Origin of the sequence: Nocardia sp. NPDC059691, assembly GCF_042733915.1 — a bacterium.
In the GTDB taxonomy this organism is placed as follows: domain Bacteria; phylum Actinomycetota; class Actinomycetes; order Mycobacteriales; family Mycobacteriaceae; genus Nocardia; species Nocardia sichangensis.
Window position 1 is genome coordinate 477561 of record NZ_JBHWFB010000003.1, and the last position, 175179, is coordinate 652739.

At 68.5% G+C, this 175179-nt stretch carries 162 protein-coding genes, 2 tRNA genes, 1 pseudogene and 1 riboswitch; of the genes and pseudogenes, 60 read left to right on the forward strand and 105 right to left on the reverse strand.

From position 1 onward, the window contains the following. Nucleotides 1-903, forward strand: a 903-nt coding sequence (locus ACFV2O_RS09490; RefSeq protein WP_379251449.1) for an IPT/TIG domain-containing protein, incomplete at its 5' end; no start/stop codon positions are given. Nucleotides 904-1026: 123 nt separating this feature from the next. Next, on the forward strand, nucleotides 1027-2034 hold the full coding sequence (locus ACFV2O_RS09495; protein WP_356961332.1) for a hypothetical protein: 1008 nt from the start codon (nucleotides 1027-1029) through the stop codon (nucleotides 2032-2034). 19 nt (nucleotides 2035-2053) lie between these two features. On the opposite strand, the gene ACFV2O_RS09500 is transcribed toward ACFV2O_RS09495, so the two are convergent. The 5 genes from ACFV2O_RS09500 to dxr all read right to left on the reverse strand — a co-directional run bounded on the left by ACFV2O_RS09500 (nucleotide 2054) and on the right by dxr (nucleotide 8619). After that, nucleotides 2054-3841 carry a penicillin-binding transpeptidase domain-containing protein gene (locus tag ACFV2O_RS09500; RefSeq protein WP_379251450.1) on the reverse strand — a complete coding sequence of 596 codons (1788 nt, stop codon included), beginning with the start codon at nucleotides 3839-3841 and terminating at the stop codon, nucleotides 2054-2056. Between the two features lie 74 nt (nucleotides 3842-3915). Continuing rightward, nucleotides 3916-4779, reverse strand: coding sequence for a GNAT family N-acetyltransferase (locus tag ACFV2O_RS09505; protein WP_379251451.1), 864 nt, complete (start codon nucleotides 4777-4779; stop codon nucleotides 3916-3918). Between the two features lie 67 nt (nucleotides 4780-4846). Further along, nucleotides 4847-6004, reverse strand: coding sequence for a flavodoxin-dependent (E)-4-hydroxy-3-methylbut-2-enyl-diphosphate synthase (ispG, locus tag ACFV2O_RS09510; protein WP_379251452.1), 1158 nt, complete (start codon nucleotides 6002-6004; stop codon nucleotides 4847-4849). A 109-nt stretch (nucleotides 6005-6113) separates the two neighbouring features. Next, nucleotides 6114-7313: a site-2 protease family protein gene (locus ACFV2O_RS09515; protein WP_355069942.1), complete on the reverse strand. Its 1200-nt coding sequence runs from the start codon at nucleotides 7311-7313 to the stop codon at nucleotides 6114-6116. 166 nt (nucleotides 7314-7479) lie between these two features. Next, nucleotides 7480-8619 (reverse strand): 1-deoxy-D-xylulose-5-phosphate reductoisomerase, encoded by a 1140-nt coding sequence (gene dxr / locus ACFV2O_RS09520; RefSeq protein ID WP_356961328.1) that lies wholly within the window; start codon nucleotides 8617-8619, stop codon nucleotides 7480-7482. A 144-nt stretch (nucleotides 8620-8763) separates the two neighbouring features. Between dxr and ACFV2O_RS09525 the strand changes: the two genes are divergently transcribed. Together ACFV2O_RS09525 and ACFV2O_RS09530 are read left to right on the forward strand one after the other, a co-directional pair. Beyond that, nucleotides 8764-9030: a DUF2631 domain-containing protein gene (locus ACFV2O_RS09525; RefSeq protein WP_355069939.1), complete on the forward strand. Its 267-nt coding sequence runs from the start codon at nucleotides 8764-8766 to the stop codon at nucleotides 9028-9030. 132 nt (nucleotides 9031-9162) lie between these two features. Continuing rightward, nucleotides 9163-9477, forward strand: a complete 315-nt coding sequence (locus ACFV2O_RS09530) for a hypothetical protein (RefSeq protein ID WP_355069937.1) — start codon at nucleotides 9163-9165, stop codon at nucleotides 9475-9477. 52 nt (nucleotides 9478-9529) lie between these two features. Here the strand turns inward: ACFV2O_RS09530 and ACFV2O_RS09535 are convergent, their stop codons facing one another. Further along, a complete protein-coding gene (locus ACFV2O_RS09535; protein ID WP_364427146.1) occupies nucleotides 9530-10453 on the reverse strand; it encodes a LysR substrate-binding domain-containing protein in 924 nt (307 codons plus the stop codon). A gap of 61 nt (nucleotides 10454-10514) precedes the next feature. On the opposite strand from ACFV2O_RS09535, the gene ACFV2O_RS09540 reads away from it, so the two are divergent. Beyond that, on the forward strand, nucleotides 10515-10928 hold the full coding sequence (locus ACFV2O_RS09540) for a DUF5997 family protein (protein WP_355069934.1): 414 nt from the start codon (nucleotides 10515-10517) through the stop codon (nucleotides 10926-10928). Nucleotides 10929-11006: 78 nt separating this feature from the next. On the opposite strand, the gene rlmN is transcribed toward ACFV2O_RS09540, so the two are convergent. Further along, nucleotides 11007-12116 carry a 23S rRNA (adenine(2503)-C(2))-methyltransferase RlmN gene (rlmN, locus tag ACFV2O_RS09545; protein ID WP_379251453.1) on the reverse strand — a complete coding sequence of 370 codons (1110 nt, stop codon included), beginning with the start codon at nucleotides 12114-12116 and terminating at the stop codon, nucleotides 11007-11009. 125 nt (nucleotides 12117-12241) lie between these two features. Here rlmN and ACFV2O_RS09550 point away from each other — a divergent pair, with 125 nt between their 5' ends. Beyond that, nucleotides 12242-12598 carry a lipopolysaccharide assembly LapA domain-containing protein gene (locus ACFV2O_RS09550; protein ID WP_379251454.1) on the forward strand — a complete coding sequence of 119 codons (357 nt, stop codon included), beginning with the start codon at nucleotides 12242-12244 and terminating at the stop codon, nucleotides 12596-12598. A 9-nt stretch (nucleotides 12599-12607) separates the two neighbouring features. Here the strand turns inward: ACFV2O_RS09550 and ACFV2O_RS09555 are convergent, their stop codons facing one another. The 5 genes from ACFV2O_RS09555 to rpsB all read right to left on the reverse strand — a co-directional run bounded on the left by ACFV2O_RS09555 (nucleotide 12608) and on the right by rpsB (nucleotide 16986). Then, complete coding sequence (locus tag ACFV2O_RS09555; protein WP_379251573.1) at nucleotides 12608-13522, reverse strand: phosphatidate cytidylyltransferase; 915 nt, start codon at nucleotides 13520-13522, stop codon at nucleotides 12608-12610. 195 nt (nucleotides 13523-13717) lie between these two features. Continuing rightward, nucleotides 13718-14275, reverse strand: a complete 558-nt coding sequence (gene frr / locus ACFV2O_RS09560) for a ribosome recycling factor (RefSeq protein ID WP_355069927.1) — start codon at nucleotides 14273-14275, stop codon at nucleotides 13718-13720. 50 nt (nucleotides 14276-14325) lie between these two features. Next, nucleotides 14326-15054 carry a UMP kinase gene (pyrH, locus tag ACFV2O_RS09565; RefSeq protein WP_039799499.1) on the reverse strand — a complete coding sequence of 243 codons (729 nt, stop codon included), beginning with the start codon at nucleotides 15052-15054 and terminating at the stop codon, nucleotides 14326-14328. 195 nt (nucleotides 15055-15249) lie between these two features. Then, complete coding sequence (gene tsf, locus ACFV2O_RS09570; protein WP_379251455.1) at nucleotides 15250-16074, reverse strand: translation elongation factor Ts; 825 nt, start codon at nucleotides 16072-16074, stop codon at nucleotides 15250-15252. 99 nt (nucleotides 16075-16173) lie between these two features. Further along, the gene (rpsB, locus tag ACFV2O_RS09575) at nucleotides 16174-16986 is read right to left on the reverse strand and encodes a 30S ribosomal protein S2 (RefSeq protein WP_355069923.1); all 813 of its coding nucleotides are present in this window, start codon (nucleotides 16984-16986) and stop codon (nucleotides 16174-16176) included. Between the two features lie 379 nt (nucleotides 16987-17365). Between rpsB and ACFV2O_RS09580 the strand changes: the two genes are divergently transcribed. The 4 genes and pseudogenes from ACFV2O_RS09580 to ACFV2O_RS09595 all read left to right on the forward strand — a co-directional run bounded on the left by ACFV2O_RS09580 (nucleotide 17366) and on the right by ACFV2O_RS09595 (nucleotide 19427). Then, nucleotides 17366-17647, forward strand: coding sequence for a hypothetical protein (locus tag ACFV2O_RS09580; RefSeq protein WP_379251456.1), 282 nt, complete (start codon nucleotides 17366-17368; stop codon nucleotides 17645-17647). A gap of 86 nt (nucleotides 17648-17733) precedes the next feature. Further along, nucleotides 17734-18192: pseudogene (locus tag ACFV2O_RS09585) on the forward strand (M23 family metallopeptidase); the annotation flags it as partial. A gap of 128 nt (nucleotides 18193-18320) precedes the next feature. Further along, nucleotides 18321-18833 (forward strand): DUF1990 family protein, encoded by a 513-nt coding sequence (locus ACFV2O_RS09590; RefSeq protein WP_379251457.1) that lies wholly within the window; start codon nucleotides 18321-18323, stop codon nucleotides 18831-18833. 102 nt (nucleotides 18834-18935) lie between these two features. Then, a complete protein-coding gene (locus ACFV2O_RS09595; RefSeq protein WP_379251458.1) occupies nucleotides 18936-19427 on the forward strand; it encodes a hypothetical protein in 492 nt (163 codons plus the stop codon). A 12-nt stretch (nucleotides 19428-19439) separates the two neighbouring features. On the opposite strand, the gene ACFV2O_RS09600 is transcribed toward ACFV2O_RS09595, so the two are convergent. From ACFV2O_RS09600 to ACFV2O_RS09620, 5 genes are all read right to left on the reverse strand, one after another. Beyond that, nucleotides 19440-21341 (reverse strand): alkyl/aryl-sulfatase, encoded by a 1902-nt coding sequence (locus ACFV2O_RS09600; protein WP_379251459.1) that lies wholly within the window; start codon nucleotides 21339-21341, stop codon nucleotides 19440-19442. A gap of 47 nt (nucleotides 21342-21388) precedes the next feature. Further along, nucleotides 21389-21697, reverse strand: coding sequence for a DUF202 domain-containing protein (locus tag ACFV2O_RS09605; RefSeq protein WP_379251460.1), 309 nt, complete (start codon nucleotides 21695-21697; stop codon nucleotides 21389-21391). Next, complete coding sequence (locus ACFV2O_RS09610) at nucleotides 21694-22065, reverse strand: YidH family protein (RefSeq protein ID WP_379251461.1); 372 nt, start codon at nucleotides 22063-22065, stop codon at nucleotides 21694-21696. Before ACFV2O_RS09610 ends, ACFV2O_RS09605 begins: the two co-directional genes overlap by 4 nt. Before the next feature lie 554 nt (nucleotides 22066-22619). Next, nucleotides 22620-23351 (reverse strand): acetoacetate decarboxylase family protein, encoded by a 732-nt coding sequence (locus ACFV2O_RS09615; RefSeq protein WP_356961313.1) that lies wholly within the window; start codon nucleotides 23349-23351, stop codon nucleotides 22620-22622. A gap of 142 nt (nucleotides 23352-23493) precedes the next feature. Further along, a complete protein-coding gene (locus ACFV2O_RS09620) occupies nucleotides 23494-24255 on the reverse strand; it encodes a TetR/AcrR family transcriptional regulator (protein ID WP_379251462.1) in 762 nt (253 codons plus the stop codon). Between the two features lie 54 nt (nucleotides 24256-24309). Between ACFV2O_RS09620 and ACFV2O_RS09625 the strand changes: the two genes are divergently transcribed. The 3 genes from ACFV2O_RS09625 to ACFV2O_RS09635 all read left to right on the forward strand — a co-directional run bounded on the left by ACFV2O_RS09625 (nucleotide 24310) and on the right by ACFV2O_RS09635 (nucleotide 27111). After that, nucleotides 24310-25773 carry an MFS transporter gene (locus ACFV2O_RS09625; RefSeq protein WP_379251463.1) on the forward strand — a complete coding sequence of 488 codons (1464 nt, stop codon included), beginning with the start codon at nucleotides 24310-24312 and terminating at the stop codon, nucleotides 25771-25773. Nucleotides 25774-25989: 216 nt separating this feature from the next. Beyond that, a complete protein-coding gene (locus ACFV2O_RS09630) occupies nucleotides 25990-26268 on the forward strand; it encodes a hypothetical protein (RefSeq protein WP_379251464.1) in 279 nt (92 codons plus the stop codon). Between the two features lie 177 nt (nucleotides 26269-26445). Further along, nucleotides 26446-27111 carry a serine protease gene (locus ACFV2O_RS09635; protein WP_379251465.1) on the forward strand — a complete coding sequence of 222 codons (666 nt, stop codon included), beginning with the start codon at nucleotides 26446-26448 and terminating at the stop codon, nucleotides 27109-27111. Between the two features lie 30 nt (nucleotides 27112-27141). Here ACFV2O_RS09635 and ACFV2O_RS09640 read toward each other — a convergent pair whose 3' ends face one another. Then, on the reverse strand, nucleotides 27142-27831 hold the full coding sequence (locus ACFV2O_RS09640; protein WP_379251466.1) for an FHA domain-containing protein: 690 nt from the start codon (nucleotides 27829-27831) through the stop codon (nucleotides 27142-27144). A 212-nt stretch (nucleotides 27832-28043) separates the two neighbouring features. Between ACFV2O_RS09640 and ACFV2O_RS09645 the strand changes: the two genes are divergently transcribed. Then, the gene (locus ACFV2O_RS09645) at nucleotides 28044-28541 is read left to right on the forward strand and encodes a GNAT family N-acetyltransferase (protein WP_379251467.1); all 498 of its coding nucleotides are present in this window, start codon (nucleotides 28044-28046) and stop codon (nucleotides 28539-28541) included. A 1191-nt stretch (nucleotides 28542-29732) separates the two neighbouring features. Here ACFV2O_RS09645 and ACFV2O_RS09650 read toward each other — a convergent pair. From ACFV2O_RS09650 to ACFV2O_RS09710, 13 genes are all read right to left on the reverse strand, one after another. Continuing rightward, nucleotides 29733-30656 carry a tyrosine-type recombinase/integrase gene (locus tag ACFV2O_RS09650; protein WP_379251468.1) on the reverse strand — a complete coding sequence of 308 codons (924 nt, stop codon included), beginning with the start codon at nucleotides 30654-30656 and terminating at the stop codon, nucleotides 29733-29735. Between the two features lie 54 nt (nucleotides 30657-30710). Further along, nucleotides 30711-31871 (reverse strand): DNA-processing protein DprA, encoded by a 1161-nt coding sequence (dprA, locus tag ACFV2O_RS09655; RefSeq protein ID WP_379251469.1) that lies wholly within the window; start codon nucleotides 31869-31871, stop codon nucleotides 30711-30713. Between the two features lie 779 nt (nucleotides 31872-32650). Then, complete coding sequence (locus tag ACFV2O_RS09660; protein WP_364427199.1) at nucleotides 32651-34159, reverse strand: YifB family Mg chelatase-like AAA ATPase; 1509 nt, start codon at nucleotides 34157-34159, stop codon at nucleotides 32651-32653. Continuing rightward, on the reverse strand, nucleotides 34160-34516 hold the full coding sequence (locus ACFV2O_RS09665; protein ID WP_355069898.1) for a YraN family protein: 357 nt from the start codon (nucleotides 34514-34516) through the stop codon (nucleotides 34160-34162). A gap of 101 nt (nucleotides 34517-34617) precedes the next feature. Next, entirely contained in the window at nucleotides 34618-34923 is a 306-nt protein-coding gene (locus ACFV2O_RS09670; protein ID WP_011210678.1) for a DUF2469 domain-containing protein, read from the reverse strand. Nucleotides 34924-34969: 46 nt separating this feature from the next. After that, entirely contained in the window at nucleotides 34970-35776 is an 807-nt protein-coding gene (locus ACFV2O_RS09675) for a ribonuclease HII (RefSeq protein WP_379251470.1), read from the reverse strand. Nucleotides 35777-35803: 27 nt separating this feature from the next. Next, a complete protein-coding gene (lepB, locus tag ACFV2O_RS09680) occupies nucleotides 35804-36586 on the reverse strand; it encodes a signal peptidase I (protein WP_355069897.1) in 783 nt (260 codons plus the stop codon). A gap of 77 nt (nucleotides 36587-36663) precedes the next feature. Beyond that, complete coding sequence (rplS, locus tag ACFV2O_RS09685) at nucleotides 36664-37005, reverse strand: 50S ribosomal protein L19 (RefSeq protein WP_014352079.1); 342 nt, start codon at nucleotides 37003-37005, stop codon at nucleotides 36664-36666. A gap of 212 nt (nucleotides 37006-37217) precedes the next feature. Further along, nucleotides 37218-37508, reverse strand: coding sequence for a hypothetical protein (locus ACFV2O_RS09690; protein WP_379251471.1), 291 nt, complete (start codon nucleotides 37506-37508; stop codon nucleotides 37218-37220). Nucleotides 37509-37572: 64 nt separating this feature from the next. Then, nucleotides 37573-38493 (reverse strand): hypothetical protein, encoded by a 921-nt coding sequence (locus ACFV2O_RS09695; RefSeq protein ID WP_379251472.1) that lies wholly within the window; start codon nucleotides 38491-38493, stop codon nucleotides 37573-37575. Between the two features lie 27 nt (nucleotides 38494-38520). After that, the gene (locus tag ACFV2O_RS09700; protein WP_379251574.1) at nucleotides 38521-40896 is read right to left on the reverse strand and encodes a Tex family protein; all 2376 of its coding nucleotides are present in this window, start codon (nucleotides 40894-40896) and stop codon (nucleotides 38521-38523) included. A gap of 106 nt (nucleotides 40897-41002) precedes the next feature. Then, nucleotides 41003-42640 carry an AMP-binding protein gene (locus ACFV2O_RS09705; protein WP_379251473.1) on the reverse strand — a complete coding sequence of 546 codons (1638 nt, stop codon included), beginning with the start codon at nucleotides 42638-42640 and terminating at the stop codon, nucleotides 41003-41005. Then, nucleotides 42637-44271, reverse strand: coding sequence for an AMP-binding protein (locus tag ACFV2O_RS09710; protein ID WP_379251474.1), 1635 nt, complete (start codon nucleotides 44269-44271; stop codon nucleotides 42637-42639). The genes ACFV2O_RS09705 and ACFV2O_RS09710 overlap by 4 nt, the downstream gene beginning before the upstream one ends. 99 nt (nucleotides 44272-44370) lie before the next feature. Between ACFV2O_RS09710 and ACFV2O_RS09715 the strand changes: the two genes are divergently transcribed. Further along, nucleotides 44371-45222 (forward strand): LuxR C-terminal-related transcriptional regulator, encoded by an 852-nt coding sequence (locus ACFV2O_RS09715; RefSeq protein ID WP_379251475.1) that lies wholly within the window; start codon nucleotides 44371-44373, stop codon nucleotides 45220-45222. A gap of 414 nt (nucleotides 45223-45636) precedes the next feature. On the opposite strand, the gene trmD is transcribed toward ACFV2O_RS09715, so the two are convergent. The 4 genes from trmD to rpsP form a co-directional block, all read right to left on the reverse strand. Beyond that, nucleotides 45637-46341, reverse strand: a complete 705-nt coding sequence (trmD, locus tag ACFV2O_RS09720) for a tRNA (guanosine(37)-N1)-methyltransferase TrmD (RefSeq protein ID WP_379251476.1) — start codon at nucleotides 46339-46341, stop codon at nucleotides 45637-45639. A 73-nt stretch (nucleotides 46342-46414) separates the two neighbouring features. Continuing rightward, nucleotides 46415-46939 (reverse strand): ribosome maturation factor RimM, encoded by a 525-nt coding sequence (gene rimM / locus ACFV2O_RS09725; RefSeq protein WP_379251477.1) that lies wholly within the window; start codon nucleotides 46937-46939, stop codon nucleotides 46415-46417. Further along, nucleotides 46940-47182: an RNA-binding protein gene (locus ACFV2O_RS09730; protein ID WP_011210690.1), complete on the reverse strand. Its 243-nt coding sequence runs from the start codon at nucleotides 47180-47182 to the stop codon at nucleotides 46940-46942. Nucleotides 47183-47276: 94 nt separating this feature from the next. Beyond that, nucleotides 47277-47708, reverse strand: coding sequence for a 30S ribosomal protein S16 (gene rpsP, locus ACFV2O_RS09735; RefSeq protein ID WP_379251478.1), 432 nt, complete (start codon nucleotides 47706-47708; stop codon nucleotides 47277-47279). Between the two features lie 222 nt (nucleotides 47709-47930). Between rpsP and ACFV2O_RS09740 the strand changes: the two genes are divergently transcribed. Next, entirely contained in the window at nucleotides 47931-48086 is a 156-nt protein-coding gene (locus ACFV2O_RS09740; protein ID WP_379251479.1) for a hypothetical protein, read from the forward strand. A gap of 20 nt (nucleotides 48087-48106) precedes the next feature. Here ACFV2O_RS09740 and ACFV2O_RS09745 read toward each other — a convergent pair whose 3' ends face one another. The 9 genes from ACFV2O_RS09745 to ftsY form a co-directional block, all read right to left on the reverse strand. Then, nucleotides 48107-48844, reverse strand: coding sequence for a class I SAM-dependent methyltransferase (locus tag ACFV2O_RS09745; protein WP_379251480.1), 738 nt, complete (start codon nucleotides 48842-48844; stop codon nucleotides 48107-48109). 49 nt (nucleotides 48845-48893) lie between these two features. Then, the gene (locus ACFV2O_RS09750; protein WP_379251481.1) at nucleotides 48894-49877 is read right to left on the reverse strand and encodes an LLM class F420-dependent oxidoreductase; all 984 of its coding nucleotides are present in this window, start codon (nucleotides 49875-49877) and stop codon (nucleotides 48894-48896) included. A gap of 54 nt (nucleotides 49878-49931) precedes the next feature. Beyond that, entirely contained in the window at nucleotides 49932-51026 is a 1095-nt protein-coding gene (locus ACFV2O_RS09755; protein WP_379251482.1) for an amidohydrolase family protein, read from the reverse strand. Between the two features lie 166 nt (nucleotides 51027-51192). After that, nucleotides 51193-52755 carry a signal recognition particle protein gene (gene ffh, locus ACFV2O_RS09760; RefSeq protein ID WP_379251483.1) on the reverse strand — a complete coding sequence of 521 codons (1563 nt, stop codon included), beginning with the start codon at nucleotides 52753-52755 and terminating at the stop codon, nucleotides 51193-51195. Between the two features lie 104 nt (nucleotides 52756-52859). Then, nucleotides 52860-53174 carry a hypothetical protein gene (locus ACFV2O_RS09765; RefSeq protein WP_355069876.1) on the reverse strand — a complete coding sequence of 105 codons (315 nt, stop codon included), beginning with the start codon at nucleotides 53172-53174 and terminating at the stop codon, nucleotides 52860-52862. Nucleotides 53175-53295: 121 nt separating this feature from the next. Next, nucleotides 53296-55710, reverse strand: a complete 2415-nt coding sequence (locus ACFV2O_RS09770) for a [protein-PII] uridylyltransferase (RefSeq protein WP_379251575.1) — start codon at nucleotides 55708-55710, stop codon at nucleotides 53296-53298. 102 nt (nucleotides 55711-55812) lie between these two features. After that, complete coding sequence (locus ACFV2O_RS09775) at nucleotides 55813-56151, reverse strand: P-II family nitrogen regulator (protein WP_330249397.1); 339 nt, start codon at nucleotides 56149-56151, stop codon at nucleotides 55813-55815. Between the two features lie 5 nt (nucleotides 56152-56156). Continuing rightward, on the reverse strand, nucleotides 56157-57536 hold the full coding sequence (locus ACFV2O_RS09780; RefSeq protein ID WP_379251484.1) for an ammonium transporter: 1380 nt from the start codon (nucleotides 57534-57536) through the stop codon (nucleotides 56157-56159). 353 nt (nucleotides 57537-57889) lie between these two features. Then, nucleotides 57890-59383, reverse strand: coding sequence for a signal recognition particle-docking protein FtsY (gene ftsY, locus ACFV2O_RS09785; RefSeq protein ID WP_379251485.1), 1494 nt, complete (start codon nucleotides 59381-59383; stop codon nucleotides 57890-57892). Nucleotides 59384-59576: 193 nt separating this feature from the next. Between ftsY and ACFV2O_RS09790 the strand changes: the two genes are divergently transcribed. Then, a complete protein-coding gene (locus ACFV2O_RS09790) occupies nucleotides 59577-59966 on the forward strand; it encodes a DUF2237 family protein (protein WP_019048221.1) in 390 nt (129 codons plus the stop codon). A 121-nt stretch (nucleotides 59967-60087) separates the two neighbouring features. On the opposite strand, the gene ACFV2O_RS09795 is transcribed toward ACFV2O_RS09790, so the two are convergent. Next, nucleotides 60088-60861, reverse strand: coding sequence for a TetR/AcrR family transcriptional regulator (locus ACFV2O_RS09795; protein WP_379251486.1), 774 nt, complete (start codon nucleotides 60859-60861; stop codon nucleotides 60088-60090). 106 nt (nucleotides 60862-60967) lie between these two features. Between ACFV2O_RS09795 and ACFV2O_RS09800 the strand changes: the two genes are divergently transcribed. Then, complete coding sequence (locus ACFV2O_RS09800) at nucleotides 60968-61885, forward strand: NmrA family NAD(P)-binding protein (RefSeq protein ID WP_379251487.1); 918 nt, start codon at nucleotides 60968-60970, stop codon at nucleotides 61883-61885. A 93-nt stretch (nucleotides 61886-61978) separates the two neighbouring features. Here ACFV2O_RS09800 and smc read toward each other — a convergent pair whose 3' ends face one another. Next, on the reverse strand, nucleotides 61979-65599 hold the full coding sequence (smc, locus tag ACFV2O_RS09805; RefSeq protein ID WP_379251488.1) for a chromosome segregation protein SMC: 3621 nt from the start codon (nucleotides 65597-65599) through the stop codon (nucleotides 61979-61981). 419 nt (nucleotides 65600-66018) lie between these two features. Between smc and ACFV2O_RS09810 the strand changes: the two genes are divergently transcribed. Then, on the forward strand, nucleotides 66019-67680 hold the full coding sequence (locus ACFV2O_RS09810; protein WP_379251489.1) for a hypothetical protein: 1662 nt from the start codon (nucleotides 66019-66021) through the stop codon (nucleotides 67678-67680). Between the two features lie 57 nt (nucleotides 67681-67737). On the opposite strand, the gene ACFV2O_RS09815 is transcribed toward ACFV2O_RS09810, so the two are convergent. After that, on the reverse strand, nucleotides 67738-68163 hold the full coding sequence (locus ACFV2O_RS09815) for a DUF1707 domain-containing protein (RefSeq protein WP_355069864.1): 426 nt from the start codon (nucleotides 68161-68163) through the stop codon (nucleotides 67738-67740). Between the two features lie 225 nt (nucleotides 68164-68388). Here ACFV2O_RS09815 and ACFV2O_RS09820 point away from each other — a divergent pair, with 225 nt between their 5' ends. Then, on the forward strand, nucleotides 68389-69474 hold the full coding sequence (locus ACFV2O_RS09820; RefSeq protein ID WP_379251490.1) for an S-(hydroxymethyl)mycothiol dehydrogenase: 1086 nt from the start codon (nucleotides 68389-68391) through the stop codon (nucleotides 69472-69474). Further along, entirely contained in the window at nucleotides 69468-70097 is a 630-nt protein-coding gene (locus ACFV2O_RS09825) for an MBL fold metallo-hydrolase (RefSeq protein WP_379251576.1), read from the forward strand. Before ACFV2O_RS09820 ends, ACFV2O_RS09825 begins: the two co-directional genes overlap by 7 nt. Nucleotides 70098-70143: 46 nt before the next feature. Here ACFV2O_RS09825 and ACFV2O_RS09830 read toward each other — a convergent pair whose 3' ends face one another. From ACFV2O_RS09830 to ACFV2O_RS09845, 4 genes are read right to left on the reverse strand one after another with little or no spacing between them, the layout of a single operon-like run. Continuing rightward, the gene (locus tag ACFV2O_RS09830) at nucleotides 70144-71007 is read right to left on the reverse strand and encodes a potassium-transporting ATPase subunit C (RefSeq protein WP_379251491.1); all 864 of its coding nucleotides are present in this window, start codon (nucleotides 71005-71007) and stop codon (nucleotides 70144-70146) included. 1 nt (nucleotide 71008) lies between these two features. Then, nucleotides 71009-73162 (reverse strand): potassium-transporting ATPase subunit KdpB, encoded by a 2154-nt coding sequence (gene kdpB / locus ACFV2O_RS09835; RefSeq protein WP_379251492.1) that lies wholly within the window; start codon nucleotides 73160-73162, stop codon nucleotides 71009-71011. 1 nt (nucleotide 73163) lies between these two features. Beyond that, the gene (kdpA, locus tag ACFV2O_RS09840) at nucleotides 73164-74834 is read right to left on the reverse strand and encodes a potassium-transporting ATPase subunit KdpA (protein ID WP_379251493.1); all 1671 of its coding nucleotides are present in this window, start codon (nucleotides 74832-74834) and stop codon (nucleotides 73164-73166) included. After that, nucleotides 74835-75566, reverse strand: a complete 732-nt coding sequence (locus ACFV2O_RS09845) for a potassium-transporting ATPase subunit F (RefSeq protein ID WP_379251494.1) — start codon at nucleotides 75564-75566, stop codon at nucleotides 74835-74837. Here ACFV2O_RS09845 and ACFV2O_RS09850 point away from each other — a divergent pair. From ACFV2O_RS09850 to ACFV2O_RS09880, 7 genes are all read left to right on the forward strand, one after another. Further along, entirely contained in the window at nucleotides 75486-78026 is a 2541-nt protein-coding gene (locus ACFV2O_RS09850) for an ATP-binding protein (protein ID WP_379251495.1), read from the forward strand. The two genes, ACFV2O_RS09845 and ACFV2O_RS09850, sit on opposite strands and share 81 nt — an antisense overlap. 31 nt (nucleotides 78027-78057) lie before the next feature. Continuing rightward, a complete protein-coding gene (locus tag ACFV2O_RS09855; RefSeq protein ID WP_379251496.1) occupies nucleotides 78058-78762 on the forward strand; it encodes a response regulator in 705 nt (234 codons plus the stop codon). A gap of 98 nt (nucleotides 78763-78860) precedes the next feature. Next, nucleotides 78861-79328, forward strand: a complete 468-nt coding sequence (locus ACFV2O_RS09860; RefSeq protein WP_379251497.1) for an OsmC family protein — start codon at nucleotides 78861-78863, stop codon at nucleotides 79326-79328. Next, a complete protein-coding gene (locus tag ACFV2O_RS09865; RefSeq protein WP_355069847.1) occupies nucleotides 79328-79606 on the forward strand; it encodes an acylphosphatase in 279 nt (92 codons plus the stop codon). The genes ACFV2O_RS09860 and ACFV2O_RS09865 overlap by 1 nt, the downstream gene beginning before the upstream one ends. 334 nt (nucleotides 79607-79940) lie before the next feature. Next, nucleotides 79941-80444, forward strand: a complete 504-nt coding sequence (locus ACFV2O_RS09870) for a hypothetical protein (protein WP_379251498.1) — start codon at nucleotides 79941-79943, stop codon at nucleotides 80442-80444. Beyond that, on the forward strand, nucleotides 80445-81611 hold the full coding sequence (locus ACFV2O_RS09875; RefSeq protein WP_355069844.1) for a glutathionylspermidine synthase family protein: 1167 nt from the start codon (nucleotides 80445-80447) through the stop codon (nucleotides 81609-81611). Between the two features lie 64 nt (nucleotides 81612-81675). After that, a complete protein-coding gene (locus ACFV2O_RS09880) occupies nucleotides 81676-82131 on the forward strand; it encodes a DUF350 domain-containing protein (RefSeq protein WP_379251499.1) in 456 nt (151 codons plus the stop codon). A 76-nt stretch (nucleotides 82132-82207) separates the two neighbouring features. Here the strand turns inward: ACFV2O_RS09880 and ACFV2O_RS09885 are convergent, their stop codons facing one another. From ACFV2O_RS09885 to ACFV2O_RS09935, 11 genes are all read right to left on the reverse strand, one after another. Then, on the reverse strand, nucleotides 82208-82396 hold the full coding sequence (locus ACFV2O_RS09885) for a hypothetical protein (RefSeq protein WP_039799555.1): 189 nt from the start codon (nucleotides 82394-82396) through the stop codon (nucleotides 82208-82210). A gap of 95 nt (nucleotides 82397-82491) precedes the next feature. Continuing rightward, nucleotides 82492-84621: a glycogen debranching N-terminal domain-containing protein gene (locus ACFV2O_RS09890; RefSeq protein WP_379251500.1), complete on the reverse strand. Its 2130-nt coding sequence runs from the start codon at nucleotides 84619-84621 to the stop codon at nucleotides 82492-82494. Next, on the reverse strand, nucleotides 84618-85811 hold the full coding sequence (locus tag ACFV2O_RS09895) for a glycosyltransferase family 4 protein (protein WP_355070981.1): 1194 nt from the start codon (nucleotides 85809-85811) through the stop codon (nucleotides 84618-84620). Before ACFV2O_RS09895 ends, ACFV2O_RS09890 begins: the two co-directional genes overlap by 4 nt. Before the next feature lie 358 nt (nucleotides 85812-86169). Then, nucleotides 86170-87696, reverse strand: coding sequence for a PstS family phosphate ABC transporter substrate-binding protein (locus ACFV2O_RS09900; protein ID WP_379251501.1), 1527 nt, complete (start codon nucleotides 87694-87696; stop codon nucleotides 86170-86172). 103 nt (nucleotides 87697-87799) lie between these two features. Further along, complete coding sequence (locus ACFV2O_RS09905; RefSeq protein WP_379251502.1) at nucleotides 87800-88837, reverse strand: PHP domain-containing protein; 1038 nt, start codon at nucleotides 88835-88837, stop codon at nucleotides 87800-87802. Between the two features lie 28 nt (nucleotides 88838-88865). Further along, complete coding sequence (locus tag ACFV2O_RS09910) at nucleotides 88866-89447, reverse strand: dihydrofolate reductase family protein (RefSeq protein WP_379251503.1); 582 nt, start codon at nucleotides 89445-89447, stop codon at nucleotides 88866-88868. A 64-nt stretch (nucleotides 89448-89511) separates the two neighbouring features. Further along, a complete protein-coding gene (gene mutM / locus ACFV2O_RS09915; RefSeq protein WP_379251504.1) occupies nucleotides 89512-90372 on the reverse strand; it encodes a bifunctional DNA-formamidopyrimidine glycosylase/DNA-(apurinic or apyrimidinic site) lyase in 861 nt (286 codons plus the stop codon). A gap of 1 nt (nucleotide 90373) precedes the next feature. Continuing rightward, on the reverse strand, nucleotides 90374-91087 hold the full coding sequence (gene rnc / locus ACFV2O_RS09920) for a ribonuclease III (RefSeq protein ID WP_379251505.1): 714 nt from the start codon (nucleotides 91085-91087) through the stop codon (nucleotides 90374-90376). 22 nt (nucleotides 91088-91109) lie between these two features. Then, nucleotides 91110-91292, reverse strand: a complete 183-nt coding sequence (gene rpmF / locus ACFV2O_RS09925; protein ID WP_014987105.1) for a 50S ribosomal protein L32 — start codon at nucleotides 91290-91292, stop codon at nucleotides 91110-91112. Between the two features lie 53 nt (nucleotides 91293-91345). Then, a complete protein-coding gene (locus ACFV2O_RS09930) occupies nucleotides 91346-91975 on the reverse strand; it encodes a DUF177 domain-containing protein (RefSeq protein WP_356962423.1) in 630 nt (209 codons plus the stop codon). A 97-nt stretch (nucleotides 91976-92072) separates the two neighbouring features. Further along, complete coding sequence (locus ACFV2O_RS09935; RefSeq protein WP_379251506.1) at nucleotides 92073-92819, reverse strand: DivIVA domain-containing protein; 747 nt, start codon at nucleotides 92817-92819, stop codon at nucleotides 92073-92075. A gap of 381 nt (nucleotides 92820-93200) precedes the next feature. Here ACFV2O_RS09935 and ACFV2O_RS09940 point away from each other — a divergent pair, with 381 nt between their 5' ends. Continuing rightward, entirely contained in the window at nucleotides 93201-93719 is a 519-nt protein-coding gene (locus ACFV2O_RS09940) for a GtrA family protein (protein WP_379251507.1), read from the forward strand. Between the two features lie 274 nt (nucleotides 93720-93993). On the opposite strand, the gene coaD is transcribed toward ACFV2O_RS09940, so the two are convergent. The 3 genes from coaD to ACFV2O_RS09955 are packed head-to-tail and all read right to left on the reverse strand — an operon-like array spanning nucleotide 93994 to nucleotide 98497. Further along, nucleotides 93994-94479, reverse strand: coding sequence for a pantetheine-phosphate adenylyltransferase (gene coaD, locus ACFV2O_RS09945; RefSeq protein WP_355069832.1), 486 nt, complete (start codon nucleotides 94477-94479; stop codon nucleotides 93994-93996). A gap of 53 nt (nucleotides 94480-94532) precedes the next feature. Continuing rightward, nucleotides 94533-95096 (reverse strand): 16S rRNA (guanine(966)-N(2))-methyltransferase RsmD, encoded by a 564-nt coding sequence (rsmD, locus tag ACFV2O_RS09950; RefSeq protein ID WP_379251508.1) that lies wholly within the window; start codon nucleotides 95094-95096, stop codon nucleotides 94533-94535. Next, nucleotides 95093-98497, reverse strand: coding sequence for a pyruvate carboxylase (locus tag ACFV2O_RS09955; RefSeq protein ID WP_379251509.1), 3405 nt, complete (start codon nucleotides 98495-98497; stop codon nucleotides 95093-95095). Before ACFV2O_RS09955 ends, rsmD begins: the two co-directional genes overlap by 4 nt. A 560-nt stretch (nucleotides 98498-99057) precedes the next feature. Continuing rightward, nucleotides 99058-99245: riboswitch (cobalamin riboswitch) on the forward strand. Between the two features lie 164 nt (nucleotides 99246-99409). On the opposite strand from ACFV2O_RS09955, the gene metE reads away from it, so the two are divergent. Together metE and ACFV2O_RS09965 are read left to right on the forward strand one after the other, a co-directional pair. Beyond that, nucleotides 99410-101680: a 5-methyltetrahydropteroyltriglutamate--homocysteine S-methyltransferase gene (metE, locus tag ACFV2O_RS09960; protein ID WP_379251577.1), complete on the forward strand. Its 2271-nt coding sequence runs from the start codon at nucleotides 99410-99412 to the stop codon at nucleotides 101678-101680. Between the two features lie 549 nt (nucleotides 101681-102229). Beyond that, nucleotides 102230-102472, forward strand: a complete 243-nt coding sequence (locus tag ACFV2O_RS09965) for a hypothetical protein (protein WP_379251510.1) — start codon at nucleotides 102230-102232, stop codon at nucleotides 102470-102472. 5 nt (nucleotides 102473-102477) lie between these two features. On the opposite strand, the gene ACFV2O_RS09970 is transcribed toward ACFV2O_RS09965, so the two are convergent. After that, nucleotides 102478-102849: a nuclear transport factor 2 family protein gene (locus tag ACFV2O_RS09970; RefSeq protein WP_379251511.1), complete on the reverse strand. Its 372-nt coding sequence runs from the start codon at nucleotides 102847-102849 to the stop codon at nucleotides 102478-102480. A 280-nt stretch (nucleotides 102850-103129) separates the two neighbouring features. On the opposite strand from ACFV2O_RS09970, the gene ACFV2O_RS09975 reads away from it, so the two are divergent. Beyond that, nucleotides 103130-104551, forward strand: coding sequence for a short-chain fatty acyl-CoA regulator family protein (locus ACFV2O_RS09975; protein ID WP_379251512.1), 1422 nt, complete (start codon nucleotides 103130-103132; stop codon nucleotides 104549-104551). A 230-nt stretch (nucleotides 104552-104781) separates the two neighbouring features. On the opposite strand, the gene recG is transcribed toward ACFV2O_RS09975, so the two are convergent. Then, the gene (gene recG / locus ACFV2O_RS09980; RefSeq protein WP_379251513.1) at nucleotides 104782-107064 is read right to left on the reverse strand and encodes an ATP-dependent DNA helicase RecG; all 2283 of its coding nucleotides are present in this window, start codon (nucleotides 107062-107064) and stop codon (nucleotides 104782-104784) included. 2 nt (nucleotides 107065-107066) lie between these two features. Then, nucleotides 107067-108809, reverse strand: a complete 1743-nt coding sequence (locus ACFV2O_RS09985; protein WP_379251578.1) for a DAK2 domain-containing protein — start codon at nucleotides 108807-108809, stop codon at nucleotides 107067-107069. 329 nt (nucleotides 108810-109138) lie between these two features. Between ACFV2O_RS09985 and rpmB the strand changes: the two genes are divergently transcribed. The 3 genes from rpmB (at nucleotide 109139) to ACFV2O_RS10000 (ending at nucleotide 110826) form a co-directional block, all read left to right on the forward strand. Next, entirely contained in the window at nucleotides 109139-109330 is a 192-nt protein-coding gene (gene rpmB / locus ACFV2O_RS09990) for a 50S ribosomal protein L28 (RefSeq protein WP_039799620.1), read from the forward strand. An 88-nt stretch (nucleotides 109331-109418) separates the two neighbouring features. Further along, a complete protein-coding gene (locus tag ACFV2O_RS09995) occupies nucleotides 109419-109958 on the forward strand; it encodes a GNAT family N-acetyltransferase (protein WP_379251514.1) in 540 nt (179 codons plus the stop codon). A gap of 79 nt (nucleotides 109959-110037) precedes the next feature. Then, nucleotides 110038-110826 carry an enoyl-CoA hydratase/isomerase family protein gene (locus ACFV2O_RS10000; RefSeq protein WP_379251515.1) on the forward strand — a complete coding sequence of 263 codons (789 nt, stop codon included), beginning with the start codon at nucleotides 110038-110040 and terminating at the stop codon, nucleotides 110824-110826. A gap of 1 nt (nucleotide 110827) precedes the next feature. Here ACFV2O_RS10000 and ACFV2O_RS10005 read toward each other — a convergent pair whose 3' ends face one another. Genes ACFV2O_RS10005 through thiL form a run of 4 tightly spaced genes read right to left on the reverse strand, consistent with a single transcriptional unit; the run spans nucleotide 110828 to nucleotide 113902 of the window. Continuing rightward, on the reverse strand, nucleotides 110828-111691 hold the full coding sequence (locus ACFV2O_RS10005) for an alpha/beta fold hydrolase (protein WP_379251516.1): 864 nt from the start codon (nucleotides 111689-111691) through the stop codon (nucleotides 110828-110830). A gap of 59 nt (nucleotides 111692-111750) precedes the next feature. Beyond that, entirely contained in the window at nucleotides 111751-111990 is a 240-nt protein-coding gene (locus tag ACFV2O_RS10010; RefSeq protein WP_355069814.1) for a hypothetical protein, read from the reverse strand. Between the two features lie 50 nt (nucleotides 111991-112040). Further along, nucleotides 112041-112724, reverse strand: a complete 684-nt coding sequence (locus ACFV2O_RS10015; protein WP_355070973.1) for a uracil-DNA glycosylase — start codon at nucleotides 112722-112724, stop codon at nucleotides 112041-112043. A gap of 11 nt (nucleotides 112725-112735) precedes the next feature. After that, nucleotides 112736-113902 (reverse strand): thiamine-phosphate kinase, encoded by a 1167-nt coding sequence (gene thiL, locus ACFV2O_RS10020; RefSeq protein ID WP_379251517.1) that lies wholly within the window; start codon nucleotides 113900-113902, stop codon nucleotides 112736-112738. A 153-nt stretch (nucleotides 113903-114055) separates the two neighbouring features. On the opposite strand from thiL, the gene ACFV2O_RS10025 reads away from it, so the two are divergent. Continuing rightward, the gene (locus tag ACFV2O_RS10025) at nucleotides 114056-114823 is read left to right on the forward strand and encodes a DUF3515 domain-containing protein (RefSeq protein ID WP_379251518.1); all 768 of its coding nucleotides are present in this window, start codon (nucleotides 114056-114058) and stop codon (nucleotides 114821-114823) included. 52 nt (nucleotides 114824-114875) lie between these two features. Here ACFV2O_RS10025 and ACFV2O_RS10030 read toward each other — a convergent pair whose 3' ends face one another. Both ACFV2O_RS10030 and ACFV2O_RS10035 read right to left on the reverse strand, forming a co-directional pair. Next, complete coding sequence (locus ACFV2O_RS10030) at nucleotides 114876-115979, reverse strand: D-alanine--D-alanine ligase family protein (RefSeq protein ID WP_379251519.1); 1104 nt, start codon at nucleotides 115977-115979, stop codon at nucleotides 114876-114878. A 76-nt stretch (nucleotides 115980-116055) separates the two neighbouring features. After that, the gene (locus ACFV2O_RS10035) at nucleotides 116056-117051 is read right to left on the reverse strand and encodes an NAD(P)H-dependent glycerol-3-phosphate dehydrogenase (RefSeq protein ID WP_355069808.1); all 996 of its coding nucleotides are present in this window, start codon (nucleotides 117049-117051) and stop codon (nucleotides 116056-116058) included. A gap of 31 nt (nucleotides 117052-117082) precedes the next feature. On the opposite strand from ACFV2O_RS10035, the gene cofC reads away from it, so the two are divergent. From cofC to ACFV2O_RS10050, 3 genes are all read left to right on the forward strand, one after another. Beyond that, nucleotides 117083-117766 (forward strand): 2-phospho-L-lactate guanylyltransferase, encoded by a 684-nt coding sequence (gene cofC / locus ACFV2O_RS10040; RefSeq protein WP_355069806.1) that lies wholly within the window; start codon nucleotides 117083-117085, stop codon nucleotides 117764-117766. Between the two features lie 71 nt (nucleotides 117767-117837). Further along, complete coding sequence (locus ACFV2O_RS10045) at nucleotides 117838-120009, forward strand: RNA degradosome polyphosphate kinase (RefSeq protein ID WP_355069805.1); 2172 nt, start codon at nucleotides 117838-117840, stop codon at nucleotides 120007-120009. After that, nucleotides 120006-120971, forward strand: a complete 966-nt coding sequence (locus ACFV2O_RS10050; RefSeq protein ID WP_379251520.1) for an NUDIX domain-containing protein — start codon at nucleotides 120006-120008, stop codon at nucleotides 120969-120971. Before ACFV2O_RS10045 ends, ACFV2O_RS10050 begins: the two co-directional genes overlap by 4 nt. A gap of 184 nt (nucleotides 120972-121155) precedes the next feature. Here the strand turns inward: ACFV2O_RS10050 and ACFV2O_RS10055 are convergent, their stop codons facing one another. The 3 genes from ACFV2O_RS10055 to leuC all read right to left on the reverse strand — a co-directional run bounded on the left by ACFV2O_RS10055 (nucleotide 121156) and on the right by leuC (nucleotide 124035). Continuing rightward, the gene (locus ACFV2O_RS10055) at nucleotides 121156-121809 is read right to left on the reverse strand and encodes an HU family DNA-binding protein (protein ID WP_039799597.1); all 654 of its coding nucleotides are present in this window, start codon (nucleotides 121807-121809) and stop codon (nucleotides 121156-121158) included. A gap of 156 nt (nucleotides 121810-121965) precedes the next feature. Further along, complete coding sequence (leuD, locus tag ACFV2O_RS10060; RefSeq protein WP_356961237.1) at nucleotides 121966-122574, reverse strand: 3-isopropylmalate dehydratase small subunit; 609 nt, start codon at nucleotides 122572-122574, stop codon at nucleotides 121966-121968. Nucleotides 122575-122613: 39 nt separating this feature from the next. Further along, on the reverse strand, nucleotides 122614-124035 hold the full coding sequence (gene leuC, locus ACFV2O_RS10065; RefSeq protein WP_379251521.1) for a 3-isopropylmalate dehydratase large subunit: 1422 nt from the start codon (nucleotides 124033-124035) through the stop codon (nucleotides 122614-122616). A 155-nt stretch (nucleotides 124036-124190) separates the two neighbouring features. Between leuC and ACFV2O_RS10070 the strand changes: the two genes are divergently transcribed. The 3 genes from ACFV2O_RS10070 to ACFV2O_RS10080 all read left to right on the forward strand — a co-directional run bounded on the left by ACFV2O_RS10070 (nucleotide 124191) and on the right by ACFV2O_RS10080 (nucleotide 125757). Then, nucleotides 124191-124892 (forward strand): IclR family transcriptional regulator, encoded by a 702-nt coding sequence (locus ACFV2O_RS10070; RefSeq protein WP_355069799.1) that lies wholly within the window; start codon nucleotides 124191-124193, stop codon nucleotides 124890-124892. A 33-nt stretch (nucleotides 124893-124925) separates the two neighbouring features. After that, nucleotides 124926-125426, forward strand: a complete 501-nt coding sequence (locus tag ACFV2O_RS10075; protein ID WP_379251522.1) for a PPOX class F420-dependent oxidoreductase — start codon at nucleotides 124926-124928, stop codon at nucleotides 125424-125426. Nucleotides 125427-125577: 151 nt separating this feature from the next. Then, nucleotides 125578-125757, forward strand: coding sequence for a DUF5302 domain-containing protein (locus tag ACFV2O_RS10080; RefSeq protein ID WP_355069796.1), 180 nt, complete (start codon nucleotides 125578-125580; stop codon nucleotides 125755-125757). Nucleotides 125758-126589: 832 nt separating this feature from the next. On the opposite strand, the gene ACFV2O_RS10085 is transcribed toward ACFV2O_RS10080, so the two are convergent. The 4 genes from ACFV2O_RS10085 to ACFV2O_RS10100 form a co-directional block, all read right to left on the reverse strand. Further along, nucleotides 126590-126662: transfer RNA gene (locus tag ACFV2O_RS10085), tRNA-Glu, on the reverse strand. 146 nt (nucleotides 126663-126808) lie between these two features. Continuing rightward, nucleotides 126809-126880: transfer RNA gene (locus ACFV2O_RS10090), tRNA-Gln, on the reverse strand. A gap of 115 nt (nucleotides 126881-126995) precedes the next feature. Further along, nucleotides 126996-128486, reverse strand: a complete 1491-nt coding sequence (gltX, locus tag ACFV2O_RS10095) for a glutamate--tRNA ligase (RefSeq protein ID WP_379251523.1) — start codon at nucleotides 128484-128486, stop codon at nucleotides 126996-126998. Between the two features lie 13 nt (nucleotides 128487-128499). Next, a complete protein-coding gene (locus ACFV2O_RS10100; protein ID WP_355069792.1) occupies nucleotides 128500-129273 on the reverse strand; it encodes a fumarylacetoacetate hydrolase family protein in 774 nt (257 codons plus the stop codon). Between the two features lie 205 nt (nucleotides 129274-129478). On the opposite strand from ACFV2O_RS10100, the gene ACFV2O_RS10105 reads away from it, so the two are divergent. Beyond that, the gene (locus ACFV2O_RS10105) at nucleotides 129479-130660 is read left to right on the forward strand and encodes an MFS transporter (protein WP_355069791.1); all 1182 of its coding nucleotides are present in this window, start codon (nucleotides 129479-129481) and stop codon (nucleotides 130658-130660) included. Nucleotides 130661-130885: 225 nt separating this feature from the next. Here ACFV2O_RS10105 and ACFV2O_RS10110 read toward each other — a convergent pair whose 3' ends face one another. Beyond that, the gene (locus tag ACFV2O_RS10110) at nucleotides 130886-131893 is read right to left on the reverse strand and encodes a 3-isopropylmalate dehydrogenase (RefSeq protein WP_379251524.1); all 1008 of its coding nucleotides are present in this window, start codon (nucleotides 131891-131893) and stop codon (nucleotides 130886-130888) included. A gap of 245 nt (nucleotides 131894-132138) precedes the next feature. After that, nucleotides 132139-133737, reverse strand: a complete 1599-nt coding sequence (serA, locus tag ACFV2O_RS10115) for a phosphoglycerate dehydrogenase (protein WP_355080573.1) — start codon at nucleotides 133735-133737, stop codon at nucleotides 132139-132141. Between the two features lie 143 nt (nucleotides 133738-133880). On the opposite strand from serA, the gene ACFV2O_RS10120 reads away from it, so the two are divergent. Both ACFV2O_RS10120 and ACFV2O_RS10125 read left to right on the forward strand, forming a co-directional pair. Then, nucleotides 133881-134435 (forward strand): TetR/AcrR family transcriptional regulator, encoded by a 555-nt coding sequence (locus ACFV2O_RS10120; protein WP_379251525.1) that lies wholly within the window; start codon nucleotides 133881-133883, stop codon nucleotides 134433-134435. Nucleotides 134436-134510: 75 nt separating this feature from the next. Continuing rightward, nucleotides 134511-136220 (forward strand): alpha/beta fold hydrolase, encoded by a 1710-nt coding sequence (locus ACFV2O_RS10125; RefSeq protein ID WP_379251526.1) that lies wholly within the window; start codon nucleotides 134511-134513, stop codon nucleotides 136218-136220. Between the two features lie 721 nt (nucleotides 136221-136941). Here the strand turns inward: ACFV2O_RS10125 and ACFV2O_RS10130 are convergent. Next, nucleotides 136942-137868, reverse strand: coding sequence for a LysR family transcriptional regulator (locus ACFV2O_RS10130; RefSeq protein ID WP_379251527.1), 927 nt, complete (start codon nucleotides 137866-137868; stop codon nucleotides 136942-136944). Nucleotides 137869-137961: 93 nt separating this feature from the next. On the opposite strand from ACFV2O_RS10130, the gene ACFV2O_RS10135 reads away from it, so the two are divergent. Both ACFV2O_RS10135 and ACFV2O_RS10140 read left to right on the forward strand, forming a co-directional pair. After that, nucleotides 137962-139152, forward strand: a complete 1191-nt coding sequence (locus ACFV2O_RS10135) for an MFS transporter (RefSeq protein ID WP_379251528.1) — start codon at nucleotides 137962-137964, stop codon at nucleotides 139150-139152. A 51-nt stretch (nucleotides 139153-139203) separates the two neighbouring features. After that, nucleotides 139204-140010 (forward strand): DNA polymerase beta superfamily protein, encoded by an 807-nt coding sequence (locus tag ACFV2O_RS10140; protein ID WP_379251529.1) that lies wholly within the window; start codon nucleotides 139204-139206, stop codon nucleotides 140008-140010. Between the two features lie 3 nt (nucleotides 140011-140013). Here ACFV2O_RS10140 and ACFV2O_RS10145 read toward each other — a convergent pair whose 3' ends face one another. Next, on the reverse strand, nucleotides 140014-140526 hold the full coding sequence (locus tag ACFV2O_RS10145) for a winged helix-turn-helix transcriptional regulator (protein ID WP_379251530.1): 513 nt from the start codon (nucleotides 140524-140526) through the stop codon (nucleotides 140014-140016). 110 nt (nucleotides 140527-140636) lie between these two features. Here ACFV2O_RS10145 and ACFV2O_RS10150 point away from each other — a divergent pair, with 110 nt between their 5' ends. Next, entirely contained in the window at nucleotides 140637-141275 is a 639-nt protein-coding gene (locus tag ACFV2O_RS10150) for a dihydrofolate reductase family protein (RefSeq protein ID WP_356961223.1), read from the forward strand. Nucleotides 141276-141344: 69 nt separating this feature from the next. Here ACFV2O_RS10150 and ACFV2O_RS10155 read toward each other — a convergent pair whose 3' ends face one another. The 9 genes from ACFV2O_RS10155 to ACFV2O_RS10195 form a co-directional block, all read right to left on the reverse strand. Beyond that, complete coding sequence (locus tag ACFV2O_RS10155) at nucleotides 141345-141548, reverse strand: cold-shock protein (RefSeq protein ID WP_014987157.1); 204 nt, start codon at nucleotides 141546-141548, stop codon at nucleotides 141345-141347. Between the two features lie 468 nt (nucleotides 141549-142016). After that, complete coding sequence (gene iolD, locus ACFV2O_RS10160; RefSeq protein WP_379251531.1) at nucleotides 142017-143858, reverse strand: 3D-(3,5/4)-trihydroxycyclohexane-1,2-dione acylhydrolase (decyclizing); 1842 nt, start codon at nucleotides 143856-143858, stop codon at nucleotides 142017-142019. Beyond that, a complete protein-coding gene (gene iolB / locus ACFV2O_RS10165) occupies nucleotides 143855-144745 on the reverse strand; it encodes a 5-deoxy-glucuronate isomerase (protein ID WP_379251532.1) in 891 nt (296 codons plus the stop codon). The genes iolD and iolB overlap by 4 nt, the downstream gene beginning before the upstream one ends. Before the next feature lie 220 nt (nucleotides 144746-144965). Then, on the reverse strand, nucleotides 144966-145859 hold the full coding sequence (locus ACFV2O_RS10170; protein ID WP_355080592.1) for an aldolase: 894 nt from the start codon (nucleotides 145857-145859) through the stop codon (nucleotides 144966-144968). A 578-nt stretch (nucleotides 145860-146437) separates the two neighbouring features. Beyond that, nucleotides 146438-147376 carry a 5-dehydro-2-deoxygluconokinase gene (gene iolC / locus ACFV2O_RS10175; protein WP_379251533.1) on the reverse strand — a complete coding sequence of 313 codons (939 nt, stop codon included), beginning with the start codon at nucleotides 147374-147376 and terminating at the stop codon, nucleotides 146438-146440. Between the two features lie 16 nt (nucleotides 147377-147392). Then, nucleotides 147393-148175 carry an ATP-binding cassette domain-containing protein gene (locus ACFV2O_RS10180; RefSeq protein WP_379251534.1) on the reverse strand — a complete coding sequence of 261 codons (783 nt, stop codon included), beginning with the start codon at nucleotides 148173-148175 and terminating at the stop codon, nucleotides 147393-147395. Next, complete coding sequence (locus ACFV2O_RS10185) at nucleotides 148172-149215, reverse strand: ABC transporter permease (protein ID WP_379251535.1); 1044 nt, start codon at nucleotides 149213-149215, stop codon at nucleotides 148172-148174. The genes ACFV2O_RS10180 and ACFV2O_RS10185 overlap by 4 nt, the downstream gene beginning before the upstream one ends. Nucleotides 149216-149225: 10 nt before the next feature. Next, entirely contained in the window at nucleotides 149226-150233 is a 1008-nt protein-coding gene (locus tag ACFV2O_RS10190) for a sugar ABC transporter substrate-binding protein (RefSeq protein WP_379251536.1), read from the reverse strand. Nucleotides 150234-150244: 11 nt separating this feature from the next. Beyond that, nucleotides 150245-151141 carry a TIM barrel protein gene (locus ACFV2O_RS10195; RefSeq protein WP_379251537.1) on the reverse strand — a complete coding sequence of 299 codons (897 nt, stop codon included), beginning with the start codon at nucleotides 151139-151141 and terminating at the stop codon, nucleotides 150245-150247. Between the two features lie 254 nt (nucleotides 151142-151395). Between ACFV2O_RS10195 and ACFV2O_RS10200 the strand changes: the two genes are divergently transcribed. Together ACFV2O_RS10200 and ACFV2O_RS10205 are read left to right on the forward strand one after the other, a co-directional pair. Next, nucleotides 151396-152397: a LacI family DNA-binding transcriptional regulator gene (locus ACFV2O_RS10200; RefSeq protein ID WP_355080602.1), complete on the forward strand. Its 1002-nt coding sequence runs from the start codon at nucleotides 151396-151398 to the stop codon at nucleotides 152395-152397. 56 nt (nucleotides 152398-152453) lie between these two features. After that, the gene (locus tag ACFV2O_RS10205) at nucleotides 152454-153473 is read left to right on the forward strand and encodes a Gfo/Idh/MocA family oxidoreductase (RefSeq protein ID WP_379251538.1); all 1020 of its coding nucleotides are present in this window, start codon (nucleotides 152454-152456) and stop codon (nucleotides 153471-153473) included. 134 nt (nucleotides 153474-153607) lie between these two features. Here the strand turns inward: ACFV2O_RS10205 and ACFV2O_RS10210 are convergent, their stop codons facing one another. Continuing rightward, nucleotides 153608-154153 (reverse strand): GNAT family N-acetyltransferase, encoded by a 546-nt coding sequence (locus ACFV2O_RS10210; RefSeq protein WP_355080606.1) that lies wholly within the window; start codon nucleotides 154151-154153, stop codon nucleotides 153608-153610. Continuing rightward, nucleotides 154150-155529, reverse strand: coding sequence for a hypothetical protein (locus tag ACFV2O_RS10215; protein WP_379251539.1), 1380 nt, complete (start codon nucleotides 155527-155529; stop codon nucleotides 154150-154152). The genes ACFV2O_RS10210 and ACFV2O_RS10215 overlap by 4 nt, the downstream gene beginning before the upstream one ends. 765 nt (nucleotides 155530-156294) lie before the next feature. On the opposite strand from ACFV2O_RS10215, the gene ACFV2O_RS10220 reads away from it, so the two are divergent. From ACFV2O_RS10220 to ACFV2O_RS10235, 4 genes are all read left to right on the forward strand, one after another. After that, nucleotides 156295-156564: a hypothetical protein gene (locus ACFV2O_RS10220; RefSeq protein ID WP_379251540.1), complete on the forward strand. Its 270-nt coding sequence runs from the start codon at nucleotides 156295-156297 to the stop codon at nucleotides 156562-156564. Between the two features lie 115 nt (nucleotides 156565-156679). Continuing rightward, nucleotides 156680-157576 carry an HNH endonuclease gene (locus tag ACFV2O_RS10225; RefSeq protein ID WP_379251541.1) on the forward strand — a complete coding sequence of 299 codons (897 nt, stop codon included), beginning with the start codon at nucleotides 156680-156682 and terminating at the stop codon, nucleotides 157574-157576. A gap of 14 nt (nucleotides 157577-157590) precedes the next feature. Beyond that, entirely contained in the window at nucleotides 157591-158214 is a 624-nt protein-coding gene (locus tag ACFV2O_RS10230; protein ID WP_379251542.1) for a GNAT family N-acetyltransferase, read from the forward strand. Nucleotides 158215-158643: 429 nt separating this feature from the next. Then, complete coding sequence (locus ACFV2O_RS10235) at nucleotides 158644-159114, forward strand: hypothetical protein (RefSeq protein ID WP_379251543.1); 471 nt, start codon at nucleotides 158644-158646, stop codon at nucleotides 159112-159114. Between the two features lie 61 nt (nucleotides 159115-159175). Here the strand turns inward: ACFV2O_RS10235 and ACFV2O_RS10240 are convergent, their stop codons facing one another. Beyond that, nucleotides 159176-159562 carry a DUF6463 family protein gene (locus ACFV2O_RS10240; RefSeq protein WP_379251544.1) on the reverse strand — a complete coding sequence of 129 codons (387 nt, stop codon included), beginning with the start codon at nucleotides 159560-159562 and terminating at the stop codon, nucleotides 159176-159178. A gap of 30 nt (nucleotides 159563-159592) precedes the next feature. Between ACFV2O_RS10240 and ACFV2O_RS10245 the strand changes: the two genes are divergently transcribed. Beyond that, nucleotides 159593-160216, forward strand: coding sequence for a TetR/AcrR family transcriptional regulator (locus ACFV2O_RS10245; protein WP_379251545.1), 624 nt, complete (start codon nucleotides 159593-159595; stop codon nucleotides 160214-160216). Nucleotides 160217-160338: 122 nt separating this feature from the next. Here the strand turns inward: ACFV2O_RS10245 and ACFV2O_RS10250 are convergent, their stop codons facing one another. From ACFV2O_RS10250 to ACFV2O_RS10265, 4 genes are all read right to left on the reverse strand, one after another. After that, nucleotides 160339-161763, reverse strand: coding sequence for a VWA domain-containing protein (locus ACFV2O_RS10250; RefSeq protein WP_379251546.1), 1425 nt, complete (start codon nucleotides 161761-161763; stop codon nucleotides 160339-160341). Nucleotides 161764-161909: 146 nt separating this feature from the next. Continuing rightward, nucleotides 161910-162794 carry a MoxR family ATPase gene (locus ACFV2O_RS10255; protein WP_195042272.1) on the reverse strand — a complete coding sequence of 295 codons (885 nt, stop codon included), beginning with the start codon at nucleotides 162792-162794 and terminating at the stop codon, nucleotides 161910-161912. A 31-nt stretch (nucleotides 162795-162825) separates the two neighbouring features. Next, complete coding sequence (locus ACFV2O_RS10260; RefSeq protein ID WP_379251547.1) at nucleotides 162826-163869, reverse strand: acyl-CoA thioesterase; 1044 nt, start codon at nucleotides 163867-163869, stop codon at nucleotides 162826-162828. A 180-nt stretch (nucleotides 163870-164049) separates the two neighbouring features. Then, entirely contained in the window at nucleotides 164050-164514 is a 465-nt protein-coding gene (locus ACFV2O_RS10265; RefSeq protein WP_379251548.1) for a nitroreductase family deazaflavin-dependent oxidoreductase, read from the reverse strand. Between the two features lie 97 nt (nucleotides 164515-164611). Here ACFV2O_RS10265 and ACFV2O_RS10270 point away from each other — a divergent pair, with 97 nt between their 5' ends. Together ACFV2O_RS10270 and ACFV2O_RS10275 are read left to right on the forward strand one after the other, a co-directional pair. Beyond that, on the forward strand, nucleotides 164612-165226 hold the full coding sequence (locus ACFV2O_RS10270; RefSeq protein ID WP_379251549.1) for a TetR/AcrR family transcriptional regulator: 615 nt from the start codon (nucleotides 164612-164614) through the stop codon (nucleotides 165224-165226). A gap of 250 nt (nucleotides 165227-165476) precedes the next feature. Continuing rightward, nucleotides 165477-165869 (forward strand): hypothetical protein, encoded by a 393-nt coding sequence (locus ACFV2O_RS10275; RefSeq protein ID WP_379251550.1) that lies wholly within the window; start codon nucleotides 165477-165479, stop codon nucleotides 165867-165869. Between the two features lie 72 nt (nucleotides 165870-165941). Here the strand turns inward: ACFV2O_RS10275 and ilvC are convergent, their stop codons facing one another. The 3 genes from ilvC to ACFV2O_RS10290 form a co-directional block, all read right to left on the reverse strand. Further along, nucleotides 165942-166943, reverse strand: coding sequence for a ketol-acid reductoisomerase (gene ilvC, locus ACFV2O_RS10280; protein ID WP_174372187.1), 1002 nt, complete (start codon nucleotides 166941-166943; stop codon nucleotides 165942-165944). 226 nt (nucleotides 166944-167169) lie between these two features. Further along, complete coding sequence (gene ilvN / locus ACFV2O_RS10285; protein WP_039799659.1) at nucleotides 167170-167673, reverse strand: acetolactate synthase small subunit; 504 nt, start codon at nucleotides 167671-167673, stop codon at nucleotides 167170-167172. Then, the gene (locus ACFV2O_RS10290) at nucleotides 167670-169604 is read right to left on the reverse strand and encodes an acetolactate synthase large subunit (RefSeq protein WP_379251551.1); all 1935 of its coding nucleotides are present in this window, start codon (nucleotides 169602-169604) and stop codon (nucleotides 167670-167672) included. The genes ilvN and ACFV2O_RS10290 overlap by 4 nt, the downstream gene beginning before the upstream one ends. Before the next feature lie 426 nt (nucleotides 169605-170030). Between ACFV2O_RS10290 and ACFV2O_RS10295 the strand changes: the two genes are divergently transcribed. After that, nucleotides 170031-170540: a PH domain-containing protein gene (locus ACFV2O_RS10295; protein ID WP_379251552.1), complete on the forward strand. Its 510-nt coding sequence runs from the start codon at nucleotides 170031-170033 to the stop codon at nucleotides 170538-170540. Between the two features lie 336 nt (nucleotides 170541-170876). Continuing rightward, a complete protein-coding gene (ilvD, locus tag ACFV2O_RS10300) occupies nucleotides 170877-172718 on the forward strand; it encodes a dihydroxy-acid dehydratase (RefSeq protein WP_355080634.1) in 1842 nt (613 codons plus the stop codon). Nucleotides 172719-172928: 210 nt separating this feature from the next. Here the strand turns inward: ilvD and ACFV2O_RS10305 are convergent, their stop codons facing one another. Next, on the reverse strand, nucleotides 172929-173810 hold the full coding sequence (locus ACFV2O_RS10305; RefSeq protein WP_379251553.1) for a DoxX family protein: 882 nt from the start codon (nucleotides 173808-173810) through the stop codon (nucleotides 172929-172931). Nucleotides 173811-173929: 119 nt separating this feature from the next. On the opposite strand from ACFV2O_RS10305, the gene ACFV2O_RS10310 reads away from it, so the two are divergent. Further along, nucleotides 173930-175036 carry a PQQ-dependent sugar dehydrogenase gene (locus ACFV2O_RS10310; RefSeq protein WP_379251554.1) on the forward strand — a complete coding sequence of 369 codons (1107 nt, stop codon included), beginning with the start codon at nucleotides 173930-173932 and terminating at the stop codon, nucleotides 175034-175036. The last annotated feature ends 143 nt before the right edge of the window (nucleotides 175037-175179 follow it).

Consider the following 175179-nt stretch of genomic DNA (forward strand, 5'->3'; position numbering starts at 1 on the left):
ACCGGTACCACCGGGGTGGACTTCGGCGGTACACCGGCGACCTCGTTCACGGTCGACTCCAATACGCAGATCACCGCCGTCGCACCCGCCGGAACCGGTACAGTGCAGGTCACCGCCACCACATCCGGCGGAACCAGCAACGGCCTTCCATACACCTACATCGCAGTTCCCACGCTGACGGCAGCTGTCCCGAATGTGGGCGTGGAAGCGGGCGGTACGATCGTCGTTCTCACCGGGACGGGGCTGACCGGAGCCACAGCGGTCGACTTCGGTGCCACACCGGCGACTTCGTTCACCGTCGACTCCGCCACCCAGATCACCGCCGTCGCACCCGCCGGAACCGGAACGGTGCAACTCACCGTCACCACGGCGGGCGGAACCAGCAATGGCGTGGCCTACACCTACATTCCGCTCCCCACCCTCACCACGGTGCTGCCGAATGTGGGATTGGAAGCCGGTGGGACGATCATCGTCCTGACCGGGACGGGGCTGTCCACCGCCACCGCGGTCACCTTCGGCGGCACACCGGCCACCTCGTTCACAGTGCTCTCCGATACGCAGATCACCGCGGTCGCACCCGCGGGGACCGGCACCGTACAGGTCACCGTCACCACCGCAGGAGGTACCAGCAACGGAATCGCCTACACCTACCTCGGGGTTCCCACATTGATCACGGCGCTGCCGAACGTGGGGTCGGCGGCGGGCGGGACGACGGTCGTCATCGCCGGTACGAACCTGCTCGGAGCCACCTCGGTGGACTTCGGCGGCACACCGGCGGCGTCGTTCACCGTCGACTCCGCGCTCCAGATCACGGCGGTCACACCCGCCGGGACGGGCACCGTACAACTCACCGTCACCACTGCAGGAGGAACCAGTAATGGCCTTGCGTTCACCTACATCTGACGGCTGAAGCGGCTGGGCCGTCGGCAGGCTTGTTACCGGCGGCCCAGCTTCGTCGCGGTCGAGCGACTACGACACGAGTCTCCGCCATTGTGGACGGAGGCTGCAGGGGTTAAGGGGGTTTCGTTGGCGACCGTACTCAAGATGCTGCTGGCGGAGCGGCATCTCAAGAGTCATCACGATTTTCTGGCCGCGTACGACCGGTGCGCGGCGCGGCTCGATCCGCCCATCCCGCCCGGGCACGGGCCGGCGAAGGCGCAGTACTACCAGTGGTTGTCCGGGCGCATGATCGGGCTGCCGCGCGACTATCACTGCCGAGTGCTGGAGCGGATGTTCCCGGGCTGGACCGTTGAGGGATTGTTCCAGATGGCCAACTCCGCACCCGTCGACATCCCTTCGCACGAGACGGGATTCTCCGGCGTCGAGGCCTCACTCGAGGCTTTCCTCGGCGCCGAGATGATCACCAACGGAACGACGCTGGTGTACTCGGCATTCGAGTTGGCACGGCCCGCCGCGCAAGCACTTCGAGCGGCGGGCATCGGCCAGCAGCGTGTGTTCCAGAAGCATGGGGGCGCGTTCGGGAACCGATACGTCGACCTCCCGTCGGTGGTGGCGGAGAACGATCTGCGGGGATTGCTGTATGTGCTTTCCTTCCTGCAACGCCACACCAGCATCCCGGTCGACGTCCGCAGTGACCGCGATCTCGTCGCGCGCCGCGACCGCCCGTGCATCAGCTTCGGGCTGACCGGCAACGACTGCCTGCGGTTGTATCTGGACACCGTCGAGCGTCCGCTGTTCACCGTGCGCGACAGCGTCGCCGAGGACGGTTTCCGTTCCGTGCATCTGCGACTGGCCGACGGAAGCGGGTACGACTCCGGCGACGACCGCAACATCGGCGTCGTCGCCCGGGTACGCCCGAGCCCGGATCGGCATCCCGGCCGCTACTGGATGCATTGCGGCGGTTTGGGTCCACGGGGCACCGCCGGAGCGGGATGGTATCTGGCCCACTCGTGGGGGGCTCTGCAACAGCGTGCCGGTGATCACGACTTCGTCGCCGTCATCGGTGTCGACCAGTACTCCGACCACACGGTCAGCTTGGAGCATCTGCTGATCGGGCCGGCCTCCGGTGAATGACAGTGCGAGCGGCGATGCGTCAGTATCCGGGTGGCAGCGCCGCCAGCATGCCCCGTGTCACCGCGACGGCGTTGTCGGAACTGCCCCCTTCGACCAGCAGCGTCGCGAAAGCGATGTCGCCACGGAAGCCGACGAACCAGGAGTGCGACCCGCCGTCCACTTCGGCTTCGCCGGTCTTGCCGTAGACCTCGCCCTGATCGGCGATCCGCTCTGCCGTACCACCCAGGACCACCTTGCGCATCATCGTGCGCAGTCCCTCGATGACGTCGGGAGCGAGGGGCGGACGGTCGCCATCGACCTGGGTGGGCCGCCCCGCGATCAGGTACGGCACGGGCGCCGAGCCGTGCGCGACGGTCGCCGCCATGAGCGCCATGCCGAACGGGCTGACCACCACTTTGCCCTGACCGATGCCGTCCTCGGTGCGCTGGATCAGGTCGTCCGAGGCGGGCACCGAACCGGTGGTCGTCGGCAGCCCCACCACCGTATACGTGGGCCCCACACCGAGCTTCGCGGCGGCCTCGTGCAACGCGGTACCGGGCAGATCACTGGCGAGTTTGGCGAACGAGGTGTTGCAGGACCGCTCGTAGGCCGTCGACATCGGCACATTGCCGACGGTGAACAGGTTGTAGTTGGGGATAGTCCGCTCCCCGATCACGATTCGGCTCGGGCACGGCAGCACCGTGTCCGGGGTCGCGAGGCCGTTCGACATGGCCGCGGCGGCGGTCACCGTCTTGAACACCGAGCCGGGCGGATACTGGCCGATCGTCGCGAGGGGGCCGTCTCGATCGGCGGCCTTGTTCTGCGCGACCGCCAGGATCGCGCCGGTGGACGGGCGCAGCACCACCATCATGGTCTGCTCGGTACGCGCCTGCACGGCACGCTGTGCGGCGTTCTGCACGTTGCGGTCGACGCTGAGCGAGAACGACGGCGCGGGTTGCGAGGGCACCTCCATCAGGACATCGGTGTCGGCGCCGTTGGCGTTCAAGGTGACCACGCTCCACCCCGCCTTGCCGTCCACTTCCGCGATCACCGTTTTACGCACCTGGGTGAGCAGATCGGGCGCGAACTCCCTATCGGTGGCGACCAGATCCCACTGCTGGGTCAACGTGACGCCGGGCAACCCGATCAGATCGGTGGTCACCTCAGCGGATTCGAGATCGTTGAGCAGCGCGACCGTGTAGGCGCCGTGCGCGGCCTCGGCCGCGTCGAGAATCGACTGCGGCGTCAGCGACTTGTCGAAACGGTACAGCGCGGCGGAGAGCGCGGTGGCCACACTTTTCGGATCGGCGGCGTCGGCCGCCACGAACGCGACCCGGGACACCTTGCCGGGCACCATGATGTCGCTGCCGGACTGCTCGTTCACCCGCGCCCGCGGCGGCGGCTCGGATCGCAACGCCATGGTCTGGGTGTCACCGAGTTTGGGATGGATGTCGGAGGAGGTCCAGCGGACCATCCAACGCCCGTTGCTGCGTCCCATCTGCAACTGGCCCGAGTACTTCCAGGTCCGGTTCTTCGGTAGCCGCCACTCGTAGGTGTAGTCGACGGTCGCGGTGTCACCGGTCACGCGCGCCGCGCCGGTGCGCGCCGTGAGCTGTTCGGCCTGGAGTTGATTCCAAGCGGAACGCAATGCTGCGTCTGCCTTTTCCGGCAGGTTCGTGAGGTCGGCGGCGGCGCTGACCCGGTGCTCGGCGAACGCTTTGACGAACGCGTCCGCGACGGGAACCGGCCCCTGCGGCTTGCTCGCACAACCGGCGGCCGCCACCGTGAGGGCCGCGACGGCGACCGAGAGAAGCATCCGAGTGGACATCGGCACCGATGGTAATAGTCACTGATGGGCAAACGCCTGCGGCACTCCGGGATTCGCCGCGGAGTCGGCCACGCTCAGTCGACCAGCACGGTGGCGAAAGTCGCGATCTGCCGGAACCCGACGCGGCTGTAGGCGCGGCGAGCGATCGCGTTGTAGTCGTTCACGTACAGGCTGGCAGTGCGGCCCGAGGCGACCACGGCGTTCGCGACCGCCGCGGTACCCGCGGTGCCATGCCCCTTCCCCCGATGATCCGGGTGCACCCAGACGCCTTGGATCTGGCCCGTGCGCCGGGACAGCGAGCCGACCTCCGCTTTGAAGACCACTTCCCCGTCCTCGAAACGAGCCCAGGCGCGGCCGGATTCGATCAAGCTCTGGATGCGGCGGCGATAGCCGCGTCCGCCGTCACCCGCGCGCGGATCGACGCCGACCTCCTCGATGAACATGGCGATCGCGGCCGAAAGGTAGCGGTCGAGTTCGTCGCGACGCACCCGGCGTACCTCCGCGTCGGGCGTGGCCAGTGGTGGCTGGGCCAGTGCCAGCAGCGGTTGTTCCCCGCGTAGCTCACGTTCCGGACCCCAGTGCCTGGTCAACATCTCCCACAGCGGCAACGCCAGTTCCCTGCGCCCGACCACCGAGGAACAGACGCGGGGCCAGCGCATAGCGCGGTCGGCGAACGCGCGAAGTGCGCCACGATCCCCCAGCAACGGCACCAGGTTCGCACCCGAGAAACACAGCGATTCCGACGGACCGCCCCTGCTCCACAGCTCCCCTTGGCCGCACCGGTTGTCCAAACCGAACTCTTGCAGGCGGGCCGCGACCATGCACGAGGCGACCGGATCCGCATCCAGCACACGTAGCACCTGAGCAAGATCCCGATTAGCGAGCTGCCGCGCAGGGGCGTATTTGGCCCGTCGCGCCGGCTCCAGCAGACTCCGCACGATGACAGCCTGCCACGAACCGGCGCTATGCGGTATGACTAAGCCGAAAGCGCTGGTAGGCGCGTCCTCAGCCGACGGTGACGACCGGTTCGCCCGCGCCCGCGTCCTCGCCCATCTCCTCGGCGATGCGCATCGCCTCTTCGATCAGCGTCTCGACGATCTGCGCCTCGGGAACAGTCTTGATGACCTCGCCCTTGACGAAGATCTGGCCCTTGCCGTTGCCGGAGGCCACACCCAGGTCGGCCTCGCGCGCCTCACCGGGCCCGTTCACGACGCAGCCCATGACGGCCACTCGCAGCGGCACCGCCATGCCCTCCAGGCCCGCGGTGACCTCGTTGGCCAGCGTGTACACGTCGACCTGCGCGCGCCCGCAGGAGGGGCACGACACGATCTCGAGCTTGCGCGGGCGCAGGTTCAGCGATTGCAGGATCTGCCCGCCGACCTTGACCTCCTCGGCGGGCGGCGCGGATAGCGAGACGCGGATCGTGTCGCCGATGCCCTCCGCCAGCAGCGCGCCGAACGCGACCGCCGACTTGATCGTGCCCTGGAACGCGGGGCCCGCCTCGGTGACGCCGAGGTGCAGCGGGTAGTCGCACTGCGCGGCCAGCTGCCGGTAGGCCTCCACCATGATCACCGGGTCGTTGTGCTTGACCGAGATCTTGATGTCACCGAACCCGTGCTCCTCGAACAGGCTCGCTTCCCACAGCGCCGACTCCACCAGCGCCTCCGGCGTGGCCTTGCCGTACTTCTCCATCATCCGCTTGTCCAGCGAACCGGCGTTCACGCCGATGCGGATCGGGATGCCCGCCGCACCCGCGGCCTTGGCGACCTCCTTGACCCGGCCGTCGAACTCCTTGATGTTGCCCGGGTTGACCCGGACCGCGGCGCACCCGGCGTCGATCGCGGCGAAGATGTAGCGGGGCTGGAAGTGGATGTCGGCGATCACCGGGATCTGGGATTTCGAGGCGATCGTGGCCAGTGCGTCCGCGTCCTCCTGACGCGGGCAGGCCACCCGCACGATGTCGCACCCCGACGCGGTCAGCTCCGCGATCTGCTGCAGGGTGGCGTTCACATCGTGCGTCTTGGTCGTGGTCATGGACTGCACCGAGATCGGGTGGTCGCTGCCTACCCCGACATTGCCCACCATCAGCTGGCGGGTCTTACGCCGTGGAGCGAGCACTGCCGCGGGGGCGGTCGGCATCCCCAATCCGATTGTGCTGGTCACCTTCGGCTGCCTACTTTCGTCGTGTCCGGCCGGTTCGGTGCCGAGTCTAGCCGTGGCGCGCGACGGCCACCCTACGTCGCCGGTCACACCGCCTGATCGGCGGCGCCGGTCAGAACAGCTTGATCGGGTTCACGATGTCGGCGGCCAGGGTGAGCAGCATGTACGCACCGCCGATCACCACGACGACATAGGTCGCGGGCAGCAACTTCAGGTAATTCACCGGCGCACCCGGCGCGAGTCCCTTCCAACCGCGGATGGTGTTGCGGATCTTCTCGTAGATCACCACCGCGATGTGGCCCCCGTCCAGGGGAAGCAACGGCAGCAGGTTGAAGATGCCGAGGAAGAAGTTCAGGCTGGCCAGCACCAGGATGAAGACGTTCCACAGGCCGCGTTCGGCGGTCTCGCCGCCGATCTTGCTGGCGCCGTACACGCTGACCGGGGTCTCCGGATCACGCTCGCCTCCGGTGACCGCGTTCCACAGCGCGGAGACCTTCGCGGGCATCTCGGTCAGCGAGTCGACCGTGCGCAGGAACATGTCGCCGGTGAACCCGGCGGCGGCGGGGACAGCGCCCAGCAGGTCGTATTGCACGGGGTCGTAGCGCTCGGGCGCCACGCCGACGGCGCCGACCACGCGGCCCTCGCCACCGCCCTCGGGGTAGCGCACGACCCGCTCCGGGGTCACCGGAATGGTGAGGGTGCTGCCGTCGCGCTCGATGAGGTAGGTGAAGGGGCCGGTCTGCTTCTGGGTCTCGGCCTGGAACTGCCGCCAGGTGTCCACCTTGACGCCGTTCACCTCTTTGACGATGTCACCGCGCCGCAATCCGGCGCGCTGCGCCGGGCCCGTGCCGGTGCAGGACTCGGACGAGCCGTCCGGCTTCCCTTGCGGCACGCAGCTCATGACCCCCAGCGCGGTGGCGGGGGGTTCCTTCAGATTGGGCAGCCCCCAGCCGACAGCGAGCACCACGATCAAGATGAAGCCGAGGACGAAGTTCATCGCGATGCCGCCGGACATCACCACCAGCCGCTTCCAGGTGGCCTGGCGATACATGGCGCGGTCGAGTTCTTCCGGGCGCAGTTCGTCGAGCGCCGTCATGCCCGCGATGTCGCAGAAACCGCCGAGCGGAAGCGCCTTGAGACCGTATTCGGTCTCGCCCCGGCGGAACGAGAAGATCTTCGGCCCGAATCCGATGAAGTACCGCCGCACCTTCATGCCGGTCGCCTGGGCGGTCCACATGTGCCCACATTCGTGCAGCGCGATCGACACCGTGATGCCCAGCGCGAACAGCACGAACCCCAACGCGAACACCATTTGCTCTACAGCCCTCCTGCGTATGCGCAGCTCGAATATCCCGCACGCGCGCGTCCGCTCCTGGCCGCGAGCACTCTGACCACCTTAATGGGACAAAGCTCTGTCCTGTGTGTTCAGTGTGCCAGGACGCCGTCGCTTCGCGCGTCCGATCCGGCGCCGAAGGGCGTCAGCCGCGTACCCGGGCGGCGGCGAACTCCCGCGCCCAGGTGTCCGCGGCGAGGACTTCGTCGAGCGATTCCGGCTCCGCGCGCCACTGCTGGGCCGCCTCCACCGCGGCGGCCACCGTGCCGACGATCTGCGGGAAACGGATGGCGCCGTCCAGGAAAGCCTGCACCGCGACCTCGTTGGCGGCGTTGTAGACCGCGGTGACACTGCCGCCGGCCTCGCCGGCCGCGCGGGCCAGCTCGACCGCGGGGAAGACGTCGTTGTCGACCGGTTCGAACGTCCAGGTGGACGCGGTGCCGAAATCGCAGGCCGCGGCCGCGCCGGGCACCCGGTCGGGCCAGCCGAGCGCCAGCGCGATGGGCAGCTTCATGTCCGGCGGGCTGGCCTGGGCGAGCGTGGAGCCGTCGGTGAAGGTGACCATCGAGTGCACGATCGACTGCGGGTGCACGGTGACGTCGATGCGGTCGTAGGGCACGCCGAACAGCAGGTGCGTCTCGATCAGCTCGAGTCCCTTGTTCACCAGCGAGGCCGAGTTCAGGGTGTTCATCAAACCCATCGACCAGGTGGGATGCGCTTTGGCCTCGGCGGGCTCGACCGACTCCAGCATCTCGGCGGTCCAGCCGCGGAAGGGGCCGCCGGAGGCGGTCAGCACCAGCCGGTCGACCTCGTCGGCGCGACCGCCGCGCAGGCACTGTGCCAGCGCGGAGTGCTCCGAGTCGACCGGGACGATCTGTCCGGGGACGGCGGCGCGGGTGACCAGGGAGCCGCCCGCGACCAGCGATTCCTTGTTGGCCAGCGCCAGGCGGGTACCGGACTGGAGGGTGGCCAGGGTCGGCTCCAGCCCGAGCGAGCCGACCAGAGCGTTCAGCACGACGTCCGCCTCGGTGCGGCGCACCAGTTCGGTCACCGCACCCGGGCCGCCCAGCCGCAGGTCCAGCCGCTGGGCCGCGGCCGGATCGGCCACGGCCACATTGCGTGTGCCCGTGGCGGCCATCTGGGCGGCGAGCAGCTCGGTGTTGCCGCCACGCGCGGCGAGTCCGACCACCTCGAAGCGGTCGGGATTGGCGGCGATCACCTCGAGCGCTTGGGTGCCAATGGATCCGGTGCTGCCCAGCAGCAGGACTCTCACGATGTCGGACACGCCTTCATTGTGTCCTACCTGGGGAACGTGTTCGACCGGCGCGGGCCGACTTACAACGACGCACCGTCGTATGTCACGATATGCGGCAGCAGCTCATCGAGTGCGTACCGGAATATCGGTACAAGTAACAGCTAAGGAGCGATCGTGGCCGCCACGGAACTCGAACACGTCGAAACCGAGCGCGTCGTCACTCGCGTGGATCCCGCCGAAGTTCCCTCCGCCGCCTGGGGCTGGAGCGGCGAGTCGCGTCGTACCTTCCGTATCGCGGGCTGGATCGTCGCGCTGATCCTGCTGGCCATGCTGGTCGGCAATCACAAGGGCAAGATCGAGGACATCTTCCTCGTCGGCTTCGCCGTCCTGATCGCGGGCATCCTGATCCGCGACTCGGTGCTCCAGCGCAAGCCGCGCTAGCCGAAAAGTCCTCTCGCACAATTTCATTCGTCCTGTATCGCGGGCTGCGGCCCGGTACCGTGTGCGTCCGAGGTCCGCGTCCCAGCCGGGTCGCGGACCTCGGTTTCTGTTCGCACGACTACTTAGGACGCAATGATCAAGATCTGTTCGGCCGCCCTGCTCGCCGCGAGTGCGTTCGGCTCGCTGCTGTTGTCGCCTGCCGCGCCCGCGTACGCCCAGTCACCGGCGTGCGGCGCGGCCGTCGACGCGATCAACGCCGCCATCGACGAGTCGGGCGGGAATCTGGACCCGACCGTGCAGCAGTCCCTTGCCGCCAAGCTCTCGGCCATCCAGGCCGACGGCGCGGAGAAGGAAGCCATCGCCGCCTACGCCCGCGCTCTGACCGACGACAAGGTCACGAGCATGGACGCCGCGACGGACGAGCTGAACCGAGTCTGCAAGAGCTGATCGCCGGGCGGCGCGGACCCGGGCCGGGTTCGCGCCGTCGCCGGACGGATCGCTAGCGTCCGCGGCGTCGGGCAGGTTTCTTCTTGGCCGGGGCCGAACGACCGACCACCTTCTTGGCCGGGGGCTTCTTCCGCGACTCGTCCTTGTCGGCTCGGGCCTGGCTGCGGGAACTGCGCTCGGAACGGCCACGGACGACGCCGACGAACTCCTCGACCAGATCCGTGGTGCGGCCGGCGGGCCAGGCCAGCGCGACCTCCGTGTCGGGAACGTCGAGCATCGGACGGTAGACGAGGTCGCGGCGATGATGCAGGCGAGCGAGCGAGTGCGGCACGATCGCCGCGCCGCCGACCGCCGCGACCAGCTCGAGAGCGCCGCCGATCGCATCGACGTCCGAGGTGTCCTGGAGACGCTCGTCGGCCAGGTCGGCCATGCGCACCTCGTCGAACACCGACAGCGGGTGTTCCTTCTGCACCACCACGACCGGGACCTCACGGTAGAGCGGGATCGCGCTCATGCCTTCGCGGTCGATCGGCAGCCGGACGAAGCACATGTCCACGCTCCCCGCGCGTAGAGCCGCCTCCTGATCCGCCTGCGCCAGCGCGCTCACCTCCAGCGGGATGTCCGGGAACCGCTCGGCCCAGATCCGGGTCCATTTGGACACCGTGACGCCCGGCACGAAACCCACCCGCAGGGCGGCCGATGCCTCCGGCTCGTGCCGCTGCGCCGCCGACTCGGCGCGCGCGATGATCTCGCGGGCCCGCTCCAGCAATTCGCGGCCGTCGTCGGTGAGCTGGGTCGGTTGCGCGCCGGGCACGAAAAGCTTTGTGCCGAGTTCGTTTTCCAAGTCGATGACGGTATGGCTGAGCTTCTGCCGCGAGATGTGCAGCGACTTCGCCGCGCGCGCGAAGTGCAACTCCTGCGCGACCGCGACGAACCAGCGCAGGCGCACGACATCGATCGACTCCAACGGGCTCATTCGTGGAAGCGTATGCCACCGCGCGGTCGGGCCCCGCCGCGCCGCCCAGTAAGCTGGGTCGGTGAGCCCGGACAAGAAACCGCAGATGATGAAGCCGTTGACGGCGGCGAACAAGCTCGGCATCTACCTTCCGGCCGCACCCGAGGAGTTCCGCAACGCGCCGATCTCGCGCACCCAGCTCGACGCGCTGCGCGCCGATCCGCCCGAATGGCTCACCGAACTGCGCCGCACCGGCCCGTTCCCGCGCGATGTGGTGGCACGCAAACTCGGCGTCTCCAACACCGGCTTGACCCGCGCCGGGGTCTCCGACCACCTCACGGTCGACGAGATCGACGCCCTGCTCGCCGACCCGCCGGAGTGGCTCGTGCGCGAGCGGGAGAACTACGCCGCGGTCCGCGCGGAGAACGAGCGCATCAAGACGAAGGAAGCCGAACGTCGCGCCGCCACCAACCGTCCGGCGAAGAACCGCGGCTAGCGCTTCCGTCGGGAAAACGCTCGTCCTGCAGTAGGCGGCGCGAGGCTATGCCGCCACCCATCATGCGCGGCCGAGTATTCAGTTCTCCGCGGCCAACTGCCCGCAGGCGGCGGCGATCTCTTGGCCGCGGGTGTCGCGGACTGTGCAGGGCACGCCCTTGGCGTTGACGCGGCGGACGAACTCCTGCTCGACCGGCTTGGGGCTGGCATCCCACTTGGAGCCCGGAGTCGGGTTGAGCGGAATGACGTTGACGTGGACCCGGGAGCCGAGCGCCTTGTGCAGCTTCTCGCCCAGCATGTCCGCGCGCCACTGATGGTCGTTGATGTCCCGGATGAGCGCGTATTCGACCGAGACGCGGCGGCCGGTCTTGTCGGCGTAGTAGCGGGCCGCGTCGAGCACCTCGGCGACCGGCCAGCGGTTGTTCACCGGAACCAGGGTGTCGCGCAGTTCGTCGTCGGGCGTGTGCAGCGAGACCGCGAGCGTCACCGACAATCCCTCGTCGGCCAGTTTGCGGATGGCCGGAGCCAGCCCCACGGTCGAGACCACGACATTGCGCTGGGAGATACCGAGTCCGTCCGGCGCGGGCGAGGTGATCCGGCGGACCGCGGCGACCACCCGCTTGTAGTTCGCCAGCGGCTCCCCCATGCCCATGAAGACGACGTTGGACAGTCTGCCCGGCCCACCGGCCACTTCCCCGTCCCGCAGCGCGGCGGCCGCGGCACGCACCTGGTCGACGATCTCCGCGGTGGACAGGTTACGGTTCAGCCCACCTTGGCCGGTGGCACAGAACGGGCACGCCATGCCGCAACCGGCCTGGCTGGAGATGCACAGGGTCGCGCGATCGGGGTAGCGCATGAGCACGCTTTCCAGCAGCGTGCCGTCGCCCGCACGCCAGAGCGTTTTGCGAGTCTCCCCCTCGTCACACGCGACATGCTTGACCACGTCGAGCAGCGGCGGGAACAGTGCCTCGCCGATCTTCTCCCGGACCGCGGCGGGCAGATCCGTCATCCGCGCCGGATCGGCCTGCAATCGCGCGTAGTACTGCCGGGCGATCTGATCGGCGCGGAACTTCGGCAGGCCCAGTTCTTCGATGGCCGCGCGCCTGCCATCGGCGTCGAGGTCGGCGAGATGACGCGGCGGCATGCCACGGCGCGGAGCGTCGAAAACCAGGGGCAGGGAGACGGTCATAATTGTTCCATTCTCCCATCCGCGGCAGACACCCCCGCACTCGACCACATACGCACGTCTCGACATGCCCGGTTCGTCCCGAGGAAATGCGTGCGGGCGTGATAGCCGTCGGCCATGATCGAGATATGTCCACGCATGCCGAACACCCGCCGGAACCGGATCCGGACCTGTCACAGCGCAAGCGCACGACGCCGCCGGGCGCCCCGCCGGTCGTTCCGCCCGCCGTCCCGGTCAAGAAGTCTCTTGCCTCGCGCACGGGTTACGCCTGGACCGGACTCGTCGCAGGCGTCTTGATCCTGGTCCTGTTGCTGATCTTCATCGTGCAGAACCTCGAGCAGGTCCAAGTGCACTTCTTCTTCTGGGACTTCTCGCTGCCACTCGGCGTCACCGTGCTGCTGTCGATGATCGGCGGCGCGCTCGTCATGGCCTCGGTGGGCGGCGTGCGCATCCTGCAGCTGCGCCGCGCGGCCAAGAAGGTCTGACGCGCCGGATCACAGCAGCGTGGACAGCACCAGCCAGGAGACGAACGCCGAGGGGAGCATGGAGTCGAGGCGGTCCATGATGCCGCCGTGGCCCGGCAGCAGCGTGCCCATGTCCTTGATGCCGAGTTCGCGCTTGATCTGCGATTCGATCAGATCGCCGCAAGTGGCCACCAGCACCAGGCCGACGCCGAGGACGACGCCGATCATCGAGTTGGCATCCAACAGGAGCGTCACCGTGAGCAGACCGCCGATCACACTGAACACCAGCGAGCCGCCGAAACCCTCCCACGACTTCTTCGGGCTGATCGAGGGCACCATCGGATGCTTGCCGAACAGCACGCCCGCCACATAACCGCCGACGTCGGAGCAGACCACCAGGATCATGAAGGTCAGCACCCGCAGGTTGCCGTCGGGCTCGAGCAGCAGCAGGGTGGCGAAGGAGGCGAGCAGCGGAATCCAGGCGAGCGTGAACACCGTGATAGCGGTGTCGCGCAAGAAGTTTCGTGGAGCTGTCCGTAAGCCGTGGTCGAACAGCCGCCACGCCATGCAGATCAGCGTGGTCGCGGCGAACGCGCCCGCGACACCGCTGGCGCCGTACGGCCAGCCCAGCCAGAACACCGCTTGGCCGCCCACGATCAGCGGAATCCGCGGGACGAGCACATCGGCCTCGCGCAGGCGCTTGGCGACCTCCCAGGTGGCCACGCCGACCCCGGCCGCCGCGACGCCGATGAACACCTTCGGCACGAACAGCAGGATCGCGATCAGCGAGAGGCCGAGGCCGAAGCCGACGGCCAGCGCGGCGGGCAGATTGCGACCCGCCCGCGAACCACTCGAGGCGGGAGCGGTGTGCGCCGCGGCGGGATTCGCGGGACCGCCTAACCGTTCATAACCGGAAGCACCAGCATCGTGCGCGTGTTGTCGCATCGCATCGGCTGTTCCGTTCACCGGCGGCTCCTCTGCCGCACCGGTCGCGGCGGCATTCTCGGCCACGATTGTCCCGTCGCTCAACTCGTCGTTCCGTTCGTCCCCCGCCCGGGCGGGCCTCGGCGCTGTCACGGGCGGCACTCGCGGTGACTTGGGCCTCCTCCGGGCCCGGTCACTCCTGCCGACCGATCCGCGTCAGACCTCGAGCAGTTCGGCTTCCTTGTGCTTGACCAGTTCATCGATCTGGCCGACATACTTGGCGGTGGTCTTGTCGAGCTCCTTCTCGGCACGCCCGACCTCGTCCTCGCCCGCCTCGCCATCTTTCTGGATGCGGCCCAGTTCGTCCATCGCCTTGCGACGGACATTGCGAATGGCGACCTTGGCGTCCTCGCCCTTGCCTCTCGCCTGCTTGGCGAGCTCACGGCGGCGCTCCTCGGTCAGCTGCGGCACCGAGATGCGGATGATGTCCCCGTTGTTGGTGGGGTTGACGCCGAGATCCGAATTGCGGATCGCGGTCTCGATCGGCCCGAGCTGGGCCGCCTCGTAGGGCTTGATCACGACCATGCGCGGCTCCGGCACCGTGATGCTGGACATCTGGGTGATCGGGGTCGGCGATCCGTAGTAGTCGACCACGACCCGAGAGAACATGCCCGGATTCGCGCGACCGGTGCGAATGGTTCCGAGATCGTCCTTCGCCACCGAGACGGCCTTCTCCATCTTCTCCTCGGCGTCGAAGAGCGCTTCTTCAATCACGACCGTTTCCTCCACAGCGTCGTCATGTCATGATCCGCGGTCGGCGGGTATCAGGACCGAACCAGTGTGCCGATCTTCTCACCGGCGACCGCGCGGGCGATATTGCCCTTGGTCAACAAATTGAACACCAGAATCGGCATCTGGTTGTCCATGCACAAGCTGAAGGCGGTCGCGTCCGCGACCTTGAGGTCGCGCTCGATGACCTCTTTGTGGGTGATCTCGGTGTACATGGTCGCGGTCTCGTCGACGCGCGGGTCGGCGGTGAACACTCCATCGACCGCCTTGGCCATCAAGACCACGTCCGCGCCGATCTCCAGCGCGCGCTGCGCGGCGGTGGTGTCGGTGGAGAAGTACGGCATGCCCATGCCCGCTCCGAAGATGACCACGCGGCCCTTCTCCAGATGCCGCTTGGCGCGCAGCGGGAGGTAGGGCTCGGCGACCTGGCCCATGGTGATCGCGGTCTGCACCCGGGTGTCCACGCCTTGCTGCTGCAGAAAGTCTTGCAGCGCAAGGCTGTTCATCACCGTGCCGAGCATGCCCATGTAGTCCGAGCGCGCGCGTTCCATGCCGCGCTCCTCGAGTTCGGCGCCGCGGAAGAAGTTCCCGCCCCCGATCACCACGGCCACCTGGACGCCGGTGGCGACCACCTCGGCGATCTGCTCGGCCACCGTCTGCACCACGTCCGGGTCGAGTCCGACCTTCCCGCCGCCGAACATCTCTCCGCCGAGTTTCAGCAGTACCCGGCGATATCCTGGGCGATCGGTCCCCGGGTCCGTCATGGGTCTCCAGTCTCCTTCGGCGAGGGATTGTCGTTCTTCCGGCGATTCGTTGCTCACGGCAGGCGCCTGTGACGTAGAGCAAGGCAGAGCGGCATCTATCCTGCCTTATTCGGTTGGAGCGGCAGCAGAAGGCCCCCCGTCAACCGGCGTTCGTTCGGTCGGCGGGGGGCCTGCACGCTGAAGGTGCGGCGAAACTCAGTTCGCGCCGACCTCGAAGCGGGCGAAGCGGGTGACGGTGACACCGGCCTCGTCCAGCAGAGCCTTGACGGTCTTCTTCGAATCGGTGACCGACGGCTGCTCGAGCAGCACGACGTCCTTGAAGAAGCCGTTGACCCGGCCCTCGGTGATCTTCGGCAGCGCGGCCTCGGGCTTGCCCTCCTCGCGAGCGGTCTGCTCGGCGATGCGGCGCTCGTTCTCCACGAGGTCGGCGGGAACCTCGTCGCGGGTCACGTACTTGGCCTTGAGCGCGGCGACCTGCATGGCGGCGGCGCGAGCGGCCTCGGCCGCGGCGTCGCCCTCACCGGTGTACTCGACCAGCACGCCGACGGCGGGCGGCAGATCGGAGGCACGCTTGTGCAGATAGGTGGCGACCGGGCCGTTCAGCGAGATGACGCGGCGCAGCTCGAGCTTCTCGCCGATCTTCGCGGCGAGCGCCTGCACAGCCTCGTCGACGGTCTTGCCGCCCAGGTCAAGAGCCTTCAGCGTGTCCAGGTCGCCCGGCTTGGCGGACGCCGCCGCGGCGACGACCCGCTCGGCCAGCTGCTGGAACTCCGCGTTCTTCGCGACGAAGTCGGTCTCGGAGTTGATCTCGACCATGACGCCGTCCTTGGCGGCGACCAGGCCTTCGGCGGTGGTGCGCTCGGCACGCTTGCCGACGTCCTTCGCGCCCTTGATGCGCAGCAGCTCGACGGCCTTGTCGAAGTCACCGTCGGTCTCGGCCAGCGCGTTCTTACAATCCATCATGCCGGAGCCGGTCAGCTCCCGGAGCCGCTTCACGTCGGCAGCGGTGTAGTTCGCCATTCTCGGCGAGCCTCCTTTGGAGAAGTGTGGATGTTGACAGCGGCGATCACGATGGCACTGGCTCGTGATCGCCGCCGAAACAGCTGGTTACGAGTCCGCTCAGGCCTCGGCGGAGGTCTCTGCGGCCTCGGCGCCGGGGGCGGCCTGCGCGAGCAGCTCCTGCTCCCACTCGGCCAGCGGCTCGCCCGCGCCCGCCTCCGGCTTCTCGTCGCCCGAGGACAGACCGGCGCGCGCCTGCACGCCCTCGGCCACCGCGGAGGCGACGACCTTGGTCAGCAGTGCGGCGGAGCGGATCGCGTCGTCGTTGCCCGGGATCGGGTAGTCGACCAGGTCGGGGTCGCAGTTGGTGTCCAGGATCGCGATGACCGGGATGTTCAGCTTGCGCGCCTCACCGACGGCGATGTGCTCCTTGTTGGTGTCGACGACCCAGATGGCCGAGGGCACCTTCTGCATGTCGCGGATACCGCCGAGGGTGCGCTCCAGCTTGTTCATCTCACGCGTCAGCATGAGGATTTCCTTCTTGGTGCGACCCTCGAAGCCACCGGTCTGCTCCATGGCCTCGAGCTCCTTGAGGCGCTGCAGACGCTTGTGCACGGTGGAGAAGTTGGTGAGCATGCCGCCCAGCCAGCGCTGGTTGACGTAGGGCATCCCGACGCGAGTCGCCTCGGCCGCGATCGACTCCTGGGCCTGCTTCTTGGTGCCGACGAAGAGGACGGTGCCACCGTGGGCGACGGTCTCCTTGACGAACTCGTAGGCCTTGTCGATGTAGGTCAGCGTCTGCTGCAGGTCGATGATGTAGATGCCGTTGCGGTCGGTGAAGATGAACCGCTTCATCTTCGGGTTCCAGCGCCGGGTCTGGTGTCCGAAGTGTGCGCCGCTGTCGAGCAGCTGCTTCATGGTTACGACAGCCATAGCTCCCGTATCTCTCTTTCGTTTGCCGGTTGACGCAGCGAATCGGCGATCCGCTGCCCTGGCGCCACCGAATCGTCGGACCCGACCACGAAGGTGGGGACCAGCCGGCGATTCCCTGTTCCGAACACGCTGCCGCGAACCCAATTTGTCTCGAGCTCGATTCGAACAGCGCCGCTATGAACAAGCACGGTGGCGCGCGAAGTCGGTCCATGCACGCACAGACCGCTCGATCAGTTTACGACCTCGGGGCACCAGATCTAAATCGGTCCGATCCGAAGCCTCCGACCAGGCGGAACGGCGGCTTTCCACAGTCGAGCGGGTTATCCCCATTCCACGGATCGAGCCCTCGGCGACGCCGGAACCGCGGAAGGGTTGAGCCATGAAACCGATCTCCACCGCGACAACCCTTCTTCTTCCGCTGTTCTTCGCGCTCGGCATAGTGACCGCGCCGCCGGTCGGGGCCGAGACGCCTGCCGCGAAACCCGGGCTCGGGGCCTGCACGGGCTCCGTCTGCCTGCCGTCTCTGTCCGGCCTGCCGCGTCGCGCGCCGCTGCCCTTCCGGCAAGCCGGACTCGGTGGCGGTGAGGACGACCGGCATGAGACGAGTTCCGCCTCCGGTAGCGACCTGTGCGCACCGCCCGCACCCCTGTGCGGGTCGTAGTCGGCCCTCAAGGCGAGGCGCGAATGACCAGGTCGAATGCGATGCGGTGGCGGTCTTCTTCGGTGCTGGCTCTCGGCATCGCCGCAATGGTCGCGGCGGCCCCGACCGCGACAGCCCGACCCGAAGGGCGATTCGACTGGCCCCTGCAGCCGCGCCCCGCGGTGGTTCGGCACTTCGACAAACCCGCGCAGAACTGGCTACCGGGGCATCGCGGGGTCGATCTGGCAGGCGCCGAGGGGCAAGCTGTGCTCGCGGCGGGAGCGGGGATCGTCATTTTCGCCGGAACGGTGGCCGACAAGCCGGTCGTTTCCATCGACCACCCCGGCGGGCTGCGCACGACATACGAGCCCGTTCGCGCCGAAGTCCCCGTGGGAAGGCGGGTCGGACGAGGTACCCGGATCGGCACGCTGGAGTCCGGGCACCTGGGATGCGTGGCGGTGTGCCTCCACTGGGGAGCCCGCGTCGAGGGCGGTCTCCCCCGCGACCGTGAGTATCTGGACCCCCTAGGGCTTCTGCATCTCACTCCCCTGCGGCTCAAGCCGGTGCGTCCTGGTTCCAGCGTCGGACGCTCCGCCGCGTCGCAGCGCATCGGTCGGCGGCCTCGGCGCCCCCGGACCGGCGTGTCCGCGGCAGAAGGTGGCGAGACCGTAGGCCGTGGGGCGAAGATCAGGACATGGCGGATGGGCTGGAGCCGTTCACGTACTCCGAACTCGGCGCGACCCGGGGTGTGGTGCCGGAGGGCTATCACGGGTTACGGCTGCGGCGGCGCATCGGCCGGGGACGCGCGCTGTTCGAGCAGGCGGGGACGCAGATTCTGGCCTACCGCGTGCAGAAGGGCACCGGGATCTTCCGATCCGCCGATACTCCGACGGCCGAGCCCGGCACCGCCGTCACCGTGCGGCTCGGAGTCGGTCCGTTCGGGATCACCGCTCCGTGCCGCGTGGTGTACGTCCTCGACGAACCCGACCGGCGGGGTTTCGCCTACGGCACCCTGCCCGGACACCCGGCCTCCGGTGAAGAATTGTTCGCGGTCGAGTACGACTCCGCCGACGACATGGTGTACGGGCTGATCGTCGCGTTCTCCCGCCCAGCCACCTGGTACGCCCGGCTCGGCGGACCCGTGATGCGGCTGACCCAGCGCTTCGTCGCGGGCCGATACCTCGCGACATTGCCGACGTCCGATTGAACGATGACGGAACGGCCGTACGTTCGGAACAACCGAAAATGGCTTTGTATCAGAACTTTTGATCAACCAGCAGGGCAGCGCGGACGGGGCGATACTGTTCCGGTGACCGGCGAACCCGAAATGGCCGAGGGTCCTGTGAATTTCCCTGTGGACAGCGATCCCCCCTCGCCCATTTACGGCGAGGCACTCGACAGCCGTGCCGAGATCCAGGAGATCATCGAATCTTCTCGACTGATGGGCGTCGAGTCCCTTTCGTTCGACCAGATGATGACCTACATCACGGCGAAGCGCGAATACCAAGCATCGGCCTATGCTGACACCGAGGCCGTCGACCGAGCTCGGCGCGACCATGAACTGCAGGCCGAGTCGCGCCGCACCGAGCTGATCAAAGAAGAGGCGGAGGCGAGGAACAAGATCCTGGAGGCGCGCTACCGCGCAGGACTCGCCGCCGCGCTGGTGGCGGGCACGGTGGCCGGAGTCATGTTCGGCATCGTCAAAGGTCTGCCCGCACAGGAACTGACGCAATACCTGGCGCCGGTGTCGGGCCTCGCCGGGATCGTGGTCGGCTATTTCTTCGGCCGCGAGGCGAGATGAGAAAAGCGCGAACTACGGTGTGACGATCGCGAAATCGGGGTCCGGGGCGTCGAAGATGTCGACCAGTTCGGCGAGCTTGGTGACGTCTCCCTCGATGACGATGTCGCCGGCGGCCGCCGCGACGCCGAAGTCGTCGCCGGCCAGCAGCACGCGGATCAGTGTTGCCTTGGCCAGCGTGAAGGCGGCATCTGCTTCCGGCAGGGACATGCCCGCGGCGACGTCGAAGTGGGTGAGGCGGCCGTTGCGCAACTCGAGCCGATGGGTGCGGTCCTGGTCGGTGAGGATCCAGTCCGTCACCAGCCGATGGTTCCACGCCTTCGGGCCGTCGACGCGCAACGCCAGCGCGTCGAAGATCTGGTCGACGGACAGCGCCGCCGCCATGGTGGCCGATTCCGTCTTGGTGGGCGTGCCGAACGAGCCGTAGCGCAGTTCGTAGGCGCCGCTGAGATAGAAGTTGCGCCACGTGGCGTTCTCCGCGCCGTAGCCCAGTTGCTCGAATGTGCTGGCCTGCAATTCTTTCGCGGCGTCGTTGTCCGGATCGGCGAAGATGACATAGTTGACCACCTGCGCCACCCAGCGGTAGTCCCCGGCGTCGTAGGAGGCCCGCGCTCTGCGGAGTACTTCTTCCGCACCACCCATGAATTCCACGTGCCGCCGAGCGGATTCGACCGGCGGATGCTCCCACAGATGTGCGGGGTTGCCGTCGAACCACCCCATGTAGCGCTGATAGACAGCCTTCACGTTGTGACTGACCGAGCCGTAGTACCCGCGCGCGTGCCAGGCCTCCTCGATGGCGGGCGGGAGGGCGACCAGCTCGGCGATCTCCGCGCCGACGTAGCCCTGGTTCAGCAGGCGGACGGTCTGGTCGTGCAGATACCCGTACAGATCCCGTTGCAGCGAGAGGAACTCCACCAGGCGGTCGGTGCCCCAGGTGGGCCAATGGTGCGAGGCGAAGACGACGTCGGAGTCACGGGCGAACAGGTTGATCGCCTCGGTCAGGTATTTCGCCCAGACATGCGCGTCACGCACCAGCGCGCCGCGCAGCGTGAGCACGTTGTGCAGGGTGTGGGTCGCGTTCTCCGCCATGCACAGCGCGCGACGGTCGGGGAAGTGGAAATTCATCTCCGCGGGCGCTTCGGTGCCGGGCGTGAGCTGAAAGACCATCCGTATGCCGTCGATCGTCTTCTCTTCCCCGGTGGCGGTGATGTCGACGGTCGGGGGGATCAACGTGACCGTGCCGACCGACGTGGTCTGGCCCAGCCCGGAGCCCACCGCGCCCAGCGGACCGCGCGGCAGCACGGCGCCGTACATGTACCCCGCACGGCGCGCCATCGCCGTGCCCGCGTAGATGTTCTCCGCCACCGCGTGTTCCAGGAATCCGGCGGGCGCCAGCACCGGGCAGCGTCCCGTCTCGACCTCCTCGGCGGTGATGACGCCGCAGGCTCCGCCGAAATGGTCGGCGTGCGAATGCGTGTAGATCAGACCGGTCACCGGGCGGTCGCCACGATGCGCGCGGTAGAGCGCGAGACCGGCCGCGGCGGTCTCGACCGAGATCAGCGGATCGATCACGAGGACTCCGGTCTCGCCTTCGACCAGCGTCATATTGGAGATGTCGAAACCACGGATCTGATAGATGCCCGCGCAGACCTCGTACAACCCCTGTCGCACCGCGAGGCCGGACTGCCGCCACAGGCTCGGATGGACCGAGGGCGGGCAGGGTTCGCGCAGGAACGAGTAGGAGTCGTTGTCCCAGACGACGGTTCCGTCTTCGGAGGTGACCACCCCGGGATCCAGCGCGGCGACGAAGCCGCGATCGGCGTCGGCCAGATCGGTCGTGTCGGCGAATGGCAGCGCGGCGGTCGCACGCTCGTGCTCCGCGACGATGAAGCCGCTCGGCTCGCTCGCTGTGCACATTGTCGTCCTCCTGTCGTCTCGGCCAACTTTGCTGGGCCGCTACCCGGTCAGGGCAGCGGTTCGAGAGAACCGGCCGCCGCGGCGGCCAGCGCGACCACGACCACAGCCGCGGCCGTCGCGGTGATGACGCGGCTGCCGTGGGCATAGCGGCCCCGGCGAAGACCGCGGTTACGCAGATAACAAGCCCCCGTCAGCGCCGCCATCGCGATCGCGGCGCCGATGGGCGCGACCGCGGCCGCACGCCATCCGCTGCCGAGAGCCTGATGCAGGAACAGCGTGCCGACGACCATCGCCGACACGGCGGTGCGCCGCCACGCCAGTGCGGTGCGTTCGGCGGACAGATGTGGCGCGCTCACCGCAGCAGCACCGCCACCGCCGCCAGTACCGAGACGATCGCGATGCCCGCCGACAGGATCGGCACCAGCACCGTCTCCGGCAGCGGATCGCCGCGCCGCATGGCCACGCCGATGCGCCGCCAGTGCCCGTACGCGCCGATCGCGACGATCGCCGCCAAGACCAGGCAGCTGAGCGCGATCGCGCGCCGCAATCCCGCGATCCGGAACGACTGAACCAGTGTGTGCACCGCGACGCCACCGGCCAGCAGTCCGAGCGAGGTCCGCATCCAAGCCAGGAAGGTGCGCTCGTTGGCGAGCGTGAAGCGGTAGTCGAGCTCCTCCTCACCCTCTTCCCCTTCGGCTCCGGGGTTCGGGTTCGGGAGCGTCACGCCGCCTCGGTTTGGGTCGAACGACATCGGGCGTCCGCCCACCTGCGCCTCGCGAGGGCGCCCCGCTCGCGCCCCGCGGGTCTGCATGTCGTTGCGCCAGGCGGTGTTCCGATGCGCAGGAGGACGCCGGACTGCACGGTGGTCACGACACACCACGCTAGTGGGGATCGGGGCAGCTCGCGGCGCACCATCACCGGCGGCGGGAACGCGACCGACTCCGCTACGTGTCCTGAGAATCTTGTCCGGGCGAGCACGCTGACCATCGAGCGGTCCGGTCGGCCGGCCGAAGACCCGAACGTTTCCGAATAACTCAGCAACCAAAGTTTCGACGCGTGTCCGGTACCGGAAATAGCTTGCGAAAGCCACCCGAAATCGTGCGATATCCGCTGTTCACAGCGCCCATCAGCGACGCAGGTCCGGTCGGCGACGATCACGGGCACACTCCATAACTGAGAGCGTTGGCAAACGATCCGCTAAGCCAGGCTAACCGCAGGCGCGCCGGACCGTCCACGTACCCCACCCGCCCGTGACCGGGTGGTTATGCGGAAGGCACGTCAGATCGAGATCGCGTCTTCGAACGTCATCGCCAGCCGCGAGACGGACGACGACATCGACGCACGCCGCGGCAGGCCGAGCGACCGGAGTTCCGCGGCGATCGCATGGTCGCCCAGCGTCAGCTCCGCCCCGCCGAAACGCGCACGCATGCCGGAAGGCCGCATCTCCCAGCGCGTGCAGCGAGTGACGCCGTCGATGTGCGAGTAGGCGTCGAACGAGGACGCCGCGGCGCGGCCGTTCGGGGTCGCGAACCCCGGCCGCACCGTGAGATCGGCGATGAGCTGCCCGTCCTGGTGCAGCGCGCCGCTGGGCGTGCGGCCGTCGTGATCGACGACGAATTCGGCGAGTTCCTTCGGAAAGCCCCAGATGCCACGCCCTGCGGCCAAAGTGAACTCGCCGTCCACCGGCAGCTTGTGGATGAACACGCCGGCCTGCCCGGTCACCAGCGCCCGCAGGTCGCCGATTCCGGAGGGCGCCCCCGCGGTGTGGTGGCGCACCATGAACGAGACGCCGAACTCGTTGTACGGCCCCAGATCGCCGTCGACGTAGTCGACGAAGACCAGCGTGCACATCGCCCGCCCGCCCGGGAGCCGGAGAATCCCCAAGCCGGAGTAGTCGATGAGGCGCTGCGCCCGTTCAGCGGGCACCAGATAGGTGGCCATGAACGCGTGCGCGAGCCGGATGCGGACCGGCATGCGCACCTCTCGGCCGAGAACGGTGTGCGTGCTCACGTCAGACGCCTTTCTGCGCATCGGCGCTCGGGCGCGCCGCGTGGCCATGCGTGATCCGGTACCGGATCACGTCTATAGAACACGTTTCAATTTATCGGCACAATCCCGATTCTTAGCTCGTTTCAACTACCAAGAACCTGTTTCACGTTCGATCGGCGTCACCCACGGGAGATCCCGCCGCCCGCGACTCTTGCCCAGGCTCCCGCAGGTTGCGCAGGCGAGCTTCCAGGCCATCGAGGACGCAGAGCAAGCCGAAGTCGAACGCCATCGCACGCCCGGCCTCCTGGTCGGCCGGCACGGTCGCCCGATAGTCCGCCAGCATCTCGGGATAGTCGCCGGCCACGTCCTGCATCACGCGCAGCACGCCGTCGGCGTCGATCTCCATCCCCTCGGACACCTTGTCCCATGCGATCTCCGGAATCACCTGGCCTAAGACGAAACACATCACCGTGCCGCTGGCCAGATAGATGTCCACGCCATGAAAACCCGCCCGGACGAACGCGCGGCGCAGCCGATCGCTCAAACGCAGCGAGTTGGGCCCGATGCTCGGCAGTTGCCCGACCAGCGACGCCATCCATGGGTGCTCCCTGATGGACGCGCGCAAGTTGTAAGCGAAGGTGTTCAGCAGTTCACGCCAGGACGCCTCCTCGGGCTCCGGAGTCCGGACCAGACCCCAGAACTCGTCGAGCACCAATTCCAGCAACTCGTCCTTGTTGGAGACGTGCCAGTAGAGACTGGTCGCCCCCGCACCCAGTTTCGCGCCGAGCTTGCGCATGCTCAGCGACTCCAGCCCCTCGGCGTCGAGAATCTCGACGGCCGCCGCGATGATCTGCTCGCGGCGCAGCCCGGGCGATTTGGGCTGGCGCGGCTGCTTGGTCCATACCGACGCGAACTGCTTGGTCACAACACGATCTTATAATCGCTCGCACACTGTTCGAGTTTCTCGTACGCTGTGCGAGTGGAATCGAACATTGTGCGAGACCCCCGGCGCTGGTGGGTCCTGGGGGTACTCTGTCTGTCCTTGCTGGTGCTGATGCTCGACAGCACCGTGCTGAATCTCGCCATCCCCTCGCTGATCCGGGAACTGGGCGCGACACCGTCGGATGTCCAGTGGATCCTGGACGCCTACGTGCTGGTCTTCGCCGGGCTCCTGCTCACCGCGGGCAGCTTGTCCGACCGGTTCGGCAGGCGACGAGCGCTGATCACCGGACTCGCCGTGTTCGGGATGGCCTCGCTGGCCGCCGTACTGGCGACCGAACCGTGGCAGGTCGTGGCCGCCCGCGTCGCGATGGGCGTCGGTGGGTCGCTGTTGATGCCGTCGACGCTGTCGATCCTGATGACCAGCTTCGCCGAGGACGAACGGCGCACGGCGATGGCGGCGTGGTCGACGGTCTCCATGGTCGGCATCGTCGCCGGTCCCACGCTGGGCGGCTTCCTGCTCCAGCACTACTGGTGGGGATCGGTGTTCCTGCTCAATATCCCGGTGGCGGTGCTCGCGATCATCGCGGCCGTCGTGCTGATGCCGGAGACCACCGGCGAGCAGCGACCGGTCGATCTCGTCGGCGTCGTCCTGTCCGTCGTGGCGCTGAGCGCCACGGTCTACGTGATCATCGAACGGGAATGGAACGTCGGCGTGCTCGCGCTGGCCGCTGTCGCGGCGACCGCCTTCGTCATCTGGGAGAGCCGATCGGCACATCCGATGCTGCCGTTGGCGGTGTTCCGCAGCCGCGATTTCACCGGCACCTGTTTCACCCTGTTGCTGATGGTCTTCGGCATGGGTGCGGTCATGCTGATGCTCACTCAGTACTTGCAGTTCGTACTCGGCTACGGCCCGATGAAGGCCGGACTGGCGTTGCTCCCGTACGCCGTGGCCGCCGCGGTCTGCAACGGCCTCGGCGCGACGCTCGGCAAGACGCTGAGCAACAAGACACTCGTCGTGTCCGGCCTGCTCGTCATGGGAGCGGCCTTCGGCATCCTCGCGCTCGGGAGCGGATATCTCTGGGTGCTGGTCAGCATGCTGGTGATGGGTGTGGGCGGCGGCTTGGCGGGTCCGGCCGCCTACGCGGCCATCATGAGCGCCATTCCGCTGGAGCACGCCGGTGTCGGCTCCGCGATGAACGACACGATCCAGCAAGTCGGCATGGCGATCAGCATCGCCGTCCTCGGTAGCGTGCTGGCCGGTGTGTTCACCTCGAACATGCCCGCCGACGCGCCCGACGCGGCGCGTGAATCCATCGGCGCCGCCTTCCAGCTCGGCTACGTCGAGCCCGCCAAGGACGCCTTCACCGCCGCCATGTCCACGGGCGCGTGGATCAGCGCCGGATTCAGCATCGCGGCCGCCGTGCTCGGCGCGGTGCTGCTGCGCGCCCGGCGTCCGCAACCGGCCGAGCAGCCGGATCCCGCTCCGGTCGCGCACGGCTGATCGTTTCGGCGGGCCGCGCCGGGCAGGTGAGATCACCGTCCGGCGCGGCGCCGCCTGATTCGACGGCCACATTCGTTTGCGCAGAATAGCGATTCCGATGTCTTCTCGCCTCCTCCGGTATGAATGATTCCGACCCGGAGGCTGATGGCCTCTTGCGCTTGCTCCGAGCAGAGTTGGTTGTGTGTTCACACTGAGGCCTTCAACAAACGAGGGCTGGTGAAGCAATCAACCACTGGAGACATCATGATCACGAACAAAATGCGCGTAACGGCGGCGGCGGTAGCGCTCGCACCGATCATCGCCCTCGGGTCAGGTTTCGCTTCCGCAGCCCCGGACGTAGCACCGGGACCGGTGCAAGTGGCGGACCATCCGGTACCTGTCCAGGTCGAGCCCGCGACACTGGGCCTGATTTGGCCGCTGGGCATTTTCTGCGCTCCTCTGTTGCTGCTTCCGCCGGTGGCCAATGCGGTTGCCGTGGCCGTTTGCGCCGCCTGATCGCGTTTCGTCATAAGCTCGTCGAACACGAGTGCGCCTCGGGCGTAGACCCGAGGCGCATCACTTCTGACCATCGATTCCCACCCCGATGAAGAAATTCGTTTCGAGCCGTATCCCTGCCACGTGAACATCTGGGAATCGACGGTGACGCACGGACAAGTGCGGTTGAATTACCGGATGACCAAGTTCAGGAAACTCGTGGGCGCTGCGGCGGCATTCGCCGCGCTGACAGCGCCGTTCGGAGCACCTGGGACCGCGCAGGCCGCGACGCCATCCGTGCTGGGTGGCGGCTCCGGCATCGTCGTCGGCGGTCAGAACATCTGCACTCTGACCACGATCGGACGCGACTCCGGTGGTCGGCTGGTCGGGTTCACGGCGGGGCATTGTGGTGGGGCGAATGCCGCCATCGTCTCGGAGAACGATCGCGACGCCGGCACCCTCGGCACCATCGTCTACGCCAACAACGACATGGACTATGCCGTCATCGAATTCGATTCGGGGAAGGTGACGCCGGTCAACCAAGTGGGCGGAACCACCATCACCGGCCTGGGCGGACCGGCTCGATTCCCGGACACCGTCTGCAAGGAAGGCAGGACGACCGGCCGGACCTGCGGGCCTGCCTACGGCGATATGTTGACGGGCGGCAATTCGACGTGGAGCCAAACATGTGTCGCCGAGGGAGATTCGGGCGCTCCGCTCGTCGTCGGAACGACGCTCGTCGGCATGGTCAACGGTTACTTGGGGGTGCCGTGTCTCGGACCGGAACTCGGCGCCGACATCACCGCGGTCGTCGCGGACGTAAATGCACGCGGCGGGGCAGGGTCCGGTTTTCAGCCGATCTGATCGGATTTCATTTCGTTCCCAGCCGGAGCCTTACCTCTCCTGGTCGGTTATGATGCCGAATTCTATAGCGCGTTCGACCAGGAACAGCCTTTTCTGGTTCGGGGGTAAGGCTTCGACCTGGAATATCCGGAACAGCGCCCGCATATGCGTCTTCACCGTGGACAGACTCAGACACAAATTGTCCGCGATTTGCCGGTTGGAGGCAGGGTACGAGTACGCGTCGCGCGCGTCGTACGGGTGGCACAGCGCCTCGAGAACCACATACTGGGCCGGGGTAAGGGAGTTTCGGGTCGGCAGTGGTGAATGGGCGAGAGTCATTTCCTCGTCGAAGGACTCGTCGACCCGCAAGACGAATACCGATCGACCTACGCGAATCATGTCGCCGGAACCGAGCTTCCGCCGACCGCCCACACGTTCGCCATTGACGAATGTCCCATTCTTGGACAATCCGTCGTCGACGATGGTCCAGCATCCGCCCACCCGCTCGAGAATGGCGTGCAGCCGGGACACGGTCGGGTCGGAAGTCACGATGATGTCGGCGGCGACGGAGCGCCCGATCGTCATCCTGGACGCGCCGCCGTCGAGGGAGATCTCCCGCGCCCCGTCCGGTGCGGCGGGCTGCGGCGAGGCGGAAGCGATGGCCGAGCGTCGCCACGCGGACTGCCCCACCAGTGGGTGCAGTTCGCGACGCAGGGCCTCCGGTCCGCTGGACGTAGACATCGCTCGTCTTCCCACTCGAAGTACGCCGTGAACTGCGGGCACTGATTCGCTACCTCAAGGGTGCCCTTTCTCAACGCCGATCACATGCGTATTCGACTACTTCGCTGCGCGAGCGAGGCAGTACCGGACCGCAGTGCACGACAATGAACGGAAATCCAACCGATCGGTCTGAATAATGCTGCCTCCAGCGTGGGGCAATAAGAATGGCCGAGATGAGCGTCATCATTCGACCGCGCACCGAGGGTGATCTCGACGCCTGCGCCGCGGCACTGCGGCACGTCCACGACAGCGATCGGTATCCGGACGTGTGGCCTGCGAACCCGGCAGGCTGGCTGTCGCCGCCCAAACTCCTCGCGGCCCTTGTCGCCGAACACGACGGAGCGTTGGTCGGGCACGCCGGACTCGGCACGGGCGGCGGAATACCGGAGGTCGTGAGCGAATCGGTCGGCGCGGAGACTGTCGTCTCGGTGATCCGGCTGTATGTCGTCCCGACCGCGCGCCGGGTGGGAGTGGGTTCGCAGTTGCTGACCGCGACTGCGCGCATGGCCGCGAGCCTGGGGCACCGTGCTGTACTCACCGTGGCCTTCGACAGTGCGGCGGCGATAGCGATGTACGAGCGGCACGGTTGGCGGCAGGTGTACAGCGGGCCCGGCGGTTGGCATACCTCGGATGGACAAGAGGCGCGGGTGCATTACTACGTCAGCCCGTGACGGGTCGCGGATGTTGTCGCTTGTCCGCTCACTCCCTTTGTCCGGGAGATCGCGACCTGCGACTATGCCGGGTGGCGTAAGTGGCTGCGCGCACCGCCCGGGCGGAATCGGCGACCGCACCGAAGATGCAGGTTCGGCAGGGGCGCGACGAGCAAAATGGATGCGGCTCACTCGATGAAGCCCACACGGCCTCCCACGCACACGCGCAGGCAGGCTAAGGCACTGGCCCCGCCCACACTTGCACACAGTCCAGCAGGCCAAGAGCACCGGCCGCCCACACTCCGGTAGGCCAACGGACGAGCCGCGCCTCCCTCACCCACACTCTCCAGCAGGCCCACGCACGAACCGCCGACCCCACACACTCCAGCAAGCCAAGGGCACCAGCCGCCAACACACCCACACGCTCAGGCAGGGCAAGGCACGGACCGCCGCCCCCAGACACTCCAGCAGGCTACGCACGAACCGCCGCCCCCACGCACACACTCCAGGATGGCCAGCGCGGGCCGCCAGCACTCGCACACGCTCCAGCAGGCCAACACACGAACCGCCGCCCCCAGACACTCCAGCAGGCTACGCACGAACCGCCGCCCCCACGCACACACTCCAGGATGGCCAGCACGGGCCGCCAGCACTCACACACGCTCCAGCACGCCAACACACGAACCACCGCCCCCAGACACTCCAGGACGGCCAGCACGGGCCGCCAGCACTCGGCACATGCTCCACAGGCCAACACACGAACGGCGCGCCTTCACGCACACTCCAGCAGGCCCAGCGGCGCGCCACGGGCCGCCCACACTCGCACATGCTCCAGCAGGCCAACACACGGACCACCGCCCTCCGCACACCTGGCAGGCCCAGCGGCACGCCACGGGCCGCACGCGCTCCAACAGGCCAAAGCCATGGGTCCGGCGCACTGTGCACGTACGCACCCGCTGGCGGTACCGGAGGACAGCGTGCCCGGCCATCCGACCGGTTGCCGACGCCGTGATTGGCATCGACAGCCGGGCTGTTTGTCGTCGCCTTCAAGATGCCGCCGTCTCCGCGTGACCCCAAAGAGCCGAAGCCGATGGACGCCGCGTCGCCGAAGGTGGGCTGCATGCACTCGTTCGCTCGGCCCTCACCCGGACCGATCACTTGGGTATCGGCGGAACCAACGTGCACGCACGCCGCCACCGCCCCACGAGCGGGTCAGGCGCGGGGGTGAGCCTGGTCGTGCACCTTCTTGAGACGGTCGATGGAGACGTGGGTGTAGAGCTGGGTGGTGGCCATGCTTGCGTGTCCGAGGAGTTCCTGGACCACGCGCAGGTCGGCACCGCCCTCGAGGAGGTGGGTCGCCGCGGTGTGCCGCAGACCGTGCGGCGCCAGGTCCGGTGCGCCGGGGATGGCCGAGACCACCTCGTGCACAACGGTTCTGGCCTGGCGCTGATCCAAGCGCCTGCCGCGGCGGCCGAGCAGCAGCGCTCGACCCGAGTCCGCGGTGGCGAAAGCGGGGCGTCCGTAGCGCAGCCAGTTTCCTACCGCCTCGTCGGCGGGCGTGCCGAACGGCGCCGAGCGCTCCTTGTTGCCTTTGCCGAGCACCCGCACCACGCGCCGCTCGCGGTCCACGTCTTCGATGTCCAGCCCGCACAACTCGCTGACCCGGATACCGGTGGCGTACAGCAATTCCACGATCGCCCGATCGCGCAGCGCCATCGGATCGCGCTGCGCGGCACCGGATCCCGCCGCGTCCATGGCACCGAGCGCCTGTTGCCGCCCGAGTACGGCGGGCAGCACGCGATGCGCCTTCGGCGACCCCAAACGCAGTCCGGGATCGACAGGCAGCCGGCCGGTCCGGGTGAGCCACGCGGTGAACGTGCGCGCCGATGACGCCCGCCGGGCCACGGTCGTGCGCGCCGCACCCGCGGCGGCTTGCCGGGCCAGCCACGAACGCAGCAACATCAGGTCCAGTTCGCGAATCGCCGAATCCGCCGATCGCGCGTACAGATGCTCCAGCAAGGATCGCGCGTCCCCCAGGTACGCGCGCACCGTGTGCTCCGAGCGGTTGCGCCCGAGCCGCAGATGCCTGCCGTACTCCGTCAGCAGCGCTTCCAGGTCTTCGGGCAGTTCGTCCATGCCTCCACCGTCCCCACCCGTGGTCCGGATGGCAAGCGACCGCGCCGAACACGCTCATCGACCCCGTACCGTTCGGTGCCAACCGCTTTCGTCACTGGACACCAGACCCGCCAATTCGAGAGCGGACAAAGTCGCACGGACCACCGGAAGCGACAATCCGCACTGCCGGGCGACCTCCAGTGGCAGTCGTGAGCCGATTCTCGGCAGCGCGGCGAAGACCAGCGCGTCGTCTCCGGTCAGCTGATCATCCGGATTGCCGCCCGCTGCCGCCGCGGGGATCGACAGCCGCAACGGTCCGGCCTCGTCGACGACTTCTTCGGCTCGGGTCACCAGCAGGGCTTCGCCGTCGCGAATCATGCGGTGACAGCCCACCGAAGCGGCCGAGGTCACCGGACCCGGCACGGCCAAGGCGGGACGACCCATGCGGCGTGCCCATTTGACGGTGTTGCGCGCGCCGCTGCGCAGGCCCGCCTCGACGACGAGCACGCCGTCGGCGAGAGCGGCGATCAAGCGGTTCCGGGCCAGGAACTGATGCTTCTGTGCGGTGACGCCGGGCGGGTATTCGCTGACGACCAAGCCTGATTCGGCTATATCGGCCAGCAGGCGTTCGTGCTGCACCGGATAGGGCCGGTCGATGCCGCAGGCCAGGACGGCGATAGTGGGGCCTTCCACCGCCAGCGCCGCCCGGTGCGCCATGCCGTCGATACCGAACGCCGCTCCGGACACGATGGTCCACCCCTGCGCGGCGAGGTCGCCCGCGATCTCCCCCGTGACCCGGTTTCCGTAGCCGGTGCTGCACCGCGCCCCGACCACCGCCACCGCGCGTTCACTGGATTCCAGCAGCGAGCGCGGGCCACGTACCCACAACACCAGCGGTACCGCGCCGTCGCGATCCTTGCCCGGCTCGAGCTGGGCGAGACCGAGCATGCGCCATGCGGGCCATTCCGGATCGTCCGGCGTCACCACGCGCCCGCCGATCCGCTCGATGATCTCGAGATCCCGCGCCGCGAGGTCGATGTCGCGCCGCTGCGCCGTGGGCCCGCGAAGCGGCTCGGGCAACGCGCACTCCCGCACGGCACGGGCCGCCTCGACAACCCCGACCGACTCGATGAGCGCCGACAACGGAGCACACGGCCCCTGCACCACCCGCGACAGATACACCCACGCGAGCCGCGGGTCGTCGCATTCACCGGACGACGATCCCGCCCCGCTCACGGGCACACCAACCACCGCAGGCGCATCTACGACCCCAGGAACGCCCGCCGCTGCCGGCGTCTCGACAACCGGTACTACGTTCGCCGTAGCAGCCACCTCCTCGAGCACAGGGCGATCCGCGCCTGCACTCGAGTCCCCGGCTCGAGAGACCGCCACCATCGCGGGCACCTCGACGACGGCAGGCACATCCACCTCGCGCCCTTCCGTATTCCCAGCCACGTCTACAACCACGGACAAACCCGCCCGGGCAGGCAGATCTATTGACGCGGGCACGTCCACGGCCTCACGCGCCTGTCCGACACCAGGAACAACCACCTCGGCGACTGCAGGCGCATCTGCGGCTGCGCGCATGTGGGCCCCCGCCATTGCCCCGAAGACCACAGGGGCGCCGACGATCGCTGGCAGATTCACGACGCCGGATAAATCAATGCTTCGAGGCACGTCCACCACCGCGGGCACATCGGCGGCCACAGGCGCACTGTCGGCTGCACTTGCGTTCGCGCCCGCAATCACGTCCGCGCCCCCAGCCACATCCTCGGCGGTAGGCACATCGACCGCCACAGACGCCCTATCGGCTGCAACTACGTCCGCGCCCGCAAGCACGTCCGCAACCCGAGGCCCGTCCTCGGCGGTGGACACATCGCCGACCACACACCCGCTGTCGGCCGCAGTTGCGTTCGCGCACGCAAGCACATCCACGACCCCAGCCACACGCTCGGCGGTAGGCACATCGACCGCCACAGGCAGGTCGTCCGCGCCTTCGGGCGGCACCGTCGCGCTCATTGCGCACCCCGCTGACGGAAGTTCAACGCGGACAGTACGTCCTGCGCCGAGGGCAGCTCGCCGCCGCGCAGATCGCAGATGGTCCACGCGACGCGGATGGCTCGGTCGGCACCCCGCGCGGACATGCGACCGAGGCGCAACGCGGCCTCGACCGGAGCGAGCGATTCACGCGGCAACCGGAATCGTTGACGCAGGATGTGGCCGGGAACCTCGGCGTTGGTGAGCCATCCGTATTCGCGCCACCGGGCGGCGGCGGCGCGCCGTGCGACAGCGACCCGGCCGCGGACCACCTCGCTGCTCTCGGCCGCATCGGTGCTGAACGCCGCGCCGGACTGCCCGTGCATCCGCACCCAGATGTCGATCCGGTCCATCAGCGGACCGGACAATTTGCCGAGATAGCGACGGCGAGCCAGCGGCGCGCAGATGCAGTCGACGTCGCGCGCCGGAGCACACGGGCACGGATTGGCCGCCAGTACCAGCTGGAAGCGAGCCGGGTACCGCGCGACACCGTCGCGCCGGGCGATGCGCACTTCCCCTTCTTCCAACGGCGTTCGCATCGCTTCCAGCACTTTCGTGCCGAGCTCGGCACATTCGTCGAGGAACAGGACGCCGCGGTGGGCTCGGCTGACCGCGCCCGGCCTTGCGGTCCCCGAGCCGCCGCCGATCATCGCGGTCACCGAGGTCGAGTGGTGCGGGGCGACGAACGGCGGCGCGGTGACCAACGGGTGATCGCCTGCGAGTGTGCCCGCCATGGAGTGGATGGCGGTGACCTCCAGCGCCTCGGTCTCCGTGAGCGGTGGCAGCAGCCCAGGAAGACGTTGGGCCAGCATGGTTTTGCCGATGCCGGGCGGCCCGGTGAGCAGCAGGTGGTGCCCGCCCGCCGCGGCCACCTCCAGAGCCCAGCGGGCTTCTTCCTGCCCCACCACCTCGCTCAGATCGCCGCCGTGGCGCACCGTGTCCGGCAGGTCGCCGTCCGGCTCGTCGAGCGCGCCTTCCCCGCGCAACCAGGCCACCACCGCGCGCAAACTGCGCGCCCCGAAGACCTCGATGCCCTCGACGAGCCCGGCCTCCGCCAGTGTCACCGCGGGCACCACGACGGTCGACCAGCCCGCCCTGCGCGCGGCGAGCACGGCGGGCAGGATGCCGCGCACTCGCCGCACCCGTCCATCCAGCGCGAGTTCGCCGAGCAGCACCGTCTTCGCGAGCCGTTCGGAGGGCACCGAGCCGGACGCGTCCAGCACGGCGATCGCGAGCGCCAAGTCGTACACGCTGCCCAGCTTCGGCAGTGTCGCGGGCGACAGCGCGAGAACCACCCGGCCGTCGGGCCACTTCTCCCCCGAGTTCGCCACCGCGGAGCGGATCCGGTCACGGGACTCCTGCAACGCGGTGTCGGGAAGCCCGACCAGGTGGACCGATGGCAGGCCCTGTCCGATATCTGCCTCGATCTCGACGAGCAGACCGTCCACGCCGGTGACGGCGACCGAGTGCGCCCGCCCCAGCGCCATTCAGAACACCGCCTCGAGATGGTCGATGACCGGTGTACGCCCCCGCGCCACCAGCACCGACACCACGTCGAACCGGATGCGCCGCCACGGTCCGTCCTGCTCGGCCAGCCACAGCAGCGCCAGCCGCCGGATCCGCTGCCGCTTGGCGAAGGTGACCGACTCCGCGGGAGTGCCGTAGCCCAGCCCGGAGCGGGTCTTGACCTCGACGAACGCGGTCACATCCCCGTCTCGGGCGATCAGATCGAGCTCGCCGTATCGGCACCGCCAGTTCCTGGCGACGATTTCCATCCCCGCGGCGCGCAGAAAGTCCGCCGCTAATTCCTCCCCGTGCGCGCCGAGCGCCTGTTTGTCCGTCACCCGGCCAGCGTGCGCCGCAGCCGGATCAGGTCAGCGCCGCCGACCGGGGGAATCGGAAAACCTGTTGATAACCGAGTCGCTGTGCAGAACGCCGAGCGGGCTCACTCGGGCAAGCGCAGGTCCGGCTTCTCCAGCTCCTCGATGTTGACATCTTTGAAGGTGATGACCCGGACGTGCTTGACGAAGCGGGCCGGGCGGTACATGTCCCAGACCCACGCGTCGCTCATCCGCACCTCGAAGTACACCTCGCCGTCCGCGTTCTGCGGCCGCAGCTCCACGGAATTGGCCAGGTAGAAGCGGCGCTCGGTCTCCACCACGTACGAAAACTGACCGACGATGTCCTTGTACTCGCGATACAGCGAGAGCTCCATCTCGGTTTCGTACTTCTCGAGGTCCTCGGCACTCATCGGGTGGGACGTCCTCCTTCTCGCCGCATCGCGTCGTGTGGTGACATCATCGCGCATGCGCTGCGTCGGTAGCTACTCGGCCAGCCGTACGCCCGTTCGGAATGTGCTCCGACAGCGCTTCGTCCAAGCCCTCGGCCAGTACGGCGTCCGCGACATCGGCCGCCGCCGCGACCGGGCGCAACCCGGCGGCTTCGCGCACGTTGCGCCAGGAGCGCCGGTGCTCGCTGCTCGGGCCGAGACGTTGCAACGCGGCGGTGTGCTCGGGCGTGTTGTAGCCCTTGTGGGCGGCGAATCCGTAGCCGGGGAACCGCCCGTCCAGCTCGACCATGATGCGGTCCCTGGTGACCTTGGCCAGGATGCTGGCCGCCGCGATGCAGGCCGCCGCACCGTCGCCGCCGATCACCGGCAACGAAGGCACCGGTATGCCGGGCACCCGGAACCCATCGGTCAGCACGTAGCCGGGAGTGCGCCCGAGCCCGGCCACGGCGCGGCGCATCCCCTCGATATTGGCGACGTGGATGCCGATCGAGTCGATCTCCCAGGCCGGGATCACGACGACCTGATAAGCGAGTGCCAGACGGACGATCACCGGGTACAGCTCTTCGCGAGTGGCCTCGGTGAGCTTCTTGGAATCGTCGAGGCCGGCCAGCCTGTCGTAGGCCTTCGGCGCCAGCAGGCACGCCGCCACCACCAGTGGTCCCGCGCAGGGGCCGCGCCCCGCCTCGTCGACACCGGCGACCGGCCCGAGACCACTGCGGATCAACGCCGCCTCGAGCGTGCGCAATCCTCCGGCCCTGCGCATCACCACACGCGGCGGCCAACCGTTACCCACCGGCACTCGACCTTGCCCCACCGTTCAATTATCCAGCGCCTCGCGTGATCAGTTCTGCTGGGGATTCTCCGAGTGCACCGGACCGATCCGTCCCGGCGGCCAGATCTTGAACACCGCCTTGCCGCGGACGTTCTCCACGGGGATGGTGCCCTGCAGTTCGTCGGTGATGTGGGCGCGGGAGTCGGCGGACTGGTTGCGGTTGTCGCCCATTACCCACAGATGCCCTTCGGGCACCTTCACGGGCTTGAACTCGCGGCCGCCGGACGCGTTGTAGGGCTGGCCGGGCACGTACGGGGCGAGGTACCGGGCGTACGGCTCGTCCAGCGGCTTGCCGTCCACGATGACCCGCCCCTGCGGGTCGCAGCACTCCACGGTCTGGCCGCCGACCGCGATGACGCGCTTCACCAGATCGTTCTCGTCCGGCGGCACCAAGCCGAAGAAGGAGAAGAAGTTCTGCACGCCACGGACCGCGGGATTGTCCGAGCGGATCGACTGGTAGCGGGTGTTCCACGACGGCGGGCCGACGAACACGACCACGTCGCCCGGTTGCGGGTCGCCCCAGTAGTAGCTCAGCTTCTGCACGTAGATGCGGTCACCGGTGCATCCGGCGCATCCGTGCAACGTGGTTTCCATCGACTCCGAGGGAATCACGTACGGCCGACCGACAAAGGTAACCATCAGCGCGGCGATCACCGCGGCGATCACGATGAGGATCGGCAATTCCTGCCAGAACGGCCGCTGCTTCTTCTTCGATCGCCGCTTGGCGCGACCCGCCCGCGTACTCTCGTCGCCCGATTCGGACACCGATACCGACCCACTTTCGTCTGCCACGCCGAACAGATTAGCCCGGCAGCGAAACCGAGGTCCGATGCCGGGCTGAGGAAGATCTGTTGTGCCGAAAAGCTAACTCAGCGCTTTTCCTTGATCTTGGCGGCCTTGCCACGCAGGTCGCGCAGGTAGTACAGCTTGGCGCGGCGGACATCACCGCGGGTCACGACATCGATGTGGTCGATGTTCGGGCTGTGCACCGGGAAGGTGCGCTCGACGCCGACACCGAACGACACCTTGCGGACGGTGAAGGTCTCGCGGATGCCACCACCCTGGCGACGGATCACGACGCCCTTGAAGACCTGGATGCGCTCCTTCGAGCCTTCGATGACCTTCACGTGCACGTTCAGCGTGTCGCCCGGCCGGAACTCGGGGACGTCGCTGCGCAGCGACTTCTCGTCGACGAAGTCAAGGGTGTTCATTTCCATCCTTATGGTTTCGCGCGAACAGAGGACCCTGGCGGCACTGGGCGTGCTCGGCCGGTTCATGCTCCGATCAATGGGGTGCGCCGGGTCGACAACCACCCAGGGCAACCTGAGCATTGTGCCAGATCGGCGTGCCGAGGAAGAAATCGACCCTGGTGACGGCGAGTCCGGCGGTCTCTTCACGTTACGCCCGAGGCGGTGCGATCTGTTCACGACTCCGGCGGGAGTATGGGCGAGGCGAACACTTCTTCGAGCGGAATCGGGCCGGTGTAGCGGCGGCAGTGGCAACCGACCCACTCACGCAGGCCGTGGATGCCTTTGCGGGAGATCTCGGCGTGACAAGCGCCCGAGGAGCGGTCGTGCAGTGCCAGGTCGTGACCACAACCGCAGCGTGCGCGAAGCTCCTTCCCCGCCCGGCCTCGCCGAGGCACGAATCGACCACATACCCAGCCGACACCGACGAGGACGGCACCGACCGCAAGGCTGAGCGGATCCAACATGGACGCAGTATACGTATACGCATAGCGGCACGTTGCCCGGCCGACCCACCGCTGAGCGCGTTCGTCAGCGGTTCTGTTCGCCGGAGATCGCGTCCTGGGCGGGCGGCGGGCCGGGCGTACGCGGCGAGCCGTGGTCGGAGTGCCAGAACGAATGGTCGCGGTGCGGAGCGGGCGGGGCGGGCACGACCGTGCGGGTGAGTTCCGCCTCCGCCGCCGTGCGGACGTGCTCGACGTCCGGTTTTCCGGCGACCAGATCCTGCACGAAGATCTTGGCGCGGATGACCGGGCGACGGTATCGCCGTTCCCGGACGATGGCCCGGTACCTCAGGCGCCTGCGGTCGCCGTAACGCCAGCGCGCCCAGGGCGCGCCAGGGCGGCTCAGCCGCAGCGCACCGACGACCAGCAACGGCAGGAAGAACATGCCGAACAGGCCGGTCCAGATCTTCCCCTTGGCGATCACGATCGCGGCGAGAGCCAGGTTGACCACGGCGAACGCCACGACGAAGGCGCGGACCTCGAGGCTCGGATCGTGCCGGAAGTCGTTGATGTCCAGCAGCCACAGCGGGTGGAAGCCCAGCAGTAGCAGTCCCGTCACGGCGAGCGCGACGAACACCGCGTCCACCGATGTGCGCCCCTGCTCCTCCCAGTACACGTCGCGCAGGTAGAAGATCAGCGCGAATTCATCGAGCACCAGAGCGGCGCCGACGCCGAAGAGCGCGGCGAGGACGCTGGCGGTGGCGGCGTCGGCGCTCTCGTACTGCGAGACCATGCCGATGCCGGAGGACAGCAGCAGGATCACCCCGAACACCATGTGGTGGATGTGCGTGTCACCGGCCCGCAGGTTGCCCGGCCACCAGCGCACGCGCGCGCGGATCAGCCGGACGCTGAGGCGGATGAACAGGAATCCGACGATGAATCCGAGCAGAAAGCACAGCAACGGCAGCCGCCCTTGGGCGATCACGTCCTCGTGGAGCCACCGTCGCATGGCCGCTACTTCCTCCTGCGGATCGGGCTACTGGCCGAAACCCGCCCTGCGCAAGGCGTCCGCCATCGCGCCGCTAGGTGCCGGCGCGTTCCTGCGCTGATTGCCGCCACGCCCCTGTCCTTGATTGCGGTTCTGGCCCTGCTGCCTGTTCTGACCATTCTGCCGCTGCCGCTGATCGCCTCCACCGGATCGGCCGCCGCCTTGACCGCGCTGCCGGTTGTCGCCGCCCTTGGCGGGCGTGCCGGGTTCGTCGTCCAGGCGCAGGGACAGACCGATGCGCTGGCGCGCGACGTCCACCTCGAGCACCTTCACCTTCACGACGTCGCCGGACTTGACCACTTCGCGCGGGTCCTTGACGAAGTTGTGCGACATCGCCGATACGTGCACCAAGCCGTCCTGGTGCACGCCCACGTCGACGAACGCGCCGAAGGCGGCCACGTTGGTCACCACGCCCTCGAGCACCATGCCCGGCTTCAGGTCGGCGACTTTCTCCACGCCCGCGGCGAACTCAGCGGTCTTGAATTCCGGACGCGGGTCGCGCCCCGGCTTCTCCAGCTCGGCGATGATGTCGGTGACGGTCGGGACACCGAAGCGCTCGTCGGTGAAATCGCCCGCGCGCAGCGAGCGCAGCGCCGTGGTGTTGCCGATGATCTCCGCGATCCCGCGCCCCGTCGATTCGAGGATGCGCCGCACCACCGGATACGCCTCCGGGTGCACCGCGGAGGTGTCCAGCGGATCGTCGCCGCCGCGAATGCGCAGGAAGCCCGCGCACTGTTCGAACGCCTTCGGGCCCAGCCGCGGGACGTCGAGCAGCGCGGTCCTGCTGCGGAACGGGCCGTTCTGATCCCGGTGCGCCACGATGCTCTCCGCCACCGACCCGGCGATGCCGGAGACCCGCGACAGCAGCGGCACCGAGGCGGTGTTCACGTCCACGCCGACCGCGTTCACCGCGTCCTCGACCACCGCGCCCAGCGAACGGGCCAGCAGCGATTCGGACACGTCGTGCTGGTACTGGCCGACGCCGATGGACTTCGGATCGATCTTCACCAGCTCGGCCAGCGGGTCCTGCAGCCGGCGCGCGATCGACACCGCGCCGCGCAGCGACACGTCCAGCTCGGGCAGCTCCTGCGAGGCGTAGGCCGAGGCGGAGTACACCGAAGCGCCCGCCTCGGAGACCACGATCTTGGTGGGCTTGTTCTCCGGGATGCGCGAGATCAGTTCGGCGGCAAGGGCGTCGGTCTCGCGCGAGGCGGTGCCGTTGCCGATGGCGATGAGTTCCACGCCGAATCGGGCCACCAGCGCGCCGAGCACCGCGAGCGACTTCTCGGTCTGGCCCTGCGGTTTGTGCGGGTAGATCACCTCGGTGGCGACCACCTTGCCGGTGGCGTCGACCACCGCCACTTTCACGCCGGTGCGGTAGCCGGGGTCCAGACCCATCGTCGTGCGGGTGCCCGCGGGGGCGGCGAGCAGCAGATCGCGCAGATTCGCGGCGAACACGTCGACCGCGTCCTTCTCCGCCGCCTGCCGCAACCGCATCCTGGTATCGATGCCGAGGCTGACCTGCAGCTTGGTCCGCCAAGCCCAGCGCACCGTGTCCAGCAGCCAGGAGTCGGCGGGGCGGCCCCGGTCGGCGATGCCGAAGCGAGTGGCGATACGACCCTCGTAGACGGTGCGCTCGCCCGGCTGCGGCTCCTCGGTGTCCGGTTCGAGGTGCAGGGTGAGCACCTCCTCCTTCTCGCCGCGCAGCAGCGCCAGGATGCGGTGGGAGGGCAGCTTGTCGAACGGCTCGCTGAACTCGAAATAGTCGGCGAACTTCGCGCCCGCCTCCTCCTTGCCCGCGCGCACGGTCGAGGTGACCTGCCCGCGGTTCCACATCAGTTCGCGCAACTCACCGACCAGATCGGCGTCCTCGGCGAAACGTTCGACCAGGATGGCGCGCGCGCCGTCGAGTTGCTCGGCGGTGTACTGCGCCGGGTCGGTGTTCGGATCCTCGATCAGGGCGTCGGCCACCGGCTCGTGCCCGGCCTCACGCGCGATCTGCGCCTTCGTGCGCCGCTTCGGCTTGTACGGCAGGTAGATGTCCTCGAGCCGGGCCTTGGTCTCGGCGAGCAGGAGCTGCCGGTGCAGAGCGTCGTCGAGTTTGCCCTGGCCCCGGATCGATTCGACGATCGCGGCCCTGCGCTCGTCGAGTTCGCGCAGGTAGTGCAGACGCTCGTCGAGCACGCGCAGCTGCGCGTCGTCCAGGCCGCCGGTGACCTCCTTGCGGTACCGGGCGATGAACGGCACCGTCGAGCCCGCGTCGAGCAGCTCGACGGCGGCGCGCACCTGGGTCTCGCGCACCGCGAGTTCCTCGGCGATGCGACGGTTCACGCTGGCTGGGCCCGCGGTGTCGGAGCGTGGCACGGCGGGTGTGGACTCTGCACTGGCAGTCTCGGGCGCTGTCGTCACGTCGGAGACACTACCGTCGCCGCCTGACACGCGGTCCACACCCAGGTGAACCTCCCTCGTCTCAGCTGTCGTCCAGGCCGAGCAGCCGCCGCGACAGTTCCCGCATCTGCGCCTTGCGGACCTTGCCGGTGACCGTCATCGGGAATTCCTCGACCACATGCACGTAGCGGGGAATCTTGAAGTGCGCCAGCTTGCCTGCGGCGAAGTCGCGCACGGCCGTGGCGTCCAACGGCGTTGCGCCCTCGCGCATCCGGATCCAGGCCATCAGTTCTTCGCCGTACTTCGGATCCGGCACACCGATCACCTGCGCGTCCAGGATGTCGGGATGGGTGTAGAGGAATTCCTCTATCTCCCGCGGGTAGACGTTCTCGCCACCCCGGATGACCATGTCCTTGATCCGGCCGGTGACGGCCACGTAGCCCTCGTCGTCCATCACGCCGATGTCGCCGGTGTGCATCCAACGGGCGGCGTCGATGGCCTCGGCGGTCTTGTCCGGCTCGTCCCAGTACCCGAGCATCACCGAATAGCCTCGGGTACACAGCTCGCCGGGTTCGCCGCGCGGCACCGTGAGACCCGTTGCGGGATCGACGATCTTGACCTCCAGGTGCGGCCCGACCCGCCCGACGGTGGCGGTGCGCCGTTCGATGCCGTCGTCGCGCCGGGTCTGGGTGCTGACCGGAGACGTCTCTGTCATGCCGTAGCAGATGCAGACCTCGCGCATGCCCATCCGGTCGATCACCCGCTTCATCACCTCGACCGGACACGGCGAGCCCGCCATGATCCCGGTGCGCAGCGTGGACAGGTCTGCGGCGGTCGAATCCAGCGCGGCGAGCATGTCGATGAACATCGTCGGCACACCGTAGAGGGAGGTGCAGCGCTCGGCTTCGACCGCAGCCAGGGCCGCCCTGGGCTCGAACGACGGCGACGGAATCACGATAGCCGCACCGTGGCTGGTGCTCGCCAGATTGCCCATCACCATGCCGAAGCAGTGATAGAACGGCACCGGGACGCAGATCCGGTCCTGCTCGGTGTATCCGCACAGTTCCCCGACGAAATAGCCGTTGTTGAGGATGTTGTGGTGACTGAGCGTGGCGCCCTTCGGGAAACCGGTTGTGCCCGAGGTGTACTGGATGTTGATCGGGTCGTCGGCGGATAGCCGCGCGCCCAGTTCGACGAGCCGAGCAGTGTCGATCTCGGTGCCCGACAGCGCCTCCCACTCCGGTGTGCCCAGCACGAGCACCTGTGTCAGCGCCGGACAGTTCGGCCGGACCTGCTCGATCATCGCCACGTAGTCCGAGGACTTGAACCGCTCGGCCGCGATGAGCATTCGCACGCCCGCCTGGCACAGCACGTACTCCAGTTCACTGGTGCGGTACGCCGGATTGATGTTGACCAGGATCGCGCCGATTTTCGCCGTGGCGTACTGCACCAGAAACCATTCCGCGCGGTTCGGCGCCCAGATGCCGACCCGGTCGCCCTTGCCGATGCCCTGTGCGGCCAGGCCGCAGGCCAGGGCGTCGACCGCGGCGCCGAGAGCGCGATAGGTCCAGCGCCGTCCGCTCGGCAGGTCCACCAGGGCTTCCCGGTCCGGGAACGCCGCCACCGCGCGATCGAGATTGCCGCCGATGGTGTCGCCGAGCAGCGCGACGTCCGACACGCCCGAGGCGTAGCTGGGCAGGGGCAACATGGCCGAAGTCATCGGGCACCGCCCTGCCGCAGCACGAACCGCTGCACCTTGCCGCTGGGCGTCTTCGGCAGGCTCGCCACGAAGTGGACCCGGCGCGGGTAGGCGTGCGCCGCGAACTTTCGCTTCACCAGGCTCTGTAGCTCGGCTTCCAACTCGGCACCGCCGACGGCGCCGTCACGCAGCACGACGAACGCCTCGAGCACTTCGCCGCGCAGTTCGTCCGGCATGCCGACCACCGCCGCCTCCGCGACCTGCTCGTGCAGCACCAGAACGCTCTCCACCTCGAACGGGCCGATGCGGTAGCCGGCCATGATGATCACGTCGTCGTCGCGGGAGGAGAAGCGGAAGAAGCCGTCCGCGTCCTGTGAGCCCGCGTCACCGGTCAGATACCAGCGGCCGTCGGCGGTGTAGCGCTGCGCGGTGCGGTCCGGAGCGTCGAGGTAGCCGAGGAACCACAGCAGCGGACTGCGTTCCGTGTCGATCGCGACCCGGCCCAATTCGCCGGTGGGAGCGATCGTGTCGGCGTCGTCGGAGAGCACGGCGCAGGTCCACCCGGGCAGCGAGCGACCCATCGATCCGGCCGGGGTCTCGGTGTCCAGGTCTTCGTGCCAGGCGTTGCAGATAACCATGCCGTGCTCGGTCTGGCCGTAGTGGTCGCGCACCGCGACACCGAGGTACTCGACGGACCACGCGACCACTTCAGGGGTCAGCGGTTCTCCCGCCGAAGAGGCACGGCGCAATCGGGAATGCACGGGCGGCGTGGCACCGTCGGCGCGCAACGCTCGATATACCGTCGGTGCGGCGGCGAAGTTGGTGACGCCGAACGTCTCCAGCACCTGCCAGGTCAGCGGTGCCGAGAAGCCCGCGTGCAGCAGGATGCTACGGATGCCGGTGGCCAGCGGTCCGAGGATGGCGTAGTAGAGCCCGTAGGCCCAGCCCGGATCGGCGGCGTTCCAAAAGACGTCGTCGGGGCGGACGTCCAGCGCGAATTCCTGGTACGCGTGGAAGGAGGCGAGCGCGCGCAGCGGAATCGGGACGCCCTTGGGCGTGCCCGTGGTGCCGCTGGTGAACAGTTGGACGAGCAGTCCGTCACCGCCGACCGCGATCGGCTGAGCCTGCGGAGAGGTGGCCGAATGAGCGTGGAGCAACTCGTCCATCCGCAGCGCCCCTTCGGGAGCCTCCGCTCCGGTGACGATCAGCCGCCAGGACGGGTCGTCGGGCAGATCGGGTCCCGGCGCAAGCTTCGGCGCCTGGTCGGCATCGGCGATGACGACCGAGGCGCGACTGGCGTTCAACCGCAGGGCGATCGCGGGCGGAGCGAAGGCGGTGAACAGCGGAACGTGCACCGCACCCCGGCGCCAGATCCCGAGCAGAGCGACCACCAGGTCCGCGGATTTCGCCATCAGCGTGGCGACCCGGTGGCCGGGTTCGACGCCGAGTCCGGCGAGTGCGTCGGCGAAGCGGGCGGAGCGTTCGCGTAGTTCGCCGTAGGTGAGGTCGGTCGAGGACAAGTCGGCCTCGACGATCGTGAAGGCGACCCGGTCGGCCGGGTGCCGATCACACAGCAGGTCCGCCGCCGACGCGTCGGCGCGGTCGTAACAGTCCAGCAGTTCGCGCACCCGCTGATTCAGATCGGTGCCCATCTTCAGTTCTCCTCGTTCTGTGATCCAGCTCAACCCGGGTGTGCAATAGGATGTGGGTCACATCCCGCTGCCCACTACCCCCGAAAAGGGGTGAGTCTCGTGACCCACACCGCCCTGCTGCGTCCGCGCGACAGCGACGCGCTGCGCGCCGAGATCCGCTGGGTGGCGAGCGCGGCGGGCGTGCCGGTGGCGTTCGGCGGCGAAGTGCACGGCGACGCGCTGCTGCTGTCGGAATTCGTCGGCACGCTGACCAACGGCCTGCGCGGTCTGGCCGTCGTGCGGGCTTCCGGGCTGGGCGGACGGGTGATGGATTCCGGACGGCCCGCCGCGGTCTCCGACTATCGCCGCGCCTCCTCGATCACCCACGACTACGACGGGCCGGTCTCCGGCGAGGGCATCCGCTCCGTGCTCGCCGTGCCCGTGGTGGTGGACCAGCGCTCCCGCGCGGTGCTCTACGCCGCGACGCGCGGCGCGAGTCCGCTGGGCGACCGCACCGCGGATCTCGTCGTGCAGGCCGGGCGCCGCCTGGCCACCGAGATCGCCGTTCGCGACGAGGTCGACCGTCGGCTGCGCATGCTGGAGGTCACCGCGCCGTCGGCGGCCGCGGCACCGGCGATCACGGAGGAACTCCGCGACATCCACACCGAACTGCGCGGCATGGCGCGCTCGACCGAGGACGATCGGCTGCGCGGACGCCTGCACGCGGTATGCGAGCGCCTCACCCGGGTCATGACCGGCGAGCCGCGGCCGGACGGTCCGAAACTGTCCCGCCGAGAACTCGACGTGCTGTCCCAGATCGCCTTGGGTTGCACCAACCAGGAAGCGGCGCAACGACTCTCACTCGCCCCGGAGACCGTGAAGAGCTACCTTCGCAACGCGATGGTCAAACTCGACGCCCACTCCCGGCACGAGGCGGTGGTGGCCGCCCGCCGCCATGGTCTGCTGCCCTGACGCGGCGAAGATTCCCGCTGGGGTTCACCGAGGGAAGGCCCGAGCACGGCCTGCGACGCCCGGCTGCTCGAGAATTCTGATTCAGGTGGATGAGGAGGTCGTCGACCAGGTCGGTGGGGTCGGCGTTGCCTTTTCCATCGGCCGCGAGGTGACCCGCCGCGGCGAGGTCGGCGGCACCGTGCGCGACCTCGCGAAGGGTCACCGCCTCGACGCCGCCCGCGTCGAGCAGCCGGATCGCGGAATCGAGCAGCGCGGAGTGGGTGTCTGGCATTCACTCGGCGTAGTGCGCGGCGCACACGCTCCCACGCAGCTGTCCCGCGCGGCGCACCCTCTGGCAAGAAGCAGACTGATCCCCGGCCGTCCGGACCGCGCGGCCGAGCTCCGCACACTTGGGGCGCTTGCGCGGGCGTGGGATTATCGCTCGGGTCCGGCCGTGTCGTGGTCCGCGAGCAGGTCCGGACGACGCTCGCGGGTCCGCGCGAGTGATTGCTCGCGCCGCCAGGCCGCCACCTTCGCGTGGTCGCCGGACAGCAGGACCGGCGGGACGTCCAACCCGCGCCAGGAGACCGGACGGGTGTAGCTGGGACCTTCGAGCAACCCGTCGGAGAACGAATCCTCTTGATGTGATTGCTGATTGCCGAGGACACCGGGCAGCAGCCGGACCACGGCCTCGGTCATCACCAGCACGGCCGCCTCGCCGCCGATCAATACATAGTCGCCGATGCTGACCTCTTGCACCCGGACGCGGCGGGCGGCGTCGTCGAAGACGCGCTGGTCGATGCCCTCATAGCGCCCGCAGGCGAAGACGAGATGCCGCTCGGCGGCCCAGGTGTGTGCCATGGCCTGCGTGAACGGCACCCCCGCGGGCGTGGGGACCACGAGCAGCGCGTCATCGGGACACACCTCGTCGAGCGCGTCGCCCCACACGGTCGGTTTCATGACCATGCCCGGCCCACCCCCGTAGGGGGAGTCGTCGACGGATTTGTGCACGTCATGCGTCCAACGGCGCAGGTCGTGCACCGTAAGCGAGATCAGTCCCTTGTCGATCGCCTTACCCAGCAGCGCCGTGCGCAACGGCTCCAGGTATTCGGGGAAGATCGTGACGACGTCGAGTTTCATGACTGTCTCCTAGCGCCGCCGGGCCGCAGGTCGTCGGCCGGGGCGAGCGACGCGCGGTCGGACGCCCACCGTGTCATTCCGGGTCGAGCAAACCTTCGGGCGGATCGATCACGATCACGCCCTCGGCGAGGGACACCGTGGGCACGATGGCGGTGACGAACGGGATCAGGATCTCCCGCCCGTCGTCCGCGGCCCGCACCTCCAGCAACTCACCCGCCGCGGAATGCAGCACTTCGCGCACGGAGCCGACCACGGTGCCGTCGGTGAGCCGTACCTCCAGCCCCTCCAGTTCGTGGTCGTAGAACTCGTCCGGATCCTCCGAAGGCGGAAGGTCGGCACTGTCGACCACGAACAGCATGCCGCGCAGCGCGTCGGCAGCGGTGCGGTCGGTCACACCGGACAGGAACACCAGAAGCCGGCCCGAGTGCTCCCGGGCCGACTCCACGGTGAACTCGCGAACCTCCGCCGCTCGCCGCAGCCGACCGCGCAACCTGACGCCCGGCGCGAAACGCGCCTCCGGCTCGTCGGTACGCACCTCGACGACGAGTTCGCCGCGCACGCCGTGCGACTTGGCGACCCGCCCGACGACGAGTTCCATCTACTGGTCGGTGTCGACCACGTCGACCCGGATGCCCCGGCCGCCGATACCGGCGACGAGGGTGCGCAGCGCGGTCGCGGTACGTCCGCCGCGACCGATCACTTTGCCCAGGTCATCGGGGTGAACGTGCACCTCGACGGTGCGTCCCCTGCGGCCGGTGATCAGCTCGACGCGGACGTCATCGGGATTGGCGACGATACCGCGCACCAGGTGCTCGACGGCATCGGCGACGACGGCGCTCACTGCTCCATCACCTCACGACGCAACTCACCCGTCGTCGGGGCCGGTCTGCGCACGGCTCGCGACGGATATCGGATGGACGGGTATCGCCCGCTCATTACTCGCCGGCCTCGGCAGCCTCGGCGCCCTCCTCGGCGTCCTTCTTGCCCTTCTTCTTGGGGGTGACCGCCTCGGCGACCGGCTCGTTGTCGGCGGCGGCCAGTGCGGCGTTGAACAGGTCCAGCTTCGACGGCTTGGCCGGCTTGACCTTCAGGGTGCCCTCGGCGCCCTCGATGCCCTTGAACTTCTGCCAGTCGCCGGTGATCTTCAGCAGCTGGAGGACCGGCTCGGTCGGCTGCGCGCCGACACCCAGCCAGTACTGCGCGCGCTCGGAGTCGATCTCGATCAGCGAGGGCTCTTCCTTGGGGTGGTACTTGCCGATGGACTCGATGGCCCGGCCGTCACGGCGGGTGCGGGCGTCCGCGACGACGACGCGGTACTGCGGGTTGCGGATCTTGCCCAGGCGGGTGAGCTTGATGCGAACAGCCACTGCTGATCTGCCTTTCGTTGGTTGGTCACGACGCAATTCGGCGACCCGCATGGTCTGCGAGCCCGGTTTTGCGCTTTCGAGTGTGTGACCGCCGCGCGGTACGGAACCGGAGACGGGCTGACACTTGTCCGGAAGGACGGTGGTCCATTGTGCCAGACCGGACGATCCCGCCAGAAATCGCGTGCGTGTTCACACAACGATGCCCACCCGCCATAACCAGGCATGCGACTGTTCCGACGCCACCGCACACGACCCGCCCGCATCACCCGCGACATCGCGAGCGAACTCGGCGAGGAGGCTGCCGTCGAGTACGTCGTACCCGGCGTGTTCCGGGTGCTGCGACTCGTTGCCGCGGGCGTCGCCCGCGCCATGGAGTGAGGCTCGGCGTCTCGATGCGGCTAGCCCGGGGCGGTGGCGGTGAGCGCACGGGTGGGGACCCAGGGGCCGCCCCACCACATCTGCCACCCCACGGGGCGCAGGGTGAGGGCGGTCGCGCCGTTCGCCGCCAGGACGGCGCGGTACGCCCGGGTGTCGCCGATATCGACGATGACCAGTTTGCCGCCGGGACGCAGCACTCGGCACGCCTCCCGGAGCGCCGCCGCCCGGCCCTCGGCGGTCTTGATGTCGTGAATCGCCAAGCTGGAGACGACGACGTCGAACACGCCGTCCGGGAACGGCATGCGGGTCATGTCGCCGGTGCGCAACTCGATCCGGTCGGCGACGTTCTCCGCGAGCGCGTTCCGCTCCGCGGTGGCCGGGGTGTTCTCGCAGTGGTCCGCGGAGCACCACAGGTCCAGGCCCACCGCACACCCGGCGGGCAAGCGGCGCGCGGCGGCCAGCAGCACCGCGCCGCGCCCGCACCCCATGTCGAGCAATCGTTCGTCGCCACGCAGTTCGAGGTCGTCGAGCAGGCGCGCCCAGACCCGGAACTTGCCCCGGCGGGTCGCGTGCAGGAACAGCCCGAACTGCGTGGCCAGCACGACGCCGATCAGCAGGAGCAGCAGGCTCGGGCGCAGTTGCTGGAACAGCGCCACCACCAGCGCGGCGGCAAGATACCCGACCGCGAGAACTCCCAGCAACAACAGCACCGACGGCGCGTCAATACCGTACGACGCGCGCCACGGAGGGGCTATCATTGCCCGATCATAACCAGCGCCAACGGTATTCACGCCGGGTTCGCGCTCGTCAGCGCACCAACGGAGCGAAGGTACGCCCGGCGAGTTCGACCGCACCCGGCTCGTGCCCGTTGAACACCATATTGATGATGAGACCGTCTACGCCGTGGTCGAGAACGCGGGTCCGCAGCTGTTCGGCAACCTCGTCCGGTGTGCCGACGAACTGGCGGTCGGCCGGGCTCTGCGCGAGCTCGGCGTCCGACAGGGCCGACAGGTCGATACCCATGCGGCTCAAGTAATCCCGCTGCTGCTTGCGCACGAGGTCACCGTCTTCGTCCATCATGACGAAGCACAGGTAGCTGGTCTCCAGGGTCCGCGGGTCCCGGCCGACCTCCGCGCAGCGCGCCCGCAGCGCCTCGATCTTGCGCGGCAGCTCGGACGCGTTGCAGATGATGTTGAGGTGGTCGGCGAAGCGAGCGGCCAGGCCGAAGGTCTTCTTCTCACCGCTGCCGCCGAGCAGGATCGGCAGATCGTCGCGTACGCGCGGCTCGTTCATCGCGTCCTCGACCCGGTACCACTTGCCCTGGAAGGTGGGCCGCTCGCCGCGCAGCATCGGCTGGATGATGTGCAGCGCCTCGTCGAGCCGCTCGAAGCGGTCGGTGAAGGTGCCGAATTCGTAGCCCAGGGAGCGGTGCTCGAGTTCGAACCAGCCCGCGCCGATGCCGAGCACCGCGCGGCCACCGCTGACCACGTCCAGCGTGGTGACCGTCTTGGCGAGCATCGCCGGGTTGCGGTAGGTGTTGCCGGTGACCAACGCCGACAACTGGATTCGCTCCGTCGCCGTGGCCAGGCCGCCGAGCGCGGTGTAGGCCTCGAGCATCGGCTCGTCGGGCGTGCCGATGCCGGGCAACTGATAGAAGTGGTCCATGACGAAGGCCGTGTCGAAACCGGCGGCTTCGGCCTCTCGGGCCTGTGCGATCACCGTGGGGAACAGCTCGCGCACCGACTTGCCGTAGCTGAAGTTGGGCATCTGATATCCGAGGCGAATTGTCACGAAATCCGACCTTACGCCCCTTTCGGATACGCGCGGGTGAGCCACGGTGCCGAGTTATCTATGGCCGGTGACCGGACCGTGCCCGCCGTACACGCGCCCGCGCAGCACGACGGCGTACGGCGTGGTGAGCGTCTCGGGGTTGCTACGCGGATCCTCCTCGTAGACAACGAAATCCGCGGGAGCACCGTCCTCGATGCCGGGTCGCCCGAGCCACTCGCGCGCCTGCCAGGAGGCCGCGCCGAGCGCGTCGTGCCGGGACAGTCCCGCGGCGCCGAGCGCGGCGATCTCGTCGGCGATGCGCCCGTGGCGGATGGAACCGCCCGCGTCCGTGCCCGCGAAGATCGGCACGCCCGCCTCGTGCGCGGCGGCGACCGTGCCGCGCACCCGCCGGTGCAGATCGCGCATGTGCGCGGCGTAGACAGGGAATTTGCCCGCGCTGTCGGCGATACCGGGGAAGGTGTCGATATTGATCAGGGTGGGAACCAAGGCGGTGCCGTGCTCGACCATCATCTCGATGGTCTCGTCGGTCAGGCCGGTGCCGTGCTCCAGGCAGTCGATACCGGCGTCGATCAGGCCGGGTAGCGCGTCTTCGCCGAAGACGTGTGCGGTGACCCGCGCACCGTTGGCGTGCGCTGCGGCGATGGCCTCCTTCAGGATCGCGTCGCTCCACAACGGCCGCAGGTCGCCCACCGAGCGGTCGATCCAGTCGCCGACGATCTTCACCCAGCCGTCGCCGAGGCGGGCCTGCTCGGCGACGATCTCCGGCAGGTCGCGTTCGTCGTCGAGCTCGATGCCCAGTTCGCGGATGTAGCGCTTCGGACGGGCGATGTGGCGCCCCGCGCGGATGATCCGCGGCAGGTCCTCGCGGTCGTCGACGAACCGGGTGTCGATGGGCGAGCCCGCGTCGCGCAGCAGCAGGGCACCGGCGTCGCGCTCGGTCTCGGCCTGTGCGACGGCGCCTGCGTGGTCCTCGTGGCCCCCGCCGTACCGGATCCCGACGTGGCAGTGGGCGTCGACCAGTCCCGGCACGATCCAGCCCGAGCCGCAGAGCGTTTCGGCTCCGGGCACGGGCTCGAACGACACCAGGCCGTCGCGTACCCAGAGGTCGCGCACCTCGCCTTCGGGAAGAACCACACCGCGCAGATGCACCGCAACCTCCTGGAACTCGTCGGCGGCCGCCAACCTGGTGTCCGACTCCCGAATCGGACATTTCGCGCGAAGCACGGCCACGCGGCAGCGACGCCGCGCACACGGCGACCGACCGGCGAGGCACACAGGCACGCCGCCCACGAACAGCGTGGGCGGCGTAAGTGGCCTACTTCTTCGGGAACTTCAGTTTGCTGAGATCGAAGCCCTCCAGGCCGGGCGGCAACTGGTCCAGACCGGCAGGCATGTTGGACAGGTCGGGCATCCCCGCGGGCAGGCCGGGCATGCCGCCCATCCCGGGGAAACCACCGCGCACCTTCGGCGGCGTCGGGCCGCGACCACCCTTCTTGCCCTTCTTGCCCTTCTTCGCGTTGCCGCGACGGGCGCCGGGCAACCCCATCTGGCGGCCCATCATCGTCATCATCTTCTTGGCCTCGAAGAAGCGGTCGACGAGCTGGTTGACCTCGGAGACCTGGACACCGGAACCGTTGGCGATGCGCAGGCGGCGCGAGGCGTTGATGATCTTCGGGTTCGCCCGTTCGGCCGGGGTCATACCGCGGATGATCGCCTGCACCCGGTCCAGCTGCTTGTCGTCGACCTGGGCGAGCATGTCCTTCATCTGGCCCGCGCCCGGCAGCATGCCGAGCAGGTTCCCGATCGGGCCCATTTTGCGGATGGCCAGCATCTGGTCGAGGAAGTCCTCGAGGGTGAGCTCGCCGCTGCCGATCTTGCGGGCGGCCTCCTCGGCCTGCTTGGCGTCGTAGACCTGCTCGGCCTGCTCGATCAGGGTGAGCACGTCGCCCATGCCGAGGATGCGGCTGGCCATGCGATCCGGGTGGAAGACGTCGAAGTCCTCGAGCTTCTCACCGGTCGAGGCGAACAGGATCGGCACGCCGGTGACCTCACGGACACTCAGCGCCGCACCACCGCGGGCGTCGCCGTCGAGCTTGGTGAGCACCACGCCGGTGAAGCCGACGCCGTCACGGAACGCCTCGGCGGTGTTGACCGCGTCCTGGCCGATCATGGCGTCCAGCACGAACAGGGTCTCGTCCGGTTGCACGGCGTCGCGGATGCCCGCGGCCTGGCGCATGAGCTCTTCATCGATGCCGAGACGGCCCGCGGTGTCGACGATGACGACGTCGTACTGCTTCTGCCGCGCCTCTTCGACACCCCCGCGCGCCACGTTCACCGGATCGGCGGCGGAGATGCCGAGCGGGTTCTCACCGCCACCGATCGAGGTGCCGGGGTGCGGCGCGTAGACGGGCACGCCCGCGCGCTCGCCGACGACTTGCAGCTGGGTGACGGCGCCGGGGCGCTGCAGGTCGCACGCCACCAGCAACGGTTGATGGCCCTGCCCCTTCAGCAGTTTGGCCAGCTTGCCCGCGAGCGTGGTCTTACCGGAACCCTGCAGACCGGCCAGCATGACGACCGTCGGCGGGTTCTTGGCCAGGTTCAGCCGCCTGGTCTCGCCGCCGAGGATCCCGACGAGTTCCTCGTTGACGATCTTCACGACCTGCTGGGCCGGGTTCAGCGCCGCGGAGACCTCCGCGCCCTTGGCGCGCTCTTTGATCCGCCCGATGAACCCGCGGACCACGGGCAGCGCGACGTCGGCCTCCAACAAGGCCAGGCGGATCTCGCGGCAGGTGGCGTCGATGTCGGCCGGTGACAGACGCCCCTTACCGCGCAGATCCTTGAGGGCACCGGTAAGCCGGTCGGACAGGGATTCGAACACCGATCGCGCTCCTGATCTCGGGGGACGTCACATTCTCTCCCAGGGTAATGGGATCGCCCGCGTGTTCGCGCAGGCGGTGCGTCCTTCCCGGCGCGGCGGGCTCGCTAGTCGAGCACGCGACGGCGCGGCCTGGCCGTTTTGCGGTAGTCGTGGTTCTCCTCGGCCACCATGAAGACCGCCTCGTTGGCGGTCAGGCCCAGCTCGAGGGCCAGGCCGTCGAGAACGGCCCACTCGGCCCTGCTCGGGATGGGCGAGGTGGCGACCGTGGAGGCGATCGTCATCGCGGTAACCGCCTGTCGCCCGGTCAGCGTGCGACCAGGAAGCCAGGAGACCACCCACCGGTCGCCGCCGACGCAGCGCGCCATGTGCGCGGTCTCGTCACTCGTCATCGTGGATGCCGAAACGACTTCAATTGCCATCGACCTGCTCCCCTCGTGCTCGCGATAGCTGGACGCTCTAGATCGTAGGGTCAGCTCGCGAGACGAGAGTTGGGATGCAGCAAATATTGCGCAACAGATTTATCACCGGATAAAAGTGCCGCTAATCACTATTTTCCGAGTCCCGAGCACCGTCAGCAGGCGGTTTCGGCGCGGTTCTGGGAACCACCGCGATAAGCGCTTTCTCGATCGTTTCGCGGCGCGCGGGGCTGTCCTCGGCGCCCAGCTCGAGGCAGAAGCTGTCGACCACCGCGGACCCCATCGTGACCACCTTGGCCCAACGGACGTCGGCTCCGCAGCCGGCCAGCTCCGCGGCCAGGCGGCTGAGCAGGCCGACCCGGTCCTCGGCGCGCAATTCCAGGATCACCTGCCCCGGTACCGAGGTGTCCGACCAGATCACCCGGGGTTGGGCCTGCGCGTACCGGCTCCGGCCGATCGTGCCCGCCTCGCGCTCGCGTTTGGCCAGCGCCGCCGCCACATCCAGGTCGCCGGCCGTGGCCCGGATCAATTCCTGGCGCAACAGCCCCGGGTCCGGCGGATCGCCGAACTTGGGCGCGACGACGAAGGTGTCCACCGCGGAGGCGCCTTCGACGCCGAGCGCGGCCGACAGCACGCGCAGCGAATGCAGCGCGAGCACGCCCGCGGCGTCGGACAGCAGCCCGGAACTGTCGGGCGCGATGACGGTGACCACATACGTGTGCTTGCTCTCACCGGGCTGCAGATCGACGTGCACACCGCCCGCCCTGGCCTTCTCGACCAGTTCCGGTGCGATCGGTTCCGGTGTCGGCAGCTGGTCGCCCGCCATGACCAACCGGCAGCGCCGGACCAGTTCGCCGATCAGCGACGCCTTCCAGTCGCCCCACACGCCGGGACCGGTGGCCTGCGAATCCGCCTCGGCCAGGGTGTGCAGCAGCTCCAGCAGTTGCGGATCGCCGTCGAGCGCCTCGACGACGTACCGCACCGTCTCCGGATCGGACAGATCGCGCCGGGTCGCGGTTTCCGGCAGCAGCAGGTGATGGCGCACGACCGCGCTGAGCGTGCGCACGTCCGACGGCCACAGTCCGAGGCGGCGGCCGATGTGGGTGGCCAGTTCCGCGCCGACCACGCTGTGATCGCCCGCGCGACCCTTGCCGATGTCGTGCAGCAGCGCACCGAGGGCGAGCAGGTCGGGGCGGGCGACCCGGGTGCTCAGCCCGCCCGCGTAGGCGACCGTCTCCATGAGATGCCGGTCGACGGTCCAGATGTGCTGGACATCGCGCGGCGGCAGGTCGCGCACGGCGCCCCATTCCGGCAGCAGCCTGCCCCACAATCCCGTCCGATCCAGCGCCTCGATCGCGTCGATCGTGCCGCGGCCCGCGCCCAACAGGACCAGCAAGTCGTTGAGGGCGTCCTTGGGCCACGGCTCGCGTAGCTCGGGAGCGTCCTCGGAGAGCCGGTTGAGGGTGGTGGCCGACATCGGCAGGCCGGTCTGCGCCGACGCCGCCGCGACGCGCAGGATCAGCCCGGGGTCGCGCTGCGGGCGGGCGTCTCTGGCCAGCACGACCTCACCCGCGTGCTCGACCACGCCTTCGTCCAGCGGTCTGCGCACCGGCATCCGGCGCAGGCGCGCCAATCCCCGGCGGGGCAGCGCGTTGGCCGCGGTGCGCAGCCCGACGTCCACGGAGTAGCTGACCGTCCGGGCCGAATCGCTCAGTGTGCGGGCCAGATCGAACCGATCGCCGATGCGCAGGGCAGCGCCGATCTCGTCGGCGTCCTGTGCGCGCAGCTGGTCGCGGGCTCGTCCCGCCACACGGTGCAGTTCGGTGCGCACGTCCAACAGCCGACGGTGCGCCTGCTTCAATCCGCCGCCAGGCACGTCCGGTCCCAATCCGGGCATGGCGTCGGTGAGTTGGGCGATGGCCAGCGCGTCCAGCAGCTGGATGTCACGCAGGCCGCCGCGCCCGTTCTTCAGGTCGGGCTCGGCGCGGTGCGCGATCTCGCCGTTGCGCTCCCATCTGGCCTTGGCCTGGGCGATGAGCTCCTCGAAGCGGGAGCGGATGCCGGTGCGCCACTCCCGGCGCACCCCGCCGATCAGCAGATTGCTCAGTTCCTGGTCGCCGACGATGTGCCTGGCCTCGAGCATGCCGAGCGCGGCGATGAGATCGTCCGCGGCCACCCGAAGCGCCTGCGGAACGGTACGCACGCTGTGGTCGAGTTTGATGTGCGCGTCCCACAGCGGATACCAGAGCTGGTCGGCGACCTCGGCCACCCGCGCCGGGTCGACGTCGTCGTGCAGCAGCACCAGGTCCAGATCGGAGTACGGCAGCATCTCCCCGCGCCCGAGGCCGCCGACGGCCACCACGGCCAGACCGCTGTCGGGGGCGATGCCCAGTTCGGCGCCCTTGCTGGTGAGCCAGAGTTCGTAGAGGTCGACCAGCGCCTGGCGCAGCGACTGGGCGTCCAGCCGGGGATTGCGCGGCTGGCCGCCGTCGAGCAGTTGGGTTCGCGCGCGGACCAGGTCGGCCGCCCCGTTGGACACCTTGCCGTTGCCTTGTTCGGTGACCTTCGGATCACCGTCGTGCTCGTACTGATTAGCCACAACCCACCGCCCATTTGATGCGCGCCGCTCGACTCGTTTCCGCTACAGCGCGTCGGTGCCGCGTTCGCCGGTCCGCACCCGGATGATCGCCTCCACCGGCGTGATCCAGACCTTGCCGTCGCCGATCTTGCCGGTGCGGGAGGCCTCCACGATCACCTCCACGACCTTGTCGACGGAGGCATCGTCCACGACGACCTCGACGCGAACCTTCGGCACGAAGTCGACGGAATACTCCGCGCCGCGGTACACCTCGGTGTGGCCCTTCTGCCGGCCGTACCCTTGGACCTCGCTGACGGTCATGCCCAACACACCCGCCTGCTCGAGACCCGACTTGACGTCTTCGAGCGTGAACGGTTTGACGATTGCGGTGATCAGTTTCATGTTCGTCATGCCTCCTTGACGGCCGAACGTGCCGTGCTACCCAGAGCGGCGAAGTCGTAGGCGGTTTCCGCGTGCTCGGACTCGTCCAAGCCGACCGACTCTGCTTCCTCGCTCACGCGCAGCCCAATGGTGAACTTCACGATATAGGCAATGATCAGGGTCGCGATGAAGGAGAAGGCAAGTACCACACCGGCGCCCACCGCCTGCCGCCACAGCTGATCGAAACCGCCGCCATAGAACAGACCGGTCTTGGCCGCACCCGCCTCGGGCGCCGCGACGAAACCGACCATCAGGGTGCCGACGATACCGCCGACCAGGTGCACGCCGACCACGTCGAGCGAGTCGTCGAAACCGAACTTGAACTTCAGGCCGACCGCGAGGGCGCACAGCGCGCCGGCGACGACGCCGATGGCGAGCGCGCCGAGCACGTTCACCGAGGAACACGACGGCGTGATGGCGACCAGACCCGCCACGATGCCCGAGGCCGCGCCCAGCGAGGTGGGCTTGCCGTCGCGGATCTTCTCCACCAACAGCCAGGCCAGCATCCCGGCGCAGGTCGCGATGGTGGTGGTGATGAAGGTCGAACCGGCGAGGCCGCCGGAGGTCACCGCGGATCCGGCGTTGAAGCCGAACCAGCCGAACCACAGCAGACCGGCGCCGAGCATGACGAACGGCAGATTGTGCGGGCGGAACGGGGTGGTCGGCCAACCCTTGCGCTTGCCGAGCACCAGCACCAGGGCCAGACCGGCCGCACCGGCGTTGATGTGCACCGCCGTGCCACCGGCGAAGTCCACCGCGAGCAGCTTGTTGGCGATCCAGCCGCCCTCGTGCACGACGTTGCCGTCGGCGTCCTTGACGTCGAAGTCGAACACCCAGTGCGCGACCGGGAAGTAGACCACCGTGGACCAGATGCCCGCGAACACCAGCCACGCGCCGAACTTCAAGCGGTCGGCGACCGCACCCGAGATGAGGGCAACCGTGATGATGGCGAACATCAGCTGGAAGGCGACGAAGACGGTCGCCGGAATCGTGCCCGCGAGCGGGATGTTCACCGCGTCGGTGGTGACCGCGCCCGCCGCGTCCTTGACCTCGGCGACGGAGTTGCCGCCGATCAGCCCCTTCAGGCCGAAGAACTGCGTCGGGTCACCGATCACGCCGAACGTGTTGTCGCCGAAGGCCGTCGAGTATCCGTACAGCGACCACAGAACGCCGACCAGGCCCATGGCGCTGATGCTCATCATGATCATGTTGAGCACGTTCTTCGACCGGACCATGCCGCCGTAGAAGAAAGCCAGGCCCGGCGTCATCAGCAACACGAGCGCCGAACTCGCCAGCATCCAAGCGGTGTCACCGGTATCCGGTGCACCGGTAAGTGGAAAAGCCACCTTAATGTCCTCCTCATCTCGGGCCCAGCCGCTTCCGGCAAATGGACCTGAACAGAAGGGTCCTAACTTGGTGTTTCATCCGTAGAGCTGCCGTGTTTCACCTACGTGAACGGATGGAGCAGCTGTGTTGCCACTAGGTTTCGTCCCGCGCACCAGCGGTTTTCCGGCGCTGTGAGCACGGTGTTCGGGAAATCGGGCATTCGTTACCGCGCACGAGGAGTCGGCAAACTTCCGGGGTGTGACCGCCCTCGCACCGAGGGCGGCGGCGATCGAACGAGCACCCTCGGCGCACCTCGTGGATGGAACGCCGCGGGCGGCAACCTCTTTCGACCGGTCTCGGCGAGTGGAACGGCTCAGCCCAGCAGCGCGTCCACGAACGCGGCGGGCTCGAACGGAGCCAGGTCGTCAGCCCCCTCACCGAGCCCGACCAGCTTCACCGGCACGCCCAATTCGTGCTGGACCTGGAAGACGATGCCGCCCTTCGCCGTCCCGTCGAGCTTGGTCAGCACGACGCCTGTGATATCGACCACTTCGGCGAACACCCTGGCCTGGGTCAGTCCGTTCTGCCCGACGGTCGCGTCCAGCACGAGCAGGACCTCGTCGACGGCTGCCTTCTTCTCCACGACGCGCTTGACCTTACCCAGCTCGTCCATCAGACCCGTCTTGGTGTGCAGCCGACCGGCCGTGTCGATCAGCACCACGTCGACGCCGTGCTCGACGCCCGCGGCCACCGCGTCGAACGCGACCGCGGCCGGGTCGGCGCCCTCGCGGCCGCGGACGGTGTCGGCGCCGACCCGCTCGCCCCAGGTCTGCAACTGGTCGGCGGCCGCGGCGCGGAAGGTGTCGGCCGCGCCGAGCAGCACCCGGCGGCCGTCGGCCACGAGCACGCGCGCGAGCTTGCCGGTGGTGGTGGTCTTGCCGGTGCCGTTCACGCCGACCACGAGCAGGATCGACGGGTGATCGGGATGCGGCAGCGCGCGCACCGAGCGGTCCAGCTCCGGTCGCAACTGCTCGATCAGCACGTCGCGCAGCACGGCACGCGCCTGGTCGGTGGTCCGCACGCTGCGTGCCGCCATCTCCGAGCGCAGCCGGGAGACGACAGCGGTGGTGCTCGCGGTGCCGAGGTCGGCCAGCACGAGGGTGTCCTCCACCTCTTCCCACGAGTCGTCGTCCAGGTCACCGCCACCGAGCAGGCCGAGCAGGCTCTTGCCGACCGCGTTCTGCGAGCGCGACAGTCGTCCGCGCAGCCGGACCAGGCGGCCGGCGGTGGGCTCGATCTCCTCCAGCGCGACGGGTGCTTCCGCCCCCGCGGGCGTGTCGGGCGCGACGATCTCGGTGGCGGGTTCGGTCTCCGGCTCCGCGGTGTCGGTGGGCGGCTCGGCGGTCGCGTCCTCGGCCGTGGCCGGGCTCTCCTGGGTTTCCAGCTGGTCGGGCGCCTGAGCTGTCGTCTCGGCCGCCGGAGTGCCCGCCTCGCGCTCGGTGGCCGGCTCCACGACGTCCGGCGCGACGGACACGTCGGTGACGTCCGCGTCCGGCAACGGAACGTTGGTGATGCCGCGTTTGGGCGCGTCGCGTGGAATCGCGGCGTCGTCGCCGACGTGCGGCTGTCCTTCGGTGTCGGTGCGCTCGACCGGTTGCGGTTCGGTCGCCGCGCCGCCCCGGCTGAAGGTGAATCCACCGGACGCGGCATAACCACCGGACCGGTCGGTCACCTCTTTCTCCTGCGTGGGCGGAGTCAGCGACACGCGGCCACGCTTGTACCGGACGAAACCGGCGACGAGCACGACGAGCAGCAGTGCGGCGACCGCGGCGATCAGGATCCAGACTTCAGGACTCACGCGGACCATCCTTGCAGACCGACCGTCACGGGATCGGCCCCGAGCCGCACCCGGCGCGCGCGTCGCGCGCCGGGGCCGGGGGCGCGAACTCGGCGAACATCGCAGGTGCCGGGCCGAGGGCAGGTGCGAGCGGGCACCGACACAGCCCTCCAGATTTCTTGTCCTGCGGAACTTCTCGCGAAGGGACAATAGGATCGGCGACGTGACCGATCGAAACGTGCTTGGGGGGCCGCTGGAAGAGTGCGGCACCGATCCTCTCACCGGCTTCTACCGGGACGGCTGCTGCAGTACCGGGCCGGAGGATCTGGGCAGCCACACCGTGTGCACCGTCGTCACGGCAGAATTCCTGGAGCATCAAGCTTCCATCGGAAACGATTTGAGCACGCCGCGCCCGGAGAACAATTTTCCCGGTTTGCAGCCGGGTGACCGATGGTGCGTGGTCGCCGTGCGATGGCTGCACGCGCACGAGGACGGCGTCGCCGCGCCCGTGGTGCTGGCCGCCACGCACGAGAACGCCCTGGAAGTGATCTCGATGGACATCCTGCGCAAGTACGCCGTCGACGTGCCCGACGACGTCAGCGACCTGCTCTGAGCCACCGGTAACACCTACGGCGGTGCGCAGCGCGGACCACCGGCTCACCCGAATAGCGGGCCGGTGTCCGATCGGTTCGTGGCGCAGCAGAGAACCGATTGGCACAAATGCGCCATTCGGCTCAGCGCGCCGCCGCGATGCGCCGGCGATGAGCTTTCTGACGACATGCCGCCGAGCAATATCTCGCCCGTCGGCCCGTCCCAGCGCGGGACAACGCCGCGTGACACACCGGGCAGCTGTCGGCTCCACTTTCGTTACGATCGACAGTTTCGTTACGGACTTCGGCCACCGCATCCCGTTTCGTCACCATCAGCCCTACCGGCTCCGCACGCAGCGCGTCCAGCACGATGGCGGCGCTACGGTCCATGCCGCCCCGCGCCTTCCGGAGCCGTTGGATCGCAACGCATCCGGTGAAGATCGCCAGCACGTCGTCGAGTTCGATGTCGGCCCGGACCGCCCCGTCGCGCTTGGCCGCCACGAGCAGGGCGGCCAACGCGTCGCGGAAACGTGCCCCCGCGCTGCGCAAAAGCGCACGAGGCCAGCCGTCGTCGGACTGAACGATGTCGCATAACGCCTGGTTGTCCGGCGTTGTGGTGATCACCGCGGTGCAGAAGTCGAAGAAGGCGGCGCCCGGATCCGGCGCGGCGAGATGGTCTGCGGCCATCTTCGCCAACCGGTCGACGCGCTGCTGCATAACCGCTTCCAACAGTGCGGCTTTCGTGGGGAAGTGCCGGTAGACGGTGCCCGCGCCGACACCCGCCCTGCGGGCGACCTCGACGAGCGACACGGAGGCGCCCTGCTCCGCGAAGGCGCGTTGCGCGGCAGCCAGCACGAGGGCGCGATTGCGGCGGGCATCGGCTCGCGACGTCGCGCCCTGGGCGAGCGATGCGGTCATTTCGTTACGGCCTTCCGTTGAGCAGCCTGGTCAATCGGGTCGAGGCACCCGTATCGTTCGAATCCGGGTCAACCAACCCGATTCTACCGAGCAGAGAAGGCGGAGCATGTCCCCTCAGCACAACCTCATCCTGGTCACCGGCGCCACCGGCAAGCAAGGCGGCGTGACCGCCAGGCGACTGCTGGCCGACGGCAGGGCGGTGCGCGCGCTGGTCCGCGACGCGCAGTCACCCGCCGCGCGGGAGTTGGCCGCGGCGGGCGCGGAACTCGCCGTCGGCGACTTCGACGCCCCCGAGACCTTGTCCGCGGCGCTGGCCGGCGTCAGCGGACTGTTCCTGGTCCCGCCCGCCGCGTACGGCCCCAAAGGCTGGGATGTCGAATTGGAAGCCGCGCGCGGAGAAGCCGTCGTGGACGCCGCGCGTGCGGCCGGTGTGTGGCAGATCGTGTTCACCGGCATCGCGTCGATGGGCGACGACGTCTCGTGGGGCGCCAGGGGCAAGAAGCGCATCGAAGACGCCGTCATCGCCAGCGGCGTGCGGTACACCCTGCTGCGCCCGGTGCGCTTCATGGAGAACTACCTGCTGCGCACGTCCCCCGTCGACGGCATCTTCGACGGCGTGCACCGGCACCTGTTCCCGGCCGAAGGTCCGATGAAGGTCATCGCCGTCGCGGACATCGGCGATATCGCCGGTCTCGCGTTCGCCGACCCGGATCGCTTCCACGGCCGCGTCCTCGAACTCGCGGGCGACGTGCTCGTCCCGCCCGCGGCCGCCGCGGCGATCAGCGCCGCCACCGGGCATCAGGTGCGCTACCACGAAGTCACCGAAGCCGAGTCGGACGCGCTCGGCGAGGAGATCGGCAATACGTGGCGCCTCATGCGCCACACCGGCGGCTGGCGCGCCGACGTCGACGAGATCCGCGAGATCCACCCCGGGCTGCGCACGTTCGACACTTGGCTCGCCGAGACCGGAGCGGCGCAGATCAAAGCGCTGCTCGACCACGAAAACGCGCGCGTCGCAGGGTGATTCGAGGCGACTATTCGCCCTGTTCGACGGGATGATCGTCCGGCGAGGCGTACCTGGCCTTCCCGCACGCCGCGGGTGACCGCGCGGCGCGGCTCAGCCCGCCGCGCCGACCGGGGCCAGGTTCTCCCCGCGCAGCCGCTGGGAGATCACCTGGGTGATGCCGTCGCCGCGCATGCTGACACCGTAGAGCGCGTCGGCGATCTCCATCGTCGGCTTCTGGTGGGTGATGACGATCAGCTGGCTCTTCTCCCGCAACTGCTCGAACAGGCCGATCAGGCGGCGCAAGTTGGTGTCGTCGAGCGCGGCCTCGACCTCGTCCATCACGTAGAACGGCGAGGGCCGGGCGCGGAAGATGGCCACCAGTAACGCGACCGCGGTCAGCGACTTCTCCCCACCGGACAGCAGCGACAGCCGCTTGACCTTCTTGCCCGGCGGACGCGCCTCCACCTCGATGCCGGTGGTGAGCATGTCCGAGGGGTCGGTGAGCAGCAGCCTGCCCTCGCCACCGGGGAACAGTTTCGCGAACACCTCGACGAACTCGCGTTCCACGTCGGCGTATGCCTCGGTGAACACCTGGAGGATGCGGGCATCGACCTCGGCGACCACGTCGAGCAGATCCTTGCGCGCGCTCTTGACGTCCTCGAGTTGCGTGGCCAGGAAGTTGTACCGCTCCTCCAGCGCCGCGAATTCCTCCAGCGCCAGGGGATTCACCTTGCCCAGGGTGGCGAGATCCTTCTCCGCACGCTTGGCGCGACGTTCCTGGGTCTGCCGGTCGTAAGGCATCGGCGCGGGTTCGCTGACTTGCTCGCCGCGCTCCTTGGCCTGTTCGTATTCCTGCAGCTCCAGCGCCGAGGGCGGCAGCGGCACGTCCGGACCGTACTCGGCGATCAGGTCGTCCAGCGCGATGCCGAACTGCTCGGCGATGGTCGCCTCCAGTTGCTCGATGCGCAGCGCCGCCTGAGCCTTCGCCACCTCGTCCCGATGCACCGCGTCGGTGAGCTGGGAAAGCTGCGCGGTGAGCGCACGCACCCGCTCCTTGACCTGTTCCACCTGCGCGGCACACTCGGAGCGCTTGCGCACCAGTTCGTCCCGGCGCGCGCCCGCCTCGGCGACCACGCGCTCGAGTTCGCCCGCGATCTTCGCGCCGGATTCGGCGACGGCGGCGGCCACCTCCGCCGCCTTCTTGCGCGCGGCCTGGGCGCGCTCGGCCCTGGCCCGGGTCTCCCGCTCGGCGCGCGCGGCCCGGCGCAGCGAGTCCGCCTTGCCGCGTACCGATTCCGCTCGTTCCTCGGCCGTGCGCACGGCGAGCCTGGCCTCGACCTCCATCGCCCGCGCCTCGGCCAGCGCGGCCGCCGCCTCCTCCCGCGCCCGGCCCGCGGACTCGGTGCCCGCCGCGCCCGCACCGTCGGCATCGACCTCGGCCTGCTCGAGTTCCGCGTGGCGCAGGCGGTCTTCCAGTTCGGCGAGCGAGGCGAGTGCCTCTTCCCGGCTCGTCTCCGCGTCGTCGCGCTGGCCGACCAGCCGTTCGCTGTCCGCGTGTGCGGTGCGGGCGGTCTGGCCGAGCCTGCCCAGCCGCTCGTAGATCGCCACCAGCGCCTGGTCGGATTCGTGCAGGGCGAGCAGCGCGTGGTCGACGGCGTCCTTGCGATCGGCTTGCTCTTCGAGCGCGCCGGACAGCGCGGCCTCGAGTTCCTCGGCGCGCCGCTGCGCCGCGACCAGTTCGGTCCGGGCGGCGTCGATGTCGGCCTGGATCTCCAGCTGGCTGGGCGCGCGATCGGAACCGCCCAGCAGCCAGCCGTTTCCGGCGAGATCGCCGTCGCGGGTGACCACGCGCAGCTCGGGCCGCACCGCGACCAGCGCGCGGGCGGCGGGCAGATCGTCGGCCACGGCGATCCCCGCGGTGAGCGCCGCGATCGCGCCGCGCACCGTGTCGGGGCACTCCACCACGTGGACCAGCCAGCGGGCGCCGTCGGGCAACGCGCCCGGCTGCGGCCGATCGGTGCGCTCGGCGCCGAAGACGACGGCGGCGCGGCCACCGTCGGCGTCCTTGAGCGCCTGGATCGCGGCGTGCGCGGACTCGCCGGTGTCGGCGGCGACGGCGTCGGCCAGCGGGCCGAGCGCGGCGGCGACCGCGGCCTCGAAGCCGCCGTGCACACGCAGCAGCGCCGAGAGCGGGCCGAGCAGACCTTGTTCGCGGTGCTCCACCAGCCAGGCGACGCCGTCCCGGCGCGCCAGGTTCATGCCGAGCGCCTCGATCCGCGCGCCGAGCGATGCGACTCGCTTGCTCGCGTCGCGGTCCTGTTCACGCAGTTCGGTGACCCGCTGATCGGCCAGTTCCAGCGCCTGTACCGCGTGCTCGTGCTGGGCGTCCAGACCGGCCTCGCCCGCGTCGAGTTCGGCGAGTTCGGCTTGCACCGTGTCGAATTCGGCTTGGGCGGCCTCGCCGCGGTGACGGGCGTCGGCGATGGCGACCGACAGTCGCGCGATCTCCGCGTCCACCGACTGCGCCCTGGCCCGCAGGGTGTCCACCTTGCCGGACAACCGGGCCACGCCCTCGCGCCGGTCGGCGATCGCCCGCACGGCGGCCAGGTGTGCCTGCTCGGCGGCCTTGGCGGCGTATTCGCGTTCGGCCAGCTGGTCTCGGGCCGCCTCCAAGGTCTCCGCGGCGATCTCCACCGCTTCGCGCAGTTCGGCCTCCTCGGCTTCGACCCGGTCGGCCTCGGCCTCGAGCTGCTCGGGGTCGCGGCCGGCGCTGACCGGAGCGGCGGTGTCCAGGTGCCGCGCCCGGTCGCCGGCGATGCGAATGGTCGCGTTGACCCGTTCGGCGAGCGCGGAGAGCTGGAACCACAGCTGTGCGGCGGCCTCGGCGCTCGGCGTCAGCCGGGACAGCTGGAATTCCTGCTGCGCCAGCGCCGCGTTGGCGGCGTCCAGCTCGGAGTGCACGGTGATCTGCTGCTCGCGCGCGTACGCTTCCTTGCTCTGCTGGCTCGCCAGCTCTTCGCGCCGGGTGACCAGATCGTCGGCGGCCAGCCGCAGCCGGGCATCGCGCAGGTCCGCCTGCACGGTCTGCGCCCTGCGCGCCACCTCGGCCTGCCTGCCCAGCGGTTTGAGCTGGCGGCGCAGTTCGGTGGTGAGGTCGGTCAGCCGGGCCAGGTTGGCCTGCATAGCTTCGAGCTTGCGTACCGCTTTTTCCTTGCGTTTGCGGTGCTTGAGCACACCGGCGGCCTCCTCGACGAACGCGCGGCGGTCCTCCGGGCGCGACTCCAGGATGGCCGACAGCTGACCCTGCCCCACGATGACGTGCATCTCGCGGCCGATACCGGAGTCGCTGAGCAGTTCCTGCACGTCCATCAGGCGGCAGGAGTTGCCGTTGATCTCGTATTCGCCCGCGCCGTCGCGGAACATGCGCCGGGTGATGGACACCTCGGCGTAGTCGATCGGCAGCGCGCCGTCGGAATTGTCGATGGTCAGCGTGACCTCGGCGCGGCCGAGGGGGGCGCGGCCCGCCGTGCCCGCGAAGATCACGTCCTGCATCTTGCCGCCGCGCAGCGCCTTCGCGCCCTGCTCGCCCATCACCCAGGTGAGCGCGTCGACGACGTTCGATTTGCCCGATCCGTTGGGACCGACCACACACGTGATGCCCGGTTCCAAGCGCAGGGTCGTCGCGGACGCGAAGGATTTGAAGCCCTTCAACGTCAGGCTCTTCAGGTGCAAGTTCGACGACCTTTCCGTGTTCTGCCCGGTCGGCGTTTCGCGTCGCGGCAGCGCATCCGGCGACCTGTCATGGTATCCGTCGCGTACCGGGAGCCTCCGGGGCCCGACGGCGTGCGCGGCCGAGTGGTGGTTCGGCGATATCCGTAGGTTATCGACTCGCCGCCGGTTCGCGCGCATTTCGATGTGCTCGAGGTTTGCCCACATGGGCGGCGGCACTGTCGGTCGGCGTCCGCGCCGTGACCCACTCAGCCCTCGTGCCGCGACCCCGGAAACGCTCGCCGGCACTCGGCCGGCCACCGGTACCCTCCCCACCCGTGGGTCCGCCGATTCCGCGCGGTCTCGAACTGGCACTGACGCCACACCCTCCGGCCACATACGATCCCTCTGATTCGCCAGCGGAATTTCGGGAGCGCACCACGATGTCTGCCCCCTCACCAGGGACAAGTACCCGGTTCCGCCTTGCCCGGATCGCGGGGCTGGTACTCGGCAGCCTGCTGCTCCTGCACGCCTGTGAACGCAGCAAGAGCGCGCTGCTGAGCGATGTGCGGGTGGAGGTCGCGATCGCGGCCGCCTTCGGTGCGGCCGCCCTGGGCGCGGCGTGGTTCGAGATCAAACTGCGGGCGCAGGAGCAGGACGCGGACCCGCCGTGGGACGACGACGAGGAGGACGAAACTCCCAGTTCTGGGAATTTTCCCGGTCGAGCCGGGCGATCCGCCGAGCCCGGGTACGGCAGGGGCGAGCGTGCCGGACGCACCGGCACCGGCGCGCGGTCGACGCCCATGGCTCACTTCGAGGACGAAGACCTGCCCGAACCCGCGGAAGCCCCCGGGCGCGCGGATCTCGTCGCCGGGATTGCGCGGACATTGCGGATCACCCGCTCCGGCGACTCGGACGACCGGCAGCCGCTGCTCCCGCTGGGCGCGGTGACGAAGTGGATGCGCCGCGTCGACCCCGACGACGACATCGAGCCCGGCGAACTCGACGACCATGACGAGACGGAGCAGATCACCCGCAGCGAGACCGGCGAACTCGTCATCGAATCCGGCACGCGAACGGTGCGGGCGAAAATCTCCCGCTCCGGCGACCTCGTCCTGCACGGCCGCCGACACGGTGAGGCGCGGTCGGAATGGAAGTGGACGTTCCCCGCTGACGTCTTCCCCGCCATCCGCGGCGCACTCGGCGACGGGCGCGGTGACCTGCTCGATCTGCTCGAGGACACCCTTCCGTGGCTGGACGCCGCCGCCCGCCACGACCCGGGTGCGTGGCTGCGCGCTCACGACATTCCCGCGAAGTATCAGGAGAAAGGCGTCAGCGCCACCCAGGACACCCGGGAACTTCCCGTGCTCCAGCCGGGGCGTCCACCGCAGCCGCCCCACGCGAGCAGATCCCACCGGAAGCCGCCGAACGACGCGGCCGGCGCACGGGAGGCCCGCGCGTCCGCGAAAGCCTCCGACGACCATGACCACCGCGGAAAACCCGCTGCGACACGATCCCGCGAGTCCCTGTCCGCGCACGGCGAAACTCGCTCCACCCGGCGCGGAGCCGCCGACCCACCGTCCTCGTCCCGGCGCACCGATACCGATCGACGAACTCGCGGCGACAAACCCCGGCCCACCGGACAAGCGAAGCGTCCGGCCGACGACTACGGTTCGCCCGCGCCGTCGCGCCGTCGCCGTGACGAACCCGAACCCACTCGGCGCGGCGATCGGCTCCCGCGCGGCGGCGGGACGGATTCACGCCCGCGCCCTACACCCGGCCGCCCCGAACTGCCGAGACGTCGGCAGCAGGACGGGCACGGCACAACACCCGTCGCTGGACATCGCGACGACTACGACGAAGCGGATGCCCGATGGCCGCGAGCGAACCGGCGATCGGGGCGTGGCCAGGAGCCCACGAACTTCGAGTCCGAGACCGGCCGACGAGAGCGACCCGATACTCCCTACCGCGACCGCCCCACCCCATCCGACCGAGCACCGGAACAGTCCTACGACCAACCACCCAGCCGCCGCCATCGCGACGACCGGCGGTCACGCCGCGATACCTCGCTTCCCCCGCACGAGTCCTCGCGGCGCAGATGGTAGGACACGAAAACGGCGCTGTCACTCGATGTTCCGGGTGACAGCGCCGAGGAATGACGCTCAGCTCGCGCGGTGGGTGAATCGGCCGTTCTCGAAGCCGGCCACCATGCGGAACGCCAGGACGGCGCCCCACGGGCCGATCACCCAGACCGGCCAGAAGTAGGTCAAGGCGCCGACGCTGAGCGAGATCGCGCCCCAGATGACCAGCACCAGCGCGCTCACGGCCAGCCAGGTGCTGCCCTCGATGCGCTGCCAGATCGGGATGCGCGGGCGTGCGGAGGCCGGTGCGCCCGCGTCCTTGCTCAGTTCGGGCAGATCGGACAACACCCCGCGCAGGTCCTCCCGGTCGGTGGTGGCGTACACCTGGGCGACGCGCTGGTCGTATTCGGGCAGATCGATCCGCCCGTCCGCCATATGCCTGCCGAGCAGGCGCACCACGGCGTCGCGTTCGGCATTCGAGGCGCGGGTGCCGGTGGAGATGTCCATGCCTGGTCCTATCGACGGGTTCCACCCTCCATAGTGGAATATGACTTAAGCATAACCCTCCAAAGTGGAATGTCAACCCCTGCCGTGATTCCGCGCCGAAACTCGAGACTTCCCGCGATCCGGCGGTAGTGTTCGCACCGAGAACAACTGTATGGACAGGTGTTCGGCTCGCGGGTCCATGAAACGTCCGGATCCGCGTCCCGAGAACTCGCTCAGGAGGCACAGGTGTCGGAAACCGTCCGCGGGATCGTGGCCCGCAGCAAAGGCGCACCGGTCGAGCTCGTCGAAGTGGTGATCCCCGATCCGGGCCCGCACGACGTGGTGGTGCGGGTGCAGGCGTGCGGGGTCTGCCACACCGACCTGCACTATCGCGAAGGCGGCATCACCGACGACTTCCCCTTCCTGCTCGGCCACGAGGCGGCGGGCGTGGTGGAAGCCGTCGGCGCCGCGGTAACCCACGTGGCCGAGGGTGACTATGTGATCCTCAATTGGCGCGCGGTCTGCGGCGAGTGCCGGGCGTGCAAGCGCGGCAAGCCCTGGTACTGCTTCGACAGCCGTAACGCGAGCAACAAGATGACGCTCGCCGACGGGACCGAGCTGACTCCCGCCCTCGGCATCGGCGCGTTCGTCGACAAGACCTTGGTACACGAAGGCCAGTGCACGAAGGTCGATCCGGCCGCCGACCCGGCGGTGGCGGGCCTGCTCGGCTGCGGGGTGATGGCGGGCATCGGCTCGGCGATACACACCGGCAACGTCTCGATCGGCGACACCGTCGCGGTGATCGGCTGCGGCGGCGTCGGGGACGCGGCCATCGCCGGGGCCCGGCTGGCGGGCGCGCGCACCATCATCGCGGTGGACCGCGACGCCCGGAAACTGCGGTGGGCCAAGGATTTCGGCGCCACCCACACCATCGACGCGAGCACCGAGGACGTGGTCGAGAAGATCCAGGAGTACACCGACGGCTGGGGCGCGGACGTGGTCATCGACGCGGTCGGACGGCCGGAGACCTGGCAGCAGGCCTTCTACGGTCGCGACCTGGCGGGCACAGTGGTCCTCGTCGGCGTGCCGACCCCGGAGATGACCCTCCAGATGCCATTACTGGACTTCTTCTCGCGCGGCGGCGCGCTGAAATCCGCTTGGTACGGCGACTGTCTTCCCGAACGCGACTTCCCCACCCTGATCGACCTCTACCGCCAGGGACGGCTGACACTGGACCGCTTCGTCTCCGAGCGCATCGGGATCGACCAGGTCGAGCAGGCCTTCGCGAAGATGCACGCGGGCGACGTGCTGCGTTCGGTGGTGGTCTGGTGACCGTCCGCATCGACCGCGTCGTCACCTCCGGCGACTTCTGTCTCGACGGCGGAACCTGGGCGGTGGACAACAACATCTGGCTCGTCGGCGACGACGACGAAGTGGTCGTCATCGATGCCGCCCACGACGCCGATCCGATCGTCGCGGCGGTCGGAGGGCGCACCGTTCGCGCGATCGTGTGCACCCACGGACACAACGATCACGTGACGGTCGCCCCCGAACTGGCCGAGCGCTCGGCGGCGCCGATCCTGCTGCATCCCGGCGACGAGCCGCTGTGGCGCATGACCCACCCGGACACGGCCTACCGGCCGCTGGCGGACGGCGATCGAATCGCCGTGTCGGACAGCGAGCTTCACGTCCTGCACACCCCCGGCCACTCCCCCGGTTCCGTCGCATTGCATCTGCCCGATGCGAAGGTCGTGTTCACGGGCGACACATTGTTCGCCGGTGGACCCGGTGCGACCGGCCGATCGTTCTCCGATTTCGGCACGATCATCGAGTCGATTCGCGAACGCCTGCTGACGCTTCCGGAGGAGACCACGGTCCATACCGGGCACGGCGATTCCACCACCATCGGCGCGGAGAAACCCTTCCTCGCCGACTGGATCGCCCGCGGCCACTGACCGCCGCCGGCGGCACCCGGCGCCGCCCGCGGCGGCACCGCGCGGATCAACCGGGGAACCGGCGATCCAGCTCCAGGTTCAACCGGAGCACCTCGACTCGCGGCTCGCCGAGGAATCCCAGCGTCCGGCCGCTGGTGTGCTCGGCGACCAGCGCGCGCACCTGCTCTTCGGAAATCCCGCGCGCCTTCGCGACCCGGGACACCTGGATGGCCGCGTACTCCGGCGAGATGTTCGGGTCCAGCCCACTCCCGCTCGCGGTGACGGCATCGGCGGGCACCGCCGGATCGGCGGGCGCGTCGCCGTGGATCGGGACGACTCGCCCGGCGGAATAGTCCCGTCCCGGTTCGGCGCATTCGACCCGGACGCCGCGATAGGCGGCGACGAAGGGCTGCGCCGGGCACGCCTCGTTGACGCTGACGACCTGGACGGGATGCGAAACGTCCCCGTCGGCGTCACGCGGTCCGATCACCGAGAGCACCGCGCCCACACCGCCTTTCGTGCAGAACGGTCGACTGCCGTCGACCCCCTCACGGTCGCCGACCTCCTTGCTGCGGGCGCAGATCGTGGTGAGCAGGCTCGCGCGTGCCGGAGTGTCGACGATGTCCTCCGGTCCGAGATTGCTCGCCGCGGTGGACCGAGGATCGTAGCCGTCACCGGCGGCGGAAGGGCGGCTCTGGAAGTACCGCACCAGGGCCGCACCGTCGGATCCGGTGAACGATTGCCCGATCAGGCCGGACCCCACGGTCGTTCCGTCGACGGCGACCAGCGACCCGTCCGCTTTCTCGTGCAGGCCGGGCAGCTGGGCCACCGCGAAAACGGCCAGCGGGTAGACGATTCCGGTGATCGCCGTGAGCGCGAGCAACGCGCGCAGGGCGGCGAGATGCTGCCGGATCCAGGTTGAAAGGCGCATGTCAGGACATCCCGGGGAGGAACTGGACCACGAGGTCGATGAGTTTGATGCCGAGGAACGGCGCGATGATGCCGCCGAGCCCGTAGACGGCCAGGTTGCGGCTCAACAGTTTCGACGCGTTCGACGGCCGGTAGCGCACACCGCGCAGCGCCAGCGGGATCAGCGCCACGATGACGACGGCGTTGAAGATCACCGCGGACAGGATCGCCGACTGTGGACTGGCCAGCCGCATGACGTTGAGCAGGTCCAGGCCGGGAAACAGCGTCACGAACAGGGCGGGGATGATCGCGAAGTACTTGGCGATGTCGTTGGCGATGGAGAACGTCGTCAGCGCGCCACGCGTGATGAGCAGTTGCTTGCCGATCTCGACGATCTCGATCAGCTTGGTCGGATCGGAATCCAGATCGACCATGTTGCCCGCCTCTTTGGCGGCCGACGTGCCGGTGTTCATCGCGACGCCCACATCGGCCTGCGCCAGCGCGGGCGCGTCGTTGGTGCCGTCGCCGGTCATCGCGACCAGCCGTCCGCCCTCCTGCTCCCGCTTGATCAGCGCCAGCTTGTCCTCCGGCGTCGCCTCGGCGAGGAAGTCGTCGACCCCCGCCTCGTCCGCGATCGCCTTCGCGGTCAACGGGTTGTCGCCGGTGATCATCACCGTACGGATGCCCATGCTGCGCATCTCGTCGAACCGCTCGCGCATGCCCTGCTTCACCACATCCTTGAGGTGGATCACGCCGAGCACCCGGGCGGCGCCGCCGTCGACCTGGCCGACGACCAGCGGCGTGCCGCCCGCGGCGGAGATGCCGTCGACGGTGGCGCCGAGTTCCGCCGGCACCGAACCACCCTGCGCTCGCACCCAATCGGTGACCGCGCTCGCCGCGCCCTTGCGCAGCAGACGGCCCTCGACGTCGACGCCGGACATCCGGGTCTGCGCGGTGAACTCCACCCACCGCGCGTGGCTCAGCTCGCCCGGTGTGCGCTCCCGCAGGCCGTAGGCCTGTTTGGCGTAGACCACGACCGAGCGGCCCTCCGGGGTCTCGTCGGCCAGGCTGGAAAGCTGTGCGGCGTCGGCCAGTTCCGCCTTGCTCACGCCGGGCGCCGGGACGAAGTCCGCCGCCTGGCGGTTGCCGAGCGTGATGGTGCCGGTCTTGTCCAGTAGCAAGGTGTTCACGTCTCCGGCCGCCTCGACGGCCCGCCCGGACATGGCGAGCACATTGCGCTGCACCAGGCGATCCATGCCCGCTATCCCGATCGCCGACAGCAGCGCGCCGATGGTCGTGGGGATCAGGCACACCAGCAACGAGACCAGCACGATGCCGGTGACGCCGTGCGCGTCCAGCGCCACGGTGTCCGGCACGCCCGGATTGTTCGACTTGCTGAAGATCGCCATCGGCTGCAGCGTGACCACCGCGAAGACGAAGATGATCGTCAACGCCGCCAACAGGATGTTCAGCGCGATCTCGTTCGGGGTCTTCTGCCTGCTGGCCCCCTCCACCAGGGCGATCATCTTGTCGATGAAGCTCTGCCCCGGTTCCTGCGTGATCCGGACGACGATCCGGTCCGACAGCACGGTGGTACCGCCGGTCACCGCCGACCGGTCACCGCCGGATTCCCGGATCACCGGAGCGGATTCACCGGTGATCGCCGACTCGTCGACCGAGGCGATGCCTTCCACGACGTCGCCGTCACCCGGGATCACCTGCCCCGCCTCGACCACGACGTGATCACCGCGGCGCAAGTCCGGGGCCGCGACGCGTTCCTCGACCACCCGCGCGCCCGGCGACCACTCGACCAGTCGCCGCGCGACGGTGTCGGTCTTCGCCTTGCGCAGCGTGTCGGCCTGCGCCTTGCCGCGCCCCTCCGCGACGGCCTCGGCCAGGTTCGCGAAGATCACCGTGAGCCACAGCCACACGACGATCGCCCAGGCGAAGAAGGTCGGGTCCGCCAGCGCGAGCACGGTCGACCACACCGCGCCCAGTTCGACGATCAGCATCACCGGGTTGCGCCACAGCGTGCGCGGATCGAGCTTGCGTACCGCGTCCGGCAACGAGGTCAGCAGCATCTTGGGGTCGAGCACGCCGTTCGGGACACTCTTGCCCCGTGGCCGCTCGGGCTCGGCCTGTGCCGAGACGTTCTCATCGATCGCGGGACTCGACATGTCAGTGGATTCCTTCGGCGAGCGGCCCGAGCGCCAGCGCGGGCAGGAAGGTGAGCGCGACCAGGATCACCGTCACGCCGACGACCATGCCGACGAACTGCGGACGATGGGTCGGCAGCGTGCCGATCGATGCGGGAGTGGTGCCCTGCCGCGCGAGCGAACCGGCCAGCGCGAGCACGAAGATGATCGGCAGGAAGCGCCCGAAGAGCATGGCCAGGCCCAGCGCGGTGTTGTACCACCCGGTGTTGCCGGTCAGGCCCGCGAAAGCGGAGCCGTTGTTGTTGGCGGCCGAGGTGAACGCGTAGAGCACCTCCGACAGTCCGTGCGGCCCGGAGTTGAGCGTGCTCGCGCGCTGCCCCGGCATCGCCATCGCGGCGGCCGTGCCGACCAGCACGATCAGCGGGCTGATCAGGAAGTACGACGCGGCGAGCTTGATCTCGCGCGGCGTGATCTTCTTGCCCAGGTACTCCGGGGTGCGACCGACCATGAGGCCCGCGACGAACACCGTGATCACCGCCAGGATCAGCATGCCGTACAGGCCCGACCCGGTGCCGCCCGGCGCGACCTCGCCCAGCTGCATGTTGAACATCGTCATCAGACCGCCGAGGCTGGTGTAGGAATCGTGGAACGAATCGACCGCGCCGGTGGAGGTCAGGGTGGTCGCCCCGGCGAAGGTGGCCGAATTCGCCACACCGAAGCGCTGTTCCACGCCCTCCATCGAGGAGCCGATCGCGGTCGGCACCGTGCCGTGGTGCTGGAGCTGGAACAGGTTGGTCAGCGTGACGCTGAACAGTGCGATCGTCCCCATCACCGCGACGATCGCATAGCCCTGCTTGCGGCTGCCCACCATCCGGCCGAAGGTGCGCGGCAGCGAGAAGCTGATCACGAGCAGCAGGAAGATCTCCACCCAATTGGTCCAAGTGGCCGGGTTCTCGAACGGGTGCGCGGAGTTGGCGTTGTAGAAGCCGCCGCCGTTGGTGCCGAGTTCCTTGATCGCCTCTTGGCCGGCGACCGGGCCGCCCGTGATGGTCTGCTCGGTGCCGCCCAGCGTGTGCGCCACCTGGTCGTGCAGGTGGAAGTTCTGGATCGCCCCGCCCGCCACCAGCACGAGGGCGAAGACGAACGCGATCGGCAGCAGGATGCGCAGCGTGCCGCGCACCAGGTCCACCCAGAAGTTGCCGAGGTCACCGGTGTGCCTGCGAGCGAACCCGCGCACCAGCGCCACGGCCACCGCCATGCCGACCGCCGCCGAGACGAAGTTCTGTACGGCGAGCCCGGCCATCTGCACCAGGTGCCCTTGAGTGGATTCACCGGAGTAGTTCTGCCAGTTCGTGTTCGTCACGAAGCTGACCGCGGTGTTCCACGCCAGCGCGGGCGTCATCTCGGTGCCCGGATCGTTCAGGTGCAGGGGCAACTTGCCTTGCACGAGCTGGAAGAAGAAAAGGAAGAGAATGCCGACCGCCGAGAAGGCCAGCACACTGCGCGCGTACACGGGCCAGGGCTGCTCGACTTCGGGATGCGCGCCGATCGCGCGATAGACGAGACGTTCGACGCGAGAATGCGCACGTCCCTCGTAGACCCGGTACATGTAGTCGCCCAGCGGCACGTGTACCAGCGCGAGCGCCAAGATCAGGGAGGCCACGAAGGCGATCCCCGCGGTTGTCGTGCTCACTCAGAACCTCTCGGGAAACAGCAGCGCCGCGACCAGATAGACCGCGACGCCTGCGGCGAGAACGAGACCGATCAGGTTCGCGGTCACAACTTCTCCACCCCGCGCTGGACCAACCCCAGCAGCGCGAACGCCGCCACGGTGAGCGCGGTGAACACCACGACCGACATAACTCGACAACCTCCATCCGCGCGCCGGGCTTCGGCGCGACAGAGCGAGTGAAGCGCCCCGATAGCGCGTCCGGTCGTTTCCTGACGACTTCTTGACGCACCGGCACCGGGCATTTGCGGTTCGTTGACGGGCCCGCGATGCCCGCAAGTATGGCGTCAAGGAACGCGGACGGACCGTCAACACACCGTAAAAATCGAGGTCGGCCCGCCTGGCGGCGGTAGAAGTGGAGAGCCGGCCAGGCGGGACGATTCCAGCGCGACCGGCGCCGGGAAGGAAGAGAGGATCGCAATGTCGGCAGTGATCTTTGTCGTCGCATTCGTCTGCTGCGCGCTGGTCATTCGCGCAGTCGGCGCTCGTGCGCAGACGCCGCGGCTGCGACCGGTGCGGATCGAGGCCGATGATGTGCGGCGGTGACGTGGGGCAGCGCGCCGGGACGACCCAGGGGTGTTCGGCCGGGGCGGCGCGACGCGCGATGATGAAGGCGTGAAACGCGGTCAGCTGCGTATCTACCTCGGCGCCGCGCCGGGAGTCGGCAAGACCTACGCCATGCTCGGCGAGGCGCACCGGCGACTGGAGCGCGGTCGCGACGTGGTGGCCGCGGTGGTCGAAACACACGGCAGGGAGAAAACCGCGGAACTGCTCGATGGCATCGAACGCATCCCCCCGAAGCTGATCGAATATCGCGGTAGCACGTTCCAGGAAGTCGACGTCGAGGCGGTGTTGCGCCGCGCCCCCGCGGTGGTGCTGGTCGACGAGCTGGCGCACACCAACGTGCCCGGCAGCACGCACGAGAAGCGCTGGCAGGACGTGGCGCAGCTGCTCGACGCGGGGATCGACGTGATCTCCACGGTCAACGTGCAGCATCTGGAGAGCCTCAACGACGTCGTGGAGCAGATCACCGGCATCCAGCAGCGCGAGACGGTGCCCGACGCCGTGGTGCGCGGGGCGGACCAGGTGGAGCTGGTCGACATCACACCGGAAGCGCTGCGCCGCAGGCTTTCCCACGGAAACGTCTACGCCGCCGAGAAGATCGACGCGGCGCTGCGGAACTATTTCCGCGCGGGGAACCTCACCGCGCTGCGCGAACTGGCGCTGCTGTGGCTGGCCGATCAGGTCGACGCCGCGCTGGCCAAGTACCGGGCCGACCACAAGATCACCGAACTATGGGAGGCGCGCGAGCGCGTCGTGGTGGCGGTGACCGGCGGTCCGGAATCGGAGACGATCGTGCGCCGGGCCGGCCGGATCGCCACCAAATCCAGCGCCGACCTGGTGGTCGTGCACGTGGTGCGCGGCGACGGCCTGGCCGGGGTCTCCACCGAGCGGCTGGCCCGGCTGCGGGAGCTTGCGGCCAGCCTGGACGCCTCCCTGCACACCGTCACCGGCGAGGACGTGCCCACCGCCCTGCTCGAGTTCGCCCGAGAGGCGAACGCCACCCAGCTGGTGCTCGGCACCTCCCGTCGCTCGCGGTGGGCGCGCATCTTCGATGAGGGCATCGGCTCCACGGTGGTGCAACGCTCCGGCAAGATCGACGTGCACATGGTGACGCACGAGGAGGCCCACCGCGGATTCCGGTACGCGGCCCTGCATCCGCGCCGCCCGGTGGCGGCGTGGCTCGCCGCCGTCGCCGTACCGGCCCTGGTGTGCGCGCTGAGCGCCGCCTACCTCGACGAGGTGCTGGATCTCGGCGGCATCAGTGCCGTGTTCGTGGTGGGCGTGGTCGCTGTCGCGCTGCTCGGCGGCGTCGTACCCGCCTCCTTCTCGGCGCTGCTGTCGGGCCTGCTGCTGAACTGGTTCTTCGCGCCACCCCGCTACAGCCTGACCATCGCCGAGCCGAACAGCTTCATCACCGTGGTGGTGCTGCTCATCGTCGCCGTCGCGGTGGCCGCGCTGGTCGATCTGGCCGCGAAACGAACCGCGCAGGCGCGCAAGGCCTCCCGGCAAGCCGAACTGCTGACCATGTTCTCCGGCGCGATCCTGCACGGCGCGGATCTGCCCCGGCTGCTCGAACAGATCAGGGAGGTGTTCGGGCAGCGCGCGGTCGCCCTGGTGTCGGGTGACCAGGTCCTCGCCGAGGTGGGAGTGGGCCCACCGCGGCGGCCCTCCGACGCGGACACCGTGGTCGAGGCGGGCGATGCCGTGCACTGGTTGCTGCTGGCCGGCCGCCCGCTGGCGGCCGCCGACCGTCCGGTGCTGAACGCGGTCACCAACCAGGCCGTCGCTCTGGTCCGGCAGGCTCGCCTGGCCGAGGAGGCCAGCGCCGCCGCGGCCCTGCTGGAGGCCGATCGCCTGCGGCGGGCGTTGCTCTCGGCGGTCGGCCATGACCTGCGCACCCCGCTGGCAGGCGCCAAAGCGGCGGTTTCCAGCCTGCGCAGCGACGACATCGAGTTCTCCCCGGAGGACACCGCCGAACTGCTGGAGACCATCGAGGAGTCGGTGGATCAGCTCACCGCGCTGGTCGGCAATCTGCTCGACTCCTCCCGGCTCGCGGTCGGCGTGGTCACGCCGCAGGTGCGGCGGGTGTACCTGGACGAGGCGGTGCACCGCGCGCTGGTGAGCGTCGGGATGGGCGCGCGCGGGCTGCGGCGCGCGGCGATGGACCGGGTGCGGGTCGAGGTCGGCGACGTCTCGGTGCTCGCCGACAGCGGCCTGCTGGAACGGGTGCTGGCCAATCTGATCGACAACGCGCTGCGGCACGCCCCACGCGCGGGCACGGTCCGGGTCACCGCCGAACGCGCGGGCGACCGGGTCGCGATCGCGGTCGTCGACACCGGTCCCGGCGTACCGCACGGCACCGAGGAGCAATTGTTCGAGCCTTTCCAGCGGCGCGGCGACCGGGACAATACGACCGGCGTCGGGCTCGGCCTGTCGGTGGTGCGCGGGTTCGTCGAAGCGATGGGCGGCACCGTGCACGCCGAGCCCACACCCGGTGGAGGATTGACCATGCTGGTCGACTTGCCCGGCGGCGAGGCGCCGGACGCGAACGGCACGGGCGTGGCACACGAGACGACGAGCGCGGGTGAGTGAGGTGTCCGCGACGACACAGGAGGCGGCGGTTGTGACGAAGACGCCCGATGCGGTGGCGACGAAGGTGCTCGTGGTCGACGACGAACCGCAGATCGTGCGCGCGTTGCGAATAAATCTCTCGGTCCGCGGCTACGAGGTGATCACCGCGGCGACCGGCGGCGCGGGCCTGCGCGCGGCCGCCGACCGGCATCCGGACGTCGTGATCCTCGATCTCGGCCTGCCCGACATGGACGGCATCGAGGTGCTCGCCGGATTGCGCGGCTGGACCTCGGCACCGGTGATCGTGCTGTCGGCGCGGACGGATTCCGCCGACAAGGTCGAAGCGCTCGACGCGGGCGCCGACGACTACGTCACCAAACCGTTCGGCATGGACGAACTGCTGGCCCGGCTGCGCGCCGCGGTCCGGCGCGGCGTCACCGATCCCGACGCCTCGGCGCCGGTGGTGACCACCGACTCGTTCACCGTCGACCTGGCCGCCAAGAAGGTCACCAAGCGCGGCGAGACCGTGCACCTGACCCCCACCGAGTGGGGCATGCTCGAAATGCTGGTGCGCAATCGCGGCAAGCTGGTCGGGCGGCGCGAACTGCTGCGGGAGGTGTGGGGGCCGTCGTACGCCACCGAGACCCATTATCTTCGGGTCTATCTGGCGCAATTGCGCCGCAAACTGGAGGACGACCCGTCACGCCCCAAGCACCTGCTCACCGAGGCGGGCATGGGATACCGGTTCCAGGAGTAATCCCGGCCACGGTCCGCCGACCGCGCGGAATGGCCCGTCCTCGCGCGGCGTTGCCAGGCCCGCGAACTGATTGCGACGACAATGGCAGGATCGAACCCATGGCTGAACAGACCGCTACATCCGTCACCGCCCCCGCGGCGCCGAGCGCGCCGGAGCCGACCACGTTGTGGGTCGAGCGCACCGGGACCAGGGCCTACACCGGCCGCAGCTCCCGCGGCGCCGAGGTCCTGATCGGTTCGCAGGGCGTCCCCGGTGTGTTCACCCCCGGCGAGCTGCTGAAGATCGCGCTCGCCGCCTGCTCCGGCCTGAGCGCGGACTTCCCCCTGTCGCGCAAACTCGGCGACAACTTCGACGCCACCATTCGCGTCTCCGGCGACGCCGACCGGGAGAACGAGGTCTACCCGCAGCTGGACGAAGTGTTCGAACTCGACCTCAGCGACCTCGACGAGGAGGCCCGTGAACGGTTGCTGGTCACCGTGCAGCGCGCGATCGACAAGGTCTGCACCGTGGGGCGGACGTTGAAAGCGGGATCGAAGGTGACGCTGTCGTTCGACATCGAGGCCTGATGGACGAGGCCGTTCGGTTGAGCGCCTGGGTGCACGGACTGGTCCAGGGCGTCGGTTTCCGCTGGTGGACCCGGTCCCGCGCGCTCGAATTGGGACTGGCCGGGCATGCGACGAATGCCAGGGACGGCCGCGTGCACGTGGTCGCCGAAGGTCCGCGACCGGCTTGCGAGCGGTTGCTGGCCCTCTTGCGTTCCGAGGACACACCTGGTCAGGTCAGGTTGGTTGTGGAAAGCTGGGAGCCCGCGCGGGGTGATTTGACCGGTTTCGAGGAGCGGTAGTGGTGGTTCGGGCGACGAGGGGGGCGCAGCGATGAGCACGCGAGATCCGGGTGACGAGCGGCGGGACGAGCCCGAGCGGCCGTCCGGTCCACAGCGCCCGGCCGAGGACCGGCAACCGCCGACGCCGCCGTCCGGCGACGATCAGGACAGGTCGGCACCTGCCGCCGGTGGCGCCGACCGATCGACCCCCACGTCCGCATCGGGTGACGCCGATCAGCCCGAAAGCGACTGGTCGACGCCCACTTCAGTGCCATCGAGCGGGGGCGGTCCCGGCGATCGGCCGCCCGCCGCGCCCCCTCCTCGCCCCGGCAGTATCCAACGCCAAGAAGCGGGCGTGACCCGCCCCCGCCCGCCCACGGTGGCCGAGGCGCGAGCGCGCGACAAGGCGCGCAAGCGCGCCGAGGAAGTCCAGCGCGCAGCCGCCGCGGCCGAGGAGGCCAAGAAGCGCACCCGCAAACGCGTCATGATCGGCGGTGTCGCCATCGTCGGCGTCGCCGCCCTGGTCGGCGGCGGCTATCTGGCCTATCGCGCCTTGGCTGCCCCTGACCGGGTCACGGCCCAGTGCATGAAAACCGAGAACGGCCAAGAAATCGTGGTCGACGACTACTACTGCGGCGACGGCCGTCCTGGCTTCGTCAACGACACCGGCATCAATCCCGGTTTGATCATCCTCGGCGGCGGGCCGCAGTACCGCTACTACTACGGCGGCACCGGCACGATCGGCAAACCGCCCGTCGGCGGCACCACGATCAAGCCGAAGAGCGCCGAGATCAAGACCAAGAGCGGCACCACCATCCAGCGCGGCGGCCTGGGTAGCAAGAGCGGCGGAGGATCGTAGATGCGGCGTGTACGGGATACGCCCCGGCCGGGCTGGCAGCAGATCATCGAGAGCCAAGGCCTGGTCTACGGTGCCCCGGGGCGGGACGCGAGCGGTCAGCCGCGGCCGTACTGGGACGAGTCGGTGCACTACGAGTTCGAGATGTCGGAGATCCTCGCCTTGGAGGCCGACGTCGAACTCCTGCACTCGATGTGCCTGAACGCGGTGGAGCACATCGTGCTCACCGAGCGGTACGCCGATTTCGGCCTGCCCGAATGGAGTTGGGGCCCGATCGCCGAATCCTGGCGGCGTTCCGATCCGCACGTGTACGGGCGTTTCGACCTGCGCTACGACGCACGGCGTCCGGCGAAACTATTGGAGTACAACGCCGACACGCCGACCTCGCTGCTGGAGGCGGCCATCGTGCAGTGGCACTGGCTGACCGACCGCTACCCCGGCGGCGACCAGTGGAACTCGTTGCACGAGAAGCTGGTCGAGCGGTGGGGCGAGTTGCGCGACGTGCTGCCCACGTCGCAGCTGCACTTCACCTGGTCCGGCGCGGACGCCACCGGCGAGGACAACGTCACCACCGCCTACCTGCAGGAGACCGCGGCCGAGGCCGGTTTCGACACCATCGCGCTGCCGATCGAGGAGATCGGATTCGATTCCGAGCTGGAGCGTTTCGTCGACCTGGCGGAGGCTCCGATGGAGGCGGTCTTCAAGCTCTACCCGTGGGAGTGGGTGCTCGACGACGATTTCGGCAAACGCGTCGTGGACAGCCTGCCGGAGACCATGTGGATCGAACCGCTGTGGAAGACGCTGCTGAGCAACAAGGCGATCCTGGCGGTGCTGTGGGAGATGTATCCGGGTCACCCGAATCTGCTGCCCGCCTACCTCGACCAGCCCAACGAGCTCACCGAGTACATCCGCAAACCGAAGCTGGGACGCGAGGGCGCCAACATGACGATCGTCGGCGCCGGACTGGAGACCGCGACCGGCGGCGTCTACGGCGAGGAAGGCTACGTGTACCAACTGCTCGATCCGCTCCCGGAATTCGACGACATGCGTCCGGTGCTCGGCGCGTGGATCGTCGGCGACGCCGCGGCGGGGCTGGGTATCCGCGAGACCGCGGGACTGATCACCGACGACGGCTCCGCATTCGTCCCGCATCGCATCGCCACCGACTGAGCATCGTCACCGTCAAGCACGAACCCATCTCGGCCGCATGCCGATCCATCTCGGAAGGATCAAGATGACCGCAGTCGCCCTGGAATCGGGGTACTGGAACTCGCTCGGCGAGGGCGTGGGCGCGATCGTCCTCTATGCCCTCGTCGGGTTGGTGCTCATGCTCGTCGGCTTCTACGCCATCGACCTGACCACGCCGGGCAAGCTGCGCAAGCTGGTGGTGGCGGGCAAGCCGAACGCCGTCATCGTCACCGCGGCGGGCATGATCAGCATGGCGTTCATCGTCGTGCTCGCCATCTTCGCCGTGGGCAGCGGCGGCAAACTCTCCGAGGGCCTGATCGCCGCCTTGGTGTTCGGCTTGGTCGGCATTGTCGCGCAGGTCATCTCGGTGCGCGTCATCGAACGGGCGCTCGGTATCGACATCGGCGCCGCACTGCACGCCGACACCTACACCACCGAGGTGCTCGTGGTGGCGGCCGCGCATTTCGCGCTCGGGCTCGTGGTGGCCTTCGCGATCCTGTAGGCGTCACGGCGGTGCGTGGTGTCGGCAGGGCGCTCGGTGCCCTGCCGACACCGCGTTCCGGAGTGCGGCCGATGGTTCAGTGCTCGTCGCCGTGGGCGAGACAGTACGCCGCCGCCGCGAGATATTGGCGGCACTCCGGGCCGTGACCGGCGTGCACGCTGCGAATGAACAAGGCGCGATCCATGTCGAGATCCGTCGACGGCTCCGCGGAACAGTCCCGGTACCGGGTCCGCCACAGATCCTGTATGTCCAGCGATGTCTGCATCGTGCACCTCCCGTGCTGCGTATCAGTGCGAGAAGGCTTGCAATGTCCTTATATCGGGGGCATACCCGCTCCCGCCCCGCGGCAATCGGTGCGGGTCATCGGGTCACCAACCGCCAGTCGTCGGGCAAGCGCGCCGCGGTGATCTGCGCGCCTTCTGCCTCGAGGTCGACGGTGGTCGCACCGAGCCGCAGCGCGCGCAGCGACACCTTGCCCCACCGCGCGGGCAGCTGCGGTCGAACGGTGAGCGTCCTGGTCGGCGCGTCGGGATCGAGCCCGAGGAACGCGCGCACCAGCAACAGCGGCGCCGCGCTGGCCCACGCCTGCGGCGAGCAGGACGTCGGATACGGCACGGGCGTGGCGAATCGAGACCGAGGGAAGCCGCAGAACAGCTCCGGCAGGCGTCCGTCGAACACCGCGGCCGCGTCCAACAAGCCGGTGGCCAGCCGAGTGGCCAGCTCCACCGCGCCGGGAACGTGCCGGTAGCGCAGCAGCCCCGCCACCGCGATCGCCGTATCGTGCGGCCAGACCGAGCCGCAGTGATAGCTCATCGGGTTGTAGGCGCCCATGTTCGACGCCAGCGTGCGCAACCCGAAGCCGGAATCCATCTCCGGGGCCGCCATCCGCGACACCAGCTCCGCGGCGTGCTCGTCGGTGGCGATGCCCGACCAGAGACAGTGCGCGACATTGCTGGTCAGCGCGTCGACCTGGCGCTTTCCGCCGTCCAGCGCCACGGCATACCAGCCGCGGTCGGGCAGCCAGAACTGTTCGGCGAACTTGACGCGCAACTCCGCCGCGCGTTCGCGCAGCTGACCGGCCAACCGCAAGTCGTCGAAAGCCTCCGCCAGTTCGGCCCTGGCCAGCAGCGCGGCGTGCACGTACCCTTGCACCTCGCACAGGGCGATGGGCGCTTCGGCGATATGGCCGGTTGCGTCGTTGATTCCGTCGAAGCTGTCCTTCCAGCCCTGGTTGACCAGGCCGCGATCGGTGGCGCGGCGGTACTCGACGAAGCCGTCTCCGTCCCGGTCGCCGTAGTCGGTGATCCAGTGCAGCGCGGCGTCGGCGGCGGGCAGCAAGTGCCTGATCGCCTCCGGATCGGCGCCCCAGCGGTGACATTCGGCCAGCAGCATCACGAACAGCGGTGTGGCGTCGGCGGTTCCGTAGTAGATGTGGCCGCCGAACACCTGTCCGCCCGCGGGCCCGCGGCGCATCTCGTGCATGATGCGGCCGGGTTCCTCCTCGGTGAGCGGGTTCACGTCCTGCCCTTGCAGTTCCGCCAACTGTTGCAGCGTGCCCAGCGCCAGATCGATCTCCAGCGGCAGCGCCATCCACGCGGTGAGCAGGCTGTCGCGGCCGAACAGGGTCATGAACCACGGTGCGCCCGCGGCGACGAAAGGCCGCGCGTCGCCGGATTCGTCGTGCATCTGCAAGGCGCCCAAGTCGCTCTCGGTGCGGCGCAGCACCCGGGTGAGCGCCGGATCGGAGGCGGCGATGTCGGTGGCGGTGTCGCGCCACGCCTCGATCTTGCGGCCCGGCGCGCTGACGTTGTAGTGCTCGCCCGGCGAGATCGCCTGGAATCGCTGGTTGCCCACGGTCGGCTGGGCGATGATCTCGGCCTGCCAGCATTCGCCGACCGGCACGATCACCCGCCACAGCAGCGAACCGGGCATCACCTCGGGTTCCACGGTCGCCGAGATCGAGATGCCCCGGCTGCGGTCGGCGTGATCGTGCAGCACCAGTTCCCCGTCGGCGACCGTCACGTCCGCCCGCCCGTGTCCTGCGCGTCCTTCCTTCACCGCGAACAGGTCGACGAAGTCGGCGTCCACATGCAGTTCCAGCAGCACCGCGGTGGGCTCGCGGCCCATGTTCTCCAACGTGATCAGCTCGTGCATGCCGTCGGCCACGATCCGTTCGCGCACCACCAGCAACGTGCTGTCGGCCAGGCCCGCCTGCGGGGGCCTGCGCAACACGAACCTGGCGGCGAACGCCTCCGGACTGAGCACCGAAAGCGACTCGGCGGGTTTGCCGTTCACCAGCAACTCCCAGCGCGACAGCACGCGGGCGTCCCGGAAGAACAAGCCGTGCGGCTTACCCGGCTCGACGTCGCCGAGCCGATTGGACAGGCAGAAGGTGCCGCCTTCCACCAGGGTCACCGAGCCGCACCCCCCGAACCCGGTGGACTCACCGGAGTTCAGGGGGGCGGGGCTCACCGGTACGGAATCGGTCACGCCAAGCCGCTCGCCGCGATCCGGATCGGAGAGGCGGGCGCCGGGTCGTCGAGTGGCGTGGTCACGGCCGCCGCGGTGTCGAGCGGCACCGCCCCGGACCGCTTCTTGGAGCGCAGGACCCGGCGATACACCTGCTCGTATCCGAAACCGAGCGTGTCGGAGCCGAACTTGGCCTGCACGTGCGCTCGGCAAGCGTACGGATCCAGCGCCCTGACCTCTTCGATGGCCGCGGGCAATTCGGCGGGATCCTCACAGATCCGGCCGGTTACGCCGTCGACGATCACCTCGGACACCGCCCCGCCGCGCAGCGCGACCACCGGCGTGCCACAGACCATGGATTCGATCATCACCATGCCGAACGGTTCCTCCCAGCGGATCGGGAACAACAGGCAACGCGCGTTCGCAAGCAGCTTACGCTTGGCCGTCGCGTCGGCGAGACCGAACACGTGATCGTTTTCCGTCAGCAGCGGTCGCACCTTCTCCTCGAAATAGGCCTGCTCGGGACGCTCGCTGCACTTGCCGGCCAGCACCAGCGGGATACCCGCGGCGTGCGCGGCTTCCAGCGCCAAGTGCGGGGCCTTGCACTCGTTGAACCGCCCGAGGAACAGCGCGTAGTCGTCCTTCTCGACGCGGAACGGCCAATCGTCGACGTGCAGTGCGTTGTGCACCCGTCCGGACCAGTTGAGACCCTGCGCGAGCTCGCGCTGGCGGTCGCTGATCGCCACCAAGGCGACCTCGTCGCCCAGATCCTGGTAGTAGCGGTAGATATCGTCCTCCACCGGCCCGTGGACGGTCAGCACCGTCGGAAGGCCCATGTTCTGGAAGACGGTCGCGTTCAGCGGCCCCGCGAACGTGTGGTCGTGCACCAGGTCCACACCGGAAGTGGCCGCGAGGTTCTCGATCGCGCGGCGCACCCGCAACGCGTGCACTACCTCGGGAAACGGCTCTCCGAGGCGTTCGGGCAGCGCCCGGTCCCACACCGGCACGAACTTGGCCTTCGTCCCCGGCTCCCCCGCGCCCAACAGCGTGACGTCGTGGCCGCGAGCCACCAGCGCGTCGACCAGGTCGGCCACCACGGCCTCGACGCCGCCGTATGCCTTGGGCGGGACGTCGAAGTACGGTGGCACGACCATCGCGATGCGAAACGGGCCGCTGGAACGATCTGTCGACAAGTAGTCGGACGACGGCATCTCCAGATCGGACGACGCCTGCGCGGAAATCGGCACGGAAAGCGCGCTCATGACCCTCCTTCCAGGGACAACCAAGTAGCACTCGCATTCACCCAGCACTCGGAGTACCGGGCGCCGAACTGAACTAAGTGGCCCCCGCGGCGGAGGTGAAGACCTAGCTGCACCGCCGTCCATGGGGCTTGGTTGGCCTGGTCACGCGGTCGGCATGATCAGGGGGGCCGAGTGGGAGGTACCTCAGGGGGTGCCGTTCAAACCAAACAGTTCGGGAAAAATCCCCTCCCGCAGCGTTCGTTCGGCTACCGATGGGTAGTCCGGTGGCCCCGCGTTGTCCGCCGGACCATGGGAACGACGTCCGGGGTCACTGATCCGGCAGGCAGCGACCGGGATCGGGCAGGTCGGCACACGGCGCGTTGCCGTGCGCGCGCAGCACCTCTTTGCCGGTCTGAGCGGTCAGGAAGTGCAGGAAGCTCGCGGCGAGCGACCCACCGGGCAACTCGCCGTTGCTGTAGGCGTACTCGACGCCCCACAAGGGATAGGCGTGCCGCACGGCGGCGTCCCGGCTCGCGCCGACGCCCTCGATCGCGATGGTCGGCAGACTGGCTCCGACGGCCTCGGAGAATTCCGAATAGCCAATGGCCCCTGGTATTTCGGCCACCGCTTTGCGCATGTCGGCGGTGACCTGCACCTCGCACTGCGCGGGCGCGGTGACGACCGTGCCCTTCAACGCCGTGCAGCTCACGTGCGGGCGCTCCGGCTGCGTGCCGCCGAGCAGCCTGCGTTCGAAGATGGTGCGCGTGCCCGAGCCGGGTATGCGGTTGACCAGCACCACCGGCAAGTCCGGACCGCCCACCTCGCGCCAGTTGCCGATCCTGCCCCGGAACAGATCCTGGATCTGGGCGGCGGTGAGGTCGCGGACGCCGACGCCGGGATGCGCGATCATGGTGAACAGCGACAACGCCAGCGGCCGGTGCACCAGTGTCGGATAGCCGCCGCCCTTCGCACCGTCGGTGACGGCGAGCAACCCGGGATTGCCCGCGCCTTCTTCGGCGAGCCGGTCCAGTCCGCGCTCGGATCCTTCGAAGCCGTAGGTGAAATCGGCGCCGACGCAACTCTTCCGATACTGCTCGGCGGCGTCTTCGATCACCTGGGCGAACGCCGAAGACCCGATCACGGTCAGTTTGCCGGAGGCGCACTCCAGCGGCATCGGCGACGGCTCCAGCGCGGACACCACCAACTGGACGACGATCACCAGCACCAAGAAGACCGTGAGCGCGACCATCATCAGGGAAACGCCGGTGCGGCTGCGGGTCTCGGTGATCCGCCCGCCTTTGATGCCGCCGCGCAACGCCGGCGGCGGGTATTCGCCCACGCCCTCCGAACGCTGCAGGATCGCCAGAATCTTGTAGTGATCGCCGGGGGCGAGCGGCACCTTCGGCAGGTCGATCACACCGATGTGCCCGCCGGTGTCCTCGCGCACCGCGATGCCGGAATCGGCGTCGAGGTTGTCGGCCAACGCGGGATCGCTGAGTTCGTTCACCGCCATGCCGATCACGCGGCGCTGCGGAAAACGCAGATGCAGGCCGATCCGCGCGGCTTCCGGCGCTTTGTAGTCGTGGCTGTCGATGGTCGTGATGCCGCTGTTCTCGACGCGCACCAGAACGACCGAGATGTCCTTCAGGTCCGGACTGGCGCCGTCGAGCGAGGGACGCAGTTGCGGGAGCACACCGGGAAACACCGATTCGATCTCACCGGTGACCGGCGTATCCATCTGCACCCGATAGCCAAGGCGCCTGCGGCCGGCGAAGACGAACTCCCACAGGAACGCGCCGATGGGCACCGCGATACCGATGAGCGCGAGTACGATTTCGAGCGGAAAGTCGCCCACCAGTTGATCCCACCCCTAGCGATTCGTGTGACCCTTATTTTGTGCCGCAATAGCCTTCGGACACAGGCGAAGTCGTATTGTTCGATACAAGTTAACCCGGCGGTCACCCTTGCGCGCGAGTCCACGCCAGCAGATCCGCCAGCGGCCAGGTGTTGATCACACGTTCCGCCGCGACGCCGTTCGCGAGCGCGCGCTCGCAACCGTACCCCTGCCAGTCGAGCTGGCCGGGTGCGTGCGCGTCGGTGTCGATCGAGAAGTGACAACCCATCTCGGCGGCCAGGCGCAGCAATCGCGAAGGCGGATCCAGTCGTTCGGGCCTGCTGTTGATCTCCACGGCGGTGCCGTAGGTGCGGCACGCCTCGAACACCACCTCGGCGTCGAACGTCGACTCCGGCCTGGTGCCGCGTCCCCCCGTGACCAGGCGGCCGGTGCAGTGACCGAGCACGTCGACGTTGGGATCGGCGACCGCGTACGCCATGCGCTTGGTCATGGTCGCGCTGTCGTCGCGCAGACGCGAATGCACGCTGGCCACGACCACGTCCAACCGGGCGAGCAGATCCGCCTGCTGATCGAGGGTGCCGTCGTCGAGGATGTCCACCTCGATGCCGGTGAGGATGCGGAACGGCGCCATCCGGTCGTTGAGCTCGGCCACCACGTCCAGCTGCCTGCGCAACCGGTCGGCGGACAGGCCGTTGGCCACGGTCAGGCGCGGGGAATGGTCGGTCAGGGCGCAGTATTCGTGCCCGAGCGCGGCCGCGACTCGCATCATCTCCTCGATCGGGCTGCCGCCGTCGGACCAGTTCGAGTGGGTGTGCAGATCGCCGCGCAGCAGCTCGCGCAACGGCTTGCCCGGCGCCCCGATCGGCTGCGCGGCCGCCCGCAACTCGCTCAGGTACCGCGGCACCACGCCCGCGTACGCCTGTTCGATGACGGCGGCGGTCTTGGGCCCGATGCCGGCCAGCTCGGTCCAAGTGCCTGCCGCCCGGCGCGCCTCGCGCTCGTCGGCGGACAACTCCGCGACGACGTCGGCGGCGCGCCGGTAGGCCTTCACCCGGTGGGTCTCAGCCCGGGAGCGCTCCAGCCAGAAGCCGATCTCCCGCAGCGCCGCCTCCGGACCGGGCGCCGCGGCGGCGTCCGGCATCCCGCTCGATTCCTGACCGGGCACCGGGTCAGTGCACCCGGCTGTATTTGACGAAGGCCACACCGTCCTCGAACACCGTGCTGGTGATCACCCGGAACTTGGCCGGTTCCGGCAGCCGCGACCCGGCGCCGAACAGCGCACGGCCGCTGCCGAGCACGATCGGGTAGAGCTTGAGGAAGATCTGGTCGATCTCCGGCAGCAGCGCCTGCGCCAGTTCCCCGCCGCCGCACAACCAGATACCCAGCCCGCTCTCCCGCTTGAGTGCGCGAACCTTCGCGATCGGGTTCTCCGAGATCAGCTCCACGGCCGCGTCGGGACTCTCGGGCAGGGTTGTCGAGACCACGAATTGCCGCAGATGCGCGTAGGGAGTGGAGGTGCCGGTGCGGACGCCGAAGTCGTGCGTCTTGCGTCCCATCAGCACCGTGTCGAAGTAGCGATTGCGCTCCTCCAACCCGATCGCCTCGCGCACCTTGGTCGGCAGCGTCTCGGGATACTGCGCGTTGATCGAGGGACCGTGGTCGCCGCCGACCGGGAAGAAGTCGACCGAGCCGTCCTCGGTGGCGATGAAACCGTCGATCGTCGACGCGACGTAATAGGTGAGCTTGCGCATGCTTCCCTTCCTCACGGTCGGCTGACATTCCGAACCGCCCTGAGGAAACGGTAGCTCGCCCGCGCTAACGACGACGAGGCTTCGGCTGGCAGCGCGGGCAGGAGTAGGACGAGCGGTTCATGAACCGCTCGCGGATGATCGGCGCACCACACCGGCGACACGGCTCGTGCTCCCGACCGTATACGGCCAGGGAGCGTTCGAAGTAGCCCGACTGGCCGTTGACGTTCACATAGAGTGCGTCGAACGACGTACCGCCCGCGGCGAGCGCTTCGCCCATCACAATGCCGACTTCGGCGAGCAACCCGCGCACCGCGGGTCTGGACAGCCCGGAGGCGGTCCGTCCCCCGTGGATCTCGGCCCGCCACAGCGCCTCGTCGGCGTAGATGTTGCCGATGCCGGAGACCACGCCTTGGTCGAGCAGCACGCGCTTGATCTCACTCTGCTTGCCCCGGATGACGGCGACCACGGATTCGACGTCGAAACGCGGATCCAGCGGATCGCGAGCGATGTGCGCGACCGGCTCGGGCACCAGGGTGCCGTCCACCTCGACGAGCGGCGCGAGCGCCCAGCCACCGAAGGTGCGCTGGTCGACGAAGCGCAGCTGGGTGCCGTCGCCGAAAGTGGCGCGGATGTGGGCGTGCTTCTCCAGCGGCGCTTCCGCGGGCTGGACCAGCATCTGACCGCTCATGCCGAGATGCACGACGAGCGCCGCCTCCGGATCGTCGAAGGTGAGCCAGAGGAATTTGCCGCGCCGCTCGGCCGACTCGACCTTCAGGCCGGTCAGCCGTGCGGCGAGATCGGCGGCGCCTTCGAGATGGCGGCGCACCGAGCGGGGATGGGTGATCGCCACCGATTCGATCATCCGGCCGACCACGTGCTCGGCGAGCCCGCGCCGCACGACCTCGACCTCGGGAAGTTCGGGCACGTCAGGTTTCGGCGGTCAGCGCCTCGTAGGCGGCCCCCGCGGCCTTCTGCTCGGCTTCCTTCTTCGACCGTCCGACGCCCTGCCCGTAGGCCCGGCCGCCGATCACCGTGGTGGCGGTGAATTCCTTGTCGTGGTCCGGCCCGGTCGAGGTGATCTCGTAGCTGGGCACGCCGAGACCACGCTCGGCGGTGAGTTCCTGCAGGCTCGTCTTCCAGTCCAGGCCCGCGCCCATCCGCGGTCCGCGCTCGAGCAGCTCGGCGAACAGCCGCAGCACCACGGCGCGAGCCACCTCGATGCCGTGCTCCAGATGCACGGCGCCGAGCAACGACTCCATACCGTCGGCGAGGATGCTCTCCTTGTCCCGGCCGCCGGTGAGCTCCTCGCCCTTGCCGAGCAGCAGGTGGGCACCGAGCCCGCCCGCACCGAGCCCGCGGGCGACCTCCGCCAGCGCGCGCATGTTCACCACGCTCGCGCGCAGTTTGGCCAGCTCACCCTCGGACTTCGAGGGATGCTCGTGATACAGCCGTTCGGTGATGCTCAGCCCGAGCACGGAGTCGCCGAGGAACTCGAGACGCTCGTTCGTCGGCAGACCGCCGTTCTCGTACGCGTACGACCGATGAGTCAGTGCGAGACGCAGCAGATCCGGCTGCACGTCGACGCCCAACGCGGCGAGCAGGCTCGCGTGTTCACCGGACGAGTCGGGTTCGTCGGTCACGTCGCTACGACAGATCGGACGATCAGACCGCCGCCGTGACCTGGCGGCCCTTGTAGGTGCCGCAGGACGGGCAGGCGATGTGCGGCAGGGTCTTCTCGCCGCAGGCGCGGTTCGGGCAGGTGATCAGGGTCGGCGCGGTGGCCTTCCACTGGCTGCGCCGCGACCTGGTGTTGGAACGGGACATCCGGCGCTTGGGAACGGCCACGACTACTTCTCCTCTGTCTTAATTGCTCTGCCGGTTCGGCTGATCGGTCTTGCTCAGTGGTCTCGGTCGGCCGCACCCTCGTCGGGGCTGCCGCTGCCGGGCGATTCGGAGGCGAATCCGGCCAGTCCGGCCCAGCGAGGGTCAAGTATCTCATGCCGGTGGTCGGATCCCGCAATCGCCATCCGTACGCCGCATTCCGGGCACAGTCCCGCGCAATCCGGGGTGCACAGCGGTTGCAGCGGCAACTCCAGCCCGACGGCGTCGATCACCACCGGTTCCAGATCGATGAGGTCGTCGTCCATGCGATAGATCTCGTCGTCCTCGGTGGTCTGCTCGGTGGTGCTGTCCGGATAGGCGAACAGCTCGGTCAGCCGCAGGGTGACCGCGTCGGTGAACGGCTCCAGGCAGCGCGAGCACTCACCTTCGATCGGCGCCTCGACCGTCCCGGTGACCAGCACTCCCTCGGACACCGCCTGCAACTGCAGATCCAATTCCACCTGCGCACCCACCGGAACGCCGATCAGATCCAGACCGATCCGCTCCTCGGTGGTGACGGTACGGCGCAGTTCGCGCATGGTCCCCGGCCTGCGGCCGAGGCTGCGAGTGTCCAGCACGAAAGCGGCGTCCGGCGACCGGCGCTTGGCCGATCGGGGGCGCGACGCGGAACCGGAACCGGCGGACATCACGGACTCACTCACGATCGAGGGGATACGGGCAACCACTCAACAATACGCGATCACGCGGTCCACGCCCAAACGCGGCCCATCGCGCTCGGGGCCGCTACCTGCGGAATTCCGTGGCGTAGTCGGGTGCGCCCGCCCCGCTGCGCAGTTGATGGCGCCCGCGCCCGACCGTGCGCAGCGTGCTGGTCAGCGTCTCCTCGAAATCGGCGAGCCGGGAGTCGACGTAGTGGTCGCATTCCTCGCGCAGGCGATCCGCCTCGGCGTGCGCGGCGTCGATCACCCTGGCCGATTCGGCGTGCGCGGCCCGCACCACCTCGGTCTGCGTGACCAGCCGCTCCTGCTCGGCGAGCCCGTCGGCGACGGAGCGGTCGTAGGCGGCCTTGCCCGCATCGATCATCCGCTCCGACTCGGCCCGCGCCCGGCCGGTCACCGCCTCGTATTCGGCGTTGCCGTCGGCCACCACCCGATCGGCCGCCTCCTGAGCGGAGGCCACCAGGTGATCGGCGTGCGCGCTCGCCTCGGCGACCATCCGATCGGCATGCGCCTTGGCGTCGGCGAGGATGCGGTCGGCTTCCTCGCGCGCCGCGCCGATGGTGCGCTCGGCCTGCTCGTTCGCCCCGGTCACGGCGGTCTCGGCCGCGATCCTGGCATCGGAGACGATCTTGTCGCGATGGTCGAGCACGTCCTGTGCGTCGTCGAGTTCGCCGGGCAGCGCGTCGCGGACGTCGTCGAGTAATTCCAGCACGTCGCCGCGCGGCACGATGCAACTGCGGGTCGGGGGGATGCCGCGCGCCTCTTCGACGATGGCGACCAGTTCATCGAGCGCTTCGAAAACGCGATACATGCTCACTACCCTCCTGCGGACTCACGGCGAAATCTCCGCCGACGCCCAGTGTGCCCCTCGTCACGGCTCGTGCCGAGTCCCTTTCCGGTGTGTCGTGTCAGTGTCTCGCACGCCACAAAATCAAGTGGAGACCTCCTCTCCGCTTCGTGTTACATTTTCTTGGAAGGTCGACCAAGATCTTCAGCACCTACCGCGTTCCCTGGATCGCGGACAAGGAAGCCGGAGGTAAGGACAACCCGCCGTCGAATGTTGACAGGCGCCGACACGTCAGCGATTGCCGAATATGCGCTACGAACGGAACCTGCCAAGAGTCGACGGGGGAAGCATGCGAGCACTCTCGCCGTTGTCCCTGCCGAGGGCTTGTGTTCGATCGGAAAGACGATGACCTTACTGGAACTGCCGCGACCCGGAGGAGTGAGCGCCACCAGCTTCTTCGTGCCGTGGGCCGGCCCCTATCCGGCACTGCCGAGGACCTCGGTGGCGACCGGGTTCGGCCGGCTCGCCCGGTACCTGCGCGGCGATCGAGCCTTCGCTCAGTTGATCCGTTTCGCGCTGGTCGGCGGCTCCAGCAATATCGCGTACGTCCTGTTGTTCTTCGCCATGCACGGCGTCGGACCGCTGATCGCCAATGTCGTGGGCTCGATCGTCAGCACCGTGATCGCCAACGAGCTGCACCGTCAGCTCACCTTCCACGCCGCGGAACGGGTCGGCTGGTTCACCGCGCAATGGGAAGGCGGCGGGCTCGCGTTGGTCGGACTCGGCGTCACCACCGCGGGGCTGGCCGCCCTGGGTCTGTGGGCTCCCGGACTCGGGGACACCGCTCAGGCCGTCGCGATCCTGGCGATCACCGCTGTGGTCGGCGGCATGCGCTTCCTGGCCCTACGCGGCCTGGTGTTCTAGGCTGCCCGCCCGCCTCGCTGCCCGCCTCTCCGAGTATTCAGGCCGTACCAGTAAGTGGGACGCGGGTTGCGTTAAGGTCTTGCGTCGACAGCCGCTGGAGTTCTGGGCGTTCCCCGGGAGTTACCCATGTTCTCGCGTGATCAGTGGCTGCTTGGTCGGCAGGTATGAAGGCTCCGTGGCTTTCCCGTAGAGGGTCCGTTGTTCGCCACCGCATCAGCGTTCTAGCGGGTGTGCGATCAAGGCGAGATCACCTGCGGATTCGCGGCCCGGTTGGTCAGTTCTTGCGTTCGGCCAGGCGGTCGAGGAGGCGCTTGTGTACCGAGGGGGGCAGCATGTCGGCGACGTCGCCGCCGTAGGCGGCGACCTCCTTGACCAGTGAGCTGGACAGGAAGCTGAACGACGGGTTGGTGGCTATGAAGAAGGTGTCCACGCCGGAGAGCTTCTTGTTCATCTGCGCCATCTGCAGTTCGTAGCCGAAGTCGCCCGCGTCGCGCAGGCCCTTCACGATGGCGGTGATGCCCTGCTCGCGGGCGAAGTCCACCAGCAGCCCCTGCCACGACTCCACCCGGACGTTGCCCAGGTGCGCGGTCGACTCGCGCAGCATCTCGATGCGCTCGTCGACGGTGAACATGCCCTGCTTGTTCGGGTTGATCATGACGGTGATGACGACCTCGTCGAACTGGGCCGCCGCCCGGGTGAAAACGTCGAGGTGTCCGTAGGTCACGGGGTCGAACGACCCGGGGCACAGTGCTCCTGCCATGAGGCGACGCTAGCAGGACGCACGCGGCCGGGCACGGGTGGCCGCACGCGCGCCTATTCGCCCGGATCGAACTCCGCCAGCTCGATGCGGGTTTCGCCGTACCGGCGCGACTTGGCCGGGACGAAGCCTGCGGGCCAGGCGGTTTCGGGGGAACGCGCCGAACGCTCCAGCACGACCACCGCCCCTGGGCGCAGCCAACCGCGCTCGGCCAGCGCGCTCAGGTCGGCCAGCACCGCGGCGTTGTCCACCGCGTACGGCGGGTCCGAGAAGACCACGTCGAAGCCGCCCGCCCCGCCCAGTTGCAGCACACTGGCCACCGTCGCGACCCGCAATTCGGCACCGGGCAGCCCGAGGTCGGCGATATTGCCGCGAACAACGGCCGCCGCCTTCCGGTCGGATTCGACGAGCAAAGCGTGCTCGGCGCCGCGCGACAGCGCCTCCAGCCCGAGCGCGCCGGAACCCGCGTACAAGTCGAGGACGCGCGCGCCGGCGAAGTCCAACCGGGCGTCCAACGCGCTGAACAGCGCCTCCCGGACGCGATCGGAGGTCGGGCGGGTGCCGGACGGCGGCACCCGGAGGCGCCGCCCGCCCGCCGCGCCCGCGACGATCCTCGTCATCCGGCGGACGACTCCCGCACCGCCAGTTCGATGAGCAGGTCACCGCCCTCGACCTGCTGCACGGAGCCGATGGCGACGCGGCCGACGATGCCCGCGCGTGGCGCGGTGATCGCGGCTTCCATCTTCATGGCCTCGATGGTGCCGATGGTGTCGCCCGCCGCGACCGAATCGCCTTCGGACACCGCGAGAGTGACGACACCGGCGAACGGCGCCGCGACGTGGCCGGGGTTGGCCTTGTCGGCTTTCTCCGCCGCGGGGATCTCGCTGGCGATCGACCGGTCACGCACCGAGACCGGCCGCAGCTGCCCGTTCAAGATGCACATCACCGTGCGCATACCGCGCTCGTCGGGCTCGGAGATCGCTTCGAGGCCGATGAGCAGGGTTACGCCCTTCTCCAACTGCACCCGGTGTTCCTCGCCGCGGCGCAGCCCGTAGAAGAACTGGTTGGCCGACAACCCGGAGGTATCGCCGTACTTCTCCCGGTGGGCGAGGAATTCGGCGGTCGGGCCGGGGAACAGCAATCGGTTCAACGTCGCCCGACGCTCCTCGGAGCTGCCGGACAGGCCCTTCTCGTCCGCGGGCGTCAACGGTGTCTCGGGCTTGGCCGCGCCGCGCCCGGCCAGAGCCTTGGTGCGGAACGGTTCGGGCCAGCCGCCGGCGGGTGTGCCGAGCTCCCCGCGCAGGAAACCGATCACCGAATCCGGGATGTCGTAGCGGCCCGGGTCGGAGGCGAAATCCTCGACCTCGACACCGGTGCCGACCAACGCCAGCGCCAGGTCACCGACGACCTTCGAGGACGGGGTGACCTTCACCAAGCGGCCGAGCAGCCGGTCGGCGGCGGCGTACTTCGCCTCCACCTCCTCGAACCTGTCACCCAACCCGAGCGCGATGGCCTGCTGACGCAGGTTCGACAACTGCCCGCCGGGGATCTCGTGGGTGTAGACGCGACCGGTGGGTGCGGGCAGCCCGGACTCGAACGGGGCGTACACCTTCCGCAGCGCCTCCCAGTACGGTTCCAGGTCGCACACGTTCTGCAGGTTCAACCCGGTGTCGTACTCGCTGTGCGCCGCCGCGGCGACGATCGCCGAGAGCGCGGGCTGGCTGGTGGTGCCCGCCATCGCGGCGCTCGCCCCGTCCACGGCGTCGGCGCCGGCCTGCCACGCGGCCAGATAAGTGGCCAGCTGCCCGCCCGGGGTGTCGTGGGTGTGCACGTGCACCGGCAGATCGAAATTGCTGCGCAACGCGGTGACCAGTGTGGTTGCGGCCGGGGCGCGCAGCAGACCCGCCATGTCCTTGATCGCGAGCACGTGCGCGCCCGCGTCGACGATCTGCTCGGCCAGCTTCAGGTAGTAGTCCAGGGTGTAGAGCGACTCGTCCGGATTCGACAGATCCCCGGTGTAGCTGATCGCGACCTCCGCGATCGCGGTACCGGTCTCGCGGACCGCATCGATGGCCGGACGCATCTGGTCGACATTGTTGAGCGCGTCGAAGATACGGAAGATGTCGATACCCGTGGCGGTCGCCTCCGAGACGAACGCGCGGGTCACCGCCTCCGGATACGGGGTGTAGCCGACGGTGTTGCGGCCGCGCAGCAGCATCTGCAGGCAGATGTTCGGGATCGCCTCGCGCAACGCCGCCAGCCGCTCCCACGGGTCCTCGTACAGGAACCGCAGCCCCACGTCGTAGGTCGCTCCGCCCCACGCCTCGATCGACAGCAACTCCGGAGTCAATCGCGCCACATGCCCCGCCACGCCCAGCAGACCGTTGGTGCGCACCCGGGTGGCCAGCAGCGATTGGTGCGCGTCGCGGAAGGTGGTGTCGGTGACGCCGACCGCCTTCTGCTCACGCAACGCCCGCGCGAAACCCTCCGGACCCAGCCGCAGCAGCCGCTGCCGCGAGCCGTCCGGCGGCGGCACGCTCAGATCGATCGCGGGCAACTTGTCGTGCGGGTACACCGTGGTCGGCCGATCGCCGTGCGGCTTGTTCACCGTGACGTCGGCCAGGTAGTCGAGGATCTTGGTGCCGCGGTCAGCGGACCGGCGCAGGGTCAGCAGCTGCGGACGCTCGTCGATGAACGAGGTGGTGACCCGGCCCGCCTTGAAGTCCGGATCGTCCAGCACCGCCAGCAGGAAGGGAATGTTCGTGGCGACGCCGCGAATCCGGAACTCCGCCAGCGCCCGGCTCGCCCGCGCCACCGCCGTACCGAAGTCACGGCCCCGGCAGGTGAGCTTGACCAGCATGGAGTCGAAGTAGGCGCCGATCTCGGCGCCCAGGTTCGCGCCGCCATCGAGGCGGATGCCCGCGCCGCCGGGTGTGCGGTAGGCGGTGATCCGGCCGGTGTCGGGACGGAATCCGTTGGCCGGGTCCTCGGTGGTGATCCGGCATTGCAAAGCCGCGCCCCGGATGGTCACGGCGTCCTGGCTGAGACCCAGTTGCTCGAGCGTCTCCCCCGCCGCGATGCGCAGCTGCGACTGCACCAGGTCCACGTCGGTGATCTCCTCAGTCACCGTGTGCTCCACCTGGATGCGCGGGTTCATCTCGATGAAGACGTGGTTGCCGCGCTCGTCGAGCAGGAACTCCACGGTGCCCGCGCACGAGTAGCCGATCTGCCGGGCGAAGGCGACCGCGTCGGCGCAGATCCGTTCCCGCAGTGCGGGGTCCAGATTGGGTGCCGGTGCCAGCTCGATCACCTTCTGGTGGCGGCGCTGCACCGAGCAGTCCCGCTCGAACAGGTGCATCACGTTCCCGTGCTGATCAGCGAGGATCTGCACCTCGATGTGGCGGGGGTTCACCACCGCCTGTTCCAGGAACACCGTCGGGTCGCCGAAGGCCGACTCCGCCTCCCTGGAGGCCGCCTCGATCGACTCGCGCAGCTGTTCGGGCGCGGCGACCCGGCGCATCCCGCGCCCTCCGCCGCCGGCCACCGCCTTCACGAAGATGGGGTATTCCAGCTCCCGTGCCGCGGCCAGCAACTCCTCCACGTCCGACGACGGTGCGCTCGAACGCAACACCGGCAGCCCGGCAGCTTTGGCCGCCGCGATCGCCCGCGCCTTGTTACCCGCCAGTTCGAGCACCTCGGCCGACGGTCCGATGAAGGTGATGCCCTCGCGGGCGCACGCCGCCGCCAGATCCGGGTTCTCCGACAAGAACCCGTACCCCGGGTAGATCGCGTCCGCGCCCGCCGACTTGGCCGCCTCGATGATCGCCTCGATCGACAGGTAGGCCCGCACCGGATGACCGGGCTCGCCGATCTGGTACGACTCCGCCGCCTTCAACCGATGGACCGAATTACGGTCCTCGTAGGGAAACACGGCGACCGTCCCGATGCCGAGTTCGTAGGCCGCACGGAAGGCGCGGATGGCGATCTCGCCGCGGTTGGCAACCAAGACTTTCGAGAACATTGACCCAAGGTACCCGGCCGCGTGAACCGCACCGACATGGAATCCCCCTTCGCAAACCTTTTCACAAGACCGACTAGCACGGTTGCGAAGTTGCGTTCACAGCCCCGACACATGAGCGGTGCGGCAGCAACCGGTGTGCTGTCCCGAGGCCGGGTTCGGTTCGGGTCCGGCGGCGGAGGCCGCCGAGCAGCCGTCCCAGTGGTCGATCCCGGCATCGAGCCGCGCTCGCCTGGCACGAGTTCGCGACCTCGGACCAGGCGAACTACGCATACGACGAGTGCGGAAAGGTGAATCCCGGGTGACCGGGCGGTCTGGTAGCCGGTCGAGAGCAGATCCGGGTCCGCATGGGCGGCCCGGCCGATAGCCGGAACGGAAGCAGGTGCCGAATCGGTACGCGATGAGCGGTGCGGGCAAATGCCGGTGTGCGATCCCTCGCGGTGCGCTCGCTCGGCCGCGTCCTATGCTGAGTGGGCAGCTGGTTCACCGCAGCACGACGAGATGGAGCCCCGACGTCGCGCCACGGAGTCGAGCCCGCCCGTGCGGCGACGTCACGGCGGGTGAGAGGGAACCCGGTGGGAATCCGGGACTGTCCCGCAGCGGTATGCAGGAACGACCGCCGTCACCAGGCACTGAGTTCAGCGATCCGGAAGGTTCGGCGACTTGGGAAGCGACGGCCAGTAGGTCGGCCATCGGGAGCACTCCGGCATATGTCGGCCCGCACGGCCGGTGCCCGCGAGTCCGAAGACCTGCCAGCCGTGCCGGGTACGCCGTACCCGGCGGCCACCGCCTCGTGGACTGGGCGTGCGGATCACCAGCTGACGTGTCGGGCTCCGCCGGGAACATCACCGGCATGTCACCGGGTTCTCCGCCTGCCCGTATGGCGATGGCTTTCGTCCTCAGCAATGGAGAAACATCGTGACTGTTGCACAGCAAAAGCCGTTTACCGCGACGGTTCTCGGGCTTCCACGAGTGGGGCCGCGGCGCGAACTGAAGCGGGCCACCGAAGCCTATTGGGCGGGCAAGATCGACGCCGACCAGTTGCACGCCGTGGCGCGCGACCTCCGGCACGCCCAATTCGCCGAATTACGGGCCGCGGGCCTGGACTCCGTTCCGATCGGCACGTTCTCCTACTACGACCAGATGCTCGACACCGCCGAGTTGCTGGGCGCGCTGCCGCCCCGGGTCGCCGGGATCGCGGACCCGCTGGAACGGTATTTCGCCGCCGCGCGCGGCACCGACACGGTCGAGCCCTTGGAGATGACCAAGTGGTTCGACACCAACTACCACTACCTGGTGCCGGAAATCGAGCCGGAGACCGCCTTCTCGCTGCACCCGGAGAAGCTGCTCGCGGAACTGCGGGAAGCACTGGAGCTCGGGGTGCCCGCGCGGCCGGTGGTGATCGGGCCGATCACCTTCCTCAAACTGGCGAAGGCGACCGGCGGCTCGGCGCTCGCCCGGCTGATCGAGCTGCTGCCGCTGTATCGGGAACTGCTGCGCAGGCTCGCCGTCGCCGGTGCCGGATGGGTGCAGATCGACGAGCCGGTGCTGGTCACCGACCTCACGGCGGAGGAAATCGACCTGGTGCAGGTCACCTACGAGGAACTCGCCGACGCCGCCGAGCGCCCGGCGATCCTCGTCGCGACCTACTTCGGGCGACCGGATGCGGCGCTGACGGCGCTGGCGAACACCGGAATAGAGGGGGTCGCCCTCGATTTCACGGCCGGAGCCGACGTCGCCGCGGTGGCCGCCGTGCCCGCGCTGACCGGCAAACTGCTCGTCGCGGGGATCGTCGACGGCCGCAATGTGTGGCGCACCGATCTGGACCGCGCCATGGCCACCCTCGGCACGTTGCTGGGATCCGCTGCGCACGTGGCGGTTTCGAGTTCCTGCTCGCTGCTGCACGTGCCGTACACGCTGGCCGCGGAAACCGGGTTGGACGAGCGGCTGCGGTCCTGGCTGGCGTTCGGTGCGGAGAAGGTGGCCGAGGTGCGCCTGCTCGCCACCGGGCTGAGCCAGGGCACGGAGGGGATCGCCGCCGAGTTGGCCGAGGTGCGGGCGGCGCTGGCGTCGCGGTGGTCGGATCCGCGGCTGAACGATCCGCGCGTGCGAGCCGCGCTCGCCGCGCTCGGGCCCGACGCCGACCGCCGCGCGCCCGCCGAACAACGCCGGGAACTGCAACGGGATCGTCTGCGGTTGCCCGCGCTGCCGACCACGACGATCGGTTCCTACCCGCAGACCTCGGCCATCCGGCTGGCGCGCGCCGCGCTGCGCAAGGGCGAGATCGATCGGGCGGAGTACGTACGCCGGATGCGGGCCGAAATCGCGGATGTCATCGCGCTCCAGGAGGAGCTGGGGTTGGACGTGCTGGTGCACGGCGAGCCGGAACGCAACGACATGGTGCAGTACTTCGCCGAGCAACTCGACGGGTTCGCGGCGACCGAGCAAGGTTGGGTGCAGTCCTATGGGACGCGCTGCGTGCGGCCGCCGATCCTGTTCGGGGACGTCGCGCGGCGGGAGCCGATGACCGTCGAGTGGATCGGCTACGCGCAGTCGCTCACCGACAAGCCGGTGAAGGGCATGCTGACCGGCCCGGTGACCATTCTGGCGTGGTCGTTCGTCCGCGACGACCAGCCGTTGGGCGAGTCCGCCCGCCAGGTGGCGCTGGCGATCCGGGAGGAGACCGTGGATCTGGAGTCGGCGGGCATCAGGATCATCCAGGTCGACGAGCCCGCCTTGCGGGAACTGCTTCCGCTGCGCGCGGCCGATCAGCCCGGGTATCTGGAATGGTCGGTGCGGTCGTTCCGGCTCGCGACCTCCGGGGTGTCCGACGCGACGCAGATCCACACGCATCTGTGCTACTCGGAGTTCGGCGAGGTGATCGACGCGATCGCCGGACTGGACGCCGATGTCACGTCCATAGAGGCGGCGCGCTCACACATGGAGGTGCTCGACGACCTCAACGCGGCGGGATTCGACCTCGGCGTCGGCCCCGGCGTGTACGACATCCACTCTCCACGGGTGCCCAGCGTTGACGAGATCACCACATCGCTGCGCGCGGCATTGAAAGCCGTTCCAGCCGAGCGTCTTTGGGTGAATCCCGACTGCGGATTGAAGACCAGGGGACGCACCGAGGTGGAAGCCTCGCTCCGCAACATGGTCGCGGCAGCGTCGGCCGTGCGGTAACCCCACCCGCAGATCGCCGATCCGGTGCCCCCTTCACCTGCTGAATGGGGCACCGGATCAACCACGGCCTCAGCCGGATTCGGGTTCCGGCCGAGGCGGCTGCCGCCGCCGTAGGGTGTACCGGTCACACGGTTCTTCCCGCCGCGTGACCGGCAACTCCCGCGCCCGCGCCCGCATCCCTCGCCGCCACGCCGTATGACACCCGGAACAACGCTCCATCGGCTACCCCTCCTCACTAGTCGACTACGACACCGTCTTTCCCCTCTTGCTTACTTTCGACGCACCGATGGCCGGTTCGGTTCCATACGATACGAAAGTTCACTTCTTAGATCCGAATGTCCTTGCGCCCATGTAGCTTTCATTCCGACACAGCAGCACGAAGCGCTCGTCCTCTCCACACTCGCACACGCGGACGGACCGGAGACCGATCGTGTGTTCGAGGCACTTCTCGCCGGATTGCAGAGCACGGATGACGAGCGGGCGAAAATGTACTATGACCTTGTTGTCGCGGCCCTGTCGAAGACGGCCCGGCATCGACTGGAGGAACTCATGACGTCGACCTTCAAGTACGAGTACCAGAGCGACTTCGCCCGCAAGTACGTCGCGCAAGGCCGCGACGAAGGACGGACCGAAGAAGCGGTGCGGGCCCTTCTCCTTGTGCTGGAAGCGCGCGGGATCGTCATCGGGCAGAAGACGCGAGCCGAGATCACCGGGTGCACCGATCTCGACCGGCTCGAATCCTGGACGCGCAAGGCCGCCACAGCGGAATCCGAGAACGATCTGTTCGGCTGAGGCCCTTACAGTCCGAAGGCGCGGTTGATGGCGGCCATGTCGAAGTAGTCACGCCACGTGGTGATGGCGCCGTCGGCGACTTCGAAGAAACCCATGACCGGGAGCGGAGTCTCGCGTCCGGCGGAGCGGAGGGTGTCGGTGCGCTCGTTCATCACCACGTTGCCGGAGGCGATCTGGTGGTGGATGTCGAAATCGATGGCGTCGAAGGTGGTCAGGAAACCCGCGATGAAGTCGCGAATGGCGGCGCGGCCGACGATGGGCTCCATCGGGATGTTGTGGTAGACGGCGTCCTCGGCGAAGTACGCGCTGATCCGATGCGGATCAGGGTCGGACCAGCTTCGGCACATCGCACGCACGAGCTCGTCGGGATCGGGCATTCGTCTGCTCACTTCCTGGGGCCGGGGCGGGGATTGGAACCCCTCGATTCAACCAAGCAATTGCTCGGCAGGGAAGGTCGTCAGCGACTTCCGGGTCGGTTTCGTTCCAGCCCGCGGGCAACGGCGAATTTCACGCGTTCACAACGACACGGTGGCAAACCTCTCTTCGCACGCTACACAGATCGAATACATTGCTGGACACCTCGCAAAAGCACATCTTTGTGGGTAATAGCGCGCGTTATTGCGATGATTGCGAATAATCACAGCTACCATCGTGCACGTGCGCAAGATGTATGCGGGCGCCCGGCTTCGGCGGTTGCGTGAAGAGCGGAGAATGACTCAGGCGGCTCTGGCGAAATCGCTGGATCTGTCGCCGAGCTACCTCAATCAGCTCGAGCGCGACCAGCGCCCACTCACCATTCCCGTACTGCTGAAATTGAATTCCACCTTCGACCTGGACGTCCAGTTCTTCGCCGCCGATTCCGACGCGCGGCTCGTATCGGATCTACACGAAGTGCTGGTCGACGCCGCGGGCGGACACGCAGCGCCGCTGACCGAGGTGGAGGAGCTGGCGACCCGCCAACCGGAAGTCGCCAGGATCGTCGTCGCCATGCATCGCCGCCTACGCGCCGCCACCGATCAGCTCGACCTGCTGTCCGCGCGGGTGTCCGCGCCCGCGGGCGCGCCCGGGGTGCCCATGCCCTACGAGGACGTACGCGACTTCTTCTACGACCACCACAATCACATTCCGCAACTCGACATCGCCGCCGAGCAACTGTTCGAGAATTCCGGGCTGACCATCGGCTCGCTCGATCGCCAGCTCGCCCGCATCGCCGAGGAACGCGCCGGCGTCACCGTTCTGGTGCGCGGCGACGGCGCCGACCCCACCGTCCCCAAACGCCACTACGACACCGAGACCCGCACGCTCACGCTCGCTCGCCGATTGCGGCCGGGCCAGCGCGCCTTTCAGATCGCCACCACGCTCGGCCTCCTGCTGTACGGGGCCGAGCTGGATGCCGTGCTGGCCGAGAGCCCGTCGCTCAGCGGCGAATCCCGCACGCTGGCGCGGATCGGGCTGGCCAATTACTTCGCGGGCGCGCTGGTGCTGCCCTACAGCCGGTTCCTGCGCTCGGCCGAGGAACTCCGCTACGACATCGACCTGCTCGGCCTGCGTTTCGAGGTCGGGTTCGAGACCGTCTGCCATCGGCTCAGCACCCTGCAACGGCAGGGCCAGCGTGGCGTTCCGTTCTTCTTCGTCCGCACCGACCGGGCGGGCAACATCTCCAAACGTCAGTCCGCGACCGCTTTCCACTTCTCCCGGGTCGGTGGCAGTTGTCCGCTCTGGGTGGTGCACGAGGCCTTCTCCCATCCCGGCCGGATACTGACCCAAGTGGCCGAGATGCCCGACGGCCGCCGGTATCTATGGATCGCGCGCACCGCGGCGATCGCCCCACACGGGTTCGGCACCGCGGCGAAGAACTTCGCCGTCGGCCTCGGCTGCGATATCGAATACGCCGACCGCTTGGTGTACTCGGCCGGGTTGCAGCTGGACGACCCGGCGGCCTCGGTCCCGATCGGCGCGGGCTGCAAAGTGTGCGAGCGTCCCGCATGTCCGCAGCGCGCCTTCCCGCACATAGGCAGCCCGTTGGCGGTCGCCGAACACACCAGCACCGACCTGCCCTACCCGCGGCTCGGGCGCTGACGACATCCCTTCCGGCGAGCTCGTGCGGGTCGGCCCGGCGCGGATCGCCCGGAGTCGCTGCGTCGATCTCGAGCACGACCACCGTGAACGGCGCGCCCGCCGAGGAGATCAGTGCGGCCGGGTCACCGTTCAGCACCGATCTTTCGGCCGCCACTGTGCGCGAACGGCGACGTGGCCGCCGCACGTGCGCGCCCGGAGTCCGACGTGTCCCGTCCACACCGCCGGTGCGATCAAGACTTGGCCAGATACTCCAGCCGCTCGGAGTCCACCGCCGCGTGCATCATCCCCGCCAGCCCGGGATGCCCGCGCAGCCCCGGGTCGGACGCCACCACCGCGCGGGCGAACTCCTGCGCCGCGGTGATCACCTCGAGATCGTCCAGCAGTGACAGCAGGCGCAGCGAGCGGGCGGTGCCGGATTGGGCAGCGCCCAGCACGTCGCCCTCGCGCCGGGTCCGCAGGTCGAGCACCGCGAGTTCGAAGCCGTCGGTGGTGGCGGCGACCGCGTCCAGGCGCGCCATGGCCGACCCGCCCGGCGCGGCATCCGTGATCAGCAGGCACAAACCGGGGTGCTCGCCCCGCCCGATCCGGCCGCGCAGCTGATGCAATTGGCTGACGCCGAACCGGTCGGCGTCGACGATCACCATCACCGTCGCGTTGGGCACGTCCACACCGACCTCGACGACGGTGGTGCACACCAGAACGTCCACCGATCCGTCGTTGAACGCCCGCATCACCTGGTCTTTTTCGTCGGCGGGCAGTCTGCCGTGCAGCAAGCCGACCCGCACGCCGGACAGCGGGCCCGCGCGCAGCGTCTCGAACACGTCCAGCACGGCCTGGGTGGTCGGGCCGTCCTTCTCCCCGTCGCCGTTCTTCGCCCGCCCGTTGCGGGATTTGCCCGCGGCCTCCTCGTCGTCGCCGATGCGCGAACACACCACGTACGCCTGGCGCCCGGCGGCGACCTCCTCCACGATCCGCTCCCAGGCGCGATCCACCCAGTTCGGGTGCTGCCTGCGCGGCACCACCCTGGAGACGATCGGCGAGCGGCCTCTCGGCAGTTCGGTCAGCGTGGAGGTCTCCAGATCGCCGAGCGTGGTCATGGCGATGGTGCGCGGGATCGGGGTCGCGGTCATCACCAGCAGATGCGGACTGGCGCCCGCTTTCGCCTTGGCGCGCAGGGCATCTCGCTGCTCGACACCGAAGCGATGCTGCTCGTCGACCACCACCATGCCGAGGTCGAAGAACTCGACGCTGTCCTGGATCAGCGCGTGCGTGCCGATCACGATGCCCGCCTCACCGGTCACCGCTTCCAGCAACGCCGCCTTCTTGGCCGACGCCGACATCGACCCGGTCACCAGCACCACTCGGGTGGCGTGGTCGGCCGCGCCCAGCTCGCCCGCGGCGCCCAGGTCACCGAGCATGCCGCGCAGCGACCGATAGTGCTGCGCGGCGAGCACCTCCGTCGGGGCGAGCAGCGCGCACTGCAGTCCCGCGTCCACCACCTGCAACATGGCGTGCAGGGCGACGATCGTCTTGCCGGAGCCCACCTCGCCTTGCAGCAACCGGTGCATCGGCTGTTCACGGGCCAGGTCGGCGGAGATCTCCGCGACGACCTGCTGCTGCCCCGCGGTGAGTTCGAACGGAAGTCGCTGCTCGAACGCCGCGGCGATACCGTCCGGCCGCGGAGCACAAGCGCGCGCCCTGCGCCCGGACACCTCGTGCCTGCGCTCGGCCAAGACCAATTGCAAGGCCAGCGCCTCGTCGAAACGCAGCCGGTCCTTGGCTCGATCGATGTCGTCCTTGCGTTCGGGCAGGTGGATCAGGCGCAGCGCGTCGGACAGGTTCGGCAGCGCGCGTTCGGCGCGCACGTCTTCCGGTACGGGATCGTCGAGGGGATCGAGCTGGTCGAGCACCTGACGCACGCAGGCGAGCACGTCCCAGCTCTGTACCTTCGCGGTCGCCGGGTAGACCGGGATGAACTCGCGTTCCATGAACGAGGTGTCCACTCCCCCCGCGCCTTTCGCGCTCTCCGCGAGGCCGCGCAGGTCTCCGCCGCCGCGCACCCTGGTCAGCGCGCCGACCGAATCGTCATCGCCCTCGGTTTCCGGCAGGATCAAGTAGCCGGGATGGCTGAGGTTCCACTGGCCGGGACGCCAGTAGTTCACCGTGCCCGACATCATCGCGCGCAGCCCTTCGCGGACCACGTACTTCACCTTGTCGCCGTTGAAGAAGGTGACGTCCACGCCGCGACCGGAGCCGGTGTCGAGCACCACCTTCAGCAGGGAACCGCGGCGGTTGCGCATCGGCCGCAGCTCGGCCTTCGTGATCCGGCCGATGACGGTGATGTGCGAACCGTCTTCCGGCGCTTCCTCGGTGAGCGGCTGCCCCTGCGTCGCGTATCGCAGGGGGTAGTGCCGCAGCAGATCCTCGACGGTCCGCATGTCGAAAGCGTCCGCGAGCGAGTCCGCTGCCTTCGCGCCGAGGATGTGGTCGAGCCGATCACTCAGTGCCGCCATGCCTACTCCACTCCGATCTGCACCGAATCGCCCTGCTGCCCACCGGAATACACGATCACCTCGACGCCGGGAAAATTCTGCGCGATATGCGCCGCCAGTTCGTCGCCGAGGCCCTCCGGCGCCGCCGCGCCCATCAGCAGGGTGACCAGCTCGCCGCCGAAGGCGAGCAGCCGGTCCAGCAGCGTCCGCCCGGCGGCGCGCACATCGCGCTCGATCACGACGACGTCGTGCCCGGCCAGACCGAGCCCATCGCCCGGTTCGCAAGTGCCGACCATGGTGAGCGCGCGCTCGGTCGCCGCGCGCAGCGATCCCCAGCGCGTGGTGGCGGCCGCCTCGGACATGGCGAAGGCGTCGTCCACCGCGATCCGCCCGCGGTCGTGCACGGCCAAGGCCGCCAGTCCTTGCACCATCGACGCGCTCGGCAACAGCAGCACGTCCCGGTGGGCGTCACGCGCGGCGACACCGACGGCGACCAATTCGTGCGCAGGCAGCGCGCCGTTGGGCAGCACCAGTACCTCTCGGTTCGGCATATGCCGGATCGCGGCCAGCAGAGTGGCCGCGGTGACGGGCTCGCCTGCCAGCACCACCGCGCCCGCGTCCTCGAACAGCGTCGCCGCGCCCGCACCCGCGACCACCGCCAGAATCCCGCGATCGGCCGGAGCTACGCTCGCGCCGAGCGCACCGGCCACCACCTGGGTCGAATCGGCGGGCGGAACCGATCCCGCGATGCCTTCGCCTCGGGCAGGCCCGGTCCGGGACGCATCGCCATCGGACAGTTCGCCGGGGTTCGCGCGCGTGGCGCGATCAGCCGCGCCGAGGCCGCTCGACACGTCGAATATGTCCGCGTGCGAAGCGAAAGCGACGTTCTCGACGCGGATCCGGCTGAGCATGCCCGCCGCGATGCCCGCTTCCACCGCCGCACCCGCATCGGCGCAGTGCACGTGCGCCGACCAGGATCCGCTTCCGTCGCCGACGACGACGACCGAGTCGCCGAGTTCGCCGAGACGGGCGCGCAACGCGGCCACTTTCCGCTCGTCGGAGTCGGCCAGCAAATACATCACCTCGTACTGCGGTTCGGCCTCGCCGGCGGGCGCCGAACGGTCGGCCGCCGCGGGCCGCGGGTACTCCGGCCGCGTCGGCGCCTCGCCTCGGGTCACGGCGACCAAGCTGTCCAGCAGCACGACCAACCCTCGGGCTCCCGCGTCGACGACACCGGCCCGACGCAGCACGCCCAATTGGAACGGGGTGTCGCCGAGCGCTTTGGCCGCGCCGTCGGCCGCCGCGAGTGCCACATCCGCCAATTCCTGGTCGGGGCATGCCGCGGCCGCCGCGGTCGCGCAGTCCAGCACGGTGAGGATCGTCCCTTCGATCGGCACGCTCAGTGCCTCACGGACCAGTTCGGAGGCCCTGGCCAGCGCGGCGCGCAGGCTGTCGGCCGTGAACGGACCGCCGTGCACCGTGTCCGCGACGCCGCGCAGTACCTGCGACAGGATGATCCCGGAATTGCCGCGGGCGCCGACCGTCGCGCCGTGCGCCATCGCGACGGCGACGGCACGGGCGGCGCTCCCGTCCGCGCGCGCGACGGCCTCCCCCGCCTCCACCGCGGCACGCATCGTGGCCAGCAGATTGGTGCCGGTATCCGCGTCCGGGACAGGGAACACATTGAGCGCGTTGATCTCCTCGCGCCGATGCTCCAGGCCGGCGAGACAGGTACGGCCCCAGCGCAGCAATGCCGTGCCGTCCATCACGTCTCGCGCTCCGGACACCGTCACCTCACTCCCTTCCGCCACCTGCGCACCACCACCGCCCGCCAGGTTAGCGGGCGGTCCCGACAGGCGACCGGTAAGACCGCGTCATTAGAATGGATATGCCCGGCGACCGATCCGGCACTCGTTCACGGGGACCGGTTTGGTGGATCGAAGGCAGCACAGCTACCCTTGCAGGGTTGCCTCGCGCGGCCGTCACCGGTCTGCGCTGGTCGGCTCTCCGCTGACAGGGCACTCGACATTGCACGAGGATGCGCCGCACCGCGAAAGCGGCGGTCCCCACCATTGACATGAAGGAGTTCGCGACTATGGCTGCCGTCTGCGACGTCTGCGCCAAGGGCCCCGGCTTCGGGAAGTCGGTCTCGCACTCGCACCGGCGCACCAACCGTCGTTGGAACCCGAACATCCAGACCGTTCGCGCGCAGGTCGCCCCGGGCAACACCCGCCGGATGAACGTGTGCACCTCTTGCCTGAAGGCGGGCAAGGTCGCCCGCGGCTGATCCGCCCTCGGGCTGACCGGCATCGTCGGTACACGCCCCGGCACCCGTATCGGGTGGTCCGGGGCGTTGTCATGAGTGCGGGCCGCGCATGGCCGCTGTGACCGAGCGTCCGTGGCGGGTCCAGCCGCTGACCGCCGAGTACGTCTACAGCCTCGCCGAATGCCACATCGCCTGCTGGCGCGAGGCGTACCGGGGGCTGGTGCCCGCGCACGTGCTCGACGCCTTCGATATCGGACGACGGGCCGAGCAGTGGGAGCGCGACCGGCTGCGCTATCCGGGCCGCACGCACGTCGCGATCGTCGATGACGTGGTGATCGGATTCTCCAGCGCGGGCGCGCCCGACTACCCGGACGCGGTGACCCCGATCGAACTGCACGCGCTCTACGTGCGCTCCTCCTGGCACGGCAGCGGGGTCGCCGACGACCTGATCCGCGCCGCGCTCGAGCCGGCCGCTCCGTGCTCGCTGTGGGTGTTCGAGCAGAATGCGCGTGCCAAGGCGTTCTACCGGCGGCATGGGTTCGTGCTCGACGGCACGCGCAAGGTCGAACCGTTCACCGCCGCGATCGAGGTGCGCATGGTGCGCACGCCGACGATGCACGCCGAGTCGGTGTCGGACGACGGCCCCTAGAGGTAACCTCGCCCTCGCTCCGGTTGCCGTGCGGACTACCGAGGGACTGCGTCCGGCCGCGCCCGTTAAGGTGCAGATCATGACCACCAGCGAGCAAACCGGCTACGTGACGACCGTCGACGGCGTCCTCCAGATCACCATCGCCACCTCCGCCAACGGCACGTCCATGGACTTCGCGGGGATCAACGCGGGCACCGCCGCACTGGGTTCGCTGGGGTCCGAGGTGGGCGCGGTGCTGCTGCGCGGCACCGGCGCGAACTTCTGCGCCGGCGGCGACGTGCGCGGCTTCGCCGCGGCGCAGGACCGCTCCGCGCACATCCGCGGTCTGGCCACCGATCTGCACGATTTCGTCCGCGCGCTGGACGCGACCACGGTGCCGGTGGTCGCGGCGGTGCAGGGCTGGGCCGCAGGCGCGGGCATGAGCCTGGTCTGCCTGGCCGACATAGCCCTCGGCGGGCCCGGCACCAAACTGCGCCCGGCCTATCCCGGCATCGGACTGAGCCCCGACGGAGGCATGTCCTGGACGCTGCCGCGCATCGTGGGGCAGGGACGGGCGCGCGAAATCCTGCTCACCGACGCCGTCCTCGACGCCGACGAGGCAGTGCGCCTCGGCGTGCTGAGCAGGCTGGTCCCCGACGGCGAGATCGCCGAGGAGGCGCAGCGCCTCGCACGCACTCTGGCCACCGGACCGCGTTCTACCCACGCGAGCATCAAGTCGCTGTTGCGGCAGTCGGGCACCGCGACGCTGAGCGATCAACTCGACAGCGAGCGCGACGGTATCGCCGCTGCCGCGGGCTCCGCCGCCGGACGCGAGGGCGTCGACGCGTTCGTCGCGAAACGCAAACCCGACTACGCCGGACTCGCCTGAATCACTCCCGGGTGGAGAGCACGAATTTCGCCACCGCGTCGGTGAACGAGTCGTTGTCGTCACCGGCCGCGGTGTGCGCCGCGCCGCCGATCTCGACCAGCTGGGCGTGCGGCACCAGCCGCTGGAACGCTTCGGCTCCTTCGGCGCTGACCACGTCCGAGCGCATGCCGCGCACCAGCAGCACCGGGATGCGCAGCGCCCGCGCCGCGTCCTCCATCGGCTCGATCATCGCGGACGGGTCCTCGACCCGATCACTGAGCATGTCCGGATCCCAGTGCCAGTACCAGCGGCCGTCGCGCTCACGCAGATTGCGCAGCAGTCCCTCGGGGCTCTTCGGCCGCGGGCGGTGCGGCAGGTATTCGGCGACCGCGTCGGCGGCCTGTTCGAGGCTGTCGAAACCGTCGCGATGCTTGCCGAGGAAGTCGATCACCCGGGCGACGCCTTCCGGCTCGGGCCGGGTCACGATGTCGACGAGCACCAAGGCGCTGATCGCATCCCCGCCGGGCCGCGCGGTGGCGAGCAGACCGGTGATTCCCCCCATGCTGGCCCCGACGACCACCGCGGGCTCGCCCAGCTGTTCGAGCACGAGCAGCAGGTCGTCCACCATGGTCTGGCGCCGATAGTCGCGATCCGGCGCCCACTCGCTGTCGCCGTGGCCGCGGGCGTCCACCGTGACCACCCGCATTCCCGACGCGCCGAGCCGGGCGCCGGTCTTCTTCCACGAATGGCGGGTTTGCCCGCCACCGTGCAGGAAGACGACGAGCGGGCCGTCGACCGGTCCGAACTGATCGGCGGCCAGCTCGATTCCGCCCGAACCGCGCAGCCACAGCCGGGACGGTTCGAGAAGATAGTTCGCATTACTCACGATCCGTAGGATCGCACAAACGCCGGGACGCGCTGGCGCGAACCCGGCGTTTCGAGTGTTCAGCAGGCGAGGTTGCCCGCGAAGAACAGGCACGCGATCTTGGCGTTGAACGACGCGGAGATGGTGGAGGAACCGCTGGAGGTGTATTCCTCGGCGACCGGGGCCGTGGTGGTCTCCGTGGCCGGCTCGAGCCGCAGCGGCGCCGCGCTCGCGACGGCGGCGCCACTGCTCAGAGCGGCGCAGAAGGCCAGGGTCGCGGTGGTACCGCGCAGCGCGCCCCGGACGGTGTTGTTGTGCATGGAACAGCTCCTCACTCGTTAACTCGGTCGATCACACACAGACGCCCAACTCAGGGCAGGCGCCAGTCAACCGGTTCGGCCCCCAGTTCGTCGAGCAGTTCGTTCACTCGCGAGAAGGGGCGGGAACCGAAGAACCCGCGGGACGCCGACAGCGGCGACGGATGCGCGGACTCGATGTAGGGCACCTCGGACTCGGTCAGCAACGGCTTGAGCGTCGCCGCGTCGCGGCCCCACAGGATCGCGACCAACGGCTCGTCCCTGGCGACCAAGGCGCGGATCGCCTGCTCGGTGACCGCCTCCCACCCCTTGCCGCGGTGCGAGGCAGGCTTGCCGGGCGACACAGTGAGCACTCGGTTCAACATCAGCACACCCTGGTCCGACCACGGGCTCAGATCGCCACAGGACGGCGTCGGGTGACCGAGATCCTTGCTGTATTCGGCGAAGATATTGGCCAAGCTGCGCGGGATCGGCGAAACATCCGGCGCCACGGAGAAACTCAGCCCCATCGGGTGACCGGGCGTCGGATACGGATCCTGGCCGACGACCAGCACGCGCACCGCGTCGAACGGACGCTGGAAGGCCCGCAGCACGTTGTCACCGGACGGTAGGTAGCCACGGCCTTCCGCGTTCTCGGCACGAAGGAAATCGCCCATGGCGGTAATCCGATCCGCCACCGGCTCGAGTGCCTTCGCCCATCCCGGATCCATGATTTCCGACAGTGGTTTCGCGCCCATGACCGCACAACTTAGCGTGACCGGCCGTCGGATGACGAGTCCGCCCCACGGAACGATTCCCACCCGACGTCGCCGGTCTGCGCCACACCGTCGACGGTGAGCCCGCGACCGGCCAGAACCCGCCCGATCGCGACCCATCCAGGGGGAAGCGCGCCGTCCGGCGCCCAGGTGCCCGCGAAGGCATGGTCCTCTCCGCCGGTCAGAATCCATTGCGCCGCATCGGCATCCAGGCGGGCGGCGATCGGTTCCAGCGCAGGGTCGCGCAGGGCGGCCGAATCCAGATCGATGGCCACGCCCGAGGCCGACGCGATGTGCCCCAGATCCGCGAGCAGTCCGTCAGACACGTCGGTCAGCGCGTGCAGGCCGATGTCGGGCGCTCCGGTTCCGAAGTCCTCGTCGAGCGTGACCGGTCCGGACGACTCGATGGCCGAGGTCCCGAAGGAGCCAGGCGCTCCCGAATCGAGGCGTGCGGTCGCGGGATCTTCGGCAGTTACCTCGGATGTGGTTTCGGTTCGGGACGAGACGGGCTGCACCTCAGACGGATTCGACCCTCCGTATCGCCCGCGCCGCAGCGCGTCCAACACGAGCGCGTACGGCGGCCGCGGAACGCGATGCGCGGCAAGCGCTTCCGCGACCTCCGGTCCGGTCGCTCCGGCGGTGAAGGCGGCCAGTCCCGCGGCCGACCAGCCGAGGCGGCCCGCCACCGCGACGACATCGCCCACGCGGGCACCCGCTCGGGTGACCGGCGCGCCGCGGCCCGGATCACCGAAGGCGGTGACGGAGACGACCAGTTCGCGGCTGCGGACCAGGTCGCCGCCCGCGATGGACGCGCCCGCCCTGGCGGCCTCGGCCCACATGCCGTCCGCGAGTCCGTCGATCACCTCGAGCGGGGTGTCGGCCGGGCAGCCGAGCGCGACGACGAACGCGGTCGGCGTCGCCCCCATGGCGACCACGTCGGCGGCGTTCTGCGCGATCGCCTTGCGGCCGACGTCCTCGGGGCTGGACCAGTCCAGCCGGAAGTGCCGGTCCTGCACGAGCATGTCGGTGGTCACCACGAAACGGCCGTCCGGCGCCGCGACCAGCGCCGCGTCGTCACCGGGGCCGAGCAGCACACCCGGCGCCTGGACGCGACCCGCGTTGATGCGCTCGATCAGCGCGAACTCGCCCAGTTCACGCACTGTCCTCGGGGCACTGCTGGCGCTGATGACCGATCCTTCCCGGCGCGCTGCTTGCTGGAATGAGCCCGACGGTACCCTTTCGGGGGGCACTCGAGTACCAACGGCCCTGCGGCGCGGCAGCGACGACGCGCGTAGCGGAAAGGATCGGTGAGCATGGCGGCGGATTCGTCGGACCGTGATTCGGCGGAGCCCGAACACGAACGCACCGATGCCACGGATCCCGGGAGCGCCCCGAAGGAACCCGCGGCGACGGACAATGCGTCCGATCGCCCACAAGCCGCCGACTCCGACGCGCGGACCACGCCTTCCTTGTCGAAGAGCGGGGACAGCGCGAACGCGGATACCGATACCGGCGAGCCGGACAGCCGCCCCGCGTCGTCCCCGGCACACCAGTACCCGCCCGCGCTCATCGCGACCGCCGTGGCGCTTCCGGTCGTGCTGGTCGTCGCGGTGCTCGTCGCCGCCGTGCTCGCGCACCGCGCGCCCGTCGAGCGCGAACCGCTGGTGCTCGGCCCTGTCCCGGCTCCGGCGGCGGAGGGCCCGGCCTGCGCCGCCCTGCTGCCCGCCTTGCCCGCGGACCTGGGTGATTTCACGAAATCGACGCTGGTCGAGCCCGCTCCGCCCGCCACACGCGCATGGCAGCGCGCCGACGGCGGCGACGCGATCGTGCTGCGCTGCGGGCTGGATCGCCCGTTGGAATTCAATCGCGCCTCGCCGCTGCAGATCGTGAACGGCGTGCAGTGGTTCGAGGTCCGCGACCAGGCCGCCAAGGCGAGCACGTGGTTCGCCGTCGACCGTGGGACCTATGTCGCCCTCACCGTCCCCGACGGCTCCGGTCCGACGCCGCTGCAAGAAGTCTCCGACACCATCACCGCCAACCTCCCGGCCCAGCCGATCGACCCGGGACCGCTGCCCAACTGACTCCGAGTAGTCGCGCGCCGATCACCTGGGGCGCACCCGACGACGGCAGGCTCTAACGCAACCCGGTGCCGCGAACGAGCGCGGTCTCGATGAGCGTGGAGACGAGTGCGGCATAGTCGATGCCGGTGGCCTCCCACATGCGCGGATACATGGAGATGGCGGTGAATCCCGGCATCGTGTTGATCTCGTTGATCACCGGCCCCTGCTCGGTGACGAAGAAATCGACCCGCGCCAGTCCTTGGCAGTCGAGAGCCTGGAAGGCACGCACGGCCAATTCCCGGATCCGGTCGGACACCTCGTCGTCCAGTTTCGCGGGAACGTCGAATTCGCAGACGTCGTCGAGGTACTTCGTGTCGAAGTCGTAGAACGCGGGTCCGTCGACGGTGACGCCGGTCTCCGGCATCCGGATCTCCGCCACCACGCTCGCCGCGACCCGGCCGTCCGGGTATTCCAGGACCCCGCACTCCACCTCGCGCCCGACGATGCCCGCTTCGACGATCACCTTCGGATCGTGCGCGCGCGCCACGGCGATGGCCGCGTCCAGCTCGTTCCAGTCGGTGACCCGGGTGATGCCGATCGATGAGCCGCCGCGGGCCGGTTTGACGAACACGGGCAGACCCAGGCGCAGCCGGTCTTCCTCGGTGACCGTCGCGGTGCCGGGCCGCAACACCACCTGCGTGCCGATCGGCAGCCCCTCCGCCGCGAGCAGTTTCTTGGTGAACTCCTTGTCCATGCCCGCGGCGCTGGCCAGCACGCCGGGGCCGACGTAGGGAATTCCGGCGAGTTCCAGCATCCCTTGCAAGGTGCCGTCCTCGCCGAACGGTCCGTGCAGGATCGGGAACACCACATCGACCGAGCCGAGCGCCGCCCTGGGATCGTCGAGCGCGATCAGCGCCCCGGGGCGGCTGGGGTCCGCGGCCAGGGTCAATGCCGTGCCGGTGGCGTCCACCGACGGCAGTGCGCGATCGTGAATGCCGAGCGCGGCCACCTCCGAACCGCCGAGCACCCAGCGGCCTTCCGTGGTGATGCCGATCGGCACGACCTCGTACTTCTCCTGATCCAGGTGGCGAAGCACGCTACCGGCCGATACGCAGGACACGGCGTGCTCGTTACTGCGCCCGCCGAACACCACAGCCACCCTGATCCGGTTCGTCATGCCCCGAACCGTACCCGTTTCGATGCGCACTCCCACCGCTGACCGTCCCGGACACTCCCGCCGGGGCGGAGCGGGCTCACTCGGGCTTCATCCGCCGCCCGAGCAGGTTGCCGACGGCTTCGCGCACGGAGAGCCCTTCGTGACAGACCTGGTGCACCGCGGTGGTCAGCGGCATCTCGACGCCGTGCCGCTCGGCCAGCGCGCGCACCGATGTGCAGGACTTCACACCCTCGGCGACCTGGCCATGAGTGGCCGACTGGGCAGCGTCCATGGATCCGCCCGCGCCGAGCACGTGCCCGAACGACCGGTTGCGCGACAACGGGGAGGTACAGGTGGCGACCAGGTCTCCGACGCCGGCCAGACCCGCGAGCGTCACCGGCTCCGCGCCGAGGGCCACCCCGAGCCGGATGATCTCGGCGAGACCGCGGGTGATCAGGCTGGCGATCGAGTTGTCGCCGAGTCCCATTCCCGACGCGATGCCGCAGGCGAGCGCGATGACGTTCTTGCACGCGCCGCCGATCTCGCAGCCGACCACGTCGGTGTTGGTGTAGGGACGGAAGTATCCGGTCGCGCAGGCGTGCTGCACCGCCACCGCGCGATCGTTGTCCGAGCAGGCGACCACGGTCGCGGCAGGCTGGCCCACCGCGATCTCGCGCGCCAGGTTCGGTCCGGACAGCACCGCGATCCGGCTCGGATCGGCCCCGGTGACCTCCTCGATCACCTGGCTCATCCGCAGCAGCGTCCTGGTCTCGATGCCTTTCGCCAGACTCAGCAGCGTGGCGTCGCCCGGGATCAACCCCTTCCACTCCGCGAGGTTGGCCCGCAGCGACTGCGACGGCACCGCCAGCACGACGATGTCCGCTCCGTCCAGCGCCACCGCCGGGTCGTGGGTGGCCGCGACCGGCGGCAGCGGAATATCCGACAGGTAATCGGGATTGCGATGTTCGGAGGCCAGCGTCGCGGCGACCTCGGGCCGCCGGGCCCAGATCGTGACCTCGGTTCCCGCGTCCGCCAACACCTTCGCGAACGCGGTGCCCCACGATCCCGCGCCCAGCACTGCCGCCCTCGTCATCAGCCCAATATGCCATGGAAGGATTGCTCGCATGCGCCCGCACGCCGTGCATGCCGTGATCGCGGTCAAGAGCCTCGATCAGGCCAAGAGCCGACTGGCCGACCGGCTGCGCCCGGAGCACCGGGCCCGGTTGGTGTTGGCCATGCTCGCCGACACCGTGACCGCCACCGCGGCGGTCGGCGAGGTCGTATCGGTCACCGTGGTCACGCCCGACCCCGCCGTCGCGGACCTGGCCCGCACGTTGGGCGCGGAAGTCCATCCGGAACCGCGTCAGCGGCACGCCGACGGGCTGAACACCGCGCTCGCCGCCACCGCCGCCGCGTTGCGCGGCGCGCACGGCCCGATCGATCTGCTCGCTTTGCAGGCGGATCTGCCCGCGCTGCGCCCGGAAGAACTGTCGGACATGCTCGCCGCCGCCCCGCGCGGGTTGCGCTCGATCGTGATCGATCACGAGGGCAGCGGCACCGCCGCGCTCGTGGTTCGCGACCCGGTCGCCGCGCTCGATCCCCGTTTCGGTCCCGGGTCGGCACGCAGCCATATCGACGCGGGCGCGGTCGATCTCACCGGGGACTGGCCGGGCCTGCGCTTGGACGTCGACACCCCCGCCGATCTGGACCGCGCGGTGGCACTCGGGGCCGGAAACGCGACGCGTGCTGTCCTGCACGACATCGGCTGGCCGGGCGGCGTTCACGAACACGTTCCACACGTGTGCTAGCCGGTCGCCATGGTGGCGTGAGACACATGACGATCACGGTCGCGGGATGCACACGACCTCTCCGGTAGGGGATGATCGGTGACGTGAGCGATACGGAAACCGTCAAGCAGCAGCCGTTGCTTCCCACGCCACCCCCAGCGGCGACACCCCTGTCCGCCGACTCGTCGGCGGCGCGGTTGCCACGCGATCGCTACCTCAATCGCGAATTGAGCTGGCTGGACTTCAACGCCCGCGTGCTCGCCCTCGCCGAGGACGAGTCGCTGCCGTTGCTGGAGCGTGCGAAGTTCCTGGCGATCTTCGCGTCCAATCTCGACGAGTTCTACATGGTGCGGGTGGCCGGGCTGAAACGCCGCGCCGAGACCGGCCTGCTGGTGCGCTCGGCCGACGGCCGCTCCCCCGGCGAGCAGTTGGAACTGATCGCCGCGCGCACCCAGGAGATCGCGGTGCGGCATGCCCGCGTCTTCCTCGACAGCGTGCTGCCCGCGTTGACCGCCGAGGGCATCGCGATCATCGACTGGAGCGACCTGGACGAGGACGAACGCAGTCGCCTTTCGGGTTACTTCCAGGATCAGGTCTTCCCGGTCCTCACCCCGCTCGCGGTCGACCCGGCGCACCCCTTCCCCTACATCAGCGGGCTGAGTCTCAACCTCGCGGTGACGGTAAAGGATTCCGCGACCGGCGGCGAGCACTTCGCCCGCGTCAAGGTCCCCGACAACGTCGACCGGTTCGTCCGCGTGCGCCGCACCGACTCCGGCTCCCCGATCGCGGCTTTCCTGCCGATGGAAGCGCTCATCGCCGCGCACCTGGACCTTTTGTTCCCCGGCATGGAGGTGGTCGAGCACCACTCGTTCCGGATCACCCGCAACGCGGACTTCGAAGTCGACGAGGATCGCGACGAGGACCTGCTCCAGGCGCTGGAGCGGGAACTGGCCCGGCGGCGGTTCGGTTCGCCGGTGCGACTAGAGGTGTCCGACGACATGACCGAGCACATGCTCGATCTGCTCCTACGCGAGTTGGACGTCGACCCCGACGACGTCATCCAGGTGCCCGGCCTGCTCGACCTGTCCTGCCTCTGGCAGGTGTACGGCGTCGACCGGCCGAATCTGAAGGACACTCCGTACGTTCCCGCGACCCCGCCCGCGTTCGGCGAGCGCGAGACGCCGCGCAACGTCTTCGCCGCGCTGCGCGAGGGTGACGTGCTGGTGCACCATCCGTACGACTCGTTCTCCACCAGCGTGCAGCGGTTCATCGAACAGGCCGCCGCCGACCCGCAGGTGCTCGCTATCAAGCAGACGCTGTACCGCACCTCCGGTGACTCCCCGATCGTCAACGCGCTCATCGACGCCGCCGAGGCGGGCAAGCAGGTGGTCGCCCTGGTCGAGATCAAGGCGCGCTTCGACGAGCAGGCGAACATCAAATGGGCCCGCGCGCTGGAACAGGCCGGCGTGCACGTGGTGTACGGCCTCATCGGCCTGAAGACCCACTGCAAGACCTGCCTGGTGGTGCGCCGCGAGGGCGCCACCATCCGGCGCTACTGCCACATCGGCACCGGCAACTACAACCCGAAGACCGCGCGCCTCTACGAGGATGTCGGATTGCTCACCGCCGCACCCGAAATCGGCGCCGACCTGACCGACCTGTTCAATTCGCTGACCGGTTACTCGCGGAAAGAGAACTACCGCAATCTGCTCGTCGCCCCGCACAGCGTGCGCTCCGGCATCATCGAGCGCATCCAGCGCGAGACCGATCTGGCGGGTGAGGGTAAGGACGCCCGAATCCGGCTGAAGGCCAACGCCATCGTCGACGAGGAGGTCATCGACGCGCTGTACCGGGCCTCCCAGGCGGGCGTGCCGGTACAGATCGTGGTGCGCGGCATCTGCGGCCTGCGCCCCGGTGTGCCAGGGATGAGCGAGAACGTCGAGGTCCGCTCGATCCTCGGCCGGTTCCTCGAGCATTCCCGCATCCTGCACTTCCAGGCGCAGGACGAGTACTGGATCGGTAGCGCCGACATGATGCACCGCAACCTCGATCGCCGGGTCGAGGTGATGGCGCAGGTGAAGGATCCGCGGTTGACCGAACAACTCGGCGGAGTCTTCGACTCGGCTCTGTCGCCGACCACGCGCTGCTGGGTGCTGCAACCGGACGGCACGTGGCAGGCGTCGCCGGGCGTGTCCGGCGACGGGGACAAGATCAGAGACCATCAGGAGTTCTTGATGCGGCTGCGGAGGCCAGATCAGCAGTGAACGCCAAAACGGGGTTCGAACAAGAGGGGGGCCCGTTCTGGGATCCCCGCGTCACCGCCAATATCCACGCCGCCGGAGCGGTGCTGTGGCGCGAGTCGTCCTCGGGTGCGATCGAGATCGCGATCGTCCACCGCCCCAAGTACGAGGACTGGTCGCTGCCGAAGGGCAAACTCGACCCGGGCGAGACCCCGGTGCTGGCCGCGGTCCGCGAAGTCCGGGAGGAAACCGGGCTGGAGAGCAGGCTCGGCCGCTACCTCGGCCACGTGACCTACCCGATCCCCGGCCACCGCAAGCTGAAGCGGGTCGACTATTGGGCCGCCGAACAGGTGGGCGGGGAGTTCACCGTCAACTCCGAGGTGGACGTGCTCAGCTGGCATCCGCTGGATCGGGTGATGGACCAACTGTCGTATCCGATGGACCGGCAGGTGGTGCGCGCCTTCACCCGGCTGCCCGCGCGCACCGACACTCTGCTGTTGGTGCGGCATGCCAAAGCAGGCCGCAGGGACCGCTTCAACGGTCCCGACGAGCAGCGTCCGCTCGACCGCGAGGGCGAGGCGCAGGCACAGGCGCTCACGCCGAACCTCTTGGCGTTCGGCGCATCTGAGGTCTATTCGGCTCCACCACTGCGTTGCGTGCAGTCCGTGGCGCCGTTGGCGGAGAAACTCGGTGTCGAAATCATCGAGGAGCCATTGCTTTCCGAGACCGGGTACGCCGAAAACCCGGACGACGCCCGGGAACGTTTTCGAGCCCTGGTGTCGGACAAAGCCATTCGTGTCGTCTGCAGTCAGGGCAAGGTGATCCCCGATCTGCTGGGATGGCTGGCCGAACGCGATGGAATCGCGCTGCCGTCGGCGCGCAATCGCAAGGGCAGTGTGTGGGTGCTGTCGTTCGTCGGCCATCGCTTGGTGGCCGCCGACCATCTGGATCGATCGCTGTCAGCCTACGTGGTGCGGTCGGATTAGACCGGCAGCTCCCGCGTCACCGCGCGGGTCGGCGGGCGCCGAGTGGCGGCCACGGCCGTGAGGTTCTCGGTAGGCGGACAGCCGAAAACGGCCCCGGGTGTCTCCCGGGGCCGTCTCGACGTTGAGGCGAATGGGCCCAGTCGTGGGGCCACGCATTCAGCGCCGATCCGGCGGTGGCTCGAGATCAGCGGGTTCCGCGAGTCGAGGCCTTCTTGGCCGCGGTCTTCTTCGCGGTGGTCTTCTTGGCGGCAGCGGTGGTGGTCTTCTTGGCCGCCGTGGCCTTGGTGGCCGTCTTCTTGGCCGGAGCCTTCTTCGCGACCGCGGTCTTCTTCGCGGGCGCCTTCTTCGCAGCGGTCTTCGTAGCGGTCGTCTTGCGCGCGGTGGTCTTCGCCGGAGCCTTGGCGGCGGCCTTGCGGGCCGTCGTCTTGGCGGGCGCCTTGGTCGGCGTCGACTTCTTGGCGGCGGTCTTCTTGGCCGCCGTCTTCTTCGCCGCCGCCTTCTTCGCCGACACCGGCGCATTCACCCCGCGCTTGACGGCGGGCCCGGTCGCGGCCAGTTTCTGCTTACCCGCGATCACCGCCTTGAACTGAGCGCCGGGACGGAACGCGGGCACCGAAGTGGGCTTGACCTTCACGGTTTCGCCGGTACGCGGGTTCCGCGCGACGCGAGCCGCACGCTTACGCTGTTCGAACACACCGAATCCGGTGATAGTGACGCTCTGACCCTTGTGCACCGCGCGCACGATGGTGTCGACCACATGCTCGACTGCCGCGGTGGCCGTGCGCCTGTCCGTACCCAACTTTTCGGTCAGAACGTCGATCAGTTCCGCCTTGTTCATTGAATCCTCCGCAGACTAATGGCCCGTCGTCGGACCGACTAGGTACCACGGTAAACCCACTTTGGGCAAGAGTCTATGTGCCACGCCAAAATTCATGTGGTTTAGCACACGTCCAGCTACCGCAACTCCGGGTGTCCAGCTAACCGGCGGGGGTGATTACGTCTGCGAAATATGTGCAGGCAGGGTAGTGGGTTTCCATGTTGGCCTTGCCTTTTCGAACCGGGCGATCGCGTCCTCCCGGCGCAGCGTCAGGCCGATGTCATCCAATCCTTCCAGCAGACGCCACCTGGTGTAGTCATCAATATCGAACGGCAACACGACGGTTCCGGCCGTCACCGTGCGCGCCTCGAGGTCCACAACCAATTCCAAGCCGGGCTGTTCCTCGAGCAACTTCCAGAGCATTTCGACATCGTTCTGTGACATCTGAGCGGCGACCAGACCGCCCTTGCCCGCATTGCCGCGGAAGATGTCGGCGAACCGGGATGAGATGACCACCCGAAAGCCGTAGTCCGACAGCGCCCAAACGGCGTGCTCACGCGACGATCCCGTACCGAAATCCGGACCCGCCACCAAGACACTACCCCTGTTGTAAGGCGCGATGTTCAGAATGAAGTCGGGATCGGTGCGCCATGCGGCGAACAACCCGTCCTCGAATCCGGTCCGCGTCACCCGCTTGAGGTAGACCGCCGGGATGATCTGATCGGTATCGACATTGGAGCGGCGCAGCGGCACCCCGATGCCCTTGTGCACAGTGAAGGCTTCCATAACGAATCTCCTGGGTTTGATTGAGGGAATCGGGGCCGGTCAGTCCAGATCCGCAGGCGATGACAGAGTTCCACGGACCGCCGTCGCGGCCGCTACGAGGGGAGAAACGAGGTGCGTACGGCCGCCTTTGCCCTGTCTGCCCTCGAAGTTGCGGTTCGAGGTGGACGCGCAACGCTGGCCTGGCTCGAGCTGGTCCGGATTCATTCCCAGGCACATTGAGCAGCCGGCTTGCCGCCATTCGGCGCCCGCCGCAGTGAAAATCTCCCCGAGTCCTTCTTTTTCCGCCTGTGCGCGAACCCGCATCGAGCCCGGTACAACCAGCATTCGCACGCCGTCGGCGACATGACGTCCCTTCAAAATCCCGGCCACCGCACGCAAATCTTCAATGCGTCCGTTGGTGCACGAGCCGACGAATACGGTGTCGATCGGCACTTGTCGAAGCGGAGTACCCGGCTCCAAGTCCATGTAACGCAGAGCTTTCTCCGCGGACTCGCGAGCCACCTCGTCGGCGATGGCGGCGGGGTCGGGCACCGCCTCGCCCAGCGGGGCGCCTTGACCCGGGTTGGTGCCCCAGGTGACGAACGGAGTCAGCTCGGAGGCGTCGATGTGCACCTCGGCGTCGAAAACAGCGCCCTCGTCGGTCTTCAGCGCCTCCCAGGCGGCCACCGCGGCGTCCCAATCGGCTCCCTGCGGCGCGTGCGGCCGTCCTTTGAGGAATTCGTAGGTGGTCTCGTCCGGCGCGATCATGCCTGCCCGCGCGCCCGCTTCGATGGACATGTTGCAGATCGTCATTCGGGCCTCCATCGACATGGCCCGGATGGCCTCGCCGCGGTACTCCAGGACGTAGCCCTGTCCGCCGCCGGTGCCGATCTTCGCGATGACGGCCAGGATCAGGTCCTTGCTCGTCACGCCGGGCGGCATGGCGCCGTCCACCGTGATCGCCATCGTCTTGAACGGGCGCAGCGAGAGGGTCTGGGTGGCAAGCACATGCTCCACCTCGGAGGTGCCGATGCCCATCGCCAGCGCCCCGAACGCGCCGTGCGTCGAGGTGTGGCTGTCGCCGCAGACCACGGTCGTGCCCGGCTGGGTCAGGCCCAGCTGCGGCCCGACCACGTGCACGATGCCCTGGTCCAGGTCGCCCATCGGGTGCAGCCGCACACCGAATTCCGCGCAGTTGCGCCGCAGCGTCTCCACCTGGGTGCGCGAAATCGGGTCGGCGATCGGCTTGTCGATATCGATCGTCGGAACGTTGTGGTCCTCGGTCGCGATCGTGAGATCGGGCCGTCGCACCGGCCTGCCCGCCGCGCGCAGTCCGTCGAAGGCCTGCGGGCTGGTCACCTCGTGGACGAGATGCAGGTCGATGTAGATCAGGTCCGGTTCGCGCGAGGCACCCTCGCCCTCCCCGCGAGCGACGACGTGCTGGTCCCATACCTTCTCGGCCAGCGTGCGCGGTTCGGCCATTGTCGATCACCTTTCGGACGAAGCAGCCGTTCCGCGATCTGGACTCCGACGCGGCGACGGTTGCACAAGTTGGGATAGCTGCGCCTGGTCCGAACGCCGAGAGGAAGGATCCATGGAGGTGGATTTCTCAACATCCGAGACGCTAGTATCGTTCTATGAGACAGCATAGCGGCATCGGCGTCCTCGACAAAGCAGTGGCGGTCCTGTACGCCGTAGCCGAGCATCCGTCGGGTCTCAACGAGCTGTGCGCGCGCACCGGTCTGCCCCGCGCCACCGCACACCGTCTCGCCGTCGGCTTGGAAGTGCATCGCCTGCTCGCGCGCGACAGCAACGGCACCTGGCGGCCGGGGCCGGCCCTCGCCGAGCTCGCGACCAGCGCGAACGATCCACTGCTCGAGGCCGCGTCGGCCATCCTCCCCCGGCTGCGCGAGATCACCGGCGAGAGCGTCCAGCTGTACTGCCGCGACGGCAACGCCCGCGTCTGCGTCGCGGCGCTGGAACCTCCCGTCGGACTGCGCGACACCGTGCCGATCGGGGCGCGGCTGCCGCTCACCGCGGGGTCGGCGGCCAAAGTACTGCTGGCGTGGGCCGACCCGGAACTGCAGCGCACCATCCTGGCCGACGCGGTGTTCGGCGAACGCGCGCTGGCCGAAGTGCGCAAGCGCGGGTGGGCGCAGAGCGCGGCCGAGCGTGCGGCAGGCGTGGCCAGCGTCTCCGCGCCGGTGCGCGACGCGGGCGGCGCCGTGGTCGCGGCCGTTTCGGTGTCGGGGCCGATCGATCGGATGGGCCGCAGGCCGGGCGCGCGGTGGGCGGCGGATCTGGTCGCGGCGGCCGAGGCGCTGCACAAGCGCCTGTAACCTGTTTCAGTCCGGACTCTCTAGAGTTGCCCCATGGGAGTCAATCAACGGGCACAGATCGTGATGTCCGACACCGAGATCACCGAGTTCCTGCAGCGCAGCCGGATCGCGACGCTGGCGACCATCGGACCGAAGGGCACGCCGCACCTGACCGCGATGTGGTACGCGCTCATCGACGGCGAGATCTGGTTCGAGACCAAGGCCAAATCGCAGAAGGCGGTGAATCTGCGCCGCGATCCTCGGGTCACCTGCATGGTCGAGGCGGGCGACACCTACGACCAACTCCGGGGCGTCTCGATCGAGGGCCGCGCCGAGATCATCGATGACGCCGAGAAACTCTTCGCCGTCGGCGTGAGCGTATGGGAGCGCTACACCGGCCCCTACAACGAAGAATTGCGCCCGATGGTCGAAGCCATGCTGAACAAGCGGGTCGCCGTGCGCGTCGTGCCGGAGCGCACGCGCAGCTGGGATCATCGCAAGCTCGGCCTTCCGGCGATACCGCTGGGCGGCAGTACCGCGCAGGCACTCGACTGACCGGCCCGAACGCGATCGGGCCGCGCGACGCGCGCGAAATCCAACTGACACAACCGCCTCGCACGGGCTAGCGTCGGGTGTTCGACAGCAATCGGCCGGGCACCGCCGCCCGCGAGGACGCGGCGCGCGGCCGCGACGACGAGGAGCAGCGATGGCGGATTCGGGTAAGTCCAACGGCGCCGACGAGGTGAAGCGCAAGTTCCGGGAAGCACTGGAGCGCAAGAACCAGCAGAACGCCCGCGCGGCCGACCACCTCGACGGACGGTCGAAGGCGTCCTCGGCGCACTCCGCGGTCGGCCACAAGCGGGAATTCCGGCGCAAGAGCGGATAGTCCGCACAGTCGGCGAAAGTCCTCCAGCAAGATCGCTGGAGGGCCTTTCTTTTGCCGCTCTCCCCCGCGACCGGCGCGGCCCGGCGGCCGATTTGCGTCCGTCCCCCGCGACCGGCGCGGCCCGGCGGCCGATTTGCGTCCGTCCGCTGCCACCGGCGCAGCCGGGCCGCTCATTTGCCCCCATCTCCCGCGAACGGCTCGGCTGGACTGCCGGACTCACCGGGACGGCTCGAAAAGTCCCACACCCGGAAGACCCGGCACGGGCAATTCGGCGCCACCACCGCACTGCCCGATCCTGCCGGTGGGCGATCCTGACCGTCCGCACAGGCGGCTCCGACGCTCTCTGCCGTGCGATCCGGGTCATCGCCGGATCGAGACTCGGGCCGACTGCCGCAGCATGCGAATCGGTCCACACGAGCACGTCGCATGGGATGCCGCGCTGCCTTCGATGACTCGGCGGGGTTCCCACGGTGGGACGGGTCCATAGCTGGTACCCGCCGAATACCTGGATCATGGCCCCTTCATACGGAGCCCGAAAGCGCCGACGGAGTCCAGCGCGAACCCGATCGGCCGAGAGTGAGATACGGCACAGTCAGTAGTTCCGGCGAGGTACCACCGAAGACAGGCCGAGCTTCCGAAGGGATCCGCCGCCCGGCTAGGCCCGGATCCGCCACTGACCACACCACCGGACCACGACCATCCAGGCGGGGCGAAGCCCTCGCCGAGTGTCCGGGGCCGAAGCCCTCCGGGCGCGGGGTGGGGGTTGCATCCCCACAAGACACTGCGAAACGAGAAAGGCCCATGCTCCATGAGCATGGGCCTTCCATTCGTGTAGCCCCGACGGGATTCGAACCCGCGCTACCGCCTTGAGAGGGCGGCGTCCTAGGCCGCTAGACGACGGGGCCAGGACTGCTTCTCACTGTCGCGAGGAGCGCCGTGGTTGATCTTTCGATCAGGAGGCTCGGCTAGTTTATCTGGCCGAGGCCCGGCGACCAAATCGCCAGGTGCTGAGGGATTTCGGCCGCGAACCGAAGTCTTACAACACACTCCGCTGGGGTACCAGGACTCGAACCTAGAATGGCTGAACCAGAATCAGCTGTGTTGCCAATTACACCATACCCCAATGACCAGGTCGTTCAGCCTCGCGTCTGGGTGACTCGAGACCGTGTTCCGGGCCGAGAAGAAGAGTACCAAACGGCTACGGGTTAACTACAAATCGCCTGGTCAAAGCCATATTTTCAGCCTTCGGAGCCGGTCTGGGCGGTCTCCTTCCAGTCCAGCGCCGCGCGCAGCCGGCCCAAGGTGAGGTCGCGGCCGAGCAGTTCCAGGGATTCGTACAGCGGCGGGCTGATATGCGATCCGGTGATCGCGACCCGCACCGGAGCGAAGGCTTTGCGCGGTTTCAGCCCGAGATCATCGATCAGCGCCTTTTTCAGTGCCGCTTCGATCGCTTCGGTGGTCCACTCGGTCAACGGCTCCACGGCGGTAATAGCCGCCTGCAATACCTGAGCCGCGTCGGGACCGAGATTCTTGGCCCCCGCGGCCGGGTCGATCGCGAACTCCTCCGCTGGTGCGAACAGGAAACGCAGAAGGTCCCAAGCGTCGGACAAGACGACAATCCTGGTCTGCACGAGTTCCGCCGCCGCGGCGAACACTTTTTCATCGATTTCGGCGCCGATATGGCCGTGTCCGGTGAGATACTCCCGCAGCCGGTGGGCAAAATCACCCGGAGCCAGCAATCGGATGTGCTCGGCGTTGAGCGCGTCCGCCTTCTTCTGGTCGAATCGGGCCGGATTCGAATTCACTTTCGAAATGTCGAAGGCCTCGACCATCTCCGCCATGGAGAACACGTCGCGGTCCTCGGACAGGCCCCAGCCGAGTAGCGCGAGATAATTCAGCAAACCCTCGGGGATGAACCCGCGGTCGCGATGGGCGAACAGATTCGACTCCGGATCACGCTTGGACAACTTCTTGTTGCCCTGACCCATCACGAACGGCAGATGGCCGAACTCGGGAGTGAAATCGGCGACCCCGATCCGGCGCAGCGCGGCGTACAGCGCGAGCTGGCGGGGAGTGGAGGAGAGCAGGTCCTCGCCGCGCAGTACGTGGGTGATCCGCATCAGCGCGTCGTCGACGGGGTTGACCAGCGTGTACAGCGGCTGGCCGTTGCCGCGGGTGAGCGCGAAGTCCGGGACGCTGCCCGCCTTGAAGGTGGTCTCCCCGCGCACCAGATCGTTCCAGGACAGGTCTTCTTCTGGCATCCGCAGCCGGACGACGGCGGCGCGCCCCTCGGCCCGGTACGCCTCGATCCGCTCCGGCGTCAGGTCGCGATCGTAGTTGTCGTAACCGAGCTTCGGATCGCGTCCCGCGGCGCGATGACGGGCCTCGACTTCCTCCGGCGTGGAGAACGATTCGTAAGCCTCACCGGCCTCCAGCAAACGCCGAACAACGTCCTGGTGCAGTTCTTTTCGTTGCGACTGGCGATATGGCGCGTAAGGCCCGCCGACCTCCGGCCCCTCGTCCCAGGTGAGGCCGAGCCAGCGCAGCGCGTCGATAATCGCCCGGTAGGATTCCTCGGAATCCCGTGCGGCATCGGTGTCTTCGATTCGAAAGACGAATGCGCCACCGTGGTGGCGGGCGTAGGCCCAGTTGAACAGCGCCGTCCGGATCAGGCCGACGTGCGGCGTACCGGTCGGTGACGGGCAGAATCGGACCCGTACTTCAGTCATGGCTCTCTTTCGATCAGCGTTTGGCGGCAACGGGATTGGTGAGGGTTCCGATGCCCTCGACGGTCACCGACACCTGCTGGCCCTCCCGCATCGGGCCGACGCCCTCGGGGGTGCCGGTGAGGATGACGTCACCGGGCAGCAGTGTCATCACGGTGGTGATCCACTCGATGAGCTTCGGAATGTCATGCAGCAGAAGCGAAGTGCGGCTGCGCTGACGCACTTCACCGTCGAGCTCGGTGACGACCTCCAGATCCGAAGGGTCCAGGGAGGTTTCGATCCACGGACCGAGCGGGCAGAACGTGTCGTAGCCCTTGCCCCTGGTCCACTGGCCGTCGTGGCGCTGCTGATCGCGGGCGGTCACATCGTTGGCGGCGGTGTAACCCAGCACCACGTCCAGCGCGCGGGCGGCGGGCACGTCCTTGCAGGGGCGGCCGATGACGATCGCCAGCTCCCCTTCGTAGTCGACCTGAGATGAACTGGGCGGCAGGATGATCGGGGCGTTCGGCCCCACGATCGCGGTGTTCGGCTTGAGGAAGATCACCGGGTCGGCGGGCGCGGGACCACCCATTTCCGCAGCGTGGGCGGCGTAGTTCTTGCCGATGCAGACCACCTTGCTGGCCAGGATCGGCGCGAGCAGCCGCACGTCGGCCAGCGGCCAGCTGCGGCCGGTGAACGTCGGTGTGCCGAACGGGTGTTCCGCGATCTCCTTGGCCACGCTGTCGCTTCCGTCGCCTTCGATGCTGACGAAAGCGACTCCATCGGGACTGGCAACTCGACCTAGACGCATGCCCGGAGTCTATCGACCCACCGTCACCTGCTCGAACGCGCCCGACCGGGTGGTACGGAATCCGCCCGGATCCGGCGGCGGCGCGCGCTGTGAGCAGCCCGACAGCCGCAACCGTCGAATCGAGCCGCCGCCGGGTGTACCGTGAGCAGCGAAGTTCACACAATGGGAATTGTATCCCAAATAATGAGATTCCGAGGTGAGGCCGATGGCGACCGTTACGCAGATCGACGAGGTTCGGCGCTGGTCCATGCTCGGTCTCGGCGTGTTCGCCCAGGCCTCCAGCGCGGTCTTCATCCACGGCGTCCCGTTCCTGCTGCCCGCGCTGACCGACCGTGGCTTGCCGCTGGCGACGGCGGGCCTGCTGGTGGCCATGCCCACCGTCGGGCTGGTGTGCACCCTGATCGCGTGGGGTTATCTGGTGGACCGGATCGGCGAACGCAAGGTGCTGGTCGGTGGTCCGCTGCTGATGCTGGCGGCGGGCTGCGCCGCCGCGGCGACGACGAACGACATCGCCCTCGGCGCGCTGCTGTTTCTCGGGGGCGTCGGGGCGGCCAGCACGAACGGCGCGAGCGGCCGGGTGATCGTCGGCTGGTTCCCGCCGCAGCGGCGCGGGCTGGCGATGGGCATCCGGCAGACCGCGCAGCCGCTGGGCGTCGGTGTCGGCGCGCTGGCGATTCCGGCCGTCGCCTCCGCCCACGGTGTACCCGCGGCAATTCTCGTTCCCGCACTCATGGCGGGTGTCGCGGCCATGGGTTGTCTGGCCGGCATCGTGGACCCACCGCGTCCCGATCGCGCCGCCGCCGATCCGGCGTTGCGCGCCAATCCCTATCGCGACAACGCCATGCTGTGGCGCATCCATCTGGTCTCGGTTCTGCTCGTCGTCCCGCAGGGCACCGTGTGGACGTTCGCGCTGCTGTGGTTGCACCGGGATGTCGGCTGGTCGTTGGCCGCGGCGGGTGCGCTGGTGACCGTCACACAGATCCTCGGCGCGCTGGGCCGCATCGGTGCGGGCGCGTGGTCGGATCGGGTCGGCAGCCGGATGGGCCCGCTGCGCACGGTGGCCGTCGCCGCCGTGCTGTCGATGACCGCGCTGGCGCTGACCGCGTCGACCCACTGGTGGTGGGCCGCCATTCCGCTGTTGATCGCCGCGTCCGTGATCACCGTCTCCGACAACGGCTTGGCCTTCACCGCGGTCGCCGAGATCGCGGGCCCGTACTGGAGTGGCCGGGGCCTCGGCATCCAGAACACTGGGCAGAACCTCGCGATGGCCGCGGTTCCGCCCGTGTTCGGCGCCCTGATCACCGCGAGCGGCTTCCCCGCCGCCTTCCTCCTGGCCGCGGTCTCGGCCGTCGCGGCGGTCCCGCTGGTTCCCCGCGACCCCGCCTAGGTTCACGCGTCGAAGGATTGCCGGGTCCGCGACACAGGGCCGCACTCCGCATGCAGATCGACCCGGACGATCTCGACTCGATGTCGCTGCGTCACCTGAATTCGGTGACACAGCGCTGGTCGAGCGCGCCGCGGGGCGCGGGATTCGCCCGCGCTGGCCGGGCGGACGGCTGAACGCGGAAGGTCCCGTTGCCGGTGATGGCAACGGGACCTTCCTGGGCGACGGTCAGAGAGTGGCCGCGATGCGGTCGCCGACTTCCACGGTCGACGCCGTGCCGGAGCGAGACTCGAGGTCCTTCGCGACCGCCGACTCGATGCGCGCGGCCCCCTCGGCGTCGCCGAGGTGGTTGAGCAGCAGGGCGACCGAGAGGATCGCCGCGGTCGGGTCGGCCTTGGACTGGCCCGCGATGTCGGGGGCGCTGCCGTGCACCGGCTCGAACATGCTCGGGTTCGTGCCGGACGCGTCGATGTTGCCGCTGGCGGCGAGGCCGATGCCACCGCTCACGGCGGCGGCCAGGTCGGTGATGATGTCGCCGAAGAGGTTGTCGGTGACGATCACGTCGAACCGGCCCGGGTCGTTGACCATGTGGATGGTCGCGGCGTCGATGTGCTGGTAAGCCGTTGTGACATCGGGGAACTCGGCCGCGACCTCGTCCACCGTGCGCTGCCACAGCGAGCCTGCGAAGGTGAGCACGTTGTTCTTGTGCACCAGCGTCAGGTGCTTGCGCCGGGCCTGCGCCTTGGCGAAGGCGTAGCGCACCACACGCTCGATGCCGAAGCGAGTGTTGGTGCTGACCTCGGTCGCCACCTCGTGCGGGGTGCCGACGCGGATCGCGCCGCCGGTGCCGGTGTACGGGCCCTCGGTGCCCTCGCGCACGACGACGAAGTCGATGTCGGGGTTGCCGGCCAGCGGGCTGGTCACGCCCGGGAACAGCTTGGACGGCCGCAGGTTCACGTGATGGTCCAGCGCGAACCGGGTGCGCAGCAACAGGCCGCGTTCGAGCACGCCACTGGGCACCGACGGATCGCCGATCGCGCCGAGCAGGATCGCGTCGTGCTGCTTCAGTTCGGGCAGCACCGAATCCGGGAGGATCTCGCCGGTCGCGTGGTAGCGGCGCGCACCGAGGTCGTACTCGGTCTTCTCGACGCCTGGCACGACCGCGTCGAGCACCTTGAGCGCCTCGGCGATGACCTCGGGCCCGATCCCGTCGCCCGGGATGACAGCAAGCTTCATGACAAATGCTCCGTTCGATATTGCCGGTCGCGGGCCGCCGCAACGTGCGGCCCGGAGGCGACCGTCGGCGTGCGCACGACATTCCGGCCGGGTGACCGCAGCACCGTCACGGTACTCGGCGCGGCCGGATCGCCGAGCACCGGGCGCGCGGCGGGCCTGCGCGCCGACGAAGAGACCGGCGCCGCGCACGAGTGCTCGTGCGCGGCGCCGATTCCGAGTTCACCGGGGCCGCGCCCCGGATCGGATCAGGACAGGTCGACCTGGACGACCTTGGCCGCGCCGACGGACTCGGCGATCGCGGCCTGGACGTCGGCGGGCACCTCGCGGGCCACGCGCAGCACCACGGTGGCGCCTTCCTTGTCGACGTCCTGGGTCAGCTGCGCGGCCAGGATGTCGACCTCGGCCTCGCCGAGCTTGGTGCCGATCTTGCCCAGCGCGCCCGGCCGGTCGTCGTAGTTCAGGATGGCCAGGTTGAGGCCCTCGGCGCGCATGTCGTAGTTGCGGCCGTTGACGTTGACGATCTTCTCCACCAGCTGCGGCTCGGTCAGCGTGCCCGCCACGTTCAGGGTGCTGCCGTCGCCGAACACGGCGCGCAGGTCGACGACGCTGCGGTGGCTCGGGCTCTCCGTCGCGGTGGTGACCTCGGCGGTGATGCCCCGCTCCTTGGCCAGCGCGGGAGCGTTGACGAAGGTGACCTGGTCCTCGACCAGCGCGGAGAAGATGCCGCGCAGCGCGGACAGCTCCAGTACGCCGACCTCTTGCGCGGCCAGCTCGCCGCGCACCTGCACCTCCACGCTGACCGGCAGCTCGTTGGACAGCGCGCCGAGCAGGGCGCCCTGCTTGCGGACGATGTCCAGCCAGGGGGCGACCTCTTCGCCGACGGCGCCACCGGTGACGTTCACCGCGCCGGGCACGAACTCACCGGCGAGCGCCAGCAGCACCGACTTGGCGACGTCGGTGCCCGCGCGGTCCTGCGCCTCGGAGGTGGAGGCGCCCAGGTGCGGGGTCACCACGACCTGCGGCAGGTCGAACAGCGGGCTGTCGGTGCACGGCTCGGTCTCGAACACGTCCAGGCCCGCGGCGCGCACATGACCGGACTTGATGGCCTCGGCCAGGGCGGCCTCGTCGACCAGGCCACCGCGCGCGGCGTTGACGATGATCACGCCGGGCTTGGTCTTGGCGATGGCCTCCTTGCCGATGATGCCCTTGGTCTCCGGGGTCTTCGGCAGGTGGATCGAGATCAGATCGGCACGCTCGAGCAGTTCGTCCAGGCTGAGCAGCTCGATACCGAGCTGCGCGGCGCGCGCGGGCGACACGTAGGGGTCGTAGGCGACGATCTTGGTCTCGAAGGCGGCCAGTCGCGCGGCGAACAGCTGGCCGATGCGGCCGAGGCCGACGACGCCGACGGTCTTGTCGAAGATCTCGACGCCGTTGAACTTGCTGCGCTGCCAGGTGTGCTCACGCAGGGTGGCGTCCGCGGCCGGGATCTGGCGGGCGGCGGACAGCAGGAGGGTGACCGCGTGCTCGGCGGCGGTGTGGATGTTCGAGGTGGGCGCGTTCACGACCATGACGCCGCGCTCGGTGGCGGCGGGAACGTCGACGTTGTCCAGGCCGACGCCCGCGCGAGCGACGATCTTCAGGTTCTTCCCGGCTTCCAGGACCTCGGCGTCGACCGTGGTCGCCGACCGCACGAGCAGCGCGTCGGCCTCGGGCACCGCGGCCAGCAGGGCCGGGCGGTCCGGTCCGTCCACCCACCGGACCTCGACACCGTCACCGAGCGCGTCGACGGTCGACTGGGCGAGCTTGTCGGCGATCAGAACTACAGGACGGCCTGCTTGGCTCACGTGGAGTACTCCTGGGGAATGGGGTCGGCAATTACCGCCGACCAGCTTAGTGCGCGCGATTTCCGACCCGGCTACCACCTGGTGGGCGGCCGTCATCAGTCCCGACGCTGGCAAAAATATGCAGACCGGTCTACAGTCACCGCATGGGCGTCAAAGGCACCGAGACTCGCGGCAAACTCGTCGACGCGGCGCGAACGCTGGTGGAGCGGCACGGTTACTACGGCGCCGGGCTCAACCAGATCCTGGCGGCCAGCGGGGCGCCGCGCGGATCGTTGTACTTCCATTTCCCCGGCGGCAAGGACGAATTGGTCGCGGCGGCGGTCGCCCAAGCGGGCAAGGAGATCGCCGCGCTGATCGACACCATCGAGCCCGGCGGTGCCGCCGAGGCCGCGAGCAGGCTGCTCCGAGCGTTCGGCGACCGGCTGGAAGCATCCGGCTGGCAACAAGGCTGCCCGGTCGCCACCGTCGCCCTGGACGTCGCGGCGGCGAACGACCCGATCCAGGCCGAGTGCGCCGCCGCCTACGCCGCATGGGAGCAGGCGCTGCGGATCCGGCTGCGGGCCGACGGCCGTGACGATGCGGACGATCTGGCGGCAGCGGTGCTCGCGATGGTCGAGGGCGCACTGCTGCTGGCACGTGCGCAGCGAAGCCGTGAACCCTTGGAACGGGTCGAACGCACACTGCGCGCCATGATCTGAGGCCGAATCCGCCGATACCGCAAGGAGTTTTCCATGTCCACAGAATATGTAGACCGGTCTAGTAAGGAGGACGTCATGTCCGACAGCATCGTTTTCGGAGCCGCCGGGTTCCTCGGCCGCAATGCGGTCGCCCGCCTGCTCCAGCAGGGGCATTCCGTCGCCGCCGCATTGCGTGCGGGCAGCGCGGAGCGGCTCACCAGTTGGCTGCGCAGACAAGGCGTGGACGAGAGCGGGTTGGAGATCCTCACCTGTGACGTGACCGCGCCGGACCTCGGCCTGCCCGCCGAGTTCGACGCGTCGGGCGTGCGCGACGTGTACAACTGCGCGGCCCGCTTCGCCTTCGGGCTCGCCCCCGAGGACGCGTACGCGGTGAACGTCACCGGGGCGCTGCGGGTGCTGGAATGGGCCGCCGCCCTCCCCGAGCCGCGACGCGTCGTGCACATCACCGGGTACCGGATCACCGTGGAGGAATCCGAGGAGCAGCACTACGAGAACGGCGCGTACGGCGCGTCGAAGTTCGAATCGGATCCGCTGCTGCGCCGCCGGGCGGCGGAACTCGGCGTCGCGCTGACCATCGCGAACCCGAGCAGCGTCATCGGCCCCGGTCAATACATCGGGCTGGCGAGCGTCGTCGAGGATCTGTGGAACGGGCGGCTCCCGGCTCTCCCCGGCGGGCCCGAGACCTTCGTGCCCATCGTGGATCTGGACTACTTCACGGATTTCTTGATCAGCCTGCCCACGCTGCCCGATACCGCGGGCCGGTCCTACACGGTTCTGGATGATCGGACTCCCGTGCTGCCGAAACTTGTTCGGCTACTGGCTGATCACCTGGGCGTCCGCGCGCCCCGGTTCTCGATTCCGGTCGGCGTCATCTCGAAGCTTCCGCCCGCACTCACCGGCGCCGACCCGGAGACGCTCAGCTTCATCGCCGACGACCGCTACGACACATCGGCGGCGCGGGAAGTGGCGCGCCGAGCCGGGCTCACCATGCCGCCGACCGAGGCGACCCTCCTGGGCTGGGCCGACCATCTCGTGGCCACCCGGTTCGGCGCGGTGGCCGATGACCCGACAGCCGGTTTCGCCGACGGCGTCTGGGTCGGCGGCGAGCGCGTCCGTCCCGCTTACGTCCTGGTGCACGGTCTTCCGTTGGACGGCGAGTCATGGAACGAGGTGCGCGCGGAGCTGGACGGGCCCAGCCTGGTCGTGGACCTGCCCGGCCTCGGGCGTTCGGCGCCCGGGGATCGTGACGCGGTGCTGCCGGGATTGCTCGCTTCGGTGCACACGCGCCCCGTTCTGGTCGGCCACTCGCTCGGCTGCGGCCCGGTGCTGCGGTATGCGGCGGAGCATCCCGACCGAGTCTCCGGCGTAGTGCTCGTCGCCCCCGCCTTCTTGCAGCCGCGGTCGGGCCGGCTGCTGCGCTCGCCACTCGCGACCGCGGCGATGCGCCGGATCTCGGCGGCGGCCTTGTCGAAACGGCTCGGCGTGCCCGAGAGCGACGCCATCGCGAGCGCGGCGGCGAACCTGCGCAGGCCGGGCGTCGCGGGCCGAACGGTCGGCGCGTTGCGCGAGGCGAGCGCTCCCGCGCGGCGTGCAGAGTTGCGAACTCTGCTGGGACGGATCGACGTGCCGGTGCGGATCATCGCCGGTTCCGACGACCCGGTCACCGCCCCGACCGCGCGAGAGCGGATTTCGATCGAAGGCGCGGGCCACTACCCGCAACTGACCCACCCGGCCCAGGTGGCGGCAGAACTCAGCCGGATCTCCGCCGTCGCGGCGCAGAGCTGACCTCGCACTCCGACATCGCGGCGCAAGGCTCGCGGCGGAACCCGACCACCCAGGCTCGTCCACCAACGCACACAGCGGCGGGCCCCCACACCACCAGGTGCGGGGGCCCGCTCGGTCACGCCATCGGTCGGCGCGCGACCCGGTCGACTCTGCTCGACCGTTACGTCGGTCAGCGGCCGCCGAAGGAACCCGTCCACAGGGTGTCGACAAGACCGTGCAGCGCGGCGCCAAGAGTGCCGAAAAGACCGTTCAGGGCAGCGCTACCGGTGTCGATGATAACGGGGATCATGGAAATACCTCTTCCTCGAAACTTATCCAGTCGAACTGGCTGACACGGGGCATGTCGGCGCCGGATCGGCGACAGTTACAGAATTCGAATATTTAGTAATGCAGACCACATATCAATCGAAGTGTGACTCACGACACTCATCCTATTACGAATGAGCTGGGAATCTATACGTTTGTCCAGGTCAAGACACCGAAAGTGCTAGAAGATTTCCCTCGCTAATAGAAGTCGAATGCGACATTCCAGAAAAATTTCGTACGAATCTCGCGCCGCATTCGGAAAAGAGGCTGCCGAGTGACTCGAGCCACTTCGACGAAACTCGGCAATAGAGATACCAAATAACTTTCGAATACGTCGAAGCGGTAGACGGAGAAATGCTCGGCTCCACGTCGGCGGCCCTGTTCCCGATTCGCGGGGTGCCGCGGCGGCAGACCGTCAGGATGCCCCGACAGTGACCGATCGCACATCTTCGGACGGCTTGGTGGCTGCGACGGCGCGGGAGAACGCGCGCACCCCCGGTGTCTCGCGATGCCGGCGCCACACCAATCCGAGCCGGGACTCGGCGATCCCGGTGACCGGCACGAAGGCCACCGGCCGTCTGCGGTGGGAATCCGCGGTGGGATGACACAGCAACATCGCTCCGCGGCCGGCCGCCACCGCGGCGAGACCTTCTTCCAACGTGCCGACCTCGGGCCCGGAGCGCACCCTTCGACCGCCCGGCGTGACGTCGAGCGCCTGAGCTCTGCGCCAATACTCCGGCGCGGGCGCGCGCACTCCTATCAGTGGAAGAGCGGCGAGTTCCTCTACCGACAGTTCGGCCCGGCCCGCGAGCGGGTGGGCACTGGCCAGCGCGAGTGTCTGCGGCTGCCCCGCGAACACCGAGCCGAGCACGAGATCTCCCTCGCCCATCGGCAGCAGCACGACAGCGGCGTCGACCTCGTCGCGCCGCACCGCACCGAACGGGTCGGCCAGCGGTATTTCGACCAGCTCGGCCGAGCAGTCCGGGTGCCACTGCTGGAACAACTCGACCGCGGCCATCAGGTGATCGTTGCCCGCGCCTTGGAATCCGATGCGCAAGATCCCGTCCGCACCCCGGGCGGCGGCGCGAGCATCGTCGACCGTCGCGCGCAACGCGGCATAGGCGGGCCGCAGCGCGGCGAGGAAATCCGCGCCGAGCGGGGTCAACCGGACGGTGCGACTGGTCCGTTCCACGAGTTGTCCGCCGATGCGCCGCTCCAGCGAGCGCAGTAGCTGGCTCACCCGGCTCTGCGACACATACAGCCGAGCACCGGCCCGCCCGAAGTGCAGTTCCTCGGCGAGCGCGAGAAACGCTTCCAGTTCACGGACCTCCAGCCCACTCATCTGCCTCCCTTCCACGGTCGATGAGTCCAGCTCATAGAACTATGAGACCTTCGCCGTTGTTTCCCCATACCGCGAGCCTTTTGTCTGGAAGACATGACACACGTTCGAGAAGTCGTTGCTTCGCAGCCGGTTTCGTCGCTACGCGGTTGGCTCGGAGTGGGCGCGGTGGCAGCGGGCACGTTCACGGTGGTCACCGCCGAGATGTTGCCGGTCGGACTGCTCACTCCGATCGGCTCGGCGCTGCGAGTGAGCGAAGGCCGCGCCGGTCTCGCGTTGACGGTGACAGGCCTGGTCGCCGCGCTGGCCGCGCCCTTGGTCACCGCGACGCTGCGCCGAGTCGAGCGCAAGGTGGTGCTGTGCGGATTGCTGGCGCTGCTCGCGCTGGGCAATCTCGGCGCGGCCGCCGCCCCCACCTTCGGCGTGCTGATCGGGGCGCGGGTGCTGGTCGGCGTCGGCATGGGCGGGGTGTGGGCGATCGCGGCGAGCCTGGCCGCGCGGCTGGTGCCCGCGCGATCGGTCGCCGCTGCGACCTCGCTGGTCTTCTCCGGCGTCGCGGTCGCGTCGGTGCTCGGCATTCCGGCGGGCACTTTCTTGGGTGCGCTCGCCGGGTGGCGGATCGCGTTCGTGGCCGCGGCCTGCCTGGCAGTACTGGTGCTCGCGGCTCTGGCGGTGCTGCTGCCGCGTCTGCCCGCGACGGAAACCTCGGCATTGCGTGGCGTGTTGCGACTGTCGCGGCAGCCCGGCTTACGGATCGCCTTGCTCGTTGTCGCATTCCTGGTAACCGGCCACTTCACCGCCTACACCTATGTGCGGCCTGCGCTCGAGGGAGCGACCGACGTCGATGCGGAAACGCTCGGTGGGCTGTTGCTCATCTACGGGATCGCCGGTGTCGCAGGCAATTTCGGCGCGGGAGCCGCTGCGGCGCGGGCACCGCGGAAGACCTTGACAGCGATCGGCTCGATTCTCGCCGCGACCACGATCGCCTTGCCCGTGCTGGGCGCCTCCCTGCCGGGGGCTGTCGTGCTGATGATCGTGTGGGGCGTGTCCTACGGCGGGGTCTCGGTGAGCACGCAAAGCTGGGTCTTCGCAGCGGCGCCGCAGGCGAAGGAAGGCGCGTCCGCACTGTTCGCGGGTGTTTTCAATGCCGCCATCGCGCTGGGGTCGCTGACCGGCGGTCTGGCGGCGGACGCGATCGGTGTGGCCGCCGCCATGTGGCTGGGCGGGACGCTCGCGCTCATGGCCGTGCCGGTCGCCGCGCTCGGAAGGGGCGTGCACCGGTCCTGAACGACGAAAATGCAGCTGCGACAACCTCGCTGCGGCACCTACCATCGCTCCATGTCTCTGCGCGCGATACCGGATTCGATGGACCCGACGGTGGTCGGGTCCATCGATCGCGAGCTGGACCGGGTGGAGCTGGACCACCGGGTGTCGATCCGGTTGGCGATCGAAAGCGGCAGCCGCGCGTGGGGCTTTCCGTCTCCCGATTCGGACTACGACTGCCGGTTCGTCTACGTCGCCACGCTGGAGACCTACCTGTCCCCGTGGCGCACCCGCGACGTGGTGGAGACGCCGCTCACAGACCTGCTCGACGTGAACGGCTGGGATCTGGCCAAAGCGCTGCGCTTGCTGGTGCAGGGCAACGCCGTGCTGATCGAATGGCTGATGTCGCCGATCGTGTACCGCGGCGACCCGCTGTTTCGCGACCGATTGCGCGCGCTGGCCGATGAGGTCGCCGACCGTGACAGGGTCGCCCGGCACTATCTGCACCTGGGCGCCAAGCAGTGGGAGCTGTTCGAGCGCACCGGATCGCTGAAGAAGGTGTTCTACGCGCTGCGTCCGGCGATGGCACTGCACTGGCTGCGCGAGCGTCCCGGGGCGGCGGTGGCGCCGATGCACCTGCCCACACTGTTGCGGCAGTGCGAGCTGCCCGCGGAGTTGTCGGCGGCGGTGACCGAGCTGACCGACCTCAAATCGCGAACCCGCGAGATGGGCAGCGGGTCGGCGCCCGCGCCGATCTCCGCGTTCATTGCAGCCGAATTCGCATGTGCGGAAGAGATTTTCGTCAAATCTCGGGTCCAGGACCTCACTCGGGCCAGGGCGATCACCGCGGAGTTCTTCCGCTCCGAGGCACTGGCGGGCTGACGCCTACGAGGCGACTTTCCGATCGTCCTCGGCGACGGCGTCGGCGTAAGCCTGGGCGAGTCGTTGCGTGGCGGTGGGGCGATCCGGATCCGGGCGCGGTATGCCGAGGTGGCTCTCGCGTAGTTCGTCCATGAACTCCGCCCACAGTCGCGGACCGCCCGCCTCGAGCAGTTCGGCCCGGACTCGGAGACGCCTGGTGGTCGAACGGTGCCGCAATCCCCATGCGCCGAGCTGCGCCATGATCGGGACCAATTGGATGGCCGGTTCGGTGAGCCGGTACTCGGCCTTCTGGCCGGGCCTGGTGTCCGCACGGCTGAGCAGCCCGGCGGCCACCAGGCGCTTGAGCCGGTCGGACAGGATGTTGGAGGCGATGCCCTCCTCCGATCCGGCCAGCAGTTCGCGGAAGTGCCGCCGGTTGCCGAACATCACGTCACGCAGCACCAGCAGCGTCCACCGATCACCGATCACCTCGATCGTCGCGTTGATCGGGCATCCCGAACGTCCCTCCTCGCGCATCCGGCACTCCTGTCGGTCGTCAACTACTGCTTGCAATATACAACCAGTTGGCCGTACGCTGCCTCACAACCGATTGCGAATTGCAATCACTTAGTGGGAATGAGTGGACCATGCCGAAGCTGCGCGTACACAACCTGGCGATCTCTCTGGACGGCTATGTCGCCGGTCCGAACCAAGGGCCGGACAATCCGCTGGGCGAAGGCGGCACGCGACTGCACGAGTGGGTCTTCGCGACCCCTTACGCCAACCCGGAGGCCACGAACGATCCCGGCGTCGACGATGAGCATCTGGCCGCGGGCGATCGGGGCATCGGCGCGACCATCATGGGCCGCAATATGTTCGGTCCGATTCGCGGAGCATGGCCGAACCACGAATGGACGGGTTGGTGGGGCGACAATCCGCCGTACCACCACGACGTCTTCGTACTGACGCACCATCCACGCCCGTCGTTCGGGATGGAGGGCGGGACCACCTTCCACTTCGTGGACGAAACCCCCGAGGCGGTGCTGCACCGCGCGTTCGACGCGGCGAACGGCCAAGACGTGCGCTTGGGCGGCGGTTGCTCCACGGTGCGGCAGTTCCTGCGGACGCGGCTGGTGGACGAGTTGCATTTGGCCGTCGTCCCGATCCTGCTCGGCGCGGGCGAGCGCCTCTACGACGATCTGGGCGAACTGCCGGGCTACCAGGTCGCCTCGGTGACCCACTCCCCCGCCGTCACCCATGTCACCTTCACCCGCTCCGAGGCGTGAGGACCCTCCGAACAAGCGGAAAGGCCCCACACCGTCCCGGTGCGGGGCCTTTCGAAAGTCAAGTCGCGATCAGAGAACGCGGACGTCCTGGGCCTGCGGACCCTTCTGTCCCTGGCCGATCTCGAACTCCACGCGCTGCCCCTCATCGAGGGACCGGAAACCCGAGCCGCTCACAGCCGAGTAGTGCACGAAGACGTCGGGCCCTCCGCCGTCTTGTGCGATGAAGCCGAAGCCCTTCTCGCTGTTGAACCACTTCACAATGCCTTGAGCCATTTCATACTTTCTGTAGACGAGCCAGGTGGTGTTATCGAGATGCCCTGGTCTCGTAGATCAACGATGCCATGATCCGACGAATTACTCACGTTTCGCACCACCAACTGTGAGCTAACGCTCACGAGGACGCTCGGCTCGGTCGTGCGCGAGTGCACTCGCAATGCTCGCTCAGGGGCGGGCTGGTCTGTCACCTCCCACGCTCGGTCGGGTCCCGATCACGCGACATCGCCGGGGCCCGCCCGTCGGGTACCCGTACTTTTCGCCGGATAACGCCCGTCACCCTCCCTGACGAGCATGCTCCACCGACCTGCGCCAGGCAGCGTGGAGCTTCTTTGCTACGCGGCTCGAAACCGATACGGATTCGCTACCAGTTATCTTGTGCCGCAGCGTATTTCAGCGTACCACGCCTAGACTCCTACTTCAGCCTAGGTCCGTCGCCCACCGGGCGCACTGTTCATTAAGTTCTGTTCACGGCCGGAGGTAGCGCACCTGGCGCGGTTTCGCCTCGTCGTAGGCGGCGCGGCCCGGCAGCTGCTCGGGCACGCCGACCTCCCACCAGGCGCCCGCGTCGGTCCACGACGACGGCCGCGTCCGCACAACCAGCACGGCGGGGCGCTGCTCGGCCATCGCCGTCGCCCGCGCCCGTAGGTACGCGTCACGAAATTCGTCCAGGTCGGCGGCGGTGAAAGCGGCACACCCCAGAGCGGCGGCATGGGCGGCGAAATCGACTCGCGGCGGTTGTTCCCGCGTGGTGCGGCAATCGGCATAGAAGTTGTTGAACGGCTCGCCGCCCTGCCCCTCTTGCAGCCTCGCGATCACGGCATAGCCGTCGTTGTCGCAGACCACCGCGACGAACGGATGCCCGGCGAAGGCCGCCGAGAACAACTCCGAGTTCAGCATCAGATACGAGCCGTCGCCGAGCAGCGTCGTCACCACGCCGTCGGTGCGCGCCATGGCCGCGCCCCACGCGCCCGCCAGCTCGTAGCCCATGCAGGAGAAGCCGTATTCCACGTCCATGGTCGGCGCGCCACCGGTCGCCCGCCAGCCGCCGACGAGTTCACCGGGCAGGCCGCCGGAGGCCGTCAGCACATAGTCGCTCGGACCGCTCAGGTCGTTCACGGCGCCCACCACCTGGGCGTAGCTCGGCGCGCCCGGGGTCGGCGCGCGCAATTCATCGGTGTGCGCGTCCCAGGCGCCCCGCTGCTCGGCGGCTCGCGCGGTCCACTCGGCGTCGACTCGCCACTCCCCCATCCGCCCGGCCAGCTCGCACACCGTGGCCTCGGCGTCGCCGACCACCGCTAGCGCGCCGTGCTTGACGGCGTCGAAGCGTGCCACGTTGATGGTGACCAGACGAACGTCCGGTGCGAAGACCGTCCAGGACGCGGTGGTGAAGTCCTGCAACCGGGTGCCGACCGCGAGGACCAGGTCGGCGTCGGCCGCCATCGCGTTCGCCGACGCCGAGCCGGTGATGCCGAGCGGTCCCGCGTACAGCGGATGCTCGTGCGGCACCAGGGTGCGGCCAGCGGTGGTCTCCACGATCGGAATGCCGCGCTGCTCGGCGAATTCCAGCAGGGTGCGTCCCGCGCCCGAATACCGGACGCCGCCGCCGAGGATCAGCAGCGGACGGTGCGCGGCGCGCAGTGCGGCGACGGCTTCGGCGAGTGCCCGGTGGTCGGGACGTGGCCGGGTGAGACGGTGCAGCACCGGCTCGAAAAGCGTGTCAGGGAAGTCGTAGGTCTCGGCCTGGACGTCCTGTGGAAGCGCCAGGACGACCGGGCCGACGTCGGCCGGGTCGGTGAGCACCCCGGCCGCCTGGGGCAAAGTGGCGATCAACTGTTCCGGGCGTGTGACGCGGTCGAAGTAGCGGCTCACCGCGCGGAACGCGTCGTTCACGGTGACGGTCGGGTCGCCGAAGTGCTCGACCTGTTGCAGAACCGGGTCCGGCGCGCGTCCGGTGAAGGTGTCGCTAGGAAGGAGGAGGAGAGGGAGGCGATTCGCGTGTGCGACGCCCGCCGCCGTCACCATGTTGAGCGCGCCGGGACCGATCGATGAGGTGGCGACACCGACCTGACGCCGATGAGTGGCCTTCGCATAGCCGACGGCGGCCAGCGCCATCCCCTCTTCGGCGTGCCCGCGCCAGACGGGGAGTTCGGCGCGCCGCTCGTGCAGCGCGGTGCCGAGGCCGAGCACGTTTCCGTGGCCGAAGATCGCGAAGACGGCGGGGAACAACGGCGCCTCGCAGCCGTCGAGTGTCTCGGAACGCTGGGCGATCAACCAGGCCACCAGCGCCTGCGCCGTGGTGAGCTTCATCCGATCCGTCCTTCGTGGGAAGTGACCGGGCAACGCGGATCGATCGGCTCGGCGTCCCAGCGCGCCCGCACCCAGCTGTGCGCGGGGTCGTCGCAGAACGCCATCGATCGCTCGGGCGCCGGACCGGCCAGCACGTTGAGGTAGTACATGGGGTAACCAGGCGCGGCGATGCACGGGCCGTGATAACCGCGCGGGATCAGGAAGACGTCACCGTCGCGGACCGCGACGTTCTCGTTAACCGTGCCGTCGGCGGTGTACGTGCGGTGCATAGCGAATCCCTCGCGGGACGGGGTGATGCCGTCCCGTCCGGCGATGCGGAAGTAGTAGATCTCCTCGTTGACGACCTCGCACGCGCTGGCCTCGTCGTGCTTGTGCGGCGGATAGGACGACCAGTTGCCGTCCGGGGTGATCAACTCGCAGGCGTTGAGCTTGTCCGCGTGTTCCCACACACCGGGTATGCCGAAGTTGGTCACCTGACGCGTCGCGCTTCCCGCGCCTCGGATTTCGACCGGCACCTCCTCGGCAGGGCCGTATCTCGGCTCGAGCCGCTTCCCGCATCGCGCCATCGGCAGTGCTACCTCGAGGTCGCCGCCCTCGGCCACGAGTTCCAGTTCGGCGTCGCGCGGGACGTAGGCGAAATCCGTCACTCGGGTGAAGACCGATTCCCGGCCGGTCAGCGCGTAGGTCTCGCCGTCGACGCGTACCGTGCACGCCCCTGACAGCGGCAGGACGAACGCCTCGAACTCCCCCGTCCGAACTGTCCGCGACTCGCCCGCGTCGATCCGCAGCACCCGCAGCCCGGCATAGGTCCATCCGGCGTCGTCGGGAGTCAGCAGGATCGGGTCACCGTCATGACGCAGCGTTCCTTCCGGACGATGCAGTGTCATCGCACCTCCTCCATGCTCGATCCAGAACCGGCAACTCGGTCGCCTCGCCGGGCGAACACATTCGGCCGACCCCTTCGCCGACGACCGTGCCAGTGGTCGGAGACTGTGCCCGTGCTGTACACGGCAGGAACGACGGGAACCGCTCGGATCGGCTCTGTCGGTGAGCGATCGCCGCCGTCTGTGGCACATCGCGAGGCCGGTACCCAGATGCTGTCCCGCCTCATCGGGCTTCTTTCAGCAAGCGGGCGGCGGTTTCGACCGCCCTGGCGACGTCGCCGTCCGGTGGGTACAGCAGGGTGCGGCCGACGACGAGACCGCGAACAACGTCGTGGCCGAGCGCCCCGCCCCACAGCGCTCGATCCACCGCCGGATCTCCGGACGGTGCACCGCCCAGCACGAGAACCGGCAGTGTGGTGGCGTCCAGTACCGAAATATCCTGCGGTGCGGGGATCTTCAGCCAGGTGTAGGCCGAGGTGACACCGAGTCCGGAGGCCACCGTGATCGCCCGCGACAGCGAGACCGCGTCCTTGCTCATCACCAGCGCATCGGAGCCGTCCCGGTGATACGGAAGCGGCTCGACCATCGCCATCAGCTCGTGCGCCGCTAGCTCCGAGACCGCCTCCGCGCAAGCTTGCAGCGTCGGCACGGTGCCCGCGTCGGAGTCGACCAGGCGCAGCAGCATTTTGCCGCCGTCGAGCCGGAACCGCGCGATGGAGTCCGCGTCGTATCCGGTGAAGCGGTCGTCGATCTCCCACTCCGCGCCCGCGAGGCCACCGCGGTTCATCGAACCGATCACGACCTTGTCGTCCAGCGCGTCCAGCAGCAACAGTTCCTCGACCACGTCCGGCGAGCCGAGCACGCCGTCGACATCCGGGTCGGCCAGCGCGATCAGCAGCCGTTCCAGCAACGCGCGCCGATCCGCCATGGCCGTGCGATCCGCGCCGACGCCCAGCGCCCCGCGGGCCGGGTGGTCGGCGGCGACGAGGAACAAGGTCTGCTTGCCCGCCAACAAGTCGGCGCGGCGTACTCGTTCGGCGTAGGCCCGTTCGACCGCGGCGGGGTCCGTCGCGCGCACGTGCAGTAACTCACGCCAGCGTTCGTCGGTCACATGCATGACAGTTACTCCTTCCCGCACTCAGTGCTCAGCCACGGTCCGCGGCTCGATCACAGATCGGTCCGCGCGCCGCTTCTCGATTGCCGGCCCAGCTCAACCGCACAGCTGAGTCTCCATCGGTGCGGCTGCCCCTGATTTCCGGCCCGGCTCCACCACACAGCTGCTCCCCATTCGGTGCGGCTGGCCCGGAATTCCAGCCCGGCTCCACAACACGGCCGCTCCCCATTCGGTGCGGCTGCCCGGAATTCCAGCCCGGCTCCACAACACGGCTGCTCCATTCGGTGCGGCTGCCTGGCAGATGCTCGATCTCCGCGTCCGTGTGCCATCGCATCCGCCGCACGCCGGGCAAGAAGCGGCCGATGCGCCCATCGTGTCGGCGTTGGTGTCGGTGCACGCGAGGCCGATCCGAAAGCAGACCATGGATCGGATAGCGGCACTTGCGCTTCGCGGGCCACCGAGCTGCCGGAGCCCGTAGCTGCGCTCCGTCCCGACGGGCATCCCTCGCACACACGCGCAGTGACTCGCCCCAGAGCCGTCGGCCACCGGCACGACAGCCCCTTCGCCCCGCCCTCGCGACTTCAGCCGCACAGCAGTTCCTCGATCTCCGCGGCCGTGGGCATCGCGTCCGCGCAGGCCAGACGCGCGGCGACCAGGGCGCCTGCCGCGTTGGCGTAGGTAGCGATGCGTCGTGGGTCCCACTCCGAGAGGAGGCCGTGGACCAGCGCCCCGCCGAATCCGTCACCCGCGCCGAGCCCGCACACCACGTCCACGCGGCACGGCGGCACCGTCCAACGTTCCTCGCCGGTGGCCACCAGCACGCCGTCGCCGCCTTGCTTGATCACCGCGAGGCGCACTCCACGGGCGAGCAACCGATCGGCCGCCGCGTGCGGGTCAGCGGTGCCCACCGCCATCTCTACCTCGGCACGGTTTCCGACCACTACGTTCACGTGGTCGACCATCCACCCGATCTCGGTCCGCGCGGTCTCGACATCCGGCCAGAACATCGGCCGGTAGTCCAGGTCGAGCACCGTATGCCCGCGTCGTGCACGCCGCAGCAATATGTCCCGCTGCGTGCCGCGCCCCGGCTCCGCGCTCACTCCGGTGCCCGTGACCCACAGCAGGGGCACGGCATCCACGACTTCCCAGGGCACTTCGTCCAGAGTGATGGTCAGGTCCGGCGCGATCGGCGCGCGGTAGAACAGCAGTGGCGGATCGGACGGCGGCGTGAGCTCGCAGAAGACCACGGGCGTCTGGAGGTCCGGCGCGGTCGTCACATAACGGGACGAGACGCCGAAGTCCTCCAGCGCCGTGCGCACGAAGTCGCCGAAGCCGTCGGGGCCCACCTTGGTCAGCACCGCCGTACGGCGACCGAGCCGGGCGGCGGCCACGGCGACGTTGGTCGCGGTGCCGCCGAGGAACTTCGAGAAGCTGCGCACCTGTGCCAAGGCGACGCCGCTTTGTTCGGGATACAGGTCCACCCCGACCCGGCCGATGGTCAACGCCTCCAGCTCGGTCACGAATCCGCCTCCTCGTTCACGGCGTCACCACGCGTCGCAGTTCGTGCTGCAGCGCCTCCAGTTCCGCCCCGCCCGCCATCTGGCGGGTCAGTTCCGGCAGGTCGATCTCCGATTTCTCGTACGAGCCGAGCATCGCGCCCCGCTTCAGCAGCAGGAATCGGTCACCGACCGGATAGGCGTGGTGCGGATTGTGCGTGATGAGCACGACGCCGAGCCCGCGTTCGCGTGCCCGCACGACGTACTGCAACACCACCCCCGCCTGCTTCACGCCCAACGCGGCGGTCGGCTCGTCGAGAATCAGCACCTTCGCGCCGTAGTGCACGGCCCGCGCGATGGCGACGCACTGCCGCTGCCCACCCGACAGCGTGCCGACCGGCTGTTCCATGTCGCGGATTTCGATACCCATATCCGCCAACGCCGTTCGCGCGATCGCGCAGCCTTTCTTGCGGTCCAGCAGCCGGAACGGGCCGAATCCGAATGTCGGCTCCGAGCCGAGCACGAAGTTGCGCCACACGCTCATCAACGGCGCCACCGCGAGATCCTGGTACACCGTGGCGATACCGCGATCCAACGCCTCGCGCGGTGAGGCGAACCGCACCGATTCGCCCTCGACGCGCAGTTCGCCTCGGTCGTGCCGGTGCACTCCGGCGAGGATCTTGATCAGCGTGGATTTGCCCGCGCCGTTGTCGCCGAGCACGCAGGTCACCTCGCCCGCGTTCACCACCGTCGACACCTCGCGCAGGGCGACCACGCCGCCGTAGCTCTTGCCGAGGTCGACGGCCTCGATGAGGGAAGTCATCGGCGCACCCTTTCGGCTCGTTTCTGGAAACGGTTGTTGACCAGCACCGCAGCCAGCAGCAGCACACCGAGGAACAGCATGAACCAGTCGCTGTCCCAGCGGGCGAACACGATGCCTTGGCGCGCCATGCCGAAGATCAGCGCGCCGATCGCGGCCCCCACCGCCGAGCCGAAGCCACCGGTGAGCAGGCACCCGCCGACGACGGCGGCGATGATGTAGTGCAGTTCCAGCCCGACGCCCTGGTTGGCCTGCACGCTCGCGAACCGCAGGATGTTGCAGGAGCCGACCACCCAACCGGCGAACGCCGTGCCCATGAACAGCAGGATCTTGGTGCGATCCGCGGGCACGCCCACCGCGCGTGCGCTGGGCAGCGCGCCGCCGACGGCGAAGATCCAGTTGCCGAACCTCGTGCGGACCAGAACGATCGCGGCGATTGCGGTGAGTACGACCCACCAGACCACCGACGCCTGGAGGTGCGCTTCCCCGATGTCGAGTGTCGACGCGAACACCCATCCCGCCGACTGGTAGCCGTCCGCGCCGCGCACGCCCGATACTTGCACCGTGTCGGTGACCAGCCGTGTCACGCCGAGATTCAGGCCCTGAAGGGCGAGGAACGTACCCAGGGTGACGATGAAGCTGGGCAGGCCGGTCCGCATCACCACCCAGCCGTTGAACGCGCCGACGACCAGCGCGAACACCAGCGAAGCGAGCAGCGCGAACCACACGTTCCAGCCGGCGTGCACCGCGAGCAGGGCGGTGACCAACGCCGTGGAGGCGGTCAGCACGCCCGCCGACAAGTCGAACTCGCCGCCGATCATCAGCAGGGCCACGGCCACCGCCATGATGCCCAGCGTGGAGGCGTCGTCCAGCCAGGTCGCGACGCCGAGCGGACTCAGGAACCGGTCGGTGACGACGGAGAAGAAGACGAACACCAGCAGCGCGCCCAGCGCCGCGCCGATCTCCGGCCGCACGGCCAGGCGTTGCAGCGGTGAGCGGCCCGTGTCTTGGGTGCGGTCGGGTGTCTTTGTGGCAACGGTCATTTCATCCACCTCATCGCGTGCCCTGCGCGACGAGCGCGGCGACGGCGTCCACATTGCTCTTGTCGACGAAACCGGGTCCGGTCTGCACCGGAGCGCCGCCTCCGGCGGTGTTCAGATTCGTCCGGTACAGCTTCAGCAGCACGATCGGCAGATAGCCTTGCTCGTACTGTTGCTGATCCACCGCGAACAGCAGCTTCCCGGCCCGAATCGCCTCCACCACATCGGAATTCAGATCGAAGGTGGCGACGGTGGCGGCCGAACCGGCTTCCCGTACCGCGTCCACGGCTCGCGCGGCGACTTGCGAGTTCAACGTCAGAACCGCGTCGATGGAGCGGTCGGCCTCCAGCGCTCCTTTGATCCGTGATTGCGCGTCGGTCGGATTGTTGATGTCCACCTGGAGCGTGGTGGCATTGCCGAAGGCCTTGGTCGCGCCCGCGCAGCGCTCGTTCGCGCCGATATTGCCCGCTTCGTGGATGACGCACAGCATTTTGGTGCGCCGCGCCTCGGCGAGCCGTCTGCCCGCGGCCTGCCCGGCCAGCGATTCGCTTTGTCCCACATGGACGAACGCGCCGAACTTCGCGCTCTCGGACTCGCCCGAATTGATGGTCACAACCGGAATGCCCTTTGCGACAGCCTTTTCCACCGACGGCCGCAGCGCCTCCGGATTGGCCATGGAGACGACGAGCCCGTCGACGCCCTGCGCCACCGCGTTGTCGATCAGCTTCGCCTGCTGGCCGGGATCACCGGAAGCGTTGTACTCCACCCGGATTCCGAGGTCCTTGCCCGCCGCTTCCGCGCCGTTCTTGACGACGTTCCAGAACGCGTCGCCGGGGCTGCCGTGGGTCACCACCGCGACGGATTCCACCGTCCCAGCGGCCATCGGTGTTTGCGAGGGCGCGGGCGCGTCGGCGCCGGGGCCGGTGCACGCGGCCAGGAGCGCGGCCGTGGCGATCCACGGCAGCAGGCGGCTCGAACGCCGCCCTCTCGCGGTGAGGCCGCGCTGTGGTGTCGGAGACATCGTCGCTTCCTTCAGATTCCCGCGGCGGCGAGCGCGATGTCCGCGAGGTGGCGCAGGCTGCGCCCGGTGTCGTCGCTCGCCTGCCGCGCCGACTCGCCCGGCCGCAGCGCGGCGTCCTGCTCCAGCACGTACCAGCCCCGGTAGCCCGCGGCCCGCGCGGTGTGCACGAGTGCCGCGATGTCGACCTCGCCCTCGCCCAGCGGCACATACAGCCCACGGCACACGGCCGAGCTGTAGTCCAGCTTTCCGGCACGGACCTGATCGGCCAGCGCGCCGCGCACGTCTTTGAGATGAATGTGCCCGATCCGCTCCGCGTGCCGTCGCGCAAGCCGGACCGGGTCGGTGCCGCCGATGAGCAGATGCCCGGTGTCCAGGCAGATGTCGAGATCGGAATCAGCGAGGAACCGCTCGACCTCGGCCTCGCTCTCCACATGGGTGCCGACATGCGGGTGCAGCACCGTGCGCAGGCCGTGCGCGGCGGCTACGTCCCGGATCGCGGTGGCCGTGTCGACCAAGGCGCTCCACTCGGAGCCGTCCAGTTGCGGGCGCGCGTCGTACCCGTCGAAACCGGTCGCGGCGGCGAGGACGAGGACTTCCGCGCCCGCGGCGGCCAGCTGGGCGGCGGTGTCCTCGGCGCGGGCGACGGCGTCCTGCCGGTCGCGGTGCAGCACGGCGGCGAGGAATCCGCCGACGGCGGTGAGTCCGAAGGTCTCCAGCAACCGGCGCAGCTCACCTGGGTCGCGTGGCAGATAGCCGGGAGGACCGAGTTCCGTCGCGGTCAGGCCGAGTGCGGCCATCTCCGCCAAGACGGTGTGCGCGTCGAGCATGTGGCCCCAATCGGGGACCTCGCATACTCCCCAGGAGATCGGCGCGGCCGCGATGCGCAGCGGGTAGAGGGATTCGGTCATCGGTGCTCTCCGACCTTCGATGTCGAGGTGAACCGCTCTATTGGAGCGCTCCAACTATGTAACGCAGGTCATAGCGTGTCAAGAGTCGTCAGCGCGTCGCCAAAACGCAATTACCAGGCGATATTCGGCTGTGAGCGCCTGGCCCGAACCGATACGCCACTCGTGAAGTCCGATTAGAGCGCTCTATTGATCAGCCCGCGCGGAGCTTGTATCGTCCGAGCCGAAAAGGCCTGCGAACGCGGAACGGAGGCGACATGGCACGACCGACCATGGAAGACGTCGCCGCCCGCGCCGGCGTCTCCCGCGCCCTCGTCTCGCTGGTCATGCGCAACTCCCCGAAGGTCAGCGAGCACCGTCGCCGCGCCGTGCTCGACGCGGCGAAAGACCTCGGCTACCAACCGCACATCATGGCGCGCTCGCTGGCCAGCCGGACCTCCAACATCGTCGGCGTCATGGTCTCCGACCTGCGCAACGCCTTCTTCGCCGACGTCGTCGAAGGGATGGACGCCGCCGCCCAGGCCGCCGGCCTCGAACTGATCCTCAACACCGGCCGACGCACCGCCGCCCGCGAGCGCACCGCGCTGGAGAGCCTGCTCTCCTTCCGTCCCGGAGGGATCATCCTGCTGTCGCCGATCCTGCCCGCCGCCGCTATTCGCGCAGCGGCGCAGCAGGCTCCGCTGGTGCTGGTATCCCGCACGTCCACCGTCACCGAGATCGACACGGTCAACGACAACGGCGAGGTCGGCACCGGGTTGGCCGTCGACCACCTGGTCATGCTCGGACATCGGCGCATCGTGCACCTCGACGGCGGCGGCGCTTTCACCTCGGCCCCGCGCCGCAAGGGCTACCGCGCCGCCATGCAGCGCCACGGCCTGGAACCGATGGTCGTGCCGAGCGAGCACACCGACTCCGCGGGCATGGCCGCGGTGCGCAAACTGCTGAACCTGTTCTCCCACGACAACTTCCCCACCGCTCTGGTCTGCGGCAACGACTTCAACGCCGTGGGGGCGATGTCCGCGCTGGAGGAAGCGGGCCTGCGGGTGCCCGAGGACGTCTCGGTCGTCGGCTACGACAACACCTCGCTTGCCGCACTGCGTCACGTCGCGCTGACCACCATCGACCAGCCCCGCATCCAGATGGGCCGCCTAGCGATCGACGCGCTCACCGAACGACTCCGCGACGGCCGCACCACCCCGGCCCGCCGCCGGGTGGAACCGTCACTCGTCGTCCGCTCCACCACAGCCGCCCCACGCTGAACCACCGGGCCCGGAGGCCCGCCGACATACGTCGCGTCCATATATAAGGAGAGCCGATGTCACCTCACCGACCCGTCACGCTGGGCCTCGCCGGAACCGGCCGCATCGGAACCTCGCACGCCGAGACCCTGAAGAAGCTCCCGAACGTCGCCACCGTCCTGGTAGCCGACGCCGACGCCGACCGCGCCCGCACCACCGCCGCCGTCCTCGGCGTCGAATTCGCCCCCGACCTCGACACCCTCTTCGCCGCCGACCTCGACGGCCTGATCATCGCCACCGCCACCGACTCCCACCCCGAACTCATCATTCGCGCCGTCGACGCTGGGATCCCCGTGTTCTGCGAAAAGCCCGTGGCGGCCGATATCGCCGGGACCCTCGCCGTCATCGATCACCTCCGCGACTCCTCGGTGCCCGTCCAGATCGGCTTCCAACGCCGGTTCGACGCCGGCTACCGCGCGGCGCGCGAAGCGATCCGCTCCGGCAGGCTGGGGTGGCTGCATACCTTGCGGGCGACCACACTCGACCCGGCCCCGCCGCCCGCCGAGTACATTCCGCGGTCGGGTGGGATCTTCCGCGACTGCGGGGTGCATGATTTCGACATCATTCGTTGGGTGACGGGGCGAGAGATCGTCGAGGTGTATGCGCTCGGGGCGAACCGGGGCGCGGCGTTCTTCGCCGAAGCGGATGACGTCGACACGGCGGCGGTGGTGCTGCGTCTGGATGATGGGACGCTGGCCACCGTATCGCTGACCCGGTACAACGGGGCTGGGTATGACGTTCGGCTGGAAGCGTTGGGTTCCAGCGGGAATGCCATCGTCGGATTGGACGACCGCTCGCCGCTGATTTCCGTCGAACCCGATCACAATCCCTCCCCCTACCCTCCCTATGGGGGTTTCATGGAACGGTTCCGTCCGGCGTATGCGGAGGAGCTGGCGGCGTTCATCGAGGTTGCGGCCGGGCGGCTCGATAGTCCCTGCACTCCGGCGGAGGCTCTGGAGGCGTTCTATGTAGCAGAGGCATGCGAGCTGTCGCGGCGACAGGGTAGGGCTGTCGAAATAGCAGAGGTACGGCGCTGAGAGATACCCGGGGTCGGGAGCCGACATTCCGATTCAGTGATCAGGTTGTCGGCGGAAGACTCATATGGGCATCGCGGAGCTATTCGATGAGCTTGCGCTCTTCCTGCGGGCGCACGTGACCGGCAATGGATGAGTCAGCTCAACAGCCGGGCCATCTCATCCATAATCGGAGAGTCGGCGAACGGCTGGTCTTGGCCGATCACACGCCAACCCCATGCCTCGTATGCGGCGCGGGCCGGGTTGCCGACTCGCACCAGCAGGTACGCCAGTGATTCCGGCCGCCGGGTCAGCAAGGCATCGTGGATGGTCCTCGCGAAACCTTGGCCTTGGTAGTCGGGATGTACGGCGAACTCGCGAAAGATGTAGACGGGTGCGCCCTCTGTTTCCGGGGCCGATTGCGGGTAGACCCGAATTGCTTTCTTCCACACCGCTTGTGGTCTGCTGTAGGGAGTGCCGAAGGCATAGCCGATCATCCGGCCGTCTATTCGTCCCGCGACCAGTTCGAAGCCTGTTATCGGTGCGTACATTTCTTCGAGTCGTTCCCAGAATCGCACTGGGCTGTACCACGGGTTGTCTTGCTGCTCGCGGTGGGAGTCGAAGTATAGGGCCTTGAGTTCGTCTTCGAGTTCGAGTGCCTCAGCGGCGTCGTAGTGGGCGAGATCTAGCAGGCGCGAGGTCATGACCCGATGGCCTTCTCACGACAAAAGGCGTCGTCCCGCAGTAGTTCGTGGAGTTCCAGAGCGCTGCGCATGCGCCGCTGACCCTTCGGTACGGCCGCGAGGACTTGTTCCCCCAAACCCATGACAAACCGCGTCCGGTGCTCGATCGGCAAACCCGCCAAGGTGGTAGTTGCATGACCAGCACCCTCAGTTGGGTCTCCTGCCGAGACCAAGCAGATGGCACGCTGCAACTCGATCTGGACCGGCCCGCGCCGACTATTCGGCGGATACAGGTTGAGCGCCGCCGCCTGCGCCTCTTCTGCCCGGCGGCTATCGCCGAGATGGGAGTACACGAAGCTTTCGGTGAATCTGACTCGTTCTTCCGGATATGCCCAGCAGTGCCAGCCGTGATCCTTGGTCATGGAAGACGGCAGAGCTGCGAATGTCTCCCGCAGATCGTTCAATGACGACTCCGCCTCGTCCGCGCGACCCAACAAAGCGAAGGACTGGGCCCGCGCAGCAAGCAGGCTGGGTCTCCCGACTGCCGGACCGTCCGCGATCAGGGGATCGCATTTGCCGACCTCCTCGATGATGGCTTCAGGATCCAGTCCGTCATAGATCCCCCGGATGGCTTTGCGTCCCCGCACGAACATGATGGTGTGGGGATCGCCTGAGCAATCTGCGGCGTAGCGAGCCGTGCGCCACCACCGCGCCCCTTCGCGTCGGCGGCCGAGGTCCCCGATTGATTGAGCCATGTACTGGCTCAAAAGAGCGCCTATCCTGTACAGCTCGCGGCGCTGGCTAGCGCTCCGCGATGAACCGAGCGCCGCCTCGAGACTCAGGACATCCACCAACAGCATCTCTTGCAACTCGGTGGACGTGTGGGTGACGTATGCGGCTCCGTATTCGCGGACTATCTCGTTCCAGTCCTCCAGATCGACCGGAACACCCTCTGACACAGCGCGATTCAGGCCGTGCCGAGCCGACTCCAATCCGAAGGCCATACCGACACCGGCGGCTGACGCGCTGAGCAGAAAGGTTCGGCGTTGCACGTCGTCAACCTCTTTCGCCGCGCTCGGCAGGAACATCGGTGGATCGTCCGACTCCATGGTATCGCCGCCGGTTCCGCGCTCGACCGGGCGAAAACCGAGTTCGGCGTCAGTCGCGACGCCGAGTACGGCCCTCAGCCCGGCGCGGTAGTCCGCGTTCGGCCAGTGGAAGACGCCGCGCTCCAACTTCCCGATGTAGTTGCCCGACAGTTGAACAACCCGACCTGTTCGCCGATAAACCCAGGCGTTTACCGCGTCGGCGAGTTCCGCACGAGACAACGGATGCCCCGTGACTTCGGACTTCGTTCGAGCTCGTGCCGCTCTGAGCTGGTGATTCGGTTCAGACAAGCCCCGTCCCCCTCGTTCGGTAACCCGCAGCCAAATCATTGCATCCGCCCCAGGCCCCCAGGCCCGAACCAGCTCGACATCTCCCGATTCTCCCCATGTCCTCCCTCAAACAGGCGTTCCCGCAAAGCCACTTCGAGGCGGAATCTAGCCACAGCACCCCACGCCGAAGCGCTTTCAGGCTCTGCGGCGTCAGGTGCTCGTCTTCGATCGACTGGAGCAGGAGGCAAGGAATGCGATCCGTTCACAGATATGCGACGGGTGGCGCGACGCACCAAACGCCACTCGTGCACGGCATACCGTCAGACACATTGATGTCGAGATGCCGTTTCTACAGGGAGATTTGCGGTCTGCCTGCGCGTGTACAGCCGCAACTCCGCCAGATCTTCATCCCCTCGGGCAGCGTCGGAGGAATCACCGTTCCAGCCGAACTCGGCGCTTCCATCAAAGTTCACATGCAGGGGCGCGGCATTCGGCCCGGCCCGATCGTCTCGCATCCCCGCTCCAAGCGGTGGACCTTCCTCGTCATACCGGATGTCCCCAACGACAACATGGCTCTGTTCGGCGAACTGTTCCGCCTCAACGCGTCCGTTGCCAGACTCGGCGCCCAAATCGCACTCCCATCGCCCGCCGACCGCCATGGATTTCGAGTGTGGGTGAACCCGCCACGTGACAGTTACCGCCCGTCAGGGCTGGCTGTAATCGAAGCCATCCGGGCATGTGCCCTGCCTCGTCGACGTCGAGCGCGATAGGCGAGAAGAAGCAACGATGACATGGGACCGACTGACCATCGGCAGCTGGGTCAGCACGTATGAAGGCTGCCCCGTGAGAACCGTTGTCGATGAGGACCGTGATTACGTAACCTTCGTGTTCGGCACATCGGGTAACGAATTCGAGCTGATGCTCGACCGTGTCACACTGGCCGAGGTGGTCCAGCTCGGCTCGAGAGCCCTGACTGAACCGTTTCCGCTCAGACGTGATCCAAAGACCACACCCACGGACGGACTTGAAGGCTCGACCGTGTCAGCCTTGCCATGAGCACATCGGTGACTGTATGGATCCCGTGCTTCTCGGAGGCCGACTGCACGAGGCACTCTGGCACAAGGGACCTCGTAAGACAGTTGATCTGTGGTGACCATGGCACACTCCATACATGGAGAGCGAGGTGGAGCGCGAGCTGCGCCAGATGATCTTCGATCACCTGGCGCGACGAGTCCAGGAGCAGGGTTCGCTGACTCGCGAGGAGCTGACCGAGTTCGAGGTCGGCACCGAGACCTATCGGCTGATCGACCGCAACAAGGGAATCTGGAATCCTTCGCAATTCGCCGCCACCTTGTCGATTCTCTCGAAGCCCGACAGCCCCTACGACGATGAGGAAGTTGGCGATTCTCTCTATGCCTATGCATATCGAGACGGCAACGTCCGAGGCGACAACACCAAGTTGAGGCGCGCGTACGACTTAGCACTACCCATCATCCTGCTGCGATGGATCAAGATCGGTTCAGCGATCCGGTACGTCCCGGTATTTCCTGTCTACGTCGTTGCGGACGACCAGCCGGGCAAACGGTTCATCCTGGCGCTGGACGAGAGTCTGCGAGAAGTCAGCGATCCGTTGCATCTCAAACCGATCGAGCGCGCCTACGTCCAACGTGTGACGAAGCAACGACTACACCAGCCGGAGTTCCGGGGCCGGGTTCTGCTGGCCTACGACAACCGCTGTGCGATGTGCAAGGTACGTCACGCGCAATTGCTGGACGCCGCCCACATCATCGGAGACGGCAAGGAGCACGGTACGGCCGATGTCGACAACGGCCTGAGTCTTTGCAAGATCCACCACGCCGCCTACGACAGCAATCTGATTGGCATCTCTCCCGGGTACGAAATCCACGTCGGCGCACAGCTGATGCGGGACCCGGACAAGGGTCCGATGCTGCGTTACGGGCTACAAGCAATGGACGGTCAGCCACTAGCACTACCGCAGCGGCGGAAGGACTGGCCATCGGCGGAGCGACTCGAGGAACGGTTCGCCGAATTCAAGGAAGCTAGCTGACCAATGCAGTCAAAATGACCTTTGAGCACTCCCCGTCGATGGTTGACATCTACTTTCAGCGCTACACCGCCGCGCAGGCACGCGAACTACGCGACGAGGTCGAAACTATCTTCCGAGACTCCTACGTTGACGCGATCGAGTCCGGCGAGGAGTTCGAGTCGCCCGAAGCGTTCATGCACCGGTTCGCCGCCTACACCGATCCCGCCCGGGCTGGTGCCTTCGAGCTGGTGATCGCCCGCCTCGACGGCGAACTCTGCGGCCAGGCATGGGGTTGGCCGCTCACTGCCAAGACCGCGTGGTGGGACGGACTGAAACTTGACGAGGGCGACCAAGCGTCCTTCACCTCAGAGAACGGCTCTCGCACATTCGCGTTCAGCGAGATCATGGTGCGCAAGCAGTTTACGGGGAAGGGTATTGCGCGTGCCCTGCACGACGAACTACTTGAGGGTCGGCCGGAACGGCGCGCGACGCTGCTTGTCCGACCGGATAACCGCCGGGCGTATGACAACTATCGCCGCTGGGGGTGGCACCGCGTCGGCACACTGCGCCCGGATTGGCCCGATGCGCCACGATTCGATGTTCTGATGCGCGATCTTCAACAGGCTCACGTGGACCAGCAGGGTGCTGCTGCACACTGAGGAAAGAGCTGCGGCTCAGCGCTTCCATGCAGCGATTCCTGTCCGCCATCGACGAAGGTCATGTAGGGCATCCGGCGTTATCCCCTCATCGGCAAGCGCACCGTACGCGGAAGCGGATTCGGATCACATCCGGAATCAGACACCGTCTCGGCGGCTGAGTCACGACGGCAACAGCTTCGCGATGAACTCCGTCAACTGCTTCTGCATAGGAACGATTCCGGGGCCAGCGCGGGAAAAAACATTCTGGCAATTGGCATTTCACGAACCGCGGATCAACCGTGCGCACGCTTGCGCATTGCTAGCATCGGGCGGTTCGGGCAGTGGGGCGTATGAACCGGAGGGGAATGTATGAGCGGCGCATCGGGCTGCGATCAAGGACAGAAGCGGGTCATGGCGTCGCGCCGTGTCTCGTACACATTGCCTGCCCTGGTGGCTACGGCGCTTATGTCGAGTGGGTGTGGGGCTGGTGGCACCGCTGCTCCCCGCCCGATCGTCACCACGGTCTACACCACCTCGAAGACCCCGGCTCGCACGACTCCGCCGACGACCACCACTACCCCGCCACCGACGACAACCATTCCTCGGGTCATCCCGACCACGCCGGCCACCGACACCGCGCAGCCGATTCACGTCGGGATCTGTGTCGACCAGGCAACGGACACCCGGGTGATCGATGACCTGTGCGACACCACCGACAGCCGCTACGCCACCTTCTGGTATCGGCACACCGACGACCTGGTGTACCCGGCGGTCGGCGCCGCGGTGGCCTTGGCCGCCGGGACCTTCCTTCGCCCGAGCGGAACCGTAGTTCACGACCGAGGTGTTCCGACCAGTGGCGGAACGATCCAGCGCGGCGTGCTCGGCCAGGGGCGCCCTGACATCGGCGGCGTCGGCTCGTAGCCCATCTGATAGGCGGTCGCAACTGCGATCTCGGTCAGGCTCGTGACGGCGCGAAGCAGAGTCACGTCCGGTGAGACGTGGCCGAGCGGGGTTCGGTCCACCCTGCCGGGACCGCGGCAATACGCCGGTGGCGCACCCACCCGCGGACACCGATGGCCAGCGGTATCAGGACGGTGAGAAACCCTGACACCGGCTCGAATACGAGGCCGAACGCGGTCAGAACAGCGATTGCGCCGAGGATCGGCGCTGGTACGTAGCCGCGGGTTCGTTCCGTCTCGATCACGGCGACGCCGAAGCCGACGGCGGCGACGCCGAACGCCGTGAACCAGAAGGCGAGTTCGGTCTCCTCGCGACCGGTCGCCCAGATGACGCCGCCGAGCGCGGTATGTGCCGATCCGATGAATGTGAGAAGACTGCCCGCGATCGGAAAGGGAGTTTTTGAATCCATATTCCGAAACCTTGCCTTAGGCTGTCCCCCATGGCAAGACCCCGGCGCTTCACCGATGAGCAGATCCTCGACGCCGCACGCGACTTGCTGGCCGATCCGGCGACGACCAGGCCGACCATCGCCGCGATCAGTGCCGCTTCCGGCGTCCACACCGGATCGATCTACGTGCGCTTCGCTTCCCGCGAAGAGTTGCTCGCACGACTGTGGCTGCGCTCGATCCAGCGCTTCCATATCGGATTCGTCGCCGCGCTGTCGGGAGCCGACCCACTGCTCGCCGCCGCGATGCACCTGCCGCGATATTGCCGCGAGCATCCCACCGAAGCTCGTGCGATGAAGATGTTCCGGCGCGAGGAACTGCTCGAAGTGGGCTCTGCCGAGTTGCGTGCGGATATCGCAGGAGTCAACGACCGGATGAACGACGCGCTGCGTGCCGCCGTCGCGGCGGAATGCGGCGAGGCCGACGAGCATCACATGGCGGTCGCGGTGGCTGCCGTCAAGGCGATTCCCTACGGGCTCGTCCGCGAATACATCGCGAACGCGGTGGCCATTCCGGACTGGGTCGACGACGTCACCGCTACCGCGACAGCCGCCGTTATCCACAAGCTGCGCCGGACTGGTGTTCAAGTAGGCGGCCGCAGCGCTGGTGGTAGTTGAGCAGGGCTTGGTGTTGTCGGCGGCGCGCCAGCCGACCGAGCCCAGATGTGGTCAGCGGGACGGAGCGGTGGCAGTACCAGCCAACTGAGCAGGCCAGATAAGACACCGTCGCAGCGGCCGACTCACGCTGGTAACAAACGCGCGATGACCTCGGTCAACTGCTTGACGTTTCGGCACTCGTGCATCGTGACGTTCGCCGCGTACACGTGGGCGGCGGAATCCCCCGTCGACCATGACCGAGACGGCTCGGGATTCAGCCAGTAGGTGTGCTTCGCCCGGTCGGCAATGGTCTGCACCGCAGCGAGATTCGGCTCCGTGCGGTTCGTGCGCCCGTCGCCGAGGATGAGAACCGACGTACGCGGCCCGAGGGCGTCGGCGTAGTTGTCGAGGAAGCCTTGGAAGGCCTCGCCGTAGTTCGAACTGCCGAAGCGGGCGACCTTGGTGGAGCGGATGATTCGGGCGGCGGTGCCGGGGGTCGGGGGTTCGCCGGGGGTGAAGAAGTGCGTGATCTCGTCGCAGGTGTCGACGAAGCCGAAGCTGCGGACCTTGCTGAATTGGTCTTGCAGGGCCTGGATCAGCTGAAGGGTGAATTCGGCGAAGCCGGTGACCGAGCCGGAGATGTCGGCGAGGACGACCAGGTCGGGGCGGCCGTGTTTGCGGGCGCGCAGGACCGGGTCGATGGGGACGCCTCCGGTGGCCATGGAGCGGCGCAGGGTGCGGCGTAGGTCGATCTGGCCGCGCACGGCTTTGCGGCGGCGGACGGCGAGGCGGGTGGCGAGTTTGCGGGCCAAAGGGTGGACCAGGCGGCGCATTTCGGCGAGGTCCTGTTCGCGTGCGCCGAGGAAATCGATCTGGTCGGTGCTGGATTCGACGCCGCGGCGGGCGATGTATTCGGTGCCGCGCAGCTGTGCCGAGCGCAGGCGGGCCTCGGTTTGGACGGCGGTGCGGAAAGCGGCGAGGCGGCGGTTGGCCTCGATGGTGTGGACGGTGGTGTCGAGCTGGGAGGAGCCGTTCATGCCCGCCACGACGCGATCGATGAGTTCTTCCGGGCGTAGGGCTTTCATGGTCAGGTAAGAGGACCAGCCCGCGCCGGATGCGGTGGTGACCGGCGCGGTGGACTGCCCGGCGCCCGCGCCGCCGTAGCCGCCGAGTTCGGTCAGTGCCTGGCGGGCCAGTTCGGCGACCGACTCCGAATCGTCCTGTGCCAGTGTGGAGACGAGCCGATCTCGCAGCGCTTCGATGGATTCGGGCGTCGACGGATCGACGGACTGTGGCTGTTGGGCGGTAAGGAAATACAGGTCGAAGAGTTGATCGAACACGGCGCGTTGGCCATTGCGGCGCAGCAGGCAGGCGGCCATGCCGGAACGCAAACGATTGCGATCATCGATTCCGAGGGCGATCATCGCCTCAGCCGCGTCGATGGTTTCACTCGGCCCGGCGTTGATGCCGTGATCCCGCAGGAGTCCGACGAACTCGACGAGGCGATCGGTTATCGAGTCGGAGCCTCGACGGCCCGTCTCGCCGAGGCGGTTTTCAGCGATGCTCATGCTCGACTCCGGCAACCTCGCGCCACAAGCAGCGCAATGATCCGCCCGGACGGTAAGTCCGGTTCGAGGGAGCAGACGCGCCGAGCCTCGGGGCGGGTTGGGTTGCGAACGGCAGGAGTGGCGCGAGCCCGAGGGGGCGCTTCATCTCACCGTCCTCCTTGCTCGGCATCCAGATCGAGTCCGAGCCGCTCGATCGCCACGCGGTGGTCGGATTGATATTTCAACAGCACACCGAGCGTCGAGCGGACGACGCCACCGGATAGATTGCGCGCACCCAGAGCGACCAGTGTCTTCGCCCAATCGACGGTCTCCGCGATCGACGGCGCTTTGCGCAACGAAAGCTGGCGCAACGCCCCGACCACGCGGACCACCGGCTCTCCCAGCGCCTCGTCCAGCTCCGGAACCTTCATCCGCACGATCGCCCGCTCCAATTCCGCCGTCGGGTAATCGATGTGCAAATACAGGCACCGCCGCTTGAGCGCTTCGGACAGCTCGCGGTTGGCATTGGAGGTCACGATCACGAACGGCTTGCGCACCGCGGTGACGGTGCCGAGTTCCGGGATGCTCACCTGGTAGTCGCCGAGCACCTCGAGCAGCAGGCCTTCCAACTCCACATCGGCTTTGTCGAGTTCATCGATGAGCAGCACCGTGGAGCGCGGGTTACGGATGGCGGCCAGTAGCGGGCGCGCGAGGAGGAACTCTTCGGTGAAGACGTGGTCGCGGGTGCTGTCCCAGCCTTCGTCGTCCGAGGCGGTGATGCGCAGCAGCTGCTTGGCGTGGTTCCACTCGTAGAGGGCGCGGGCCTCGTCGATGCCCTCGTAACACTGCAACCGCACCAGGTCGGACGTGGTCGCCGCGGCGACGGCCTTGGCCAGCTCGGTCTTGCCGACGCCCGCCGGGCCTTCGATCAGCAGGGGCTTGCCGAGGTGGCCCGCGAGGAACACGGCGGTGGCGATATCGAGGGACGGGAGGTACCCGGCCTCGGTGAGACGCCCGGTCACCTCGTCCACCGACGCGAAGAACTTACTCATCGGTAACTAGTCTAGACCGGACGCTTGGGCCTCAGCTCGGCGCAGGTATGCGGAAATGGCTCGGCTCGGCGTCCGACGGCACGGCGCTCGCCACGGTGAACGGCTCGACCAGCGAGCGCAGTTCGATGAGGTGCCTGGCGTGCGCGTCGAGCGCGCGATCCTCCTCGGAGACCGGCTCCCACTGCGGCACCGGCCGCGCTTTGCCGTCGGCGTCCAGCGCGACGACCACGGCGAGACCGTGCGCGGCGAGCGCGGGCTCGTCGGAGTGGGCGTCGGTGGAGGTCACATGCACGCTGAGGTGCATGCTGCGCGGGCCGGTGTGGATCAGCCGCGCGGTGACCTCGACGACATGGCCGATGACGATCGGCCGGTAGAAGCGGATGCCGCCGAAGTACGAAGTGATGACCCGCTGCCCCGCCCAGTCCGCACCGCAGACGTAGGCCGCCTCGTCGATCCACCGCATCGTGCGGCCGCCGTGCACCTTGCCGCCCCAGTTGATGTCCGACGGCGCGGCCAGGAACCGCAGCGTGGCGCTCGGCGCGGTGCCCGCCGACGTGTACCGCTGCGCGGCCATCGCCTCCTCGATCAGCTTGCGCACCGAGACCCGGGCTCGCGCCTGGCGGTGCCGCTGCAATTCCAGCAGCGTGGCGGGATTCCATTGCGGCACTTCCACGGTGCGCCGGTCGTCGTCCACGGCGACGAAGATCGTCAGGCATTGCGCCGACTGCACCGGCTGCACACGGGTGGGGTCGGTCGAATAGACGGTGACCAGGATGTGCATGCTGGTGCGCCCGGTGTGGACCAGATTCGCGTGTAATTCGACCAGCTCGCCGACCGCGATCGGCCGGTCGAGATGGATATTGCCGACGTAGGCGGTGACGCAGTAGCGGCCGCTCCACTGGGCCGCCGCCGCGTAGGCGACCTTGTCGATCCATTCCAGGAGTTTGCCGCCGTCGACCGATCCGACGATGCCCGCGTCGTCGGGCTTCACGAGAAATCGGTGGATCGCCTCGGGTCGGCGGCCGGCCGAGGTCGGGATGGTCACGGTGCGGTCGAGTTTTATCGAGTGGGCCACGGTGCGGAATCCGTTCGGACAGGGAATCTCCGGATGTACATTTCTCCGACCTCGTTGTCCGGAAGAACCCTAGGCCCCAGCCGCCGTACGAGCGAGTAACCAGACGGTCGCTACACCGCGCGGCGGCGGGAGAGCGATCCGGACGGCGCGAAACGGACCCGGGCGACGACCCGGCCCGCCTCAGACCGGGCTCAGACGAACGATCACATACCCGTTCGCCATGGCTCGCCGCAGATCGTCGCGATCGACCGTCCCGTCCGGCTCCAGTTCGATGCCCGCGTAGCGCCCGTGGATCGGATTCGCCGACACCACCACCGGAGCGAGCGCGGCGAGCCGGGCCTCGTCGGCGATCACTTCGGCTCTGGCACGAATCTCGCTGCCGCGCAGCCGAACACGCACGGCTTCACCGTCGCGGAGATTGCGCCGCCATCCGGCCGTCGTGCCGACGAGCAGCGCTCCGTCATGGTCGGCATATCCGACCGGATTGGTGTACTCGCGCCCCGATTTCCTCCCGAGCACCGTGACCAGCAGCAACCTGCCGCTGAGCACCCGATGCAGCGGAGACCGGAGCAACGACCTGACGACCGCGTCCCCGGTGCGCTGGATACGCGATTGGGACGGTCGCACCGAAGCCTGGCTGGACATATCGGTCACCTCCAAGATATTTACTGAGTATCTACTCAGAAAATACGACCGCGTCGGGCATACTGCAAGGGGTGACGAACGAACGATCGGAGGATTCGTGACGACATCCGGCCGGGTCGAAGGACGCCGCCGTGGGCGTCCCTCGACGGGCGTCCGCGACGCGGTGATCGCCGCCGCGGAGCGAATCCTCGCCGAGGAGGGTGTGGCGCGGCTGTCCACGAAAGGGGTCGCCGACCGCGCCGGTGTCGCCGAGTCGAGCATCTTCTATCACTTCCGCGACCGGACCGGGCTGTTGCAGGCGGTGGTCCAGCGACACCTGCGACCGGTCAAGGACGTCCTCGGCGACATCGACGCGCACCGAGACCTGCGGGCCGATCTCGTCGCCCTGATGGAGGCGCTGGAAGATTTCTTCGTCGCCACGATCCCCGTCGCCGCCGCGATCCAATCCGACGCCGAACTACGCGCGCGCTACCTCGACCGCGCCCAGGAGACGGACATCGGTCCGCACCGCGCGGTGGACGCGATGCAGGCGCGGCTCGCGGCCGCGCAGCCCTCTGCCTCGAGCGCCGTAAATCTGCGCGCGGCAGCGCTGCTGCTGGTGGGCGCGGCGCATCAGCGCGCGCTGCAACGCCACCTGAGCCCAGCGAGCGCGTTCACGTCACTGCCGTCGCCTGCGGACATAGTGGACACGGTGCTGCCGCTCTTCGGTTGATCGCAGGGTGCGGCGATAGGGGAACTCCCTAATACCTCGGTTCGATTTGCCCCGCAGGGGAGAGAACACCCGTGACCTTCGGCGGCGAGTGCGCAAGAGTGTAGCTATGCAGTCGCTGTGCCGTCGGTAAGCGCGACCGCGAAGCAGTGACCGTAGATCCAAGCTCTGTCTGCGGGGGTGGGCCGTGGGCGGACCCCGCAACGGGGGGATGGCGGGCGGAGACGCTCGCCGCAGACCGAAAGGATTTACGTTGTTCTCGTCAATCAGCGCACGCCGTATCTTTCGCGTGGCCGTCGCCGGTGCGATCGCCGCGATTCCGTTGACCGCGCTGGCGATGCCCGCCTCCGCCACCCCGAGCACACCCGGTGTCACTCCGGCTTACAACCAGTGCGCCTTCGGCCCGTTCCAGGACTGGAGTTGCCACAACAACGTCTTGGTCGACAAACCGCACTACGGCGCACCACCTTATGGCCGCGGTCCTGGCTGGGGCCAGGGTGGTGGCTGGGGCGGCGGAGGCTGGAACCAAGGCTGGGGCGACGGAGGCTGGAACCAAGGCTGGGGCGGAGGCTGGAATCAGGGCTGGGGCCAGGGCGGAGGCTGGGGCCAGGGCTTCCCGGGCACAGGCTCGTTCGGCAGCAGTTAGAAACTCCGCGAAAGACGCCGGTGGCCCGCTCCGGAACTCCGGAGCGGGCCACCGCGCGAATCGGCCTGGGTATCAGGCGGTCTCGGTGATCGGGCGATCGACCCAGCTCATCAGGCCGCGCAGCTTGGCGCCGGTGACCTCGATCGGGTGCTCGGCGTTCTTCTTGCGCAGCGCCTCGAGCTCCTTGTTGCCGCCCTCGACGTTGGCGACCAGACGCTTGACGAAGCTGCCGTCCTGGATGTCCTTGAGGATGTCCTGCATGCGCTTCTTGGTGTCGGCGTCGATGACCCGCGGGCCCGACAGGTAGCCACCGAACTCGGCGGTGTCGGAAACCGAGTAGTTCATCCGCGCGATGCCGCCCTCGTACATCAGGTCGACGATCAGCTTCAGCTCGTGCAGCACCTCGAAGTAGGCCATCTCCGGCGCGTAACCGGCCTCGACCATGACCTCGAAACCGGTCTTCACCAGTTCCTCGGTGCCGCCGCACAGCACGGCCTGCTCACCGAACAGGTCGGTCTCGGTCTCTTCCTTGAAGGTGGTCTTGATGACGCCCGCGCGGGTGCCGCCGATGCCCTTGGCGTAGGACAGCGCCAGCGCCTGGCCCTCGCCCTTCGGGTCCTGGTCGATCGCGATCAGCGCCGGAACGCCCTTGCCGTCGACGAACTGACGACGCACCAGGTGGCCCGGGCCCTTCGGGGCGACCATGCCGATGGTGACGTTCGCCGGCGGCTTGATCAGGCCGAAGTGGATGTTGAGGCCGTGGCCGAAGAACAGCGCGTCGCCGTCCTTCAGGTTCGGCTCGATGTCATTGGTGAAGATCGACGCCTGCGCGGTGTCGGGCGCGAGCACCATGATGACGTCCGCCCACTCCGAGACCTCGGCGGGCGTGCCGACGGTCAGGCCCGCCTCCTCGGCCTTCGGACGCGACTTCGAACCCTCGGCCAGACCGACGCGGACCTCGACGCCCGAGTCGCGCAGGCTCAGCGAGTGCGCGTGACCCTGGCTGCCGTAGCCGATGACAGCGACCTTGCGGCCCTGGATGATCGACAGGTCGGCATCGTCGTCGTAGAACATCTCGACTGCCACTGTGGTTCCTTCCGGGATCATCCCCGCGCGAGGCGGGGCACACCGGCTTGCGCCGGTGCGGATTTACGTTGTTCTGGATCGGATCACCCCCGCAGCCGCGGGAGGGGATCATTCCCGCGTGAGCGGGGAGGCGGCACGCCAACCGTCGATCGCAGAAAGACTAGCGTGTGGCCGCCGCTGTGCGGTCGGCCCCATCGGTATGCCGCTCGTCAGCTCATCGGGTGGCGGTGATGGACTTCGGTCCACGCCCCACCGCGACGACACCGGACTGCACGATCTCCCGGATGCCGTACGGTTCGAGCATCCGCAGCAGCGCGTCGAGCTTGGACCGGGTTCCGGTCGCCTCGACGGTGAGCGCGTCCGGCGACACGTCGATGACCTTCGCGCGGAACAGCCCCACGGCCTCGATCACCTGGGTCCGCACGCTGGCGTCGGCGCGCACCTTCACCAGGATCAGTTCGCGGGCCACCGAGCTGTCGGAATCCTGCTCCACGATCTTGATGACGTTCACCAGCTTGTTGAGCTGCTTGGTGACCTGCTCGAGCGGCAGGTCTTCGACGGTGACGACGATGGTCATGCGCGAGATCTCGGGGAGCTCGGTGCCACCGACCGCCAGCGACTCGATGTTGAAGCCGCGGCGGGAGAACAGCGCCGCGACCCGTGCCAGCACGCCCGGTTTGTCCTCGACGAGAACGCTGAGGGTATGCGTGGTACTCATCCGTTGTTCACCTTGTTCTGTTCGTGCGACATCGCCGTGTGGATGACCGCGGGCTCGGAGGCCTGCTCGTCGTCGTCGAACAGCGGGCGGATGCCGCGAGCGGCCATGATCTCGTCGTTGCTGGTGCCCGCGGCGACCATCGGCCACACCTGGGCGTCCTTGCCGACGATGAAGTCGATCACCACGGGACGGTCGTTGATGGACTGCGCCTCGCGGATCGCGGCCTCCACGTCCTCCTCGCGCTCCACCCGGATGCCGTGGCAGCCGAGGGCTTCGGCGAGCTTCACGAAGTCGGGGATGCGCAGGGTGTGCGTGCCAAGGTCGGTGTTGGAGTAGCGCTCCTGGTAGAACAGCGTCTGCCACTGGCGCACCATGCCGAGGTTGCCGTTGTTGATCAGCGCGACCTTGATCGGGACGCCCTCGACGGCGCAGGTGGCCAGCTCCTGGTTGGTCATCTGGAAGCAGCCGTCACCGTCGACCGCCCACACCTCTTTGTCCGGCGCGCCCATCTTGGCGCCCATGGCCGCCGGGACGGCGTAGCCCATGGTGCCCAGGCCACCGGAGTTCAGCCAGGTGCGCGGCTTCTCGTACTTGATGAACTGGGCGGCCCACATCTGGTGCTGGCCGACGCCCGCGCAGTAGATCGCGTCGGGTCCGGCCAGGCGGCCGAGCGCCTCGATGACGAACTCCGGCGACAGCGAACCGTCCGCGGGCGGGGTCCAGCCCAGCGGGTAGGCGTCGCGCACGCCGTCGAGGTAGGTCCACCAGTCGGTCAGGTGCAGCGGCAGCGCGTCGCCCGCCGAAGGGTCGGCCTTCAGTGTCTCGATGAGCTCGACGATCACCTCGCGGCAGTCGCCCACGATCGGGACGTCGGCGTGGCGGTTCTTGCCGATCTCGGCCGGGTCGATGTCGGCGTGGATGACCTTGGCGCCGGGCGCGAAGGAGTCCAGCTGACCGGTGACGCGGTCGTCGAACCGCGCGCCCAGGGTGATCAGCAGATCCGACCGCTGCAACGCGGCGACCGCGCCCACGGTGCCGTGCATGCCGGGCATGCCCATGTTCAGGCGGTGGCTGTCGGGAAACGCGCCGCGCGCCATCAGCGTGGTGACCACGGGGATGCCGGTGAGCTCGGCCAGTTGCAGCAGCTCGGCAGAGGCATCGGCCTTGATCACGCCGCCGCCGACGTAGAGCACGGGAGCCTTGGCTTCCATGATCATCCGCGCGGCCTCGCGCACCTGCTTGCCGTGCGGCTTGGTGACCGGACGGTAGCCGGGCAGCCGCATCTCCGGCGGCCAGGTGAAGGTGGTCTGCGCCTGCAGCACGTCCTTCGGGATGTCGACCAGCACGGCGCCCGGACGGCCCGAGGCGGCGAGGTAGAACGCTTCCGCGATGATGCGCGGGATGTCGATGCCCTCGGTGATCAGGAAGTTGTGCTTGGTGATCGGCATGGTGATGCCGGAGATATCGGCTTCCTGGAACGCGTCGGTGCCGATCAGGCCGCGGCCGACCTGGCCGGTGATGGCGACGATCGGGACGGAGTCCATCTGCGCGTCGGCGATCGGGGTGACCAGGTTGGTCGCGCCGGGGCCGGATGTGGCCATACACACACCGACCTTGCCGGTCGCCTGGGCGTAACCGGTGGCGGCGTGGCCCGCGCCCTGCTCGTGGCGGACGAGCACATGGCGCACCTTGGTGGAATCGAAAAGCGGGTCGTAGACGGGAAGGATCGCGCCGCCCGGAATGCCGAATACGGTGTCGACGCCGAGCTCCTCGAGCGACCGGATGACCGACTGCGCGCCGGTGACCCGCTCGGGCGGGAGCTGGCGGCGGTTGGCCGCGGACGTCGCGTTGGCAGCGGGCGTGGCCTGCTGATTCGCCGAAGGCGCTGGCCTACGGGCCGAAGGCCCGGGCCGTGCGGTAGGTGCGCTCACCGTCTTCGTTCCTTACTGGTTGTGGTTCCGACCCCGGATGTTGTGTCAGCGGTGTCTTGCGCTTCGCCATGCCGGACATTAGTCCGAACATAAAAAAGCCCCCGACAGCGCAGGGCTGATCGAGGGTGGCGCGTCGCAACGCGAGCTGACGTATTCGACTCAGTGTGTCAGGCTCAACGCTGGACGCGCCGGCCGATTACGAGCAACTCGTTTCGATTCACGCGCACGACGTTAAGCGGGTGTGAACCGAAGAGTCAAACAGATGACCCCGTGTGTCCCATTATGTGGGAGAGTGCGGTTGCTTGTGTCCGTTCGTCAGGATGCGAGGATGGTGGTGTGTCATCACCGCATCAGTCCGTGCCACCGTCTGAATCGTCCCACACACCCGCGGGGACGACGGATACGGGTGGCGCCTCGGACGCCCATGTGATCCGCATCCCACGGCTGGCGTTCCTGGGCGTATTCATCCTGCTGATGTGCGTGTTCTTCCCCTTCGTCGGCTGGCCCGCCGGACTGTGGTGGCTGCTGCTGATCCCCGTCGCGGTGCTGGCTTGGGTGCTGCGGACGCAGACCGGCGTCTCGGACGCGGGGCTGGATTTGCGGACGCTGTTCGGCTCCCGCCACCTCGACTGGGCGCAGGTGAAGGGTGTGCGAATCCCGAAGCGTGGGTACGTGCGCGCCGACCTGACCGACGGCAGCGAAGTGAAGTTGCCCGCGGTGAGTTATGACCGGCTGCGCGATCTGGCCGCTTTCTCCGGCGGACGGATTCCGGACCCGTTCGCGGAGCCGAGGGAACCCGCGAAGGGAGAGTCCCCCGCCGAACCCGCGGACGCGAGTAGCGGGACCTCGAATACCGAGGGCGATCCGGCGACCAATGGCTTGGCGAAGTCCGGCGAGAACGCCGAAGAAGGCACGCGACGCGACAGCGCGACGTAGCGAGTTCGGTCACACCGACCGACGCTCCAGTTGCCCGGCTCGAGCCCCATCGCGCCGAAGCGGAACATTCGCCGCCGTTGGGAGGTTGCGGTCGAGTGATGGGATGATTTCCCCGGAGCACTGATCCTCCTCGTCCCCACCCCGACGTTCCGGTACCTCCGGCGTCACCGTCGTCGCCCGCGACACCACGCACCGGCGACACACCCGACCCGGCCGACCGCGATGAGACGCCACACCACCCAGCAGGTGGGCACGCCCACCGGGAGTAACGTGGTGCTCCGCCGAGCACGCTCTGCGCCGTCGCACGTCAGCCCCCGCGACCCGAGGACCATCGAAATGCCACCGCTTCGTTCACGAACCACGACCATCGGCCGCAATGCCGCAGGCGCACGCGCTCTCTGGCGCGCCACCGGCATGACCGACACCGACTTCGGCAAGCCGATCGTCGCCATCGCGAACTCCTACACCCAGTTCGTCCCCGGCCATGTGCATCTGAAGAACGTCGGCGAGATCGTGGCCGACGCGGTGCGCGCCGCCGGTGGCGTGCCGCGCGAATTCCACACCATCGCCGTCGACGACGGCATCGCCATGGGTCACGGCGGCATGCTCTACTCGCTGCCCTCGCGCGAGATCATCGCCGACTCAGTCGAGTACATGGTGAACGCGCACACCGCCGACGCGCTGGTCTGCATCTCCAACTGCGACAAGATCACCCCGGGCATGCTCAATGCGGCCATGCGGCTGAACATTCCGGCGGTGTTCGTCTCCGGCGGGCCGATGGAAGCGGGCAAGGCCGTCGTCGTCGGCGGGGTCGCGCAGGCGCCGACCGACCTGATCACCGCGATCTCCGCGAGCGCGAATCAGGCGGTGTCGGAGGAGGGTCTGTCCGAGGTCGAGCGCTCCGCGTGCCCGACCTGCGGTTCCTGCTCGGGCATGTTCACCGCGAACTCGATGAACTGCCTCACCGAGGCACTGGGTCTGGCGCTGCCCGGCAACGGCTCCACCCTCGCGACGCACGCCGCGCGCCGGGCGCTGTTCGAGCGGGCGGGCACCGTGGTGGTGGACATCGCCAACCGCTGGTACCGCGAGGACGACGCGTCCGTGCTGCCGCGCAACGTCGCCGACGCCAAGGCGTTCCGCAACGCGATGGCGCTGGACGTGGCGATGGGCGGTTCGACCAACACCGTGCTGCACACGCTCGCCGCCGCGCAGGAAGGCGAGGTCGACTTCGATCTGCACACCATCGAGGAGATCAGCCGCCGGGTGCCCACGCTGTCGAAGGTGTCGCCCAACTCCGACTACCACATGGAGGACGTGCACCGCGCAGGCGGCATCCCCGCGATCCTCGGCGAGCTGCGCCGGGCGGGCCTGCTGGAGACCGACGTCACCACGGTGCACACCGCGAGCCTCGACGAATGGCTCGACACCTGGGACATCCGCTCGGGCAAGGCCTCTCAGGAAGCCATCGAACTCTTCCACGCCGCCCCGGGCGGGGTGCGCACCACCGAGCCGTTCTCCACCGACAACCGCTGGTCGTCGCTGGACACCGACGCCGAGGGCGGCTGCATCCGCGACCTCGAGCACGCCTACACCAAGGAAGGCGGCCTGGTCGTGCTGCGCGGCAACATCGCGCCCGACGGCGCGGTGCTCAAGACCGCGGGCATCGACGAGGAGTTGTTCTCCTTCCAGGGCCCCGCGGTGGTGGTGGACTCGCAGGAGGAGGCCGTGTCGGTCATCCTCGGCAAGAAGATCAAGCCGGGCGACGTGATCGTGGTCCGCTACGAAGGGCCCGCGGGCGGCCCCGGCATGCAGGAGATGCTGCACCCGACCGCCTTCCTGAAAGGCTCCGGCCTCGGCAAGGAGTGCGCGCTGATCACCGACGGCCGCTTCTCCGGCGGCACTTCGGGCCTGTCGATCGGGCACATCTCCCCCGAGGCGGCCAGCGGCGGTGTCATCGGCCTGATCGAGAACGGCGACCAGATCCGCATCGACGTGACCACCCGCACGCTCGAGGTCCTCGTCGACGATGCGGCGCTCGCCGAGCGCCGCGCGAAGATGGAAGCCTCCGAACGGCCGTGGCAGCCGGTCAACCGCGATCGTCCGGTGACGACCGCGCTGCGGGCGTACGCCGCGATGGCGACCTCAGCCGACAAGGGCGCTGTCCGCCACGTGCCTTAGGCTCCCCCGCCTCTCGGGGTCTCGAGGCCGTACGAGTTCGGTGCGACAGGACCTGGTCGCAGGTCCTGCGTCAGGTGGGTCACGGTTTCTGGGCGTACCCGGCGAGTTACCCATGTCCATGCGAAATCAGTTGTCACGGGCAGCCTCAGGTGGCGAACGACGGAGGCCCTTCATCCCGTTACGGGATGAAGGGCCTCTTGTTCGTCCTGATCAGTCGAAGGGGCCGATGCCCGTCAGTGGGTTGCCGCCGTGCAGGTACCAGTACGCGCCGACCGCGGCCGCCACAGCGAGAAGCAGGATGACGAAGGAGCCGGAGGCGGGGCGGATGGCCCAGCCACGGTTGCGGTCGAAGGACAGGCGACCGGGGCCGGTCAGGATGATGACGGCCGAGACGCCCGCGAGGACGCTCTCGTATTCCACCGCTCCCGGACCGGCTTTGTACTGGAACCCGGGGGCCATGCCCTGCTTCCAGGCCCAGGCGTCCAGGATGACCGCGAGCACCGCACCGGCCGCCAGCGGAGTCAGCAGGCCGAGGATCAGCAGCGCACCGCCGCCGACCTCGCCCGCTGTCACCAGGAGGGCGGACACGCTCGGGTGGTCCCAGCCGCCGCGCTCCATCATGTCGCGGGTGCCGTCCAGGCCGGGGCCGTGGAACCAGCCGGTCAGCTTCTGCAGGCCGTGGTAGAGGAAAGTGGCGCCGACGACCAAGCGGAGCAGCAACAATCCGAGATCGAGCGTGCCGCGGCGGACCTCGCCGTTGCGGCGACGTAGACGCGCGGTGTCGCTCGGCGGGGCCGGGGCGGGTGGGATGCTGGCGTAGTCGTAGGTGGGCGCCGCTGTCGCGCCCGCAGCGGTTCTGTTCGCGCCGGTGGCGGGGACCTCGGGCTCGAGCCCGAGTTCTTCCTCGGTGCGCGGGACGTCCTTGGACAGCTGCGGCCGCTGGGCCGGATCCACCCGCTCGAACTGCTCGGTCGGCGAATCGTACGGGCTGGTCACTCCCCGACCGGTGGACGACACCGCCGCCTGCTCGGCCGTGGAAGGAGCGGCGTTCCCGGCCTCGGATTCGGGCGTGTCTTTCGGCTTGTCGGTCACGGCCAATACCCTATGCCGCACCGCACCGGGGCGGGCAAGTACAGCGCGGCGTGTCAGTGCGCGCGCGACACCCCCACCCGGAAGGGCGCGGGCGACGGAATTTCCGTAACGTCTGGGCTATGAGTTTGGTTGTCGTGGGCCGCGTCGCGGCGAGCTTGGCGCTCGGCTCCGTCCTGCTGGTCGGATGCGCCCGGTTCGACGATTCGGCGTCCAGTCCGTTCACCCCGGAACCGACCCTGCACGGAGCCAACATCGACCCGAAGAAACCGAGCCAGCCGCCCACCTCGACCACCCGGCCGAGCGGCCCGTGCATCGATCCCGACCCCGCGGTGGTGGCCACCTGCCTGGACACCACCGGCGGCTTGGTCGCGCTTCCCGACGGCGCGCTGGTCGCCGAGCGCAGGACCGGGCGGATCCTGAAGGTGGTGCCCGACCAGCCGCCGGTCGAGATCGCCCGGCTGGACGTGGACGGCTCCGGCGACGGCGGCCTCAGCGACATCGCGCTGTCCCCGACCTACAGCGAAGACGGCCTGATGTACGCGTACATCACCACCGGCAGCGACAACCGCGTGGTCCGCATCGCCGAAGGCGGCTCACCGAAGGACGTGCTCACCGGAATCCCCAAGGGCTCCAGCGGAAATCACGGCGCGATCGAATTCGCCTCGTCCGACCAGATGCTCGTGCTGACCGGCGACGCGGGCAATCCCGGCGCGGCCGCCTCGGCCGGCTCCCTCGCGGGCAAGCTGCTGCGCGTGAACTCCCCGGTGCCCGGCCGCACACTCACGCCGGAAGTCGCCGTCTCGGGCATCGGGACCGCCGGGGACGTGTGCCGGGACAGCAAGGACAGCATCTGGATCACCGACCGCACCGCCGCCGAGGACCGGCTGCAGCGACTCGGCGGCGACGGCGTGGTCACCACCATGTGGACCTGGCCGGATCGGCCCGGCGTCGCCGGGTGCGCCGCCGCCTCGGACGGTGTCGCGATCTCGATGACCCGCGCGAAGGCCCTCGCCATCGCCGCCGCCGACCCGACCACCCACGCGGTCACCGCGACGCCGACGCTGACCGCGCAGGACAAGTACGGGCAACTCGGCGGCGCGGCGGTCGGCGCCGACGGAACCATCTGGGTGACCACGGTGAACAAGACCGACGGCCAACCGGGACCGTTCGACGACCGCGTCGTCCGCATCCCGCCGCCCCAGGCCGGAGGCGGCGGACCGGACTGAGTTGTTGGCCGCGCGGGCGCGGCGTGTGCTGTGTTGATTTTTCCAGCGCCTGCGGCGCTGGGTGTTCGCGGCCCTCTTATGGCTCGCGTCCGAGCGACCGCCGCTGGCGACATAGTCGCGGCCGCGTCGGCCGCACGGACGCG

Bases quoted from the DNA above. Each gene is read 5' to 3' on its own strand.
- ACFV2O_RS09500 (WP_379251450.1), bottom strand. From the start codon at position 3,841: ATGTCCACTCGGATGCTTCTCTCGGTCGCCGTCGCGGCCCTCACGGTG.
- ACFV2O_RS09515 (WP_355069942.1), bottom strand. From the start codon at position 7,313: ATGGTGTTCGCGTTGGGGTTCGTGCTGTTCGCGCTGGGCATCACGGTG.
- ACFV2O_RS09530 (WP_355069937.1), top strand. From the start codon at position 9,163: ATGATCAAGATCTGTTCGGCCGCCCTGCTCGCCGCGAGTGCGTTCGGC.
- ACFV2O_RS09535 (WP_364427146.1), bottom strand. From the start codon at position 10,453: ATGAGCCCGTTGGAGTCGATCGATGTCGTGCGCCTGCGCTGGTTCGTC.
- rlmN (WP_379251453.1), bottom strand. From the start codon at position 12,116: ATGACCGTCTCCCTGCCCCTGGTTTTCGACGCTCCGCGCCGTGGCATG.
- ACFV2O_RS09550 (WP_379251454.1), top strand. From the start codon at position 12,242: ATGTCCACGCATGCCGAACACCCGCCGGAACCGGATCCGGACCTGTCA.
- ACFV2O_RS09555 (WP_379251573.1), bottom strand. From the start codon at position 13,522: ATGCGACAACACGCGCACGATGCTGGTGCTTCCGGTTATGAACGGTTA.
- pyrH (WP_039799499.1), bottom strand. From the start codon at position 15,054: ATGACGGACCCGGGGACCGATCGCCCAGGATATCGCCGGGTACTGCTG.
- tsf (WP_379251455.1), bottom strand. From the start codon at position 16,074: ATGGCGAACTACACCGCTGCCGACGTGAAGCGGCTCCGGGAGCTGACC.
- rpsB (WP_355069923.1), bottom strand. From the start codon at position 16,986: ATGGCTGTCGTAACCATGAAGCAGCTGCTCGACAGCGGCGCACACTTC.
- ACFV2O_RS09580 (WP_379251456.1), top strand. From the start codon at position 17,366: ATGAAACCGATCTCCACCGCGACAACCCTTCTTCTTCCGCTGTTCTTC.
- ACFV2O_RS09590 (WP_379251457.1), top strand. From the start codon at position 18,321: ATGGCGGATGGGCTGGAGCCGTTCACGTACTCCGAACTCGGCGCGACC.
- ACFV2O_RS09600 (WP_379251459.1), bottom strand. From the start codon at position 21,341: ATGTGCACAGCGAGCGAGCCGAGCGGCTTCATCGTCGCGGAGCACGAG.
- ACFV2O_RS09635 (WP_379251465.1), top strand. From the start codon at position 26,446: ATGACCAAGTTCAGGAAACTCGTGGGCGCTGCGGCGGCATTCGCCGCG.
- ACFV2O_RS09640 (WP_379251466.1), bottom strand. From the start codon at position 27,831: ATGTCTACGTCCAGCGGACCGGAGGCCCTGCGTCGCGAACTGCACCCA.
- ACFV2O_RS09645 (WP_379251467.1), top strand. From the start codon at position 28,044: ATGAGCGTCATCATTCGACCGCGCACCGAGGGTGATCTCGACGCCTGC.
- ACFV2O_RS09650 (WP_379251468.1), bottom strand. From the start codon at position 30,656: ATGGACGAACTGCCCGAAGACCTGGAAGCGCTGCTGACGGAGTACGGC.
- ACFV2O_RS09660 (WP_364427199.1), bottom strand. From the start codon at position 34,159: ATGGCGCTGGGGCGGGCGCACTCGGTCGCCGTCACCGGCGTGGACGGT.
- ACFV2O_RS09670 (WP_011210678.1), bottom strand. From the start codon at position 34,923: ATGAGTGCCGAGGACCTCGAGAAGTACGAAACCGAGATGGAGCTCTCG.
- rplS (WP_014352079.1), bottom strand. From the start codon at position 37,005: ATGAACACCCTTGACTTCGTCGACGAGAAGTCGCTGCGCAGCGACGTC.
- ACFV2O_RS09690 (WP_379251471.1), bottom strand. From the start codon at position 37,508: ATGTTGGATCCGCTCAGCCTTGCGGTCGGTGCCGTCCTCGTCGGTGTC.
- ACFV2O_RS09695 (WP_379251472.1), bottom strand. From the start codon at position 38,493: ATGCGACGGTGGCTCCACGAGGACGTGATCGCCCAAGGGCGGCTGCCG.
- ACFV2O_RS09705 (WP_379251473.1), bottom strand. From the start codon at position 42,640: ATGACTTCGGCCATGTTGCCCCTGCCCAGCTACGCCTCGGGCGTGTCG.
- ACFV2O_RS09710 (WP_379251474.1), bottom strand. From the start codon at position 44,271: ATGGGCACCGATCTGAATCAGCGGGTGCGCGAACTGCTGGACTGTTAC.
- trmD (WP_379251476.1), bottom strand. From the start codon at position 46,341: ATGAAACTCGACGTCGTCACGATCTTCCCCGAATACCTGGAGCCGTTG.
- rimM (WP_379251477.1), bottom strand. From the start codon at position 46,939: ATGGAACTCGTCGTCGGGCGGGTCGCCAAGTCGCACGGCGTGCGCGGC.
- ACFV2O_RS09740 (WP_379251479.1), top strand. From the start codon at position 47,931: ATGCGACTGTTCCGACGCCACCGCACACGACCCGCCCGCATCACCCGC.
- ACFV2O_RS09745 (WP_379251480.1), bottom strand. From the start codon at position 48,844: ATGATAGCCCCTCCGTGGCGCGCGTCGTACGGTATTGACGCGCCGTCG.
- ACFV2O_RS09765 (WP_355069876.1), bottom strand. From the start codon at position 53,174: ATGGCAATTGAAGTCGTTTCGGCATCCACGATGACGAGTGACGAGACC.
- ACFV2O_RS09775 (WP_330249397.1), bottom strand. From the start codon at position 56,151: ATGAAACTGATCACCGCAATCGTCAAACCGTTCACGCTCGAAGACGTC.
- ftsY (WP_379251485.1), bottom strand. From the start codon at position 59,383: ATGGTCCGCGTGAGTCCTGAAGTCTGGATCCTGATCGCCGCGGTCGCC.
- ACFV2O_RS09795 (WP_379251486.1), bottom strand. From the start codon at position 60,861: ATGACCGCATCGCTCGCCCAGGGCGCGACGTCGCGAGCCGATGCCCGC.
- ACFV2O_RS09800 (WP_379251487.1), top strand. From the start codon at position 60,968: ATGTCCCCTCAGCACAACCTCATCCTGGTCACCGGCGCCACCGGCAAG.
- ACFV2O_RS09810 (WP_379251489.1), top strand. From the start codon at position 66,019: ATGTCTGCCCCCTCACCAGGGACAAGTACCCGGTTCCGCCTTGCCCGG.
- ACFV2O_RS09815 (WP_355069864.1), bottom strand. From the start codon at position 68,163: ATGGACATCTCCACCGGCACCCGCGCCTCGAATGCCGAACGCGACGCC.
- ACFV2O_RS09830 (WP_379251491.1), bottom strand. From the start codon at position 71,007: ATGCGCCTTTCAACCTGGATCCGGCAGCATCTCGCCGCCCTGCGCGCG.
- kdpB (WP_379251492.1), bottom strand. From the start codon at position 73,162: ATGTCGAGTCCCGCGATCGATGAGAACGTCTCGGCACAGGCCGAGCCC.
- ACFV2O_RS09860 (WP_379251497.1), top strand. From the start codon at position 78,861: ATGGCTGAACAGACCGCTACATCCGTCACCGCCCCCGCGGCGCCGAGC.
- ACFV2O_RS09865 (WP_355069847.1), top strand. From the start codon at position 79,328: ATGGACGAGGCCGTTCGGTTGAGCGCCTGGGTGCACGGACTGGTCCAG.
- ACFV2O_RS09875 (WP_355069844.1), top strand. From the start codon at position 80,445: ATGCGGCGTGTACGGGATACGCCCCGGCCGGGCTGGCAGCAGATCATC.
- ACFV2O_RS09880 (WP_379251499.1), top strand. From the start codon at position 81,676: ATGACCGCAGTCGCCCTGGAATCGGGGTACTGGAACTCGCTCGGCGAG.
- ACFV2O_RS09885 (WP_039799555.1), bottom strand. From the start codon at position 82,396: ATGCAGACATCGCTGGACATACAGGATCTGTGGCGGACCCGGTACCGG.
- ACFV2O_RS09895 (WP_355070981.1), bottom strand. From the start codon at position 85,811: ATGCCGTCGTCCGACTACTTGTCGACAGATCGTTCCAGCGGCCCGTTT.
- ACFV2O_RS09905 (WP_379251502.1), bottom strand. From the start codon at position 88,837: ATGCCGGACGCCGCCGCGGCGCCCGGTCCGGAGGCGGCGCTGCGGGAG.
- ACFV2O_RS09910 (WP_379251503.1), bottom strand. From the start codon at position 89,447: ATGCGCAAGCTCACCTATTACGTCGCGTCGACGATCGACGGTTTCATC.
- ACFV2O_RS09930 (WP_356962423.1), bottom strand. From the start codon at position 91,975: ATGTCCGCCGGTTCCGGTTCCGCGTCGCGCCCCCGATCGGCCAAGCGC.
- ACFV2O_RS09935 (WP_379251506.1), bottom strand. From the start codon at position 92,819: ATGTATCGCGTTTTCGAAGCGCTCGATGAACTGGTCGCCATCGTCGAA.
- ACFV2O_RS09940 (WP_379251507.1), top strand. From the start codon at position 93,201: ATGACCTTACTGGAACTGCCGCGACCCGGAGGAGTGAGCGCCACCAGC.
- coaD (WP_355069832.1), bottom strand. From the start codon at position 94,479: ATGGCAGGAGCACTGTGCCCCGGGTCGTTCGACCCCGTGACCTACGGA.
- rsmD (WP_379251508.1), bottom strand. From the start codon at position 95,096: ATGACGAGGATCGTCGCGGGCGCGGCGGGCGGGCGGCGCCTCCGGGTG.
- ACFV2O_RS09955 (WP_379251509.1), bottom strand. From the start codon at position 98,497: ATGTTCTCGAAAGTCTTGGTTGCCAACCGCGGCGAGATCGCCATCCGC.
- ACFV2O_RS09965 (WP_379251510.1), top strand. From the start codon at position 102,230: ATGACGTCGACCTTCAAGTACGAGTACCAGAGCGACTTCGCCCGCAAG.
- ACFV2O_RS09970 (WP_379251511.1), bottom strand. From the start codon at position 102,849: ATGCCCGATCCCGACGAGCTCGTGCGTGCGATGTGCCGAAGCTGGTCC.
- recG (WP_379251513.1), bottom strand. From the start codon at position 107,064: ATGGCGGCACTGAGTGATCGGCTCGACCACATCCTCGGCGCGAAGGCA.
- ACFV2O_RS09985 (WP_379251578.1), bottom strand. From the start codon at position 108,809: ATGGACGGCACGGCATTGCTGCGCTGGGGCCGTACCTGTCTCGCCGGC.
- rpmB (WP_039799620.1), top strand. From the start codon at position 109,139: ATGGCTGCCGTCTGCGACGTCTGCGCCAAGGGCCCCGGCTTCGGGAAG.
- ACFV2O_RS09995 (WP_379251514.1), top strand. From the start codon at position 109,419: ATGGCCGCTGTGACCGAGCGTCCGTGGCGGGTCCAGCCGCTGACCGCC.
- ACFV2O_RS10000 (WP_379251515.1), top strand. From the start codon at position 110,038: ATGACCACCAGCGAGCAAACCGGCTACGTGACGACCGTCGACGGCGTC.
- ACFV2O_RS10010 (WP_355069814.1), bottom strand. From the start codon at position 111,990: ATGCACAACAACACCGTCCGGGGCGCGCTGCGCGGTACCACCGCGACC.
- ACFV2O_RS10015 (WP_355070973.1), bottom strand. From the start codon at position 112,724: ATGGGCGCGAAACCACTGTCGGAAATCATGGATCCGGGATGGGCGAAG.
- ACFV2O_RS10025 (WP_379251518.1), top strand. From the start codon at position 114,056: ATGGCGGCGGATTCGTCGGACCGTGATTCGGCGGAGCCCGAACACGAA.
- ACFV2O_RS10030 (WP_379251519.1), bottom strand. From the start codon at position 115,979: ATGACGAACCGGATCAGGGTGGCTGTGGTGTTCGGCGGGCGCAGTAAC.
- ACFV2O_RS10035 (WP_355069808.1), bottom strand. From the start codon at position 117,051: ATGACGAGGGCGGCAGTGCTGGGCGCGGGATCGTGGGGCACCGCGTTC.
- cofC (WP_355069806.1), top strand. From the start codon at position 117,083: ATGCGCCCGCACGCCGTGCATGCCGTGATCGCGGTCAAGAGCCTCGAT.
- ACFV2O_RS10045 (WP_355069805.1), top strand. From the start codon at position 117,838: ATGATCGGTGACGTGAGCGATACGGAAACCGTCAAGCAGCAGCCGTTG.
- ACFV2O_RS10055 (WP_039799597.1), bottom strand. From the start codon at position 121,809: ATGAACAAGGCGGAACTGATCGACGTTCTGACCGAAAAGTTGGGTACG.
- leuD (WP_356961237.1), bottom strand. From the start codon at position 122,574: ATGGAAGCCTTCACTGTGCACAAGGGCATCGGGGTGCCGCTGCGCCGC.
- leuC (WP_379251521.1), bottom strand. From the start codon at position 124,035: ATGGCCGAACCGCGCACGCTGGCCGAGAAGGTATGGGACCAGCACGTC.
- ACFV2O_RS10070 (WP_355069799.1), top strand. From the start codon at position 124,191: ATGAGACAGCATAGCGGCATCGGCGTCCTCGACAAAGCAGTGGCGGTC.
- ACFV2O_RS10075 (WP_379251522.1), top strand. From the start codon at position 124,926: ATGGGAGTCAATCAACGGGCACAGATCGTGATGTCCGACACCGAGATC.
- ACFV2O_RS10080 (WP_355069796.1), top strand. From the start codon at position 125,578: ATGGCGGATTCGGGTAAGTCCAACGGCGCCGACGAGGTGAAGCGCAAG.
- gltX (WP_379251523.1), bottom strand. From the start codon at position 128,486: ATGACTGAAGTACGGGTCCGATTCTGCCCGTCACCGACCGGTACGCCG.
- ACFV2O_RS10100 (WP_355069792.1), bottom strand. From the start codon at position 129,273: ATGCGTCTAGGTCGAGTTGCCAGTCCCGATGGAGTCGCTTTCGTCAGC.
- ACFV2O_RS10105 (WP_355069791.1), top strand. From the start codon at position 129,479: ATGGCGACCGTTACGCAGATCGACGAGGTTCGGCGCTGGTCCATGCTC.
- ACFV2O_RS10110 (WP_379251524.1), bottom strand. From the start codon at position 131,893: ATGAAGCTTGCTGTCATCCCGGGCGACGGGATCGGGCCCGAGGTCATC.
- ACFV2O_RS10120 (WP_379251525.1), top strand. From the start codon at position 133,881: ATGGGCGTCAAAGGCACCGAGACTCGCGGCAAACTCGTCGACGCGGCG.
- ACFV2O_RS10125 (WP_379251526.1), top strand. From the start codon at position 134,511: ATGTCCGACAGCATCGTTTTCGGAGCCGCCGGGTTCCTCGGCCGCAAT.
- ACFV2O_RS10130 (WP_379251527.1), bottom strand. From the start codon at position 137,868: ATGAGTGGGCTGGAGGTCCGTGAACTGGAAGCGTTTCTCGCGCTCGCC.
- ACFV2O_RS10135 (WP_379251528.1), top strand. From the start codon at position 137,962: ATGACACACGTTCGAGAAGTCGTTGCTTCGCAGCCGGTTTCGTCGCTA.
- ACFV2O_RS10140 (WP_379251529.1), top strand. From the start codon at position 139,204: ATGTCTCTGCGCGCGATACCGGATTCGATGGACCCGACGGTGGTCGGG.
- ACFV2O_RS10145 (WP_379251530.1), bottom strand. From the start codon at position 140,526: ATGCGCGAGGAGGGACGTTCGGGATGCCCGATCAACGCGACGATCGAG.
- ACFV2O_RS10150 (WP_356961223.1), top strand. From the start codon at position 140,637: ATGCCGAAGCTGCGCGTACACAACCTGGCGATCTCTCTGGACGGCTAT.
- ACFV2O_RS10155 (WP_014987157.1), bottom strand. From the start codon at position 141,548: ATGGCTCAAGGCATTGTGAAGTGGTTCAACAGCGAGAAGGGCTTCGGC.
- iolD (WP_379251531.1), bottom strand. From the start codon at position 143,858: ATGAAGCTCACCACGGCGCAGGCGCTGGTGGCCTGGTTGATCGCCCAG.
- iolB (WP_379251532.1), bottom strand. From the start codon at position 144,745: ATGACACTGCATCGTCCGGAAGGAACGCTGCGTCATGACGGTGACCCG.
- ACFV2O_RS10170 (WP_355080592.1), bottom strand. From the start codon at position 145,859: ATGCATGTGACCGACGAACGCTGGCGTGAGTTACTGCACGTGCGCGCG.
- ACFV2O_RS10180 (WP_379251534.1), bottom strand. From the start codon at position 148,175: ATGACTTCCCTCATCGAGGCCGTCGACCTCGGCAAGAGCTACGGCGGC.
- ACFV2O_RS10185 (WP_379251535.1), bottom strand. From the start codon at position 149,215: ATGACCGTTGCCACAAAGACACCCGACCGCACCCAAGACACGGGCCGC.
- ACFV2O_RS10190 (WP_379251536.1), bottom strand. From the start codon at position 150,233: ATGTCTCCGACACCACAGCGCGGCCTCACCGCGAGAGGGCGGCGTTCG.
- ACFV2O_RS10195 (WP_379251537.1), bottom strand. From the start codon at position 151,141: ATGACCGAATCCCTCTACCCGCTGCGCATCGCGGCCGCGCCGATCTCC.
- ACFV2O_RS10200 (WP_355080602.1), top strand. From the start codon at position 151,396: ATGGCACGACCGACCATGGAAGACGTCGCCGCCCGCGCCGGCGTCTCC.
- ACFV2O_RS10205 (WP_379251538.1), top strand. From the start codon at position 152,454: ATGTCACCTCACCGACCCGTCACGCTGGGCCTCGCCGGAACCGGCCGC.
- ACFV2O_RS10210 (WP_355080606.1), bottom strand. From the start codon at position 154,153: ATGACCTCGCGCCTGCTAGATCTCGCCCACTACGACGCCGCTGAGGCA.
- ACFV2O_RS10220 (WP_379251540.1), top strand. From the start codon at position 156,295: ATGACATGGGACCGACTGACCATCGGCAGCTGGGTCAGCACGTATGAA.
- ACFV2O_RS10225 (WP_379251541.1), top strand. From the start codon at position 156,680: ATGGAGAGCGAGGTGGAGCGCGAGCTGCGCCAGATGATCTTCGATCAC.
- ACFV2O_RS10230 (WP_379251542.1), top strand. From the start codon at position 157,591: ATGACCTTTGAGCACTCCCCGTCGATGGTTGACATCTACTTTCAGCGC.
- ACFV2O_RS10240 (WP_379251544.1), bottom strand. From the start codon at position 159,562: ATGGATTCAAAAACTCCCTTTCCGATCGCGGGCAGTCTTCTCACATTC.
- ACFV2O_RS10245 (WP_379251545.1), top strand. From the start codon at position 159,593: ATGGCAAGACCCCGGCGCTTCACCGATGAGCAGATCCTCGACGCCGCA.
- ACFV2O_RS10250 (WP_379251546.1), bottom strand. From the start codon at position 161,763: ATGAGCATCGCTGAAAACCGCCTCGGCGAGACGGGCCGTCGAGGCTCC.
- ACFV2O_RS10255 (WP_195042272.1), bottom strand. From the start codon at position 162,794: ATGAGTAAGTTCTTCGCGTCGGTGGACGAGGTGACCGGGCGTCTCACC.
- ACFV2O_RS10265 (WP_379251548.1), bottom strand. From the start codon at position 164,514: ATGTCCAGCCAGGCTTCGGTGCGACCGTCCCAATCGCGTATCCAGCGC.
- ilvC (WP_174372187.1), bottom strand. From the start codon at position 166,943: ATGTTCTACGACGACGATGCCGACCTGTCGATCATCCAGGGCCGCAAG.
- ilvN (WP_039799659.1), bottom strand. From the start codon at position 167,673: ATGAGTACCACGCATACCCTCAGCGTTCTCGTCGAGGACAAACCGGGC.
- ilvD (WP_355080634.1), top strand. From the start codon at position 170,877: ATGCCACCGCTTCGTTCACGAACCACGACCATCGGCCGCAATGCCGCA.
- ACFV2O_RS10310 (WP_379251554.1), top strand. From the start codon at position 173,930: ATGAGTTTGGTTGTCGTGGGCCGCGTCGCGGCGAGCTTGGCGCTCGGC.